230 protein-coding genes, 1 tRNA gene, 2 pseudogenes and 3 riboswitches (1 of these 236 only partly in view) are annotated in these 223,431 nt (G+C 62.5%); of the genes and pseudogenes, 124 read left to right on the top strand and 109 right to left on the bottom strand.

The window, feature by feature from the left end; translation table 11 throughout:
- Nucleotides 1–318: 318 nt before the first annotated feature.
- From rpmE to So717_RS11010, 15 genes are all read right to left on the bottom strand, one after another.
- Nucleotides 319–540: a 50S ribosomal protein L31 gene (gene rpmE, locus So717_RS10945; protein ID WP_159977188.1), complete on the bottom strand. Its 222-nt coding sequence runs from the start codon at nucleotides 538–540 to the stop codon at nucleotides 319–321.
- An 11-nt stretch (nucleotides 541–551) separates the two neighbouring features.
- Nucleotides 552–935, bottom strand: a complete 384-nt coding sequence (rplS, locus tag So717_RS10950) for a 50S ribosomal protein L19 (protein ID WP_159977190.1) — start codon at nucleotides 933–935, stop codon at nucleotides 552–554.
- Nucleotides 936–1,362: 427 nt separating this feature from the next.
- Nucleotides 1,363–2,154, bottom strand: coding sequence for a tRNA (guanosine(37)-N1)-methyltransferase TrmD (gene trmD / locus So717_RS10955; protein ID WP_159977192.1), 792 nt, complete (start codon nucleotides 2,152–2,154; stop codon nucleotides 1,363–1,365).
- 1 nt (nucleotide 2,155) lies between these two features.
- On the bottom strand, nucleotides 2,156–2,662 hold the full coding sequence (gene rimM / locus So717_RS10960) for a ribosome maturation factor RimM (protein WP_159977194.1): 507 nt from the start codon (nucleotides 2,660–2,662) through the stop codon (nucleotides 2,156–2,158).
- On the bottom strand, nucleotides 2,659–2,802 hold the full coding sequence (locus So717_RS22285) for a hypothetical protein (RefSeq protein ID WP_238840843.1): 144 nt from the start codon (nucleotides 2,800–2,802) through the stop codon (nucleotides 2,659–2,661). The genes rimM and So717_RS22285 overlap by 4 nt, the downstream gene beginning before the upstream one ends.
- Nucleotides 2,803–2,876: 74 nt before the next feature.
- The gene (rpsP, locus tag So717_RS10965) at nucleotides 2,877–3,260 is read right to left on the bottom strand and encodes a 30S ribosomal protein S16 (RefSeq protein WP_159977196.1); all 384 of its coding nucleotides are present in this window, start codon (nucleotides 3,258–3,260) and stop codon (nucleotides 2,877–2,879) included.
- A 48-nt stretch (nucleotides 3,261–3,308) separates the two neighbouring features.
- The gene (locus So717_RS10970; protein WP_159977198.1) at nucleotides 3,309–3,605 is read right to left on the bottom strand and encodes a chorismate mutase; all 297 of its coding nucleotides are present in this window, start codon (nucleotides 3,603–3,605) and stop codon (nucleotides 3,309–3,311) included.
- On the bottom strand, nucleotides 3,598–4,200 hold the full coding sequence (locus So717_RS10975) for a GNAT family N-acetyltransferase (protein WP_159977200.1): 603 nt from the start codon (nucleotides 4,198–4,200) through the stop codon (nucleotides 3,598–3,600). Before So717_RS10975 ends, So717_RS10970 begins: the two co-directional genes overlap by 8 nt.
- Nucleotides 4,201–4,276: 76 nt before the next feature.
- Nucleotides 4,277–4,807 (bottom strand): GNAT family N-acetyltransferase, encoded by a 531-nt coding sequence (locus So717_RS10980; RefSeq protein ID WP_238840845.1) that lies wholly within the window; start codon nucleotides 4,805–4,807, stop codon nucleotides 4,277–4,279.
- Entirely contained in the window at nucleotides 4,804–5,361 is a 558-nt protein-coding gene (locus So717_RS10985; protein WP_159977202.1) for a GNAT family N-acetyltransferase, read from the bottom strand. The genes So717_RS10980 and So717_RS10985 overlap by 4 nt, the downstream gene beginning before the upstream one ends.
- Nucleotides 5,358–5,858, bottom strand: coding sequence for a GNAT family N-acetyltransferase (locus So717_RS10990; RefSeq protein WP_159977204.1), 501 nt, complete (start codon nucleotides 5,856–5,858; stop codon nucleotides 5,358–5,360). Before So717_RS10990 ends, So717_RS10985 begins: the two co-directional genes overlap by 4 nt.
- Nucleotides 5,855–6,367 (bottom strand): GNAT family N-acetyltransferase, encoded by a 513-nt coding sequence (locus So717_RS10995; protein ID WP_159977206.1) that lies wholly within the window; start codon nucleotides 6,365–6,367, stop codon nucleotides 5,855–5,857. Before So717_RS10995 ends, So717_RS10990 begins: the two co-directional genes overlap by 4 nt.
- Nucleotides 6,367–6,702 (bottom strand): NIPSNAP family protein, encoded by a 336-nt coding sequence (locus tag So717_RS11000; RefSeq protein WP_159977208.1) that lies wholly within the window; start codon nucleotides 6,700–6,702, stop codon nucleotides 6,367–6,369. Before So717_RS11000 ends, So717_RS10995 begins: the two co-directional genes overlap by 1 nt.
- 6 nt (nucleotides 6,703–6,708) lie before the next feature.
- On the bottom strand, nucleotides 6,709–8,223 hold the full coding sequence (gene ffh, locus So717_RS11005) for a signal recognition particle protein (protein WP_159977210.1): 1,515 nt from the start codon (nucleotides 8,221–8,223) through the stop codon (nucleotides 6,709–6,711).
- A gap of 532 nt (nucleotides 8,224–8,755) precedes the next feature.
- Entirely contained in the window at nucleotides 8,756–9,334 is a 579-nt protein-coding gene (locus So717_RS11010) for an FMN-dependent NADH-azoreductase (RefSeq protein ID WP_159977212.1), read from the bottom strand.
- Between the two features lie 128 nt (nucleotides 9,335–9,462).
- Here So717_RS11010 and So717_RS11015 point away from each other — a divergent pair, with 128 nt between their 5' ends.
- On the top strand, nucleotides 9,463–10,341 hold the full coding sequence (locus So717_RS11015) for a LysR family transcriptional regulator (protein ID WP_159977214.1): 879 nt from the start codon (nucleotides 9,463–9,465) through the stop codon (nucleotides 10,339–10,341).
- A complete protein-coding gene (locus tag So717_RS11020) occupies nucleotides 10,338–11,255 on the top strand; it encodes a DMT family transporter (RefSeq protein WP_159977216.1) in 918 nt (305 codons plus the stop codon). The genes So717_RS11015 and So717_RS11020 overlap by 4 nt, the downstream gene beginning before the upstream one ends.
- A 110-nt stretch (nucleotides 11,256–11,365) precedes the next feature.
- Here the strand turns inward: So717_RS11020 and So717_RS11025 are convergent, their stop codons facing one another.
- Nucleotides 11,366–11,698 carry an ArsR/SmtB family transcription factor gene (locus tag So717_RS11025; protein ID WP_159977218.1) on the bottom strand — a complete coding sequence of 111 codons (333 nt, stop codon included), beginning with the start codon at nucleotides 11,696–11,698 and terminating at the stop codon, nucleotides 11,366–11,368.
- A 364-nt stretch (nucleotides 11,699–12,062) separates the two neighbouring features.
- Here So717_RS11025 and So717_RS11030 point away from each other — a divergent pair, with 364 nt between their 5' ends.
- From So717_RS11030 to So717_RS11060, 7 genes are all read left to right on the top strand, one after another.
- Nucleotides 12,063–12,956, top strand: a complete 894-nt coding sequence (locus So717_RS11030; protein ID WP_159977220.1) for a LysR substrate-binding domain-containing protein — start codon at nucleotides 12,063–12,065, stop codon at nucleotides 12,954–12,956.
- Between the two features lie 207 nt (nucleotides 12,957–13,163).
- Complete coding sequence (locus So717_RS11035) at nucleotides 13,164–13,493, top strand: AtpZ/AtpI family protein (protein WP_159977222.1); 330 nt, start codon at nucleotides 13,164–13,166, stop codon at nucleotides 13,491–13,493.
- 1 nt (nucleotide 13,494) lies between these two features.
- Nucleotides 13,495–14,241, top strand: coding sequence for a F0F1 ATP synthase subunit A (locus So717_RS11040; protein ID WP_159977224.1), 747 nt, complete (start codon nucleotides 13,495–13,497; stop codon nucleotides 14,239–14,241).
- Nucleotides 14,242–14,295: 54 nt separating this feature from the next.
- On the top strand, nucleotides 14,296–14,520 hold the full coding sequence (locus tag So717_RS11045; protein WP_011567586.1) for a F0F1 ATP synthase subunit C: 225 nt from the start codon (nucleotides 14,296–14,298) through the stop codon (nucleotides 14,518–14,520).
- Between the two features lie 82 nt (nucleotides 14,521–14,602).
- A complete protein-coding gene (locus tag So717_RS11050; RefSeq protein ID WP_159977226.1) occupies nucleotides 14,603–15,130 on the top strand; it encodes a F0F1 ATP synthase subunit B' in 528 nt (175 codons plus the stop codon).
- Between the two features lie 5 nt (nucleotides 15,131–15,135).
- Nucleotides 15,136–15,708 carry a F0F1 ATP synthase subunit B gene (locus So717_RS11055; RefSeq protein WP_159977228.1) on the top strand — a complete coding sequence of 191 codons (573 nt, stop codon included), beginning with the start codon at nucleotides 15,136–15,138 and terminating at the stop codon, nucleotides 15,706–15,708.
- 176 nt (nucleotides 15,709–15,884) lie between these two features.
- Nucleotides 15,885–16,703, top strand: a complete 819-nt coding sequence (locus So717_RS11060; protein ID WP_159977230.1) for a phosphate ABC transporter ATP-binding protein — start codon at nucleotides 15,885–15,887, stop codon at nucleotides 16,701–16,703.
- Between the two features lie 156 nt (nucleotides 16,704–16,859).
- Here the strand turns inward: So717_RS11060 and So717_RS11065 are convergent, their stop codons facing one another.
- The gene (locus So717_RS11065; protein WP_159977232.1) at nucleotides 16,860–17,630 is read right to left on the bottom strand and encodes a FadR/GntR family transcriptional regulator; all 771 of its coding nucleotides are present in this window, start codon (nucleotides 17,628–17,630) and stop codon (nucleotides 16,860–16,862) included.
- A 216-nt stretch (nucleotides 17,631–17,846) separates the two neighbouring features.
- Between So717_RS11065 and So717_RS11070 the strand changes: the two genes are divergently transcribed.
- Together So717_RS11070 and So717_RS11075 are read left to right on the top strand one after the other, a co-directional pair.
- Nucleotides 17,847–21,302: a chromosome segregation SMC family protein gene (locus tag So717_RS11070; RefSeq protein WP_159977929.1), complete on the top strand. Its 3,456-nt coding sequence runs from the start codon at nucleotides 17,847–17,849 to the stop codon at nucleotides 21,300–21,302.
- 159 nt (nucleotides 21,303–21,461) lie between these two features.
- Nucleotides 21,462–21,761: a hypothetical protein gene (locus tag So717_RS11075; protein ID WP_238840848.1), complete on the top strand. Its 300-nt coding sequence runs from the start codon at nucleotides 21,462–21,464 to the stop codon at nucleotides 21,759–21,761.
- A 122-nt stretch (nucleotides 21,762–21,883) separates the two neighbouring features.
- On the opposite strand, the gene So717_RS11080 is transcribed toward So717_RS11075, so the two are convergent.
- The 3 genes from So717_RS11080 to So717_RS11090 are packed head-to-tail and all read right to left on the bottom strand — an operon-like array spanning nucleotide 21,884 to nucleotide 24,920.
- Nucleotides 21,884–23,047, bottom strand: a complete 1,164-nt coding sequence (locus tag So717_RS11080) for a lytic murein transglycosylase (RefSeq protein ID WP_159977236.1) — start codon at nucleotides 23,045–23,047, stop codon at nucleotides 21,884–21,886.
- Nucleotides 23,047–23,970, bottom strand: coding sequence for an adenosylcobinamide-phosphate synthase CbiB (cbiB, locus tag So717_RS11085; RefSeq protein WP_159977238.1), 924 nt, complete (start codon nucleotides 23,968–23,970; stop codon nucleotides 23,047–23,049). Before cbiB ends, So717_RS11080 begins: the two co-directional genes overlap by 1 nt.
- Entirely contained in the window at nucleotides 23,967–24,920 is a 954-nt protein-coding gene (locus So717_RS11090) for a threonine-phosphate decarboxylase (RefSeq protein WP_159977240.1), read from the bottom strand. The genes cbiB and So717_RS11090 overlap by 4 nt, the downstream gene beginning before the upstream one ends.
- Before the next feature lie 197 nt (nucleotides 24,921–25,117).
- On the opposite strand from So717_RS11090, the gene So717_RS11095 reads away from it, so the two are divergent.
- The gene (locus So717_RS11095) at nucleotides 25,118–25,498 is read left to right on the top strand and encodes a response regulator transcription factor (RefSeq protein ID WP_159977242.1); all 381 of its coding nucleotides are present in this window, start codon (nucleotides 25,118–25,120) and stop codon (nucleotides 25,496–25,498) included.
- A 12-nt stretch (nucleotides 25,499–25,510) separates the two neighbouring features.
- Here the strand turns inward: So717_RS11095 and So717_RS11100 are convergent, their stop codons facing one another.
- Entirely contained in the window at nucleotides 25,511–26,485 is a 975-nt protein-coding gene (locus So717_RS11100; protein WP_159977244.1) for a glutathione S-transferase family protein, read from the bottom strand.
- A gap of 182 nt (nucleotides 26,486–26,667) precedes the next feature.
- Between So717_RS11100 and So717_RS11105 the strand changes: the two genes are divergently transcribed.
- On the top strand, nucleotides 26,668–27,018 hold the full coding sequence (locus So717_RS11105; RefSeq protein WP_159977246.1) for a hypothetical protein: 351 nt from the start codon (nucleotides 26,668–26,670) through the stop codon (nucleotides 27,016–27,018).
- A 6-nt stretch (nucleotides 27,019–27,024) separates the two neighbouring features.
- Here the strand turns inward: So717_RS11105 and So717_RS11110 are convergent, their stop codons facing one another.
- Nucleotides 27,025–28,218: a MalY/PatB family protein gene (locus So717_RS11110; protein WP_159977248.1), complete on the bottom strand. Its 1,194-nt coding sequence runs from the start codon at nucleotides 28,216–28,218 to the stop codon at nucleotides 27,025–27,027.
- Nucleotides 28,219–28,316: 98 nt separating this feature from the next.
- Here So717_RS11110 and def (So717_RS11115) point away from each other — a divergent pair, with 98 nt between their 5' ends.
- The 4 genes from def (So717_RS11115) to So717_RS11130 all read left to right on the top strand — a co-directional run bounded on the left by def (So717_RS11115) (nucleotide 28,317) and on the right by So717_RS11130 (nucleotide 30,615).
- Entirely contained in the window at nucleotides 28,317–28,835 is a 519-nt protein-coding gene (gene def, locus So717_RS11115) for a peptide deformylase (RefSeq protein ID WP_174239036.1), read from the top strand.
- On the top strand, nucleotides 28,832–29,329 hold the full coding sequence (gene def, locus So717_RS11120) for a peptide deformylase (RefSeq protein WP_159977250.1): 498 nt from the start codon (nucleotides 28,832–28,834) through the stop codon (nucleotides 29,327–29,329). The genes def (So717_RS11115) and def (So717_RS11120) overlap by 4 nt, the downstream gene beginning before the upstream one ends.
- 99 nt (nucleotides 29,330–29,428) lie before the next feature.
- Complete coding sequence (gene fmt, locus So717_RS11125) at nucleotides 29,429–30,334, top strand: methionyl-tRNA formyltransferase (RefSeq protein WP_159977252.1); 906 nt, start codon at nucleotides 29,429–29,431, stop codon at nucleotides 30,332–30,334.
- A gap of 44 nt (nucleotides 30,335–30,378) precedes the next feature.
- Nucleotides 30,379–30,615, top strand: coding sequence for a hypothetical protein (locus tag So717_RS11130; RefSeq protein ID WP_159977254.1), 237 nt, complete (start codon nucleotides 30,379–30,381; stop codon nucleotides 30,613–30,615).
- A gap of 3 nt (nucleotides 30,616–30,618) precedes the next feature.
- Here So717_RS11130 and So717_RS11135 read toward each other — a convergent pair whose 3' ends face one another.
- The 3 genes from So717_RS11135 to So717_RS11145 all read right to left on the bottom strand — a co-directional run bounded on the left by So717_RS11135 (nucleotide 30,619) and on the right by So717_RS11145 (nucleotide 35,830).
- Complete coding sequence (locus So717_RS11135; protein ID WP_159977256.1) at nucleotides 30,619–33,828, bottom strand: efflux RND transporter permease subunit; 3,210 nt, start codon at nucleotides 33,826–33,828, stop codon at nucleotides 30,619–30,621.
- 1 nt (nucleotide 33,829) lies between these two features.
- On the bottom strand, nucleotides 33,830–34,960 hold the full coding sequence (locus So717_RS11140) for an efflux RND transporter periplasmic adaptor subunit (protein ID WP_159977258.1): 1,131 nt from the start codon (nucleotides 34,958–34,960) through the stop codon (nucleotides 33,830–33,832).
- A gap of 216 nt (nucleotides 34,961–35,176) precedes the next feature.
- On the bottom strand, nucleotides 35,177–35,830 hold the full coding sequence (locus tag So717_RS11145) for a class I SAM-dependent methyltransferase (RefSeq protein ID WP_202981909.1): 654 nt from the start codon (nucleotides 35,828–35,830) through the stop codon (nucleotides 35,177–35,179).
- A gap of 91 nt (nucleotides 35,831–35,921) precedes the next feature.
- Here So717_RS11145 and So717_RS11150 point away from each other — a divergent pair, with 91 nt between their 5' ends.
- Nucleotides 35,922–36,824, top strand: coding sequence for a LysR family transcriptional regulator (locus tag So717_RS11150; RefSeq protein WP_174239037.1), 903 nt, complete (start codon nucleotides 35,922–35,924; stop codon nucleotides 36,822–36,824).
- Between the two features lie 105 nt (nucleotides 36,825–36,929).
- On the opposite strand, the gene So717_RS11155 is transcribed toward So717_RS11150, so the two are convergent.
- From So717_RS11155 to So717_RS11165, 3 genes are all read right to left on the bottom strand, one after another.
- Nucleotides 36,930–37,469 (bottom strand): peroxidase family protein, encoded by a 540-nt coding sequence (locus So717_RS11155; RefSeq protein WP_159977262.1) that lies wholly within the window; start codon nucleotides 37,467–37,469, stop codon nucleotides 36,930–36,932.
- The gene (locus So717_RS11160; protein WP_159977264.1) at nucleotides 37,466–38,449 is read right to left on the bottom strand and encodes a peroxidase family protein; all 984 of its coding nucleotides are present in this window, start codon (nucleotides 38,447–38,449) and stop codon (nucleotides 37,466–37,468) included. Before So717_RS11160 ends, So717_RS11155 begins: the two co-directional genes overlap by 4 nt.
- Before the next feature lie 88 nt (nucleotides 38,450–38,537).
- Complete coding sequence (locus So717_RS11165; RefSeq protein WP_159977266.1) at nucleotides 38,538–39,281, bottom strand: aspartate/glutamate racemase family protein; 744 nt, start codon at nucleotides 39,279–39,281, stop codon at nucleotides 38,538–38,540.
- A 154-nt stretch (nucleotides 39,282–39,435) separates the two neighbouring features.
- On the opposite strand from So717_RS11165, the gene So717_RS11170 reads away from it, so the two are divergent.
- From So717_RS11170 to So717_RS11200, 7 genes are all read left to right on the top strand, one after another.
- Nucleotides 39,436–40,683: an NAD(P)/FAD-dependent oxidoreductase gene (locus So717_RS11170; protein WP_159977268.1), complete on the top strand. Its 1,248-nt coding sequence runs from the start codon at nucleotides 39,436–39,438 to the stop codon at nucleotides 40,681–40,683.
- 89 nt (nucleotides 40,684–40,772) lie between these two features.
- Nucleotides 40,773–40,979, top strand: coding sequence for a hypothetical protein (locus So717_RS11175; protein WP_159977270.1), 207 nt, complete (start codon nucleotides 40,773–40,775; stop codon nucleotides 40,977–40,979).
- Nucleotides 40,973–41,443 (top strand): transporter substrate-binding domain-containing protein, encoded by a 471-nt coding sequence (locus So717_RS11180; protein ID WP_159977272.1) that lies wholly within the window; start codon nucleotides 40,973–40,975, stop codon nucleotides 41,441–41,443. The genes So717_RS11175 and So717_RS11180 overlap by 7 nt, the downstream gene beginning before the upstream one ends.
- Nucleotides 41,444–41,518: 75 nt before the next feature.
- The gene (locus tag So717_RS11185; RefSeq protein ID WP_159977274.1) at nucleotides 41,519–42,043 is read left to right on the top strand and encodes an SRPBCC family protein; all 525 of its coding nucleotides are present in this window, start codon (nucleotides 41,519–41,521) and stop codon (nucleotides 42,041–42,043) included.
- Between the two features lie 25 nt (nucleotides 42,044–42,068).
- Complete coding sequence (locus tag So717_RS11190) at nucleotides 42,069–42,554, top strand: (2Fe-2S)-binding protein (protein WP_159977276.1); 486 nt, start codon at nucleotides 42,069–42,071, stop codon at nucleotides 42,552–42,554.
- Nucleotides 42,555–42,709: 155 nt separating this feature from the next.
- A complete protein-coding gene (locus So717_RS11195; protein ID WP_159977278.1) occupies nucleotides 42,710–45,082 on the top strand; it encodes a xanthine dehydrogenase family protein molybdopterin-binding subunit in 2,373 nt (790 codons plus the stop codon).
- A 174-nt stretch (nucleotides 45,083–45,256) separates the two neighbouring features.
- On the top strand, nucleotides 45,257–46,045 hold the full coding sequence (locus So717_RS11200) for an FAD binding domain-containing protein (protein ID WP_159977280.1): 789 nt from the start codon (nucleotides 45,257–45,259) through the stop codon (nucleotides 46,043–46,045).
- Nucleotides 46,046–46,132: 87 nt separating this feature from the next.
- Here So717_RS11200 and So717_RS11205 read toward each other — a convergent pair whose 3' ends face one another.
- Together So717_RS11205 and So717_RS11210 are read right to left on the bottom strand one after the other, a co-directional pair.
- Nucleotides 46,133–46,636 carry an FAD:protein FMN transferase gene (locus So717_RS11205; protein ID WP_159977282.1) on the bottom strand — a complete coding sequence of 168 codons (504 nt, stop codon included), beginning with the start codon at nucleotides 46,634–46,636 and terminating at the stop codon, nucleotides 46,133–46,135.
- Between the two features lie 97 nt (nucleotides 46,637–46,733).
- The gene (locus So717_RS11210; RefSeq protein WP_159977284.1) at nucleotides 46,734–47,210 is read right to left on the bottom strand and encodes a hypothetical protein; all 477 of its coding nucleotides are present in this window, start codon (nucleotides 47,208–47,210) and stop codon (nucleotides 46,734–46,736) included.
- A gap of 230 nt (nucleotides 47,211–47,440) precedes the next feature.
- Here So717_RS11210 and So717_RS11215 point away from each other — a divergent pair, with 230 nt between their 5' ends.
- Together So717_RS11215 and cls are read left to right on the top strand one after the other, a co-directional pair.
- Nucleotides 47,441–48,205 (top strand): endonuclease/exonuclease/phosphatase family protein, encoded by a 765-nt coding sequence (locus So717_RS11215; RefSeq protein ID WP_306439504.1) that lies wholly within the window; start codon nucleotides 47,441–47,443, stop codon nucleotides 48,203–48,205.
- Nucleotides 48,202–49,632: a cardiolipin synthase gene (gene cls, locus So717_RS11220; RefSeq protein WP_159977286.1), complete on the top strand. Its 1,431-nt coding sequence runs from the start codon at nucleotides 48,202–48,204 to the stop codon at nucleotides 49,630–49,632. The genes So717_RS11215 and cls overlap by 4 nt, the downstream gene beginning before the upstream one ends.
- 2 nt (nucleotides 49,633–49,634) lie before the next feature.
- On the opposite strand, the gene So717_RS11225 is transcribed toward cls, so the two are convergent.
- Nucleotides 49,635–50,531, bottom strand: coding sequence for a DMT family transporter (locus tag So717_RS11225; RefSeq protein ID WP_159977288.1), 897 nt, complete (start codon nucleotides 50,529–50,531; stop codon nucleotides 49,635–49,637).
- Between the two features lie 96 nt (nucleotides 50,532–50,627).
- Here So717_RS11225 and So717_RS11230 point away from each other — a divergent pair, with 96 nt between their 5' ends.
- Complete coding sequence (locus tag So717_RS11230; RefSeq protein WP_159977290.1) at nucleotides 50,628–51,539, top strand: LysR family transcriptional regulator; 912 nt, start codon at nucleotides 50,628–50,630, stop codon at nucleotides 51,537–51,539.
- Between the two features lie 7 nt (nucleotides 51,540–51,546).
- Here the strand turns inward: So717_RS11230 and So717_RS11235 are convergent, their stop codons facing one another.
- Complete coding sequence (locus tag So717_RS11235) at nucleotides 51,547–52,788, bottom strand: hypothetical protein (RefSeq protein ID WP_159977292.1); 1,242 nt, start codon at nucleotides 52,786–52,788, stop codon at nucleotides 51,547–51,549.
- 319 nt (nucleotides 52,789–53,107) lie between these two features.
- On the opposite strand from So717_RS11235, the gene So717_RS11240 reads away from it, so the two are divergent.
- The 5 genes from So717_RS11240 to So717_RS11260 all read left to right on the top strand — a co-directional run bounded on the left by So717_RS11240 (nucleotide 53,108) and on the right by So717_RS11260 (nucleotide 56,648).
- Entirely contained in the window at nucleotides 53,108–53,704 is a 597-nt protein-coding gene (locus So717_RS11240; protein ID WP_159977294.1) for a uracil-DNA glycosylase family protein, read from the top strand.
- 144 nt (nucleotides 53,705–53,848) lie between these two features.
- Nucleotides 53,849–54,643: an SseB family protein gene (locus So717_RS11245; protein WP_159977296.1), complete on the top strand. Its 795-nt coding sequence runs from the start codon at nucleotides 53,849–53,851 to the stop codon at nucleotides 54,641–54,643.
- 157 nt (nucleotides 54,644–54,800) lie between these two features.
- Entirely contained in the window at nucleotides 54,801–55,325 is a 525-nt protein-coding gene (locus tag So717_RS11250) for a YHS domain-containing (seleno)protein (RefSeq protein WP_159977298.1), read from the top strand.
- A 2-nt stretch (nucleotides 55,326–55,327) separates the two neighbouring features.
- Complete coding sequence (locus tag So717_RS11255) at nucleotides 55,328–55,816, top strand: rhodanese-like domain-containing protein (protein WP_159977300.1); 489 nt, start codon at nucleotides 55,328–55,330, stop codon at nucleotides 55,814–55,816.
- A gap of 1 nt (nucleotide 55,817) precedes the next feature.
- Nucleotides 55,818–56,648: a CE1 family esterase gene (locus tag So717_RS11260; RefSeq protein ID WP_159977302.1), complete on the top strand. Its 831-nt coding sequence runs from the start codon at nucleotides 55,818–55,820 to the stop codon at nucleotides 56,646–56,648.
- A 16-nt stretch (nucleotides 56,649–56,664) separates the two neighbouring features.
- Here So717_RS11260 and mdoH read toward each other — a convergent pair whose 3' ends face one another.
- The 7 genes from mdoH to So717_RS11295 all read right to left on the bottom strand — a co-directional run bounded on the left by mdoH (nucleotide 56,665) and on the right by So717_RS11295 (nucleotide 66,376).
- Nucleotides 56,665–58,566, bottom strand: coding sequence for a glucans biosynthesis glucosyltransferase MdoH (gene mdoH, locus So717_RS11265; RefSeq protein ID WP_238840850.1), 1,902 nt, complete (start codon nucleotides 58,564–58,566; stop codon nucleotides 56,665–56,667).
- Nucleotides 58,563–60,086 carry an OpgD/OpgG family glucan biosynthesis protein gene (locus tag So717_RS11270; protein ID WP_159977937.1) on the bottom strand — a complete coding sequence of 508 codons (1,524 nt, stop codon included), beginning with the start codon at nucleotides 60,084–60,086 and terminating at the stop codon, nucleotides 58,563–58,565. The genes mdoH and So717_RS11270 overlap by 4 nt, the downstream gene beginning before the upstream one ends.
- Nucleotides 60,086–61,324 carry an OpgC family protein gene (locus tag So717_RS11275; protein WP_159977306.1) on the bottom strand — a complete coding sequence of 413 codons (1,239 nt, stop codon included), beginning with the start codon at nucleotides 61,322–61,324 and terminating at the stop codon, nucleotides 60,086–60,088. Before So717_RS11275 ends, So717_RS11270 begins: the two co-directional genes overlap by 1 nt.
- A 48-nt stretch (nucleotides 61,325–61,372) precedes the next feature.
- The gene (locus So717_RS11280; protein ID WP_159977308.1) at nucleotides 61,373–62,722 is read right to left on the bottom strand and encodes a tetratricopeptide repeat protein; all 1,350 of its coding nucleotides are present in this window, start codon (nucleotides 62,720–62,722) and stop codon (nucleotides 61,373–61,375) included.
- 176 nt (nucleotides 62,723–62,898) lie between these two features.
- Entirely contained in the window at nucleotides 62,899–64,104 is a 1,206-nt protein-coding gene (locus So717_RS11285) for a CaiB/BaiF CoA transferase family protein (RefSeq protein WP_159977310.1), read from the bottom strand.
- Nucleotides 64,091–65,713, bottom strand: a complete 1,623-nt coding sequence (locus tag So717_RS11290; RefSeq protein ID WP_159977312.1) for a thiamine pyrophosphate-binding protein — start codon at nucleotides 65,711–65,713, stop codon at nucleotides 64,091–64,093. The genes So717_RS11285 and So717_RS11290 overlap by 14 nt, the downstream gene beginning before the upstream one ends.
- Before the next feature lie 96 nt (nucleotides 65,714–65,809).
- Nucleotides 65,810–66,376: a GcrA family cell cycle regulator gene (locus So717_RS11295; protein ID WP_159977314.1), complete on the bottom strand. Its 567-nt coding sequence runs from the start codon at nucleotides 66,374–66,376 to the stop codon at nucleotides 65,810–65,812.
- Between the two features lie 345 nt (nucleotides 66,377–66,721).
- On the opposite strand from So717_RS11295, the gene So717_RS11300 reads away from it, so the two are divergent.
- Together So717_RS11300 and argF are read left to right on the top strand one after the other, a co-directional pair.
- Complete coding sequence (locus So717_RS11300) at nucleotides 66,722–67,897, top strand: aspartate aminotransferase family protein (protein ID WP_159977316.1); 1,176 nt, start codon at nucleotides 66,722–66,724, stop codon at nucleotides 67,895–67,897.
- A 30-nt stretch (nucleotides 67,898–67,927) separates the two neighbouring features.
- Nucleotides 67,928–68,854, top strand: coding sequence for an ornithine carbamoyltransferase (argF, locus tag So717_RS11305; RefSeq protein WP_159977318.1), 927 nt, complete (start codon nucleotides 67,928–67,930; stop codon nucleotides 68,852–68,854).
- Nucleotides 68,855–68,860: 6 nt separating this feature from the next.
- Here the strand turns inward: argF and So717_RS11310 are convergent, their stop codons facing one another.
- From So717_RS11310 to hrpB, 3 genes are all read right to left on the bottom strand, one after another.
- Nucleotides 68,861–69,319 carry an NUDIX hydrolase gene (locus So717_RS11310; RefSeq protein WP_159977320.1) on the bottom strand — a complete coding sequence of 153 codons (459 nt, stop codon included), beginning with the start codon at nucleotides 69,317–69,319 and terminating at the stop codon, nucleotides 68,861–68,863.
- A gap of 174 nt (nucleotides 69,320–69,493) precedes the next feature.
- Entirely contained in the window at nucleotides 69,494–70,042 is a 549-nt protein-coding gene (locus So717_RS11315; RefSeq protein WP_159977322.1) for a sugar O-acetyltransferase, read from the bottom strand.
- 3 nt (nucleotides 70,043–70,045) lie between these two features.
- Entirely contained in the window at nucleotides 70,046–72,484 is a 2,439-nt protein-coding gene (gene hrpB, locus So717_RS11320) for an ATP-dependent helicase HrpB (RefSeq protein WP_159977939.1), read from the bottom strand.
- Between the two features lie 93 nt (nucleotides 72,485–72,577).
- Between hrpB and meaB the strand changes: the two genes are divergently transcribed.
- Both meaB and rpmB read left to right on the top strand, forming a co-directional pair.
- Nucleotides 72,578–73,567: a methylmalonyl Co-A mutase-associated GTPase MeaB gene (gene meaB / locus So717_RS11325; RefSeq protein ID WP_159977324.1), complete on the top strand. Its 990-nt coding sequence runs from the start codon at nucleotides 72,578–72,580 to the stop codon at nucleotides 73,565–73,567.
- Nucleotides 73,568–73,705: 138 nt separating this feature from the next.
- Entirely contained in the window at nucleotides 73,706–74,005 is a 300-nt protein-coding gene (gene rpmB, locus So717_RS11330) for a 50S ribosomal protein L28 (RefSeq protein WP_159977326.1), read from the top strand.
- A 186-nt stretch (nucleotides 74,006–74,191) separates the two neighbouring features.
- On the opposite strand, the gene So717_RS11335 is transcribed toward rpmB, so the two are convergent.
- Together So717_RS11335 and So717_RS11340 are read right to left on the bottom strand one after the other, a co-directional pair.
- Nucleotides 74,192–74,884 carry an NAD-dependent deacylase gene (locus So717_RS11335; RefSeq protein WP_159977328.1) on the bottom strand — a complete coding sequence of 231 codons (693 nt, stop codon included), beginning with the start codon at nucleotides 74,882–74,884 and terminating at the stop codon, nucleotides 74,192–74,194.
- A gap of 67 nt (nucleotides 74,885–74,951) precedes the next feature.
- Entirely contained in the window at nucleotides 74,952–75,908 is a 957-nt protein-coding gene (locus So717_RS11340; RefSeq protein WP_159977330.1) for a LysR family transcriptional regulator, read from the bottom strand.
- A gap of 172 nt (nucleotides 75,909–76,080) precedes the next feature.
- On the opposite strand from So717_RS11340, the gene So717_RS11345 reads away from it, so the two are divergent.
- The 5 genes from So717_RS11345 to So717_RS11365 all read left to right on the top strand — a co-directional run bounded on the left by So717_RS11345 (nucleotide 76,081) and on the right by So717_RS11365 (nucleotide 79,049).
- Nucleotides 76,081–76,956 carry a carbon-nitrogen hydrolase family protein gene (locus tag So717_RS11345; RefSeq protein ID WP_159977332.1) on the top strand — a complete coding sequence of 292 codons (876 nt, stop codon included), beginning with the start codon at nucleotides 76,081–76,083 and terminating at the stop codon, nucleotides 76,954–76,956.
- A 78-nt stretch (nucleotides 76,957–77,034) separates the two neighbouring features.
- Nucleotides 77,035–77,253: a translation initiation factor IF-1 gene (gene infA, locus So717_RS11350; RefSeq protein ID WP_092075473.1), complete on the top strand. Its 219-nt coding sequence runs from the start codon at nucleotides 77,035–77,037 to the stop codon at nucleotides 77,251–77,253.
- Nucleotides 77,254–77,257: 4 nt separating this feature from the next.
- Entirely contained in the window at nucleotides 77,258–77,833 is a 576-nt protein-coding gene (locus tag So717_RS11355) for a Maf family protein (RefSeq protein WP_159977334.1), read from the top strand.
- Entirely contained in the window at nucleotides 77,830–78,852 is a 1,023-nt protein-coding gene (locus So717_RS11360; protein ID WP_159977336.1) for a ribonuclease E/G, read from the top strand. Before So717_RS11355 ends, So717_RS11360 begins: the two co-directional genes overlap by 4 nt.
- Complete coding sequence (locus tag So717_RS11365) at nucleotides 78,849–79,049, top strand: DNA gyrase inhibitor YacG (protein WP_159977338.1); 201 nt, start codon at nucleotides 78,849–78,851, stop codon at nucleotides 79,047–79,049. Before So717_RS11360 ends, So717_RS11365 begins: the two co-directional genes overlap by 4 nt.
- Nucleotides 79,050–79,088: 39 nt before the next feature.
- Here the strand turns inward: So717_RS11365 and So717_RS11370 are convergent, their stop codons facing one another.
- The 5 genes and pseudogenes from So717_RS11370 to So717_RS22810 all read right to left on the bottom strand — a co-directional run.
- The gene (locus So717_RS11370; RefSeq protein ID WP_159977339.1) at nucleotides 79,089–79,820 is read right to left on the bottom strand and encodes a proteasome-type protease; all 732 of its coding nucleotides are present in this window, start codon (nucleotides 79,818–79,820) and stop codon (nucleotides 79,089–79,091) included.
- A gap of 33 nt (nucleotides 79,821–79,853) precedes the next feature.
- Entirely contained in the window at nucleotides 79,854–80,651 is a 798-nt protein-coding gene (locus So717_RS11375) for a transglutaminase family protein (protein WP_159977341.1), read from the bottom strand.
- A gap of 12 nt (nucleotides 80,652–80,663) precedes the next feature.
- The gene (locus tag So717_RS11380) at nucleotides 80,664–81,605 is read right to left on the bottom strand and encodes an alpha-E domain-containing protein (RefSeq protein WP_159977343.1); all 942 of its coding nucleotides are present in this window, start codon (nucleotides 81,603–81,605) and stop codon (nucleotides 80,664–80,666) included.
- Between the two features lies 1 nt (nucleotide 81,606).
- Nucleotides 81,607–83,034, bottom strand: coding sequence for a circularly permuted type 2 ATP-grasp protein (locus tag So717_RS11385; protein WP_159977345.1), 1,428 nt, complete (start codon nucleotides 83,032–83,034; stop codon nucleotides 81,607–81,609).
- A 509-nt stretch (nucleotides 83,035–83,543) separates the two neighbouring features.
- A pseudogene (locus So717_RS22810) lies at nucleotides 83,544–83,648 on the bottom strand (IS110-like element ISMno29 family transposase); the annotation flags it as partial.
- Between the two features lie 173 nt (nucleotides 83,649–83,821).
- Here So717_RS22810 and uxuA point away from each other — a divergent pair.
- The 8 genes and pseudogenes from uxuA to So717_RS11430 all read left to right on the top strand — a co-directional run bounded on the left by uxuA (nucleotide 83,822) and on the right by So717_RS11430 (nucleotide 90,959).
- A pseudogene (gene uxuA, locus So717_RS11395) lies at nucleotides 83,822–84,466 on the top strand (mannonate dehydratase).
- Between the two features lie 102 nt (nucleotides 84,467–84,568).
- Nucleotides 84,569–85,231 (top strand): TetR/AcrR family transcriptional regulator, encoded by a 663-nt coding sequence (locus So717_RS11400; protein ID WP_159977349.1) that lies wholly within the window; start codon nucleotides 84,569–84,571, stop codon nucleotides 85,229–85,231.
- Between the two features lie 162 nt (nucleotides 85,232–85,393).
- On the top strand, nucleotides 85,394–86,242 hold the full coding sequence (locus So717_RS11405) for an ABC transporter ATP-binding protein (protein ID WP_438810655.1): 849 nt from the start codon (nucleotides 85,394–85,396) through the stop codon (nucleotides 86,240–86,242).
- Between the two features lie 12 nt (nucleotides 86,243–86,254).
- Nucleotides 86,255–87,028 (top strand): ABC transporter permease, encoded by a 774-nt coding sequence (locus So717_RS11410; RefSeq protein WP_159977353.1) that lies wholly within the window; start codon nucleotides 86,255–86,257, stop codon nucleotides 87,026–87,028.
- 41 nt (nucleotides 87,029–87,069) lie between these two features.
- The gene (locus So717_RS11415) at nucleotides 87,070–88,095 is read left to right on the top strand and encodes an ABC transporter substrate-binding protein (RefSeq protein ID WP_159977355.1); all 1,026 of its coding nucleotides are present in this window, start codon (nucleotides 87,070–87,072) and stop codon (nucleotides 88,093–88,095) included.
- A gap of 60 nt (nucleotides 88,096–88,155) precedes the next feature.
- A complete protein-coding gene (locus So717_RS11420) occupies nucleotides 88,156–89,619 on the top strand; it encodes an amidohydrolase family protein (protein ID WP_159977357.1) in 1,464 nt (487 codons plus the stop codon).
- A gap of 15 nt (nucleotides 89,620–89,634) precedes the next feature.
- Nucleotides 89,635–90,060 carry a nuclear transport factor 2-like protein gene (locus So717_RS11425; RefSeq protein WP_159977359.1) on the top strand — a complete coding sequence of 142 codons (426 nt, stop codon included), beginning with the start codon at nucleotides 89,635–89,637 and terminating at the stop codon, nucleotides 90,058–90,060.
- Nucleotides 90,057–90,959, top strand: coding sequence for a polysaccharide deacetylase family protein (locus tag So717_RS11430; RefSeq protein WP_159977361.1), 903 nt, complete (start codon nucleotides 90,057–90,059; stop codon nucleotides 90,957–90,959). Before So717_RS11425 ends, So717_RS11430 begins: the two co-directional genes overlap by 4 nt.
- A 51-nt stretch (nucleotides 90,960–91,010) precedes the next feature.
- Here the strand turns inward: So717_RS11430 and So717_RS11435 are convergent, their stop codons facing one another.
- The 9 genes from So717_RS11435 to So717_RS22290 form a co-directional block, all read right to left on the bottom strand.
- Complete coding sequence (locus tag So717_RS11435) at nucleotides 91,011–92,786, bottom strand: ABC transporter ATP-binding protein (RefSeq protein WP_159977363.1); 1,776 nt, start codon at nucleotides 92,784–92,786, stop codon at nucleotides 91,011–91,013.
- The gene (locus tag So717_RS11440; RefSeq protein WP_159977365.1) at nucleotides 92,783–93,742 is read right to left on the bottom strand and encodes an acetamidase/formamidase family protein; all 960 of its coding nucleotides are present in this window, start codon (nucleotides 93,740–93,742) and stop codon (nucleotides 92,783–92,785) included. Before So717_RS11440 ends, So717_RS11435 begins: the two co-directional genes overlap by 4 nt.
- 4 nt (nucleotides 93,743–93,746) lie before the next feature.
- Nucleotides 93,747–95,366: an ABC transporter substrate-binding protein gene (locus So717_RS11445; protein WP_159977367.1), complete on the bottom strand. Its 1,620-nt coding sequence runs from the start codon at nucleotides 95,364–95,366 to the stop codon at nucleotides 93,747–93,749.
- Nucleotides 95,367–95,439: 73 nt separating this feature from the next.
- Nucleotides 95,440–96,360: an ABC transporter permease gene (locus So717_RS11450; RefSeq protein ID WP_159977369.1), complete on the bottom strand. Its 921-nt coding sequence runs from the start codon at nucleotides 96,358–96,360 to the stop codon at nucleotides 95,440–95,442.
- Entirely contained in the window at nucleotides 96,360–97,250 is an 891-nt protein-coding gene (locus So717_RS11455) for an ABC transporter permease (protein WP_159977371.1), read from the bottom strand. The genes So717_RS11450 and So717_RS11455 overlap by 1 nt, the downstream gene beginning before the upstream one ends.
- Nucleotides 97,243–97,845 carry an ANTAR domain-containing response regulator gene (locus tag So717_RS11460; protein WP_159977373.1) on the bottom strand — a complete coding sequence of 201 codons (603 nt, stop codon included), beginning with the start codon at nucleotides 97,843–97,845 and terminating at the stop codon, nucleotides 97,243–97,245. Before So717_RS11460 ends, So717_RS11455 begins: the two co-directional genes overlap by 8 nt.
- Nucleotides 97,842–98,942, bottom strand: coding sequence for a transporter substrate-binding protein (locus tag So717_RS11465; protein ID WP_159977375.1), 1,101 nt, complete (start codon nucleotides 98,940–98,942; stop codon nucleotides 97,842–97,844). The genes So717_RS11460 and So717_RS11465 overlap by 4 nt, the downstream gene beginning before the upstream one ends.
- Nucleotides 98,943–99,303: 361 nt before the next feature.
- The gene (locus tag So717_RS11470) at nucleotides 99,304–99,867 is read right to left on the bottom strand and encodes a hypothetical protein (RefSeq protein WP_159977377.1); all 564 of its coding nucleotides are present in this window, start codon (nucleotides 99,865–99,867) and stop codon (nucleotides 99,304–99,306) included.
- 55 nt (nucleotides 99,868–99,922) lie between these two features.
- Complete coding sequence (locus tag So717_RS22290) at nucleotides 99,923–100,189, bottom strand: hypothetical protein (protein WP_238840856.1); 267 nt, start codon at nucleotides 100,187–100,189, stop codon at nucleotides 99,923–99,925.
- Nucleotides 100,190–100,547: 358 nt separating this feature from the next.
- Here So717_RS22290 and So717_RS11475 point away from each other — a divergent pair, with 358 nt between their 5' ends.
- The gene (locus So717_RS11475) at nucleotides 100,548–102,236 is read left to right on the top strand and encodes a calcium-binding protein (RefSeq protein WP_159977379.1); all 1,689 of its coding nucleotides are present in this window, start codon (nucleotides 100,548–100,550) and stop codon (nucleotides 102,234–102,236) included.
- A gap of 186 nt (nucleotides 102,237–102,422) precedes the next feature.
- On the opposite strand, the gene So717_RS11480 is transcribed toward So717_RS11475, so the two are convergent.
- Nucleotides 102,423–102,701: a hypothetical protein gene (locus tag So717_RS11480; RefSeq protein ID WP_159977381.1), complete on the bottom strand. Its 279-nt coding sequence runs from the start codon at nucleotides 102,699–102,701 to the stop codon at nucleotides 102,423–102,425.
- A 598-nt stretch (nucleotides 102,702–103,299) separates the two neighbouring features.
- On the opposite strand from So717_RS11480, the gene So717_RS11485 reads away from it, so the two are divergent.
- Nucleotides 103,300–106,053: a calcium-binding protein gene (locus So717_RS11485; protein ID WP_159977383.1), complete on the top strand. Its 2,754-nt coding sequence runs from the start codon at nucleotides 103,300–103,302 to the stop codon at nucleotides 106,051–106,053.
- Nucleotides 106,054–106,279: 226 nt separating this feature from the next.
- On the opposite strand, the gene So717_RS11490 is transcribed toward So717_RS11485, so the two are convergent.
- The 4 genes from So717_RS11490 to So717_RS11505 form a co-directional block, all read right to left on the bottom strand.
- Nucleotides 106,280–106,573 carry a type II toxin-antitoxin system RelE/ParE family toxin gene (locus So717_RS11490; RefSeq protein ID WP_159977385.1) on the bottom strand — a complete coding sequence of 98 codons (294 nt, stop codon included), beginning with the start codon at nucleotides 106,571–106,573 and terminating at the stop codon, nucleotides 106,280–106,282.
- Entirely contained in the window at nucleotides 106,570–106,821 is a 252-nt protein-coding gene (locus tag So717_RS11495) for a type II toxin-antitoxin system ParD family antitoxin (protein ID WP_202981910.1), read from the bottom strand. The genes So717_RS11490 and So717_RS11495 overlap by 4 nt, the downstream gene beginning before the upstream one ends.
- A 98-nt stretch (nucleotides 106,822–106,919) precedes the next feature.
- Nucleotides 106,920–107,540, bottom strand: a complete 621-nt coding sequence (locus tag So717_RS11500) for a hypothetical protein (protein ID WP_159977387.1) — start codon at nucleotides 107,538–107,540, stop codon at nucleotides 106,920–106,922.
- Nucleotides 107,540–108,199, bottom strand: coding sequence for a DNA methyltransferase (locus tag So717_RS11505; protein WP_159977389.1), 660 nt, complete (start codon nucleotides 108,197–108,199; stop codon nucleotides 107,540–107,542). Before So717_RS11505 ends, So717_RS11500 begins: the two co-directional genes overlap by 1 nt.
- On the opposite strand from So717_RS11505, the gene So717_RS11510 reads away from it, so the two are divergent.
- A complete protein-coding gene (locus tag So717_RS11510) occupies nucleotides 108,167–108,754 on the top strand; it encodes a TraM recognition domain-containing protein (RefSeq protein WP_238840861.1) in 588 nt (195 codons plus the stop codon). The genes So717_RS11505 and So717_RS11510 overlap by 33 nt on opposite strands.
- Nucleotides 108,751–108,993 carry a hypothetical protein gene (locus So717_RS11515; protein ID WP_159977393.1) on the top strand — a complete coding sequence of 81 codons (243 nt, stop codon included), beginning with the start codon at nucleotides 108,751–108,753 and terminating at the stop codon, nucleotides 108,991–108,993. Before So717_RS11510 ends, So717_RS11515 begins: the two co-directional genes overlap by 4 nt.
- On the opposite strand, the gene So717_RS11520 is transcribed toward So717_RS11515, so the two are convergent.
- Nucleotides 108,990–109,259, bottom strand: a complete 270-nt coding sequence (locus So717_RS11520; protein WP_159977395.1) for a hypothetical protein — start codon at nucleotides 109,257–109,259, stop codon at nucleotides 108,990–108,992. The genes So717_RS11515 and So717_RS11520 overlap by 4 nt on opposite strands.
- Nucleotides 109,260–109,318: 59 nt before the next feature.
- On the bottom strand, nucleotides 109,319–109,741 hold the full coding sequence (locus tag So717_RS11525; protein WP_159977397.1) for a hypothetical protein: 423 nt from the start codon (nucleotides 109,739–109,741) through the stop codon (nucleotides 109,319–109,321).
- A gap of 101 nt (nucleotides 109,742–109,842) precedes the next feature.
- Between So717_RS11525 and So717_RS11530 the strand changes: the two genes are divergently transcribed.
- From So717_RS11530 to So717_RS11540, 3 genes are all read left to right on the top strand, one after another.
- Entirely contained in the window at nucleotides 109,843–110,442 is a 600-nt protein-coding gene (locus So717_RS11530) for a hypothetical protein (protein ID WP_159977399.1), read from the top strand.
- Nucleotides 110,443–110,551: 109 nt separating this feature from the next.
- A complete protein-coding gene (locus So717_RS11535) occupies nucleotides 110,552–110,830 on the top strand; it encodes a hypothetical protein (RefSeq protein ID WP_159977401.1) in 279 nt (92 codons plus the stop codon).
- The gene (locus So717_RS11540) at nucleotides 110,827–112,353 is read left to right on the top strand and encodes a recombinase family protein (RefSeq protein ID WP_159977403.1); all 1,527 of its coding nucleotides are present in this window, start codon (nucleotides 110,827–110,829) and stop codon (nucleotides 112,351–112,353) included. Before So717_RS11535 ends, So717_RS11540 begins: the two co-directional genes overlap by 4 nt.
- Here So717_RS11540 and So717_RS11545 read toward each other — a convergent pair.
- Both So717_RS11545 and So717_RS11550 read right to left on the bottom strand, forming a co-directional pair.
- A tRNA-Ala gene (locus tag So717_RS11545) sits at nucleotides 112,341–112,416 on the bottom strand. The genes So717_RS11540 and So717_RS11545 overlap by 13 nt on opposite strands.
- Before the next feature lie 93 nt (nucleotides 112,417–112,509).
- Complete coding sequence (locus So717_RS11550) at nucleotides 112,510–112,839, bottom strand: TIGR02300 family protein (protein WP_159977405.1); 330 nt, start codon at nucleotides 112,837–112,839, stop codon at nucleotides 112,510–112,512.
- Nucleotides 112,840–112,952: 113 nt separating this feature from the next.
- Here So717_RS11550 and So717_RS11555 point away from each other — a divergent pair, with 113 nt between their 5' ends.
- From So717_RS11555 to So717_RS11565, 3 genes are all read left to right on the top strand, one after another.
- The gene (locus So717_RS11555) at nucleotides 112,953–113,651 is read left to right on the top strand and encodes a M48 family metallopeptidase (protein ID WP_159977407.1); all 699 of its coding nucleotides are present in this window, start codon (nucleotides 112,953–112,955) and stop codon (nucleotides 113,649–113,651) included.
- Nucleotides 113,652–113,687: 36 nt separating this feature from the next.
- The gene (locus So717_RS11560) at nucleotides 113,688–114,338 is read left to right on the top strand and encodes a GntR family transcriptional regulator (protein WP_159977409.1); all 651 of its coding nucleotides are present in this window, start codon (nucleotides 113,688–113,690) and stop codon (nucleotides 114,336–114,338) included.
- 138 nt (nucleotides 114,339–114,476) lie between these two features.
- Nucleotides 114,477–114,965 (top strand): GNAT family N-acetyltransferase, encoded by a 489-nt coding sequence (locus So717_RS11565; RefSeq protein WP_159977411.1) that lies wholly within the window; start codon nucleotides 114,477–114,479, stop codon nucleotides 114,963–114,965.
- Between the two features lie 6 nt (nucleotides 114,966–114,971).
- On the opposite strand, the gene So717_RS11570 is transcribed toward So717_RS11565, so the two are convergent.
- A complete protein-coding gene (locus So717_RS11570) occupies nucleotides 114,972–115,934 on the bottom strand; it encodes an acetyl-CoA carboxylase carboxyltransferase subunit alpha (RefSeq protein ID WP_159977413.1) in 963 nt (320 codons plus the stop codon).
- A 75-nt stretch (nucleotides 115,935–116,009) separates the two neighbouring features.
- Nucleotides 116,010–116,606 carry a LysE family translocator gene (locus tag So717_RS11575; protein WP_159977415.1) on the bottom strand — a complete coding sequence of 199 codons (597 nt, stop codon included), beginning with the start codon at nucleotides 116,604–116,606 and terminating at the stop codon, nucleotides 116,010–116,012.
- A gap of 72 nt (nucleotides 116,607–116,678) precedes the next feature.
- Here So717_RS11575 and So717_RS11580 point away from each other — a divergent pair, with 72 nt between their 5' ends.
- Nucleotides 116,679–117,131, top strand: coding sequence for an Lrp/AsnC family transcriptional regulator (locus So717_RS11580; protein ID WP_159977417.1), 453 nt, complete (start codon nucleotides 116,679–116,681; stop codon nucleotides 117,129–117,131).
- Nucleotides 117,132–117,177: 46 nt separating this feature from the next.
- Here So717_RS11580 and So717_RS11585 read toward each other — a convergent pair whose 3' ends face one another.
- Nucleotides 117,178–117,648, bottom strand: a complete 471-nt coding sequence (locus tag So717_RS11585) for a DUF302 domain-containing protein (RefSeq protein WP_159977419.1) — start codon at nucleotides 117,646–117,648, stop codon at nucleotides 117,178–117,180.
- Between the two features lie 66 nt (nucleotides 117,649–117,714).
- On the bottom strand, nucleotides 117,715–118,671 hold the full coding sequence (locus So717_RS11590; RefSeq protein ID WP_159977421.1) for an L-malyl-CoA/beta-methylmalyl-CoA lyase: 957 nt from the start codon (nucleotides 118,669–118,671) through the stop codon (nucleotides 117,715–117,717).
- Nucleotides 118,672–118,920: 249 nt separating this feature from the next.
- Here So717_RS11590 and dgcN point away from each other — a divergent pair, with 249 nt between their 5' ends.
- The 4 genes from dgcN (at nucleotide 118,921) to So717_RS11610 (ending at nucleotide 122,397) form a co-directional block, all read left to right on the top strand.
- Nucleotides 118,921–119,922, top strand: a complete 1,002-nt coding sequence (dgcN, locus tag So717_RS11595; protein ID WP_159977423.1) for an N-acetyltransferase DgcN — start codon at nucleotides 118,921–118,923, stop codon at nucleotides 119,920–119,922.
- A gap of 62 nt (nucleotides 119,923–119,984) precedes the next feature.
- Nucleotides 119,985–120,950, top strand: a complete 966-nt coding sequence (gene dgcA, locus So717_RS11600) for an N-acetyl-D-Glu racemase DgcA (protein WP_159977943.1) — start codon at nucleotides 119,985–119,987, stop codon at nucleotides 120,948–120,950.
- Complete coding sequence (locus tag So717_RS11605; RefSeq protein ID WP_159977425.1) at nucleotides 120,941–121,537, top strand: NUDIX domain-containing protein; 597 nt, start codon at nucleotides 120,941–120,943, stop codon at nucleotides 121,535–121,537. Before dgcA ends, So717_RS11605 begins: the two co-directional genes overlap by 10 nt.
- Complete coding sequence (locus So717_RS11610) at nucleotides 121,534–122,397, top strand: D-amino-acid transaminase (RefSeq protein WP_159977427.1); 864 nt, start codon at nucleotides 121,534–121,536, stop codon at nucleotides 122,395–122,397. Before So717_RS11605 ends, So717_RS11610 begins: the two co-directional genes overlap by 4 nt.
- 211 nt (nucleotides 122,398–122,608) lie before the next feature.
- Here the strand turns inward: So717_RS11610 and So717_RS11615 are convergent, their stop codons facing one another.
- Entirely contained in the window at nucleotides 122,609–123,403 is a 795-nt protein-coding gene (locus So717_RS11615; protein WP_238840862.1) for a leishmanolysin-related zinc metalloendopeptidase, read from the bottom strand.
- 137 nt (nucleotides 123,404–123,540) lie between these two features.
- A complete protein-coding gene (locus tag So717_RS11620) occupies nucleotides 123,541–123,852 on the bottom strand; it encodes a DUF1244 domain-containing protein (protein WP_159977431.1) in 312 nt (103 codons plus the stop codon).
- Between the two features lie 209 nt (nucleotides 123,853–124,061).
- Here So717_RS11620 and pyk point away from each other — a divergent pair, with 209 nt between their 5' ends.
- Entirely contained in the window at nucleotides 124,062–125,510 is a 1,449-nt protein-coding gene (gene pyk, locus So717_RS11625; protein ID WP_159977433.1) for a pyruvate kinase, read from the top strand.
- A 28-nt stretch (nucleotides 125,511–125,538) separates the two neighbouring features.
- Here pyk and So717_RS11630 read toward each other — a convergent pair whose 3' ends face one another.
- The gene (locus tag So717_RS11630) at nucleotides 125,539–125,736 is read right to left on the bottom strand and encodes a hypothetical protein (RefSeq protein ID WP_238840864.1); all 198 of its coding nucleotides are present in this window, start codon (nucleotides 125,734–125,736) and stop codon (nucleotides 125,539–125,541) included.
- A gap of 309 nt (nucleotides 125,737–126,045) precedes the next feature.
- Between So717_RS11630 and rpmI the strand changes: the two genes are divergently transcribed.
- From rpmI to cobJ, 13 genes are all read left to right on the top strand, one after another.
- Nucleotides 126,046–126,246, top strand: a complete 201-nt coding sequence (gene rpmI, locus So717_RS11635; protein WP_159977437.1) for a 50S ribosomal protein L35 — start codon at nucleotides 126,046–126,048, stop codon at nucleotides 126,244–126,246.
- Between the two features lie 17 nt (nucleotides 126,247–126,263).
- Nucleotides 126,264–126,629, top strand: coding sequence for a 50S ribosomal protein L20 (gene rplT / locus So717_RS11640; protein WP_159977439.1), 366 nt, complete (start codon nucleotides 126,264–126,266; stop codon nucleotides 126,627–126,629).
- A 194-nt stretch (nucleotides 126,630–126,823) separates the two neighbouring features.
- Complete coding sequence (locus So717_RS11645; protein WP_238840866.1) at nucleotides 126,824–127,660, top strand: lysophospholipid acyltransferase family protein; 837 nt, start codon at nucleotides 126,824–126,826, stop codon at nucleotides 127,658–127,660.
- 121 nt (nucleotides 127,661–127,781) lie between these two features.
- Nucleotides 127,782–128,585: an ABC transporter substrate-binding protein gene (locus So717_RS11650; protein WP_159977945.1), complete on the top strand. Its 804-nt coding sequence runs from the start codon at nucleotides 127,782–127,784 to the stop codon at nucleotides 128,583–128,585.
- Between the two features lie 6 nt (nucleotides 128,586–128,591).
- The gene (locus So717_RS11655; RefSeq protein WP_159977443.1) at nucleotides 128,592–129,401 is read left to right on the top strand and encodes an amino acid ABC transporter permease; all 810 of its coding nucleotides are present in this window, start codon (nucleotides 128,592–128,594) and stop codon (nucleotides 129,399–129,401) included.
- Nucleotides 129,388–130,266: an amino acid ABC transporter ATP-binding protein gene (locus So717_RS11660; RefSeq protein WP_159977445.1), complete on the top strand. Its 879-nt coding sequence runs from the start codon at nucleotides 129,388–129,390 to the stop codon at nucleotides 130,264–130,266. Before So717_RS11655 ends, So717_RS11660 begins: the two co-directional genes overlap by 14 nt.
- A gap of 66 nt (nucleotides 130,267–130,332) precedes the next feature.
- Nucleotides 130,333–130,539, top strand: a riboswitch (cobalamin riboswitch).
- Nucleotides 130,540–130,626: 87 nt separating this feature from the next.
- Nucleotides 130,627–131,022, top strand: coding sequence for a DUF1636 family protein (locus So717_RS11665; protein ID WP_159977447.1), 396 nt, complete (start codon nucleotides 130,627–130,629; stop codon nucleotides 131,020–131,022).
- On the top strand, nucleotides 131,015–132,073 hold the full coding sequence (gene cobW / locus So717_RS11670) for a cobalamin biosynthesis protein CobW (protein ID WP_159977450.1): 1,059 nt from the start codon (nucleotides 131,015–131,017) through the stop codon (nucleotides 132,071–132,073). The genes So717_RS11665 and cobW overlap by 8 nt, the downstream gene beginning before the upstream one ends.
- A gap of 3 nt (nucleotides 132,074–132,076) precedes the next feature.
- Nucleotides 132,077–135,370, top strand: a complete 3,294-nt coding sequence (gene cobN, locus So717_RS11675) for a cobaltochelatase subunit CobN (protein ID WP_159977452.1) — start codon at nucleotides 132,077–132,079, stop codon at nucleotides 135,368–135,370.
- Entirely contained in the window at nucleotides 135,367–136,497 is a 1,131-nt protein-coding gene (locus So717_RS11680; RefSeq protein ID WP_238840868.1) for a ferredoxin-like domain-containing protein, read from the top strand. The genes cobN and So717_RS11680 overlap by 4 nt, the downstream gene beginning before the upstream one ends.
- Entirely contained in the window at nucleotides 136,494–137,123 is a 630-nt protein-coding gene (locus So717_RS11685) for a precorrin-8X methylmutase (RefSeq protein WP_159977453.1), read from the top strand. Before So717_RS11680 ends, So717_RS11685 begins: the two co-directional genes overlap by 4 nt.
- Complete coding sequence (gene cobI, locus So717_RS11690) at nucleotides 137,120–137,848, top strand: precorrin-2 C(20)-methyltransferase (protein ID WP_159977454.1); 729 nt, start codon at nucleotides 137,120–137,122, stop codon at nucleotides 137,846–137,848. The genes So717_RS11685 and cobI overlap by 4 nt, the downstream gene beginning before the upstream one ends.
- Nucleotides 137,845–138,597 (top strand): precorrin-3B C(17)-methyltransferase, encoded by a 753-nt coding sequence (gene cobJ, locus So717_RS11695; protein WP_159977455.1) that lies wholly within the window; start codon nucleotides 137,845–137,847, stop codon nucleotides 138,595–138,597. Before cobI ends, cobJ begins: the two co-directional genes overlap by 4 nt.
- Here cobJ and So717_RS11700 read toward each other — a convergent pair.
- On the bottom strand, nucleotides 138,570–139,325 hold the full coding sequence (locus So717_RS11700) for a cobalt-precorrin-6A reductase (RefSeq protein ID WP_159977456.1): 756 nt from the start codon (nucleotides 139,323–139,325) through the stop codon (nucleotides 138,570–138,572). The two genes, cobJ and So717_RS11700, sit on opposite strands and share 28 nt — an antisense overlap.
- Between So717_RS11700 and cbiE the strand changes: the two genes are divergently transcribed.
- The 11 genes from cbiE (at nucleotide 139,324) to So717_RS11755 (ending at nucleotide 149,168) form a co-directional block, all read left to right on the top strand.
- Nucleotides 139,324–140,523, top strand: coding sequence for a precorrin-6y C5,15-methyltransferase (decarboxylating) subunit CbiE (cbiE, locus tag So717_RS11705; protein WP_159977457.1), 1,200 nt, complete (start codon nucleotides 139,324–139,326; stop codon nucleotides 140,521–140,523). The genes So717_RS11700 and cbiE overlap by 2 nt on opposite strands.
- The gene (locus tag So717_RS11710; RefSeq protein WP_159977458.1) at nucleotides 140,520–140,888 is read left to right on the top strand and encodes a cobalamin biosynthesis protein; all 369 of its coding nucleotides are present in this window, start codon (nucleotides 140,520–140,522) and stop codon (nucleotides 140,886–140,888) included. The genes cbiE and So717_RS11710 overlap by 4 nt, the downstream gene beginning before the upstream one ends.
- Nucleotides 140,885–141,679 (top strand): precorrin-4 C(11)-methyltransferase, encoded by a 795-nt coding sequence (gene cobM, locus So717_RS11715; protein ID WP_159977459.1) that lies wholly within the window; start codon nucleotides 140,885–140,887, stop codon nucleotides 141,677–141,679. Before So717_RS11710 ends, cobM begins: the two co-directional genes overlap by 4 nt.
- Complete coding sequence (locus So717_RS11720; RefSeq protein ID WP_159977460.1) at nucleotides 141,672–142,991, top strand: cobyrinic acid a,c-diamide synthase CobB; 1,320 nt, start codon at nucleotides 141,672–141,674, stop codon at nucleotides 142,989–142,991. Before cobM ends, So717_RS11720 begins: the two co-directional genes overlap by 8 nt.
- Nucleotides 142,988–143,707: a uroporphyrinogen-III C-methyltransferase gene (gene cobA / locus So717_RS11725; RefSeq protein ID WP_159977462.1), complete on the top strand. Its 720-nt coding sequence runs from the start codon at nucleotides 142,988–142,990 to the stop codon at nucleotides 143,705–143,707. Before So717_RS11720 ends, cobA begins: the two co-directional genes overlap by 4 nt.
- Nucleotides 143,708–143,743: 36 nt before the next feature.
- A riboswitch (cobalamin riboswitch) is annotated at nucleotides 143,744–143,924 on the top strand.
- A 53-nt stretch (nucleotides 143,925–143,977) separates the two neighbouring features.
- Nucleotides 143,978–144,655 (top strand): energy-coupling factor ABC transporter permease, encoded by a 678-nt coding sequence (locus So717_RS11730; RefSeq protein WP_159977464.1) that lies wholly within the window; start codon nucleotides 143,978–143,980, stop codon nucleotides 144,653–144,655.
- 60 nt (nucleotides 144,656–144,715) lie between these two features.
- Nucleotides 144,716–145,468, top strand: a complete 753-nt coding sequence (gene cobF, locus So717_RS11735) for a precorrin-6A synthase (deacetylating) (protein ID WP_159977466.1) — start codon at nucleotides 144,716–144,718, stop codon at nucleotides 145,466–145,468.
- A gap of 92 nt (nucleotides 145,469–145,560) precedes the next feature.
- The gene (locus So717_RS11740) at nucleotides 145,561–146,463 is read left to right on the top strand and encodes a metal ABC transporter substrate-binding protein (RefSeq protein WP_159977468.1); all 903 of its coding nucleotides are present in this window, start codon (nucleotides 145,561–145,563) and stop codon (nucleotides 146,461–146,463) included.
- A gap of 91 nt (nucleotides 146,464–146,554) precedes the next feature.
- The gene (locus tag So717_RS11745) at nucleotides 146,555–147,454 is read left to right on the top strand and encodes a manganese/iron ABC transporter ATP-binding protein (RefSeq protein WP_159977470.1); all 900 of its coding nucleotides are present in this window, start codon (nucleotides 146,555–146,557) and stop codon (nucleotides 147,452–147,454) included.
- Nucleotides 147,451–148,314: a metal ABC transporter permease gene (locus tag So717_RS11750; RefSeq protein ID WP_174239040.1), complete on the top strand. Its 864-nt coding sequence runs from the start codon at nucleotides 147,451–147,453 to the stop codon at nucleotides 148,312–148,314. The genes So717_RS11745 and So717_RS11750 overlap by 4 nt, the downstream gene beginning before the upstream one ends.
- Entirely contained in the window at nucleotides 148,314–149,168 is an 855-nt protein-coding gene (locus tag So717_RS11755; protein ID WP_159977472.1) for a metal ABC transporter permease, read from the top strand. Before So717_RS11750 ends, So717_RS11755 begins: the two co-directional genes overlap by 1 nt.
- 45 nt (nucleotides 149,169–149,213) lie before the next feature.
- On the opposite strand, the gene So717_RS11760 is transcribed toward So717_RS11755, so the two are convergent.
- On the bottom strand, nucleotides 149,214–150,902 hold the full coding sequence (locus So717_RS11760) for a BCCT family transporter (protein WP_159977474.1): 1,689 nt from the start codon (nucleotides 150,900–150,902) through the stop codon (nucleotides 149,214–149,216).
- Nucleotides 150,903–151,038: 136 nt separating this feature from the next.
- Here So717_RS11760 and So717_RS11765 point away from each other — a divergent pair, with 136 nt between their 5' ends.
- Complete coding sequence (locus tag So717_RS11765; protein ID WP_159977476.1) at nucleotides 151,039–151,983, top strand: LysR family transcriptional regulator; 945 nt, start codon at nucleotides 151,039–151,041, stop codon at nucleotides 151,981–151,983.
- Here So717_RS11765 and So717_RS11770 read toward each other — a convergent pair.
- Genes So717_RS11770 through So717_RS11795 form a run of 6 tightly spaced genes read right to left on the bottom strand, consistent with a single transcriptional unit; the run spans nucleotide 151,966 to nucleotide 157,913 of the window.
- The gene (locus So717_RS11770) at nucleotides 151,966–152,373 is read right to left on the bottom strand and encodes a Na+/H+ antiporter subunit G (RefSeq protein ID WP_159977478.1); all 408 of its coding nucleotides are present in this window, start codon (nucleotides 152,371–152,373) and stop codon (nucleotides 151,966–151,968) included. The genes So717_RS11765 and So717_RS11770 overlap by 18 nt on opposite strands.
- Nucleotides 152,370–152,657, bottom strand: coding sequence for a K+/H+ antiporter subunit F (locus So717_RS11775; protein WP_159977480.1), 288 nt, complete (start codon nucleotides 152,655–152,657; stop codon nucleotides 152,370–152,372). The genes So717_RS11770 and So717_RS11775 overlap by 4 nt, the downstream gene beginning before the upstream one ends.
- Nucleotides 152,654–153,151, bottom strand: coding sequence for a Na+/H+ antiporter subunit E (locus So717_RS11780; protein WP_159977482.1), 498 nt, complete (start codon nucleotides 153,149–153,151; stop codon nucleotides 152,654–152,656). Before So717_RS11780 ends, So717_RS11775 begins: the two co-directional genes overlap by 4 nt.
- A gap of 1 nt (nucleotide 153,152) precedes the next feature.
- Entirely contained in the window at nucleotides 153,153–154,697 is a 1,545-nt protein-coding gene (locus So717_RS11785; protein WP_159977484.1) for a monovalent cation/H+ antiporter subunit D, read from the bottom strand.
- Nucleotides 154,694–155,041, bottom strand: coding sequence for a Na+/H+ antiporter subunit C (locus So717_RS11790; protein ID WP_159977486.1), 348 nt, complete (start codon nucleotides 155,039–155,041; stop codon nucleotides 154,694–154,696). The genes So717_RS11785 and So717_RS11790 overlap by 4 nt, the downstream gene beginning before the upstream one ends.
- 1 nt (nucleotide 155,042) lies before the next feature.
- Nucleotides 155,043–157,913 (bottom strand): monovalent cation/H+ antiporter subunit A, encoded by a 2,871-nt coding sequence (locus tag So717_RS11795; protein WP_159977488.1) that lies wholly within the window; start codon nucleotides 157,911–157,913, stop codon nucleotides 155,043–155,045.
- Nucleotides 157,914–158,158: 245 nt separating this feature from the next.
- Here So717_RS11795 and So717_RS11800 point away from each other — a divergent pair, with 245 nt between their 5' ends.
- From So717_RS11800 to aspS, 5 genes are all read left to right on the top strand, one after another.
- Entirely contained in the window at nucleotides 158,159–159,007 is an 849-nt protein-coding gene (locus So717_RS11800; RefSeq protein ID WP_159977490.1) for a LysR family transcriptional regulator, read from the top strand.
- 94 nt (nucleotides 159,008–159,101) lie between these two features.
- The gene (acdA, locus tag So717_RS11805) at nucleotides 159,102–160,334 is read left to right on the top strand and encodes a 3-sulfinopropanoyl-CoA desulfinase (protein WP_159977492.1); all 1,233 of its coding nucleotides are present in this window, start codon (nucleotides 159,102–159,104) and stop codon (nucleotides 160,332–160,334) included.
- Nucleotides 160,335–160,433: 99 nt separating this feature from the next.
- Nucleotides 160,434–161,849, top strand: coding sequence for a tetratricopeptide repeat protein (locus So717_RS11810; protein ID WP_159977494.1), 1,416 nt, complete (start codon nucleotides 160,434–160,436; stop codon nucleotides 161,847–161,849).
- A gap of 73 nt (nucleotides 161,850–161,922) precedes the next feature.
- On the top strand, nucleotides 161,923–162,630 hold the full coding sequence (locus So717_RS11815; RefSeq protein ID WP_238840870.1) for a GntR family transcriptional regulator: 708 nt from the start codon (nucleotides 161,923–161,925) through the stop codon (nucleotides 162,628–162,630).
- 81 nt (nucleotides 162,631–162,711) lie between these two features.
- On the top strand, nucleotides 162,712–164,487 hold the full coding sequence (gene aspS / locus So717_RS11820) for an aspartate--tRNA ligase (RefSeq protein ID WP_159977496.1): 1,776 nt from the start codon (nucleotides 162,712–162,714) through the stop codon (nucleotides 164,485–164,487).
- Between the two features lie 81 nt (nucleotides 164,488–164,568).
- Here aspS and So717_RS11825 read toward each other — a convergent pair whose 3' ends face one another.
- Entirely contained in the window at nucleotides 164,569–165,288 is a 720-nt protein-coding gene (locus So717_RS11825; protein ID WP_159977498.1) for a response regulator, read from the bottom strand.
- A 152-nt stretch (nucleotides 165,289–165,440) separates the two neighbouring features.
- On the opposite strand from So717_RS11825, the gene mce reads away from it, so the two are divergent.
- Together mce and So717_RS11835 are read left to right on the top strand one after the other, a co-directional pair.
- On the top strand, nucleotides 165,441–165,845 hold the full coding sequence (gene mce / locus So717_RS11830; RefSeq protein ID WP_159977500.1) for a methylmalonyl-CoA epimerase: 405 nt from the start codon (nucleotides 165,441–165,443) through the stop codon (nucleotides 165,843–165,845).
- 18 nt (nucleotides 165,846–165,863) lie between these two features.
- Nucleotides 165,864–166,160, top strand: coding sequence for a DUF1467 family protein (locus So717_RS11835; RefSeq protein ID WP_159977502.1), 297 nt, complete (start codon nucleotides 165,864–165,866; stop codon nucleotides 166,158–166,160).
- Here the strand turns inward: So717_RS11835 and So717_RS11840 are convergent.
- The 4 genes from So717_RS11840 to So717_RS11855 form a co-directional block, all read right to left on the bottom strand.
- Nucleotides 166,114–166,833: an EI24 domain-containing protein gene (locus So717_RS11840; protein ID WP_159977504.1), complete on the bottom strand. Its 720-nt coding sequence runs from the start codon at nucleotides 166,831–166,833 to the stop codon at nucleotides 166,114–166,116. The genes So717_RS11835 and So717_RS11840 overlap by 47 nt on opposite strands.
- Entirely contained in the window at nucleotides 166,830–167,408 is a 579-nt protein-coding gene (locus So717_RS11845; protein ID WP_159977506.1) for a nitroreductase family protein, read from the bottom strand. The genes So717_RS11840 and So717_RS11845 overlap by 4 nt, the downstream gene beginning before the upstream one ends.
- A 4-nt stretch (nucleotides 167,409–167,412) precedes the next feature.
- Nucleotides 167,413–168,513 (bottom strand): class II histone deacetylase, encoded by a 1,101-nt coding sequence (locus So717_RS11850; protein ID WP_159977953.1) that lies wholly within the window; start codon nucleotides 168,511–168,513, stop codon nucleotides 167,413–167,415.
- Nucleotides 168,514–168,579: 66 nt separating this feature from the next.
- A complete protein-coding gene (locus tag So717_RS11855; RefSeq protein WP_159977508.1) occupies nucleotides 168,580–169,056 on the bottom strand; it encodes a VOC family protein in 477 nt (158 codons plus the stop codon).
- A gap of 215 nt (nucleotides 169,057–169,271) precedes the next feature.
- Between So717_RS11855 and So717_RS11860 the strand changes: the two genes are divergently transcribed.
- Nucleotides 169,272–169,748 (top strand): hypothetical protein, encoded by a 477-nt coding sequence (locus tag So717_RS11860; protein ID WP_159977510.1) that lies wholly within the window; start codon nucleotides 169,272–169,274, stop codon nucleotides 169,746–169,748.
- A gap of 39 nt (nucleotides 169,749–169,787) precedes the next feature.
- On the opposite strand, the gene trpS is transcribed toward So717_RS11860, so the two are convergent.
- Nucleotides 169,788–170,804, bottom strand: coding sequence for a tryptophan--tRNA ligase (gene trpS, locus So717_RS11865; protein WP_159977512.1), 1,017 nt, complete (start codon nucleotides 170,802–170,804; stop codon nucleotides 169,788–169,790).
- A gap of 77 nt (nucleotides 170,805–170,881) precedes the next feature.
- Here trpS and So717_RS11870 point away from each other — a divergent pair, with 77 nt between their 5' ends.
- Nucleotides 170,882–171,568: a rhomboid family intramembrane serine protease gene (locus tag So717_RS11870; protein WP_159977514.1), complete on the top strand. Its 687-nt coding sequence runs from the start codon at nucleotides 170,882–170,884 to the stop codon at nucleotides 171,566–171,568.
- A 57-nt stretch (nucleotides 171,569–171,625) separates the two neighbouring features.
- Here the strand turns inward: So717_RS11870 and murJ are convergent, their stop codons facing one another.
- Genes murJ through So717_RS11885 form a run of 3 tightly spaced genes read right to left on the bottom strand, consistent with a single transcriptional unit; the run spans nucleotide 171,626 to nucleotide 177,134 of the window.
- Entirely contained in the window at nucleotides 171,626–173,170 is a 1,545-nt protein-coding gene (gene murJ / locus So717_RS11875; protein ID WP_159977516.1) for a murein biosynthesis integral membrane protein MurJ, read from the bottom strand.
- Nucleotides 173,167–175,944, bottom strand: coding sequence for a [protein-PII] uridylyltransferase (locus So717_RS11880; protein WP_159977518.1), 2,778 nt, complete (start codon nucleotides 175,942–175,944; stop codon nucleotides 173,167–173,169). The genes murJ and So717_RS11880 overlap by 4 nt, the downstream gene beginning before the upstream one ends.
- A gap of 8 nt (nucleotides 175,945–175,952) precedes the next feature.
- Nucleotides 175,953–177,134, bottom strand: coding sequence for a penicillin-binding protein activator (locus tag So717_RS11885; RefSeq protein ID WP_159977520.1), 1,182 nt, complete (start codon nucleotides 177,132–177,134; stop codon nucleotides 175,953–175,955).
- Nucleotides 177,135–177,218: 84 nt separating this feature from the next.
- On the opposite strand from So717_RS11885, the gene rsmI reads away from it, so the two are divergent.
- The 3 genes from rsmI to gshB all read left to right on the top strand — a co-directional run bounded on the left by rsmI (nucleotide 177,219) and on the right by gshB (nucleotide 179,462).
- Nucleotides 177,219–178,076, top strand: a complete 858-nt coding sequence (gene rsmI / locus So717_RS11890) for a 16S rRNA (cytidine(1402)-2'-O)-methyltransferase (RefSeq protein WP_159977522.1) — start codon at nucleotides 177,219–177,221, stop codon at nucleotides 178,074–178,076.
- A 9-nt stretch (nucleotides 178,077–178,085) separates the two neighbouring features.
- Entirely contained in the window at nucleotides 178,086–178,460 is a 375-nt protein-coding gene (locus tag So717_RS11895; RefSeq protein WP_438810656.1) for a YraN family protein, read from the top strand.
- Between the two features lie 66 nt (nucleotides 178,461–178,526).
- Nucleotides 178,527–179,462 (top strand): glutathione synthase, encoded by a 936-nt coding sequence (gene gshB, locus So717_RS11900; protein WP_159977526.1) that lies wholly within the window; start codon nucleotides 178,527–178,529, stop codon nucleotides 179,460–179,462.
- Here the strand turns inward: gshB and So717_RS11905 are convergent.
- The 4 genes from So717_RS11905 to cobU all read right to left on the bottom strand — a co-directional run bounded on the left by So717_RS11905 (nucleotide 179,459) and on the right by cobU (nucleotide 182,892).
- Nucleotides 179,459–180,973: a YifB family Mg chelatase-like AAA ATPase gene (locus So717_RS11905; protein WP_159977528.1), complete on the bottom strand. Its 1,515-nt coding sequence runs from the start codon at nucleotides 180,971–180,973 to the stop codon at nucleotides 179,459–179,461. The genes gshB and So717_RS11905 overlap by 4 nt on opposite strands.
- Nucleotides 180,974–181,051: 78 nt before the next feature.
- Nucleotides 181,052–181,732: a glutathione S-transferase gene (locus tag So717_RS11910; RefSeq protein ID WP_159977530.1), complete on the bottom strand. Its 681-nt coding sequence runs from the start codon at nucleotides 181,730–181,732 to the stop codon at nucleotides 181,052–181,054.
- A gap of 60 nt (nucleotides 181,733–181,792) precedes the next feature.
- Nucleotides 181,793–182,374, bottom strand: a complete 582-nt coding sequence (locus So717_RS11915; protein ID WP_159977532.1) for a histidine phosphatase family protein — start codon at nucleotides 182,372–182,374, stop codon at nucleotides 181,793–181,795.
- Nucleotides 182,371–182,892 (bottom strand): bifunctional adenosylcobinamide kinase/adenosylcobinamide-phosphate guanylyltransferase, encoded by a 522-nt coding sequence (gene cobU / locus So717_RS11920; protein WP_159977955.1) that lies wholly within the window; start codon nucleotides 182,890–182,892, stop codon nucleotides 182,371–182,373. Before cobU ends, So717_RS11915 begins: the two co-directional genes overlap by 4 nt.
- 97 nt (nucleotides 182,893–182,989) lie before the next feature.
- Here cobU and So717_RS11925 point away from each other — a divergent pair, with 97 nt between their 5' ends.
- The 6 genes from So717_RS11925 to So717_RS11950 all read left to right on the top strand — a co-directional run bounded on the left by So717_RS11925 (nucleotide 182,990) and on the right by So717_RS11950 (nucleotide 189,541).
- Complete coding sequence (locus So717_RS11925; protein ID WP_159977534.1) at nucleotides 182,990–183,868, top strand: RNA polymerase factor sigma-32; 879 nt, start codon at nucleotides 182,990–182,992, stop codon at nucleotides 183,866–183,868.
- A complete protein-coding gene (locus So717_RS11930; RefSeq protein WP_238840872.1) occupies nucleotides 183,865–184,677 on the top strand; it encodes a ChaN family lipoprotein in 813 nt (270 codons plus the stop codon). Before So717_RS11925 ends, So717_RS11930 begins: the two co-directional genes overlap by 4 nt.
- 70 nt (nucleotides 184,678–184,747) lie before the next feature.
- Nucleotides 184,748–185,941, top strand: a complete 1,194-nt coding sequence (coaBC, locus tag So717_RS11935; protein WP_159977536.1) for a bifunctional phosphopantothenoylcysteine decarboxylase/phosphopantothenate--cysteine ligase CoaBC — start codon at nucleotides 184,748–184,750, stop codon at nucleotides 185,939–185,941.
- Between the two features lie 5 nt (nucleotides 185,942–185,946).
- Nucleotides 185,947–186,417 (top strand): dUTP diphosphatase, encoded by a 471-nt coding sequence (gene dut, locus So717_RS11940; RefSeq protein ID WP_159977959.1) that lies wholly within the window; start codon nucleotides 185,947–185,949, stop codon nucleotides 186,415–186,417.
- On the top strand, nucleotides 186,417–187,463 hold the full coding sequence (locus So717_RS11945; protein WP_159977538.1) for a HesA/MoeB/ThiF family protein: 1,047 nt from the start codon (nucleotides 186,417–186,419) through the stop codon (nucleotides 187,461–187,463). Before dut ends, So717_RS11945 begins: the two co-directional genes overlap by 1 nt.
- 62 nt (nucleotides 187,464–187,525) lie before the next feature.
- Entirely contained in the window at nucleotides 187,526–189,541 is a 2,016-nt protein-coding gene (locus tag So717_RS11950) for a M3 family metallopeptidase (protein ID WP_159977540.1), read from the top strand.
- A gap of 1 nt (nucleotide 189,542) precedes the next feature.
- On the opposite strand, the gene So717_RS11955 is transcribed toward So717_RS11950, so the two are convergent.
- From So717_RS11955 to So717_RS11985, 7 genes are all read right to left on the bottom strand, one after another.
- Nucleotides 189,543–190,472, bottom strand: a complete 930-nt coding sequence (locus So717_RS11955) for a 2-hydroxyacid dehydrogenase (protein ID WP_159977542.1) — start codon at nucleotides 190,470–190,472, stop codon at nucleotides 189,543–189,545.
- Nucleotides 190,473–190,474: 2 nt separating this feature from the next.
- Nucleotides 190,475–191,614, bottom strand: coding sequence for a rod shape-determining protein RodA (gene rodA, locus So717_RS11960; protein WP_159977544.1), 1,140 nt, complete (start codon nucleotides 191,612–191,614; stop codon nucleotides 190,475–190,477).
- Nucleotides 191,611–193,554, bottom strand: coding sequence for a penicillin-binding protein 2 (gene mrdA, locus So717_RS11965; RefSeq protein ID WP_159977546.1), 1,944 nt, complete (start codon nucleotides 193,552–193,554; stop codon nucleotides 191,611–191,613). Before mrdA ends, rodA begins: the two co-directional genes overlap by 4 nt.
- Before the next feature lie 31 nt (nucleotides 193,555–193,585).
- On the bottom strand, nucleotides 193,586–194,125 hold the full coding sequence (locus So717_RS11970; RefSeq protein ID WP_159977548.1) for a rod shape-determining protein MreD: 540 nt from the start codon (nucleotides 194,123–194,125) through the stop codon (nucleotides 193,586–193,588).
- The gene (mreC, locus tag So717_RS11975; protein ID WP_159977550.1) at nucleotides 194,122–195,024 is read right to left on the bottom strand and encodes a rod shape-determining protein MreC; all 903 of its coding nucleotides are present in this window, start codon (nucleotides 195,022–195,024) and stop codon (nucleotides 194,122–194,124) included. Before mreC ends, So717_RS11970 begins: the two co-directional genes overlap by 4 nt.
- A 74-nt stretch (nucleotides 195,025–195,098) precedes the next feature.
- Nucleotides 195,099–196,139, bottom strand: a complete 1,041-nt coding sequence (locus tag So717_RS11980; RefSeq protein WP_159977552.1) for a rod shape-determining protein — start codon at nucleotides 196,137–196,139, stop codon at nucleotides 195,099–195,101.
- Nucleotides 196,140–196,322: 183 nt separating this feature from the next.
- Nucleotides 196,323–197,891, bottom strand: a complete 1,569-nt coding sequence (locus So717_RS11985; RefSeq protein ID WP_159977554.1) for a 2-isopropylmalate synthase — start codon at nucleotides 197,889–197,891, stop codon at nucleotides 196,323–196,325.
- 274 nt (nucleotides 197,892–198,165) lie between these two features.
- Between So717_RS11985 and So717_RS11990 the strand changes: the two genes are divergently transcribed.
- The 3 genes from So717_RS11990 to So717_RS12000 all read left to right on the top strand — a co-directional run bounded on the left by So717_RS11990 (nucleotide 198,166) and on the right by So717_RS12000 (nucleotide 201,445).
- The gene (locus So717_RS11990) at nucleotides 198,166–198,831 is read left to right on the top strand and encodes an SDR family NAD(P)-dependent oxidoreductase (protein WP_159977556.1); all 666 of its coding nucleotides are present in this window, start codon (nucleotides 198,166–198,168) and stop codon (nucleotides 198,829–198,831) included.
- On the top strand, nucleotides 198,828–200,354 hold the full coding sequence (locus So717_RS11995; RefSeq protein ID WP_174239041.1) for a cryptochrome/photolyase family protein: 1,527 nt from the start codon (nucleotides 198,828–198,830) through the stop codon (nucleotides 200,352–200,354). Before So717_RS11990 ends, So717_RS11995 begins: the two co-directional genes overlap by 4 nt.
- Nucleotides 200,355–200,545: 191 nt before the next feature.
- On the top strand, nucleotides 200,546–201,445 hold the full coding sequence (locus So717_RS12000; RefSeq protein WP_238840874.1) for an EAL domain-containing protein: 900 nt from the start codon (nucleotides 200,546–200,548) through the stop codon (nucleotides 201,443–201,445).
- A 31-nt stretch (nucleotides 201,446–201,476) separates the two neighbouring features.
- On the opposite strand, the gene So717_RS12005 is transcribed toward So717_RS12000, so the two are convergent.
- On the bottom strand, nucleotides 201,477–202,862 hold the full coding sequence (locus tag So717_RS12005) for an MORN repeat-containing protein (RefSeq protein WP_159977558.1): 1,386 nt from the start codon (nucleotides 202,860–202,862) through the stop codon (nucleotides 201,477–201,479).
- Nucleotides 202,863–203,044: 182 nt separating this feature from the next.
- On the opposite strand from So717_RS12005, the gene So717_RS12010 reads away from it, so the two are divergent.
- Both So717_RS12010 and So717_RS12015 read left to right on the top strand, forming a co-directional pair.
- Nucleotides 203,045–204,703 carry an NAD+ synthase gene (locus So717_RS12010; protein ID WP_159977560.1) on the top strand — a complete coding sequence of 553 codons (1,659 nt, stop codon included), beginning with the start codon at nucleotides 203,045–203,047 and terminating at the stop codon, nucleotides 204,701–204,703.
- Nucleotides 204,704–204,855: 152 nt separating this feature from the next.
- A complete protein-coding gene (locus So717_RS12015) occupies nucleotides 204,856–205,665 on the top strand; it encodes a CE1 family esterase (RefSeq protein ID WP_159977562.1) in 810 nt (269 codons plus the stop codon).
- A gap of 108 nt (nucleotides 205,666–205,773) precedes the next feature.
- Here the strand turns inward: So717_RS12015 and So717_RS12020 are convergent, their stop codons facing one another.
- Entirely contained in the window at nucleotides 205,774–206,700 is a 927-nt protein-coding gene (locus So717_RS12020; protein WP_159977564.1) for an MBL fold metallo-hydrolase, read from the bottom strand.
- A gap of 105 nt (nucleotides 206,701–206,805) precedes the next feature.
- Between So717_RS12020 and So717_RS12025 the strand changes: the two genes are divergently transcribed.
- The 3 genes from So717_RS12025 (at nucleotide 206,806) to So717_RS12035 (ending at nucleotide 210,070) form a co-directional block, all read left to right on the top strand.
- Nucleotides 206,806–207,216, top strand: coding sequence for a DUF1801 domain-containing protein (locus So717_RS12025; RefSeq protein ID WP_159977965.1), 411 nt, complete (start codon nucleotides 206,806–206,808; stop codon nucleotides 207,214–207,216).
- Between the two features lie 59 nt (nucleotides 207,217–207,275).
- Nucleotides 207,276–208,601: a glutamate--tRNA ligase gene (gene gltX / locus So717_RS12030; protein WP_159977566.1), complete on the top strand. Its 1,326-nt coding sequence runs from the start codon at nucleotides 207,276–207,278 to the stop codon at nucleotides 208,599–208,601.
- 68 nt (nucleotides 208,602–208,669) lie between these two features.
- Nucleotides 208,670–210,070, top strand: coding sequence for an MATE family efflux transporter (locus So717_RS12035; RefSeq protein WP_159977568.1), 1,401 nt, complete (start codon nucleotides 208,670–208,672; stop codon nucleotides 210,068–210,070).
- Here the strand turns inward: So717_RS12035 and So717_RS12040 are convergent.
- Nucleotides 210,017–210,607, bottom strand: a complete 591-nt coding sequence (locus So717_RS12040) for a gamma-glutamylcyclotransferase family protein (protein ID WP_159977570.1) — start codon at nucleotides 210,605–210,607, stop codon at nucleotides 210,017–210,019. The genes So717_RS12035 and So717_RS12040 overlap by 54 nt on opposite strands.
- Nucleotides 210,608–210,701: 94 nt before the next feature.
- A riboswitch (glycine riboswitch) is annotated at nucleotides 210,702–210,790 on the top strand.
- A 148-nt stretch (nucleotides 210,791–210,938) separates the two neighbouring features.
- Between So717_RS12040 and gcvT the strand changes: the two genes are divergently transcribed.
- From gcvT to gcvP, 3 genes are read left to right on the top strand one after another with little or no spacing between them, the layout of a single operon-like run.
- A complete protein-coding gene (gene gcvT / locus So717_RS12045; RefSeq protein ID WP_159977572.1) occupies nucleotides 210,939–212,063 on the top strand; it encodes a glycine cleavage system aminomethyltransferase GcvT in 1,125 nt (374 codons plus the stop codon).
- A 16-nt stretch (nucleotides 212,064–212,079) separates the two neighbouring features.
- Entirely contained in the window at nucleotides 212,080–212,439 is a 360-nt protein-coding gene (gene gcvH / locus So717_RS12050; protein ID WP_159977574.1) for a glycine cleavage system protein GcvH, read from the top strand.
- A gap of 58 nt (nucleotides 212,440–212,497) precedes the next feature.
- Nucleotides 212,498–215,341, top strand: a complete 2,844-nt coding sequence (gcvP, locus tag So717_RS12055; RefSeq protein ID WP_159977576.1) for an aminomethyl-transferring glycine dehydrogenase — start codon at nucleotides 212,498–212,500, stop codon at nucleotides 215,339–215,341.
- A 92-nt stretch (nucleotides 215,342–215,433) separates the two neighbouring features.
- Here the strand turns inward: gcvP and So717_RS12060 are convergent, their stop codons facing one another.
- The gene (locus So717_RS12060) at nucleotides 215,434–217,962 is read right to left on the bottom strand and encodes an ABC transporter permease (RefSeq protein ID WP_159977578.1); all 2,529 of its coding nucleotides are present in this window, start codon (nucleotides 217,960–217,962) and stop codon (nucleotides 215,434–215,436) included.
- Nucleotides 217,959–218,648, bottom strand: coding sequence for an ABC transporter ATP-binding protein (locus tag So717_RS12065; protein WP_159977580.1), 690 nt, complete (start codon nucleotides 218,646–218,648; stop codon nucleotides 217,959–217,961). Before So717_RS12065 ends, So717_RS12060 begins: the two co-directional genes overlap by 4 nt.
- 54 nt (nucleotides 218,649–218,702) lie before the next feature.
- On the opposite strand from So717_RS12065, the gene So717_RS12070 reads away from it, so the two are divergent.
- Both So717_RS12070 and So717_RS12075 read left to right on the top strand, forming a co-directional pair.
- Nucleotides 218,703–219,338 carry an arylesterase gene (locus tag So717_RS12070; protein WP_159977582.1) on the top strand — a complete coding sequence of 212 codons (636 nt, stop codon included), beginning with the start codon at nucleotides 218,703–218,705 and terminating at the stop codon, nucleotides 219,336–219,338.
- Nucleotides 219,339–219,956: an SOS response-associated peptidase gene (locus tag So717_RS12075; RefSeq protein WP_159977584.1), complete on the top strand. Its 618-nt coding sequence runs from the start codon at nucleotides 219,339–219,341 to the stop codon at nucleotides 219,954–219,956.
- Nucleotides 219,957–220,113: 157 nt separating this feature from the next.
- Here the strand turns inward: So717_RS12075 and So717_RS12080 are convergent, their stop codons facing one another.
- Entirely contained in the window at nucleotides 220,114–220,320 is a 207-nt protein-coding gene (locus tag So717_RS12080) for a cold-shock protein (protein ID WP_159977586.1), read from the bottom strand.
- Nucleotides 220,321–220,644: 324 nt separating this feature from the next.
- On the opposite strand from So717_RS12080, the gene So717_RS12090 reads away from it, so the two are divergent.
- Entirely contained in the window at nucleotides 220,645–221,967 is a 1,323-nt protein-coding gene (locus So717_RS12090) for an NAD(P)-dependent oxidoreductase (RefSeq protein ID WP_159977590.1), read from the top strand.
- 13 nt (nucleotides 221,968–221,980) lie between these two features.
- On the top strand, nucleotides 221,981–223,282 hold the full coding sequence (gene preA, locus So717_RS12095; RefSeq protein WP_159977592.1) for an NAD-dependent dihydropyrimidine dehydrogenase subunit PreA: 1,302 nt from the start codon (nucleotides 221,981–221,983) through the stop codon (nucleotides 223,280–223,282).
- A 5-nt stretch (nucleotides 223,283–223,287) separates the two neighbouring features.
- Here the strand turns inward: preA and So717_RS12100 are convergent, their stop codons facing one another.
- On the bottom strand, nucleotides 223,288–223,431 hold the final stretch of the coding sequence (locus So717_RS12100) for a hypothetical protein (protein ID WP_159977594.1). It continues 330 nt past the right edge of the window; the window shows 144 of its 474 coding nt (coding positions 331–474); its start codon lies beyond the right edge, outside the window — the gene reads right to left on this strand; its stop codon occupies nucleotides 223,288–223,290.

Genomic DNA, 223,431 nt, shown 5'->3' on the forward strand with positions numbered 1-223,431 from the left:
ACAATCATCACCCCCCACACTCGAGCCTCGACGGGCTCGCCCCACGGGAGTATCACAGACGGTCAAGAGAGGACCAAACCCTGAACAGAGCTAACTAATAAACGCGGACTTCAAGGGCAGCAGGTCATCACCAACCGCCAGTGCGACGATGATGGACGGTAACGCGGCAGTAGCCGTGTCGCAGGACGCTGAACTGGATGTCGGCTGGGAAGAATTCTAGCCTGCAAGCCTGGCTTCCCATTTTTATGGATCCGACCAAAATCAAAAAAAGCCACCCCTGGAAACCGGGGTGGCTTTTTCTTGTGATTGTGGTTTGCTTTAGAAGCCCAAGCCAGCGTATTTGTTCTTGAATTTTGAGACACGACCGCCGGTGTCCATAAGGCGCGACGAGCCGCCTGTCCATGCCGGGTGCACGGACGGGTCGATATCAAGCGACAGTTGGTCGCCTTCTTTGCCCCAGGTAGATTTCATTTGCACGACGGTGCCATCGGTCATCTTGACGTCGATGATGTGATATTCGGGATGTGTATCGGCTTTCATCGGTCGACTCCTTACGCCTGCGCACCAGCTTTGGGCTTGTAGTTGGAATTCTCTGTGATCCGCGCCGATTTGCCACGGCGGCTGCGCAGATAGTAGAGCTTGGCGCGGCGCACGCGGCCGCGGCGAACAACAGTTATGCTGTCGATATTCGTCGAGTGCAGTGGGAACACGCGCTCCACGCCCTCGCCGAAAGAAATTTTCCGAACGGTGAATGACCCGGCAATGCCCGATCCGTTGTTCCGAGCGATGCAAACACCTTCGTAATTCTGCACCCGGGTCCGCGTCCCCTCGGTCACTTTAAAGCCAACGCGAACGGTGTCGCCGGCGCGAAAATCGGGGATGTCTTTCCCCAAAGCGGCAATTTGTTCCGCTTCAATCTCTGCAATCAGATCCATCTGATCGACTCCTATGTTGCTCGTGGTTGCTCCACGAAGGTTATGCCGCGTCGCAGAGCTTCCGGTCTGTGGTCGGGTTCGCTTGCTGCGCCCGCCGGGAGAATTCACACGCCTTTGCTTTTGCTCATGTGGTGGTGCCGCTCAGCAAAACCGCCACATAAAGCTAGCCCGGAGCCGCTACGCGAGTCCAAGCTGGGATCGTATATGCGGGAAAACGATTGGGATCAAGAGGCCGTTGCAGGCAGGGCGAGGCTGTTGCCCTACTGCCCGATCGCATCGTGCGGGTCTGCTCATCAGGTGACATAAATGGCAGTATTGCTGGCCGCGTTTTGCGACAGGTCGGACGTGTTTCTCCTGGCAAGAGGAGTTGTCGCAACCAGCCGCCTAGGTCTCCCGTCCGGCACAAGCAATGATGGGTGCGGTACGATCAGTCGTCGCGTTCGTATTTCGACCAAAGATCTGGCCGGCGCGCTTGCGTCAGCGCTTTGGATTGCGCCGTGCGCCAATTTGCAATCTCGCCGTGGTGCCCGGAGAGCAGCACCTGTGGGATCTCTCGGTTCTCCCATATCGTCGGACGTGTATAGTGCGGATGTTCGAGCAGTCCGTTTGCGTGGCTCTCCTCGGCCGTACTGTCCGCGTTGCCCAAAACGCCTGGTCGCAGGCGGATGGTTGCGTCCAACAGAGCCTGAGCGGCCAATTCGCCCCCCGTCATTACAAAGTCGCCAAGCGAGACCTCGGTGACCTGAAAGTGCTCAAGCACGCGCTCATCGACACCCTCAAAACGACCGCAGAGCAAAGTGACACCGTCGCAGCGTGCCAGATCGCGCGCCATTGTCTGATCGAACGGCCGCCCCCGCGGCGACATGTAGAGAACCGGCCAACGCCCCTGCGCATGGCGCTGTGCGTCGGTCAAGGCTGGGCCCACCACATCGGCGCGCAGGACCATGCCCGCACCGCCCCCAGCTGGTGTATCATCCACACTGCGATGCTTGCCAATACCGAACTGGCGCAGGTCGTGGGTGTGCAATTGCCAGCGTCCCTCGGTTAGCGCTTTGCCAGTCAGCGACAGCCCCAGCACCCCCGGAAACGCCTCGGGAAACAATGTGACAACCCGGGCTTGCCAGGCGCGGGCCAGCGTTTCGTTCTCCTCCATCAGCGAGCGCGGAGTGAGCGTGGGCCGGATGCTCTTGCGTCCATGGCTCTTCGGCGCGTCGGCCATGTCAGAAAAGCCCCTCAGGCGGGTCCGCGATGATACGGCCCGCAGTCAGGTCAACGGTTGGCACCGCCGCCAGCGTGAAGGGCAGCAACACGGTCTCGGATGAGCCGGGCCGCTGCACCTCCAGAATGTCTCCGGCCCCGTGATCCATCACGGATTTCACACGACCCAACGCGGTGCCTCCCGTGTCGAGAACCTCAAGCCCGACAAGATCGGCGTGATAATATTCGTCATCCGGCAGGGCGGGCAGTTGATCACGGTCCGCAAAAAGCTGTGTGCCCTTGAGCGCGTCTGCGTCTTCCTTGGTGGCGACCTCTGCGATACGTGCAACAAACCCGTTCTTGATTGGGCGGATCAAGGCGAGGTGGAAGATCCTTTCGCCGCTTTCGGTGGTCAGCGGCACGTATGTTTCGATGTCCTCAGGCACGGCGCAAAAGCTTTTGATGCGAAGCTCACCGCGCACACCGTAGGCGCCGCCGATAGCGCCGACACAGACCTTCTCCGCACTCATTCCTCCACTCCTATGCAGAGACCTTCAGATAGTGTGCCGCCACGATCAAGGCAGCTGTCCCGATGGTTGGCCCGCTCCACGAAGAGCCCGGCGAGAAATGCCAATAGCAGCAGAAAGAGCGTGCGGATCGGGCGCAGCATGAGGTTCCTTTGCCGTGGTCACACAGCGCAAACGGATGGGCCGTTCCCAAAGGATCGGCCCGTGCCAGTTTGTCTTACTCGGTTGCTTCTTCGGCAGGCTCTTCCGCCGGAGCAGCCGCCTCTGCCGCTTTGGCGGCTTTCTCCTCGGCACGCTCCTGGGCTTTCTTGCCGGGGGCGCCCTTCTTGGGGTTATTGCGCTCGGCCTTCTCTTTCAGGCCGGCGGCTTCCAGCATGCGGGCGACACGGTCGGTGGGCTGTGCACCCTGGCCCAGCCAGTGCTGCACGCGCTCCACGTCCATCTTCACGCGCTCTTCGCTGTCCTTTGGCAGGAGCGGGTTGTAGGTGCCCAGTTTTTCGATGTAGCGGCCGTCGCGCGGCATGCGGCTGTCGGCCGCAACGATCCGGTAGAAGGGGCGCTTTTTGGAGCCGCCGCGGGCAAGACGAATTTTCATAGCCATGGTATGTTTCCTTTTGAATTGGCAGGTGGGGTGGGCTTTCAGGCCACCCTAGGTTTGGTGACGTTTGTGGTGCTGAATAACCTCAGCGATGATGAAGTTAAGAAACTTCTTGGCGAATTCGGGGTCGAGATCAGCCCGGTTCGCCAGATCTTCGAGCCGTTCGATCTGTTCCGCTTCTCTGGCAGGGTCGGACGGGGGAAGGTCGTGTGTGGCCTTGAGTTTCCCCACAGCCTGGGTGTGTTTGAAGCGTTCGCCCAGAGTATATACGAGGATCGCATCCAAACGGTCGATGGAGGCGCGGTGCTCTTTCAGCAGTGCGGCGGCGCGGGTGGCGGTGTCAGTCAATGGCCCATCCTTTTGGTTTGAACAATGGATCGGCGTAGTGGCTGATCTCCATTTCGATCCCATGCGCGAGCTGCGAGCCCGTGAGTTCGTCAGGCGCGGGGTGGCGGTAGACCGCGTGGTTTCCATCGATGGTGCCTGCGTCGTGATCCTTAACCGCGCCCAGCCGCTCTGCCAGTCGAATACTGTCGAGGTTCTTGGGGTCGATGTAGCTCACCGCCGTCTCCCAACCGAGCTTGTCGTAGAAGTGGCCGCGGACCCTGTGGGTGGCTTCGAGCGCGTAGCCCTTGCCGCCGCGATCCGGCCAGATCACCCAGGCGATTTCGGCCTCAGGCCATTTCGCAGGCTTCCAGCCGCCCGCCATGCCGAGGGTGTCACCGCTGACCTTGTCATGGATCATCCACATGCCGTAGCCGCGGATCTGCCAGTGGCCGATCTCAGCCGCGTAGAGCATCCAGGCCTCATAGGCATTGAGCGGCCCACCCATGAAGCGCGCGCGGTAGCTGGTGAAGGTGGCCTTGAAGTCGGGGTAGTCGTCCGGTTCCGGGCCGCGCAGGACCAGCCGGGTGGTCTCGAGGATGGGGATCTGGGTGCTCATTGGGCGACCTCACGCCGCGTTGAGATCGTTGGCCGCCTCCGGCGGGCATATTTGCGGAACAATGAAGGCCAAGGTGTCATGCCAGACCCTCGGGGCGGGGGTGGCGGTAGACGTAGCCAGGGGTTTCGGGTTTGGGCTGTTGGGCGTGCTCGTCGAGTGTGGCGCCGAGGCGTTTGGCCAGCGCCACGGAGGCGTCGTTTCCGTGGGCGATGTAGCTGACGATGGTGGGCCAGTTCAGCACCTGCCAGGCGTGGTCGATGCAGGCTTGCGCCGCTTCAAAAGCGATGCCCTGGCCTTCGCTGGCGGCGTCGAATAGGACCCAGCCCACTTCTTTTTCGGGCCAACCCCAGGGGTACCAGTGGCCGACAATGCCGAGCGCCGCGTCGGAGCCTTTTCGGGTCACGACGAACATGCCGAAGCCGTGGATCGCCCAGTGGCCGATCTCGGTGCCAAAGAAATTCCAGGCCTGGCGCGGTGTCATCGGGCCGCCGGTGAACTGCGAGCGCTCGGTGGCATAGAAGCCCATGAAGGTGTCGGCGTCCGAGGCTTTGGGGCCGCGCAGGATCAGGCGCTCGGTCTCGAGCACGGGTGTCTGGATGAGGGTCACGCGCTGGGCCCTCCGGTGCCGTAGCGCCAGACCTGGGCGTTTTCGACCATGCCATCCTGCACAGCGCCAAGCCGTGTGGCGAGGTGCCGAGCGCGGGTGTTGGCGGGGTCGATGTAGCTGACCAGCGTGGTCCAGCCGAGTGTGTCAAAGGCGTGATCGCGTGCGGCGGTTGCGGCCTCGAAGGCGATGCTGTCGCCCTCAGCTTCGGGCAGCAGCAGGAAGCCGAGTTCGGGCTCCAGATCGCCTGGCTCGAAGCCCAGCAGGACGAAGCCCGCGATGTCGCCCGCGCGCCCGATGGTCCAGATGCCGTGGCCGTGCAGCAGCCAGGTGGCAGTCATCTGGGTGAAGTCGCCCCAGGCATCTTCGCGCGTCATCGGGCCGCCGAAGTAGCGGCCCCGGTCGCTGCAGGCGATGCGGGCAAAGGCGTCGAAATCCTCGACCTTGGGGGCGCGCAGCAGGAGCCGCTCGGTCACCAGCAGGGGCAGTTGGCCTTGCAACTGCAGTGCAAAGAGCGCGGCGGCGCCGGGGCGCGGGGTTTCGCAGGCGAAGCTCACGGCCTCACCTCGTAGCGATAGACGACGTCGTCGGCGTCATGGGCCTTGGCCGCGGGGTCGTGGGTGCCGCCGAGCCGTTTGGCGAGCGCGATGGAGCGGGCATTGTCGCGGTGGATGTAGCTGACCAGCGAGGCGGGCGTCATGGTGGTGCGCGCATAGTCAAGCGCGAGGCGCGCGGCTTCGAACGCGATGCCTTTGCCCTCGAAGCTCTCAAGCAGGAACCAACCGAGCTCCGGTTCGGCGAAATGAGGCGGGTGGGTGATGGCGACCTGGCCCGCGACCTGGCCCCCGATCTCGATGCCCCAGCCGCCCATGCCGGTCAGCGGCCAAGAACCAACCTCGGAGGCGAAGCCGTACCACAGGTGTGTCCGGTTACTCGGGCGGTCCATGAACGCAGCACGCGGGCTTTGGTAGAAGGCCCAGAAGGCCTCCATATCGTCGATCACATGCGGGCGCAGGCGCAGGCCATCGCCGGTGAGGGTGGGGGCCGTGGTCATGCGCAGACCTCGGCCGTCAGGCGGTAGGTGAGGCAGCCGGGGTACCAGGCGGGGGCGGCGGCGTCGGTCTTGCGGGCGCCGACTTTCTCGGCGATCCGGTGGGAGCCGATGTTGTCGGGCTGCACGAGCACCAGCAGGTCGGGCCAGCCGAGGTCATTGAAGAGGTGGGATGTGACGGCTAGGGCGGCTTCTGTGGCGAGGCCCTGGCCCTCGAAGGCGCCCTCCCAGAGGGTCCAGGTCATCTCGGGCGGGGTGCCTGTGACGGCGGCGAGCGGGCCAACATGGCCGATGGGCTGGCCCTCGTGCTCCATCACGTAGCGCCCGAAGCCGCGCAGGGTCCAGTGACCGATCATGGCGGCGAATTTGTCGAAGGCCTGCTGTGCCGTGAAGGGCCCGCGCACAAACCGCGACCGGTCGCTGGCGCAATAGCTCGTGTAGGCGGGCAGGTCGGCCGCCTGGGGCATGCGCAGCGTCAGACGCGCCGTGGTGAGGGTGCGGGCGGCCTGCATTACATGAGGCCCAACTCGGCGGGTGTTTTGCCGTCGAGTACGGGTCGCGTGAAGGAGCGGTCGTAGCGCCGGATGCACTGGGTTTCGGTGGCGAAGGCGTAGGCGGCCAGGCACTCGGCGTCTTCCCACATGCGGGCGCGGTAGTCTTCGTAGGCGGCGAGGGAAGGGAAGGAGAAGTGGCAATAGGCGATGTCGTTCGGCCCTTCATGCGGCATGTGATAGCCGTGATGGGTGCCGCCCATGGCTGGAATTTTGTAGAGCCAGAACCGGGCATAGCGCTCGAAAGCGTCCAGCTTGGCCGGGTCGATCTCGTATCGGACGGTGCAGGTGATCATGGCGGCCTACTTCTTCTTGCCGAAACCGGAGAGGCCCGGGGGCAGGGGCATGCCGCCGCCTCCGCCGAGGCCGGGCAGCCCGCCGGGCAGTTTGCCGCCCATGGCTTTGGCGGCGGCTTCGAGCTGTTTGGGGTCCATCTGGGAGGGGTCCATGCCCGGGGGCATCCCGCCCTTGCCGAACATGCCTTTCATGGCCTGTTTCAGCATGCCGCCTTTGCCCATGCGGCCCATCTTCTTCATCATGTCGCCCATCTGGCGCTGCATCTTTAGAAGCTTGTTGAGCTCTGAGACCTCCAGGCCCGCACCGGCGGCGATGCGCTTCTTGCGGGAGGCCTGGAGGAGTGCCGGGTTGGCGCGCTCTTTCTTCGTCATCGACTGGATCAGGGCGATCTGGCGCTTGAGGATGCTGTCGTCAAAGCCTGCCGCCTCGACCTGTTTGGCCATCTTGCCCATGCCGGGCATCATGCCCATCATGCCTTCCATCCCGCCCATCTTGAGCATCTGTTCGAGCTGCATCTTGAGGTCGTTCATGTTGAACTGACCCTTGGTCATGCGCTTCATCATGCGCTCGGTCTGCTCGATTTCGAGCGTTTCCTGAGCCTTCTCGACGAGGGCTACGATATCGCCCATCCCGAGGATGCGGCCTGCGATGCGCTCAGGCTCGAAGGTCTCGATGGCGTCCATCTTTTCGCCCAAGCCGACGAATTTGATGGGCTTGCCAGTGACTGCACGCATTGAGAGCGCCGCACCGCCGCGCCCGTCGCCATCCATCCGTGTGAGGACGACACCGGAGACGCCAATCTTGTCGTCGAACTCGGTCGCGACATTCACCGCGTCTTGACCGGTGAGGCCATCGACCACCAGCAAGGTCTCACGCGGGTTGGCCACGTCGCGCACGGCGGCGGCTTGCGCGATCAGCTCTTCGTCAATGTGCAGCCGGCCCGCAGTGTCGAGCATGTAGACGTCGTAGCCACCCAGGCCCGCCTGGGTCTTGGCGCGTTTGGCGATGGCGACGGGGTCTTCGCCCTTGACGATGGGCAGGGTATCGACGCCGATCTGCATGCCGAGGATAGCGAGCTGTTCCATCGCGGCGGGGCGGTTCACGTCGAGCGAGGCCATCAGCACGCGCTTGCCGTCACGGTCGGTCAGGCGCTTCGCGAGCTTGGCGGTTGTGGTCGTCTTACCCGAGCCCTGCAAGCCGACCATCAGGATCGGCGCGGGCGGGTTGTCGATCTTCAGCGCCCCGGGCTCACCTTCGCCTTTCAGCACGTCGATCAGCGCGTCATGCACGATCTTAACGACCTGCTGGCCCGGGGTGATCGACTTGGTCACGGCCTGTCCTGTGGCCTTTTCCTGCACGGCCTTCACGAAATCGCGGGCCACTGGCAGCGAAACGTCAGCTTCCAGCAGTGCCACACGCACTTCGCGCAGGGCGGTTGCCACGTCTTCTTCAGACAGGGCGCCCTGCTTTGTGAGCCGGTCAAAGACGCCGCCAAGGCGTTCGCTGAGGTTTTCAAACATGGGCCAAGGCCCCTTTCGATGTCGGTTGCGGGATGCTCCTGATGTAGGAGGTCCGCGGATATTGCACAAACGCCCCGGCAAGACCGAAACGAAAAGCGCCCCCGTGGGCGCGACGCGCTGACGGAGGGCGATCCCGAATTGCCCGGGACCGGAAGGCTGGTGCTTCCGGGTATGACGAAGTCCCTAGAGTTAAGTCCGGTCGGAGTCAAGCACGGCTTGCCTTGTTTTGATCTGGCTCAAGGCGGGGCACCCTGCGGCATATCAGACTGAGTTTCATATTCGATAAGGAACAGGGAATGGGGATATGACATTTAAGAAGCTGGCTCTGGCCGCGCTTTTTGTAACCACAAACACAGCATTCGCGGGTCTGGTGGACCCACCTCTCCCGGACAGTGCCGAGATTTTGCATGGCGGCGGATGCCGCAAGAGCTCTCCACCGGGGCAGTGCTGCCACGCTGGGTCTCAACCCTTTCATTGCCATTGAGCAGGGCTATCCGGGGGCAGCACTGCCGCCCCCTCTCATGGCAACGCCTCAGGCCGCCAAGGCTGCTATTTGTGCGGTGGCCTCGGCCATGGCCGTGTCAGCATCGGCCATCAGGCGGTCAGCGGCGACAATCTCCACATCCGTGATGCCGATGAAGCCCATGATGTGGCGCATGTAGCCGCTCGCGAAGTCAATCTCTGATCCCACTTCGGTGCCGCCGGTGGCCAGTGCAATCACGGCGCGCTTGCCGTCGAGCAGGCCTTTGGGGCCGGTTCCGGTGTATTTGAACGTCAGCCCCGCACGTGCGATCTGGTCGATCCATGCCTTGAGGGCGGCGGGCACGCCAAAGTTATAGACCGGCACGCCGATCACGATCACATCGGCGGCCTTGATCTCTGCCACCAGCGCGTCGGAGAGCGCCAGCGCCTCTTTTTGCGCGTCGCTGCGTTGATCGGCAGGGGCGAAATTGGCATTCACCCAGGTTTCGTCAATCTGTGGAATGGCGTTGGTAAGATCGCGACGGATCACTTCACCGCCCAGTCTCTCGACGATGGAGGCCGTCAACTGGCGTGACGTGGATCCGGTTGTCCGGGCGGAGGCGTCGATCTGCAAAATGGTCTGTGTCATGTCGGTGTCCTTGATTGCGAAGGATGTGTTGGATGCCCTCGAATATGGATATTGCAATTTCGAACGCAATTCGTGATGTTCCACATCGAGCGTGCGTCTTCGCACAGGCAGGTTCGGAGCGGGATCAGATGGACAACTGGGATGAGATCAAGACGGCCTATCAAGTGGCGCGGCTGGGAACGGTCAGCGGTGCGGCGGATGTTTTGGGGGTGCACCACGCCACTGTGATCCGCCATATTGATGCGCTCGAAGGGCGGTTGGGGGTCAAACTTTTCCAGCGTCACGCACGTGGTTATACGGCAACCGAGGCGGGGCAGGATCTTCTGCGTGTGGCGCAAGCGACGGATGATCAATTCAGCCAGCTTGCCGGGCGCATCAAGGGGCTGGGCGACGAGGTCTCGGGCGACCTGGTGATCACTTCGCTGATAAACCTCGCCCCGCGCATGGTGCCATTGTTGGCCCGATTTCAGGAGCAGTATCCCGATGTGGTGGTGCGCTATCTGACGGGTGAGCGGCTCTTTCGGCTGGAATATGGTGAAGCGCATGTGGCGGTGCGCGCCGGCACCGCGCCGGATCAGCCGGACAATGTGGTGCAGAGCTTTCACAACCAGCAAATGGGTCTCTATGCCACGCGCAGATATCTTTCGATACATGGAACACCCAAGTCCGTGGACGACCTCCGCACCCACCGCTTTGTCGGGCACGACAGTGACCAGAGCCGCGCGCCCTTCAACCGCTGGATGCGCGCCAATGTGCCGGCTGAGGCCATTGTCTTTCGCTCCACCGACAGTCGCGCGCTTGATGTTGCAGTGAAAACCGGGGCGGGGATCGGCTTTATGGCTGTCCTGGACGCGCGGGACGATCCCGAATTGGTCGAGGTCATCCCACGGCGGGAGGATTGGTCGGCGCCCTTGTGGCTGGTCACACATGTGGATCTGCACCGTACGACAAAGGTGCAGGCCTTTCTGAGCTTCCTTAAGAAGCGGGCGAAAGACTGGCAGGTATGAACCCCGGCGCGCGAGGGCATCTCGCCATGCTCACGTTCTCGGCGCTGGTGGCGGGGTCATTCTCTTTGGGGGCGCAGGCGGCGCATGCGATTGACCCGGCGGTGCTGAATGCGGTGCGGTTTGTGATTGCAGCGGCGGTGATCGGAGCGGTGGCGCTGCTCACCACCGGTCTGCCGCGCACGGCCTTTCGCGCGCCCTGGCGCTATGCGCTGCTGGGCGGGACCTTTGCGATCTACTTCGTGCTGATGTTCGAGGGGCTGAAGACGGCGCCACCAGTCAGCGCCGCTGCCGTCTTCACGCTGACACCGGTGATGGCAGCGGGGTTTGGCTGGCTGCTGCTGCGGCAGATCACAACACCGCGCATGGCGCTGGCGCTCAGCATCGGTGCGACCGGCGCGCTCTGGGTAATCTTTCGGGCGGATTGGGCGGCGCTAAGCGCCTTCGAGATCGGGCGTGGCGAGGTGATCTACTTTGTAGGCTGCGTGGCACATGCGGTTTACACACCGATGGTGCGCAAGCTGAACCGGGGGGAGCCTGCGGTGGTCTTCACATTCGGGATGCTGGTGGCGGGGGCGGTCTTGCTGACCGGGTTTGCCTGGCGTGACATTCTGGCGACGGATTGGACGGGATTGCCCTGGATTGTCTGGATCACGCTGTTCTATGTAGCGCTCTTTGCCTCAGCCGCCACATTTGTGTTGCTGCAGTTCGCGACGCTGCGCCTGCCAAGCGCCAAGGTCATGGCGTATACCTACCTCACGCCAAGCTGGGTGATCCTGTGGGAAATCGCCCTTGGCAACGGCGTGCCGCAAGTGCTGGTGCTGGGGGGCGTCGCGCTGACCATCGCGGCACTGGCGCTTTTGCTGCGCGATGAGGCGCCCGTGCTGTTGGAACCAAACAACCTGCGACCGCGTTGACCTCCCAACGAAAGAGAGGAATGACATGATTAACAGCATTATATACGTAGTTGGCCTTGTGGTTGTTGTGATGGCAGTGATCAATCTGGCCACCTGACCTTCGCAGTTGACTAGACGTTTGTATCCGGGAGTTCGGCCGCGAGGAACCGCTCGAACGCATCAAGGTTCACCGGCTCGAACTGCCCAAACCCCTGCATCCAGACCGACGCCGCACGCAGCGCATCTGGCTCCAGCTTGCACCACTTCACGCGACCACGCTTTTCCTGACTGATCAGCCCCGCCGCTGTCAGCACCCCAAGGTGTTTGGAAATCGCCGCAAGCGACATCTCGAACGGCTCCGCCACATCGGTGACGGCCATATCATCTTCCAACAGCATCGTCAGAATTTCCCGCCGGGTCGGGTCTGCCAGAGCGGCGAAGGCCTGATCGAGGTCGCGCGTCATGGCCTCTCATACCGCCCCGACCCGCTCAGCGAAAGACCATCAACCGCGTGGATAGTGATCTGTCTGCGACGGCAGCCGGGGCCTGTGACGTTCAATCTCCGCATCTGACAGGCCGATATCACGGGCAATATGCGTGCTGATGGGTCCGAGCTTCAGACCTTTCGAGGCGGGTGCTCGTCGCATGATCCAGCGGAGGAGTGCGCCTTTCCATGACCTAAATGCAAGAGTCGATCGGTCGCGCGGGCGCGATACATCAGCCATTGGTCTAACTCTCTATGAGATTTACTAAGATAATTGCGCAAGTAGTCCCCAACTTCAAAATCAATTGCTTGACGAAACCTGTGCAAAAAAATCACATATTGGCATGAGTCGGCAACTCCCCCCACTGAACGCCCTGCGTGCCTTCGAGGCGGCGGGTCGCCATGAAAGCTTCTCCCGTGCGGCGGAAGAGCTGGGCGTGAGTCATTCCGCCATCAGCCGACACGTCCGCGGCCTGGAAGACCGGTTGAGCATACAGTTGTTTCAAGACAGGCCACGCGGTGTGCAGCTGACGGTCGACGGCGCGGCCTATCTTGAGCAGATCACCCCGGCGCTCGATTCGATTGCAGAAGCCACCGACCGCGTGACGGAACAGCCAGCCGGAGTCGTCATGGTCAACAGCGAGCCGCTCTTCGCCACCAAATGGCTGATCCCGCGCCTGTCGGACTTCCACGCGGCGCATCCGGAGGTTGAGATCCGACTGGAAGGGTCACGATGGCTCGCCGATGTCAGCCGCTATGAGGCGGACATCGCAATCCGCTTTCTGAAGGTGGCGGGGTCCAACCCGGATGCAACACTGGTCAGCGACGCGCCGCTTTATCCCTTCGCCGCCCCGGGTCTCGTCGAGCTCCCCTTGACAGGTCCTCGCGATTTGGCGCGCCATAGGTTGTTGCGCGACCGTGCAACCGCAACTTGGGACGTCTGGTTTGCCCGCGCAGGCGAGCCGGACCCGCACATCCTGCAGCCGGTTGGTTGGCGCATGCGGGCCTACCTGGCCTATGAGGCGACACTGGCCGGGCAAGGTGTGTTCCTGACCTCCAGCGAGGTCACTGGTCTGGACGTTAAGGCCGGGCGGTTGCAGCGCGTGTCAGACGTCTGTTTCCGCGAGGGCGGCTACCATCTCTTGCTGGGAGAAGGCGCCCGACGGCGCAAGCCGGTCCGCCTGTTCCACGATTGGCTCCTGGACAGCAGCGCGCCGCATCGCAATGAGTTGATCTGACAAAGATCAACCAAATGGTTGAATAAGCGCGCGCTGCCAATTGGGCCGCATCCAGGCTGCGGCATTGCGCGCGCGCTTTCTTCATTGTTCCAGAAATATGCATATTTACAGCCGCTTAGGCCACCCCCAGCCATCAGAGCAGCGCGCTTGACTCACCCCGCCCCGCGCAATAGCAACGGCGCAACCATCCAGCGGGGTGTTTTGCGCATGACCGATCCGGACGAGAAGCAGCAACTCAAGCAGCTTGAAGCGCGGATTGAGGCGGCCAAACAGGGACAGGCGCCCAAGCCCCGGCAGGATGAGCACTATTCGCAGGCGCAGCTGGCCTGGCGCATGGTGATCGAACTGGTGGCCGGTTTGGGGATCGGCTTTGGCATCGGATACGGGCTCGACAGCCTGTTCGGGACGCTCCCGATCTTTCTGGTGCTCTTTACATTGCTGGGTCTCGCGGCGGGCATCAAAACGATGCTTCGGTCCGCGCAGGAGATCCAGGAGAAGAAATTGGCTGAAGAGGCCGGCAAAGACGAGGGAGCCTGAGATGGCGGACAAGGCAGAAGAAGGCGGTCTGGTGTTCCACCCGATGGATCAGTTCATCATCCAGCCGATTTTTGGCGGAGATGTCACCTGGTACACACCCACAAACGCGGCCTTGTGGATGGGCCTGTCGATTGTGGCAATCATCGTGCTTCTGGTTCTGGGCAGCCGCCACCGCGCCATCGTGCCGAGCCGCTCGCAGTCGATCGCCGAGCTCGCCTATGGCTTCATCTACAAGATGGTCGAAGATATCTGCGGCAAGGAAGGCCTGCGCTACTTCCCATATATCATGACGCTGTTCATGTTCATTGTCTGCGCGAACTTCCTGGGGCTGATCCCCACCTCCTTCACGCCCACCTCACATTTCGCCGTCACCGTGGTGCTGGCGCTTGCGGTCTTCCTCACCGTGACCGTGCTGGGCTTTGTGAAGAATGGCGCCGGGTTCCTGAGCCTCTTCTGGGTTTCCTCCGCGCCGCTGGCGCTGCGACCCATTCTCGCGATCATCGAGATCATTTCCTATTTCGTGCGCCCCGTGAGCCACTCCATTCGTCTGGCGGGCAATGTCATGGCGGGCCACGCGGTGATCAAGGTCTTCGCAGGCTTTGCAGCCATCGCCGCCGTGAGCCCGGTGGCCGTGCTCGGCATCACCGCGATGTACGGGCTGGAGGTGCTGGTGTCCTTTATCCAGGCCTATGTCTTCACGATCCTCACATGCGTGTACCTCAAGGACGCGCTGCACCCGCATCACTAATTCGGACATCACGTCCGTAGCTCTACGCAACTTCCAACGCACAGGAGAATTCACATGGAAGGCGAACTCGCACACATCGGCGCAGGTCTGGCGGCAATCGGATCCGGCGCAGCCGCGATTGGGGTTGGCAACGTGGCCGGCAACTACCTGGCAGGCGCCCTGCGCAACCCGTCGGCGGCAGCGTCGCAAACCGCGACCCTCTTCATCGGTATCGCTTTTGCAGAAGCGCTGGGGATCTTTGCGTTCCTCGTCGCCCTGCTGCTGATGTTTGCCGTCTAAGCTCTAGAGACGATTTTCCTGACGCTCGGGCGGCGCGATCACGCGCTGCCCGTTGTGTGGAACCGCCTCGAAGGAGACCACCATGGCAACAGACACACCTGGCGCAGACGCCGCCTCCTCGGGGGGCATGCCACAGCTCGATTTCTCGACCTGGGGCAACCAGATCTTCTGGCTGGTTCTGACGCTCATTGTCATTTATTTCATTCTGTCGCGCATCGCCCTGCCGCGCATCGCGGCCATTCTGGCGGAACGGCAAGGCACGATCACAAGCGATCTGGCCGCCGCAGAGGACCTCAAGGCCAAAGCGGAAGAAGCCGAAGCGGCCTATGAAAAAGCGCTGATTGATGCGCGCGCTGAAGCGCACCGCATTGTAGCCGAAGCCAAGGCGGAAATCCAAGGTGACCTGGATGCCGCGATGGCGAAGGCGGACGCGGAGATTGCGATCAAAGCAGCCGAATCCGAGAAAGCCATCGCAGAGATCCGTGCAGGCGCGCTGGAGGCGGTGAAAGAGGTCGCTAGCGAAACTGCGCAGGAAATCGTGACCGCGATGGGCGGCTCGACCGACGCAAAAGCGATCAGCGCGGCTGTCGACGCGCGGGTGAAAGGATGAGAGGCATGCGGAACCTGACCGGACAGATATCGCTGGGTCTTGGCCTGATCCTGGCAAGCCCGGCCTTTGCAGCGGGCGACAAGCCGTTTTTCTCATTGAAGAACACAGACTTCGTTGTCCTTCTGGGCCTGCTCGTCTTCATCGCGATCCTGGTCTATTTCAAGGTGCCGGGAATGATCGGCGGCATGCTGGACAAGCGCGCCGAAGGCATCCAGTCAGAGCTTGATGAAGCCCGCGCCTTGCGGGATGAGGCACAGACCCTGTTGGCCAACTACGAGCGCAAGCAGCGCGAAGTGCAGGAACAGGCTGACCGCATCGTCGCGGCTGCGAAGGAGGAGGCCACTGTGGCAGCTGATGAAGCCCGCGCTGATCTTGCCAAATCGCTGGAGCGCCGGATGGCCGCTGCGGAAGAGCAGATTGCCAACGCTCAAAGCGCTGCAATCAAGGAAGTACGCGATCAATCTGTGACGGTTGCTATGTCTGTGGCCCGGGCGGTGATCGCCGATCAGATGACGGCGGCTCAGGCCAACGGTTTGATCGATAGCGCCATCGCGGAAGTTGACGCCAAGCTGCACTGATCCGCACAAAAGAAACGTGACTTGAAAACCCGGCCAAGTGCCGGGTTTTTTGTTGCCCGCGCCTTTGTGAAACTTCTGTGACATTTGCAGAATCCGGGGTCAGATCAAAGTCCGCAGCCCGCTTGCCTTGCAGCCTGTCAGCAAGCCTGACCCTCTCTTGCTGACGGAGACCTGACATGTTTGATCAACTGACCGACCCGGCCCTCTACACGCCAACCGCGATCTACCGGAACGCGGTGCCGATCATCTCGGTGCGCAATCTTTCGCTGTATTACGGCGCGAAACAGGCCCTGCGTAACGTGAGTTTTGACCTTTATGCCGGCGAGATTCTCGCCTTCATCGGCCCCTCAGGCTGCGGCAAGTCGACGGCGTTAAAGTGCCTCAACCGGATGCACGACGACACGCCGGGCGTGCGGGTCGAGGGCGAGATCATCATGCACGGCGAAAATATCTACAGCCCCAAAATCGACCCTCCCGTGCATCGGCGTCGTTTCGGCTGGGTCGCGCAGAAGCCCAACCCCTTCGCCGCGTCGATCTATGAAAATGTCGCTTATGGCGCGCGTATCCATGGGGTGGTGCGCAACCGGCGGGACATGCAAGCCCATGTGGAGGCCTGCCTGCGGCGCGCGCACCTCTGGGATGAGGTCAAGGATCACCTGCATGACAAATCGGGGCATGACCTCTCGGGTGGGCAGCAGCAGCGGCTCTGCATCGCGCGTGCGCTGTCGACCAAACCCGAGGTGTTGCTGATGGACGAGCCCACCGGCTCAATCGACCCGGTCGCCACTGCGAAGATCGAAGACCTGATGCTGGAGTTGAGCGATGATCACGCGGTGGTCATTATTACCCACTCGATGATGCAAGCGCGGCGGATCGCGGACCGCGTGGCCTATTTCCATCTCGGGGAACTGCGAGAGCTGTCCCTGACTGCAGACATGTTCGAGCATGCACAAGAGTCGGATGCCCGCGCATTTGTAGCTGGTGATTTCGGGTAGAGCATCGCGGAGCAGAGTGGAGCTTAGCCATCCGATTGCCCCGCCCGGCGGGTATCGCCGGGCAGCGCCCGGTCCCGCTTCGATAGCGGGAACGGGCGCGCGCCCACACAGTACAAAGACGGTGTGATGGCCCAGGTCGGCCGTGTCTGACCCTGATCAGCGCTGATGCACCTCGTGGTCAAGACGCTGTTGGGCCACTTCTTCGTTGCGCTCTGCCTTGCTCTGATCCCTCAGGCAGGTCTCGACATAGTCGAGATGCGCCTCAACTGTGGCGCGTGCACCCATGGCATCGCGCGCCTGCAGGCTGTCATTTATTCTGCCGTGCTGATCCAGCAGGGTCTCACGGGTTGCACGCTGCTTGAACATGATCTGTCGGTTGTAGAACACACCTTCGCGCAGCAGGTCGTACATGGAGCGCATCATATGTAGCATGACCACATTGTGGCTCGCCTCGATGATCGCCATGTGAAACTGCGCATCAAGCCGCGCTTCATCCTCCGGGTTGCGCTTGGCGTGGGCCGCTTCCATCTTGTCAAAGACGGTTTGGACCACCCGCAGATCGGTGTCCGAGGCCAGGCGGGTGGCGCGTTCCGCGGCGAGCCCCTCCATATCCCGCCGGAAGGAGAGGTAGTCAAAGACGGCGTCGTCGTGTCGCGCAAAGAGCTGCACCAACGCCGGCGCAAAGGCCGAGCCCAGCACATCGGCAACGTAGACGCCCGCGCCCGCGCGCGACGCCAGCAACCCCTGCGCCTGCAGGGCGCTGATCGCGTCGCGCAGGCTTGGGCGCGACACGCCCAGACGCTCGGCCAGCTCTCGCTCTGCAGGCAAACGCTCGCCCGGGCGCAGGATGCCGCGCAGGATCAACTGTTCGATCTGGCGGACAACTGCGGTTGAGAGTTTTTCGGACTGGACGGGGCGGAAAGGCATATCTGCTCCATTTTGGTCAAATTATATGACCACTCCTGCGGGATGGTAAACTCTTTTTCCGAAGCGTGTGCACAGAGGACCGCGCATCTTCCTTGATGCGCAAACAATATCTTGTGGATAACCCGTCCACACCTTCTGGGTTTGGTGTGTTTTGGTTGACACACCTTCTTTGCGACCGCAGGCTGAGGCACCACAGGAATCATCGGGCAGGTGGCTTTGCGCTTCTCCAAACTCAGACTGACGGGCTTCAAAAGCTTTGTGGATCCCACCGATCTGATCATTGCCGATGGTCTGACCGGCGTGGTGGGCCCCAATGGCTGCGGCAAGTCCAACCTGCTCGAAGCCTTGCGCTGGGTCATGGGCGAAAACCGTCCCACGGCCATGCGTGGCGGCGGCATGGAAGATGTGATCTTCGCAGGCGCGGCCACGCGGCCCGCGCGCAACTTTGCCGAGGTGGCGCTGCATCTGGACAATTCCGAACGGCTGGCCCCCGCAGGGTTCAACGATAGCGATCAGCTTGAGATCGTGCGCCGCATCACCCGCGATGTGGGCAGCGCCTACAAGGTTGCGGCCAAAGATGTGCGCGCGCGCGACGTGCAGATGCTCTTTGCTGATGCCTCGACGGGGGCACACAGCCCCGCGCTCGTTCGGCAGGGCCAGATTGCCGAGTTGATCAACGCCAAGCCCAAGAACCGCCGCCGTATTCTGGAAGAGGCGGCGGGGATCAGCGGGCTCTACCAGCGTCGCCATGAGGCGGAGTTGAAGCTGAAAGGGGCGGAGACCAACCTCGCCCGGGTCGATGATGTGATCGAGCAACTGGCCAGTCAGTTGGCGCAGCTCGCACGGCAGGCGCGGCAGGCAGCACGTTACCGGGAGATTGGAACAGCGCTGCGCCGGACAGAGGGCATGCTGCTCTATCGCCGCTGGCGCGAGGCGGATGAGGCGCGCGGGCGGGCCGAAGACGCGCTGCGCGGCAAGGTCACTGCTGCCGCACAGGCGGAGGGTGCTGTGCGGCAGGCGGTCAAGTCCCGTGAAGCGGCCGAGGCCGCTTTGCCATCTTTGCGCGAGGAAGAAGCGATTGCCGCCGCCTTGCTGCAACGGCTGACGGTAGAACGGGACACGCTTCAGGATCAGGAGACGCGGGCACTTGCATTGATTGAAACGCTGACCGGGCGGATTGCGCAGCTTGCGCGTGATATCGAGCGAGAAGGTGGCCTGAACCGCGACGCGGGCGAGACGATCGAGCGTCTGGAATGGGAAGCGACGGAACTGGCCAAGGCCTCTGACGGGCACGACGGCCAGCTTGCCGAGGCGGCAGAGGCCGCACGTGAGGCCGCAGCGGTGTTGCAGACCCGCGAAGATGATATGTCCAGCCAGACCGAAGACATGGCACGCCTGTCTGCACGGCACAGTTCGGCCCAGCGTTTGCTGGAGGACAGCCGCAAGACCCAAGGCAAATCCGAAGCGGAAGCGGCGCGCGCGCGCGAGGCGGTGGTGGCCAGCGAGGCCGCGCTGTCCAAGGCACGGGCGGATTTTACGGCTGCAGAAGTGGCTGAGAAAGAGGCCGTGGCAGCGGCCGAGACGGCTGACGCTGCCTTGACCGCCGCAGAGGAGGCACGAGCGGAGACGCAGACGCGCGAGGCGGATGCGCGCGCGCAGCGCTCCGAGGCGGAGGGGGAGATGAATGCCCTGCGCGCCGAGGCCGGTGCTTTGGCCAAGCTGGTGGATCGCGACACGGCGGAAGGCGGCCAGGTGCTTGACCAGCTGCAGGTGAAATCAGGTTATGAGAAGGCGCTTGGTGCGGCCCTGGCGGATGATCTGCGGGCTCCGGCGGTTGCGGTGGATGGGCCTTCGGGCTGGGCAGCGTTGCCGGACTACGACCGGCACCAGCCCTTGCCGCCGGGGGTGAAGCCGCTGTCGCTCTTTGTCGATGTGCCGGATGTTCTGGCCCGCCGGATCAGCCAGATTGGTTTGGTCGAGGGCGATGAAGGCCCTGCGTTGCAAGCAGATTTGGGGCCGGGTCAACGATTGGTGTCACTGGAAGGCGATCTCTGGCGCTGGGACGGGTTCCGTGCTTGGGCTGAGGATGCACCCTCAGCGGCGGCTTTGCGTCTGCAACAGCTGAATCGGTTGGAGGAGTTGAAGCAAAGCCTTGAGACCGCCACCCAACGGGCGGATGGTGCGCGGGCCGCACATGAGCGGCTTGGTCAAGAGCTTGAGGCGCTGACACAAGCAGATCGCGCGGCGCGCGAAGCGCGGCGGGCGGCGGACAAGCTGATGGCGGATGCAGGGCGCCAGCTGAGCCGGGCGGAGGCCGACCGTAACCTCGCCGAGGGCAAGTTGGAATCGCTGGGGCTGGCCGTGCAGCGGCACGAAGAAGAAGCCATGGAGGCGCGCAAGCGGCTCAAGGATGCGGAGCGCGCGTTGGACGACCTCGGTGATCTGGACGAGGCGCGCGTGCTGGTCGAACAGGTTCGCATGGCGGTGGAAGCGGCCCGGATCACGATGATGTCGCGCCGCTCCGCGCATGATGAGCTACGCCGGGACGGCGAGGCACGTACCAAACGCGCACAGGAAGTGACCAAGGAGATCAGTGGTTGGCGGCACCGGCTGGACACCGCCGAGAAGAGATCAGCCGAATTGGTGGCGCGCAAGGCTGAGACCGAAGATGAACTGACACAGGCGCAGGCCGTGCCGGCTGAGATTGCGACGAAGCGTGCCGAGATGGGCGAGGCGATCACCGTCGCGGAAGCTCGGAAGGCAAAAAGTGCGAATGCGCTTTCCGAAGCGGAAGGGGCGTTGCGCAACGCAGCACAGGCCGAGCGCGACGCAGAGCGTGGTGCGTCTGATGCGCGCGAAGCCCGGGCAGCGGCCGAGGCGCGCAGCGAGGCCGCGCGGGAGGCCGTGGCCGCCGCCGCCGAGCGCATTGCCGATGAGGCCCAGGTCACGCCCAATCAGCTTCTGGGCCAGCTGGACGTGACGCCGGAGGAAATGCCCGGTGCCGATGCGCTCGAAGCGGATGTGAACCGGCTGAAGCGGCAGCGCGACGCTTTGGGGGCTGTGAACCTGCGGGCGGAGGAAGATGCCGCTGAGGTGCAGACGGAATATGACACGCTGACGGGTGAGAAGGCGGACCTTGAAGAGGCGATCAAGACGTTGCGCGGTGGGATCGCGAGCCTGAACAAGGAAGGGCGCGAGCGGCTTTTGACGGCCTTTGAGCAGGTGAATTCCAATTTCTCGATGCTGTTCACGCATCTGTTCGGCGGCGGCGAGGCCAATCTGGTCATGGTCGAGAGTGATGACCCGCTGGAGGCCGGGCTGGAAATCATGTGCCAGCCGCCGGGCAAGAAGCTGTCGACCTTGAGCCTTTTGTCGGGCGGGGAGCAGACGCTGACGGCCATGGCGCTGATCTTTGCGGTGTTCCTGGCCAACCCTGCGCCGATCTGTGTGCTTGATGAGGTGGATGCGCCGCTGGATGACGCCAACGTCACGCGGTTCTGCGATCTGCTGGACGAGATGTGCCGCCGGACTGAGACGCGGTTTTTGATCATCACCCACCATGCGGTGACCATGTCGCGAATGGATCGGCTTTTTGGGGTGACCATGGCTGAGCAGGGAGTCAGCCAGTTGGTTTCGGTCGATCTGAAAAAGGCCGAGACGCTTGTGGCCTGAGGCCCGGGCGGTGGCCTGAAAGCCCACCGTACCTGCTGGGGTCACCGGAACGTGTCTTGGATATGTAGTGACCTGCGGTAGGGTGGGTGCATGAGATGTGTTTTCCTAGGTCTTCTTTTTATCTTGAGTTCGGCGGCGGTAGTAGCACAGGACTGGGCTTTGCGCGCGTCTGACCGGGAGTTGACCCGTGCAGAGGTTGAGCAGCTGACGGACGGGCGGACGCTTATCTTTTTCGATGAGGGGCGGTCCAGATTTTCGGCGGGGGGCGCGTATTCCTACACCTATGTCAGCGGTGAAAGCGCCTTTGGTCGTTACCGGGTGGAGCAGGACGGCACCGTCTGTATTGACTATCGCAACGGGTTCTCGCGGTGCGACCGCTATGTGGAAAGCAGCGGTCGGATTGTCATGCTGACGCAGAAAGGCGAGCGGTTCCCGATTCGGGCGCGCGAGCCGGAGTAGGGTGCCGTAAGAAAAGGCCCTGCGGCATGGTGCACGCAGGGCCTTGAAGTGACAAACCTGAATGAAAGTGTCATTGCGCAATATAGCTGGGCGTCAGTAAACAAAAGTAAATGCCCAGGGCGTCAGAGACGCGCCAGCAGAGTGGGGGTCGGCCAGGCGTCCGCAGGAAGACCGAGACGTTTTTGTTCAGCCTGCACAGCTGCGCGGCTGCGCGCACCCAGGATCCCGTCAATTTTGCCAACGTCATGACCGCGCGCCTGAAGCTTGCGTTGAAGCTCCTTGATCTGCGCGCCGCTGAGGCCCGAATCGGGCGTGCCCGCGTCATAGACCGGGGCACCTTGCAGCCGGGTGCCAAAGTAGGCCGCCGTCAGAACGTAGGTAAAGCTTTGGTTCCATTCGAAATAAACGCGGAAATTCGGATAGGCCAGAAACGCCGGGCCTTTGTGACCTTGTGGCAGCAGAAGCGAGGCCTGCAAACCACGTGCGAGGCTGCCGCTGCGGGCGCGCACGCCGAGGGCCTCCCACTGCGCGGTGGATTTCTGCGTACGCAGGCCGCTTTGCGACCAGTCCAGATTGGCGGGCACCGTGACCTCCTGCAACCAAGGCTCGCCGGCGCGCCAGCCGAGGCTCTGCAGCATCTTGCCGCCCGACATCAGCGCATCTGCGGCGGAGGTCTTTAATGAAACCTTACCGTCCCCATCCCCATCCACGCCGTTTTCGATGATGTCACGGGGCAGCATTTGCACCATGCCAATCTCGCCCGCCCAAGCGCCGGTGGTTGTGCGCGGGTCGAGATTGCCGCGTTCAAACAGCTCCAGTGCCGCAAAGACTTGCGGGCGGAACAACTCCGGCCGACGGCAGTCGTGCGACAGGGTGACGAGGGCGTTCACCGTGTTGAAGTCCCCCTGAAACCCGCCGTAATCCGTCTCAAACGCCCAGAAGGCCAGCAGGACGCCGCGGCTGACACCGTAGGTTTGCTCGATCCTGTCGAAGATCGCGTCGTATTTCTTTGCGTTGCTTTGCCCGCGTTTCAGCCTATCCGTCGAGATCAGGCGCTTGGAGAAGTCGAGAAAAGGGCGCTGAAAGACCCCCTGACCACGATCCGCTTTCAGCACCTTGGGGTCCTGACGTACATTGGCGAAGAACTGATCGACCGTGGCGGCAGCATGGCCTTTCTGCACCGCTTCGGACTTGAGGCCTTCCACAAAGCTGGAGAACGAGCCGCCGCAGGCCAGCGCGGCCCCGGGCAGAAAGAGGGCAAAGGCGGCGATCAGGGGCAGGCGCATCAGATGTCTCCTAGGACTTGCAATACAGAACCGGCGGCACAGAGGGCCAAAAACAGGCCCCACGCGCGCCATAACAGCGCGATGCAGGCGTCAATGTCCACCGGCGTGAGCAGTTTACGGCCCAAGGGGTTTACAAAGGGGAAATCCCGCAGCGTGCCCTCATAGGCACGGGGGCCGGAAAGTGCTACGCCAAGCGCGCGGGACATGGCCGCCTCCGGCCAGCCGGCATTGGGCGAGCGGTGCAGACGCGCGTCCGACCGGATGCCGCGCGCATCCATCACGCCGGCCGGCAGTGCGATCAGCAGTGCGGTGAGCCGCGCTGGCACGAGGTTGAGCAGATCATCGAACCGGGCGGCGGCCCAGCCAAAGGCCTCATGGCGCGGGGTGCGATACCCGATCATACTGTCAGCGGTGTTGATGAGTTTGTAGACCAGCAGGCCCGGTAGCCCACCCACAAGGAACCAGAAGGCCGGGGCGATCACCCCGTCCGAGAGGTTCTCTGCCGCACTCTCGATGGCGGCGCGGGCGATCTGGCTGTCGTCCATATCCGCTGTGTCCCGGCTGACAATCATCGCCACGGCGCTGCGGCCAGAGGTCAGCGACAGGCGCAGCCCGTCTGCCACCTGTGCGACGTGCTGCACAAGAGAGCGTTGGGCCAGCAGGATCGCGGTGACAATCAGCGCCACGAGAGGGCCGAGCTGTGCAAGAAAGAAACCGAGCGTCAATCCGATCAGGACCAGCACACTGACGCAGACCAGCCCTTTCACACGGAGGTAAGAGCCGCTGTTGAGATGCTGATCCATGCGACCAATCAAGCGGCCCATCAGGACAGCCGGGTGCGGCAGCCTGATCCAGAGCCAGCGTGGCTCTCCCAGGGCTGCGTCGAGCAGCAAAGCACCGATCAGCACTGTGACCGTGCTCATGCCAAGGCGGCCTCGACCCGGGGCCAGTGCAGGGCATGAGGCAAGCCAAGGCGTAGCCAGCGGGCGTTGTAGGGGAAGATTCGGCTCCAGATGTGATGTCGGGCGAGGCGGGTCTGCCACGCCGCTGCGTCATCAACCTCGTAGAGGCGGAAGAGCGTCGTGCCACCCTGAAGCTGTGCCCCGGCCCCTGTCATGAGATGATCCAGCCGGTTTGCATCCTGTTGCAATCGGGCGCGGGTCTGTCTTGCCCATCGCTGGTCGGCCAAGGCTGCAGCCCCAATTTGCAGAGCCGGGCCAGACACGGCCCAGGGTCCGAGAGTTGTGCGCAGTTGCGAGACCAGTTGAGGATCGCCCGCGACGAAGCCCAGCCGCAGCCCGGCCAGCCCCCAGAATTTGCCAAAGCTTTTCAAGACAAGGGTTCCGGGTCGCGCCGCCAGGGCAATCAACGTCTCAGAGGGCGTCACGTCGCAGAAGCTTTCGTCGATGATGGTCAAGGCAGCCTCCGGTGCTGGCAATGTTTCGGCCGTCCACCGGGTGCCGTCTGGGTTGTTAGGATGCACGACAACCTGTGCGTCGCTGTGCCCTTTGCTCACGATCGACCAGCCATGGGCCTCGAAGGCCGCAGCATGTTCGTTATAGGTTGGCGCGGGAATGCGGACGCTGGCGGCAGGCCGCAGTCGCGGGATCTGTGCGATGAGCGCGGACGCCCCCGGCGCGGCCAGCAGATCCGCCTCGGCTGGCACGTCCCAAAAGCCGCGCGCCGCCGCCATAAGGCGTGCCTCGGCTGCCTTGTCAGGCAGAGCTGTACAGGCGTCATGCGCCAGAGCCTGTGGCGGATAGGGGTGCGGGTTTATCCCTGTGGAAAGGTCGATCCAGCCGATTCGGTTGCCGCCGAATTTCGCAACCGCAGCATCCAGGCCGCCACCGTGATCGCGTTCCTGTTTCGTCAACGCTCTGTTCCCACACTGATGAAGTTGGCGCAAAATCGCAGCTTTGCCTTGTGCAGAAAGCGGAAATCAGCCGGTTAATCAAGTCTGACCGCAAATCATAAAGTTGTCAGCGAATGCTTAATGGTTTGTTAACCTTTGAGGCACACGACAGTTGTTACAGTGTGCAACAATTCCGGAGCATCCGGATTGGAGGACAGATGAAGGTTCTGATTGTCGAGAGCCAAAACGATCTGGCTCATATATGGAAAAGGCATCTCGAACGGCTGGGCATGCAGGTTGTGTCTGCGTGCGGGCAGGCGGATGCCATACGGCACCTGAGCAAATACGGCACGGATGTCATCATTATGGATCTGGTGCTTGAGGAAGGCTCGGCCCTGGCTGTGGCGGACTATGCAAGCTATCGCCAACCCGATGCGAAGGTGATCTTTGTCACCAACACGTCGTTCTTTTCGGACGGGTCGATCTTTTCGCATTCAACCAATGCTTGCGCTTTTGTGCAAAGCGCGACGCCCCCGGACGATCTGGCCGCTATGGTTGAACACTATGGCGCGACGCCCCCACAGTCGGGCGCCGCGTAACAGCGTGTCATTTCAGCCGCGGTGATGCGGTGCCATAAAATCAAGCTCTGGCCCCAGCGGGATGATCCGGTGGGGGTTAATTGTCTCGTGACTATAGTGGTAGTGCCGGATGATATGGGCGAAGTTCACGGTCTCAGTCACGCCCGAGGTCTGGTAGAGGTCGCGGACATAGGCCCAGAGGTTGGGATAGTCGATCAACCGCTTGCGGTTGCATTTGAAGTGCCCGTGATAGACTGGATCGAACCGCACAAGCGTTGTGAACAGGCGCCAATCCGTCTCTGTCAGTTGCGCGCCCATCAGGTAGCGCTGCTCTGACATCCGTGCCTCCAGCCAGTCCAGCGTGTCAAACAGCGGCGCGATGGCAGTATCATAGGCCTCTTGCGTGGTGGCGAACCCGGCTTTGTAGACCCCGTTGTTCACCGTATCATAAATCCGGTCGTTCACCGGCGCGATGGCCGCGCGCAGCTCTTCTGGCCAGTAGTCATCCGTGTTGCCGGTGAGCCCGTTGAAGGCGGAGTTGAACATGCGGATGATCTCGGAGCTTTCGTTGCTCACGATGGTTTCACGCTCTTTGTCCCAGAGGATCGGCACGGTCACGCGGCTGGTGATCTGCGGGTCAGCCTTGAGGTAGATGTCGCGGGCAAAGGGCAGGCCATAGAGCGTGTCGCCAGTGGCGCCGTGATCGTCAGTTTCGAAGGTCCAGCCGTCGGTCAGCATGTCAGGGTGCACAACTGATACCGAGATATGCTTTGTCAGCGCTTTGAGCTGTCGGAAGATCAGCGTGCGATGCGCCCAGGGGCAGGCGTGGCTGACATAGAGGTGATAGCGGCCCGAATCGGGTGTGAAGCCGCCGGTGCCTGAGGGGCCGGGAGCGCCGTCCGGCGTGATCCAATTGCGGAATTTCGCCTCTGACCGTTTGAATTTTCCGCCCGTGGAGGTGGTGTCATACCATCTGTCGTGCCACGCGCCATCTACCAAGAGACCCATGCCAAACCCCTTCAGTTATTTGATCTAACGCTAGGCGTATACCCGCTGGCTGACCAGTTGCATTGTTGCGCAGATGACCTGCGCTGTCGCACAGGGCAGGTTGGCTGACATAAAAACTTAACTTGATTTTTAGGCGATCCGGGCATCATGTAAGGCCCAGGGGCGACGTAAGGCGTAACGATATGGAAGCGGTTTTTTCCAAGGAAATTCAAGCGGGTTTGGATCAGGCCCGAATTGACGCATTGAAGAAATCCTCAAGGTTGAGGGTTCAGGTTGATGGCAAGATCCATCCGGTACTGAGGATGTGGAAAACCGGCTTTGCGCTGGAGAGCGCCGCACCAGCGCTGCGCGGCTTTGTCGATCTTTACGATGGCAGCATCCACCTGTTTCAGTGTCTGATTATCACCAGCGACGACGACGAAGGCGAGCGCCGCTATGAGTTCAAGCGGGCCACGGCTGTGTCGGAAAAACCCGCCGTGGATTTCGAGGTGGCCGACCACGCGCCCGTCGGTCTGATCGAAGACGCGCGGTAGGCTGCGTTACTGCAAATCGCTGAAGGCCTTTGCCAGCCGCGCGCAGGCGTCTTTCACCCGCGACCGCTGGGTGCCGATGTTGAACCGCATGAAGCTCTCGCCACCGCTGCCAAAGCTGGTGCCGTGGTTGGCCGCAATTTCGGCGTCTTCCTGAATGCGCCGGATCACCTCGGTCTGTTCCATGCCGGTGCCCGCAAAATCCACCCAGGCGAGATAGGTGCTCTCCAGCGCCATTGAGCGCAGGCCAGGGATCGCATTTATCTCGGCATCAAAGAGTTGGCGGTTGCCGTTGATGTAACCCACGAGATCCTCCACCCAGGCGGCGCCGTCGGGGCTGTAGGCGGCGCGCGCCATCACGAGGCCGAAGGAGTTGGCCGACATGCCCAACCCCGCCATGCGGCGCGCAAAGCGCGCGCGCAGGTCTGGGTCTTCGATGATCACATTGCCGGTGTGGTGGCCTGCGAGGTTGAAGGTCTTGCTGGTGGCCGTCATCATGATCAGCCGGTCGGTGATGCCGTCGATGAGGGCGGCAGGGATATGTCTATGGCCGGGCATCACCAGATCGTGGTGGATTTCATCCGAGACCAGGATCAGGTCGTGGCGGCGCGCAAAATCGGCCACCTGCTGTAGCTCGCCCCTGCTCCACACCCGCCCGCCCGGGTTATGCGGCGAGCAGAGGATCACCATTTTCTCCGATCCGGTCATCTGCGCGTCATAGGCGTCGAAATCCATCTCGTAGCGGCCATCCACGTTGACCAAAGGGCATTCGACGACCTCGCGCTCTGCAGCTTTGATGACCCGCGCAAAGGCGTGATAGACGGGCGTGAACAGGATCACCCCGTCGCCCGGCTGCGTGAAGGCGTCGATACACATGCCAGTGCCGTTGACCAGCCCGTGGGTGTTGAAGATCCAGTCTTTCTCGACGTGCCAGCCGTGGCGTGTCTGCATCCACCACTGGATCGCATCGCGGTAGCTGCTCTCATCGCCATAATAGCCGTAGACGCCGTGATCAATCATGCCTTGCAGCGCCTGTTGCACGCAGTCTGGCGGATTGAAGTCCATATCCGCCACCCACATCGACAGCCCGGTGTCGGGTGACACGCCATAAAGGCTCTGCATCCCGTCCCATTTCGCACAGTCCGTGCCGCAGCGGTCGATCACGGTGTCAAAGCGGGCGTCAGGGGCGGTATCAAGGCTCATGGGCATCTCCTGTGTCTGACCGGCAAGCTAGCGGGAATCTCAGGGGCCGCAAGCCCGGTTCAGTTGCACAGACCCGTGGGCTGGCATACATCCCTCCCATGAAGAGAAAGATTCTGCTGCATCCCGATCCGCGCCTGAAAAAGGTGTCCGCGCCGTTGCCTGATTTGAGCGATGAACTGCGTGCGCTGGCGGACGATATGCTGGAGACGATGTATGACGCGCCAGGTGTCGGTTTGGCTGCGCCACAGATCGGGATTTTGCAGCGTTTGGTGGTGATGGATTGCGTCAAGGGCGAAGGCGAGACGCCGCGCCCGCTGATCATGTTCAATCCCGAGATTGTCTCCTCCTCGGATGAGACGAATATCTATGAGGAGGGGTGTCTGTCGCTGCCAGAGCAGTTTGCCGATGTGACCCGCCCGGCGGAGGTCGAAGTGCGCTGGATCGACCGGGACGGGAACGAGCAGCAAGAGGTGTTTGATGGGCTTTGGGCCACCTGTGCGCAGCATGAGATCGACCATTTGGATGGCAAGCTCTTCATCGATTATCTCAAACCGCTGAAACGGCAGATGATCACGCGCAAGATGGTCAAGATGAAGCGCGAGCTGGCCCGCACGTGACGCAGCGCACCTTGCTTCAATGGCCGGACCCGCGGTTGCGGGCCAAGGCAGCGCCGGTGGCGGAAATCAGCGATGAGATCCGCGCGCTTTGGGACGATATGATCGAGATCATGGATGCGATGCCCGGCGTTGGGCTGGCGGCACCTCAGATCGGCGTCATGCTGCAGGTCGCCGTGGTGGACGCCTCGGACAAACGCGACCGGCGCATTCGGATGGCGAACCCCGAGTTGCTGGATGCCTCGGTGGTGATGCGTGATCATGAGGAAGCCAGCCCGAACTTGCCCGGCGTATCCGCGACGGTGTCGCGCCCGCGCGGTGTTTCGGTGCAATTTCTGGATGAGACAGGCGCTTCTGTACGGCGCGATTTCATGGGGCTGGAGGCGACAAGCGTGCAGCATCAGATCGATCATCTGCAGGGGCGGATGTATTTTGACCGGCTCAGCAAGGTCAAACGGGACATGCTGCTGCGCAAGGCGCGCAAGCTGCAAAGATAGCGAGGCGGTGGCCTGAAAGCCCACCGCACCTGCCGGGGGCTGACGGCGGTGCAGGCAGGTGGGGTGGGCTTTCAGGCCACCCCTGTCAGGAGTGATGGTATGCGTGTGATCTTTATGGGAACCCCGGCGTTTTCCGTGCCCGTACTCGACGCGCTGGTGGCGGCGGGGCATGAAATTGCCTGTGTCTATTGTCAGCCGCCACGTCCGGCGGGGCGGGGCAAGAAGGAGCGCCCCAGCCCCGTGCACCAGCGCGCCCTGGAACTCGACCTGCCGGTGCGCACACCGGTTTCGCTGCGCGATCCGGAGGCGCAGGCGGCCTTTCGCACTGTAAATGCCGATGTGGCGGTTGTGGTGGCCTATGGGCTGATCCTGCCGCGCGCGATCCTGGAGGCGCCTGCGCATGGATGCCTGAACATCCACACCAGCCTGCTGCCGCGCTGGCGCGGGGCTGCGCCGATCCATCGGGCGATCTTGTCCGGCGACACCGAGACCGGGGTCTGCATTATGCAGATGGAGGCGGGGCTTGATACGGGGCCGGTTCTGTTGCGGCAGGCGACGGACATCGGCCCGGAGGAGACCACCGCGGCGCTGCATGACCGGCTCAGCGCGAAGGGCGCCGGGTTGATCGTCGACGCGCTGTCGCAGATCAACGACCTTTTTCCTGAGCCGCAGTCCGAGACCGGCGTGACCTATGCCGAAAAGATCGACAAGGCAGTGGCGCGTGTGGATTGGACGCGGGATGCGGTTGAGGTTGACCGCCAGATAAGGGGGCTGTCGCCGTTTCCCGGGGCCTGGACGATGGATGGCGAGACCCGCATCAAACTGCTGGCCTCACGGGTTGCCGACGGGCGGGGACCTGCCGGTACTGTTCTGAACGACCCGCTGCGCGTGGCCTGCGGGGAGGGCGCGGTGGAACTCATCCGCTTGCAGCGGGCGGGCAAAGGCGTGCAGGATGCAAAAGATTTCCTGCGCGGATGGCCGATGCCTCCGGGCAAGCAGCTTTGACGCAAGTCGGTTGTATGGCGACAGGGTAGAGAGGAGCTCGGCGCATGTTTCCAACCATCATCGGCACCGTGGTGATCGCGGGCATTGTCGGATACCTCAGCGAGCGCACCGGCTTTACGCACAATGGTCTTCTGCAGAGCATCGTGATCTGCGTGGGCGGCGCGTTCGTGTTCTACTTCATTACACTGATGTTCGGCGTCGGGTTTCGCAGTCCAGGGATGAACGCCATTGCCGCCTCCATCGGGGCGCTGATCATCGTGCCGTTTCACTGGCGCAAGTAAAAGCTATTCCGCCGGGCGCGCCGCAGCAACGGTATCCTCATCTGGCCGGGGTGCCCGCACGCAGAGTCGCAGCAGCGGCGGCACGGTCAACAGCGTGAGGAAAGCCGACATCGATAGCCCGCCCACAACCACCGCACCGAGGCCGCGATAGAGTTCCGAGCCTTCGCCGGGGAAGACCACGAGCGGCAGCATTCCGAAGATGGACGTGAGCGTCGACATGAAGATGGGTCGGATGCGATTGCTGGTGGCCTCTTCGATGGCATTGATAGGGGCCATGCCTTCATCACGTAGATGATAGAGCGTCTGATGCACAATTAGGATTGCGTTGTTCACAACGATGCCGACGAGAATGATGAACCCCAAAAGCGTCAGCATGTCTAAGGGCTGGTTGTCGAACTCGTTTAAGAATTCGAACACGCCGCTGAACTCCATATTTGCGATCAGGTTCAATAGTGCCAGCCCGCCGACACCGCCTGCCGCCGCCACCGGCACTGAGATGAGGATGACCAGCGGCAGCACGAAGCTTTCAAACAGGATCGCCATCACCAGGAAAACGATGATCAGCGCCACGGCGAGGTTGATCTGGATGGCCTCCCAGGTCTGGCTGAGCTGGTCGGCGGTGCCCGACACGCTCATGCGGATGCCGGAGGGCAGGCCTTGCTCTCCCAGCGCATCAACCACTTCGCTTTGCAGCAGCTCCACCGCAGCCTCCAGAGGCAGGGCGTCCGAGGGGCGCACTTCAAGCGTCACGGTGCGCAGCCGGTCACGGTGGCGGATCTCGGTCGGGCCTGCGGTGACGATCACGTCGGCCAGCGCTGTGACGGGCACAATCTGACCGGAGGGCGTGACCACCGGGTAGTTGCCAATGTCCTGCGTGCGCTGGGCCAGCTGCAGACCAGGGTCGCCCTTGAGCATCAGGTTCAGCCGTTCTGCCCCCACGGTGATCTCGGCAATGCGTAGCCCGTCGTTGAAGGCGTCCACTGTCACGGCCAGATCAGAGGCGGTGAGCCCCGCATCCGCCAGCCGCAATCGGTCCGGGACCAGCCGCACCTCGGGTGCGCCAAGCTCGAGGCCGGGGATCGGCCGGAACTGATGCCCTTCCGAGCGCGGCAGCAACCCGGCGATGGTGCCGGCAGCCTGTCCGGCCACTGCAAGAATGTCCTCAAGGTCTTGACCGGAGATGTTCAGCTCGATTGTGCGCCCGCCGCCTACGCCGCGCCCAAAAAGCGATGGCTGGGTCATGAAGCCGAACGTGCCCGGCTCGGCGAAGATCGGACCTGACAAGATGGGGATCAAATCACGCGCCCGCGTGCCGTCGACGGCGGCGGCACCGACAAAGCTCGTGCCGCTGAGCGCCACGAAAAAGAAGTTCTCGATGGTGGGCGTGCCGTCTTCCATCTGCGGCTCGGGTGCCGCCTCCCACAGCGGGCGGGCGGTGGCTTCGATCCTCTGCGCGATGGTCTCGGTGGTGTCGAGGTTGTAGCCAGGCGGCGGGATGATCAGGCCAAAGACGAGGTTGCGATTGCCTTCGGGAAGGTATTCCAACCGGGGCAGGAAAAAAAACGTAGCAGCTGCGGCCCCACCTGCGATGGCGGCAACCATGATCAGGCCGACCGCGCGGAACCGCACCGTCATGCGCACGTAGCGCATGACCAACCCATGAAAGCCGCGTGCCAGATGGTCGAGACCCCAGATGCGCATGATCACCTGTTCGCCCTGTTTCAGCAGGCGGCTGGACAGGGCAGGGATCACCGTGACCGCGACCACCAGCGACAGCAGAACCGAGACCGAAATGGCGACCGCGATGTCGCGGAAGAGCTGCCCTGCCTCCAACTGCATGATCAGGATCGGGATGAACACCAGCACCGTGGTCAGAGCCGAGACGAGGATCGCGCCCCAGACCTGTTTCGCGCCTTTGTACGCAGCCTCGCGCCGCGTAAGCCCTTGCTCGCGCAATCGGTAGATGTTCTCCAGCACAACGATGGCGGCATCGACGATCATGCCAACGGCAAAGGCGATCCCCGCAAGCGAGATCACGTTCAGTGTGCGCCCCGTGGCGGCCATGGCCACGAAAGTGGCCACAATGCTGACAGGGATGGCGAGGCTGACCACGACGGTTGCCCGCAAACTTCGTAGAAACGCCAGCAGCACGATGGCCGCCAGAACACCACCAATCCAGATATTCTGGGTCACCAGATCGATGGCGCCATTTATATAGATCGTCTCGTCGTAGACCTGACGCATCTTCAAACCAGCGTCAGAGACCGGGCCTTCATCAAGCTCTGTGAGAACCGCGCGCACGGCATCCATGGTTTCGATCACATTGGCGCCAGGCTCGCGCACGATGTTGAACGCGAGCCCCGGCTCGCCGCGAAAGCGCAGGCGCGCGCCCGGCTTCTGATGTGCAAAGCCCACCTCCGCCACGTCGCCTACACGCACCCGGCCGGAGCCTCCGGCCCCGATTTCAGAGCGCAGCACAACCTCTTCGATGGCGGCAACTGTGTTCAAGTTGCCCTCGGCGCGTACGACGTAACGGCGCTTGCCTTCCTCCACATCACCAGCGGAGAGCGAGATATTCTCGTTGCGCAGAATGCGCACCACATCGGGCACGGTGAGATCAAAGCGGGCAAGCTGGCTGGGGTCCACGACCACCTGCAGCTCACGGGTGACGCCGCCAAACACATTGACGGCCGAGACACCTTCGATACGCTCAATCCTGTCCTGAATGATGTCTTCGACAAAATCCCCATAGGTCGGCATCGACTGGGTGTTGCCGTCCTGTGCCGTCAAAAGCACCCAGGCGATGGGGCTGTCATCGGAGCCTGAGGTATCGAGCGAGGGCTCACCCGCCTCATCCGGGTAATCCCCCACGCGGTCGAGCCGGTTCGAGACCAGCAGCAAGGACTGGCTCATGTCGGTGCCGATGCCGAATTCCAGCGTCACTTCGGCCTCACCGGTCTGGGCACGTGAGGTCATCACATCGAGCCCTTCGAGCCCGCGCAGGGCCTCTTCCTGCGGGTTCACGATCTCGCGCTCAATCTCGGAGGGGGCAGCACCCGGCCAATTGGTGGTGATCACAACGATGGGCTTGCGCACATCGGGGGCCAGCTGGATCGGAATACGGGTGACGGCAATGACACCAAAGAGCACGGCCATCACCACCGCTGCGATCACGGCAACGGGACGGTCAATGGCAAAACGGATGATATCCATGTCAGCCTCCGTTCGTGGGGCCGCCCATCGGTGCGATGGGTTGTCCGGGCCGCAGCCGCTCATTGCCGCGCGTCACCACAACCTCACCCTCTTCCAGACCATCCAACACTTCGAAACGGTCCCCAAGGGCCACACCGATCTGGATTGGGCGAGGCTGGGCTTGACCATCCTGGGCGACGAAAACCGTCCAACCGCCGCGGGCCTGCACCAGCGCGTCCTTGGGGACAGACAGCACCTCGCGTGGGGCGCTGATCGGAATGGAGACAGTGACGGATTGGCCGATCGCCACCGTTTGCATCCCCGGCAGCTGCGCCGACGAAAAGCGCACAGGACGGGTGCGGGTTGCGGTTTCTTCCACCGGCAACAGGACGCGGACGGTCAGATCCAGGTCTTCACCGGCTTCGGTGACACCCTCGACCGCAAGCCCGGGGTGCAGCACGCGGATGTATTTCGAGGGCACGCTGGCTTCGACCTCGAAAGAGTCCACGTCGAGAAGAGAGACCACCGGCGCGCCGGAGCTGATGAATTCGCCCGGGTTGGTATTCACTTCCAGAACGATCCCTGAGAAGGGGGCGGTGATCTGCGCGCGCGCCAGCTGATATCGGGCTTCAGCTGCATTGGCCTCAGCGGTTTTCAACCTTGCCTCGGCCTCAGCCAGCTGGCCCTGCGCTTCGAAAAAATCGCTTTGTGCATCGTCAAACCGGCTGGACGAAAAGGAGGTGGTGCCACGCAGGCCCTCGATACGGGCAAAGGCGTTGGCAGCGCGGTCCACGCGCGACCTCGCTGTCCCGATGCCTGCCTGTGCCTCGGCTAACCCGGCCTCGGACTGCCGGGCGACGATCTCCAGAAGTTCAGTGTCCAGCTCAGCCAGCAAATCTCCCTCGGAGACCGCAACACCTTCCAGCACATGCACCTTTGCGACCGTCCCGGCAATCCGGCTGGCGATGGTGCCTTCGCGCGATGTGACCACTTCGGCAAAGAGCGGAATGGTTTCCGCAATTGTCTTGATCTCGACGGTTTCCACCCCAACCGATGCGGGGCCGCCTTGCGCCGTGGCGGTTGTCGCAGGCAAGGTCAGCACGAAGGCCAGAGAGAGGGAGCGCAGCAAGTTGAAAGATGCAGTCGCAGTCATTGGAGCGCCTTTTGATGCGTGGTGCGTGCGGTTGCGGATGGACGTAGCGCGCCACCTACGTGGTCAAATAACACTTAAGTGCGCACAGGCATTTGGAAAATGGGTCTATCGGAAGTTATTCTGGAATTCCAGCCAGATCAATGGCGCGTGCAGAGGCGATCAGGTCGCGGCGCATGCGTTCAAGCACGACTGGCGCTGCCGCCAAGGCGGTCCACCTTAACCAGGTTTGCGTGCAATGAGATACAGCGTGCGCCCGTCATTGGGTCGCCAGGACGTCTCGATATCGAAGCCTGCGTCGCGCACCATGCTCTCAAGTTGGCTCGCCGACAAAAACCGTACCCGCGGCAGCAGTCGAAGCGCGTGCCCTGTCACTGCAATCGGCTGGAACCAGCGCATGCCATCAGCCAGACAAACGGTGCTAGCATGAAAGGTGCCGCCGGGCTTCAGCATATCAAAGGTCTTGGACAGCGCGCCCGCCGGATCTTTGAGAAGGTGCAGGATGCTCATAGCAAGAACTGCGTCATAGCGGCCTTGCGACGGCTCAAAATCTTCGATTCGGTTCTGCACAAAGGTGACATTGCGAATGCCTTTTGCCCGCGCTTTCCCTTCGGCGATGGCGATCATTTGTGCCGAAAAATCGAAGGCGAGGATGTGCTTGACGTGTTCCGCATGGGTCAGCGCTGTGGTTCCGGTGCCGCAGCCGAACTCCAGCACGTCCATCTCAGGGGTCAGGTGAGACTGGGTAAGCGCCAGCTTGCGCGCATAGGCCGCCTGATCAGCCACGGGGCGTTTGGCATATCTGTTGGCGATCCGGTCCCAGAAGCGGGTGTCACGGGCATTGGTCATTGGCAAAGCGGTCGTTTGGGTCATGGGATACCTCGACTACGGTCTCTGCTGTCCATACCTATGCGCATATAGAAAATAAATTGACGAATTTTGCTTATTTGATATGCGAATATGCATGGATTGGCGGTCAATGAAGTTCGATTGGAACCGGGCGCGGGCGTTTCTTGTCACTGCGGAAGAAGGCTCGCTATCCGCTGCCGCACGCGCTCTGTGCATGACGCAACCGACGCTGGGGCGTCAGGTGGCTGCGTTGGAAGAGGAGCTCGGCGTGCTGCTCTTTGACCGGATCGGGCGCGGGCTGACCCTGACGGCAAACGGGCTTGAACTGGTCGAACATGTGCGTGCGATGGGTGAGGCGGCAAGCCAGGTGTCCATGACCGCGTCGGGGCAGTCCACCTCTGTGGAAGGCACGGTGCGGATCACCGCGACCGAGGTGGCCTCGGCCTTTGTCTTGCCGGCGATGATTGGCCGTTTGCGTACGCAGCATCCGGGCATTGAGATTGAGGTTGTAGCGACCAATCTGCTGCGCGATTTGCGGCGGCGCGAGGCGGATATCGCAATTCGCACGGTGCGCCCGACGGATCCTCAACTGATTGCGCGGAAACTGCCAGCCGAGGTGGCCCGGCTTTATGCCAGTAGGGCTTTTGTCGAGGCAAGCGGTCCTTTTGAGCGCACTGAGGATTTGGCACGGGCGCAATTCATTGGCTTTGAAGAGAATATGCGGTTCATCGAATTTCTGAACGGCATGGACCTGCGCCTGACTGAACGCCAATTTGGCGTGCGCACTGCTGTTCATCTTGTGCATTGGGAGATGGTGCGGCAAGGGCTTGGCATTGGCGTTATGCTGTCGCGTGTCGCGGAGGCAGATCCGGAGATAGTCTGCGCGGCACCCTGGTTGGCCCCCTTCGAATTTGAGGTCTGGTTAGTTGCGCATCGTGAGGTGAACTCAAGCCGCCGGGTGCGGCTTGTGTTCGACTGGCTCGTTCGGGAGTTCGATGCGCTGCCTCCTGCGGTCTGACAATCATGCACAACGGTTGTGTTTGGCGTGGCCCGCGGGGCGGGGCGACCGCCATGGCGGTCGCCCCGCCCCGCGGGCCATACTCCCGGATCTAACCGGGTTGCGTCATACCAACGAAACCGAGTTTTCCGGCGCCGCAACATTGCGCAGCACCAGATCAAGCATAGACCCGCAGGTGGCGATCTGCGCCCAGCCATATCTAGAAAATGTGGGATGCTCGGCTTCTGAATCCTGCGGTGGTTTGAACACATGTTCTGACAGAAGCGGAATGGTCAGCGCTTGAGAGAATGCATCCAGCGCCACAAAGGAAAGGATGGTGCGCGGCAGTGGCGCGTTCTTCACCCGATCTTCGCAGAAGAGGCCCACAAAGAAATCGACCTTGGTCACATCACCATATGTATCCCGAATAAGGCTCGCCACCTCACGGTCTGATGAGATGTCCGCCATACCCTCAATCGGCATCCGTTGGAGATACTTCAGGTAGTCGGTGAAGGACCGAAGCTGGCAGCTTCTCCCCTGCTCGACCGAGGCTTCCTCTCCATGCATAAGAAACTGAGTGGTATTGCGCGGGCCCGGCTCACCCGTGGCCTGGGCGCTCATATCCTCGAACGCCTGCGCCAGCCCGCCATCACGCAGCGGCTTCATGTCCATGGAATGGCGGGGTTTGTCTTGTGCGTGGTCGCGCCCCAGCGGATCTCATCCGGGATCAGCGCGTGCCACCGGTAGAGCAGGCTGAACTCGGTGGTGATCCAGTTCGGCCGGTTCCACTTGGCACCCCAGGCCGCCTTTGGGTCCGCCTTGAGCCGGTAGTGCGTCGGCGCGATGTGGTTGATGTAGTCTTCCACTACCATCTTGATGAACTGCACAATAACGATGTTACGCGCGGTTTCGAACACCCGGTCATCGTCCCAGTCTGCGTACCGCGTTCCCAATTCAGAAGCGAGGCGATTGTGCTCGCGCAGCAGCAGCGTGTCGATCATAGCTGTCCGCGGGACGGAACTGGCCCGGTCACTGCCAAAGGCAAAGAGCCGCCCGCGTTTGGCACGCACCCTCTCGGCCACCTCTGGTTTGTCGTCTGCAGTCGCCTCGGCGATGGCCTGGTCCAGGTTTCCAAGTCCCAGCGGATCGTCCAGAATTCCTTTGAAATCCTTGTGGATGTCGTCCCCGTCGAACAGAAAGGGCCCGAATGCGCCATCCCCCAACAACTGCGACTTGAGCGTGCCGCGGTCTTCGGAGGCGGGGTCCTTGATCCGCAAGGCCCGCGTTTGCGCGTCTGTGCGCCCGTAGAGTGGGCAAAGATCGATGTTGTGGTTTGAGGTGTCTTTCTTGAGGCGGTCCTGCACCTTTTCATCTGTCCGGGTGCGGATGAAGCCATCGGTCAGATACTGCGCGAAAGACGGGAACAGGCAGGTCGACTTCGGGCACATGCGTTGAAAGAGCGGGCTGATCTTTTCCCACGCGGGCAGGCTGCTATGGTCAAGGGGCGAGATGCCCAGGTGCCTTGTGCTCCATTCCGTGTCGGTCAGGCTGGCCCAGGACTGGTCGAGCACCGGGGCGGACCACACCCCCGTAGTGATACTGGCGGGGGCGAGGATCCACCAACCCAGCCGCTCGCCTTGCCACATCTTGCAGATGCAAAAGAGCGCGGTCGGAAAGGCGGGAACCAGACTTAACCTTGTGCTGTTCTCGGACCGGTCACGGCATAACCTGCGCTCAGACGGTGCGTGGATCGTCCAGATCAACCGGGAACCGCCGGGGCGACAACGCGCTCTGAAACCAGCTGACAAGCGTATAGATCGAGTAGACAGGCCGCCCGGTGGCGCGCCGGATATCGGCGGCATAGGGCACCATATTGGTGCATTCGAGGACGATGGCCGCCACATCAGGGTGGGTCTGGGTCAGCTCCCGGGCGCTATCCAGCACGTCGAGGCGGCAGGCGTCGATGTCCAACTCGGTCTGATCCGCCAGGAATGTCTGTGAAAAACAGCGCCGTCCCTCGGTGCCGACGATAGGCACCTCGCTGGCCACCCCAGCGGCCTCCAAATGCTCTGGCGTCAGGCGCGCTTTCGATACGGTCAGCACGCCCACCTTTTTGCCACGCGGCAGGGTATGGGCAATCATAGGGATCTGCATCAGCGCGGAACTGGCCACCGGCACGCCAAGGCTTTCTGCCAGATCGTTCTGCAACAGCGACAGGAATCCGCAGTTGGTGACGATGCCGTCGCATCCCATCCGCACCAGCGCCTGACCTTCGGCGACGAAGGCGTCGCGCAAGGCAGTGGGGTCGTTCAGGACGACCCGATCGGGCGTCGCACCTGACACAACGCGGTAGTGGACGGGAAACGGCCAGGTGGTGGCGTTGCCCACGTCTCCAGGGATGCGGGGGAACTGCGTTTCAAGCATTAGAATGCCCACAGTCGCCCCATAGACGGTCTTGCCGCCGGATAGCACACTCATTGTCCAGTCTCCCCACGTGAGGTTGCGGATGCGCTTAGCACGCGCAACGCGACAGCCCCAACGCAATTCGAGGGCGCCGAAGTTGCTGGCAAGAAAACACGTTGACGGCAGGGGTGCCGACGGCAATCTGGGGCAAAAGTATTGGAGGCGGCGCGTGGCACAACGGGTCATCATCATCGGCGCGGGCATTGTGGGGGTGTCCGCCGGAATCTGGCTGCGGCGCTACGGCGTGGATGTGACGCTGGTGGATCGTGCGGCACCGGGACAGGGCACCTCTTATGGCAACGCAGGCGTTCTGGCGGCATGTTCGATGGTGCCGGTGACCGCGCCCGGGCTGATCTCCAAGGCGCCGGGGTTTCTGGCCAACCCGGACTTCCCGCTCTTCCTGCGGTGGGCCTACTTGCCCAAGCTTGCGCCCTGGCTGATGCGGTATCTGCGTCATGCCAATGACGCAGATACCCGCCGCATCGCGGTCGGGCTGACGCCCATCGTCGCCGATGCGGTGGAGCAGCACAAATCCCTGACCGACGGGACAGCGGCCGCTGCGTGGGTACAGGACAGCGACTATCACTTTGCCTATCGCAGCCGTGTCGACTTTGACGCGGACGCCTACACTTGGGCGCTGCGTCGTGAGGCCGGGTTTGTGCCGCAGCTTCGCGAAGGGGCTGAGGTGCAGGCGGTGGAGCCCAATCTGTCATCTGCTATTGGCTGTCTGGCGACCGTGAAGGATCACGGTTTCATCCGTGATCCGGGTGGCTATGTGGCCGCCTTGGCCAAGGTGTTTGCCCAGCTGGGTGGCCAGATCAGAACGGCTGAGGTGGTTGATGTGGACCTGCAGGGCGGGCGCATCACCGGTCTGATCACCACCCAAGGCGTGATGCCATGTGACACTGCTGTTCTGGCGTCCGGCGTCTGGTCCGCACCGTTGATGAAGAAGCTGGGCGCCACCGTGCCAATGGAAAGCGAGCGCGGCTACCATATTGTTTTCGAGGATGCAGAGAATGCCGCTATCGCCCCTACCATGGTGGCCAGCGGGAAATTTGTGGCTACGCCGATGGCGGCGGGGCTGCGCTGCGCCGGGGTGGTGGAGTTTGGCGGGCTCAAGGCGGGGCCGTCAAAGGCGCCCTTTACGCTGTTGCGCCGTCAGGTGCGCGAGGCGTTTCCGGCGCTGACCCACGGGCGGGAAGTGGAGTGGATGGGGCACCGCCCGGCCCCTGCTGACAGTCTCCCGCTGATTGGAGAGATCGGCCAGACTGGCGTATTGAGCGCTTTTGGACATCACCACATCGGCTTGACCGGTGGCCCAAAGACAGGGCGGTTGGTGGCCGGTATCATCGCCGGGCGCGATCCGAACATGGATATGCGGCCCTACAGTCCGAACCGGTTTGGCGCGCGCAAATAGCCCTGAACAGAGTGGCTACGATCTGTCCGCAACGCGCCTGTCACTCCACAGCATGCCCCGCATGCGCCGCGAGGGGGGCGCACCACGGGGTGGTAGATGTCGAGATTGCGCGGCTCATTGCCGACTGCGTCGGGGGTGAGGCGCGGTTCAACTTCGTCGCGGCGGGCGAAAATCCGGATGCGGATTTGCGCACCAATCTGTGGCGCGCCGCGCTGATTGGCAGGCGGATCGCCAATGTGATGATGCGGGTGCCTTGCGAATCGGCCTTTGTCTGTCGGGTTGAGCGGCGGTGTTGACCGGGCAGTATCAGTTCAAGACAATTGCGATTGCCTGTCGCGAGGAAGCCTGCTCGGAGGACAAACCGGTGACCGCCTATTTCCGCTTTGACACTGTAGCGATGGAAAATGAGTCCATTGCGGATTTCTACCCCTCGGGGCCTGCGGGCGGGCCGTTGAGTGCGAATATTCGCCGTTACCGGGATATGGAGGCCGCGTTGAGCGCACTGGCGGCTGGCGAGGTCAAGGCCGCAATGGCCCCCGTGCTCAGTTGGGGCATGGGCTGGTTGAGGGCTTTGGCCTGTACCATCCGCCGTCACCCAGCTTTGCGGTGCGCATCCGGCCCCTTGGGGGTCGAGATCAATTTTCGCCATCGCCCGTTTTCCTGTGATTTGGATGACGCTCTCCGCGTTGCGCTTGACGACGGGGGCATTGCACAGATTTACTCGAACCATGGCCTGAGCTTTCTGCCACCAGAGCGCTGACGACCTATCCATTGGTCTAATACCGCTGTTCGGGCCCAGCACGTAACGTCGACCCAACCTCAGGAGGGGATCATCATGGAAATGTCTGGATCAATCAGGATCGAGGCTGATCGGGAAACCGTTTGGGCTGCCCTCCTGAGCGCAGATGTCCTCAAGGACTGCGTCCCCGGGTGTCAGGAGATGGCCGGATCACCCGACGAGGGCTTTGCTGCAACCGTTGTGCAAAAGGTGGGGCCGGTGAAGGCCACTTTCAAAGGTGAAGTCCAATTGGAAGACCGTGTCGAACATGAGAGCCTGCGGCTTGTCGGAGACGGCAAGGGCGGGGCTGCCGGTTTTGCAAAGGGCAGCGCGAAGGTGACTTTGAGTGATGCGGATGGCGGGACACAGCTCGACTATGAGGTTGATGCCAAGGTGGGCGGCAAACTCGCCCAACTGGGCAGCCGGATCATCGATGGCTTTGCGCGCAAGATGGCAGATCAGTTTTTCGAGCGGTTTCGGGCGGCTGTGGAAGGCCCGGGTGAGGGCGCGGAGGACGATACAGTTGCCGAGGATGGTGACGCGCCCAAGAAGGGGTGGTTCAGGTCCATGGTGTCGGGTTAGGCGGGTTCAATCCAGGGAGGTATGAATGACCAAGATTGAAATGAATGTGAACGGGCGGGCTGCGTCCGGCGAAGTGGAAGGTCGAACGCTGCTGTCGTCCTTCTTGCGTGATGAATTGAGACTGACCGGGACGCATGTGGGGTGCGACACCAGCCAATGCGGCGCCTGTGTGGTGCATGTGAATGGTGAAGCGGTGAAGTCCTGCACGATGCTGGCGGTCGAGGCTGCGGGGTCGGAGGTGACAACCGTGGAGGGCATGGCCAATGCCGATGGCTCGCTGAGCGTGATCCAGCAGGCGTTTCAGGATCACCACGGGCTGCAGTGCGGGTTTTGTACGCCGGGGATGGTGATGTCGGCAGCGGCGTTGTTGAAGGAGAACCCCAAGCCTTCCGAGGCAGAGGTGCGGGATTATCTGGAGGGCAATATCTGTCGCTGCACCGGGTATCATAACATCGTCAAAGCGATCATGGCGGCATCCGGCCAAGATGTGGCCCCAGTCGCCGCCGAATAGCAAGACCGCGTGCCGGGGAAGGGTGGCCTGAAAGCCCACCCAACCTGTCAGTTGCGCGCAGGGTCAAAACGCACGGACGTCGGCTTTTGGGGCGACCCACGTGCAACCAACAGGTACGGTGGGCTTCAGGCCACCGTTTGACAGGGAGGAAGGATATGCCGAAAGACGGAGGCATTGGCGCCAGTTCCAAGCGGCGCGAGGACGTGAGGTTCCTGACCGGGGCCGGGAATTACACCGATGACATCAATATCCACGGCCAGGCGCATGTGTTTTTCCTGCGCTCGGACATTGCCCATGGCACCATCACCGGGATCGACACAAGTGCGGCCCAAGGGATGCCCGGCGTCGTAAAGATCTTTACCGGGGCGGATTTCGAGGCCGTGGGCGGCATGCCCTGCGGCTGGCAGGTGACCGACAAGCATGGGGCACCGATGCAGGAGCCGCGCCACCCGATCCTGGCGCATGGCAAGGTGCGGCATGTGGGCGAGCCCATTGCCGCGGTCGTGGCCGACACGCTGGAGCAGGCGCGGGATGCGGCGGAGGCCATTTCCGTTGAGATCGACGAACTGCCTGCAGTGGTCGACATGAAGGCGGCTGTGGCCAGCGATAACGTAAAGGTGCACGACGATCTGACCTCCAACCTCTGCTATGACTGGGGGTTCGTGGAAGAGAACAAGGCGGCCACGGATGAGGCCTTTAAAAAGGCCGCGCATGTGACCACGCTGGAGCTGGTGAATAACCGGCTGGTGGCCAACCCGATGGAGCCGCGCGTGGCGGTGGGCGACTATGCCCGGGGCACGGACGAGTCGACGCTCTACACCACCTCGCAGAACCCGCATGTGATCCGCCTGCTGATGGGCGCTTTCGTGCTGGGCATTCCTGAGCACAAGCTGCGGGTTGTGGCGCCTGATGTGGGCGGCGGTTTTGGCACCAAGATCTTCCACTATCAGGAGGAGGCCTTCTGCACCTTTGCCGCCAAGGCCTGCAACCGCGCGGTCAAGTGGACGTCGAGCCGCTCGGAGGCCTTCATGTCCGACGCCCATGGCCGCGACCATGTGACGAAGATCGAGCTGGCGTTGGATGCGGAGAACAACTTCACTGCCGTGCGCACCGAGACTTACGCGAATATGGGGGCCTATCTGAGCACCTTCGCGCCGTCGATCCCGACCTGGCTGCACGGCACGCTGATGGCGGGGAACTACAAGACGCCGCTGATTTATGTGAACGTGAAGGCGGTCTTCACCAACACCGTGCCCGTCGATGCCTATCGCGGGGCCGGGCGGCCGGAGGCCACGTTCCAGCTGGAGCGGGTGATCGACAAGGCGGCGCGCGAATTGGGCGTCGACCCGGTGGAACTGCGGCGGCAGAACTTTATCACCGAGTTCCCTTACGCGACGCCGGTGGCCGTGGAGTACGACACGGGCGATTATCACGCCACCATGGACAAGGTGCTGGAGCTGTCCGACCGCGCTGGCTTTGCCGCGCGTCGGGCTGCGAGCGAGGCCAAGGGTAAACTGCGTGGCTTTGGCATCAACTGCTTCATTGAGGCCTGCGGTATCGCGCCGTCGAACCTGGTGGGTCAGCTAGGCGCGCGTGCGGGGCTCTATGAGAGTGCGACCGTGCGGGTCAATGCCACGGGCGGTCTGGTGGTGATGACCGGCAGCCACTCCCACGGGCAGGGGCATGAGACGGCCTTCCCGCAGGTGATCGCGGATATGATCGGCATCGATGAGAGCATGATCGAGGTGGTGCATGGCGACACGGCCAACACGCCGATGGGCATGGGCACCTATGGCTCGCGCTCGATCGCCGTGGGGGGCTCTGCCATGGTGCGGGCGACCGAGAAGATCATTGCAAAGGCCAAGAAGATCGCGTCGCACCTGCTGGAAGCCTCCGAGAGTGACATTGAGCTCAAGGACGGGGCGTTCAGTGTCGCGGGCACGGATAAGTCTGTGGCCTGGGGGGATGTGACCCTCGCGGCTTACGTGCCGCACAATTATCCGCTGGAGGACATCGAACCGGGGCTGGAGGAGACGGCGTTTTATGATCCCAGCAACTTCACCTATCCGGCGGGGGCTTACACCTGCGAGGTGGAGGTGGACCCGGCGACGGGGGAGGTGAGCATCGAGCGTTTTGCCTCGGCCGATGACTTCGGCAATGTGGTCAACCCGATGATCGTGGAAGGCCAGGTGCATGGCGGGATTGCGCAAGGCATTGGTCAGGCGCTGTTGGAGAACTGTTCTTACGATGAGAACGGCCAGCTGCTGACGGCGAGCTATATGGACTACACCATGCCGCGCGCCGACAACCTGCCGCAGATGGATCATTATGTGGTCGATCACTCCTGCCAGACGCCGTGTACGCACAACCCGCTCGGGGTGAAGGGCTGTGGTGAGGCCGGGGCCATCGGCTCGCCGCCGACGGTGATCAATGCGATCATTGATGCGCTGCAATCGGGTGGGCATCGTGTGGATCACATCGACATGCCGGCGACCCCGGCGCGTGTCTGGGCGGCGATGCATGGGTGAGGCTTGGTCCGCATATGCGGCGATCTGTCCGGGGGACAGATCGAAGGCCGAACGGGCGGCGCCCCGGTAAGTCGAGTGGGGATGCGAGGGGCCAGCCCCTCGCGCTCCCCGGGATATTTGAGGCCAGAAGAAACAGCGAAAGCTGTCTGACTGGCCGATGGAAAGGACAACGAGATGTATAACTTCGATGTAGAGACCCCTGGCACGGTGGCCGATGCGGTCGCCGCCATAGGGCGGGATGAGGCGCAGGCGCTGGGCGGTGGGCAGACGCTGATCCCGACGCTGAAGCAGCGGTTGGCGAGCCCGTCTGTGCTGGTGAGCCTGAGCGGGATTGCCGAGATGAAGGGGGTCTGTATGGGCGATGACGGGCGGCTGTGCATTGGCGGGGCGACGACCCATGCGACGGTTGCGCGGGAGGCGGCGCAGTATCCCGCCCTCGCGGCGATGGCGAGCCACATTGGCGATCCGGCGGTGCGCAACCGGGGCACAATTGGCGGGTCGCTGGCCAACAATGACCCCTCGGCCTGTTATCCGGCGGGGGTGCTGGGCTCGGGTGCGACGGTGGTGACCAATACCCGTGAGATTGCGTCGGATGAGTATTTCCAGGGCATGTTTGATACGGCGCTGGAGGAGGGTGAGATCATCACCGAGGTGCGCTTTCCGATCCCGGAGGCGGCAAACTATCAGAAGTTCGTGCAGCCTGCCTCGCGCTTTGCGCTGGTCGGTGTCTTTGTGGCGAAGTTTTCGGGTGGCGTGCGCGTGGCGGTGACCGGGGCCTCGGAAGAGGGTGTCTTCCGCTGGTCAGAGGCGGAGGCGGCGCTGTCGTCTGATTTCTCCACCGGAGCGATTGACGGGCTGTCGCTCTCGGGCGAGGGCATGATTTCCGACCTGCATGGCACCGGGGCCTACCGGGCGCATCTGGTGGGGGTCATGACCAAGCGGGCGGTCGACGCCGCCGCCTGAGCCGGGCCGATCGACGGGTGTGACGCCGTCCTCCGGGGCGGCGTTCTGCGTGTCAGAGGGTGGTGAGATCGCCGTTTGGCGCGACGGCTACGATGCGCCGGACGCCCGGCAGGATGCGGGCCTGCTCCAGCAGGGGCCGGGGCGCGAGGCAGAGCGCATCGGCCTCCGTTGCGAGGTCGGCGAGGACCGAGACGGCGGATCAGCGCGGTGGGCGGCCATCCGGCGCGAAGATATGCGGCTGGCCGCTGACCTGGGGGCTGCGGGGCTGGAGGTGGCGACCGCGCCGTCCTGCAGCGTCAGATGGCCGAAGGGCCCCTGGGTGGGGTCACTGAGGCCGAGCCTGCGCGCGGGCCCAAAGGCGGCGTGCTCGCCTGGGTTCACGTGGAGGTCGCCGAAGCCTCTGGCCCGCAGGGCGTCGCTGACCAGATCGGTGGCGTAGCCCTGGGTGATGCCGTTGAAGCTGAGTTGTTGGCCGGGGGCGAGGGCGATTGCGTCGGAGCCGAAGGCGACGCGCGTCCGGCCGACCCGGGCGTGGGCGGGCGCCCCCAGAGCGCCGCAGCTGATCGTGAGGAAGCGGCGACGGGAGATCATTCGACGGCCAACCGCCGGTCGGCCCGCAGGATCAGCCCGACACCGAAATCCACGGCGTCATGCAACGCCTTGGGGGCGTTGTTGTTCAATTCGATGATCAGGTCGGCATCCCGCAGTGCGATGGGAAAACCGTCCTGTTCCGCGCTCGGCCCGTCAGCCGCAGTGTTGCGCACGAAGCTTTCGGAGACCAGCCCGCGGCGGCAAGGATGCTTTCATACGCGATACGCAGGCTGGCCGTGCCCCTGGTCACCCAGTCCAGATAGGCCAGCACAGAGTTGTCGTCGCCCGCACCATAGGGTGAGCCGACCACCAGGCTGTTGGAGATCGAATGGCCACGATACTGCTTGAAAAGGTCGAAAATGAGCTCATCCGGCCGACCCGAGGTGAAGATCGGCGCGTTGTGGTTTAACAGTTGCCCTTCGAGAAAGCGCCCGTCGAGGTCCGGCACCACAAGCGCATTGATCGGCGCGCCAGAGGATCCGGGCAGCGGCGCCATCGGCTCGGCCTCGAAAACATTGCCCGCATGGGCATCGCCGGAGTTCAGCGGCTCATAGACACGCTGATCATTGATCACTTCGCTCAGCGAAACTGGTGGTGCAATCAGCGGGGTGAGTCCCTCGCGCGGCGACGGCTCCGCATAAGCAGAAGCCGATCCAAGGACCGCAAGGGTTCAGATCAGAAACGCGCGCATCAAGATCATGCGACATCATTGCATAGGAAGGGGGCGGGTCACGAAACGAGACTTTGGTCGCGTTGCGCGATCATCGCGTGCAGCCCTTGCCAAAGCGTGCGCGCGACACGAGATTGAACGTCGGTGCGCTAAGATCAGGGACAAGCTATGGGTATGGCAGGCAGAATGAGACGGATCGGGACGGGGCCTGCGTGATCCGCATTGCCAGCTATAACATCCGCAAGGCTGTGGGGCTCGATTGGCGGCGCGACCCGGACCGGATTGCAGATGTGCTGGCTGAGATAGATGCCGATATGGTGGTGCTGCAAGAGGCAGACAAGCGCACCGGCCCGCGCGAGGGTGTGCTGCCGCTGGAGCGCTTGGAGCGCGAGCAGGGCTACGTGCTGGCTGACGTCTCGGCGCGCCCGCTGAGCCATGGCTGGCACGGCAATGCGATCCTGATGCGCGCGGGGTTTTCCGTGCAGGAGACCAGCCGCATCGACATCCCCTCGCTGGAGCCGCGCGGTGCGGTCGCTGTCCGCATAGGCGCGCCGGATCTGGAGGTTGTGGGCGTGCATCTGGGGCTGACCCGCGCGATCCGCCGCAAGCAGATGACCGCGCTGCAGACTTATCTTAATGGCTGCGACCATCCTGTGATCATCGCGGGGGACTTCAATGAATGGAACGGTGACAAGATGGCGTTCGACGACGCGGCGCAGGTCATCTCGCCCGGGCCGAGCTTTCATGCCGCCCGCCCGGTGACCGCGCTGGACCGGTTTGTGCTGGCGGGGGCTTTGCGGCCTGTGACGGCGCATGTGCACCGATCCGATCTGGCGCGCCGTGCCTCTGATCACCTTCCGATTGTGATGGAGGTCGACCTCCCCGGGGGCCTGCCATGATCTTCCTGATCGCCGGGCATGTCGTGATCGTCGTCGGGTTCACCATGCGGATTCTGCTGCGCCACGATCTGTCGCCGCCGTCCCGCATGGCCTGGTTTGTGGTGCTGAACCTGCTGCCGATCATCGGCAGTGCGCTCTACTTTCTCTTTGGTGAGATCGATCTGGGGCACCGCGCCAACAAGCGCCACCAACAGGCCTTTGACGCGTTGCGCGCCAAGACGGCGGAAGCGTTGGGCAAGCCGGAGGCGGCGGAGAGGCTGATCAATCCGCTCTACCGCCCGGCGTTTCACTACGCTGCTTCGATAAACGGGTTCGAGACGGTGCCTGGCAACGGCGCCGAACTGATGCAGGATGCGGAGGCCAGCACGGCGGCCATTCTGCGCGACATTGATCAGGCGACCGAGCGGGTGAGCGTCCTCGCCTACATCTGGCTGACGGACAAGACCGGCACAGCCATCGCCGAGGCCCTGATGCGCGCAGCGCAGCGCGGCGTTGTCTGCCGTGCGCTGGCGGATGGTCTGGGCTCACGCAGGGTGGTCAGCTCCGCACTGTGGCGACGTATGGAAGAGGCGGGGGTGCGTCTTGCGGTGACACTGCCACTGAAGAAACCGGTGCGCACGGTGCTGACCAGCCGCCTCGATCTGCGCAATCACCGCAAGATCACTGTGATCGACGGGCACATCACCTATTGCGGAAGTCAGAATGCCGCTGACCCCGAATTCCGGATCAAGGCGCGCTATGCGCCCTGGGTTGATGTCATGCTCCGCTTTGAAGGGCCGGTTGTGGCGCAGAACGAGGTGCTGTTTTTCAGTGACTGGCTGCAGGCGACCAATGAGGCTTTCGAGGGTCTGGCACCGCTGCCTACGCCGCTGCAGGGCGGGTTCCCCGCGCAGGTGATGGGTGACGGCCCGACCGAACGGCGCGGCGCCACGCCACAGCTTTTCGCGACGCTGATGGCCAGCGCGCAGAACGAGCTCTATCTGACCACACCGTATTTCGTTCCCGATGCCACCGTTCTGGAGGCGCTCTGCGCGGCTGCGCACCGGGGGGTCGCTGTGAACCTGATCTTCCCAAAGAAAAACGACAGCTGGGTCGTGGCCGCTGCGAGCCGGAGCTACTATCGCAGGCTGTTGGCGGCGGGGTGCCGCATTCACGAATTCCGCGACGGTCTGCTGCATGCCAAGACGCTGACCATCGACAGCCGGGTCAGTATGGTCGGCTCGTCCAACGTCGACCAGCGCAGTTTTGACCTCAATTATGAAAACAACATCCTGCTGCAGGATCAGGCGGTGACCTGCGCCATCCGCGCGCGGCAGGAAAGCTATATGGCGCAGTCTGACAGGATCGACCTGGCCGAGGTGCAATCCTGGTCCCGGCGCGCGCGGGTCTGGCATAATATCATCGCCACAATTGGCCCGGTTCTGTGACCTCAGACCGCTGCGCGTGCGCGAGGTGAGAGAGTGAGCACGCCCGAGCCGATAATCGCCGCGATGCCGATCAGGGCGATGATATCCGGCGCTTCGCTGAAGAAGAGGCTGCCCCAGAGCAGGCTGAAGATCAGATAGCTGTAGTCAAAGACGGCAATCGTCGCAGGGGGCCCGTTCTGATAGGCGAAGGCGGCGCCGACGCTGCCGATCAGGATCAGCGCGCCCAGGGCGGCCATGGTCATCAGAAGCTGAGCATTGATGGGTTGCCAGGGACCAAGGGCAAAGGATGGCTCTGGGCTGGAGAGCAGGCCAAGGCCCGCACCACCGAGGATAAAGGCAACGTTGAGTGCGAAGGCCAGCACAAGCGGGCTGTCGTCTCGGCATTTCGAGGCCGTAAGCACCATGGCGCAGGCATAGAGACACGCGGCCAGCACTGGCAACACTGTGCCCAGCTGAAAGCCCGATGTGTCGGGGCGGATGATCAGCACCACACCCAGAAACCCGGTCACAATGGCCAGTTGCGCCACCGGCGCGGGCCATCGCCGCGTTGCAACCGCCGAGAGGGCCAGAATGAACAGCGGGCTGGTGTAAAAAGCCGCAGCGGCGAGTGACAGCGGCATCAGCGGCAGCGATAGGTAGTAGCAGACCCACATCACCACCAGCAGAGCACTCCGCAGGACCACCCAGCCCGGCGCGTGCAGCCGGATCACCCCTTCGCGGCGGGCCAGAACAAACAGGACCGGCAGGGCAAAGGCCGACCGCATTATATACATCTGCCAAAGGGGAACGGTCGTGCCGGTCCATTTGACCAGCGCATCGCCAAGTGAGAGCGCGAGGACCGCCGCGACAATCGCGAAGATCGCAGGGCCGGTGCGTAACTTTTGCGTGTGGGATGACATACGGCGCCATGAAATTGAGTTCGTTGCGTCGCCAGATAGTCATGTATATCCTGGCGTGAAAAATGATATTTCGCTCTCTTTGCATGAGTACAGGTTATGGAAAATACAATCCGTGGACTGCCCCCGCTGTCACGCCTGCGCCCGTTCGAAGCCGCCGCCCGGCTGGAGAGCTTTTCGAAAGCAGCGGTGGAACTGGGCATGACCCAGACCGCCGTCAGCAAGCAGATCGCCCAGTTGGAGCAGGATCTGGGCACAACGCTTTTCGAGCGGCGAAACCGTGCGGTCTTTCTCACCGATGCAGGGCGCAGGTTGGGTCGCGTGGTCAGTACGGCGCTGTCGGATATCGCGTCTGAGGTCAGCTTCCTGCGCGGCACGCGTGAGGCGGGCGAGCTTGTCCTGCACTGTCAGCTTTGTGAGGCGTTTTACTGGCTGATGCCACGTCTGTCCGGCTTCCATGCCCGCTATCCTGACACGGAACTGCGCATCGTCAGCTCGGAACGGCCGATCACCGAAGCTGCAGATGTCTTTGATGTGGCGCTGCAGACCTCCGGTCGCCCATCTGGCACGCACCGCTTGATGTTCACCGGGTCTGACGAGATTTTCCCGGTTTGCGCGCCACATCTGGTGCCGCCGGAGCGTCTTCCGCTTCAGGCGGAGCATCTGGCGGAGCTGCCGCTGCTGTCGCATCGGGTGCTGCCGCAAGACTGGATGGATTGGCCGGGCTGGTTTGAGGCGGTGGGCACCTCTGTGCCGGCACGGCTGACCTCAAGACCGTTCGACAGCTACCCTCTGGCCTTGCAGGCGGCTGTCTCCGGGCAGGGCGTGGCCTTGGGATGGCGGCGAACGACCGAGGGCTTGATCGCGCAAGGCGCTTTGATCCGGCCCTGTTCGCAGCGTGTTTTGCGGCCCGCTGATCTGTCGATCTTCAAATCAGCAGGTCGGCAGGTGCACAAGGATGCCGAGAAACTGCTCAGCTGGCTTGCCGAAGAACTTGCTGATGCGGCGTGAGGATCGCTCAGGGGTCGTTTCGGAAACTATCCCGCAGGCGCGCGAAAAAGCCGGTGGGCTTTGGCGCTTCCGGTGCAGCTTTGGGGCGCCCGGAGACCCAGACTTCGATGCGTTGGGTATTGCCATTGCCTTGGGTGAAGTCGCGGGCTTCCACACCAAGCTTTTCCGCGACCGCCTGGGCAAGTGAGGCCGTTTCGGGGCTGTAGTAGCGCAAATGCGTCTTTGAAACGCGAAACCCCTCGCGACCGATACCCGCGAGGATCACGCCGGAGCCTTCCAACTGCGCCACCTGCGCGTTCAGCTTGGACTGTGTCAGCCCATCAGGCGCATGCAGGAAAAACTCCGCCCCCAAGGGTGCCGGCCCCGCTTGGCTGACAAAGGTCGCGTCTTTATCCTGCGGTTGCGCCAGTGCCTGCGGTGCTGCGGACCCGGCGACCCAAAGCCTGCCCGAAGATGGAAAAAGATCTGGAGGGCGCGCCCCAGGCACAGTCGCAGCGATCAGACGTGCTGCCTCGTCCAGTGCACCCAGAACCTCTGGCGCGGCTGCCACTGCGGGGGCCGCGTCCTGTTCTGCGACAGTGTCTCGCAGCGGCTGAGCGGGCGGGCGCAGCACGGCGGGTCTGGCATAAGCCTGTGAGGCTGGTTCAATTGCCGGGAGTGGATCAGCGACCATGGGGTGCGCTTCAACCGGATAAAGCGCAGGTGTCCAGTAAGAGGCATCTGCCATCTCAACCCCCTCCGAAACTGGCGCTGGTGGGGCGAGAGCGGGCGTGGCGGATGTGTTGGTGAGCGGCTGGACAAGGCTGGTGATTGCGGTGTCAGGCGTGGGGGCTGTTTGCGTGGGGGCAGGCGCGACCGTGGTCTCGATGGTGGGGCTGGTTCTCGCGCCAAACAGAAAGCCAAGTCCAATCACAGCGCCGAAGGCAAGGCCTGCCGCAGCGGAGAATACCAGCGTCACGGGCGGCGCGGCGTTTGTGATCCGCAACGGAAGGCCGGGCGATGCTTGTGACGACCCGCCTGCGGTGCGGTCTGGAGGCATGTCATCTTGTGGTTTCGGCCATGGCCCGATCAGCGGCGCGGGGGTCTTCTCCGCAGTGTTGGTGCGTTGGCGCGAAAGCGCTTGTTCCCGCTTGGCTCTGGCCTCTCGCAGTCGTGTTTCCCAATCTGGTGGTGGGACTGGCGATCCGGCTGTGACGCCTCGGGAGACGCCCGCAGGCGCCTTAGCCTCGCCCGGCGAAATTTTGGACATGTTTGAGATCCCCCTCGAAGAGACGCAGTTCAGGAAAAACTTGTCAAAAACCTGCACCCGTCCCGCTTGGGGAAACCACGAACCCTCCACACCCAAGGCCTTCTGATATCACGACAAATGCGACCTGTGGTGACCAGATTGCTACAGTCAGGCGCGAAAGCGGTCGTGCCTTTGCCGTTTCGGCAAAGATCCGCCCATGACCAGGATCAGGGTATCCGGAGGGGTGATGCGTCACAAATCTGCGATGCGGCTTGTGTTTCGGCGGCAGTGCGGGTCTGCTGCCGACCTGGCGAGATTTGAGTGCGCGGTTGGGGGGAGGATGTCACAGTCTTTGCAGACATTGGTGTCGGACATGGCGGCGTGCACGATATGCAAGGGGCTGCCGCTGGGGCCGCGCCCGATCTTCCAACTGGACGCCGAGGCGCGGTTGCTGATTGTCGGGCAAGCTCCCGGGCGTATCACGCATCACAAGGCCCGCCCCTTTGATGACCCGTCCGGCGAACGGCTGCGCAACTGGCTGGGCGTGGATCGTACAACATTTTTTGGCGATCCCCGGATTGGCATCTTTCCCATGGGGCTGTGCTTTCCCGGGTCCGGCAAGGGCGGCGATGCGCCGCCACGGCCAGAATGTGCAGCGACCTGGCGGGCGCCGGTGATCGCGGCCCTGCCGCAGGTGGAGCTGACGTTGGTGCTTGGCCGCTACGCGATTGAATGGCATCGGCCAGACCTGAAGGGTAAGCCCGTGACGCAAGCCGTGGCGGCCTGTGCGCGCGGAGAGGATGGCGTCTTTGTCCTGCCGCATCCCAGCCCCCGGAACAATCGCTGGCTGCGTCAGAACGATTGGTTCGAAGCTGAGGTTGTGCCGCGCATTCGGGCGCGCGTGGCCGAACTGCTGGACCACACACCGCCGGTTTGAGCCAGAGAGGCGTCACGGTCGGATTTCCGGATGGTCTTGGGGTGTCGGCGGACCTATATCACGCGACATGCAGATTTCTTGCCACCCCCCCTCCGTCCGCGCCTCTGAACAGGCATGTCGCCCGCCCACCAAGGGGAATCTGTGATGGGCGAGACCACAGCGCTCGACACAGCCCATGCGGCGATGCAGCAGGCGCCGGAGGATGATGCCGCGCGGCTGCGCTTTTACGACCAGCTGGCGCAAAGCGAGCTGTTCCTGATGCTGGCTGATGAGGCAGGTGAGGATGATCAGATCACGCCCGAAATTTTCGCGATCGGCGACGACCAATATGTGCTGGTGTTCGACCGCGAGGCGCGGCTGGCGGAGTTTGCGGGGCAGGTGGTGCCTTACGTCGCGCTTTCGGGCCGCAGCATCGCGGCCATGTTAGCGGAGCAGGGCATCGGGCTGGCTGTGAATTTGGACGTGGCTCCCTCTTCCATCCTGCTGCCAGAGGCGGCGGTGCGCTGGCTGAACGACACGCTGGACCATGCGCCGGACGAGGTGGAGTTGGCCATCGCCGAAGTGCATGCACCCGCAGGGTTGCCCGAAGCGCTGCTCACCGCGCTGGACGGCAAGCTTGCCACCGCCATGGGGCTCGCACAAAGTGCCTATCTGGTCGGCGTGACCCATGCCTCAGGCACGCGCGGGCATATGCTGGGGTTCGTCGGTGCGGTGCCCGAGGCGCAGGATGCGCTGACCCAAGCCGCCTCCGAGGCGCTGACGTTTTCGGGCATCGCGGCGGGCGCCATGGACGTGGGCTTCTTTCGCGTCAGCGATGCGATTGTGCCGCGCCTGCACAAGGTTGGCCTGCGGTTTGACCTGCCGCAGTTGCAGGACCCCACGGTGCAGGCGGTCACCATGCCCGGGGCTGACCCGGACAAACCGCCGCGCCTGCGGTGAGCCGACCTTCACGTGGCGTTCACGTAAAACGCGATCGTTTTCACAAGGATGAGAGGGGCTGACACAAGGGGTGCACAGCGCGCGGATTGCTCTCTACATCTGTGCGGGAGTTCAAACCCCTCCAAAGAAACCTTCTTGAAGATTAGGAGTTGTCTACATGAATCGCTTCCCTCTGAAACTCGCAGGCATCGCCGTTGCCCTGACCATGGCCAGCTCGGCCTTTGCCGGTGATCAGTATCTGGATCCGACAGGCTATGCCGTTTCAGGCTTTGATGTCGTGGCGTATTTCGATCTGGAGCAGAACCCGGTTGGCACCGCGCAGCCCGAAGCGGTCCCGGGTGACAAGGACATCACCTCGACCTACAATGGTGCGAAGTTTGCGTTCTCGACCGAAGCGAACAAGGCGAAGTTCGATGCCAACCCTGAAAAATACGCGCCGCAGTACGATGGTCACTGCGCCTATGGTGTCGCCAAGGGTGGCAAGGTGCCCGGCAACCCGCATCTGTGGCGGATCGTTGACGACAAACTCTATCTCAACATCACCAAGAATGTGGTGGGCTTCTGGGAAGAGGACATCTCCGGGAATATCGAACTGGCGCAGGGCAACTGGGTCGGGATCGAGGCGGATCCTGCCTCCGACAGGGCGATCCCCCAGTTTGAGAGCCCCGCTCCGGTCAACTGATCATGGCTGAGAAGCACCTGCCTTCTCAACGGACCTCGGCGCGCCTGTCGCGCCGGGGTCTTTTGGCGCTTGGCGGCATCGGCGTGGTCACGGCGGGCGCTTTTGCGGCGCGCTGGTTCAATATCTGGGCGGACACCGGGGGAAACGCTTTGAGCGCCCCGGACGCGCATGCCGCTGCGGTGGCTGGAGACATCCTTCTGGTCGATATTCGGCGGCCCGACGAATGGGCGCGCACGGGTGTCGGTGAGGGGGCCGTCCCGCTGGACATGCGCCGCGATGATTTTGTTGAGGCGCTTCTGTCGGAAGTGCAGCGTGACACCAACCGGCCTGTCGCGCTGATCTGCGCGCGCGGGGTCCGCTCGCGACATCTCAGCGCGCGGCTGCTTGACGCGGGGTTCACCCGTATCATCGACGTGCCGGAGGGTATGTTGGGTTCAGGCGCGGGGCCCGGCTGGGTCAAACGCGGGCTGCCGGTACAAAAGGTGGGATAAGATGAGATTGGCATTGGCCGCGTTGACGCTGCTGCTTGGCGCTGAGGCGGCGGTGGCCGCCTGCGGCACAGATGAGGCGGCGTGCGAGGTGGACCTTGGCGTCTATCACGCACAGGTCCCGGAGGGCGATATCAAGGGTGCGATCCTCTATCTGCACGGGTTTGGCGGCAGTGGAGAGGGCGCGCTCGGGCCGCGCGACTGGGTAAACACGGCCTTGGCGCGGGGCTATGTGCTGATTGCACCCGACGGGCTGCCCATTGCCGAAGGGCGCGGACGGGGCTGGTCCTTCGTTCCGGGACGGCCCGAACGGCGGGATGAACATGCGTTCCTGAGGTCTGTGCGTGATGATGCAGCCGCCCGCTTTGGCTTTGACGCAGATGAAATGATCCTCAGTGGGTTTTCCATTGGCGGCTCCATGACGTCTTACATGGCCTGCGAGGCGCCCAAGAGCTTTGCGGCTTATGCCCCTGTGGCGGGCGGGTTCTGGCGACCACATCCGACGGCGTGCTCCGGCCCTGTGCGGTTGTTGCACACACATGGATGGACCGACGGAACCGTGCCGCTGGAAGGTCGTGTGCTGCGCGGCGGTGATGCCACCAACCCCGAGGCGCTGATGCAAGGAGATATCTTCTACACTCTGCGCATGTGGCGCGAGGTGAACGCCTGCAACCAGCTGCGGGCGGACCGGTTTGTCACGCAGGGCCCGTTCATGCGGCGCGCCTGGGACCGGTGCGCAGAAGGGTCAGCGTTGGAGTTTGCCTTGTTCCCTGGGGGTCATGTGGTCCCAAGCGGCTGGGCCGATATGATGCTTGACTGGTACGAAAGCCTCTAAGGCCTTTTCGCGCCGGTCACTCCGCGGGAAGCTTGGACGCGTTCAGCAAAGTGCGCAGGCGCGACCGTTCTTCCCGCGCCCGCCCGACGATGGCGGGTTCGCGTATGGTTTGCGGGCAGTGCATCAGAAGCCCGCTGGGCAGACCTTGAGGCATGGCCCAGCCACTGAGCGCCGAGAGCGGTATAGCAAGGCACAGGCTGGCCACAATCGGCAGCAGCCAGAGCGACACGAGGCCGCTGGCAAGCCCGGTCAGCAACACCAGCCCCAACAGCGTCTCAACCCAGTGGAAACGGACCAGTGTGCGCAACGGATAGTTCTGTGCATGGCGGGATTGCGCGGCCCAGGCGTCCGACTGGCCCAGCAGAGCGCGGATGACCGCGCGGGTCTGCTGGATCATCAGGATTGGCGCATAGGCTATCGACAGCACGATCTCGACCAGGAAAGCCGTGAGGAAGGCGCTGCGGCCGCCATAGACCCGCGTCGCTTTGGGATGTAGCGCGATGATGCCTGCGCCCACAAGTTTCGGCGTCAGCAGCATCGCATACATGATCATCAGGAAGACCGCAGAGTCGATATGGCTCATCTCGGGCGGCCAATCGGGGAACAGCGGGTTCGCCTCGTTGAAGTAGCGCACCACATTGGTCTCGGAATCGACGCCCAGAAGCGCCCAGATGACCAGCAGGACAAACCACGCGGGTGAGAGCAGATAGGCCACAGCGCCGTGGAACAGATGATAGCGCGAGACCGGGTGCAGACCCTTGGTGCCCAGCAGCCGCAGGTGTTGCAGGTTGCCACGGCACCAGCGCTGGTCGCGCAGCACATAGTCGATCAGCGTGCCGGGGGTCTCCTCAAAACTGCCCGAGACGCGCGGCAGGAAGCGCACCTGCCAGCCCGCGCGGCGCAAGAGCCCCGCTTCGACGAAGTCATGGCTGAGGATCAGCTCGGCTTTGCCGCGGCGCCCCTGCAGATAGGGCAGACCGGCGGATTCAGCGAAAGCACGGGTCCGGATGATTGCGTTGTGCCCCCAGTAGTTGCCCTCGGTACGGGCCCATTTTGCCAACCCCTCGGCCAGCAGCCAGCCGTACGCAATGTTGGAGAACTGCTGCAGCCGGGCAAAGACCGTGCGCGCACCGATCAGCACCGGGAAGGTCTGGATGAGGCCCGCCTGCGGGTCGGTGCTCAGCTCATCGGCCATACGGTCGATGGCGCGGCCCGTCATCAGGCTGTCGGCATCCAGGACCACCATGGCTTCATAGGCGGCGCCCCAACCGGTGATCCAGTCGACCAGATTGCCGACCTTCTTGTCGGTGTTCATTTCGCGGCGGCGGTAGTGCACGGCAAAGCCCTTCGGTGTCTGAGCGGCAAGAGCCGCGTAGGCGCGGCGCTCGTCTTCGGCGATCTGTGGATCGCGTGTGTCGGACAGCACAAAGAGCGTATATCGGTGGGGGCTGTTCTGGCGCGCAAGATCGTTCAGCATGGCGGCAGCATTGCCAAAGACATCGCTTGTCACTTCGTTGTAGATTGGCACCAGCAAGGCCACATCCATCGGCGTCACGTCACGCGGGCTGCGGGTTTCGGCCTTTTCGCGCGCCAGCAGGCCTGCGATGGCCACACCAACCGTGCTGACCGAGAGGGTCACCCAGATGAAGGTCATGCCGATCAACGCCAGCAGCACCCACTCCAGTTGGGTCATCCCGGTCTCTGCCAGCCAGCCATACATGGCCGAGACCAGCAGACCGGTGCCCAGCAGCGCAGGCACAAACAGCGCGATACGCCACGCGAAGGTGCGCGTCGGGCCTTGCGTCGGAGCTATCCGCGCCTCGGGTCGGGCGGTCAAATCCTGCACCTGCATGTGCAAAGGCTGGCGCGGCGGCATGCTGCTGACCGTCTGCTCAGATATGTCCAAGATATCCTTCACCCGGTTGTCCATCTGTAAAGCCACACTTCGCTGAGTGGGGCGCCATCCAGCCGCAATTGCGCCCGGAATTCGATGTTGCGCGCCTCACCCGGCTCAAAGGTGAACGCGAGGCGAGGGCCATTGGTTTCCGGGTTTCTTTGCACAAGACCAGGGCTCAGCGAGCCTCCGCCGCTGCGCAGCACGATATCCACGCCGGAGAGGTCTTTGGGCACATTCGGGCCATCCTCGAAATCGATGGTCACTATCTTGCCGCCTTCCGGCCGCCCGCCCAGGGCAGTGCCCAGGACCCGCAGGGGTCGATTGGCATGCGGCGCGGGGTCGTGGCCCCAGTGCATCAGGTAGTTTATCTTGTGGCTTGTGCCCGCAGGTATGGCCTCGGACGGGCGCCAGTACGCGACAATATTGTCGTAAATCTCCAGATCCGCCGGGATCTCCACCAGCGTGACCGCGCCCCTGCCCCAGTCTTCTTGCGGCGTGATCCAGAGCGAGGGGCGTTCGTGATAGAGCGCCTCAAGATCTGCGAAATCGCGGAAGTTGCGGGCGCGCTGCATCAGGCCAAAGCCACGCGGATTGGTGTCGACGAAAGAGCTGATCTGAAGGTTGACCGGGTTGGCAAGCGGGCGCCAGATGGTCTCGCCATTGCCGTTGTAGATCAGCAAGCCATCGCTGTCGTGCACCGCCGGGCGGAAGTCATCGAAGCGTTGGCGCATGGTCTCATCAAAGAGGAACATGGAGGTCAGCGGCGCGATCCCCACATGCTCCAGATCGGTGCGGGCGAAAATCTCGGCCGAGACAACCATGCGCAGCGTATCGCCATGGCTGATGTCAAAGCGGTAGGCCCCGGTGCAGCTTGGGCTGTCGAGCAGCGCGTGCAGCACAACTGACCCCGCGCCCGGTTGCGGGGTTTCCATCCAGAAGGCGGTGAAGTCAGGGAATTCCTCTCCCATCGGGTCAGCGGTCTTGAGCGCGAGGCCGCGAGCAGAGAGCCCGTAGATCTCGCCGGTGCCGATGCCACGGAAATAGCTTGCCCCCTGAAACACCGCGTATTCCTGGAAGATACCCGGTTGTTCCAGCTCGGCCCGCAGGCGCAGGCCCGAATAGCCCAGCGTGGCGTCAAGCTCGACTTCGGGAAATTTGTCGGTTGTGTCGAAGAGCGCCATGTCGAAGGCGATGGGCCGGGCGCTTCCGTTCTCGACCACATTGACCTCAACGGCCTGCGGGAAATAGAGGCCGGGGGGGAAGAAATCGACCCGCTGCGGTCTGTCGGAGCCGGCCCAAAGTGCGTTGCGCCCGTCAAACCAGATCTTGCGATACTGGTCATAAGTCAGGTTTTGCCAGCTTTCGGGGATCATCGGGCGCGGTTTGTACTTGGCCTCGGCCAGCGCCTTGGCGCGGGCGCGCACGGTCGAGGCATCAAACGGCTGTGCATCGCCCAGCTGCAGGCCCGGCTCTGCAGCGAAGCCTGCGCCGGGCACGGCGGCGAGCGCCGCAAGTGATTTCAGAACATCACGCCGCAACATCAGCTTGCCGCCTTCTTGCGCCAGGGTTGCGATTTGTACCATCCCGCCCCGTAGGCGGTCAGCACAAGCACGCCCATGCCAGCGAAGTTCACGGCGACCACCGTCCAGGTGTCCCGGCCGATATTGTCCATCACAAAGCCACTGACGCGCGCGGTGAACATGCTGACGATGAAGACGGCAAGCGATTGCTGCCCGACCTTCAGAATGATCGCCAGAATGCGCTGCCAGAGACGGCCCAGAGCGGTGGTGCCCTCCGAGATCAGTCGCGCGCCCTTGTCGCCCGCCAGAACCCAGCAGAGGTAGGCCAGCGACAGGAAATGCACATAGCGCAGCAAGCCGAAGTCGGATTTGTCGATGAGCCATTTATTGGTGATCCGCCAATCGCGGGCCCAGTCAAAGCCGAATTCGCGCACGCCGATGTTGGACAGCGGGATGTTGGCCAGCACCAGGACCAGCGCGACCCCGATCAACACAGGTGTGACGGGGGGTTTTGGCAGCCAGCCGCGCATAAAGGCGAAACCTGTGAAAAAGATCAGTTGCCAGCCAAACGGGTTGAAGAACCACATCCGGTCTGACCAGGGTTCCGCGGGCAAAGCGAGATGCAGATGATCTTGCCCGAGTATCTTGAGTAGCCCGTCCTGTCCAAAGACCCACATCAGGCCCACGAAAAGCGCCACAAGGCCCAGATGGATCCGCGACAGCGCCATGATCAGCGGCATCATCACCAGCACCACCATATACATGGGCAGAATATCGAAGTAGTTCGGCACGTAGGTCAGCGTCAGCAGCCCGACGAGCTGTGGCCCCGGCTCCGCAAAGAATTTCCACAGGTTCAGAGTGCCGATATAAACCTTGTCATAAGCCTCGGTCATGTCGATGGCCGCGAGGAAGGTCGCCACGGCAAAGAATAACCCGATGTGCGCCCAGTACACCTGCCAGACGCGGAAACTAACCCGCGCGGTGCCAAGCCGCCAGCCAACGGTGTCGTATGCACGACCAAAGGCAATGGCCGAGGCCATGCCCGAGCAGAACACAAAAATCTCCGTCGCGTCGGAAAACCCCCAACGGGCCGGAATCCAGGACGTGAAGAAGTTCCCCGGCGTATGTGCAAAGAGGATGATGAACATCGCGATGCCACGAAAAAAGTCCAGCCGCACATCGCGTTGCCGCGCCGCAGGCGCGGCCTGCGCTGCGGATGTGCGCGAAGACATCATATGGGTTGGATCGGCGATCGTCATGGCCGGTCTTTAGTCTGAGGAAAAGGAAATGTCATCAGGGGGTTGCGCTTATTGTGCGGGGATCCGCCGGGCGTCGTCGATGCGTGCGGTGCGTGTGATCGTGAAGCGGTCGGCCCGTCCGGCCCGGCGGGCGAGGCGGTCGGCCAGAATGGCTTCGGTCTGCTCATAGCGCCCTGCGCGCAGGCCTGCGTCGATGGTGATGCGCTCAAAGACGTCGCGCTGCGCGTGGCTGCCGCCGATGCTCTGCATGGCGGGGCGGGCGGCGGTAAGATCGGCAAAGGCGGCATCATAGCGGCCTTCGGCAAAGGCGTTGAGACCGGCGAGGGCGGCCAAGCCCGGGTCGGCATAGCGGCTTTGCAACTCGCCCGGCTTGCCCGCATCGCGGGCAAAGCGGGCGGCCATGGCGGCCTGTGCCTCGGGCCGGTCCGCCCCGGTCAGCGCGAGCATGTAGTGCAGATCGGCAAAGACCACGCAGCCGTCATCGGTGCGGTTCTGTGCAATATCGGCCAGCTCGTCCCAGCGGGGGCCAACATCCATGCCTTCCAGTTCCAACCGGACCAGAAGCGAGGTGGCATTGGAGATGTCGCGATAATCATCGGTCTTATCCGCGCGGATTTGCGCGTCGTAGAGGCCAAGTGCGACGTCGGTCTCATCCCGGTCCATGTGCAGAAGAGCCTTGTGCCACCAGACGTGGTAGCGGAAATTGTTGCAATGATCCCAGGCGCTTGTGTTCTCTTCGATGAGTTGGATGCCCATGTCGGCGCGGGCCGTCATGTCATAGACATGCGTGACCGCATGCAGACCCCAGGCGTCCTCGGGGGCATAAAGCAGACCTTCGCGGCCCGCAGCCTCGGCGGCCTCATAGGCACCCGTCTCTTCCAAAGCGAAGGCATGACAGCCAAGCGCAAAGCCCCGGCAGGCGTGATCCGGGCCATGGGCGCCCAGCACACGTTCGATCGAGCGGCGCATGCCCTTGGCGTCTCCCATGATGAAGCGGATGGCGTGACTGACCTTGGCCGACAGCGTGTCTTCCGGGTGGCGACTCAGAACCCCTTCCATCGCAGCGATGGCCTTTGTCGGCCGGCCGGCCAGCCAGTGATCGAGCGCACGGGTCCAGGCGTCTTCACGAAAGCTGATGCTGCCCTGCGCCTTGGCGCGCTGCGCCGCTTGGGCGGCCTCTTTCGCAGTCTCCACCATCTCGGCCCGGCCCAGCATCAGAGAAAACAGACCGCGCGCGGCATGCCCCATGGCAAATTCTGGTTCTTGTTTCAGCACCTCACCCAGATGCGTTGGCGTCGCGGTCCCATGTGCCAGAAACGCGCGGATCATGCCGTTCCACTCCGTCAGCGTCTCTTGGCTGGTCAGGGAAACAGGGCTGTTACATATATCGAACATCATGGGGTCTGCGCCTTTTCGATCTCATACTCGCTACAATACGTACTGCAATATCTCTCAAGGCGAAGGTTCTGTTCCACGCAAACACGCCAACGTGAAGCCCCGTGTTGGGAATCTGCCAATGTTTCAGAATTGCGCCCGCGATACTGGCAAAAACCAGCCGAAATTGGGCGGATGTTTCAATCGCCTTTGGGCGATGTGACAAAGCGCTCCAGCACGTCTTGGGTGTCCTGGCCAAAGCGGGGTGGCGCACGGTGGTAGTGGACCGGGGTGCGGGACAACTTGAGCGGGTTTCCAAGCAGTTGCACGGCCCCTGTGTCGGTGCCTTCGGCGGGTATATCGACCACTGTGCCCCGTGCTTGCGCTTGATCCGAGGTCAGCGCTTCGGCCACGTCGTGAATGGGTCCTGCAGGGACCTTGACCGCATGGCAGCGCGCCAGAACGTTGTCGCGGGAGATGTCTTTCAGCGCCTGCGTGATGATCTCGGTCAGCGCCACGCGGTTCTCGATGCGGGCGAGGTTGGTGGTGTAGGCGGGGTCGGCGGCGACCTGCGGCATCCCGAAGGCATCGCAGAAGCGGGCGAATTGTGCGTCATTTCCCACGGCGAGCAGCAGGTGCCCGTCGGCACAGGGAAAGGCGTCATAGGGCACGATGTTGGGGTGCGCATTGCCGCGCCGCACGGGCAGCTTGCCGGAGGTGAGGTAATTCGTGCCTTCGTTGATGAGCCAGGCCATCTGGGCATCGACCAATGCCAGATCGATATGCTGGCCTTCACCCGTGGCATCGCGGTGGCGCAGGGCCGCGAGGATACCGATGGCCGCATACATGCCGCACATCACATCGGCGATGCCGACCCCGACCTTGGTGGGCGGGCCTTCAGGGTCGCCGGTCAGCGACATGATCCCGCCGTAACCTTGCGCCATGAGGTCATAGCCGGGCTGTTCGCGATTTGGCCCCGTCTGGCCGAAGCCGGAGATAGAGCAATAGACCAGCTGCGAGTGCCGGGCGAGCAGTGTCGCGTGGTCGAGCCCGTATTTCTCCAACCCGCCGGGCTTGTAGTTTTCGATCACCACATCGGCGCGGGCAGCGAGGGCGCGCACGGTCTCCTGCCCCTCTTCGGTGGAGAGATCGACGGAGATCGACAGCTTGTTGCGGTTGGCGGCCATGAAATAGGCGGATAGGTCGGTTGGTGTGCCGTCAGCATTGCGTGCGTAGTTCGGCCCCCAGCTGCGGGTGTCGTCACCGTTGGTCTTTGGGTTTTCGACCTTGATCACGGTGGCGCCGAAGTCGCCGAGGATCTGCGTGGCCGTCGGCCCGGCGAGGATGCGGCTGAGATCGAGCACGACAAGGCCGCCAAGCGCCATGGGCGTCTCAGATGCGGCCATCGTAGGCCCCCCGGTCGATCACCGCGGCGATGACGGTGAAGGTCTCGGCGGTGAGCGCGGTTTGCAAGGCTGCTTCAAGCTCGGCGCGGGTGGTGACCGTGTGGCCTGCGCCGCCGAAGGCCTGGCCCATGGCGGCAAAGTCGTGTTTGGCAAAGTCCACGCCCCGGTTTTTCATCTGGCGGGAGCGTTGTTTCAGTTCGATCAGCGCCAGCGAGGCATCGACAAAAACCACGATGATGGGTTTGAGACCGAGTTCGGCGGCGGTGGAGAGCTCGCCTGCGACCATGAGGAAGCCCGCGTCGCCGCAGAAGCCCACGACCGGGCGCTCGGGCGAGGCGAGCTTGGTGCCCATGGCCAGTGGGATCGCGCAGCCCATGGTGCAGAGGGCGGTGGATTGTGTCAGCCCGCGCGGCTCGTAGCAGTTCCACATCTGGCTGAGCAGGATGCGATGCGCGCCGCTGTCCACGGTCGCCAGCGTGTCGCGCGGCAGGACGGCGCGGCAGCTGTCCATGATCGCGGCGGGGCCCCAGTTTTCGTCTGTGGGAAAGGCTTTCGCGAGGGCCTCTTTCGTGATCTCAACCTTGCCGTTTTCCCATGTTTTTCTGGGTGTTACACCCTCCGACAGGGCGGCGAGACTGGCGGCGCAATCCGCGATGAAGCTGAGGCTCGCCTGGTGCATGTAGTGATGGTTCGGCTCGGCGGTGATGTCGATCACGCGCTGTTTTGTCGGGTCCCAGATGTCGCGCCAGCCGACGCGCATCTCGATCGGGTCATAGCCGAGACAAAGGATCAGATCCGCCTCGTGCAAGAGCGGCAGGAGATGCCGGTCGGCCAGGGGCGACAGGCCGGCACCACCGAGGCTCAGCGCGTGGTCTTCGGGCAGCAGACCCTTGGCCTTGTAGGTGGTCACCACCGGAATGTTGTAGGTTTCGGCGAAACTTTGCAGTGCGGGGCCTGCCTCTTCGACCATGGCGTCGAGGCCCACGACCATCACGGGGCGTTGCGCCCCCGCCAGCCACTGGCGGGCGGTGCCGAGATCTGCGCCCGAGGGCGCCGTGGGCGCGGCCTTTGCGCGTTGGGGTGGGGCGGCAGCGGGCACCTGCGCGTCGGCCACGCTGATTGGCACGTCGATGTGCACCGGGCCGGGGCGGCCTTCGGTTGCGATGCCCACGGCCTTGTCGGCGATCACATGGGCCGCCCCCGGTACGAGCGAGAAGCTGGCCTTGGTGATCGGGCGGAAGACAGCCTGCTGGTCGAGCACCTGATGCGTGTAGGTCTGGGCCTCGTCGGCATCGACGCAGCCGGTGAGCACCAGCATGGGCACGCGGTCCTGATGCGCGTTGGCCACGGCATTCACGCCGTTCAGTGCGCCGGGGCCGACAGTCGCCACAAGGATGCCGGGCGCGCCGGTGCGGTGATAAGTGCCCTCGGCCATGAAGGCGGCGGCATTTTCGTGCTTGGCGAGGATGAATTCAATGCCGGCATCTTCGAGCGCATCGACAAGCGTCAGCACTTCGCCCCCCGGCATCCCGAAGGCATAGCGGCAGCCTTCGGCATAGAGCCTGCGGGCCAGCGCATCGGCGGCACGAATTGTGGATGACGCGACCATTTACACCCCTCCTTTATGGTTCACCGTCCGGTCATACCCAAAGAGCGACCAAGCGCAATTCACCATTCTGTTCGAAGTGTTTCAGCGCAGAGGGCCTCAGCGGCGGCGGTCACGGCGCGAAGACATGGGCTGGAACGCCACGCCCACATGCGCCTCGCAATAGGGTTTGCCCTGCTGCACCGGAAGGCCACAGAACCAGAAATCATCGGTTGCGGGGTCACCGACGGGCCATTTACACGTGCGCTCGGTCAGCTCCATCAACGTGAGTTTTTTGGCCTTCTTCTCGATCTCGGAGACTTTGGCCAGCGCTTCGGGGCTGATCTCATTGGCCGACGGCTGTGGCGGCAGCGGCTGACCTGCGGGGATGATCTGTTTGCGCGCGGGCAGTGGCTTCGGCGCGGGTGCCTCAGCTTCGGCCTTCACGGGCTCCGCCGGTTTTGGTGCGAGTTTCGGTTTGGCTTCGGCTTTGGCCGCCGGTTTTGCCTTGGGTTCGGGTTTCGCCGTTGCGGAGGCCGTGGCGCGGTTCGACAGACCCAGACGGTGCACTTTGCCGATGACCGCATTGCGGGTCACGCCGCCCAGCTCCTTGGCGATTTGGCTGGCGGATTGTCCTTCGCCCCACATCTTCTTGAGCAGTTCAACGCGTTCGTCGGTCCAGGACATTGGCCATTCCTCAAGTCAAAAGCGGCCCTGCTGGCTGCGGACCGCTTGATATTCCGTTAGCGCACTATTCTAGTCACTCGGGCCAGAGTTACAAGCGCGGACGGGCCGATTCAGACGGCTTGGGTGAAATCAACAGTTGCATTTTTGACAGGCTCGCGTATTGCAGGCGCATGATGACCCGCACGCCTCTTTTCTCGCGACGACGCACAGCGCTCTAACCCCGCTGCCGTCCTGTCGTGCCGTCGTGCGCGCATCCCTCCCACCTTAACTATTCCCATTGACCTGTCTCAGCGGCTGTTGCACCTCTTGTGCTCCTGCTGCGGACCTTTGAAAGAGGACGATCCGATGATCCCGACCCTTCTGCCCACCTACGCGCGTGCGCCCATGAGCTTTGTCAAAGGCGAGGGCTCCTGGCTGGTTGAGGCGGACGGGCGACGCTTTCTCGACCTTGGGGCAGGCATTGCGGTGAACGCCCTGGGGCATGCGCACCCCGCGCTGGTGGCGGCGCTGACCGAGCAGGCGGGTGCGCTCTGGCACACCTCGAACCTCTACCAGATCCCAAAACAGCAGGAGCTGGCCGACAAGCTGACCGAGCTGACCTTTGCCGATACGGTGTTCTTCACCAATTCCGGCACGGAAGCCTGTGAGCTGGCGGTGAAGATGGCGCGCAAGTACTGGTATGAAAAGGGCCAGCCGGAGAAGACCGACATCCTCACCTTCAGTGGCTCGTTCCACGGGCGGTCCTCTGCGGGCATTGCCGCGGCTGGATCCGAGAAGATGACCAAGGGCTTTGGCCCGTTGCTGCCGGGCTTTGTGCATCTGGAGTTTGGCGATCACGACGCGCTGACCGCTGTGATCACCGAGACCACCGGGGCCATCTTGATCGAACCGGTGCAGGGTGAGGGCGGCATGCGCCCGGTGCCCGATCAGTGCCTCAAGGGCCTGCGTGATCTTTGTGACGAGCGCGGGCTGCTGCTGATCTTTGACGAGGTGCAATGTGGCGTGGGCCGAACAGGCAAGCTTTTTGCCCATGAGTGGGCCGGGATCTCGCCGGACATTATGATGGTGGCCAAGGGCATCGGCGGCGGATTCCCGATTGGGGCCGTGCTGGCCAGCGAAGAGGCGGCCAGCGGCATGACGTTGGGCACCCATGGCTCGACCTATGGCGGCAACCCGCTGGGCTGTGCCGTGGGGTGCGCGGTGCTGGATCATGTGGCGGACCCGGCGTTTCTGGACGGGGTGAACCGCAAGGCCGGACTTTTGCGGCAAAAGCTCGAAGGGTTGGTGGCCGCACACCCGGATGTGTTCGAGGGCGTGCGTGGCTCGGGCCTGATGTTGGGGCTGAAATGCAAGGCGGCAAATGTGGACATCGTGCAGGCGGGATACGCGCAGCAGATCCTGACTGTGCCGGCGGCGGATAATGTGATCCGTCTGTTGCCGCCGCTGACCATTGAGGACAGCGAAATTGCCGAAGCGGTGGAGCGGCTGGAGGCTGCAGCGCGCCAGCTTTCGGCTGCCTGACCGACATTTTTCAGACCGGACGATAGACGCATGAACCATTTTCTCGACATTCACCTGACCGATGCCAAGGATCTTCGGAAGATCATTGACCACGCCTCCGCGATGAAAACCGCGCGTCTGGGGCGCCCGCGCGGCGCTTTGGACGATGACCAGCCGCTGAAAGATCGCATGGTGGCTCTGATCTTCGAAAAGCCGTCGACCCGGACGCGGGTGTCGTTCGATGTGGGCGTGCGGCAGATGGGGGGGCAGACAATGGTTCTGTCCGGGTCTGACATGCAGCTTGGGCACGGGGAGACGATCGCTGACACGGCGCGCGTGCTCAGCCGCTATGTGGATCTGATCATGATCCGCACCTTTGACGAGGCGGTGCTGACCGAAATGGCCGAATATGCGACGGTGCCTGTCATCAATGGGCTGACGGACCGCACGCATCCCTGCCAGATCATGGCGGATGTGATGACATTCGAAGAACATCGCGGGCCGATCAAAGGCAAGAAGGTGGTCTGGGCGGGCGACGGCAACAACGTCTGCGCCTCGTTCCTGCATGCGGCGGGGCAGTTCGGCTTTGATCTGACCTTTACCGGGCCGCCGACGCTTGACCCGGAGCAGGAGTTTGTTGATCTCGCCCGTGCGAAAGGCGCCAAGATCGTGATCGAGCGGGACCCGGACAAGGCCGTGCAGGGGGCTGATCTGCTGGTCGCGGACACCTGGGTTTCGATGCATGACGCGCAATCGGCGCGCGAGCGGCGGCACAATCAACTGCGCCCCTATCAGGTCAATGCGGAGCTGATGTCCAAGGCCAAGCCGGACGCGCTTTTCATGCATTGCCTGCCCGCGCACCGCGATGAAGAAGCGACGTCCGAGGTGATGGACGGGCCGCATTCGGTGATTTTCGACGAGGCCGAGAATCGGCTGCATGCGCAAAAAGCCATCATGCGATGGTGCCTGGAGCTTTGAGTCCGCTCAAAAACCGCGCAGGATCGCCTTGAGCTCCGGCTCCCGCACCCGCTCAGCGGCGTCCTCTGGTGAGAACCACCGACGTTTGCGTTGATGGTCTTCAGGGTAGCTTTTGGCCAGCCCATCAACCTCAGCCACATACACTTCGGTTTCGACCGGTGTGATATCGCCGCTGGCGTGATACTTGTCATAGCGGTAGTGCCCAACCGGCGTGGGCTGCACGTTGGCCGCTTCGACGCCAGCCTCTTCCCACGCTTCCTGCAAGGCCGCTTCGCAGTTTGAAAGCCCATCGATTGGCCAGCCCTTGGGTACAATCCAACGCCCCGAGCCTCGGCTTGTGATCAAAAGCACCTGCTTTCCCATGCGGGTCTTGCGATAGCACAGCGCCGCGACCTGTCGCGCCCGCGCCGGTGAAAACCACAGGCGAACCGCGCCTTCAAAGTGAGATTTGACGTACCCAAACATTCATAACACCGTTGGCATCTTGCCTACTTTTTCCGCAATATACAGAATTACCCAGGAATTTCAAATCCCTGACCCTGTGGATAAGATGGCTCTGCTCATCCTGGCACCAGCCTAACGAGAAAGTTCAAATTTTCTGTAAACAAGATCACACGTACGGATTGCGTGGTCTTTGGTCTAAATCGGCCGGGCCGGGCTGCCCACGACACGCCCCATTGGCGCCACATCCTTTGTGACCACAGCACCCGCCCCGACGATGGCGCCCGCGCCGATTGTCACACCGGGCATCAGGATGGCGCCGCCGCCGATCCAGACGTCGTCGCCCAGGGTCACGGGCAAGGCACGCTCGATCCCGGCGCGGCGCTTGGCGATATCGCGGTGGTGGTCAGCGCAGTAGATCTGGACCCTGGGGCCAAGCATACAGCGACTGCCGATGGTCACCCGCGCGCTGTCTAGAATGGCCACGCCCGCGTTGAAGAACACACCGTCCCCCAGCACCGTGTTGCAACCGTAGGCCGTGTGAAACGGGGTTTCGATCAGGCAATCCTCACCAACCGACATGAAGAGCGCCGCCAGCTCCGGCACCATGCCGCCCCGGTCTTCCGGTGGGCACTGGTTATGAGCAAAGACCGCCTTGCGCGCAGCCATCCGCAACTCATCCAGCTCCGGCGTGAGGGCGTTGTACCAGTCACCGCTGATCATCTTGTCGTATGAACTCTGGGCCATCGGCTACTTTCTCGGTTTTGCGCGCAAGGTCGGGTCGGCCTGCGTGGGGTCTTCCGGCCAGGGATGGCGCGGGTACAGCCCGCGCATGTCCTTGCGCACATCAGCATAGGAGCTGGCCCAGAAGCCGGGCAAATCCTGCGTCACCTGAAGCGGGCGCTGCGCGGGAGACAGCAGGGTCAGCAAGACCGGGGCGCCCGCGACCTTGGGGTGCCGGGTCACGCCGAACAGCTCCTGCAAGCGGACAGCGATATGCGGCTGCCCGTCCTCATAGGTGATGGGGACTTGTCGCCCGAGCGGCGTGGTGAAATGCGCAGGGGCCGCGCGGTCGAGCGCCTGCTGCTGATCCCAGCTGAGCCGTGCGCGAAGCGCAGGCAACAGGTCAAATGCCTTCCAGTCGGCGGCAGTCTTGACCCCGATGATATGCGGCAGCAGCCAGTCTTCGAGGCTCTTCATGAGATGACTTTCTGAGAAGTCGGGGTAGTCCGGGTCGGAATGGCCCATGAGCCTCACGCGCGCCAGAAAACGCGCCGTTTTGGCGTCGGGCAGAAGGCCAAGCTGGCGCACACCGTCGAGCATGGCTATGGCGATGGTTTTGGGTGGGGCGTCGTGCCAGGCGCGGTCATCCAGCACAAGCGCGCCCAGTTGTTCCTGCCTGCGAGCCTGCACGGCATTGGCCCGCCGCGACCATTGGCAACTGTCATGCCACTGGATCTGATCGGCGAAGGTCTCGCGCAGCTCAGCGTTAGAGAGCGCAGCCGCCTGCCGGATGCGCGCCTCGCGCGGGTCACCGTCGAGGTCGGTGGCCACGAGGAACGGCGTGTTTGCCAGCGGGTCACCGGCGGGGAGCACGGCGCCCTTGCCACCCGAGAGAACGTAGCGGGGCGCATCCCCGGGCCGCCGCGCGCCAATGCGATCCGGGTAAGCGAGTGCCGCCAGAATGCCGGGGCTGTTCGGACCTTGTCTGCGGTTGGCCTTGGCGAGACGTCTTGCCTCATCTCGGATGCGCGCCACCGTCGCGCGGTGTGGTTCCCACCCGTGTTCGGCCTGAAAGGCGGCTGGCGATTTGACGGCAGAAAGACGCAGTACCAAATCTACGGGACTGTTTCGCAGAACATCGCGTTCTGACAAGATTGCAGCGAAAAGCGGTGCATCTTTGCCGCCTTTTGCAACCATATGGGCAAGGCGCGGGTGCAATGGCAGTGCCGATAGGGCCTTTCCATGGGCGGTGATCCGGCCTTGCTCATCCAGCGCACCCAGCATGGTCAGCACCGCCTGCGCCTCGGCGTAGCGGCCCGCATGGGGTGGGGTAACAAAGGGCATCTGGTCAGGTCGGCTGCCCCAGGCGGCCAGTTCCAACGCGAGGCCAGTCAGATCGCCCGCCTCGATTTCGGCGGGTGGGTGCGACTGCAGGGCACCGTCTTCGCCCCGGGTCCAGAGCTTGTAGCAATGGCCCGGTGCCACGCGGCCCGCGCGGCCCATCCGTTGGGTTGCTTCGGCGCGGGTCACACGCGTGGTGATCAGCCGCGACATGCCAGAGGCGGGGTCGAATTCGGCCCTCCGGGCGAGGCCTGCATCGACCACAATGCGAATACTTTCGATGGTCAGCGAGGTTTCCGCGATGGACGTGGCAAGCACCACTTTGCGCCCCCGTGCTGCGGGTGCAATCGCTGCGCGCTGATCCTTGAAGGGCATGGCACCAAAGAGGGGATGCAGGCTGACATCCGCGCCGATGTGGGGCCGCAAGGCGGCCTCGGTGCGCCGGATCTCTCCTTCGCCCGGCAGGAACACCAGCGCGCTGCCATCACTTTCGGCCAGCGCCATCAAGGTCAGCTCCGCCGCCGCCTGTTCCAGCCGGCGTGTCTTTGGCGTGGGCTTTGGCAGCCAATGCGGTGTGACCTCGAAGGCGCGGCCTTCGGACGTCAGGATCGGGGCCTGCATCAGATCGGCGATGGGCCCGGCATCCAGCGTGGCTGACATGGCCACCAGCATCAGATCCTCCCGCAAAGCGCTGGCAACGTCGAGGCACAGCGCAAGGCCCAGATCTGCGTTCAGCGACCGTTCGTGGAATTCATCGAAGATGACGGCGCCGATGCCCAGCAGATCGGGCTGGGACTGGATCATACGGGTCAGGATGCCTTCGGTGACCACTTCGATGCGGGTGGCTTCCGACACTTTCGCCTGCCCGCGAATGCGGTAGCCGACGGTTTCACCGACAGCCTCGCCCAGTGTCTCGGCCATCCGCTCGGCAGCGGCGCGGGCGGCGAGGCGACGCGGCTCCAGCATGAGGATTTTGCCGGTGGTCAGCCCGGCCTCAAGGATGGCCAGCGGCACGCGGGTGGTCTTACCAGCACCTGGCGGGGCCTGCAGGACCAGACGCCCTGTCTTGCGCAACGTCTCCGTGACCTCGGGCAGGATATCGTCAATGGGCAGATCGAACGGCATGGCCCCGGTGTAGCGAATAGCCGCCACTTCGCCAAGCACTGGACATTTGCGCGGGCCTGCCGGAAAACCAGCGGGACAAAGAGGACGGGCGCCATGGATATTGCCGATCTGACACGCGGTGTGATTGCGGGAGAGCGCCGCGCGCTGGCGCGGGCCATCACGCTGGTGGAAAGCGCGCGGGCGGACCACAAGGCGCAGGCAACGGCCCTGCTGGAGGCGCTGCCGAAAGACCGGCAGGCGCTGCGCATTGGGCTTTCGGGCACGCCAGGGGTGGGCAAATCCACCTTCATCGAAGCCTTTGGTATGATGCTGGTGGAGCGGGGGCTGAAGGTGGCGGTGCTGGCGGTTGATCCCTCCTCGACACGCTCTGGCGGGTCTATCCTCGGGGACAAGACGCGGATGGACCGGCTGTCGCGCGCGGAGGGCGCCTTCATCCGGCCCTCACCAAGCCAGACGCACTTGGGCGGCGTGGCGCGGCGGTCCCGCGAGGTTGTGGCGCTCTGCGAGGGCGCGGGCTTCGACGTGATCCTGATCGAGACGGTCGGAGTGGGGCAGTCTGAGACCGTGGTGGCGCAAATGGCGGATATCTTTCTGCTGCTGCTCGCACCTGCAGGCGGGGACGAGTTGCAGGGGGTGAAACGCGGGATCATGGAGATCGCTGACATCATCCTGATCAACAAGGCGGATGGCGATCTGAAACCGGCAGCGACGCGGACCTGTGCGGATTACGCAGGCGCTCTGCGGCTTCTGCGCAAGCGACCGCAGGATCCGGAGGAGATTCCCAAGGCGATGATGGTGTCCGCCGCAGAGAACACGGGCATTGAGGATGTCTGGCAGGATCTTGAAAGCGTGCGGGCGTGGCGGGCAGAGCATGGGTTCTGGGACAGAACGCGGGCGGATCAGGCGCGCTATTGGTTCGAAGAGGAGGTGAAAACCGCCCTGCTGTCACAGTTGCAAACGCCCCAGGCACGCCGCGCACTGGCGGAGCTGGGCGCAGCTGTTGCGAAAGGGGAGACAGCGCCATCAGCGGCGGCAGCAGAGTTTCTGGCAGGATTGTCGCAAGGTGAGGCGTCAAATGCTTGATTTCCGCGACTGGCCGGGTTGACCGAGCGGGTGATTCCCACTAAAGCCAGCAAACGAATTTCCGGGGCGCGGCCTTTGGCTGCCCCCTTTTGTCGTCCTACGGACCGCCGGGGCGACGCTTAGCAAAAGGATAGACCCATGTCGCGCGTTTGCGAACTGACCGGAAAAGGCCCGATGACTGGCAACAATGTCAGCCACGCCAACAACAAAACCCGCCGGCGCTTTCTGCCGAACCTGAACGACGTGTCGCTGCAGTCCGAAGCTCTGGGCCGCGCGTTCAAGTTCCGCATCTCCGCTGCTGCACTGCGTACGGTGGATCACCGCGGTGGGCTCGACAAATTCATGGCCAAAGCCAAGGACAGCGAGCTGTCGCCCAACGCGCTGAAAGTGAAGAAGGCGATTGCAAAAGCCTCCGATACGGCAGAAGCGCTCAGCTAACCTCCTTCTGCTTTTAAGATTTGAAACCCCTGCCCACAATCGGGCGGGGTTTTTTGTTTTGATGCATTGGGCAACGATCCAGCGACGAACCTCTCGGCTGTCCTGCCCGGTTGGCAAGCCGGGCAGCGCACGCGCCCCCTCGATGGGGGCAAGGGCGCTTCTTTTCTGCGGCGTGCAGGGCATCGGTCAGCGTCCCAAAAGTTCATCTACCCAAACGGGAAGCGTTTCGCTGGCAGAGCCGATGCGGATGTCGTCGAACTGGCTGCCCTGAAGCGAGGGTTCCAGATTGAATTCGACGGTCTGAGCCCCGGCGCGCCGCGCTTCGGCGACAAAACCGGCAGCGGGGTAGACATTGCCCGAGGTGCCGATGCTCGCAAAGACATCAGCGCTGGCCAGATGCTCGAAAATCTCATCCATGTCATAGGGCATCTCCCCGAACCAGACGATATCGGGCCGCGCGGCGGGGCTGTTGCAGGCCGGGCAGATATCGCCCGGTGCCATGACAAGCGGGGCGGGCCAGCGGTGGTCACAGGCCGCACAGAGCGCGGATTTCAGCGCGCCATGCATATGCATGACTTTTTGACTTCCTGCCTTCTCGTGCAGGTCGTCCACATTCTGGGTGATCACAATCACTTCGCCACCAAATGCCTCTTCGAGCCGCGCGAGTGCGCGATGACCCTCGTTCGGCTCCGCTTTGGCAGCCTGCGCGCGGCGGGCGTTGTAAAAGTTGACCACCAGCCTGGGGTCCCGCGCAAAGCCTTCCGGCGTGGCCACATCCTCTATCCGGTGCTGCGCCCAGAGCCCGCCTTCGGCCCGGAAAGTCCCCAAACCACTTTCAGCGGAGATTCCGGCGCCGGTCAGGATGGCAATTTTCTTCATATCACTACGCTCCACTGCTCTGCCCCGTGATGGCGCGGGCGGCAGGCGCTGTCAAAACCTTTGGCCATCATGGGGGGAGGATCTCCAGATGGCCGGACAGGAAGGGCAGGTCGGCCAGCGCAGGCGCGATCATATGCGTTTTGATCAGCCGCCGCATGGTCTGTGCGATGTTCAATGGCACGTCATCGGCCCAGTCTTCGCTGGCAAACAGCGAAATCTGCCGCGAGAAGGGCGGGCCGGGCAGGGGGAATGCGTCGAGCTGATCGTGAAAGCGATGCGCTCGCATAAACCCCAGCGGCGTCGTGATCGTCCAGCCGATGCCGCGCGCAACCATCGCCATCAGCGCCAGATGGCTGCCGATGTCAAACCGTTCCGGATACGCGCTGAGATCCGCCGCCATATGCGCGTCGATCTGTCGGCGGATCAACTGGTCCGGATCATAGCGCAACAAGGGCAGCGTGCCCGGTTGTGGCAGCGTGTTTTCGGCCAGTTTCGTGCCTTTGGGCACCACCAGCATGAAGGGATCGCGGGCCAGCGGGTGTTCGACCACCCCTTCGAGCACCCGGCCCGTGCTGGCAGAAATTGTCAAATGCAGGCGCTTTTCGGAAATGGCCGCCGTCAGATCGTTGCTGGAGGCCGTGATCATCTTAAACTGGCACCCCGTCAGGCTTTCGGCCAGGATCGTCGCGAGGCGCGGCGTCACACTATCGTCAAAATCGTCAATGATCCCAAGGCTGAGCGCGCGCAGATGGGCAAGGTCCATCACCGTGATTTCGCTTTGTGCCAGACGCAATTCGGCCAGCGCGACTTCGGCGCGGTGGAGAAAGAGCGTGCCAGCCGGTGTCAGATGCATGGGACGGCGCGTGTGATCGACCAATTCCGTATTCAGGGCGGTTTCCAGATTGCGCAGCTGTTGGCTGACCGCCGGCTGGCTCAACCCGGTGCGCGCGGCTGCCTTGGCGACGGACCCTGTCGCAGCGAGCGCTTCGAACACTTCCAGCCCGCGCAGGGTGATCCCCTTCATCATTGCTGTCTGACCCTATGCAGTTTTCATTTTCTTGAGGGTGATCGTGGAGATCGTCAAGAAAATATGCGGTGGAACCGCGCTTCAGTTTTGGAAATGCGAATAAGGCGCCCGGCTTGCAGCCCGCCTGCAAATCCGGGACTGTGAAGTGACAGAGATAAAGGAGCCCACGATGAAAGTCGCAACCGCTGCCTATCCGCTCGACGTTCTGACGTCATGGGCGCAGTACGAGGACAAGATCAACGCCTGGATTACAGAGGCTGCAGGTCAGGGCGCGGATCTGGCAGTCTTTCCCGAATATGGTGCGATGGAACTGGCCACTTTGGCCGGGCTGGACGTTGTGGGAGATCTGGAGGCGTCCTTGTTCGCAGTTTCCGAGCGCTTGCCGGATGTAGATGCGCTGCACCAGCAATTGGCGCAAAATCATAGGGTGCATATCCTGGCCGCCTCCGGCCCGGCAGCCACCGAGACACGGCCTGTCAATCGCGCGCGGCTCTTTGCGCCAAACGGGCAGGTTGGCGCGCAAGACAAGCAGATCATGACGCGGTTCGAGCGAGACGCTTGGGGCGTTGTCGGAGGCGGCCCGCTGCAGGTGTTTGAGACAGCCTTGGGCAAGATCGGTGTGCTGATCTGTTATGATGTCGAGTTTCCATTGCTCGGGCGGGCGCTGGCGGAGTGTGACGTGATCCTTGTGCCTTCCTGTACCGAGGCCCTGTCGGGCTATTGGCGGGTGCGCATTGGCGCCATGGCGCGGGCGCTGGAAAACCAATGTGTGACGGTCATGGCCTCTCTGGTGGGCGCCGCGCCATGGTCCGAGGCCGTGGACATCTCCACCGGGGCCGGGGGCGTCTTTGGACCGCCCGACACCGGCTTTCCCGAGAGCGGCGTGTTGGCAGAAGGCATCTTGAATGCGCCCGGCTGGACCTATGCCGAGGTCGACCTTGCGGCCATTGCCCACGTGCGGGCCGATGGCATCGTGCTGGGGCGCAGCCATTGGCCGGAACAGATCGGGCGGGATGGCCCCGCGCCAATTGTGCATATGCGTTAATTCCCCTTGAAAAACCGCCCAAATGCGCGCATCTAAGCGGCGTCCACAAATGGGTGGGCGTGCAATGTAGGAGAAACCATGGCCAAGGAAGATACGCTCGAATTTCCCGGTGTCGTGAAGGAACTCGTGCCAAATGCGACATTTCGGGTCGAGCTGGAAAACGGCCATGAGATCATCGCACATACGGCAGGAAAGATGCGCAAGAACCGCATCCGCGTTCTGGCAGGCGACAAGGTTCAGGTCGAGATGACGCCCTATGATCTGACCAAGGGTCGGATCAACTACCGCTTCAAGTAACCCCTTGTTTATTCTGGGGTCTGGAAGTCCGCGCCGCAAGGAATTGCTGGCGCAAATCGGCGTTGTGCCGGACGATATCCGCCCGCCGGACATTGATGAAGACCCTTTGAAGTGGGAGTTGCCGCGCCCTTATTGCCAGCGGATCACCCGGGAAAAAGTAGGCGCTGTGCGGGCAGATGCAGACGACATCGTGCTTTGTGCCGATACGACCGTCGCACTCGGGCGCCGCATTTTGGGAAAGCCCGCAGATCGGGCAGAGGCCGAGGCGTTTTTACGTCTGCTGTCGGGGCGGCGCCACCGGGTGATCACCGCCGTGGCCGTGCGCCGGGGAGATCACATTTGGGAGAGCGATGTGGTCAGCACCGTGCGCATGAAGCGCCTGTCCGATGAAGATCTGCGCGGCTATCTCGCGACGGGTGATTGGCGGGGTAAAGCCGGTGCCTACGGCATTCAGGGTCCGGCAGGGCGTTTGATCCCATGGATAAGCGGATCTTTCACCGGCATCGTTGGTCTGCCTCTGGCTGAGACGGCAAACTTGCTCTCGGCGGCAGGTCTTCCTCTTTGGACTCAGACGTCATGAAGGGCCGCAGCATCTTTCTGGACCATATTGAAGGCCGCGAGGCTGCGGCTTTGATCGCGGATGGCCAACTCGACGATTTGCTGGTCGACGCAGACGCACCACGCCCCGGCACGATTTACCGCGCCATTGCCGACCGGCCTGTGAAAGGGCAGGGCGGCATGTTCCTCAAGACGCCCGACGGCTCTGCCTTCCTGCGGCAGGTCAAAGGCCTGTCCCCCGGGCAGCCGCTGCTTGTGCAGGTCACCGGCTATGCCGAGCCGGGCAAGGCGCTGCCGGTCACGCAAAAGCTGCTCTTCAAAAGCCGCTATGCCATCGTGACGCCGGGCGCACCGGGGCTCAACATCAGCCGATCCATCAAGGAGGATGACCGGCGGGATCAGCTGTTGGAGATCGCGCATGATGTGATGTCCGACGAGGCGCTTGGCCTGATCCTGCGCTCCTCCTGCGCGGATGCGGATGGCGATGAAATCGCGGATGACATTGCGCAGATGGTCAGCCTCGCAGCGCGCGTTCTGAGCGATGTGGGCTCCGGTATGGAGACCTTGGCAGAGGGAGACGGCCCGCATATGCTAGCCTGGCGCGACTGGGTGGGGCCCGCCGACATCCTGACTGACCAGGGCTGTTTTGAGACACATGGAATTCTTGACGCCCTTGATCAGGCCAAAGGCACCCAGATCCGGCTTGAGGGTGGTGGTGCGCTTTACATCGAACCCACTCGCGCACTTGTGGCGGTGGATGTGAACACCGGCGCTGACGCATCGCTGGCAGCTGGTCTCAAGGCCAACATGGCCTGTGCCAGGGCGCTGCCGCGCGCACTGCGCGTGAAGGGCTTGGGCGGACAAATCGTGCTCGACCTCGCGCCGATGCCCAAGAAAGACCGCCGGAGCTTCGAGACCGCGCTGCGGCAGGCATTCCGCGCAGATGATATCGACACGAGCCTTGTCGGCTGGACCCCACTGGGGCATTTTGAGCTACAGCGCAAACGCGCGCGCATGCCCCTGACTGAGGTGCTGATATGAGCTGCCCTATCTGCGGAAACGACATGCTGCCCGAGATGCGGCCTTTCTGTTCCAAACGCTGCGCGGACCGTGACCTCGCCCGTTGGTTTAACGGCAGCTATGCGGTGCCTTCGAACAATCCCGAAGATATCGATGCTCTGGAAGAGGCGCTCGACCAGGCCGCGCGAGACCAGCAGCGGCCTGACAAACCGCACTAACGACAGGCAGGTTCGGCGGGCTTTCAGGCCGCCGCCTCCCTAGAGCTTGAAGTTGGGCAGCTGGTCGAAAGCGGTGCGCAACGCATCCCCCCAGCCGGTCGAGATACTCTGATAGACATCATCCTCCGCCTCGATCCGCCGTTCCAGCAGCGGTGCGAAGCTGTCGGTCTCATAGACCATCAGATCAAACGGTGGGGCCACCGAGAGGTTCGAGCGCACTGTGGAATCGAACGACACCAGAAGCAGCTTCACCGCATCCTCGAACGCCATCTCGGGATCATAGGCACGGACCAATATCGGCCGACCGTATTTTGTTTCTCCAATCTGGAAAAATGGCGTCTCTTCCGTGACTTCAATGAAGTTCCCTTCTGGGTAAACCATGAACATCGTGGGCGCGCTGCCCTTGATCTGGCCCCCCAAAATCACCGTGGCCTGAAACGCCGAATCGCCGGTCTGACCCACCGGCGCGCTCTGTGCGATTACCTCTTTCAGCGTCCGCCCGACCATGCGCGCGACCTGGAACATCGATGGCGCATGCAGGATCGACGGATCCCGTTCGCTCACCGCCTTCACGCGCTCCTCTATCATACTGACGAGGGCCTGCGTTGTGGCAAGGTTGCCAGCGGTCATCAGCGTGATCAGCCGCTCACCCGGCACCCCCCATTGAAACATCTTGCGGGTCTTGGAGAAGTTGTCGACACCCGCATTGGTGCGCGTGTCTGACATGAACACAAGGCCACGTTCCAGCCGCAGGCCCACACAATAGGTCATGGGGTTATTCCGTCTTCCATTGTCCGCACAGGCTTACTGCTGCACCTGCAGTGAGACAATCATTGATTCCTTCGACTGCCCAAGTCTCAAGCCCGAAATCGGGGCCGCCCGTCGGTAGTCGAGCCCGTAAGCGAGCCGTACATAGCGCGCATCGGGGCTGATCCCGTTGGAGACGTCGAACCCAACCCAGCCGAGCCCGTCCACATGGGCCTCGGCCCAGGCATGGCTGGCATCCTGATCGACCCGGTCGTCCATCAGCAGATATCCCGAGACATAGCGCGCCGGAAGGCCGGCTGCCCGCGCGGCGGCCACAAAAATCTGCGCGTGATCCTGGCACACGCCGCTGCCGCCCATGACGGCCTCTTCGGCGGTTGTGGCTGCATAGGTTTCGCCAATCCGGTAGGGGACCGCCATCAGGATGGAGCTTGACAGCGCATGCAGGGCGGTCAGCTGATCCGTGGCCGCAATCAAATGCTGCGCCAGCGCCAGGATGCCCGGCCCGGCCTCAGTGAAGGGTGTGGAGGTTTTGAAGTACCACAGCGGTGCAGGTCCGTAGACCTCACCCAAGACACCTGCGGTATCCGTTGTCTCCACCTCGCCTTCAGCGGTGATGGCAACCTCTTGCGCGCCGCGATCCGCGCTGACCAGATGTACCAGCCCGCCGTTGTGGTCGCGGTACTGCGTCTCAACCCGGCCGCCCTCCACCGACAGATCCCAGCGTCGCACATCCTGCTGGGGTGTATTGGGCGGGCTGAGCCGCACCTGTTGCAGCGCGTAGTCTACCGGGGTGTCATAGTGGTAGCGGGTTGTGTGATTGATGTTGAGAAGCACCGTGGCCGCCCCCTATGCCATGAAGCGGAAGTCTTGTTCGATCTGGGCACTCAGAGCATTGTTGTCCCGAATGAACTCGGTGATTACCTCATGCAGGCCGAGGTCAAACACCATATCGATGTCCGTGGAGGCAACCCAGCGTTTTAGCCTATCGGCCAGATCGTGGCAGGGGTGCCGCTCCTGATACTCCTGCTCCAGATATCGCAGGTTCTCGGTGGTCTGTTTGACACAGAAGGCCAGAGACCGCGGCAGGCGCTTGTCGAAGATCAGGAAATCCGCGATGGCCGTCGCCGTCATATCGGTCTCATCCAGCCAGCGGAAACAGCGATGCGCCGAGACAGATCGCAGGATCATTTCCCACTGCACATTGTCCAGAGACGACCCAACCGCCAGCGCCGACGGCAGCAGCGTGTAGTACTTCACATCAATGATCCGCGCCGTGTTGTCCGCGCGTTCGATGAAGGTGCCGATGCGCGCGAAATCGTAGATGTCATTGCGCAGCATCGTGCCATAAAGCGCGCCGCGCACCAGCGCGCTCTGTTGGCGGACGGTCGCCAGCACGCCCGGCAGATCCACCGTCGTGATCGGCTCTTTCAGCAGATCGCGCAGGGTCATCCAATTGTCATTCACCGCCTCCCAGACCTCGGTGGTCAGCGCCGTGCGCACAAGGCGCGCATTGTCGCGTGCCGAGGAGGTTACCGAAATCACACTGGACGGGTTGTCCGGATCCCGCAGCAGCCAGTCCATGACCAGCGTGTCGCTGTAGCTGTCATATTTCTGCGCGTAGCCCGCCCCGGCGCCTGATGTTGTGACCACCGATTTCCACTCGGATTCGGCATCTGACGACCGGGTGAGCGCCATGCGAAACCCTGCCTCCAGCAGCCGCGCAGTGTTTTCGCTGCGCTCCAGAAACCGAAACATCCAGTAGAGACCGCCTGCGGTTTTTCCCAGCATATCAGTCCTCCAGCACCCAGGTGTCTTTTGTGCCGCCGCCCTGGCTGGAGTTCACCACAAGCGAGCCTTCGGTCAGTGCCACCCGGGTGAGCCCGCCCGGCGTGATGTTCACGCCTTGCGGCGAAACCAGCACAAAGGGGCGCAGGTCCACATGGCGCGGCGCCAAACCTTGATCCACAAAGATCGGAACCGTCGAGAGCGACAGCGTCGGCTGCGCGATGTAATTGCCAGGGTTGGCTTGCAGTTTATCGCGGAACGCTGCGAGTTCCTTTTTGCTGGCGGCGGGCCCCACCAACATGCCGTAGCCACCAGAGCCGTGCACCTCCTTCACAACCAGCTCCGCCAGATTGTCGAGCACGTATTTCAGCGCCTCTGGTTCTGCACAGCGGTGCGTTTCCACATTCTTCAGGATCGCTTTTTCGCCCGTATAAAACTCCACGATATCAGGCATGTAGGAGTAAATCGCCTTGTCATCCGCGATGCCTGCGCCGGGTGCGTTGGCAATGGTGATCCCGCCCGCGCGGTAGACATCCATGATACCTGGCACGCCCAACAGGCTGTCGGGGTTGAAGTTGAGCGGGTCGAGGAAGTCATCATCGATCCGACGGTAAAGTACATCAACAACCCGGTAGCCCTGGGTCGTGCGCATCGCGATCCGCCCATCCACCACGCGCAGGTCGTGCCCTTCGACCAGTTCCGCCCCCATCTGATCGGCAAGGAAAGAGTGTTCGAAATACGCCGAATTGTGAATACCGGGCGTTAGTACAGCCACCCTTGGCTTGCCTTCACAAGCCTGTGGCGCACAGGCTGCCAGCGAGCGGCGCAGGTTCTTCGGATAGTCACTGACGGGCTGTACACGGATCCGGGCAAAGAGCTCCGGGAACATCTGCAGCATCGTTTCGCGGTTCTCCAGCATATAGGAGACACCCGACGGCGTGCGCGCGTTATCCTCAAGGACAAAGAAGTCACCATCGCCGGTCCGCACGATGTCTGTGCCGACGATATGGGTATAGACGTTGCCTGGTGGTGTGAACCGCATCATTTGCGGCAGGAAAGCGTCGTTGTGGGCAATCAGCTCCTTTGGAATACGGCCCGCGCGCAAAATCTCCTGCCGGTTGTAGATGTCCCATATGAACGCATTGATCGCACGCACCCGCTGCTCGATGCCTTTTGAAAGGCGGCTCCACTCCCGGTGCGACAAGATGCGCGGCACAAGGTCAAAGGGAATCAACCGTTCCTGAGCGTCCGCCTCTCCATAGACATTGAACGTAATACCTGTGCGGCGAAAAAACGCTTCGGCCTCCTGCGACTTGGAGTGCAGTCTGGCGGGATCCTGAGCGTTGAACCAGGTCTGGTAGTGTTTGTAGGGGGTGGTCACCGATCCGTCTGGCCGGATCATTTCGTCGTAGCTTTGTGGTCGTGTCGTCATCAGGTCATGATACTGAATGGCAAGAGAGGCACAACCAATTGTGCCCTGCGTATCCTGGAGCGCTTCGATTTCGGTGCGCCCGCCCGATTTTTCATCGGTCCGGGAGGCCTATCAAAGTCGAGCCGATTCATCGAATGAACAACCTGTTGCGAGCGCATAGGGAGGCTGTCTGAACTGAGACGCGTGGCTCAGGAAAGCCCGACCTGCGACGCAACTGTAAACCTGACGACGGACAGGTTTACAGCAGTGACCACAATCGAAGTCGTAAGAAAATCGAACGCAGAAGTGCTCGTTGGTATGCCCTGACGTTCGACCCTGTCCGCTAGGGTTTTGCCAATGCAGCCTGCCTTATCAATATGGTGGCAAGTTCCACAGGGTCTGACTGCACGAGGCTTGTTGGCGATGGTCACAGTTGTTTGGATTTCTTCGGTTTGGACGTGAATAGTGCATTTCGTCATCGAAGCACTCCCAAGTTTGCCAAACGTGTCAAGCTGCTGAGATGTTTTTCGCTAAGGCGCGGTCGGCTGCCAGCGACGATTTTCGGCGACAAGAGTATTGGCCAAAATGGCGAGTTTGCGCATGACAGCAGTGAGCGCCCTTTGGGGTGTTTGCCCAGACCAATGGGCCGACGACAAAATTTGCCCATCGCGCCCAGCCGACTGGAGCAACCGACAGCACGCATATAGAGCGTGTTGCGCAGGTTTCTTCCGCCACCGCGTCTCATGCGCTTGCCATGATTTTTGCCGCTGTCCCAGCTCATCGGCGCAACACCAGCCGGGGCTGCAGCCTGCCGGGCGCAGAAGAAGGCTATTCGCTGCAATCCCTGCGAGACCAGCTCGATCTGTATCAAGAGATCGACGCAGATCGCCTGCGGCACCATCAGATAGATTTCCTGAGTGAGATCATCCCTGTCGCGGAACAGCTGGGCATACGGATGTGATGCTACCCGGATGATCCGCCGTTTCCTCTGCAGGGTCTGCCCCGGGTCATGTCCACCGAAGAGGACTACGCCGCATTGGTCACAGCGGTCGATTCACCCACAAACGATATTGCGCTATGCAGTGGCTCATTGGGCGTTCGCAAGAGCAACGACCTGCCGGGCATAGTCGCGCGTCTAGGCCCCAGGATTCACTTCGCGCATCTGCGGAACGTGGCCCGCGAGACCGACACCATACCCAACAGCTTTCACGAAGCGGCCCATCTGGACGGCTCGACTGATATGGTCGCCCTTGTGTCTGCACTTCTGAGCGAGCAACAACGGCGCAGGCAAGAGGGCCGGGCAGACCACGAAATTCCCTTTCGGCCCGATCACGGCCAGGACATCTTGAGCGATCTGCAGGCGCAGGCGCAGCCCGGCTGTCCCGCCATTGGTCGCCTCAAAGGCCTTGCGGAGTTGCGCGGGATCATCGCGGCCCTCTCCGCTATGCGGTGAGCATACCGCACCGGCGGCTTTTGCCCACCAACGGGCTGACCGAGCCCGCGCGACCCGGTATCCTTGGGTTGACAAGGTCTGGCCCGCTGCTAGCCCTCGGGGATGCGAAAGACCTCTTCCAGTGAAACAGCTGTGCGGACGCGGGATCCACAACGCACCAAAGGTCAGATCCTTGAGGCTGCGTTGCACGAGTTTGCAAACCACGGCTACGACGGTGCGAAAGTGCATCAGATCGCAAAGCAGGCGGGCTGCAACACCCGGCTGATTTACCACTACTTCGACAACAAAGAGCGCCTGTACATGGCGGCTCTGCGCCAGATTTATTCGGACATCCGCACGCAGGAAGAGGCGCTGCATCTTGAATCCTTGCCAGCCGAGGAAGCCTTCACCCGACTGATCGAAACGACATTCGACTTTTTCGAAAACAACCCCGCATTCCTGGCCATAACGCGTAGCGAAAACCTGCTTGGCGGACGTTTCATCGCACAGATGCCGGAAATCCAGAAAATGTCGGCGCCGTTCCTAAGCAAGGTCTCGGATGTGCTGTCGCGCGGGTGCACTGCCGGCGTGTTCCGGCCCGGGATCGACCCGCTGCAGCTGTATGTCAGCATCGTCGCGCTTAGCGCGCATCACATCAATGCGGGGCACACCTTGTCCGCCACCTTTGGGACCGATCTGAGCTGTCACGAATGGCGTCGGGAGCGGCGCACCCATGTTGTTGAGACGATCATTCACGCAATCAGGCGCAGCCCGCCACGCGCATAGCTGCTGCAGATCTGGGCGCACGTATACTTTTGCATATGCAGAGGTGTTACGCAGACAGGCGAAAAACTGCGCAGAAAATACGCATCGGCAAAATAATTCAACGATCGTTTACTTAGTACTTCCCATGCCTCGGAACGCGGCTGTTACCGATAGAGCATGAACATGTCGCCCAACGTCTCTGCCCGCGCCGCGCAGCCCGTCTCCACTGGCCCCGTCCATGCGCGGCCTGCGCTTGAACTGCAAGACGCATCCGTGGTCTTTGGATCCGGCGAAAAGGCAGTGACGGCGTTGGCGCCAACCCAGCTGAAAATGGAGCGCGGCGATTTTCTGGCGCTGGTCGGCCCCTCGGGCTGCGGCAAATCCACCATCCTCAAATTGGTCAGCAATTTGCTGCAACCCAGCGAAGGGCTCGTGCTGGTTGGGGGCAAGGAGGCCAAGGCCAAAGAATTGCGCATCGGGATGGCGTTTCAAAACCCGACCATGCTGCCATGGCTCACGATCGAGCAGAATATCATGATGCCGCTCAAGATCGTGCAGCCGTTCAAACACTCTTACCGCACCGACAAGAAGGGCGCCTTTCGTGATCGGGTGCATGCGCTGCTGGACCAGGTGGGGCTGAAGGACTTCGCCAGCCACTACCCCTGGCAGCTGTCCGGCGGGATGCTGCAACGGTCCAACCTGTGCAGGGCGCTGGTGCATGAACCTGATCTTCTGTTGCTAGATGAACCCTTTGGCGCGTTGGACCAGTTCACCCGTGAAGAGCTGTGGCAGATCATGCAGACCCTGTATCTCGACCGGAAACCAACGGTTCTTTTGGTCACGCATGACCTGCGCGAAGCCGGATATCTGGCCAATCGTATCTGTGTGATGAGCGCGCGCCCCGGGCGGATCATCTCGGACGAACCGGTGAACATCCCGCAGCCGCGCGACATCGGCATGATCTACAGCCCCGAATTCGTCGAAATGACCCAAGGACTGCGTGAATTGATCGCGCAGGTCCGCAGCACATAGGCGCCCCGTATCATGACCGACGCACTCCGCATTCGCTTTCTGTCGACATCGCTCATCATCGGGTTTTTCTTAACTTGGGAGGTGCTGTGCATTCTTCTCAACGTGTCGGATCTGGTACTGCCGCGCCCCTCGGAGATACTGGTGACCATGTGGACGCGGTTCCCGGTTCTGTGGCCGCATATCCTGCAAACACTCTATTCCACCCTTTTCGGCTTTTCGCTTGGGGTGATCATCGGCGTGGCCTTGGGCGTGATCGTCGGCACCTCCAAAATCGCATACGCGGTGGCCTACCCGCTTTTGGTTGGGTTCTCCTCCATCCCGAAGGTGGCGGTTGTTCCGATCTTCGTGCTTTGGTTCGGGTCGGGCACAACCCCCGCTGTCCTGACGGCCATGGTGATCTGCGTGTTCCCCATCGTGGTCAACATCGCCACCGGCCTGGCCACCACAGAGCCGGAGCTTGAGGACGTTCTCAAAACTCTGGGTGCGTCGAAAACCGAGATCCTCTGGAATGTCGGGCTGCCCCGGGCCATGCCATACTTCTTTGCCTCTCTGAAAGTCGCGATAACGCTGTCTTTCGTGGGGGCCGTGCTGTCGGAAACCGTGGCCTCCAACATGGGTATCGGCAATGTGATGATGACCGCCTCGTCGAATTTCCAGGTCTCCCTGGTCTTTGCCGGGCTGATCATCCTCGCCTTGATGGGCGTCGCGCTTTACGCGGTATTCTCCCTGCTTGAACGCCGGGTGACTGGCTGGGCCACGCGCGGCAACGACATTGCCGTGACATGATCGGCCCGCTTCTACTCCCTCAACCCTGAAAGGACGTTTGCATGAAACACTCATTGTTCGGTGCTGCCCTCACTTTGCTTGCCGGTGCTGTACCTGCCCTGGCCGAGATGACCGACATCCGCTTTACGCTGGGGTGGAAGACCCAAGGGTCTGACGCGCCGTTCCTTCTGGCCCTGCACAAAGGGTATTTCGAGGATGAGGGCCTGAACGTGACAATTGATCAGGGCGAAGGCTCAGCCGCCACGGTGACGCGGATCATGGGCGGCGCTTATGACGCGGGGTTCGGGGACATCAACGCCATCATCCAGAACGCCGCCGCCCGGCCGGGCGAGGCGCCCGTTATGGTGTATCAGCTGTGGAACCGCCCGCCCTTTGCCATCGTGACACCCAAGACGGCGGGCATTGAGACACCCGCCGATTTTGAGGGCAAAACTTTGGGTGGCGCGCAAGGCACCCCCACAACCCGTCTCTTCCCGGTGTTTGCGGAGTTGAACGGCGTCGATCTGGACAAGGTCGGCAAGGAGAACATGGCCCCGAACCTGCAAGAACCCATGATGATCAGGGGTGACATCGATGGTGCATTTGTCTTCACCTCGACCAGCTGGTTCAACCTGATTGCCAACCGTCAGGACCCGGCGAAAGACTACAATTGGTTCAACTTCGAAGACTACGGGATGGACCTCTACTCCAACGGGATGATGGTCTCGCGCGACCTGATGGCTGAAAACCCGGACGCCGTTGCCGGGCTGGTGCGCGCGCTGAACAAAGCCACCATGGAGGTCGCCGCCAATCAGGACAGCTCGGTCGAGGCGATCTTGGCGTTTGACAACCTTGTCGACCCCGAGCTTGAGCGCGCACGGCTGGAGTTTGCCTTGACGAACCTCATGAACGCCCCCGAGGTTGAGACAATTGGCATGGGCGATCTGGTTGACGAGCGTCTGACACGCTCCATCGGGATTGTCGCAAAAGGCTACGGCCTCGACCGCCTGCCCGAGGCGTCTGAAATCTTTGACCGGTCCTTCCTGCCTCCGGCAGAGATGCGCGCGTTCGACGTCACGCTGAATTGACGGGATGCTGCGCCCGGGGTCCCTCGGGCGCAGACACATGCGCCAGAGGGACCCGGGACCATGACCAAAACACTGATCCACGGCGGGCAGGTTTTCGTAGATAATAGCCGTTTTCAAGACGTCTCCCTCCTGGTCGAAGGTGGCCTCATCACAGCCCTGCTTCCAGCTGGTGAAACAGTTGCGGGCGCAACACTTTTGGATGCAACCGAGCGCATCGTCATTCCCGGGCTGGTCAATGGCCACACCCATTCCCATGGCGCTTTGGCGCGGGGGGGCGTACCGGAGGATATGATCCTTGAGATCTTTCTGTCAGGCGCGGCCTGGCTGAATCTGGGCCGGAGCCATGAGGATCTGGCGCTCTGCGCGCAGCTCTCGGCGGTTGAGCTGATCCGTAAGGGCTGCACGGCTTGCTATGACCTGTTCATCGAATTGCCCGGCCCGACGGTCGAGGGCACACATGCGGTCGCCGAAGCCTATCACAGCGTTGGCCTGCGCGCCGTCGTGGCCCCTATGATTGCGGATCAGACGATATATCAGGCGCTGCCCGGCTTGCTCGACAGCTTCGATGGGCCGCTGAAAGCTGCCGTCGCAGCGGTTTCGATGCCGGACTGGGCCGACACGATCGCCGTCTGCACCGAGGCGCTGCGGGGCTGGCCGGTGCCGCTGGATCGTGTGCGCCCGGGGCTGGGCCCGACCATCCCGCTGCATTGCTCGGACGCCTTTCTGACAGCCTGCGCCGGTTTGTCCGCAGACATGGGCATCCCGCTGCAAACGCATCTTGCCGAAACACGCCTGCAACAGGTGATGGCGCAGCGGAAATTCGGCACCTCGCTGACAGAGCATCTCGACCGCCTCGGTATCCTGTCGGAGCGGTTCAGCGGAGCGCATGGCGTCTGGCTGTCGGATGCTGAAATGTCGCTGCTCGCGCACCACCGCGCCGGCATTTCGCACAACCCCATGAGCAATCTGCGCCTGGGATCTGGCATTGCGCCCGTCCGCCGCATGGTCGATGCAGGCGTGGCGGTGGGCATCGGCACCGACGCCAGCAACACGTCGGACGGACAGAACATGTTTGAGGCCATGCGCCTTGCCGCCACTCTGAGCCGCGCCCAGACCCCTCTCAGCCAAGACTGGATCAGCACGGCGCAGGCCTTCGACATGGCGACGCGTGGCAGTGCACAGCTCATGGGCTTCGACAGGGTTGGCCAGATCGCCGCAGGTTGGGCCGCCGACCTTGTCTTTCTTGACCAGACCTACTGCCACTACACGCCGCAACGGGCAACGCTGGATCAGATCGTCTTTGCCGAAACAGGCGCGGCTGTGCGCGCGGTGATGATCGCCGGGCGCATGGTTTTTGCCGACGACTGGATCCTGACGCTGGATGAAAACGACCTGCGCGCCCGGGCGCTCCGCGCCGCGGATCGTATCACACATGCCAACGCCGATGCCCGAAGGATGAACGCCGCCGCCGCCGAAGTGGTGAAAGGCTTTTGCCATCGCCACTGCGCCGCCCACCTCCCCTGATCAAGAAAGACCACCATGGACCACACACCCGACCCAACCACCGCTGCGATAGCGATCGTCGAGGCCTATCTCGAACGCTCAATGGTGCCCGATCCTGAGGGCGCACGCGCTTATGTGTCGGATGATTTCGACATCACGTTTACCGGTGGTCGCAAGTTCACGGCCCCGGAGGAGACCTCCGCCTTCAACGCCAAGCGCTACGCCTGGGTGAAAAAGAAATTCTTGCGCACCGATGCGGCTTATGATCCCGCAACGGGGGATGTTCATGTTTACAACACAGGCTATCTTTATGGCGAATGGCCGGATGGCACGACGTTCGAGACCAACCGCTACATGGACAGTTTTGTTGTGCGGCAAGGTCAGATCGTCAGCACACAGATCTGGAATGACAGTGCAGAGATCCTGCTGCACAAAGCCGGCCTGGCGGAGGCCCCCTTATGACGCACCTGCCCACACACGACAGATATGACTACAGCGCCATCACCCAGCGCGCTGCGTACGACTGGCCCGGCGGCAAGCGCCTCGCGGTCTACGTCGGGCTGAACCTCGAACATTTTGCCTTTGGCGATGGCTTGGGCGCGGAACTGGCCCCGGGTGGCCCTCAGCCTGACGTGCTCAACTATTCCTGGCGCGACTATGGCAACCGGGTCGGCGCATGGCGGATGCTGGATATGTTCAATGCGCTGGAGATGCCGGTGAGCGTCCTGGCCAATTCCGTTATGTATGACTATGCGCCTGAGCTGATGGCGGCCTTCAGCGCCAGAGGAGACGAAATCGTCGGCCATGGCCGCACCAACGCGGAGCGCCAGAGCGTTTTGCCCCCAGCCGAAGAAGAGGCACTGATACGGGAGGCGACGGGCGTGCTGGCACAGGCCGAGGGCACAGCGCCCAAAGGCTGGCTCTCCCCCTGGATCGCGGAAAGCCCGGTCACGCCTGATCTGCTGAAGAAGGCGGGGTACAGCTATACGCTCAACTGGTGCATGGATGATCAACCCATATGGCTGCGCACGGACCACGGGCCGCTCTTGTCCATTCCCTATCCGCAGGAGGTCAACGACATCCCCTCCATCGTCGCCCGAAAGGACAGCGCGGCCAGTTTTGCCGATATGATCATCGACAATTTCGACGAGATGCTTGAGCAATCACACGGCCAGCCTTTGGTGATGGGCATCGCCCTGCACCCCTATCTGGTTGGCCAGCCCTACCGCCTGCGCCACCTGCGCCGCGCGCTCACACATATCTGCGCGCATCGCGATGATATCTGGATCACGCAAGCCGGATCCATTCACGACGTCATCGCCAAAGCGATGCCAGCGAGGAATGATCATTCGCCTACTTAGCTACGTGGATGACAGGCCACTTGATGTCAAACGCCCCCTCAGGCCAGATTTTCACGCCACAAGATGCCCGTGCCCTATATCTCGCAACGGCATGCGCTGCGGCGCGTCTCCAATCGCGCGGATGGGGGAGGGCACCTCACCCTTGGACCGGGCGTATGTGCGCCCCTTTCCCGCTGGGTCCGGGACCGGCACAGCCTCCAGAAGGCGACGGGTATAGGGGTGCTGCGGATTGCCGAACACCTGATCGCGGGTGCCCATCTCGACGATTTGGCCCAGATACATCACAGCGAGCCGGTCAGCCACGTTTTCAACCACAGCCATGTCGTGGCTGATGAAGAGGTAGGACATGGTCATATCGCGCTGAAGTTCGTCGAGCAACGCCAGCACCTGCGCCTGCACGGACACATCCAGCGCCGAGACGCTTTCATCGCAGATGATGAGTTTGGGCTGCAGCGCAAGCGCGCGCGCAACGCATATCCGCTGGCGTTGACCGCCCGAGAATTCATGGGGGTATCTTGTCATCTGGTCGGGCATCAGTCCGACACGGCGAAACAGCTCCGCCGCGCGGGCCTGACGCTCCAGCGCCGGGCAGACCTGATGGATCAACAGAGGTTCGGCCACCGCGTCACCCACAGTCATCCGCGGGTCCAGCGCGGCCATCGGGTCCTGAAATACCATCTGCACATCGCGGCAGATGTCCCGTTTGCCCTGCGTGGTCAGCCCGGCCAGCGCGTGGCCTGCAACCTCGATATGACCCCGATGCGGGACCAGACCGACGAGCGCCTTGGCCAGGGTCGACTTGCCGCAACCGCTTTCGCCGACCAGACCAAAGGTCTCCCCCGGCCGAATGTCGAAACTCACCCCCTCAACCGCGTGCACCCGGTGCGTTGGGCGGCCAAAGACGTTTGCGCCGATGTCAAAATGTACCTGCGCATCGACCAGCCGGGCCACTGGGGCACGCGTTGCGGGCGGGCGCGGTTTGCCCCGCGCGGCCCCGTCCCCAAGACGCGGCACAGCCGCCAGAAGCGCGCGCGTATAGTCCTGCCCGGGGCTGGCGAAGAGGTCAGCAACAGCGCCACTTTCAACCATACGCCCCGCTTTCATGACAACCGCGCGGTCGGCGTATTCGGCCACGACCCCCATGTCGTGGGTGATGAGGATAACCGCAGTCTCGGTGCTGTCCTGCAACTCACGCAGCAGCTCCAGCACCTCGCGCTGCACGGTCACGTCAAGCGCCGTGGTTGGTTCATCTGCAATCAGCAGCGCCGGGTTCATCGCCAGCGCCATGGCGATCATCACCCTTTGGCGCATCCCGCCCGACAGCTCATGCGGGTACTGCCGCATCCGCTGCTCCGGTTCGGAAATGCGCACTCGCCGCAGCGCTGCAATACCAGCGGCCCGCGCAGCACCGCGCGAGACCGGCTCATGCGCGCGCATGGCCTCGATCATCTGACTGCCGATGGTGTGCACCGGATTGAGCGAGGTCATCGGCTCCTGGAAGATCATCGCCACCTTGCTGCCGCGCAGGCGGCGCATGTCCGGCTCGGGCAGGGATGGCAGATCGACCCCGTCCAGCAGCGCCTGTCCGCTGGTGACGCTGACGTTGTGGGGCAAAAGCCCCATCAAGGCCAGCGAGGTGATCGATTTGCCGGACCCGCTTTCCCCCGCAATGGCCAGCGTCTCTCCGGGGTGCAGATCGAAGCTGAGGTTCTCGACAAGCGGTCGGGTCACGCCCCGGTCGCGCACCGAAACCGTCAGATCGCGGACCGACAGAAGAGGGCGCGCCGCCTCACGCAAGGCGGTCACAGAGGGCAGGGCACCGCTCATTCAAGAACCATGCGCGGGAAGTAAAAGGACACAACCCAGTTCGGCATGTCCACAATCTCGGAGATCCGCAGATCGCCGCATGTGGACACCAGCATATAGGCATCGACCGCAGACATACCGTAACGGGCTGTGAGCAGATCGATCATGCCCGCCACGGCGTCGCGCGCGCCGCTCATCAGGTCGGGGCCGATGCCAGTTGTCACCTCATACCCCTTGGCATCAAGATGCCGGGTCACGGGTCCCGGCGTGGTAAAGCGCGGCATTTTCAGGTTGGCGCTCTTCACCAGATCCAGCGTCAGGGTCACATCCATCGGGCTTTCGATGGCCGTGCCGCAGACCTCGCCGTCGCCCTGCGCCGCATGGGTATCCCCCACCGAGAAGAGCGCGCCCGCCACTTCGACCGGCAGATAAATCTCCGTACCCGTCGAGATATCGCGGATGTCGAGGTTTCCGCCCGTGCGCCGGGGCGGCACGATGGAATGCAGCCCAGGCTCTGCCAGCGCGACACCGATGGTCCCGGTGAAGGGTTTCAGCGGTACTCGCCCCTGATCACCCCAAAGCGCGGGGTCCATGGTCTTGGCGTCATATTTCCAGATCGTCAGCGCGGGGTTGCTAAACTGATCTGCCAGCAGACCAAAGCCGGGAATGTTTGCCGTCCAGCCCCAGGCGCTGCCTTCGGCTTCGCGGGGCGCAAACCCCTCCAGCGTGATCTTGAGCGCATCGCCCGGTTCCGCCCCATCAACGTAGATGGGGCCGCTTACCGGGTTGATCTTGCCGAAATCCAGTGCCGCCACATCCGCGACGGTGCTAGACGGGCCAAGCTGGCCCGCCGAAGAATCCATGCAGTTGAACAGGATCGTCGATCCGGGTGCGACCGTCTCGACCGGGGCAATGGACTTGTCCCAGCCGAAATGGTGCTGCGCGCCATGGATCGTGTAGTCGCACGCCTTGCACATGGGGTTACTCCGTCACGTAGACGTAGTCATAGTTCACCGGGATCGACACCGGATCAACGTAAAGCGCATCATCACCGCCCATCCGCGCCGATTTCATGGTGTAGCGCTGCTCGTTGAAGACCGGCACCCAAGGCACCTGCTGCATCACCTCCATATAGACGTCGGACCACATTTCCATACGCTCTGGTGCCGACGGGTCGGTCATGCTGTCGGCTGCGGTTGCCATGGCATCGATGCTTTCGTCGCAGAACTTGGACCAATTCCAACCGCCTTCACCCGCTCCGGCGCACCCCAGGATCGGACCATAGAAGTTGGACGGGTCCGGGAAGTCCGCGATCCAGGCCATGCCACCCGACCAGATCATCGGCGCCTCGCCCGCACCACCGGCTTCGATGACATTCGCCTGTGCGAGGCTGCGGATCGCAACCTCCACGCCGATGGCTTTTAGGTCCTGCTGGATCGCTTGGGCGATGCGCGGGTTGGGGTCCGTGTTCATCACGAAAAGCTCGGTCGAGAAACCATCGGCCAGGCCCGCCTCGACCAGCTTGTCCTTTGCGGCGTCAGCATCAAACGCATAGCCATCATACCCATCGGTGTAACCCGGCATGGAGGGCGGCAGGGGCTGCGTCGCAGGAACCGCCCGGCCGTTGATGATCTGGGTGATACGCTCCTTGTTGATGGCCATGTTGATGGCCTCGCGCACTTCCAGCTTGTCCAGCGGTGCAATGCCGACATTCAGCGTGATGTATCCTGTATGCAGCTGACCGCCCTCGACCACGCGCGCGGCTTGATCAGGGTCACCCATGACCTCCTGGAACTTCGCAGGCGGGATGCCGTCACCAGGCACATCTACCTCGCCCTGTTGCAAACGCAGCAAAGCCACGATGGGCTCTTGCCCCACTTCAAAGGTCACACCGTCCAGATAGGGCACGCCCTCGCGCCAGTAGTCGGCGTTCTTCTCAAAGACCAGCCGCTGCCCAATTGTCCACTCACCCAGCTTGAAGGCGCCTGTGCCCACCGGGTTCTTACCGAAATCCGTGCCATGCGCGTCTACCGCTTCTTTTGGCACGATCGAGGCAAAGTTCAGCGCCATCACATGCAGGAAGGTTGCATCGGGACGCGACAGGGTGATCTTGATGGTCTTGGGATCGACCACCTCGACACCGGAGAGTGTCTCCGCCGCACCTGAGGATATCGCGTCAAACCCGGCGATGGAGGCAAAAAAGCCCGCCCCAGGCGATTGGGTTTCCGGTGTTGTCACACGGTCCAGCGAGTACTTGACGTCTTCGGCGCTCATCTCGCGCCCGTTGTGGAAGATCACGCCATCGCGCAGGGTAAAGGTGAAAACGGTACCGTCGTCGCTGATGGTATAGCTTTCAGCCAATCCCGGGCGCAGTTCCGTGGTGCCGGGAACATAATCCATCAGACCATCGAACAGCGATTTGATCATCGACCAGTTCTGCCAGTCGTAGCCGATGGCCGGATCCAGCGTGGCCACATCGTCCTTGTAGGTCACGGTGATCATACCGCCTGCGGTGGCATTCGGATCGGGGGTATACTCCTGCGCCATGCCGGTCAGGGCAGAGGCAAGCAGAATCGCGGTGGATGCAAGTAAGGTCTTCATTTTAATCTCCATGTTGGTTTCGCTTTTTATTGAGACCCCGCGACACCGCCGCGAGACCTGGTCTTATATCGGGTCAGCGCAATTTGATGCGTGGATCAATGAGAGGGGTGACAAGGTCGGCCAGAAGGTTTCCCAGCACGATGGCGGTGGCCGAGACCATCGTGACCCCCATGATGATGGGGATGTCGACGCGCTGGATCGCCTGCCAGGCCAGTTGCCCGATACCGGGCCAACCAAAGACGCTCTCAACCACGACGATGCCCCCCATGAAGATGCCGATGTCGATGCCGATCATGGCAATGATGGGCAGGATCGCGTTGGGCAGTGCGTGGCGCAGCAGGATCCGGCGCCGGGTCAGCCCCTTGGCGCGGGCCGTGCGGATGTAATCCTGCCGCAGCACGTCGACCATGCTCGACCGCATCATGCGCGAGTACCAGCCTGATCCCATGATCCCCAGGGTGACCGCAGGCAGCACCAGATGGGCCGCTGTCCCGTAGCCGCCAATCGGGAACCAGCCCAACTGGACCGCAAACACATAGAGCAGCAGCAGGCCCACCACGAACTGCGGTGCGGAGACGGCGACAAAGGAGGTCACCATCAGCCCCTGGTCCAGCGACCGCCCGCGAAAGATCGCCGCGATCACCCCCAGCGTCAGGCCGATCAGCAGCTCGCAGAAGATGCCCGCCGCCATCAGCAGCAGCGAGGCAGGCAGGCGCGCGGCGATCAGGGTGGAGACTTCGGTCTTCTGCAGGTAGCTGCGGCCCATGTCGCCCTGCACCAGCCCCGACAGATAGCGCCAGTATTGCACCAACATCGGCTGATCGAGGCCCAACTGCTGGCGGATGTTCTCGACCGTCTGCGCCGTTGCCGACCGCCCGGCGATCTGCCGCACAGGATCAGCGGGCAAGACATAGAGCAAGACGAAGGTGATAAAGCTCACCCCCAGCAGGATCAGAACGGATTGCACCAGCCGCCGCACGAGATACCCCAGCATCAGTCGTTCCCCCGCTGAGTGGGGTCCAGCACATCGCGCAAGGCGTCTCCGACCAGATTGAAGGCCAGCGCCAACAGCAGGATTGCAGCGCCCGGGATGAACACCAGCCAGGGCGCTGCCTGAAAATAGGTTTGGTTCTCAAAGATGATGTTGCCCCAAGACGGTGTCGGCGGCTGCACCCCGACGCCGAGAAAGGACAATGTCGCCTCCAACAGCACAGTCACCGAAATGCCCAGCGTGCCCCAGACAATCAGCGTCGGCACCAGATGCGGCAGGATATGGCGGAACAGGATGCGGCTGCGCGACGCCCCCAGTGTCTTTTCCGCAGCGATAAATTCGCGTTCGGCCAGCGAGGTGGTCTCCGTATAGATCACGCGCGCGGTCTGCACCCAATTGACCAGCGCGATCACCATCGCCACGATCCAAAGCGACGGCTGAAAGATCGCGGCCAGACAGATGGCCAATAGCAACGCCGGGAAGGCCATCATCAGGTCTGTGAACCGCATCAGAACGGCCCCCACCCAGCCACGCACAAATCCGGCCACAACGCCGACAAGCGTGCCGATGAGCAACGCGACGCCGTTGGCGACGATGCCGATGATCAGCGAGGTCTGCGCGCCATAGAGCATGCGGGAAAACAGATCGCGCCCAAGCAAGTCGGTGCCCAACAGGAACGCCCGGCTGGGCGGCATCGGCTCGCCAAAAAGGCTGAGCCCATCGAACAATTGCTCGTCTGGCGGGTATCTCACGATCCACGGGGCAAAGACGGCACCGCCAACCACCAGCGCAATGATTGCAAAGCCAAAGACCGCCAGCTTGCGGCGCAGGAGACGGTGCCAGATACCCGCCGGGGGCGCTTGTACTGGGATGGTCTGAGACGTCTCAGCCATGCTCGCTCCCATCGCCAGAGAGGTCGCGCACATTGGACACAATGCGCTCGGCCGCCGTCTCGAAACTGACCCGCCACGCCATGGCGAGGCCACGCAGCTGCTCGTAGGCTTCGTCCTCCGTCTTGCCCCGCGCCGCAAGGATTGCGACCGCCTGCACAACCGTCTGCCGTTGCCCCAGCCTGCGCCGCAGACTGTCGATCTCATCGGCGAGCCCGATCCGCGCATCAAAGGTCGCGCGCGCAATCAGCAGCGCCGAGAAGACGCCGTTGTCTCCAACAGGTTTCAGGATCTGCGCGTCCGCGCCAAAGTTCATCAGCCATTCGATCCGGCCCGGCGCCTCGGAGCCGATCAGCGCGATGGTCGGCAAGGGAGCCTCACCCGGTGCCCATGGCACCTGGTCGTCATAGGCCGTGTCGACGTCGATAAACAGATAGTCGGCGGCGCGCGCCGAGGGGGGCAGATCCGGCCAGTGGCAATCAACCTCCAGCCCAACCGCCTGCAATTGCCGCACCAGCGCGGTGACATTGGCATGCGGGCGGTGCAGGATCACGGCCCGCGCACCGCCCAGCCTGGGGATGCTCAAACGCCGCTTCACGGGATCACCCGCAGTTGCGGCTGCGTTGCCCGGTGGCTGTGCGACAGATACGGATCACCCGTGACCGCAGCGCTGACCCGAAGCGGAACAAACGCGCCGTCCCGAACCTGCGCGATGGCCACGGGCAAGGTCACGTGATGCGTGCGCGGGCAGATCCCAACCTGCGTTGCACGCCGCTGGGTCAGCAGTTCCGGAAGTGACAAGCCTTCGGTGCCGGGGCTGCGGGCAAGCAGCCGGGTCAGCATCAAAACGGATGCATGTGCCGCGGCCTCAAAGGAGGATCCGAAGTCGCTGCGGCCTTCGTTGCCGGGCAGCGTCGGCCTCATTCCCTTGAACCATGGTCCTGCGGAGATCACCCCTTCGGCTGCGGCGCCGATGGTCGGCAACTCGCATTCGGTCAGGTTGCAGGACAGGATCACGCAGTTCCCTGCTGCAAAGTACCGGTCCTTGCTGCGCAGGTCGGCCATCGCCTCAAGAAACGCGTATTGAGACGGACCGATCAATTGATTGAGCACAAGATCCGGCTTGAGATCCGCGATTTCTTCGACGATCCGGGCGACGTCCGTGGACCCGATCGGAAGATATCTTTCGCCAAAGACCTCCCCGCCTTGCCGCAAACTGATCTCGCGGGCGAGGCGGTTCATCTCCCAACCCCAAATATAGTTGGACCCTGTCAAATAGGTATTGCGCCCGAAATGCGCGAAACAATAATCCAGCAACGGCAAGAGATGCTGGTTCGGGCAGGCGTGCGCATAGACCACGCGGTCAGATGCCTCGAACCCCTCGTAAGGCGTGGGATACCACAGTCCGCCTCCCAGACGCTCCAGACTGGGAATTACCTCCTTGCGGCTCCAAGAGGTCGTGCAGCCAATCACATGGCGGGCGTCGCTGCTCAGCAGGATGTCCTCGCACAAGGCCGCGTAGTCGTCGATTTCGCCGCCCGGGTCCCGCTCCACCGGCGTGAAATGCACATCAAAGCCCGCGTCTGAATTCACCTGTTCGATAGCCTTGAGCGCCCCTGTCCGACCGGCCGTACCAAGCAGGGCGTAAGGCCCGGTCGTCGAAAACAGAATGCCAAGGTCGATATTGCGTCTCACACGGAACTCCAAAAAAAAGCGCCCCGTTGCTCCTTCATCGTAAAAACGAAGACGGAGTCGCGGGGCGCTTTTGCCAACTATTTGATCGTAGCATGTGTAATCAGGCTGTGCTTGTCAAAAGCGTCGACGAATAGGATGCGTCTGAAATGGGTTTTGCGGCACGGGTCGCTAAAAAATAGGCAAATGCCCCTGCAAAACCACCCGAAGGCCTTTTCGCCGGAGACCCCGACACCTTGAGAGACGGCTAATCCTGCCGCCCACCCAGTACCCGTTCGATCTGGGACAGGCCACGCGGTCCTGCATAGATGTCGGGCTGCGAAAAGACCGGATGCGCGAGCGCCTGATCAACCTCGATGACCTTCTAGCCATGTGCTGCGCGTACCCTTTTGCGAAGCGGCAAAAATGCCATGAGACCCGCAATCAGGAAGGCCAGAGACGCCGGAAGTGGCACAGGAGCAACCGGTGAGCCAGTGAGGGTGATTGTGTTGTTCCCAAAAGTTGCAAGCGTTCCGTAGTTCAGATCAGGATCGGTCAGAATGCTGTCAGGTGCGCGCCAAGTGAAGTCAAAGGCATCAAGCGACGTGTAGCCGCGGGTCACGCGGAGGTAGTTGCGGGTGAATGGGCGCGGGCCATTGATGTAGAATGCGTCTCCCGTTTCGGTGGCCGAATAGCTTTCCAGATCGAAACGCGTATTGCCCAACGGTGTAAAGCTCGTGAAGAGATCGGTGATGGTGTAGCGATCCACCAATGCGCCATCAACGACCCCGAACTCTTGTCGGCCTGGACGGTTCTCTGAGAAGTCAAGCGATCCTGTTCCGACAAAGACGACGTCGCTGCCAACCTGTTTTGCCGTAATGTCGAGTGTCGCGGCGCTGGCGCAGATGCCGGTGATGCTGAATGCGGCCGCAAGGAGTATCTGTTTCATCATGTTATCGTTCTCGTGAGTAGGTGTTTTGGATTGATGGAATTCTGAAGCGTCTTCATCTCGGAACTGGCAAAGACGCGGTTTTTTGGCGTTGACGTTTGTACCAAGATCCGGTCAGGCCGAGACCCGCGAGCGCGGAGAGCAACAAGGCGACAGATGCAGGAAGTGGAACCGGTGCGACTTCGGAAGCTGGTGTCACATCCAGCAGGCTTGCTTGCCCGAAGCTTGACCTTTCTTCAGAGCTTCCAATGAAGAGGTTCGAGCGATCGATGAGACCTAGAGGATCGGCATCAAGAACGTTCCCCAATGCAGTCATCGACATTCTTCGTTGCGCACGCTCGCAGCGCAGAAATCTCTGCAAGTGCTAAAATGGCGACACTGAGTGGATTTGGAGAAACCGGTCATTGGATCAAAGCGTGGCGAAGACCAAGATGGCAAGCTGCATACCGCGAATGGAACGTCAGTCTTAAGCTAGTGACATCTCCGAATGCGTTTGTTGTCTTGAGACGGTTAATTTATCGAATTGCTTCACTTGGCAGACTATTCACTAAATAACTCGAACGCTGAAGATTTTCGGATTCTAGAGCATTTACCTAGTTTTCGAAGCACTTGCCGGAGGCAACCAGCTATTAACGGATTCCATTTTTAAGAGACGTGGATTTTTCAGACAAGGAGCGCGTATGTCCACGGAAGAGTTGGTGCCGACGATATTGAATGCTTATGAGCCGAGCATGGCGGCCTTGGAGGATGGCGGGCATCTTGCTGTCTGGTCCTCTGCAGATGCGGATCGCCGTGGCATCTGGGCGCAACGCTATGATGATGATGGTGTGGCTGTCGGGCCGATTTACCGGATCAATACCGATGAGACAGGCGGTCAGGAGCGGCCGGAGATCATCAGACTTGATGACAACAGTCTGGTTGTCGTCTGGACTGACCGCGATACCACCACTCTCGACTTTGAAGGCCATACCGCGCAGCGCCTAACGTCGACAGGTGCGCTGGACGGTGTGCCATTCCAGGTTGACACGAATGTGGCCGCCAACTTGGGTGGCGTCGATCCCGGCACGCAGCTCAGCGCGCTGGCCGACAATCCGAATGACCCGGCAGACGTCAGCCGTTTTGTTTCAGTCTGGGAGACATACAACCAGGATGGCAGCCTGAACGGTATTTTCGGCCAGGTGTTCAACGCAAACGGTAAGGTCGGGACCGAGTTTCAGGTCAACACCTATACCACCGGTGCTCAGTACCGTGCGGAGGTCAAAGGACTAGCGGACGGTGGGTTTGTTGTGCTTTGGCAATCCAACGCGGGTGTCTGGGGCGCCGATCAAAGCAGTGGTATCTTTGGCCAACGCTTTGATGCAGCGGGTGCGCCGGTGGGCGTCGAGTTCCACGTGAACAGCACCACCGAAGATGCGCAGGAATATCCTCAGATCGTGGCGATGGATGATGGCGGCTTCCTTGCCGTCTGGGCATCCGGCGCGAACAATACCTCCAAGTCTCCGGAAGACGGGTACTACCTTCAGCGTTATGCCGCGGACGGAACTACCGTTGGTGAGGAGACCTGGATAGATGTCGAACTCACGCAGATCTTCGGGGCGAGCGGCCAACTGCGGCCCGTCCTGGTCAAGGCGATTGAACTGCAAGACGGCGGCTTCGCGCTGCTGTGGGAGAACAGGGAAGTTGGAAGCGCCCATGTTCAGAGCTTTACGGCCGATGGCGCCGCGCTGACCCCCGCACAAGAGGTCATCACAAATAACGATAACCCGCTCTACATCCCTGATCTCGACCAACTCAACGACGGTCGTCTCATCCTAACACATGGGTTTATTTCAGGAGCAACCGGCGATAACGGCATCTTCAGAACATATCTCGACGCCCCGCCAGCGACTGAGTTCGGTTCGAAAGGTGTAGTGGCAGGTACATCAGGCAACGATACAATTGATGTCACATATGTGGACGCTCAGGCAAACGCTGTTTCCGCCGGCGACGATTTCATACTGGCAGGGGCGGGTGACGATACCATCAATGCTGCAGAGGGTGATGATGTCATCTACGGTGGAATTGGAGACGATCTGCTGCTGGGCGGCGTTGGCAACGACACCCTTACTGGCGATACCGGCGTAGATAGCCTGACGGGCGGTACAGGAGCCGACGTATTTGTCTTCAAACCCGATACAGGAACCGACACGATCACTGATTTCAATGCGATGGAAGGCGATCTGATCCAGTTTTACGGCGTATCCGGCCAAAGTCAGATCAATCTAGTGCAAGTCGGCAGCGATACGGAAATTCGAACGACGGCTGGTGACGTTTTGGTCGTTGTTGAAAGCGTTCATCTGACAGACTTCAGCGACTTCTTGTTTGGATGAAACGTACATCAGGGCGGCGAAGAAACTACGCCGCCCAAGCTTTGCCCTCCATGCGAGCTAAGATGAGGCTCTTGAGTGATCGAACTGACAGCTGTGACTGCCGCCCAAGGACACCCCTTTTGGTTTCGAAGCCGATCGGCGTTCTTAACGACCGTTTTGGTGAAATGCGCAGTGCCGGAGCGGTTACTACGCTGCAGGCGCGAAAGGATGCTGCGCCAGCAAAGGCTGGAAATTGAATGTCCGTTCCGTCCGCGTCTGATTTGCAGGATCGCGGCGCGGCGAAAGTACGTTCTTGGTTGTTGGAAAATCGGCGCTCGCGAATGACCGGATCGACGACCTGTTCTGCGGCAGCAACAATTCGATGCCGCGCCAGCGAGAGAATGCTGCGTCAGCAAAGCCCCAAAAGTGAATGTCTGGAAGGTCCGCATTGCGCAAGTCTATGTGCTTTGCGGCGATGGGCAGCAAACTAAACCTACTCCCATGCTGAATGAAAGGCGCCTGAGGTCACAATCCATCATAGAACACGACACTATGCCGATGTTTTTGACGTGATCGCCATAAAGCCCAGGCATCTGCCATCTAATATCGGCATAATCAGCAGATCGGCATAATATAAATTGCACATAATTCATAGCCTGATTCCCCATCAGTGCATTGGGCCTTCGTATTTCTGGCTGATCAAGGACCTATGCAGGCGGCCGTGGCTTGACGTGTGCAGGGTCCGCCTTGAGCCCGACCCGGCCGTCGCGTTTTCATGCTGCAGGCGCCCAATGCAAATAGATTTGTTGCGAGTGTTTGCTTCGTGGCATCGCGCGGCGGTAGGGAAACCGGTCATTCGTGCGCGGCGCAGGGAAGATTGAGACGGCTGTCTATGGGTTGCTAGATTTCCCTAACATTGACGCTTTGGACGCAACAGCGGCAGCCAACGGGACAGACGTGCCCGGGAACGGGTGAAGGTTCAGTAACTGTAAAGGATAAGGCCGAGTTTTGGTTCTTTCCGGCTTTCCGATCAAATATTGGAGAGGCCTGTCAGAGATAAACCTACAAGCGAGGCCATTGGACCATGGAAGAGATTTTGGAGACGGTTTTATCTGAGGATGTTGTGTCGACGGTTGCGCTTGCGGACGGCGGTCACCTGACTGTCTGGGCCTCACCGAACGGTACTGGGACAGGCATTTGGGGTCAGCGCTATGATGCGGCGGGCGTTGAAGTGGGTGCCATTTATCCGATCTACACGAGCGCTGCCCCTTTGGGCACCAGCGTATCGACGGAGATGGCCCGTCTGGACAACGGCGATATCGCGCTTGTCTTCGCCGCCAATGATGCAGACGCATCAGGGATCTACCACGTGACGCTGGATCAGTTTGGTCAGCTTGATGGCATGGTGCCGGAGGTAGCCAACACCTTTGAGACCGGAACGCAATTTTGGCATTCTGTATCGGCGTTGTCGGGTGGCGGCTATGTTGTGACCTGGGAGTCCTCCGGTCAGGACGGGAGCGGCCTTGGCGTCTTTGGTCAGGTGTTTAGCGCGGCAGGCGTCCCTGTGGGCTCCGAGTTCCAGGCCAACAGCTATACCACCAGCAATCAGCACATCCAGAATGTCACAGGCCTCGCTGATGGCGGTTTTTTGGTGACGTGGTACTCGGCGGCAGGACAATGGGGATCTGATGCCAGCGGTGGGATCTTTGCGCAGCGGTTCGATGCAACCGGCACGGCCACCGGGGTCGAGTTCCATGTCAACACGTCAACCGACGGCACTCAGTATGATCCTTACGTTGTCGATCTTCAGGACGGCGGCTTTGCCGTGCTCTGGACATCGCACGAAACGGACAACACAGGCCTCTTCTTTCAACGCTACGATGCGGATGGCGCAACTGTCGGTGAGGAAACGCAGGCTGCTGGCCTGACGGGGTTCAACCGCTTCGACAAAGTCACTTCGGTGATCAAGCTGCAGGATGGTGGCTTTGCCGTGCTGTGGAACGATGTCAGCGAGACCGCACTCAAGGTGCAGAGCTTCGACATCCAGGGCAACGCCATCACCGATATACACTCCATCGCAACAAATGCAGAGCGCGTTACCACCAACAATCCTCCGGATCTCGACCAGCTCGCCGATGGCCGCCTCGTCGTCACCTGGGTCACCCAAGGCGACGCATATCGCGAGATCCTACAGGCTCCGCCTGCAACAGCAGAGAGCAGCATCGGACAAGGGCCAGAAGAGATTTTGGAGACGGTTTTATCTGAGGATGTTGTGTCGACGGTTGCGCTTGCGGACGGCGGTCACCTGACTGTCTGGGCCTCACCGAACGGTACTGGGACAGGCATTTGGGGTCAGCGCTATGATGCGGCGGGCGTTGAAGTGGGTGCCATTTATCCGATCTACACGAGCGCTGCCCCTTTGGGCACCAGCGTATCGACGGAGATGGCCCGTCTGGACAACGGCGATATCGCGCTTGTCTTCGCCGCCAATGATGCAGACGCATCAGGGATCTACCACGTGACGCTGGATCAGTTTGGTCAGCTTGATGGCATGGTGCCGGAGGTAGCCAACACCTTTGAGACCGGAACGCAATTTTGGCATTCTGTATCGGCGTTGTCGGGTGGCGGCTATGTTGTGACCTGGGAGTCCTCCGGTCAGGACGGGAGCGGCCTTGGCGTCTTTGGTCAGGTGTTTAGCGCGGCAGGCGTCCCTGTGGGCTCCGAGTTCCAGGCCAACAGCTATACCACCAGCAATCAGCACATCCAGAATGTCACAGGCCTCGCTGATGGCGGTTTTTTGGTGACGTGGTACTCGGCGGCAGGACAATGGGGATCTGATGCCAGCGGTGGGATCTTTGCGCAGCGGTTCGATGCAACCGGCACGGCCACCGGGGTCGAGTTCCATGTCAACACGTCAACCGACGGCACTCAGTATGATCCTTACGTTGTCGATCTTCAGGACGGCGGCTTTGCCGTGCTCTGGACATCGCACGAAACGGACAACACAGGCCTCTTCTTTCAACGCTACGATGCGGATGGCGCAACTGTCGGTGAGGAAACGCAGGCTGCTGGCCTGACGGGGTTCAACCGCTTCGACAAAGTCACTTCGGTGATCAAGCTGCAGGATGGTGGCTTTGCCGTGCTGTGGAACGATGTCAGCGAGACCGCACTCAAGGTGCAGAGCTTCGACATCCAGGGCAACGCCATCACCGATATACACTCCATCGCAACAAATGCAGAGCGCGTTACCACCAACAATCCTCCGGATCTCGACCAGCTCGCCGATGGCCGCCTCGTCGTCACCTGGGTCACCCAAGGCGACGCATATCGCGAGATCCTACAGGCACGGCCCGTGGCCGGGTTTGGCTCTCAGGGTGTTATCTCGGGGACCTCAAGCAATGACGTCATAGACGGCACGTACCAGGACGCCGAGGGAGATGGCGTTTCTGTCGCGGATGATTTCATATTGGCTGTGGCAGGCGACGATATCATCAATTCTGCTGATGGCGATGACGTCATTTATGGCGGGAGTGGCAATGACCTGATAGACGGAGGCGCTGGAAACGATACCCTTACAGGCGATGCAGGCACAGACACCTTGACTGGGGGCAGCGGAGCCGACGTCTTCGTACTCAAGCCAAACTCGGGGAGCGACACGATCACTGATTTCGATGTGTCCGAAGGCGATCTTTTCCAGATCCACGGCCTATCTGGCCAGAGCGAGATCAATCTGTTGCAGATTGGCGGCGACACCGAAATCCGGACAACGTCTGGTGACGTTTTAGCAGTTGTCGAAGGTGTTCACCTGACAGACTTCAGCAACTTCTTGTTTGGATGAGTTTGAGGTAGGGGCGGCCTAGACGCTACGCCGTCCATGTCTCGACCTAGGTGCGAGCCAAAGCGATGTTCTCGAACGACGGGTCTGGCGACGTCTGCTGTGACGCAGCGCCAGGCCTGCCTCACATGCGAACGGACGCTGCGTCAGCGAAGCCAGAAAATGAATGACCCCAAAGTCCCGCATCTCTCCAGTCTGCGCCCGGCGCAGCGAAGAACGGGTTCTGCGATCACAGCCTGCTTCCCACATCCTGATACTTCACGACCGCGCGGATTTCGACGGCCTCTCCTTCGACCACGTAGTAGATCGCGTGTTTTTCGTAGACGGATCGGCGATAGCCTTCGCGGATGTCATCAACGGCGGGGTACATCTTTGGATGCTCACAGATGCGCTCAAACCGTTCAAGCAAGCCATCGTAGTAGCGGTCTGCCTGAGCTTCGCCCCAGGTCGTGAAGCCTTCGGTGTAGAGATCGTCGAGGTCCTGATCCGCGACTTTTGTGATGCGGAGGGACAGTTTTTTCATCGAGCGGTCTTCAAGCGCTCCTTCGCGGCGGTGCGGATGTCGGCGGGCGTGCGGTCGCTGATCCCGCTTTCCTCAGATACGATCAGTTTCGCGCGCAGCGCGTCAATCTCAGCCATGCGCAGCTCTTTCTCACGCAGCGCTTCGCGGATCACCTCGCTGTCCGAGGCGTAGTGACCAGAGGCGATCTGCGCCTGAATGAAGGCGTCCTGGCTATCGGTGACGGTGATGCTTTTCTTGACCATGCTCATTACCGGCCTCGTTCGTTATCCTACTTAATACTACCGCACATCGTTACAAAAAGTCAAATGCGGCGCGGACAGACCGTCAGGGCTGTCCGCGCGTTTTTTTATCTGCGCCTGAAGAAATCGGGATCAATGCGCAGTAGCTCGCCGCGCAACTCGGTCTCAACATGGATTTCGATCACACGTTGCACAAAGCCCTCGGTCGTCATGCCCCGCTCCGGCGGGATCGAGACACCCAGAAAACTACGATACCCCGTGGCACTGAGAAAGGGTTTGTCGGCATCCACCGCGCGCACTGAAAAGCCAAGATAAGTCATCGCAGTGGCACCAATGCCAAAAATGCCGCCCATTTCAACGCGGGCTGTCAGACCCGCCGCATCCACCACAAAGCTACCGCTTTGTCCCCAGAGCGGCAGTTCACCCTCTGCAGCGCTTGCTTGTGCGTCCAGCTTGCAGCCCGGCGCGTCTTCCCCTGCCAAGATGCCATGCCGACCGCCATTCAGTTTTGACGCCAAAAGGTAAGCCTCCTGCCGGACGTGCATCGCGGTTTCGAAATCATTTGTCAGCATTGCGGCGTGATGGTCTGCGATCTGCTGCCGATGACAGGTCAGCGCCTCCGCCCATGTTCCGGGCAGATGTGCGGCTTCACGGTCAAAGACGCGGGCGGCGTTGTCTGTGTCGGCGTCTCGCAAGAGCGCGTCGAATCCGAGTTGTTCACAATCCATTATGCTGCCCTCCCAGTTGCCTGGGCTTGGAAGCGGGCAACACCTGCCAACCGTGTTTGCGCGGTTCGAACATGCTGCGGATCAATGTCGATGCCGAGATAGTCCCGCCCGTTCAGCGCTGCCGCGACTGAGGTGCTGCCTGACCCGCTGAACGGATCGCAAACGAGATCACCGGGCCTGGAAAAACACCGGATCAATGGGGTGAGAATTTCTACGGCCTTTTCCGTCGGGTGCCGCCTGTTACCCGAATAGACCCAATCCATGACGCTTGGCAGCGGACGGGCTGGCTTGGCAGGATTGCCCTTTGCCAGCACAAACGCGCTCTCATGACGATATTCAGTGAAACCTTTGCGGGACGCATAGCGCTTGTGCCAAATGATCTGGCTCACGATCCGCAAGCCTGCAGCGTCCCACGCAGCGGTAAACTGCGGCAAGGCTGACCACCCTGCAAAGCAAACCGCATAGCTGTTGGGTTTCATCGCCTGCGCCATCGGCGCAAAGACAGGCATCACGCCATCTGCGTTGGTGTCATTCCGCAAATTGCGCCCGTCGCGATCGCGGTAATTCACAAGATAGGGTGGATCCGCCGTGGTGGTTTTATTTTTCTCGTTGGGCCACAGCGTTTTATGGAACGCAGCGGCACCTACATGGGCACGCATCTGATGTCTTTTGTCGATGCGCTTTATGCGGGCGCTGGCTCGCTCAAGATTATCGCTGATGAATGGACCAATTTTCCAGCTGCCAAAGAGCTTATCACCCGCAGCACGACTCTGCGTGCCTACGGAGGTGAGCTATTGATGATCGCGCAGTCACCCAGCGAGGTAATACGAAAGTTTGGTGAGCAAGAAGCGCAAACGGCAGAAGACAACTCGATCACCAAGCAATGGTTAGGATTTTCCAACTTCCGCGAGGCAAGGAAGGTCAGTGAAGCCATGGGCGACGAGCACGCGGTCGCTTCTGCGCTTGGCAGCGACAATGGCGGCTTCAAATCCAACACCAACCTCAGCCTGATCAAACAACGCCACATGACGCCTGCGGAGTTGATGGCGATGCCCAAGGAACAGTGTCTCGTTCACATCAAGGGCATCGGCTTCATGGTGTTGAACACGGTGAGCCAGGAAAACATCGCCCCTTACTGCGATCTTATCGCCGAGAACCCGCTTGAGGGCGGGCGTCTGGCACCGGACTCGAAGATGACGCTGGTGACGCCATGAGGATTGCTGCCCTGTTTCTGTGGATCATGGTCCCGATTGGGTTTTGGTGGGCTTATGCCGTCTACGGCACACCCCACCTCGTCTTGAGCTATCGCTTTCACGACAATGGCGACATCTACAACCCGCTGGCACATCGGCGCTACATCAACTGCGACTATCTCGGCGTCCACGGCTGGATCACTGTGCCCGCCGTCGAAGAGAACTGTCCCTGGGTTCGCTTCTTCAAGGTCAATTCCTAGTGCAGACTGGTCAGGTACTGCGCGTCGGGTGGCGTAAAGGTGCGATCCTTCAGATCAAAGCGTTGCGACAGATCAAGCCGCACCATCTCTTTGAGGCAACTCAACACAAGATCCGGGCACACCACGCCTTCCGCAATGACATCATCGTAATGCGCCCGCTCATCGCCGGTGAACACGTTCCACAGTGCTATGGCTTTCCAGAAACCGGCGTAGTCATGATCTGCCAGCCATTCTTCAACGTCTTGAATATCTTCAAAAACAACCATGCGGGTAGTGTATCAAATCTGGCCGCTGTTCCGCAAATTTGAGGAGGAAAACCATGCCGTTATCCACAGAAGACGCAGTGCGGGAAACCCACCGCCTCGCGCTTGAAGGTAATCTGCGCAAGAGCCTTCGGACCAAGGACGAGTTCGCGCGCTTCAAAGAGATTGCCGAGGAAGCCGCAGAGCGCATCGACGCAGAAAAAGACGCTTTCCGGTCGACCTACCATCAGCGCGTGATTGAAGCGACAGAAGCCGTCTTGCGTGAGCATAACCAACGCACGCTTAACCATCCGAAGCCCAGTTGGGCCATCGACGAACCACCAAGCGCCGACAAGATTGATCTGTTCGCGCGGAACCGTGTGCAGGCTGATCACGAGGCGCGCATCGCAGCCATTCGCGTGGATCAGACGCATCAATACCGGAAACTTCGTGACGCCTGTCACGCCCGCGAAAACGCGCCGACACGGACCCAAGACCGGAACCATGGGCGTGCCCGAAACGCGTTCCAAACCGCCAACCAAATATCCCGGCACGAGCTTGGTCTTCCGCTGCGCTCTGGCCCTTCCCGATCCTGAAAGGACAGATCATGATAAATGACGACCAACTCACCGCCGCCCGCGAGAGCTTCTCCGGCAAAAACATGACCGAGACGCAGCTCAATAAGGCTATTGCCATCGCTGACATCATCCATGCTGATATCCAGAAAAGCGGCTCCTTCATCGAACCTTTAACTGACTTCAGTCACGCATTCGCTCGCAGCGAAAAGTTCGACGCGATGCGGGCAGAAAAGATGATCCGCGACGTATTCACCGCCACGCGCGGCCAGTCGATGAACCAGATGCGCGAGAGCTTGCAGACGGCGGCAGACAACTTGCCCGACACAGCGCGAGCCCGCGCACTTGTCTGTGCCGAAAGCATCGGTGATCTGATCCAAGCCGCGCCCACCCAGCCGTTCTACCTCGCTCAAGACCGCGCGGCGGTCACCTTGTCCTCCGAGTTCGGCATCACCCAGAACGCCGCCAAGGCGCTCATGGCTGATGTGTTCGAACAAGCGCACGGCAAGGAGCTCTACGCCCACGGCAAGGAACTCGAAGAGGCTTACCACAAGCCTGTACGCGAGGCGGAGATTGCCGCCCGAAAGGCAGAGCAGCTGCAGTCTCGCAACCATACACAGTCCTACTCCTGACCAGCAAGCATATGAAAACAGGAAAGTAATCCTAGACAGATCCCAAAATACCTGAGACCATGTTCCTCTTATGTTCTCATTGAGGAGGAGCAAAAAAGAAAGGATACGTATGAAACACAACACAGATCCGCCGCCAAATGCGCGGCCCGCCATTCGTCTCAATATAGAAGACTGGCTACCATATCTGGCAGAGCCGGACATGCCCGAGACCGAGAAAATCGCGCTTATTGAGACCTTGTGGAGTATTGTTCTGGCCTTTGTGGATCTCGGTTGGGACTATGACGCGGGCGAAAAAACCAGTGGACAAAGTGTCGATCTGACCGCCGTGCTGCGACAGGCCGTGTTAAACTCGGAAGGTACCAAAACCGAAGATGAGGAGCCTGCATGAACAAACCCCAAGCGATTATTTATTGCCGCGTTTCCTCTAAAGGCCAGGAGACCGACGGGCACGGTCTTGAATCCCAGGAAGCGCGGTGCCGCCAACATGCGAAGAACAATGGTTACGAGGTTGTGTCGGTCTTCCCTGACACAATGACGGGCAGCGGTGACTTTGTGAAACGACCCGGCATGGTGGCGTTGTTGTCGTTCATAGATGCACAGCCCGACGAAAAGTTCATCGTGATTTTTGACGACCTGAAACGCTTGAGCCGGGACACGCGGGCTTTTCTGGACCTCCGCGATGCGTTCCGGCTGCGGGGCGTGCAAATTGAGAGCCCGAACTTCAGTTTTGAAGACACCCCGGAAGGCGAGTTCGTCGAAACGGTCATCGCCGCTCAAGGCGCGCTGGAGCGCAAGCAAAACGGGCGGCAGGTCAAACAAAAGATGAATGTGCGGACGGATCTTGGTTTTTGGTGCCACTTGCCGCCCGTGGGATATCGGTTTGAGAAGGTCCCGAATTTGGGAAAAACTCTGGTGCGCGACGAACCGGTGGCCTCTATTATTCAGGAGGCGCTCGAAGGATTTGCCAGCGGTCGCTTTCAAACGCAGGCCGAAGTGCGGCGTTTTTTGCAGAACGAGCCGCGCTTCCCATGCAGCAAGACGGGTCAGGTGGGTGCACAACGGGTCTCAGAGATGCTGCGAAAGACGTTTTATGCGGGCTACCTTTCCAGTGACGCCTACGGGCTGTCCTGGCACAAGATGCAGCATGAGCCGCTGATCTCGCTGGAGACTTTTGAGAAAATCCAGGTCCGCTTAAAAGGCAAGGCGAGAGCCCCCAAGCGCGCGAACATCGGCGATCAGTTTGCTTTGCGCGGCGTGGCTGTTTGTGCCTGTTGCAACATCCCGTTTCGATCGTCTTTTTCCAAGGGACGCAATGGGACACGTCACCCTTACTACCTCTGTCAGACCAAAGGGTGTGAGGTCTACGGTAAGTCGATCCGCCGCGACGTGCTCGAGGGGGATGTGGGCGCGCTGATCAAACGTCTTGAGCCGACCGCAGGCCTCACTAAGCTGGTCACCGAGATGTTCCGCACCGTTTGGGATGCTCGCGCCATACAGGCCAAAGACGCCACACGTGTCCTGCGCCAGCAGATCGCAGGCTTAGAGCGTGACATTACAAAGACCGTCGACCGCATTATTGAGACCGAGTCTCAAACGGTCGTCCGCGCGCTGGAGATCAAAGTTGAGGATCTCGAGCGGCAAAAACTATTCCTGACGGACAAAGCCGCATCTGAGGGCCAACCCAAGCGGACCTTCGAGGAACAGCTAGAACCGGCCATTGCCTTCCTCACAAGCCCTTGGAAAATTTGGGAAAGTGGTGAGATCACCCTACGCCGACTGGTGCTAAAACTGGCCTTTGCCGAGCCGATCCAATACTGCCGAAACAGGGGTGCTAGAACCCCGGAATTTGCTTTACCATTCAAAGCTTTAGGTTCTGTTTGTGGCAAGGGAGTAAGGGGTGGTGGAGCCTAGCGGGATCGAACCGCTGACCTCCTGCATGCCATGCAGGCGCTCTCCCAGCTGAGCTAAGGCCCCGTGTTGAACATGACGTTCAGTGCGCCGCTGAATAGGCGCTCCGCAGGGCAGGATCAAGCGGAAAAATCGCCTGCCCCACGGGTTTTTGCCAAATCAGCTGTCGTCGTCTTCCGACGCAACATCTGCAATCTCTTCGAGCGGGACGTTGTCGTCATCGTCCTCATCGTCATCCAGCAGATCATCGCCCAGATCGACATCGACGTCGTCATCATCTTCGATGACCACGTCATCTTCGTCGGTGTTTGCCTTGGCTTTGGCCGAAGCCGCATCCTCGGCGTCTGCGGCGATCATGCGGGACTTGCTGAGATCAATCTCGACAACCTCGCCCGTGTAGGGGCTGACAATCGGATTTTTGTTCAGATCGTAAAAACGCTTACCGGTCGTTGGGCACAGGCGCTTTGTGCCCCATTCTTCCTTGGGCATGAAAAACCCTCTTTGCAATTGCGACTCGTCGTGTAGATGATTCCGCGCAAGTGCCATATGAAACCGGGGCTGTAAAGGGCCACCGGAGGTGCCGCTGTGCTGGAGTGCCCCAGATGTCTGAAATGTGCCTTGCCGGGGATCCTCCCATACCGCTGACCCTGCGGCGATCCAGTCGTGCGCGTCGGATCTCCTTGCGCATTTCGCAATTGGATGGGCGGGTGACGCTGACCTTGCCGCAACGGGTGCCTCAGCGCGAGGCGCTGGCCTTCGCGCGGGAGAAAGAACCATGGATTCGTCGGCATCTTGCCGCCCGTGGCCCAGATGTTGATATCGCGATCGGCGCTCGCGTACCGGTGGGTGGCCAACTCTGTGACATTGTGCAGGGGCATGGTCGACGGGTTGTGTTGAGCAACGGCGAGGTTGCTGTCCCCGGTGCGCCGGACCGGGTCGGGCGCCGTCTGGTCGGGCACCTCAAGACCCTGGCGCGTGCGCGGTTTGCCGAGGCGTCGGATACCTACGCGGCGCGGCTTGGCCACTCCTACACCGCGCTGACGCTGCGGGATACGCGGTCGCGCTGGGGTTCGTGCACGGCTGACGGGCGGTTGATGTATTCCTGGCGGCTGATCCTCGCCCCGCCGGAGGTGCTCGACTACGTGGCGGCCCATGAGGTGGCGCATCTGGTAGAGATGAACCACTCCCCGGCATTTTGGGCCGAAGTCACGCGTCTTTATGGAGATTACGCAGCGCCGCGCAAATGGCTGCGCACCCATGGGAGTGAGCTGCATCGCTACCGATTTGGCGCTGCCAAGTGACTTGACCGGATTTCCCATTGTGATCACAAAGACCACATGATCCTCAACCCACGCCCCGTTGATGCCACCAGTGCGGCCCATGATCGGGTCTATCGTGCCTTGCGGGGGCGGATCATGCAGGGCGATCTGCCGCCGGGAGAAGCGTTGACCTTGCGTGGGATCGGGCGGGAGTTCGATGTGTCGATGACCCCGGCGCGTGAAGCGGTGCGCCGCTTGGTGGCCGAGGGGGCGCTGACCATGTCAACCTCGGGGCGAGTCTCGACGCCTGAGTTAAGCAATGAACGCATTGAGGAATTGGCCGCGCTGCGCGCGTTGATCGAGGTGGAACTGGCGAGCCGCGCGTTGCCGCGGGCCCATATGGCGCTGATCGAGCGGATGCAGGCCATCAACGGCACCATTGCCGAAGCTGTCGCCCACCGCGATGCCGCAGGCTATATTCGCACCAACCTCGAATTTCACCGCACGCTGTATCTGCGCGCCCAGGCGCCAGCGATGTTGGCCATGGCCGAGACGGTCTGGCTGCAGATGGGGCCAACCATGCGGGCGCTCTATGGCCGCTTGCGCAAGACCGAACCGCCCCAGTTTCACCGGCTGATCATCGCGGCGCTGAGGGCGGGAGACGAACCGGGCTTGCGTCTCGCCGTGCGGTCGGACGTGACCCAGGGCTTGCGTATGCTGGCGGGCTGATCTTTACCATACGACCAACATACCATTGAAAATTTCTACTTTATGTAGAATTTTATCCATATCCGATGGGTTGAGACGTGTTGTCTTTTTCAACCACACGGGTGGAAACCACTGGGTGACGGGGGTTGGTGCGTTTAAGTGGTTCAGATTGAGATGAATGTTGTTTTTGAAGGCGATATCCGGCCTCCGGGACCGGAGGACCTTGCTGTGGTTGCCGATATGGTGGGGCAGCTTGCAGCCTACCACGGAGATACCGCAAGCGTGACAGTGCAGGAACTGGCCCGCGATATCCTCGGGCCTGATCCGTGGGTGCAGGTCTTGCTGGCCGAACACCGGGGGGTGCCAGTCGGCTATGCAGCGCTTACGCCGATGGCGCAGATGCAGTTCGGGCGGCGGGGGCTGGACATGCACCACCTCTACGTGGCTGAGGGGCATCGCGGCAAAGGCGTAGGGAAAGCCTTGATTGCGGCCAGCCGTCACGTGGCGCGGGCGCGGGGGTGCCACTATCTCTCGGTCGGGACGCATCCCGAGAACCGTCAGGCGCAGCGGATCTATGACGCCATGGGGTTTGAGCGATCGGACCCGCCCGGCCCGCGATTCCGGATCCCGCTGGGGGCGGAGGCCTGACCGGGCTCAGGCCGCGATGCCGCTGTCACCAATCCTGATGAATTTGTTGCGGCGGTCCTGGATCAGCGTGGCCCCGTCCTTGCCGTCAAGATCGTCAAGCATCGCCTCCAGCGCCCGGCCAACGGCAGCAATGGCCGCCGTTGGGTCGCGGTGCGCACCGCCCACGGGTTCTGCGATGATGCGATCAATCACGCCAAGTTTTTTCAGATCATCCGCAGTCAGCCGCAGGGCTTCGGCGGCTTCGCGCATCTTCTCGGCATCTTTCCACAGGATCGACGCGCAGCCTTCGGGGCTGATCACCGAATAGACGGAATGTTCGAGCATGGCCACGCGGTTGGCCGTGGCAAAGGCGACGGCACCACCCGAGCCCCCCTCGCCGATGATCACAGAGATCAGCGGCACGCCGATCTGCAGACATTTCTCGGTTGAGCGGGCGATGGCTTCGGACTGGCCACGCTCCTCAGCGCCTTTGCCGGGGTAGGCGCCGGGCGTGTCGACCAGCGTGATCACGGGCAGGTTGAAGCGGTGCGCAAGATCCATCAGGCGGATGGCTTTGCGGTAGCCTTCGGGTCGCGCCATGCCAAAATTTCGCTCGATCCGCGATTTGGTATCCGTGCCTTTTTCATGGCCGATCACCATCACGGGGCGGTCGTTCAGCCGCGCCAGCCCGCCCATGACCGCGTGGTCATCGGCAAAGTTCCGGTCACCCGCAAGTGGGGTGTAGTCGGTAAAGAGCGTGTCGATATAGTCCTGACAGTGGGGCCGCTCGGCATGTCGGGCGACCTGGCATTTTCGCCAGGGCGTGAGCGACTGATACAGCTCTTCGAGCATTGCCTTGGCTTTGACGTCGAGGGCGGCGGCCTCTTGCGTGACGTCCATGTCCTCATTAGCACGGGCCAGGGCGCGCAGTTCTTCCGCCTTGCCTTCGATCTCGGCCAGCGGTTTTTCGAAATCCATGTACTGGGTCATGCGAGACCTTCTGTTTGTTGTCTTCCGTTATATGACGGGCCTTGCGGGGCAATGCAACGCCACGTCACACGCGCTTTATGCGGGCCAGAGCACCGGATAGAGCGAGGCAATCAGCAGCGCGGCCATGCTCCAGTTGAAGAGGGCAAGCCGCCGAGGGTTGGTCAGTATGCGGGCGAATTGCTGGCCTAGCACCGTCCAAGCGGTGATTGCGGGCAGATTCACGGTGGCAAAGACGGTGGCAACCACGACGAAGGCAGCGAGCGTCTGGCTTGGGGCATAGACCGAGAGCGCGGTGAGCGCCATGGCCCAGGCTTTGGGGTTGACCCATTGGAACGCCGCGGCTTGCAGGAATGTCATGGGCCGACCCTCGGCTGTTTTGCTGTCGATAGGCGCGGCGGTTGCGATTCTCCAGGCGAGGTAGCTGAGGTAGAGCACGGAGAGGAGCTTTAGCACTGTGTGGCTGACCGGGTAGCTGTCGAAGATCTGTGTGAGACCCGCGCCCACCAGCACGATCATGAGGCCAAAGCCAATGGAGATGCCCAGCATATGCGGGATCGAGCGGGTGAAGCCGTAGTTGGCGCCTGAGGCCATGAGCATCAGGTTGTTCGGCCCCGGCGTCGCGGAGGTGGCAAGGGCGAAGAGGATGAGGGCGGTGAGCAAATCGAGTGTCATGGCGCAACAGTTGCGCATTGCAGCGGGTTTGAAATTGCAAAGTACAGCTTTGATCGGGTAGTTCTGCAATTCATGAGTGGAATTGACGACAAATCCGACCGGATATTGCGCGAGTTGAAGTGCGATGGGCGCATCAGCAACCTGGAACTGGCCGAGCGGGTTGGGCTGTCGCCCTCGGCCTGTCTGCGCCGGGTGCAGGAGTTGGAGCGCGTTGGCGTGATCCGGGGGTATCGCGTGGTGCTCGACCCGGTGAAGCTGGGGATTGGCTTCACCGCTTACATCACGGTGGGGCTGAGCGATCATTCGAAGGCCTCGCAGGAGGCGTTCGAGCGGGCGATTTCCCGCGCGCCGGAGGTGGTGGAGTGTCACAACATCACCGGGGCGACGGAGTATCTCTTGCGCGTGGAATGCGCGGACCTGCCGAGCTACAAGCGGTTTCACACCGACAATCTTGGGGCCCTGCCGCAGGTCAATGCAATCACCTCCTATGTGGTGATGGGCTCGCCAAAGGATGAGCGGGCGTGAGGGTTGCCGTCGCCGGGATTTGCATATTTTTGGAACAATGAAGCGGTCAGTTGGTGGCGGCGTTGGCGATTGCGGTGAAGCGGCTGTCGAGGTCTTTGGCGAGGGCGTCGAGGTCCGGTCCGGCCTCCTGCAGGTAGGGGGCAAAGACGAAGCTGGGCGTTTTGTAGGAGAGCGTGGCGGTGCCGTCGGGGTCTTCGGTGACGTAGAAGCGGATGGGGGCTTCGATCATCGCCGCCGTGGAGTGGGCGAGGATTTTCACGGCGAAATCGTTGTTGAAGACGCCGACAATCCGGTTTTGCGGGATTGTGATACCACGGGCCTTTGCGGCACCTGTCGGTCCGGCCTGGGTGACGACGCCCATTTTTTTGGCTTTCACCGCTGCCTTGAGGTCGGCAAGCAGGGTGGCGTGCGGTTTGTCCGTGCCGATCACCACCCAGCCCTCGCGCGGGGCGATGGACTGGGCGTGAGTTGCTGTGGTGTAGAACAGGGCGAGGCAGGCGGCGAGGATTGGTTTCATGGCGGGCTCCCGGACGATCTGGCCTATAGGGCCAAACCGGATGGCGTTTGCCAAGTCACGAGCGCGTCAGCCCGCGATCATTTCGGATTGGCGCACGATGACCTCGGCCTGCTTGATTGACGCGATGTCAACGAGGCGGCCTTTGTAGACGGTGGCGCCTTCGCCTTTGGCCTTAGCTTCCTCCATGGCGGCGAGGATCTCGCGCGCCTCGGCAACGGCTTCGTCGGAGGGGGTGAAGACCTCGTTGGCGAGGGCGACCTGTTTGGGGTGGATCGCCCATTTGCCGACCATGCCAAGCGTGGCGGAGCGGCGGGCTTGTGCGCGGAAGCCTTCATCGTCCGAGAAGTCGCCGAAGGGGCCATCGACCGGCAGCACGCCGTGGGTGCGACAAGCGGCGACGATGGCGGTCTGGGCCCAGTGCCAGGGGTCGGACCAGTGTTTTTCGCCCTCGCGGATCATGTAGTAGTTTTCCTGCGTGCCGCCGATGCCGGTGGTGGCCATGCCCATGGAGGCCGCGAAATCGGCAGCACCTAGGCTCATGGCGGTCATGCGGGGGGAACTGGCGGCGATCTCTTCGACATGGGCGATGCCTGCGGCGGATTCGATGATAACCTCGAAGGTGATCTTTTTGCTGCGGCCCTTGGCCGCCTCGATGGCGGTGACGAGCGCGTCGACGGCGTAGACGTCTGCGGCGCAGCCCACCTTGGGGATCATGATCTGGTCGAGCCGGTCCCCCGCCTGTTCCATGAGGTCCACCACATCGCGGTACCAATAGGGGGTGTCGAGCCCGTTGATGCGGACCGAGAGTGTCTTGCTGCCCCAGTCAATGTCTGAGATGGCGGCGATGATATTGGCGCGCGCGCTGTCTTTGTCGGAGGGCGCGACGCTGTCTTCAAGATCGAGGTTGATCACATCAGCGGCGGAGGCCGCCATCTTCTCGAAAATCGCCGGACGCGAGCCCGGGCCGAAGAGCTGGCAGCGGTTGGGGCGGGCTGGCGGGGTGGGTTGGATGCGGAAACTCATGCGAGACCCTTGAGTAATAAAGTTACAATTGTGTCGGCCTTGTTGGTATGAAATTGCGCAGAATGCTGCAAGTGCATTTTGCAGTTGCAGCATGAGATTCGAGGCGGGGCGTTATCTGTGCGCGTAATTCTTCGATAAATTCGCTAAAAATCGAAGAAAACTGCGTTTTTGTGGCATGTGGGAGGGATTTTGCGATGCCTTTGCGCGGGAAACGGGGAAAATCGCGTGGATGTTAACGGAGGCTTTCCCATGATCCAGACCCCTTATCTTTTGTTCCTCGGCGATGCACCGGACCAGCTTGCCGCGAAGGTGGCCCAGGGGATCAAGGACTGGCGCCCCGAAAACGCCGTGGGTCAGTTCCGCTTGCCCGGCTGTGGCGCGGATATGGGGCTCACCGATATGACGCTGGAGGAAGGTCTTGCTGCCGGGGCCAAAACGCTGGTGATCGGCGTGGCCAACCGTGGCGGTGTGATCTCCGACGAGTGGAAAGTGGTCCTCGTGAAAGCGTTGCAGATGGGCTACGACCTTGCGGCCGGGCTGCACAATCTGCTGCGGAACGAGGATGAGCTGCAGGCGGCTGCCAAGGTTAACGGCGGGACGCTGCATGACGTGCGGGTGCCGACGGTGGCCTATCCGATCGCAAACGGTCAGAAACGGACAGGCAAGCGTGCGTTGGCGATTGGCACCGATTGCTCCTGCGGCAAGATGTATACAGCCATGTCCATGGATGCCGAGATGGTCAAGCGCGGGATGAAATCCGATTTCCGCGCGACAGGACAGACTGGCATTCTGATCACCGGCAAAGGCGTGCCGCTGGATGCGGTGATTGCCGATTTCATGGCGGGTGCGGTTGAGTATCTGACCCCGGACAATGATGCCGATCACTGGGATCATATCGAGGGGCAGGGGAGCCTCTTTCATGTCTCTTACTCCGGTGTGACCATGGCGCTGATCCACGGTGGGCAGCCGGATGCGCTGATCCTCTGCCATGAGCCGACACGGACGCATATGCGCGGCTTGCCGCACTACAAGCTGCCGACACTGGAGCAGCTGCGGGATACGGCGCTGCCGATTGCGCAGGTGGCGAACCCGGACTGTCAGGTGGCGGGCGTATCGGTGAACACCAAGGCGCTGGATGACGCCGAGGCCAAAGTCTGTTTGCAGAAGATTGAGGACCGAATGGGTCTGCCCGCCACTGACCCCTTCCGCTTTGGTGCGACCAAGCTTGTGGATGCGCTGCTCGAAATCTGATAGCGGCGTGCATGTGTCATGGCGCAGGCTATGAGTATTTGAAGAAGGGTGAAGGAACGGGCATGCGCTTTGAGGTCAGCCGCGATGTATTTCGGCTCGCACAGGTCTTCACAATCTCAAGGGGGTCGCGCACCGAAGCGCAGGTTCTGACAGCGCGTGTCTCGGACGGCGCGCATCAGGGCTGGGGCGAATGTGTGCCTTATGCCCGCTATGGTGAGACACTGGAGAGTGTTACAGCGCAGATCGAAGGGCTACCTGAAGATGTGTCACGGGCGGCGCTTGCCGATCTCTTGCCTGCGGGTGCTGCGCGCTTTGCGGTCGATGCAGCACTCTGGGATCTGGAGGCGAAACGCACAGGACGGCGCGCCTGGCAGCTTGCCGGGTTGCCCGAACCCAAGCCGGAGATCACCGCCTATACGCTGTCTTTGGACACGCCAGAGAAGATGCGCGCGCAGGCGGCGCAGCATGCGCATCGCCCTCTGCTCAAGATCAAGCTGGGTACACCGGACGATATGCCAAGGCTCGAAGCGGTACGCGCCGGGGCCCCTGATGCGCGCATCATTGTGGATGCGAATGAGGGGTGGAGTGCTGATGTCTACACCGATCTCGCGCCGCATCTTGTCCGATTGGGTGTGCAGCTGGTGGAACAGCCTCTGCCCGCTGGAGAGGACGAGGCGCTCATTGGGCTGGAGCGCCCTGTGCCGGTCTGTGCCGATGAGAGCTGTCATGATCGGTCGAGCCTGGCTGCACTCAAGGGTAAATATGACGTCATCAACATCAAGCTCGATAAGACTGGCGGTCTGACTGAGGCGCTGGCGCTGCGGGACGCGGCGCTGGCCGAGGGGTATGAAATCATGGTGGGCTGTATGGTAGGCTCAAGCCTTGCCATGGCGCCCGCGACGCTGGTCGCGCAGGGGGCGTTGATCACCGATCTGGACGGGCCGCTTCTGCTGGCGGAGGATCGGCCCAAGCCATTGGTCTTTGACGAGGCTGGTGTGCATCCACCGGAGCGAGACCTATGGGGATGAGACTGCGGTGGGAGGTGTTGGAAACAGCGCTTCTGTCGGACAATTGGGCGACCCTCAAAAAGACCAAGCTGCGGCTGACCCTGTCGGATGGCACGACCAGTGATCAATGGCGCGAGACCTATGATCGCGGCGATGGCGCGGTCATTCTGCCCTACGATCCGGTGCGGCGGCATGTGCTGTTGGGGCGCCAGTTTCGCTGGCCCGCTGCCTATCGCGATGACCCCGAACCCTTCCTGATCGAAGCCGCTGCGGGACTGCTGGATGCCGATGATCCAACCGATTGCATCCGCAAGGAGGCGCAAGAGGAGCTGGGTCTGGTGCTGAGCGACCCTGTTTTCCTCTTTGATCTTTACATGTCGCCCGGCTCCGTCACCGAGAAGCTGCATTTCTTCGCCGCCAAATACGCGGCAGGTGATGCGCAAGCGCAGTTTGGCGGCGTGACGTCCGAGGCGGAAGAGATCGAAATTCTGGATTTGCCTCTGGATGAGGCCTTGACGATGGCACGCGATGGGCGCATCCGCGATGCCAAAACTGTAATTCTGCTGCAGCATGCAGCGCTGCACCTGATGCCGGAGGCCCACTCATGACCCGTACCGTTTATGTAAATGGCGATTATCTGCCCGAAGCCGAAGCAACCGTGTCGATCTTTGACCGCGGCTTTTTGATGGCGGATGGCGTCTATGAGGTGACCAGCGTTCTGGGTGGGAAACTAATTGACTTTGAAGGCCACGCCGTGCGGCTTCAACGTTCATTGGATGAGCTCGATATGGTCAATCCGATCAGCAAAGAAGACTTGCTGCAGGTGCACCGCGAGCTCGTGCGGGTGAACGAGATTGATGAGGGGATGGTCTATCTGCAGATCACGCGCGGTGCGCCGGGTGACCGCGATTTCGTCTTCCCGGACCCCGAGACAACGCAGCCCACAATTGTGCTCTTTACCCAGAACAAGCCTGGCCTGGCCAATAGCCCGGCGGCGAAGACGGGCATGAAGGTCATCAGCATCGACGACATTCGCTGGGGTCGGCGTGACATCAAGACGGTGCAGTTGCTCTACCCCTCGATGGGCAAGATGATGGCCAAAAAGGCGGGTGCGGATGATGCCTGGATGATCGAGGATGGGTTCGTGACCGAAGGCACCTCAAACAATGCCTACATCGTGAAGGGCAACAAGATCATTACGCGGGCGCTGAGCAATGACATCTTGCATGGGATTACGCGCGCGGCTGTGCTGCGCTTTGCCCAGGAGGCGCAGATGGAGGTGGAAGAGCGCAACTTCACCATCGAAGAGGCGAAGGAGGCCGACGAGGCTTTCATCACCTCGGCCAGCACCTTTGTGATGCCGGTGGTCGAGATTGACGGGGTGAGCTTGGGCGAAGGTGCACCTGGGCGCGTGGCGCTGCGCCTGCGCGAGATCTATCTGGAAGAGAGCCTGAAAACCGCCGTCTGATATGCGGCTGAGGCGCTTGCTGCAGAGTGCCGGGGCCGACGTGCGTGTCCACCGCTTGGCTTTGGCCGGGACCGTCAGTTCGGATTATCTTAGCCATGTGATGTCGTGAGCATCAGATGATACCGGGCGATCAGCCAATCGGACGAGCCGACAGGTCAGAGGTGCGCGCGGTATCAGCGCTATGGGCCAGCGGGCAGACCTCGGCGCTTGCTCAGGCGGGCTCAGACTGAGGGTCTCGCAGGTCCTTTTTTCGTCGGCGGGCGAGACTGCCAAAGGCAGCAAGACCGGACAGTCCCAGAACCAACCCGGCTGGCAGGGGGACAACCGCCGCCGTCGCCTGACCGTTGTAACCGAGGTCTCGGAAGGAGCCGAGCGTTGTCTCGGTCAAAAACAGTGGCGTGTCGATAAATCCGGTCATAAGCGCCCCCTGACCTCCGGCCCAGGTTTCATCCCAATGGGCGTCTATCGTGCCACGCGCGCCGTCGAGTTCCACTGGGACCGATGTCGCGGTCGGGTCGAACTCCTGACGGTAGGCGCCGACCCCTTCAGTGCCGGTATAGGCACCACTGCCTGCCGCATAGAGCCCGTTTTCCTCCCAAAGCGTGCCAAACCCGAGCGCATGCGCGACCTCATGCAAAAGCACGCCGAAAAGCGTGCCATCCGTTTCAAGTCGCGCGAGATCCGAAGTATCGAAATCGACAAAACCACGTGTGGGCAGAACGAAACCCGCGGCGTCAACGGTTGCAGTGGGGCCTGCGACCGCCAGAAGCCCGAATTCACCGTCCGCGTCAAAGGCGCCGACATCAATTCTCACAGTCGGAATGTCGATGCCTGGCTGGTAGCCGCCAAGCGCAGTCTCCCAGAAAACCTCTGCGTTATCGAGCAAGACCTGCTGGCTGGGCGTGGGCGCCTGCGGGCTTTGAAACACGATATCCAGAAGTGACGCGCGCGCTGACAGAGGTGTAAGCACGAGGGCACAGACAAGACAGGTGCGAACTGGAACCATGGCGGTGACCTCCGGTGAGAAGTAAATCCTGTCGGCCCGCGCAGAGTGTTGTCAATTTCGCTGCGCAGACACAGCGGGTCGCCGCTGAGCCTGCACAAGGCAAAGGGCAAAGGCCCGCCGATCCGCCGGATAGGCTGTCAGCCCTTGCCGACATTTTGTGCAAAGGCGGTCTCAAACGCTGTCTTCTGCGCGTCGGAGGCGTCGGTCTGGTAGTTGGCTTTCCACTCCGCCATCGTCATGCCGTAGAAGAGCTCGCGCGCCTCCTCCTTGCCCATGTCGATGCCCTGTTCCGCGGCCGCTTCCTGATACCAGCGGCTGAGGCAATTGCGGCAGAACCCCGCGAGGTTCATCATGTCGATGTTCTGCACATCGGTCCGGTCTTCCATCAGGTGCTTTTGCAGGCGCCGGAAGGCGGCGGCCTGAAGTTCGATCTCTTGCTGGCTGGGCACTTGCGGCTCCCCTTTTGGTTACTTTCTTCTAGATTGGAACCGCCGCGCCCCGTGTCAACCGCGCCGCGATGCTTGCGGCTTGGGCGGCGCCCGTGTCATCAAGGATTAATGATCGTGGTTCAGGCTCAGCGGAGTTGCCCCGCAGAGCGGCATAGGACATAAGGTGCGCAAAACCGTTAGCGGTAACAAATCGAAGGGACGACAGCACGATGAGACGCACACGCAATGTAAAGATCGTGGCCACACTTGGGCCAGCCTCGGACACCTACGAGACGATCCACGCGTTGCATCTTGCGGGTGCCGATGTGTTCCGCCTCAACATGAGCCATGGCAGCCACGACGAGATTCGTGAAAAACACGCGATTATCCGGCAGATCGAGGAAGACACCGGCGGCAGCATCTGCATCCTGGCAGATCTTCAGGGCCCAAAGCTGCGGGTGGGTGTTTTTGCCAATGAGGATGGTGAAATTCTGGAAGACGGCGCCAGCTTCCGCATGGATCTCGATGCGGCCGAGGGGGATATCAACCGCGTCTGCCTGCCACATCCGGAGATTTTTGCAGCACTCGAACCGGGGGCGACCCTGCTGGTGAACGATGGCAAGATACGTCTGAAAGTCGAGACCTGCGGCCCTGATTTCGCCAATTGCACGGTTGTTGCAGGCGGTGTGATCTCGAACCGCAAGGGCGTGAATGTGCCTGATGTGGTGCTGCCACTGGCCGCGCTGTCAGAGAAGGACCGCAAGGATCTGGAGTTTGTCTGCGAATTGGGGGTCGACTGGCTGGCGCTCAGCTTTGTGCAAAGGCCGGAGGATGTGCTCGAAGCCTCGGACCTGGCCAATGGCCGCGCCGCGATCCTCAGCAAAATCGAAAAGCCCGCCGCCGTGAACAACTTCAACGATATTTTGCAGGTCAGCGACGGGATCATGGTCGCCCGGGGCGATCTGGGAGTGGAGTTGCCGGTGCAGAACGTGCCGCCCATTCAGAAACGCCTTGTCCGTCAGTGCCGCCGTGCGGCCAAGCCGGTCATTGTGGCGACCCAGATGATGGAAAGCATGATCGAAAGCCCGATGCCCACGCGCGCCGAGGTCTCGGACGTGGCGACGGCGATCTATGAGGGAGCTGATGCGGTCATGCTTTCGGCGGAATCGGCGGCGGGTGCCTATCCTGTCGAAGCGGTGACCACGATGAATAATGTGGCCACCGAAGTGGAGCGTGATCCGACCTACACGCAGATCATTGAGGCCTCGCGCGAGACGCGGGGCATCACCATCGCCGATGGGATCGTGGCTGCGGCGCGTGAGATTGCGGAGAAGACCGACATCAAGGCCATTTGCTGCTTTTCGCAGAGCGGGACCACGGCGGCACTGACCGCGCGCGAGCGGCCGCGTGTCCCGATTTTGGCCATGACACCGCTGCGCAGCACAGCGCGTCGGCTGACCCTGACCTGGGGCATCAATTGTGTGATGACCGATAAGCTGGACCGGTTCAAGCTGGCCGTCGTGGCTTCCGCCCGCGCAGCAACGCGGCAGGGCTATGCGGAACAGACGGATCAGATTGTGGTGACTGCGGGCGTGCCCTTCAACGTCCCCGGCAGCACCAATATCTTGCGGGTTGCGCCCTGCGACGAGCGTCAGATTTTCAACACTGACCCTGAATAGTCTCGCCCGATCCCGTCGGAGAGGTTTTTCATGATGGCCAGAAGATGCGCGGCGCCAGTGTTGAACCCTGACGGGTCCGCTCGACAGGATCGCTGACGGTTAGCACATCTGCTGCCACCAAAGCGACGGCAGTCTGGGCGTTCTGCAGCGCGTCCGGATCAGGGATCTGCCCATGGCCCCGCCCGATGGCCCGCTGTGTCATCTCATCGGTCGACGCCGCAGTCACGACCGCCTGATAGTCCGCAGGACGGCTTCGCTGTCTGCACTGCTCTGCTCTCCGCCGTCTTCGGCGGCACGCAGCTGCGCATCAAGCGCCTTGATCTGCGCCTGCCGCACCGATGTCAGCGCCCGGATATGACCGTCTGGGAAGGTCGAACCAGCATGCGGTCAATCTCTGTTCGCAATTTGGCAGTGTGCTTATGTCGCCCCCCTCTTGTCAGCGGATGATCTTTAGCCTAAGAGGCGCGCTCTACTTCATGCGGCCGGCCAAGTGGCATGCCGAGTCGCGTGCATACCGCAAACCAAGGAGACGGAAATGCCCAAGATGAAGACAAAATCGAGCGCCAAGAAGCGCTTTAAGGTGACGGCCACCGGCAAGGTGATGTCCGCACAGGCTGGCAAACGCCACGGCATGATCAAACGCACACGCAAATTCATCCGTGACGCGCGCGGCACCACCACGCTCAGCGCGCCCGATGCCAAAATCGTCAAGGGCTTCATGCCCTACGACCGCTAAGTGACAGGAGATCGAACATGAGCCGAGTTAAAGGTGGAACCGTCACCCACGCCCGTCACAAGAAGGTCATCAAGGCCGCCAAAGGCTACTATGGCCGCCGCAAGAGCACCTTCAAGGTTGCGCGCCAGGCTGTCGACAAGGCCAACCAATACGCCACACGCGACCGCAAGAATCGCAAGCGTAACTTCCGCGCGCTGTGGATCCAGCGGATCAACGCCGCCGTGCGCGCGCATGACGAAGCGCTGACCTACAGCCGCTTCATCAACGGCCTGAATCTGGCGGGGATCGAAGTGGACCGCAAGGTGCTGGCGGATCTGGCCGTGCATGAGCCGGACGCATTTGGTGCCATCGTGAAGCAGGCGCAGGACGCACTGGCAGCCTAAGCTGCACGTGCTCCACACGAAACGAAGGGCCGCTCCAAAGAGGGCGGCTTTTTTCATGGCGCAAGACACGGGCCTTGAGCGCGCCTGCGCACGTGCTACAACCGCGCCATCCGAACCCACGCGAAAGCGCAATGACGGCGACAGGTAACACTCCTTCCAAAGACGATGATCACGCCGATCTGAAAGACCGGGTTGTGAGCGCGATCATTATCGGGGTCATTCGCGTGCTGACGCTGTTGCCTTACCGCATCCGTGTGCCGGTGAGCGGCTGGGTGCTGGCTCATGTCGCCGGGCCTTTGATCGGCTACCGGCAGCGCGTGCGCGACAATCTCGGCCTGATCTTTCCCGAGATGCCCGATGCGGAGAAGGAGCGTCTGGCCCGCGCCGTGCCCAATCAGATTGGGCGCACCCTGGCCGAGTTGTTCTCCCCAAGGGATCTGATCAAGACGGCTGCGCAGACCCCGGTCACCGGGGCTGGCGTCGCGGCAATCGAGGACGCGCGGCAGGCCGGGCGGCCAATCATTCTGGTCTCGGGGCATTTTGGCAATTACGACGTGGTACGTTCTGTCCTGATCCAGCGGGGGTATCAGGTTGGGGGGCTCTACCGGGCGATGAACTACCGCGGGTTCAACGACTTCTACGTCTCGCGCATCGCCCAGGTGGGCACACCACTGTTTCTGCGCGGGCGGCGCGGCATGGGTGAGATGGTCAAATTCCTCAAGTCCGGCAACACGATTGCTTTGCTGATCGACCAACATATGTCGGCGGGCGCGCCGCTCAAGTTTTTTGGGCACACGGCCTATACCGCGCTGTCTGCGGCTGAACTGGCGCTGCGCTACAACGCGCTTCTGGTGCCCTGCTACGGTGTGCGTCAGCCGGATGGGGTGAGCTTTGAGGTTGTGATCGAAGACCCGGTTCCGCATGGCACACCCGAAGACATGACGCAGGCGCTGAACGACAGTCTGGAGCGCCAGGTTTGCGCGCATATGGAGCAGTGGTTGTGGGTTCACCGTCGCTGGAAGTCTCAATAGCTGACATTTGAGGCGCGTCGCCCGCAGGCAAGGCCCGGACGCAGGCCGGGCCTTGCCTGCGGGCGCCACTCCGGGGATAACCGGATCAAGGACAGGACAAACGGGGAGTTGGACCATGTGGATGAAAGTGACAGGGGCCGCGTTGGGCGCGATGATGCTGGCAGGTGCGGTTGCGGCGCAAAGCTGCAGCGACGGCAAAACGCTCACCGAGGGCAAGCTGACCATCGCAACGGGCAATCCGGCCTATTACCCTTGGGTTATCGATGACGCACCCGAAAGCGGCAAGGGATTTGAGGCTGCTGTAGCCTATGCTCTGGCCGAGGCGATGGGCTTTGCGTCCGAGGATGTGGTCTGGACACGGACCTCCTTTGATCAGGCGATCCAGCCCGGCGCCAAGGATTTCGACCTGAACATGCAGCAGTTCTCGATCACGGAACAGCGCGACAAGGTGGTCGACTTTTCCGCGCCCTATTACACCGCGCCCATGGCCGTGCTGGTGCGCGGCGGGGGCGACCTCTCGGCCAGCCTCGACGCGCTGAAGCAGCTTCGCTGGGGTGTTGTCGCCTCCACCACCGCGCTGCCCATGGTGACCGAGACCATCCAGCCCGACGCCAGCCCGCTGGTCTATGACGACAACGCCAATGTGGTGGAAGCCATGAAGGCAGGTCAGGTGGATGCGGCGCTCTTTGACCTGCCCACCGCGCTTTACCTCTCTGCCGTCGTTCTTGAGGGTGGCCAGGTTCTTGGCCAGTTCGCGCCAGATGAAAGCGCCAATCCGGATCACTTTGGCGCCTTGATGACGGAGGGCAATCCGCTGAAAGACTGCGTCGATGCCGCGCTGGAGGCCTTGAAATCAGACGGGTCGCTCGCCGCGATTGAGGCAGAGTGGTTGCAACAGGCCACGGGTGTGCCGCTGATTGAGTAGGCGCAGGTGAACCGCAGGCAGGCACATGAGGCCGCCGAGCGGCGGCGCGCGCTGACCATTGCCGCCGTGAGCACCGGGCTTGTGGTCGCGGCAATTGTTTTGCTGGTCCCGCTTGCACCGGGCTGGCCTGCGGTGCGGGCCAGCTTCTTTGACGGCGCGGTCTTTGTGCAGACCTTCCCGACGCTGCTCAAAGCCTTCCTCATCGACGTGATGATCTTTGCCTGGTCGGTGCCACTTATATGTGCGCTGGGGCTGGCAGTGGCCTTGGCAAGAGGCGCCCGCGCGCCCGCACTCTTTCCGTTGCGGATTTTTGGCGCGGTTTACGTGGATATCTTCCGTGGCGTGCCGGTGGTTCTGACCATTTATCTCATCGGGTTCGGTGTGCCGGGGCTGGGCCTGCCGCGCCCGTGGAACAGCCCGTATATCTGGGGCACGGTGGCGCTGGTGCTCACCTATTCCGCGTATATCGCCGAAGTTCTGCGCTCAGGGATCGAGAGCATCCACGCAAGCCAGCGCAACGCGGCGATCTGTCTGGGCCTGAATGAGCGTGACACCATGCGGTATGTGATCTTGCCGCAGGCAGTGCGCCGCGTGGTGCCTGCGAATATGAACATGCTGGTGGCTTTGCAGAAGGACGTGGCGCTCTTGTCTTTTATAGGCCCGGTCGAAATCCTGCGGCAGGCGGGCATCTACAAGAGCCTGCTGGCCAATTTTACGCCATACGTGGTGGCTGCTGTCATTTTCCTTGCCATCACCGTGCCAGCAACGCGCTATGCGGATCATTTGTTGAATAAGGATCGCAATGCCCGGTCCTAGCGTAGAACGATCCGTTGCGGATGGTGCGGACGGCGGCGCAGGCCCACGGCGCGGCGCTGATGCGCCGCGCCGTGGGCCTGCGCCGCCCGGCGGGTCCGCCGGGCGGGACACCACCGATAGGTCTGCGCTGGATGTCGGGACGACGGCTAAACTCTCCTTGCGCAGTGTTCAGAAGGCCTTTGGCGACAATGCGGTGCTGCGCGGCATCCATATGGATGTGGCTGTAGGCGAGATGATCTGCCTGATCGGCGCGTCCGGGTCGGGCAAATCAACGCTCCTGCGCTGTATCAACCAGTTGGAGTCCATCGACGAGGGCGCCGTGTTGCTCGACGGGCAGGATATCTCGGAGCCTGGGCTTGACCTCGGGCCTGTGCGCCGGCGCATCGGGATCGTGTTTCAATCCTACAACCTCTTTCCGCATATGTCGGCGTTGGAGAATGTGCTGTTGGCTCCGCGCCGCGTTCTGAGGCGTGACAGCACAGCCGAGGCCGAGGCGTTGTTTGACCGCTTCGGTCTGGCGGAGCACATGCGCAAATACCCCGATCAGCTCTCTGGCGGGCAGCAGCAGCGGGTCGCCGTGATCCGCGCCTTGGCAATGCAACCTGAAATCATGCTCTTTGACGAGATCACGGCAGCACTTGACCCCGAGCTCGTGGGTGAGGTGTTGAATGTGCTGCGGCAGTTGCGCGCCGAAGGCATGACCATGATCCTCGCCACCCATGAGATGGGTTTCGCTCGTGAGCTGGCCGACAGCGTGTGTTTCATGGATGGTGGCGTGATTGTTGAGCAAGGCCCGCCCGAGCGGATCTTCACTGCGCCCAAGGTCGCGCGCACGCAGGCCTTCCTGCGCTCAGTCCTGCGATAGCGCGATCTCGCGCCAAACAGCGCAGCACGCAAGGCGGTTGCGCTTGACAAGCCCCCACGATCCGAAGCAACTGCTTGATGTGTTGGTGCTTGGGCTTGCCTGAGTGAAAAGGGAATGTGCAGCCGCAGCGCGGTAAAGCACAGCCGCCCCCGCGACCGTGAACGGAAGAGGGCTGCCAAGGCCACTGGAGCGTCGCTCCGGGAAGGTGGGCAGACCGCAGGTGAGACGCCGAAATCCGTGAGCCGGGAGACCTGCCAGCGCATATGCGAAAACCGGACGGGGTGTTCCGGTGACGAGACACAGGCCCCAGGGCCTCTCTCGCCATCTGACCCGCGTCCCATGACAGATGGGACATGGACTATGACATTCACGGCAACCGAGCCTGATCCTCCAACCGAACTTCTGGTCTGCATCAAATGCCGCCGCGGGCAGGAGATGCCCGAAAACGACCGCCGCCCGGGCCAACGGCTCTATGACACGTTGGCCGCCAACACGCTGCCCGACGGCATCCGGCTTCGGGCGGTGGAGTGCCTGCAGAACTGCGATCACGGCTGCACCGTGGCACTCAGGGGCGGTGACCGCTGGACGTATATCTACGGAAACGTCGATGAAGTGTCGCATGCCGACATGCTGCTCGACGGTGCGGCCCGCTACACAGCGACGCAAGACGGGCTGATCCCGTGGCGCGAGCGCCCGGAGCACTTCAAACGCAACTGCATCGCGCGCATCCCGCCGCTGGAGACGACACATGACTGACCTTGCCAAACTCCCCGTGACCGTGATCACCGGCTTTCTCGGCTCGGGCAAGACCACGCTGATCAGCCAACTGATGCAAAACCCGGGCGGCAAACGCCTCGCGGTCGTTGTGAACGAGTTCGGCGATGTGGGCGTCGATGGCGATATCCTGAAGTCCTGTGCGATCCCTGATTGCCCGGCCGAGAACATCATGGAGCTGGCCAACGGCTGCATCTGCTGCACCGTGGCCGATGACTTCATCCCAACCATCGAGGCGCTCATGGCGCTCGACCCGCGTCCCGATCACATCCTGATCGAGACCTCGGGCCTCGCGCTGCCGAAGCCGCTGCTGAAAGCCTTCGACTGGCCCGACATCCGCTCCAAGATCACCGTGGACGGTGTGATCGCCCTGGCCGATGCCGAAGCCGTCGCCGCAGGACGTTTCGCGCCAGATGTGGCCGCTGTGGACGCGCAGCGCGAAGCCGATGACAGCATCGACCATGAAACCCCGCTCTCGGAGGTTTTTGAGGATCAGATCTCCTGCGCCGACATCATCCTTTTGACCAAGCCGGATCTGACGGGGCCAGAAGGCGTGGCCAAGGCGAAAGAGATCATCGCCGCCGAAGCCCCCCGCCCGCTGCCCGTGGTCGAAGTCGCCGAAGGCGTGGTTGACCCCCGCGTGATCCTCGGGCTGGAGGCGGCGGCGGAAGACGACATGGACGCGCGCCCCAGCCATCACGATGCGCCCCATGACCACGACCATGAGGACTTCGACAGCATCGTCGTCGACATCCCCGAACTGGCCGATCCCGCCGACCTCGTGCGCGCCGTCGAGAGGCTCGCCAACGATCACAACATTCTCCGCGTGAAAGGCTACGCCGCCGTCACCGGCAAACCCATGCGCCTGCTGGTCCAGGCTGTCGGTGCCCGCGTGCGCCACCAGTACGACCGCCCGTGGCAAGCGGGTGAAGCGCGGCAGGGGCGTCTGGTGGTGATCGCCGAGCATGACGACATCAACCGTGCCACGATTGAGAGCGTTCTGGGCGTGCACGCGCCTGAGCCTGCCGAGTAACCCATGCACGTCGTCTTCCGCGAAAGCCACGGGCTCGAAGAGACGGAGACGCCCACCGATCTGGGGCAGACGCCCGGCGATCTGGTGGTGCTCTCCTTCTCTGACAGCGACCTTGGCGCCTTCGCGGAAGCCTGGCGGCGCGGCGGCGGGCCCGAGGGGCGGCTGCCCACGCTGCGGCTCGCCAACCTCGCCGCGCTGAAACACCCGCTCTCCGTTGATACTTACGTCGAACAAACGCTTGAGGGCGCGCAGGGCATCCTGATCCGCCTTATCGGCGGCGTGCCCTATTGGTCCTACGGTTTGCAGCAGGTGCGTGCCTTGGCCGAGCGGAAGGGCATCGCCCTCGCCGTGCTGCCCGCCGACGGGCGCGTGGACACACGGCTTGACGACTATGCCACCCTGCCGGTGTCGACCCTGCGGCGGCTCTCGCATCTCTGCGACACCGGTGGCGTGGTGGCGGCCCAGGCCGCACTGGCGCAGATGGCCTTGGCCGCCGGGCTCTACGCGGGGCCCGTGCGCGGCGCGAAATCCCTGCCAACGGTCGGCGCCTGGACGCCCGAGCATGGGGTGACCTGCCCGGTCCTGACGCTGGCCGCATCCGACAAACCCCGCCTGCTGATCACCTTCTACCGCTCCTATCTGGTCGCCGCTGACCTCGCGCCCATTGAGGCGCTCTTCACGGCCTTCCGCACGCGCGGCTACGAGGTGCTGGGCCTCTTCGCGCCATCCCTGAAAGCCCCCGAGGCGGCAGGCTGGCTCCGCCGACAGGTGGCACATCTGGCCCCCGCCGCCATAATCAACGCCACCGCCTTCAGCGGCAAAGGCGACGATGGCACGTCCCCGCTCGACGCGGGCGGGGTCCCTGTCTTCCAGGTGGCCCTCGCCACCTCCACCCGCGACGCCTGGGCCGAGGCCGAACGCGGCCTCTCGCCCGCCGACCTCGCCATGCATGTGGTGCTGCCGGAAGTCGATGGCCGGATCATGGCGGGCGTCGCCTCCTTCAAGGAGCCGGGGCAGCGTGATCCGCAACTGCAATTTTCCCGCTATGCCCACGCGCCGGTGCCCGACCGCATCGCTGCAATTGCGGATCGCGTGCACGGCTGGCTGACGCTCGCCCGCACGCCCGTGGCCGAGCGCCGGATCGCGCTTCTGCTCTCCACCTACCCGGGCAAAGACTGGAACCGGGGCCACGCCGTTGGCCTCGACGCGCCCGCTTCGGCGCAGGCGATCCTTGATGATCTGCGCGACGCGGGCTACGCGATACCGACATCGCACCGACGTCATACCGACGTGACATCGACGTTACACCGACGTTGGACTTTGGCCGCGTATCGCGCCGCTCTGGCCTGCCTGCCGCGACGCCTGCAGGCCGATCTGGAGGCCGCTTGGGGCGCCCCCGAAGACGACCCGATGGTGCAGGATGGCGCCTTCCATTTCCCGGTCACCGAGGCGGGTCAGGCCATCATCGCCCTGCAGCCCGAGCGCGGCCACCCTAACCGCCGCGTCGATGACTACCACGATCTCTCGCGCACGCCGCGCCACGGCTATGTGGCCTTTTACCTCTGGCTCCAGACGCAGGTGGACGCCCTTGTGCACATCGGCGCCCATGGCACGTTGGAGTGGCTGCCCGGAAAATCCGTCGCCTTGTCAGAGGCGTGCTGGCCCGAGGTGCTGACGGGCGCGCTGCCGGTGATCTATCCCTTCATCGTGAACGACCCGGGTGAGGCCGCGCAGGCAAAACGCCGCATCGGCGCTGTCACGCTGGGCCACGTGCCGCCGCCCCTGCGCGCCAGCGGCACACCCGACCGGCTGGTGCGGCTTGAAGCCTTGCTTGACGAATTCTCCAACGCCGATGGGCTCGACCCCCGCCGCCGCGACCGGCTGCAGGTGGATATCCGCGACGAGGCACAGGCGCTTGGCGTCGAGGACGACCTCGGCCTTGATCGCGCCGGATGCAATGCCGAGGCGATCACCCGGATCGACCATTTTGTCTGCGATATCAAAGAGATGCAGTTCGGCGAAGGCCTGCACATCTGGGGCCGGCCCGCCCGCGCAGCGACCCCGTTCGAGACCAGCCTCTCCGTCGCTGCTGAGCGGCAGGCCCTTTTGGACGCGCTTGACGGTCGCCGTGTCCCCGCGGGGCCATCGGGCTCGCCCTACCGGGGCCGCATGGATGTGCTGCCCACAGGTCGCAACCTCTACACCACCGATCCGCGCGCCGTCCCCACCCGCGCCGCCTATGCGCAGGGCGTGACCCTGGCCGACGAGCTGATCCGCCGCCATTTGCAGGACGTGGGCGACTGGCCGCGTGGGCTGATCGTGGACCTCTGGGGCTCCGCCACCATGCGCACAGCCGGCGAGGAGTTCGCTATGGCTCTTGCTCTGCTGGGCACGCGGCCCGTCTGGGATGCGGGCTCCGAGCGGGTCTCTGGCATCGAGGTCCTTCCGATCACCGAGCTTGACCGCCCCCGCATCGATGTCACGCTCCGCGTCTCCGGCCTCTTCCGCGACGTCTTCCCGACGCTCTCGGCGCTCTTCGGGCAAGCGGTCCGTGCCCTCGCGAACCGCGACGAGGCGCCGGATTGGAACCCCTATGTCGGCCGCGCCGACCTCGCCCGCGTCTACGGGCCTCAACCGGGTCGCTTCGGCGTCGGCATGGCTGACGCGCTGGACACCTATACCAGCGAGGGGCGCGCCGCGGCAGGCGAGGCCTGGCTGAGCGCCAGCGCCTGGGCGCTCGATGGCGAGAAGGCAGCCCACCACAGCCCCGGCATCCGCGCCCGCGTCGCCCAGGCCGACAGCTTTGTACACGCGCAGGACCTGCCGGAGACCGACCTGCTGCTCGCCGCTGATTACGCCGCGCATGAGGCGGGGTTTGCCGCGGCCCAAGCGGTCACCGGCGGGCAGGCCGCGCTTTATCACCTCGACACCACCGACCCCGCGCGCCCGCGCGCCCGCGCCGTGCCGGAAGAGATCGCCCGCGTCGTTCAGGCGCGCGCTGCGAACCCGGCTTGGGTCGCGGGCATGCGCGCCCATGGCTTCCGGGGTGCTGCCGAGATTGCCGCAACACTCGATCATATGGCGGCCTTTGCGCAGTTGGCGGGCGCGGTCTCGTCGCATCTCTTCGATCTCTATCACGATGCGACCCTCGGCCATGCCGAGACCGACCAGTTCCTGCAGGACGCGAACCCCGAGGCACACGCGGCGATGGTGGCCCGCTTTGCCGAGCTGCACGCAGCAGGTCTCTGGCAAACCCGGCGCAATTCCATCCTTGCGCATCTGGAGGCGGCACAGTGAGTGTGGCGCCCGCCGTCAAGGGCTGGTGCCCCGGCGCGCATCGCCCGATGATGTCGGGCGACGGTCTGATCGTCCGCGTGCGGCCCTATTTCGCACGGCTCAACGCGGTGCAGGTGCAGGGGCTTTGTGAGGCGGCACAGACCTATGGAAGCGGGGTGCTCGACCTCACCAACCGGGCAAATCTTCAGATCCGGGGCGTGTCGGAGCAGGGGCAGATGCCGCTATTGCAGGCTTTGGATGACTTGGGGCTGCTGGATCTGTCGCCGGAGCTTGAAGCGCGTCGCAATGTGTTGGTGACCCCGTTCTGGCAGGACGGCGATGCGACTCACCGGATCACGCGAGACCTGCTGAGCCGTCTCGTGCAACTGCCTGATTTACCTGCGAAGTTTGGCCTTGCGGTGGATGCTGGCCCCGCGCCGCTCTTGCAGGAGGACTCCGCTGATATTCGCGTTGAACGGTCGGCGCAGGGCTGGTGTGTCCGGGCGGACGGCGCCGACCGGGGCAAGCCGGTGGCCGAGCCAGAGATCGGCGCGGCCGTTCTGGATATGGCGCGGTGGTTTGCGGCGCAGCGCACGGCTGAGGAGCGGAGGATGCGTGCGGTTGTGCGGCGGGTGGCCCTGCCCGCCGCGTGGCGCGAAGTGACCCCGCTGCCCGGTGGTCCGCGCCCTGCACCCGGAATGCACCCGCTCGGTGCCGTGGTCGGCGCGGAGTTTGGTCAGTTCGAAGCGGCAAGCCTGGCGCGTTGGATGGTGGAGACGGGCGCGCAGGCGTTGCGGGTCACGCCATGGCGCCGGATTGTGCTGGACGGCGCTGCCCCCGAGCGCTGTGACGACCTTCCGACCGCTGAGATAATGATGCGCGCCGACGCCTGCGCAGGCGCGCCCTTCTGCACCGGCGCGACGGTTGAGACACGGGCCCTCGCCCGGCAACTGGCCACCGTCACGCAGGGCAGCGTGCATGTCTCAGGCTGCGCCAAGGGCTGCGCGCGCCGGGGCCGGGCTGATCTCACACTGATCGGGCGCGACGGGCGTTTTGACCTTGTCCGGCAGGGTCATGCGTGGGATGCCCCTGAAAAAACCGGGCTCCGGCCCGATGAGATATTGGCGGAATTGAAGACCACCCCATGACTTACGTCTACGAAACAAACGGCGCCGCGATCTATAAACAGTCCTTCGCGACGATCCGGGCTGAGGCCGACCTGGCGCGCTTTTCACCCGATGAAGAGCAGATCGCTGTGCGCATGATCCATGCCGCCGGTCTGGTGGGTCTGGAAGAGCATATCCGCTTTTCGCCGGGCTTTGCGGCTGCGGCGCGCACGGCCCTGGAGGGCGGCGCGCCGATCCTCTGTGACGCCCGCATGGTCAGCGAAGGGGTCACGCGTCCACGTCTGCCTGCGGACAATACCGTCATCTGCACCCTGCATGATGACGGCGTGCGCGCGTTGGCCGCTGAGATGCAGAACACCCGCTCTGCCGCAGCGCTTGAATTGTGGCGCCCGCATCTGGAGGGCGCGCTCGTCGCTATCGGCAACGCGCCCACGGCGCTTTTCCACCTATTGAACATGCTGCAAGACCCAGGCTGCCCGCGCCCTGCCGCGATTATCGGTTGCCCCGTGGGGTTCGTGGGGGCGGTGGAAAGCAAGGATGCGCTCTGGGCTGATCAGCCGGTGCCTTGCTGCATCGTGCAGGGCCGCTTGGGCGGCAGCGCCATCACCGTTGCCGCCATCAACGCCATCGCGAGCCGGGCGGAATGAGCACCGGCACGATCTATGGCGTCGGCCTCGGCCCCGGTGATCCGGACCTGATGAGCGTGCGGGCAGACCGTCTGTTGCGGGGCGCCCGGCATGTGGCCTTCTTTCGCAAGGCGGGCCGCTCCGGTCAGGCGCGGCGCATCGTCGAGGGGTTGCTGCACGCCGATGTGGTCGAATTCCCCATGGAATATCCGGTGACCACGGAAATCCCGGTGACTGACCCGGCCTACAATGACGCGCTTTCGGGCTTCTATGCCAGCTGCACGGACCACCTGAAACAGCTGGTCGGGCAGGGCGAAGATGTCGTTGTGCTCTGCGAGGGGGATCCGTTCTTTTTCGGCTCCTTCATGCACCTCTACACCCGGCTCAAGGACGAGGTGCCAGTGCAGGTGGTGCCAGCGATCACGGGCATGTCAGGGGCCTGGACGGCGACGGGCCAACCGGTGACCTGGGGGGATGATATCCTCACAGTGCTGATGGGTACGCTGCCGAAAGAGACCCTCACCGAGGCCATGATGCGCAGCGATGCGGTGGTGGTGATGAAGATCGGGCGGCATTTCGATAAAGTCACCTCCGCCTTGAAGGCAGCGGATCTATATGACCGCGCGTGGTTGATCGAATACGCCAGCATGCCCAACCAGACGGTGCAGCAGCTGGCCGAGGCGGGCGACAAGGTCACGCCCTATTTCTCCATCATCGTGGTGCACGGGCAGGGCCGCCGGCCATGAGCGGCTGGCTTGTTATTGCGGGCCTTGGCCCGGGCGATCCCGACCTGATGACACCAGAGGTCAGCCGCGCCTTGGCGGAAGCGACGGATGTAGTGGGCTACATTCCTTATGTGGCGCGCGTGGCGGAGCGCCCCGGCCTGCGCCTGCACGCCAGCGACAACCGGGTCGAGCTGGACCGCTCCCGCCATGCCTTGGAGATGGCGGCGGAGGGGCGCCGGGTTGTGGTGGTCTCGTCGGGCGATCCCGGCGTCTTTGCTATGGCCGCCGCCGTGTTCGAAGCCGTGGAGGCGGGGCCAGCCAACTGGCGCGTGCTGGATATCCGCGTGGCGCCAGGCATCACGGCGATGCTGGCCGCCGCGGCGCGGGCGGGTGCGCCGCTGGGGCATGATTTCTGCGCAATCAACCTCAGTGACAATCTCAAACCCTGGGCGCTGATCGAAAAGCGGCTGCGGCTGGCGGTGGAGGCTGATTTCGCCATGGCCTTCTACAACCCGCGCTCCAAATCGCGACCCGAGGGCTTTGCCAAGACACTGGATATCCTCAAGGAGGCTTGCGGCGACAACCGCCCGGTGATCTTCGCGCGCGCTGTTTCGACGCCGGAGGAAGAGATCCGCGTGGTGCCGCTGACCGACACCCGCCCCGAAATGGCCGACATGCGCACGATGGTGATTGTCGGTGCCTCCAACACCCGCATCATTACGCGGGATGGGGCGCCCATCGTCTACACCCCGAGGTCGATGGAGGCATGAGCGACCCAGTCCAGCACCTCCGACACCCCATGCAACTCGCGCCGCTTGGGCAGCTCGGGCCGGTCGATCATGATCACCGGCAGGCTCAGTTCGCGTGCGGCGAGGATCTTGGCATAGGCGCCCCTGCCACCGGAGTTCTTGGAGACCACGAGGCTGATCCGATGGTCCCGCATCAGCGCCAGATCGGTGGCGGCATCGAATGGGCCGCGATCTACGAGGATGTGATGCTCCGGGAAGGGCGGCGGCACTTCGGGCGGGTCGACCAAGCGCAGCAGGTACCAATGCTGCGGATGCGGTGCGAAAGCGGGGAGGTTCAGGCGACCAATGGCCAGCATGACCCGCTCTGCCGGGCGGTCCAGCGCCGCGACGGCGCCTGCGATATCGGACACACGGGTCCAGTGGTCGCCAGCCTCGGGAGACCACGGCGCGCGGGTCAGGGCGGTGAGCGGCACGTTGGCCTCCGCGCAGGCCGCAATCGCGTTTCGACTCATCTGCGCGGCAAAGGGGTGGGTGGCGTCGACCACATGGGTGATGCGATCTGCGCGCAGGTAATCGGCAAGACCGCCCACCCCGCCAAACCCGCCCACCCTTTGCGGCAGCGGCTGGCGCACGGGCCGCGCGACCCGTCCGGCAAAGGAGATCGTGCCGCGCACGTCTGCCTCAGCCATCGCCCGGCAAAGCGCCGTGGCTTCGGTGGTGCCGCCCAGCACAAGGACGTTTGGCTCCATGTCTGACGCTCCGTGGTTGACGATCATAGGGCTGGGCGAAGATGGCCTGAACGGCTTAGGCGCCGCAAGCCGAACTGCGCTGGAGGCGGCGGAAATCGTCATTGGCCCGCCGCGCCATCTGGCCTTGCTGGGCGATCTGCCCTGCGAGACGCGGCCCTGGCCTGTGCCCTTCGCCGATGGCATCGCGCCGCTGTTGGAGTTGCGCGGCAGGCCTGTGGTTGTGCTCGCTTCGGGTGACCCGTTCTGGTTCGGCGCAGGAGCCACGCTCGCGCGGTATCTGGCACCGGACCAGTGGCGCAGCCTGCCCGGGCCGTCGACCTTCGCCCTCGCCGCAAACCAGCTTGGTTGGTCGTTGGAGCGGACGGTTTGTCTAGGCTTGCACGCGGCCCCGCTGACCCGACTTCGCCCGCATTTGGCCCCGCAGGCGCGGCTGATCCTGCTACTGCGCGACGGGGCGGCGGTGCAGGATCTGGGCAGCTATCTGGTGGCCGAGGGCTTCGGCCCCTCCGCTTGCCATGTGCTGCAGGCGTTGGGTGGCCCGCGGGAGGTGATCACGGCGACCACCGCCGATGCGCCGAGCACGGGTGAATTTCAGCACCCGGTTTGTGTGGCGGTGGAGGTCAAGGGTGAGGGCGCTGCGTTGCCAGTGGCTGGCGGTCGCCCCGACAGTTGGTTTGAGCATGACGGCCAGATCACCAAGCGCCCGGTGCGAGCCATGACGCTCTCGGCGCTGGCACCACAGCCGCATGAGTTGCTCTGGGACATCGGCGGTGGCTCCGGCTCCATCGCCATCGAGTGGCTGTTGACCCATCGGACATTGCAAGCGATCAGCTTTGAGCCACGCGCCGACCGGGCCAAGAGGATCGCGCAGAACGCCACCGGGTTGGGCGTGGAGCGTCTGAGCGTCGTGACCGGTGCTGCACCCGACGCGCTGCAAGATCAGCCCAAACCGCAGGCGGTTTTTGTAGGCGGCGGTCTGTCGCACGACCTGTTGGACTGGCTCGAAACCCACCTCGACACAGGCACCCGGCTGGTGGCCAATGCGGTGACGCTGGAGACTGAGGCGCTTTTGTTGCAAGCTCAGGCACGGAGAGGCGGGGATCTGCTCCGGCTGGAGCTGGCCCGCTCGGAGCCACTGGGGCCAAGGCGTGGCTGGAAGGCCAGCTACCCGATTGTGCAATGGAGCGTTGAGCTATGATCGCGGCAGGGTTTGGATTTCGCAAGGGAGCGACGGCCAGTAGCCTCGAAGACGCCTTTGCGCGGGCTTGCGAGGCGGCAGAGCCCGAGGTGCTCGCCACCGTAGACGACAAGGCTATGGCAGAGGCCTTTCGGCTTTTTGCCGAAGAGCGGGGCCTGCCCATCAAGGCCATCCCGCCCGACGTTCTGGCGCAGCAGAAAACAACCACGCACTCCGACGCGTCGCGGGTGCGATTTGGCACCGGTTCGGTGGCCGAAGCCTCCGCGCTGGCGGCGGCCGGGCCGGGCGCGCGGCTGCTCACCGTCCGCCAGATTTCCGCCGACAAACTCGCCACCTGCGCGCTTGCCATTCAAGAGGCCACATGACCGTTCATTTCATTGGCGCCGGACCGGGCGCCCCCGATCTTCTGACCTTGCGCGGGCGCGACCTGATCGCCGCCTGCCCGGTCTGCCTCTATGCTGGGTCGCTGGTGCCCGAGGCGGTCCTGGCCCATTGCCCCGAGGGCGCGGAGATCGTGAACACCGCGTCGATGTCGCTGGACGAGATCATTGACGCGATCCGTGCTGCTCACGCGGCGGGCAAGGATGTGGCGCGGCTGCACTCGGGCGACCTATCCGTCTGGTCGGCCATGGGCGAACAGTTGCGCCGGTTGCGCGCGCTGGGTATTCCCGTCTCGGTTACACCTGGGGTGCCGTCTTTCTCTGCGGCGGCAGCGGCGCTGGGCGCAGAGCTGACGCTGCCGGGTCTGGCGCAGTCGGTGGTGCTGACCCGGACGCCGGGGCGCGCGTCTTCGATGCCTAAGGGCGAGACGCTGACCAATTTCGCCGCGACGGGAGCGACGCTGGCCATTCACCTGTCGATCCAGAACCTGGATGCGGTGGTGCGCGATCTGACCCCGGCTTATGGCGCGGATTGTCCGGTCGCCGTCGTCTACCGCGCCAGTTGGCCCGATGAGCAGATCGTGCGCGGCACGCTCGCGGATATCGCCGCGCGCCTGGATGCAGGTATCTCGCGCACGGCGCTCATTCTTGTTGGTCCAGCGCTGGCGGGGGAAGGGTTCGATGAAAGCTGCCTCTATGCGGCGGACTACGACCGGCGCTACCGCCCGCAAACCGCCGACAGCCCCTGGGCCAGCTGGAGCCACGGCGATGACTGAGATCCCCGGTATCCTGATTTCCGCGCCCTCCTCAGGCACTGGTAAAACCACGGTGATGCTGGGCCTGCTGCGGGCCTTGGCAGACGATGGCTTGCAGGTGCAACCGTTCAAATCTGGGCCAGACTATATCGACCCCGCGTTTCATCAGGCGGCGTCGGGGCGGGCCTCCTTCAATCTGGACAGCTGGGCCATGGGGCAGCAGCTTTTGACTAGCATCTCGGCTGAGGCCGCAGGGGCGGATATCTGCGTCGGCGAAGGCTCCATGGGCCTTTACGACGGGGTCGCCACGCGAGGGCAAAGCGGCTTTGGCAGCAGCGCCGAGACCGCGCAGCACATGGGCTGGCCGGTGGTGCTGGTGGTGGACGTCAGCGGGCAGGCGCAGTCGGCAGCGGCCACGGCTCTGGGGTTCCAGGCCTACAACCCCGATGTGCCCTTTGCGGGCGTGATCCTGAACCGCTGCGCCTCGCCGCGTCATGAACGGCTGGCGCGGTTGGGAATGGAGCAGGCGGGGCTGACCGTGCTCGGCGTGCTGCCGCGCCGAGGGGATCTGACCCTGCCGGAGCGGCATCTGGGCCTCATTCAGGCCGTGGAACATCCGGATCTGGATGCTGCGATTGCAGGCTACGCAACATTCCTGCGCGCGCATGTAGATATCGCCGCCATTCGCGCAGCCGCGCGGGGCGTGGCCTTGCCGGTGGCGCAGGGCGGATTGCCAAAGCCGCCCGCACAACGCATCGCCCTGGCACGGGACGCGGCGTTTTCCTTCACCTACCCGCATGTGCTGAAAGGCTGGCGCACGGCGGGAGCGGAAATTCTGCCGTTTTCGCCGTTGAATGACGAGGCGCCGGACCCGGAGGCGGATCTGGTCTGGCTGCCGGGCGGCTACCCCGAGCTTCACGGAGGCACGCTGGCTGCTGCTCGCCGCTTTCAGGAGGGCCTGCGCACCCACGCCGAAACGCGGCCCATCCATGGCGAATGCGGAGGGTACATGGCCCTTGGCGAGGCGTTGATCGACAAGGAGGGGCAGCGGCATCTGATGGCTGGTCTGCTGGGGCTGGTGACGAGCTATGAAAAGCGCAAGTTCCATCTGGGGTATCGTCGTGCAGTGCTGGAGGCGCCGCTGCCCGGCCATACGGCCGGGGCAGCGCTGCGCGGGCATGAATTTCATTACTCCACCATTCTCGACCAGCCCGACGCGCCGCTGGCACAGGTTGCGGATGCGGACGGCAACGCAGTGCCGGAAACCGGATCCCATCGTGGCAATGTCAGCGGCACCTTCTTCCATCTGATCACGGCGGAGGAAGTCACGTGACCGGCTTTGTCAGCTTCGTGGGCTCCGGCCCCGGTGATCCGGAACTGCTGACCCTCAAGGCGGTGGATCGGTTGAAGCGGGCGGATGCGGTGCTGTTTGATGACCTCTCCTCGGGGCCAATCCTTAGCCACGCCCGACAAGGGGCCGATCTGGTTGGGGTGGGCAAACGGGCAGGCCGCCCCTCGCCGAAACAGCACCATGTGAGCCGCCTTCTGGTCGACTACGCGCAGATGGATCAGCGCGTTGTGCGGTTGAAATCCGGAGATGGAGGCATGTTCGGGCGGTTGGAGGAAGAGCTTGTCGCGTTGCGCGACGCGGGCATTCCCTATGAGATCATCCCCGGCATCCCCTCGGCCTGCGCGGCAGCGGCGGCTGCGGGCATTCCCCTCACGCGTCGTCTGACGGCGCGCCGGGTGCAGTTTGTCACCGGGCATGACGCAAAGGGCCAATTGCCGCCGGACCTCGACCTGAAGGCGCTGGCTGATCCCTCCGCCTCAACCGTCGTTTTCATGGGCAAACGGACCTTCCCGCGTCTGTTCGAGGCCCTGCACGCGCAAGGCCTGCCCGCCGATACACCCGCGATCCTCGCTCAAAGCGTCAGCACACCTGACCAGAGCATCGACCGCTCCACCGTGGCGGACCTGGCCCGGCGGTTGGAACAGGATGTTGGCAACCAGCCCGCGCTGATCCTCTACGGGCCGTTCGCAGAGATCTAAAAGTCGCTTTTGCGCTTGTTCGGGCGCCACCAACCCAGTTAGGACTGTAGGCACAGTGCCACGACTCGTGGCTGAAAAGGGAACTGAGTGAAAGTCTCAGACTGCCCCCGCAACTGTAAGCGGTGAGTACTCCGGACAATCCACTGGCCAAAGGCTGGGAAGGACCGGGGTGCAGCGACCCGCAAGTCAGGAGACCTGCTGTGCCACACTCATACCCCGTGACATCACGGGCATTTTGCTGCCGGAGGGGCAGCGCAGAAAGGATCAGACATGCATATCGAACCCGGTGTCGTTGATGGGGCCAAAATGGCCTTCGCCTATGCCACGGCAGCAGGGGCGGCTGGCTATACGGCCAAACTCGCGCTTCAGGATCTCAAGACTCACAGTGCAGGCTCGTTCGCGGTGCGGACCGCGTTGGCCGCCGTTGGCACGTTTATCTTCTTTGAGGTGCTGCCGCATTTCCCGGTGGGCGTTTCGGAAGTGCACTTCATTCTTGGCACCACGCTCTTTCTGCTGATGGGTGCGGCGCCCGCAGCTCTGGGCCTTGCGCTTGGTCTGCTCATCCAGGGGGCGTTCTTCGCGCCCAGCGATTTGCCGATGTTTTTCGTCAATGTCACGACACTGCTGGTGCCGCTCTTTGCGATCTCGGCGCTGGCGCAGCGGTTCATCCCGCAAGACCGGGCCTATGTGGATCTGGCCTATGCGGATGTCTTCAAGCTGTCAGCCCTTTATCAGGGCGGGGTTGTGGCCTGGGTGGCCTTCTGGGCTTTCTATGGTCAGGGCATTGGTGCCGAAACGGCGCAGTCCGTCCTCACCTTCGGAGCGGCCTACATGCTTGTCGTCCTGATCGAACCGATTGCGGATCTTGCAGTACTGGCCGCGGCAAAGGCGCTGCGGTCGCGCCTGCCTGATGGGCTCTTCACGGCGCGTCTCTACCGGGTCGCGTGATCTGACACTGCGACCGGCCCGGACCCCACGCGGGGGCCGGGCTTTTTTTGTGGGCGGGCCATGATCCAGACACTTTGGCTGATCGGCATCGGAACCGGATCGCCGCTGCATGTGACGGGAGAGGGCATGCAGGCGCTGCGCGACGCGTCGGTGATCCTTGTTCCGCACAAGGGGGAAGGCAAGGATGATCTGGCCGAGTTGCGCTACCGGATCATCGAGGCGTCGGGGTCCACGGCCAGACTTGTCCGCTTCAACTACCCCGAGCGGGACCCGGCCTTGCCGTATCTTGAGCGCGTGACCCAGTGGCATGATGAGATTGCACGACGCTGGCAGTCGGCTGTGGCCGAGGTTGCCCCGGAAGGTCCGGTGGCGCTGCTGGTCTGGGGGGATCCCTCGCTCTACGACAGCACGCTGCGGATTGCGCAGCGGCTACACCCTGTGCCCGACATCCGCGTGATCCCCGGCATTACGGCCATTCAAGCGCTGACGGCGGCGCATGCCATCCCCCTCAATGCCGTGAACGGCCCTATTCACATTACAACAGGCCGCCAGTTGCGCGACCAGGGTTGGCCGGAGGGCGCGGAGCGGCTGGTTGTCATGCTGGATGGGGAGGCGGGGTTTCAAACCCTTGATATCCCGGGCGCCGAGATTTTCTGGGGCGCGTATCTCGGCATGTCCGAGCAGATAGTGGAGAGCGGCCCGCTCGCCGAGGCAACCCCGCGCATTCTGCAGGCGCGCAGGGCAGCCCGTGCCCGCCATGGCTGGATTATGGATACCTATTTGCTGGTTCTGCCAAAAGCCGCAGAGGTCTAGCTTAATTGAGAATCATTCGCAAATCGCTTGACAGTTGCGACTGATTTGCATTTACAGGCGTTTGGACTACAGTTGATCCAAAGGAGAGACAAATGCCGCGATCCCTCTATACAGCCTGTTCTGCGCTGGCCCTGTCGCTAGTCGCCGCCACCGGAGGCTGGGCAGATGACAAGATCAAGGTGGTCACCACCTTTACGGTACTGGCTGACATGGCCTCCAACGTTGCGGGGGACGCTGCAGAGGTGGTGTCAATCACCAAGCCGGGGGCAGAAATCCACGGCTATGAACCGACCCCACAGGACATCGTGCGCGCCTCCGATGCCGATCTGATCCTATGGAACGGCATGAACCTTGAGCTTTGGTTTGAGCAGTTCCTGTCGAATATGGCTGATATTCCTTCGGCGACGCTGACCGAGGGGATCGACCCAATCTCCATTGCGTCAGGGTCTTACGAGGGCAAACCCAACCCGCACGCCTGGATGGGGCTGGATAATGCGCTGATCTATATTGATAATATCGTTAGGGCTCTGTCTGAAGCTGATCCGGAGAACGCGGAGACCTACGCCGCAAACGCCGCTCGTTACAAGGACGCGCTGCGCGCTACGATCGAGCCGCTGCGTGTGGCGGTGGCTGAGATCCCGGCGGACCGGCGCTGGTTGGTGACGTGTGAGGGTGCGTTCAGCTATCTGGCCCGTGATTTTGCTATGAAGGAGCTGTATCTCTGGCCGATGAACGCCGATCAGGTTGGCACGCCACAGCAGGTGCGCGCGGTGATCGATGGGGTGCGCGGCAATGATATTCCGGTCGTCTTCTGCGAAAGCACCGTGAACACGGCACCGGCCGAGCAGGTCGCGCGTGAAACCGGCGTGGCCTATGGCGGGGTGCTCTATGTCGACAGTCTAAGCGACCCCGATGGCCCGGTGCCCACCTATCTGGACCTGCTCACCGTCACCTCGCGCACGGTGGCCGAAGGCTTGCAGGAGGCGATCAATTGATCGTCGCGGATCGGAGGGCTATGTGCAGGGGATAGGTCTGCCATCCGGCTTGGCCTGGCGCGCCCAGCCATCCTGGGATGAGGACAAGCCCATGCGTGACGACATCGCCGACCCTTCGACACCGCCCGACGAGGTCAACGGTGGTGTCGGCCTTGCGGCTGAGGACGTGACCGTGACCTATCGCAACGGCCACACCGCCTTGTGGGATGCCAGTTTCGACATTCCGCGCGGTACGGTCACGGCGCTGGTGGGGGTGAACGGCGCGGGCAAATCAACGCTCTTCAAGGCTATCATGGGGTTTGTGCCCGCCTCCAAAGGGCAGATTTCCATTCTGGGCCTGAGCGTGCGCGAGGCGTTGCGCCGCAATCTTGTCGCTTACGTCCCGCAGTCCGAGGAGGTTGACTGGGCCTTCCCGGTGTTGGTTGAAGACGTCGTGATGATGGGCCGCTATGGCCATATGGGCTTTCTGCGCCGCCCCCGGCAGGCGGATCATGACGCGGTGGATCAGGCCTTGGCCCGCGTGAACATGCAAGACTATCGCCACCGTCAGATCGGCGAGCTCTCGGGCGGGCAGCGCAAGCGCGTGTTTCTCGCCCGCGCGCTGGCGCAGGATGGACAGGTGATCCTGCTGGACGAGCCCTTCACTGGCGTGGACGTGAAAACCGAAGAGCAGATCGTGGCGCTGTTGCGTGATCTGCGGGCCGAGGGGCGGGTCATGCTGGTCTCGACGCATAACCTCGGGTCGGTACCGGAGTTCTGTGACCGGACGATCCTGGTAAAGGGCACCGTGCTGTGCCACGGGTTAACTGAGACGACCTTTACCCGCGAGAACCTTGAGAAAGCCTTTGGCGGCGTTCTGCGGCACTTCACTCTGGGCGGCACAACCCTGCATGACGACGAAGACGCGCGTGAGGTCACCATCTTTACCGATGACGAGCGCCCTTTCGTGCAATACGGCGACAAGACCCAGCGCACGGACCAAGGCGGATGATCGAGCTGCTGCTGGAGCCGTTTGGCTATAGCTATATGACCAACGCCATGTGGGTCTCTGCCCTGGTTGGCGGGGTCTGTGCCTTTCTGTCAGCCTATCTGATGCTCAAGGGCTGGTCACTGATCGGCGACGCGTTGTCGCATTCGGTGGTGCCCGGAGTGGCGGGCGCCTACCTGCTGGGCCTGCCCTTCGCCCTGGGCGCGTTTATCGCAGGCGGGCTGGCGGCGGGTGCGATGTTGTTCCTGTCCGAACGCTCCGGTCTTAAACCGGATGTGATCATCGGCCTGATCTTCACGTCCTTCTTTGGCTTGGGGCTGTTCATCGTCTCGCTGAACCCCATTTCCGTCTCAATCCAGACAATCACCATGGGCAATATCCTGGCCATCACGCCGGAGGACACGGTGCAGCTGGTCCTGATCGGGGTGATTTCTCTGACCGTGCTTCTGCTCAAGTGGAAAGACCTGATGGTGACGTTCTTCGACGAGAACCACGCGCGGGCCATCGGGTTGCGGCCCGGCTTGCTGAAGGCGATCTTTTTCATGCTTCTGTCAGCCAGCGTTGTCGCCGCCATGCAAACCGTGGGGGCCTTTCTGGTGATCGCCATGGTAGTCACACCGGGGGCCACGGCCTATCTGCTCTGCGATCGCTTTCCGCGTCTGATCGCCACATCCGTCGCCATCGGCGCGGGCAGCAGCTTTGCGGGCGCCTACATCAGCTATTTTCTCGACGGCGCCACAGGCGGGATCATCGTGACCCTGCAAACGCTGATCTTCCTCTTGGCCTTTGTCTTTGCACCCAAACATGGGCTTCTGGCCGCGCGGCGCCGGTCCCGACACCCCCTGACGGAAGAGGCCGCCTGATGGACACGCAAACCCTGCTGCAGCCCTTCGCCTTTGGCTTCATGCAGAACGCCTTTCTGATCTCGATCATCGTGTCTGTTCCCACCGCGCTGCTGTCGTGTTTTCTGGTGATGAAAGGCTGGGCGCTGATGGGCGATGCGGTCAGCCATGCGGTGCTGCCGGGGATTGTGTTGGCCTATATCTTTGGCATCCCGCTGCTGCTTGGCGCCTTCGCGGCGGGTATGACCTGTGCGGTGGCCACGGGCTATCTCTCCAGCAACAGCCGGGTGAAGGAAGACACGGTGATGGGCGTCGTCTTCTCCGGCATGTTTGGCCTCGGGATCGTGCTTTATGTCGCGGTCGAGACCAATGCGCATCTCGATCACATCCTCTTTGGCAATATGCTGGGGGTGGAGCCGCATGAGCTGCGGACAGCCGCAATCATTTCGGCAGTTGTCGCTGCCATGCTTGTGTTGAAGTGGAAAGACCTGCTGTTGCAGAGCTTCGATCCCGCGCAGGCGCAGGCGTCTGGCCTGCCGGTCAAGGCGCTGCACTATGGATTGCTGGCGGGTCTTTCGCTGACGATTGTGGCGACGCTGTCGGCAGCGGGTCTGATCCTCGCCATTGGACTGTTGATTGCGCCGGGTGCCATCGCCTTCCTGCTGGTGCGTAAATTCTCCACCATGTTGTGGCTCTCGGTGCTGATTTGCATGGGTTCTATGCTGCTGGGCACTTACGCCAGCTTCTTTCTCGATAGCGCGCCCGCGCCGACGATTGTGCTGGTTCTGACAGCGTTCTTTTTGGCAGCCTTTGTGCGGCGGCAGGTTCAGACACGCCGCGCGTCACGCCGACGCATCAGTGAAGGCCAAACGTAAAAAGCCCCGCACAGGGCGGGGCTTTTCCAATCTTTTCAGGCCAGCTTACTCAGCAGGGCTTGCAGACATATCCTCGTCGATCTGATCGAAGGTTGTCGGGACGCCAGCTGCTTCGCGACGGCCGTCGTTGAAGATCGCCTTGATCAAGGCAATGCACATCAGCGCCATCACGATGGAGAAGGGCAGCGCCCCGATCACCATCGCGGTCTGAATGGCCCCGGTGCCGCCAGAGATCAGCAACCCGCCGACCACAAGCGCCAGTGCAGCGCCCCAGAAGAGGATGTGCGGACGCGCCTTGGGGCCCTCGTCACCCGCTGCGTTGATCGTGTTCACGATCAGCACGGCGGAGTCCGCTGAGGTCACCAGGAAGGTCATCAGCAGGACAACGATGATCACAGCCATGCCCCAGGCCAGGAACTGTGCAATCGGCGCGAGCATGAACTCGGTCATCGCAAAGATCTTGTCCCCGTTGGCCGCATCCAGGATCAGGCCGTTTGCGCCGCCATTGAGTTCAAGATCAATGGCTGTGCCACCGGCCCATGCGAACCAGACAAAGCACATCAGCGACGGTACGATCATCGCACCCAGCACGAATTCGCGGATGCTGCGACCGCGCGAGATGCGTGCGAGGAACAGACCCACAAACGGAGCAAAGGCAATCCACCAGGCCCAGTAGAACACCGGCCACCAACCCTGCCATTGCGTGAGCAGGAAGGCTTCGGACCCTTCGACGCCATCAGAGCTGTAGACGTTGAAGCTCAGCCAAGGCAGCGCGATCAGGTAGTCCCAGATGCCTACAAAGAAGGCCATGGCACCAAACCAGGTTGCCCCGAAGATGATGAAGAAGCCCAGCAGGAAGATCGACAACACCATGTTGATGTTCGACAGCCACTTGATGCCTTTCCCGACACCGGACAGCGCCGACAGGGTCGAGGCCCCCATGATCACCAGAAGGGCGATCACGATGCCCAGGGTTGTTGCCGATCCGTCTTCCAGCGCAAGACCGCCGATACCGATCCGTGTGAGGCCGGCGACAAATTGTTCAACCCCAAAGCCCAAAGTTTGGGCAACACCGAGAATAGTGGCCACGACAGCAACGATATCGATGAGGTGGCCCGCATTTCCCGACAACGACTTGCCGAAGAGCGGTGTCAGCGACGAGCGGATCGTCAGCGGCAGCCCACGGCGGTAGCTGAAGAAGGCCAGCGCAAGGCCGGCAATCGCGTAACAGGCCCAGGCGCCAAGCCCCCAGTGCAGGTAGGACCACACATAGGCCGTACGCACGTTATCCGCATCCAGGGCCGTTGTGACGCCCTGAATGACCGAAGGGTTGTTCTTGAAGTGTGCGACCGGCTCCGCCACGGCCCATGTCAGCATGCCGACACCGATACCGGCGCCGAACATCATGGAAAACCATGAGAAATTGGAGAACTCAGGTTTTTCACCTTCGGTCCCCAAATTCAGCCGCCCGGCGGCTGGCCAGATCGCCAGACCGATGCAGACGATCACAAAAGCGGTCACAACCCAGATGTACCAGGCTGCGAATTGCGCGAGGATGGCGGTATTCCAGTTGCCCAGAATAGTGCCAGCCTCAGTTGGCCAGACAATACACCAAACCACCAGTGTACTGATGATGATCTTACTGACGACCGTAACGTTAACACTGAATCCCCTATAAAAACCGCTGTCAGCGGTCTTGATAGGCAGATCAGATAGTGGGGGTTTTATTGACATTTATTGTCTCCCTGTTCCCTGTTGGCTTGCATCTGCGATGCCTGCGGTTCTCATGGTACGCACAAGAGTAAAGCTTGTATAGGGTTTGATAACCGGCAACATGATCAACTATAGTTTGCTAAAATAGAAACCTTGAATGGCCAAACGCGCACTCTTACGGTCCTTAAGCGACGTCGACATTCGGCTGATCCGCGTTTTCATCACCGTGACCGAGTGCGGGGGATTCGCGGCCTCCGAGCTTGAGCTGAACATTGGCCGGTCGACTATTTCCAAACATATCTCGGATCTGGAGCTGCGCATCGGGCTCAAACTCTGCAATCGCGGCCCCGCGGGATTCTCATTGACGCCGGAGGGCAAGCAGGTTCTGGATGCCGCGCATGACCTGTTGGCGGCGATTGACGGGTTTCAGGCGCGGATCGACAATATCCATACACATCTGACCGGCACGTTGCGTCTGGGTTTGTTTGACCAGTCGACGACCAACCCAGGCGCGCTGGTGCATGAGGCGATCCGCGCATTTGACGCGGTGGCACCTGACGTGTCGTTTGAGATTGCGCTTGCGACACCCAGTGTGCTGGAGGCGCGGGTCACCGATGGCAGTCTGGATGTCGCAATTGCGCCGATCCATCGCCAATCCACTGCGCTGAGTTACACGCCGCTCTATGAAGAGCATATGACCCTCTATTGCGGGGAAGGGCACCCTCTGTTCGAGGCGGACCTTACGGCGCGAGCCGCCGACCTGGATCTGGCGCAGTACAAATATGCAGGCTACGCGTTCAACTCACCCAACATGATGGCCGGGCAAGGCCTGGGCTTGCGGCGCGCGGCACGGGTGCAGGAGGAAGAAGCGCTCTCGCTGCTGATCCAGTCGGGGCGCTATCTGGGCTATCTGGCCGATCATGTGGCCGAGACCTTCCTGCGCAAGGGCATTGTCCGGGCTGTCGCGCCGGGGGATACGCGGTATTCCACAACCTTTGCCGGTATCGTGCGCAGAAAACCTGCCTCAGACCGGAAAACCGAAGAGTTCATGAAGTGTCTGGTCGACGCGCACGCTGGTGGGGTGTCAGCCAGCGGTGGATGACGGCTTGGCGCTATCGCCCTCCATGTGCTTGTCCTCCTCGGGGACATTCAGGGTTGACCAGGTGTCATCGCGCGGCGGCTCGGGCGGGGTGTCACAGGCGCGGCGGTGGATGTTCACCTTGGCCATGAAGTTCGCCGAGATCGGCGCCGTCACGAAGAGAAAGGCCATGATCAGCAGCTCATGCATCGACCCTTCGCCATAGGTGAAGGAATAGAGCATCGAGGCCAACAGAAACGCGCCAATACCGACGGTGCCCACTTTGGTGGGCGCGTGCAGGCGGGTCATGGAATCGTTGAACTTCAAGAGCCCGATGGCGCCCACAAGTGCAAAGATCGATCCGACCAGCAGGCTGATCGCGATGGCATAGGTCAGGATGATCTCCCCGGTCATTCGATGATATCTCCCCGCAGGACAAATCGCGCGTAGGCGACGGTCGAGACAAACCCCAGCATCGCGATGATCAGCGACACCTCGAAATAGATGCGCACGCCCTGCGCGATGCCCAGAAGCACTATGAGGCCAATGGCGTTCACCACCATCGTGTCGAGTGCGAGGATACGGTCGCCGGTTGAGGGCCCCAGCACCAGCCGGATCATCGACATGATCTGCGCCAGAACCGCCACGACAAAGGCGATGATCAGCGCCGTGTCCATCAGTTGTGTGGCAAAGCTCATGCGAAAATCTCCTTCAACCGACGCTCGTAGCGCGACTTGATATCGTCCCGCACGGCATCGGGGTCATCGGTGTGCAGCACATGCACCAGCAGGCTGTGCCCTTCGTCCGACAGATCCGCCGACACGGTGCCGGGCGTCAGGGTGATGGTGCCCGCAAGAATGGTGATCGCCTCGGGCTGTTTCAGCTCCAAAGGTACAACGATCCAGGCGGGTTTCAGCTTGGCGTTGGGCTTGGTCAGGACAATCCATGCGACCTCGACATTGGCCACCATGATGTCCCAGATGACCATGATGCTGTAGGTGATCATGCGGCCCAGATGGAAGGACTTGGGCGGCTCGGGCCACCAGGCCGAGGTGACCCAAGGGATGATGACGCCGAGGATGATGCCGAAGACGACCATCCCTGCGGAGACCTCGTTTTGCAGCAAGGTCCAAACGACCGCCAGGATCAATGTCAGCAGGGGGTGTGGCAGCAGCCAACGGAAGGCGTTCATGTCAGTATCCCTCCTTCGGTTTGTTCAGCTTGCCGGGGGTCTCCAGCACCGTTGAGATGTATGGCCCCGGGTTGAAGAGCTGATCTGAGACCGCCGTCATGTAGCGGGTTGCGGGTCCGGCAAAAACGGTATGCGCGACCAGCAGGGCCAGAAGCCCGCCGACCGCCACGTAGGAGAGCGTCGCGGGAGCGGGGGCTGTCTCCGCCTCGTCCTCTGGCGCAGGCGTGGCTTTGGCTTTCCAGAAGAGCACGCTGCCCGCGCGCGAAAAACCAACAACCGCGATCAGGCTGGAGATGAGCACGACGGCCCAGATCCAGACCGCTGAGGTGGAATCAAAGGCCGCATCCAGCACCAGCAATTTGCCGAGGAAACCCGACAGCGGCGGCAGGCCCGCCATGGCGATAGCGGCGGCAAAAAACAGCGCCGAGGTCAGCACCGCTCCGGGAACCACCGGCTGTGCGATCAACCGCAAGTCGGCGCGCCCGCTGCGGACCAGATCGACAATCAGGAACAACGCGGCGGCGGCCAGCGTCGAATGCACGGTATAATAGAGCGCTGCGGTGATGCTGGTGGGTGTAAAGAGCGAGATGGACACCATCACCATACCCATCGATCCGATGACCGCAAAGGCCACCAACCGGTCGAAGTGCCGAGCGGCGAGGATGCCGATCATGCCTATGGCCAATGAGGCCAGCGCCGCAGGCAGCAGCCAGGTGGTGTGCAACCCGGCGGTCACCTCCAGATCCGGGCTGAACACCATGGTGTAGACGCGGATGATTGCATAGGCGCCCACCTTGGTCATGATCGCGAAGAGCGCCGCGACAGGCGCGGGCGCCTCCGCATAGCTCGACGGCAGCCAGAAATGTAACGGCAGCACCGCCGCCTTGATCGCAAAGACCAGCAGCAATAGCACGGCGGCGAGCCGGATGCCCACTGTCTCCTCCGGGTCGATCAGGGTCACCCGCTGTGCGAGATCGGCCATGTTCAGCGTGCCCGTCTCCGCATAGATCGAGCCGAGCGCAAAGAGAAACAACGTCGAGCCAAGCAGATTGAACAGCACATATTGCACGCCCGCGCGCAGTCGCGCGTTGCCGCCTGCGTGGATCATCAGCCCGTAGGAGGCGATCAGCAGCACTTCGAAGAAGACGAATAGGTTGAAGAGGTCGCCGGTCAGGAACGCGCCCATGATCCCCATCAGCTGGAACTGAAAGAGTGCATGGAAATGCCGTCCGCGATTGTCCCATTCGGACCCGATGGCATAAAGCAGAACAAAGAGCGCCAGCACCGAGGTGAGCATTACCATCATCGTGGACAGACGATCCGCCACCACGACAATACCGAAGGGTGCGGCCCAATCGCCCAGTTGGTAAAGCGTGATGGTGCCATCAGAGGCCTGCCACATCAGCCCGGCGGCAATCGCGATGAGTGCCACGACACCGGCGACAGAAAAGACCCGCTGGATGCCGATGTGATAGCGCGCCGCCAATACGATGAAGGGCGCCAGCAGGGCGGGCAGAACAACGGGGGCAATGATCCAGTGGGTCATGTGGCGTCTCCCCGTTCGGTCTCGGCCGGGTCATCCACTCGGTCGTCATCAGCCCCCAGATAGGCGCCAAGCGCGATCATCACGACCACAGCGGTCATGCCGAAGGAGATCACAATGGCCGTCAGCACCAGCGCCTGCGGCAGCGGGTCGGAGTAAAACTCCACCCCGTCCCGCAGGATCGGTGGGCCCCCGATGGCCAGCCGACCGGAGGCAAACAGAAAGACGTTCACCGCGTAGGTCAGCAGCGAGATGCCCAGGATCACCGGGAAGGTGCGCAACCGGAGCATCAGATAGATGCCGCCCGCTGTCAGGACGCCGATTGCGGAAGCGACAAGCAATTCCATGTCACACGCCCTCCTTCACGACGGCCGGTTGCGTATCATCTCGGGAGGGGTCGATGTCCATCGGGTGTTCGGAATCCTTGACGTGAGCGCGCCGGGCGAGGCGCGAGAAGCTTTCGAGCGAGAGCATCACCGCGCCGACGACGGCGAGGAACACGCCAAGGTCAAAGAGCGCCGCCGTGGCCAGTTCGAACTCCTGAAACGGCGGAATGCGCACATAGGTGAAGTCGGAAGTCAGGAAGGGCTTGGCCACGAACCACGACCCAATGCCCGTCAGTCCCGCGATCAGGACGCCCGCGCCAATGATCCCGTGATAGGGATAGCGGAGCCGCGCCGAGGCCCAACCAAAGCCGCTGGCCATATACTGCATGACCACCGCGATGGAGACGACCAGACCGGCGATGAATCCGCCGCCCGGCTCATTGTGCCCGCGCAGGAAGATGTAGAAACCGACCATCAGCACAACCGGCATGATCACCCGGGTCAGCACCACCATCATGGTTGGGTGCATGTCACCCGCGCGCGGCTGATCGGGTTTGCGGTTGAGCAGGCGTGCGCGCACCGGGCCGGAGAGCAATGTCTCGGTCAGCGCATAGATCAGCAGGGCGGCAATGCCCAGCACGATGATCTCGCCATAGGTGTCAAAGCCCCGGAAGTCGACGAGGATGACGTTCACCACATTGGTGCCACCGCCACCTTTATAGGAGTTGGCCAGATGGAACTCGGAGATCGGCGTCGTCACGGCTTCCCGCAGCAGGAAGTGCCAGGCCAAACCCATGGCGGCCAGCCCGCCTGCCACGGCAATCGCCGCGTCGCGGGTGCGGCGCATCACCGTGCTTTCCACCGGTGTCTGGTTGGGCAGGAAGTTCAGCGCCAGCAAGAGTAGAATGATGGTCACCACTTCCACGGTGATCTGCGTCATCGCAAGATCTGGCGCACTGAAGAACACGAAGCCGACCGAGACCATGAGCCCGGCTATTCCGATCAGGATGAGCGACATCAGGCGGTTGCGGTGCAGGAAGACCATCCCAAGCGTCGCGGCGACCAGCATGATCCACCCGGCGACAGCCATCGGTGTCATGGGTTGCATCTCACGTGTCGTCGGGCCGACTGTTCCCGTGACCCAGGCGTAATAGCCCGCGCCAATCACGGTGATGGCCATGATCGCGCCATAGCGCGAGAAGGCGCCGTTGTGCAGCCCGTAGATCAGGCGCTCGGCCAGTGCGACCACCGCGGCGATGATGGCTTCAAAGATCGTTTTGGCCTCGGGGCGCGGAGCGGCGTCCCACATCCGCAGGAGCGGCGTGAAGATGGCCATGAGCAGCAGGCCGCCGACAACGGCCGCGATGGACATGAAGAGAGCAGGCACCAGCCCGTGCCAGATCTTGATGTATTTCACTTCCAATTCGCCCACGCCGCCGATCACCGATTTGGCCACGAGGAAGACAAAGTCCTGCACCAGGAAAGGTGCGACCCCGATCACCACCACCAGCATCACAAGGATCGCCGGGGGCAGCCACATGCCTGCGCCGGGATCATGCGGTTTGGTGGGATAGTCATCGCGCACCGGCCCGAGGAAGGTGTGGCCGATTAGGCGGAAGCAGTAGGCGGCGGAGAAGAGTGAGCCGAGCGTTGCCAGCGCGGGCACCAGCCACCAGGCGCCGAAGAGCGCTGTGTGCGTGGCCTCTTCCAGCATCATCTCTTTCGACAGGAAGCCATTGAGCAAGGGAATGCCCGCCATCGACAGGGCCGCCAGCGTCGCAATCACGAAGGTGATTGGCATCAGGTGACGCAGCCCGCCGAGGCGCCGAATGTCGCGCGTGTGTGCTTCATGATCGACAATGCCTGCGGACATGAAGAGGGCCGCTTTGAACGTTGCGTGGTTCAGGATGTGGAAGACAGCGGCCATCGCACCAAAGGTCGTCCCGGTGCCCAGCAACATCGTGATCAGACCCAGATGGCTGACGGTTGAGAAGGCCAGCAGCGCCTTGAGGTCATGTTTAAAGAGCGCGATCACCGCGCCGATGAACATGGTGATCAGCCCCGCCGTGGTCACGATCACGAACCACTCCGGCGTACCCGACAACACCGGCCACATGCGCGCCATCAGGAAAATCCCTGCCTTTACCATCGTGGCGGAGTGCAGATAGGCCGACACCGGCGTTGGCGCGGCCATGGCGTGCGGCAGCCAGAAGTGGAAGGGGAACTGTGCCGACTTCGTGAAGCAGCCCAGCAGGATGAGCAGCAGCGCAGGCACATAAAGCGGGTCGGCCTGGATGAGCTCGCGGTTCTGCAGGATGACACTCAGGTCATAGCTGCCTGCAATCTGGCCGAGGATCAGCATGCCCCCGATCATCGCCAGCCCGCCCATGCCGGTCACGGTCAGTGCCATGCGCGCGCCTTGGCGCCCTTCCGGCAAATGCTTCCAATAGCCGATGAGCAAGAAGGAAGACAGCGACGTCAGCTCCCAGAACACCAGCAGAAGCAGGATGTTATCGCTGAGCACGATGCCCACCATCGCGCCCTGGAACAGCAGCAGATAGGTGAAAAACTCGCCCATATTGTCGTCGCGCGACAGGTAAGAACGCGCATAGGCGATGATCAGAAGGCCAATTCCAAGGATCAGGAAGGCAAAGAAAAACCCAAGTCCGTCGAGCATCAGAGTGAAATTCAGACCCAGCGACGGGATCCAGTCAACGCGCGCCGTTACAACCTCACCCGCCAGAACCGATGGCAGGTTGGTCAGCAGCCCGATGAAGGCGGTCAATGAGACTGTGAAGGTCAGACCCGCGCAGGCCTGACGGCCAGCGGAATTCATCAATCCGGGGAGCAGCGCGCCAAGGAAAGGCAAGGCGACAATCAGGAAGAGAGACACGCAAACTCCTCGTTATTCGGTCTTCAAAGTTCACCATTATTTGTGCCAGAACGCCGCCGTTCTCAAGGGAAACTGACGAAAATCCTCCGAAAATACGGCGCTGAGGTTTTTGTGTCGTCTCTCTGCCTGGCAAATCCGACCGGCGGGATCTCGCCACACCCTATGATGGACCGCAGCCCGGGGATGACATAGCGTTGCTGGATGCGTCCTGTATGCCGAGCGTGCCTTAACCTGGCGATGAGTTCATGAATATTCAGCAAATGCGCATTCTACTTGCGGTGATCGACGAAGGGTCCTTTTCAGCGGCCAGTGATGTGGTCGGGCGGTCGCCCTCTGCTGTCAGCCTGCAGATCAAGGCGCTGGAGGAGGAGTTGGGCCTGTCGCTCTTTGACCGAAATGCGCGCCCGCCCTTGGCGAACGCCAAGGCGCATGCGCTTGCCGATCACGCGCGGCGGGTCATCAAGCTTTTCGATCTTACGCCCGACGTGCTGGCCGGGCAGTCCGTGCGTGGACGCCTGCGCGTCGGCGCGGTGCCCACTGTTCTGGGCAGTTTTCTGCCCGCGGCCCTTGCAGGGTTGCGCACCGAGCATCCGGATTTGGTCATAGACGTGCACAGCGGATCGTCAGATCAACTGGCCCAGCAGTTGGCCCATGACGCACTGGATGTGGCGATCTGCACGCGTCCGCCGGCCCCCCTACCGGGGCTGCACTGGCACCATATCGCGCGCGAGCCTTTGGTTGTGATCGCGCCTCTGGACACTGCGGGCGCAGAGCAAGATCTCCTGCGGGAGCAGCCGTTTATCTGGTTCAACCGAAAGACATGGGCAGGCGGGGCGATTGAGGCGCACCTGTCGCAGCGCGATATTGCGGTGAAGGCCACCATGGAGATCGATTCACTGGACGCCATCGAAGCATTGGTGCGCGAGGGGTTGGGTGTTTCCATTGTACCCGTGTGTCGTGGCAGTGACGGAACCTGGCCGGGTTTGCGAGCCGTGCCCTTCGGCGATCCGCCCTTTGTGCGGGATGTCGGCGCACTTGTCGCTGCCGATGCGCCCGAGAAGCCGCTGGTCAGCGCCTTTCTTCGGGCCTTTTAGATGAGATAAACTCTCGTAAATATCCTGAATTACTCATTATCGTGAATATTTGTGAATGTGCTAAGATAAAATTCCATAACTTCAGGACCAGCACATGTTCGACCAGCCCTCACTTGCGGCCCCCTTCGCCCTATCGTCTGCGCAGGCCGCTCTGAGAGCGCGTGCGCGCGCCCTGGCAGAAACGGTGGCGCGGCCGCAAGCCGCCACCACCGATCAGACCGAGGCCTATCCAACCGACGTTGTAGCGCAGCTCACCAAGGCGGGTTTTATGGGCATGACGGTGCCAAAAGCGCTTGGCGGGCCGGGGCTGAGCTGTTTCGACGCGGTGTTGGTGATCGAGGAATTCGCCCGCTGCTGCGGCGCCTCGGGGCGCATCGTGGTCGAAGGCAACATGGGCGCTGTGGGCGCCATCCTCGCCTATGGCAACGCTGAACAGCAGAAACTGGCGGCCCGGCACGTGCTGAACGGTGACAAACCGGCCATCTGCATCACAGAGCCTGACGCGGGCAGCGCCGCGACGGAGATGCAGACAACCGCGCGCCGCGAGGGCGATGACTGGGTCATCACCGGCCAGAAACACTGGATCACCGGTGGTGGCGTCTCCCGGCTGCATCTGGTCTTTGCGCGTGTGGTGGAGAATGGCACGTTCAAGGGGATCGGTGGTTTCCTCGCGGTGTCGGATGATCCGGGGCTGCGCGTCGGCGCGCGCGAGCCGACCATGGGCCTGCGCGGACTGCCGGAAACAGCATTGCACTTCGAGGGCATGCGGTTGCCGCTTGATCGGCTGATCACCCCGCCGGGTGGGCTTGCGCGGGGGTTTGCCGGGTTGATGACCGCCTATAATGCGCAGCGTGTGGGCGCCGCGACGGTGGCGCTCGGGCTGGCACAGGGTGCCTTTGAACTGGCCTGTGCCCATGTGAAAGCGCGGCAGCAATTCGGCCGCCCGCTTGCCGAATTTCAAGGGCTACAGTGGATGCTGGCCGATATGGCCACACAGATCGAGGCCGCGCGGCTGCTGATCTGGCGCGCGGCAAAAAGCGCCGATGATCACCCGAGCGGCTTCCCTGACCCGGTTCGGGCCGCGCAGGCCAAGCTCTTCGCTTCGGAAATGGCAGTGAAGGTGACAAATGATGCGCTGCAACTGCACGGCGCCAGCGGCTATTCGCGCCGGTCGCCGATTGAGCGGATGGTGCGGGATGCGCGCATGTTCACCATAGGTGGCGGCACGGCGCAGATGCTGCGCAACCTGATCGCGGGGGATGTCCTCGACATGAAGATCCCGCAGACGCGGGATGGCTATGTGCAAGGGCAAGCTCCGGGCGGCTGACGCCACAGCGATAGAATTTTCGTGAGATACTCGATCCGACTGTAATTTGAGATAGGATATCACCAGTTTAGTGATGCCCTGTCCAAGGATCTTTGCCTCATGTGTTCCGACACCGCACAGCCCGCCGCCCTACCCATGACCGACATCCGGGGGGTGCCCGTGTCTTATCGGGACCGCTCCGCCATCGATGGGCTGGAAAGCGCGATCCTGATGTCTTTGTCATTCCGTGGTGACGCCATTGCAGAGATTGACCGGGTGCTCGCCGCGCATCCCGATTTCATCATGGGGTGGTTGTTCAAGGCCGCCTGGCTTACGCAGGCGATGGAGACCCGCGTCTACGACACGATGCTGCAGTGCCTGGCTCAGTCCGAGCGGCTTTTGCCCGGCTGCAATGATCGGGAGCGTGGGCATCATGAGGCGGTGAAAGCCTGGGTGCAGGGCGACTTCTTTGGTGCAGTGCAGAAGTGGGAGGCGGTGCTGACGCAGTATCCGATGGATCTGCTGGCGCTGGAGCTGATCCACTACACGATGGTCCTGCTGGGCGATGTGCCGGGGCAGCGGGACGTGGTGGCGCGGGTCTTCAACCTGTGGGATGAGAGCATCCCGGGCTATGAATTCGTGCTGGGCTTCTACTCCTTCGGGCTGGAAGAGAACCGCGATTTTTCCCGTGCGGAGGATCTGGCCCGGCAGGCGCTGTCCCTGCGCCCCGACAATCCTTACGCCGTGCACACCGTCAGCCACGTGATGGAGATGCGCGGGCGTCAGGGGGATGGCATCCGCTTCATGAAAGACAACGCCGGGATGTGGGGGACGTCGAATTTCGCCAATCACCTCTGGTGGCACACCGGGCTCTACCATCTGGATCTGGAGCAATATGATCAGGTGTTCGACATCTTCGACACACACCTCGATTCCCGCAACAAGGACGGCCACAAATACGAGGAACTGGATGCCGCTGCCCTGCTCTGGCGGATGAACCTGGTGGGGCAGGACGGTGGTGACCGCTGGACCCATCTGGCTGACAAATGGGAACCGGCAGCGCAGGACACGCTGTATGCCTTCAACGACGTGCATGCGATGCTGACCTTCGTCTCCGACGGTCGTGCGCACGCGCAGCAGGCCTTGCTCTCCGCCAACGAGAGGTATCTGGAGCACGCCTCCGACGCCAATGCCGCCATGACCCGCGAGATCGGGCTGCCCTTCTGTCTGGCCATGCAGGATTTCAAACGCGAACACTATAGCCGCTGTGTGGAGCGCCTTCTCCCGATCCGCTACATGACCCACCGCTTGGGCGGCAGCTACGCGCAGCGGGATATCATAGGGTGGACGCTGTTGGAGGCCGCGCTGCGGGCGCGCCAGTTCGACCTGGCGCTGGCGCTTGCAAATGAACGCACGGGGATCAAACCAACCTCGGCCCAGAACTGGCGTGCCGTGGCGCGGGCCTTCAAGGGGCTGGGAGACCACAGCCAGGCAGACCGCGCGACCGCGAAGGCGCACTCCCTGATCGCAGCCTGACGCTGCGCCAGACGACGTGCAGATGCCTTGCAAACTGCGGTCGTTTCGGGCCTTTTGAGGGGTGACGGGCGATGTGGATCGCCAGAATCTGATCGGAACGCCATTGACCGACCCCGGGCCCAAGCCTCAATCCAACGCGCAGCGTGCTTTGCAGGATCTGCGCGAGATGATCTTTTCCGGCCGCTTATCCGCGGGATCCAACCATCTGGAATCGGAACTGGCGGGCATGCTGGGCATGTCCCGGACCCCTGTGCGCGAGGCGGTTCTGATGCTGGAGGGGCAGGGGCTGTTGGAGTTGAAACCCCGCAAGGGGGTCCGCATTCTGCCGGTCTCGCCCGATGACATGCGCGAAATCTACGACGTGCTGACCGAGCTCGAAAGCCTCGCGGCGGAGCGGGCGGCTCAGAAAGGCTATGGCGCCGCCGAGCTGTCGGACCTGAGACTCGCCATCGAAGAGATGGACAAGGCACTGCTGACCGAAGACTTAGAAGGTTGGGCTGCGGCGGATGATCGGTTCCATTCCGAACTCGTGCGGCTTGGGCAGAACCACCGCATTGCGCTCATTGTGAACATGATGCGGGATCAGGTGCGCCGGGCGCGAGCAACGACGCTGTTCATGCGGCCTCTGCCGCTGAAGTCCAACGAGGCGCACCGCCGGGTCTATCAGGCCATTGAACAGGGCGATGCGGACATCGCCCGTGCGGCGCACCGGGCGCATCGCCAGCAGTCGCGTGAGATGCTGGTGGACCTGTTGGAACGGCACCGGTTGCGCGCGCTCTGACCGCTCTTGGCTTGTTGGCTTGACTTCCCGGGGCCCAGACGGTGTATCTGGCGCCAAATCTGATCCCGAAGGAATCCGCCCATGCACGCCTATCGCAGCCATACCTGCGCCGCTTTGACCGCCGACAATGTGGGCGAGACCGTTCGCCTGTCTGGCTGGGTGCATCGTGTGCGCGATCACGGCGGGGTGCTTTTCATCGATTTGCGGGATCACTACGGCGTGACGCAGGTGCTCTGCGACCCCGACAGCGCCGCCTTTGCCGACGCGGAACAGGTGCGGGCCGAGTGGTGCGTGCGCATCGACGGCGAGGTCAAGGCGCGCGACGCGTCCCTGGTGAATCCCAAGCTGCCGACCGGTGCCATTGAGGTCTATATTCGCAGCATTGAGGTGCTGGGGTCTGCGGGTGAGCTGCCCTTGCAAGTGTTTGGTGATCAGGAATACCCGGAGGAGACGCGGCTGCGCTATCGCTATCTTGATCTGCGGCGCGAGAAGATGCAGGCCAATATGGTGCTGCGCTCTGACGTGGTCTCCTCGATCCGCAAACGCATGTGGGACCGGGGCTTTCGCGAATATCAGACGCCGATCATCACCGCCTCCAGCCCCGAGGGCGCGCGCGACTTCCTGGTGCCCTCGCGGCTGCATCCGGGCAAGTTCTACGCGCTGCCGCAGGCGCCGCAGCAGTTCAAGCAGCTGCTGATGGTCTCGGGCTTTGACCGGTATTTCCAGATCGCACCATGTTTCCGCGATGAAGACCCGCGCGCAGACCGCTCGCCCACAGATTTCTACCAGCTCGATCTGGAGATGTCCTTTGTCGAGCAGCAGGACGTCTTTGATGCGATACAGCCTGTGTTGACGGGTGTGTTCGAGGAGTTCGGCGGCGGCAAGAGTGTTGATCAGGACTGGCCGCAGATTTCCTACCGCGATGCCGCGCTGTGGTATGGCACCGACAAGCCCGACCTGCGGAACCCTATTAAAATGCAAGTGGTCTCCGACCACTTTCGCGAGTCTGGCTTTGCGATTTTCGCAAAGCTGTTGGAGCAGGATGGCACCGAAATTCGCGCCATTCCAGCCCCGGGTGGCGGCAGTCGGAAGTTCTGTGACCGCATGAACGCCTTTGCCCAGAAAGAGGGGCTGCCCGGGATGGGCTATATTTTCTGGCGCGATCAGGGCAATGGGATGGAGGCGGCGGGGCCGCTGGCCAAGAATATTGGGCCGGAGCGCACCGAGGCGATCCGCCAGCAGTTGGGGCTGGAGGTGGGCGATGCTGCTTTCTTCCTTGGTGGGAAACCCAAGAGCTTTGAGAGCGTGGCGGGTAAGGCACGGACTGTGATTGGGTCCGAGCTGGGGCTGACTGACGAGAACCGCTTTGCCTTTGCCTGGATCGTGGATTTCCCGATTTACGAGAAGGACGAAGAGAGCGGCAAGATCGACTTTGAGCACAACCCCTTCTCCATGCCGCAAGGCGGGATGGCCGCGCTGGAGGGCGACCCGCTGGACGTGCTGGGGTATCAGTATGACCTGGCCTGCAATGGCTATGAGTTGGTGTCGGGGGCGATCCGGAACCACAAGCCCGAAATCATGTTCAAGGCGTTCGAGATTGCGGGATACGGCGAGGATGAAGTGCGCAAGCGCTTTGGTGGTATGGTCAACGCCTTCCAGTACGGCGCGCCACCTCACGGGGGGTGTGCCGCGGGCATCGACCGCATCGTGATGCTGCTGGCCGAAGAGCAGAATATTCGCGAAGTGATCCTGTTCCCCATGAACCAGCGGGCTGAAGATCTGATGATGGCCGCACCGTCCGAGCCGACAAGCGATCAGCTTATGGAGCTTGGATTGCGGGTGATTCCGCAGGAGTGAGAGCGGGCGGCTGAGCGTAGCCGAACCGGCTGTGCTCCTACAGTGTCCGGTGTGCAGGGCTGCGCGGCATGCGCGCAGCCATCAGATCGCGAGCTTCTGCGTCAGGCGTTCTTGCACCAGCCCGGCGATACGCTCCGCTTCGAGGCCGGAAGGCTCGCCCGCCGCACGTTTGCGGGCCAGCGCAACCGCTGCCTGCTCCAGCTTGCTGTCCTGCGCGGAGCGGGCCACGCCACCGAGAAACTGCGCCACATAGTCCAGTGACCCATCGTCCGGCAGATCCTGAAGAACATCAGCGATATGCGCCATGTCATCCTGAAACGCCATGCGGTCGGGGTGGATCGTTTCATCCGGTAGCTCCCGCAAGCCGCTGGGCTGACGATCTGCTGGCAGGTTGGACAGAACAACCTGTTGGAACAGAGCCAGAGAGGTGATGGGCTTTGCCAGGAATGCATCCGCGCCCGCGGCCATGGCCTGCTCCTCCCCGTCCAGATCCCCTGAGGTCCCAAGCACCACGTCAACGCGCGGTTCGCCCTGGGACAGTTCCTGAATGAGATCGATGCCACTGCCGTCCGGCAGGCCGAGATCCACAATCACGACCGAGGGGCGGTAGACCTGCAGATGCCGGCGCGCTGACCGCAGGCTGTCTGCTCGGCGGATCCGCGCACCGCTGCGCAGACACAAAAGGCGCATGGCCTCACAGGCAAAACGGCTGTCTTCGATCACCAGAACCGTCAGCCCCAGCAAAGGGCGTGTGGCGGTCGGCGCGGGTATCGTCGCGGCAAAGGGATCGGTCTTGTCCATGATGGGCTCCAGGGTGACTCGCTTAACGAGAGAATGGCGCATAGATGGCTAACAGCACGTTAATGCGGCCCTGCCTGCGGCGCCGCGTCGCTTGCATCGGCGGGGGTGGCAGATCATAAGCGGGGCAAAGTTCCAAAGTTGGAGACTATGTCATGATCGGCCGCCTCAATCACGTTGCCATTGCTGTTCCGGATCTGGAGGCGGCAGCGGACCAGTATCGCACCGCCCTTGGCGCAAATGTCGGTGCGCCGCAGGATGAGCCCGATCACGGGGTCACCGTGATTTTCATCGATCTGCCGAACACCAAGATCGAGCTGCTCTATCCTTTGGGGGAGAACAGCCCCATTCAGGGGTTCCTCGACAAGAACCCCTCGGGCGGTATTCATCACGTTTGTTATGAAGTCGATGACATTCTGGCCGCCCGTGACCAGCTGCAAGCCACCGGGGCCCGCGTGCTGGGCACGGGGGAGCCAAAAATCGGGGCGCATGGCAAGCCGGTGCTGTTCCTGCACCCGAAGGATTTCAACGGCTGTCTGGTCGAGCTTGAGCAAGTCTAAGCGGAGGGAGGCTACGCCATGGGCGTGACATCGGCATTGGTGCTGTTTGCGGTGATCTGGTCGATGACCTTTCTGATCGTGCTGCCGATCCGGGTGCAGACCCAAGGTGATCTGGGCGAGATCGTGCCTGGCACCCATGCGGGCGCGCCAGAGGTGCACAATCTGCGCAAGAAGGCCTGGATCACCACCTGGATCAGCCTTGTGCTCTGGGCGATCATCGCATCGATCATCATCTTCGAGGTGATCACTGTGCGCGATCTTGACTGGTTCAACCGCGGGGCGGCTGCGGGGCCAGCAGATGGAACAGATGGGTAAAGGTCGCGGCGCCCAGGATCGGGATCACCAGGTTTAGGATCGGGATCGTCAGCGGGATCGCCATGAGCGTGCCTGCCAGCCAGATTGTGCCACTGTGGCGCGCGCGCAGCTGTTTGGCCTCTTGCCGTCCGACGCGACGTGCCGCTGCGAGCGTGAAATACTCCCGCCCCAGCAGAAAACCGTTTAGCGCCCAGAAGACCACCGGTGCGACGGGCGCCAGCGCCACTGTCGCGATCAGGATCAGATAGACCACCAGCGCCAGCACGTTGGCCGCGATCAGAACGCCGAGGAAATTGACCGTATCGCGCAGGGCATCGCCGAAGGGAACGGGCGTGGCCGCCGGAAGATGCGGATAGTGTTTGTCTTCGACCGCTTGCGCCACGGTTTCGAGGAACATCGAGGTGATCGCCGAGGCCACGGGGATCATCAGGAAGACGGACAGCACCAGCAGCACCAAGGCAGAGCCCCAGCTGACCAGATCCTGCACCCATGTGACCTCTCCGATCAGCCAGATGCTGGTGGTGTCACCCACCAGACCGCCGACCAGCCAGACCACCCCGACCGATGCGGCGATCAGCAGCGCGATGGTCAGGCCCAGACCGGTCAGCAGCACGCCGCGAAACCGTGGGTCGGTCATCTGACCGAGGGCCGTGAAGAGGGCGGTGAGGATCATGCGCGCACCCAGGTGGTGATGGCATCAATATCCGGGCGCGGGCGCTCGGGCGGCGCGCTTGTATCGGTGCCGATGTGGATGAAACCGGCGATTCGCTCATGTTCGGCCAGCCCTAGGGCGTCTTGCATGAAGCCACGGTCGTGGCTGGGCCAGCCGCTGAGCCAATTGGCGCCCCAACCGGAGGCCAGTGCGGCGTTCAGCAGCCCAAGACAGACGCAGCCGGCGGAATAGGTTTGTTCCAGCGCGGGGATCTTGTCGGAGGGTTTTTGCACTTCGATCACGGTCACGGCCAGATGCCCCTGGTCGAATTGTCCGCGTCCCTTGGTGATCTGGTCGTCTGCGAGACTAAGTGCTTCCCCGCGCGCCTGCGCCACGTCGGCGAGGCGGCTCATCGCAGGCTTTTCGATCACGATGAAGCGCCAGGGTTCCAGCTTGCCATGATCCGGTGTGCGCGCGGCGGCCTGCAGCAGGGGCGCAAGCTCTTCGGCGGAGGGCACCGGTTCCGCTAGCGTCTTGGCTGGCCGCGATCGTCGGGTGGAGAGGAAGGCGAAGGCCTGCGCGTTGGGTGTGGGCATGGGGTCAAAGCTCTTCTGCAAAACGGTCGATCTCACCTTTCAGGAAGGCGTCGAACCGGGAGTTGGGCTGGCGCACCTGCAAGGCCTCGGCCAGCGGGTCGGGCGCGGTGATGTTGCTGCCCGACAAAGCTTCGAGCGTGGCATGGCCACAAAACGGCACATAGGCCTCGGAATAACCGCCCTCGTGCACCAGCACGAGACGTCCTTCGCAGAGGCGTGCGGCGGTATCCTTCACGCGCTGGGTCATCTCGCGGAAGGTCTGTGCTGTGGCGAGCATGCGGGCCATCGGGTCGATGGCACTTGCGTCAAAACCACAGGCAACAATAATCAGATCGGGCTGGAACGCTTCGATCTGCGGCAGCACGATACTGTCCATCGCATGCAGATAGGCGCTGTGCCCGGTGCCTGCGGGCAGCGGCAGGTTGAGGTTGAAGCCAAGACCCGCCCCCTCGCCACGATCCTCAAACCCGCCAGTGTCGAGCGGGTAGTTGCCCTCCTGATGCAGAGAGATCGTCAGCACATCGTCGCGGTTGTAATAGATCGCCTCGGTCCCATTGCCGTGATGCACATCCCAGTCGAGCACGACCACGCGGTTTGCGCGGCCCTGCGCCTTAGCCTCTTCGATGGCGATGGCGATATTGGCCAGCAGGCAGAAGCCGTTGGGGAAATCCGGCAGGCAGTGATGGCCGGGCGGACGCGACAGCGCATAGGCGTTCTCCAGCTCTCCGGTCGTGACGGCCTGCACCGCAGCGACGGCGAGGCCAGCGGATTGTGCGGCAATCTCATATCCCCCGGTAGAGAACGGCGTGCGGCGGCCCAGCTCTCCGCCGCCTGCATCCGACAGCGCCTTGAACTCGTTCAGATAGCTTTCAGGATGCACCCTCAGCAGCATCTCGCGCGTGGCCTCGGGCGCGCTGCGCATATCGAGATCTTTGGCCAGACCACTTACGTCGATGAGGTTCTTCAGACGGCGCTTGGTCTCGGGGTTTTCGGGTAAGCCACCGGCGGCGAGCGGCTGGACATGCCCGCCTATGGGCATGGTGTAGGCGTATTGCCCGCCTGCATGCCAAAAGCATCTCTCATCCCAGAAAAACCCCGTGGCCATGGCCGCCTCCATCCTGCGTTCTTGCCGCGCAAACTGGCCGAGCCGCGCGGGATTGTCCATGCGGCCCTAGCCCGCTTCGGCCAGAAGTTTGTCCAGATCCAGCGGGGCATTGACCATCGCCAGATTGCCCTCCGCATCGCGCGGCCAATCTTCACGTGCGCGGTCACGGTAGATCTCGACACCGTTGCCATCCGGGTCACGCAGATAGACGGCCTCGCTCACGCCGTGATCTGCCGCGCCGTTGATGGGAATCCCTGCCTCAATAACCCGCGCCAGTACGGTGCCAAGGCTTTTGCGGTCGGGGTAGAGAAAAGCCGAATGATAAAGCCCGGTATGACCCGGCGGGGGCGGGCTGGCTCCTTTGCTCTGCCAGGTGTTCAGGCCGATGTGATGGTGATAGCCGTCTGCCCCTAGAAATGCAGCCTCCGCACCGCGTTGCATGACCGAGAAGCCGAGGATGTCGCGGTAAAAGACAATGGCGGGGTCAAGATCTGCAACCCGCAGATGCACATGCCCAACTGATGCCGCCTCTTGTTTTGCCATGCTTTTGCTCCATCTATTTAGATAGATACTGAGGTAGGCGCTGCAATAGCGGCACGCCAGACCCTAAGAACGCGCACCATTTGTGCGCTGGTGCCGAAGGATCGGCACAAACTCGCCGTTTTTTTGTGGATAGATGAGATTAATTCCGCCACCTATGGTAGAAACATGGAGCGTCCGTGGGAGATAAGATCATGTCGCGCCTTGCAAGTTCTTTGATGTCGCTCGACATCTTTCAGAAACGGGCGATGGCTCTGCGGTTGATTTTTATCGCATTTATCGCAGGGGTCGTGCTGGCTCTGACAGTCCTAGTTACTAAAGAGATGTTCATTCTGCTCTTTGGTCTCGTAGGGGCTGCAGGTGGATATCTTCTGCACAACTCGCGCGAACACCCTAACCCACTGTTGGCGCAGCGGTCGCTGTTTAACATGCGTCGGCAGAGGGCGCTGGCTCTTGGCAGCTTGTTGGCCGCAGCGATGGCTGCCGTTCTCTTTTGGGAAGGCGTATTGCTGTCTCAACATTTCCCTGCGGCGGCTTTCATGTTCACCTGCGGCGCCTACGCTTTCTTTGCTTTCAGCCTGTCGTCCTATGTGTTCGGGCGTCAGGCGGTTGCACGGGCACGGCGCAAGTTTGCGCGTGCGGGCGTGCAGCAGGCACATATCTGGGAAATGGAAGCTGCTGCAGCACGTAGATAGCTCATTTATTAGCTGAAATGCTGTGCTTGCCCAAAACGACTAGCGCACCATGCCCACAATCTCGTAGGTCTTTTGCAGAATGGGCGCCGCAATCTCGCGCGCCTGGTCCGCGCCTCGGGCGAGGATGCGGTCAATCTCTGCCGTGTCCGCCATAAGCCGTGCCATTTCTTCCGATATGGGGGAGAGTTTCGCCACCGCAAGCTCCGCCAGCAGCGGCTTGAAGGTGCCGAACTGCTGCCCGCCAACCTCGGCCAACACCTGATCGACGGTTTGGTCGTTCAGGGCCGCATAGATGTTCACGAGGTTGCGCGCCTCGGGCCGCTCCGCCAGCCCTGCGGCCTCGGAGGGCAGCGCATCCGGGTCGGTCTTGGCCTTGCGGATCTTCTTGGCGATGGCGTCAGCGTCATCGGTCATGTTGATGCGGGAGGCGTCCGACGGGTCCGATTTCGACATTTTCTTGGACCCATCCCGCAGCGACATCACCCGCGTCGCAGCCCCCTCGATCACCGGCTCGGTCAGCGGGAAGAAATCGACACCATAGTCGTGGTTGAACTTGGTCGCGATATCGCGCGTCAGCTCAAGGTGCTGTTTCTGATCCTCGCCCACGGGCACATGGGTGGCGTGGTAGATCAGAATGTCCGCAGCCATCAGCGCCGGGTAACCAAACAGGCCCAGCGAGGCGGCTTCGGCGTTTTTGCCCGCCTTGTCCTTGAACTGGGTCATCCGCTTCATCCAGCCCATGCGCGCAACGCAATTGAAGATCCAGCCCAGCTGCGCGTGCTCGGGCACCTGGGACTGATTGATCAGGATGGATTTCTCGGGGCTTATCCCGCTCGCGATGAAGCCTGCGGCCAGCTCACGCGTGTTGCGAGCGAGGTCCGCAGGGTCCTGCCAGACCGTGATCGCGTGCAGATCGACCATGCAGTAGATCGTCTCATAGGCCTCGTCCTGCATGCTGACAAAACGCTTGATCGCACCCAGATAGTTGCCCAGCGTCAGCCCGCCCGAGGGCTGTATGCCGGAGAAGACACGCGGCGTAAAAGCAGGGGTGGTCATGGCGGGCTCCGATCTTGCTGGAAAAGCGGTTTGCGCTGGCTTACCCATGGGGCAGAGCATCGTCAAGGAAGGGCCCTATGAACGACCATCACGACCCCTCACCGGTGAACCCGCTGCCGCCCGTGGTGGTGATCCTGTTCCTTGCGATTGCGATCCCCGAGGCGGCGTTCAGCCTGGGTGAGCGGGGTTTGATCGGCGGCAGTGAGGCGGTTGGCTGGCGGCTGGCGTCGATGAACACATATGCGTTTTCGGGGAACATCTTTGATTGGATGGTCAGTAACGGGCGCTGGCTGCCCGAGCATCTTTTGCGGTTCGTGTCCTATTCCTTTGTGCATATGGGCTTTACCTCGGCGCTGTTTGCGGCGGTCCTGCTTTTGGCACTGGGTAAACTGGTGGGCGAGACCATGGGGCAGGTCGCGGTTCTGGTGCTGTTCTTCGGCGGTGCCGCCTTTGGCGCGCTGGTCTATGCCGCGCTGTTGAATGATCCGACATGGCTGATCGGCGGGTTTCCGGCAGTTTACGGGCTGATCGGGGGCTATTCCTTCGTGATGTGGCAGAGCCTTGCGGCGCGCGGAGAGGAGCAGCTGCGCGCCTTCAGCCTGATTGCGATCCTGATGGGGTTGCAGCTGGTCTGGGGCATCTTCTTTGACGTGGGCAACGGCTGGGTGGCGGATCTTGCGGCTTTTGTTTTTGGGTTTGTGGCTTCTGCCATTCTGGTGCCTGGTGGGGTCGCGCGCGTTATCGCGGCGCTGCGGCGGGACTAGATGCCGGGTCAGTCACCGGGGTGCTACGTATCTAGATGAACTGATGACCGAAAAATTCTAACGTGACCGCCCAAGCGCCTGTTTGAGCTCCCCCAACCGGATCGCTCCCGTTACATGTGCGACACCAAAATAGGTCACTGCGCCAATCGCAATCAGAACTGCCAGTGCGAAGGCCCGGATCCAGGGCATGCCGAGGAAGTTGCTCAGCGACACATGGGCCAGCCACAGCGCGCCGCCCATCACCGCCGAGGCCAGCACCATGCGCCAGATGCGACTTTGAAACCGGCTGTCGAAGCGTGCGACATCGCCGTAGCTACGCGCACCCACCCTCAAAAGCGCGACCATGAGCCAAGCGGCTACGGTCGTCGCGATGGCAGGCGCGATCCAGCCAATCACCGGTGCCAGCCCAATCGCCAAAACGGCATTGGCCACCATCGAGACCACCGCATAATGAAACGGCCGTCGCGTGTCTTCGCGGGCAAAGAAGATCGGCTGCAGGATCTTCTGCATCACAAACGCAGGCAGGCCCAGCCCATAGATCGCCACGGCGACGGCAATCGCTGCGGTGTCGTCCACCGTGGCGGCACCCCGTTCAAACAGCACCGAGACAAGCGGGAAGGGGATGATCACCAACGCCACAGCCGAAGGGATGGTCAGCGCCAGCGACACCTCTGCCGCACGGCTCAGCGCGTCCTTGGCACCTGCATCATCCCGCGCCTGCAAGCGACGTGACAGGTCGGGCAGTAACACGACCCCCACGGCGATGCCGACGACGCCCAAAGGCAGTTGATAGAGCCGGTCTGCTGCAAAAAGCCAGCCGACCGCCTTGTCGAAATAGCTGGCGACCTGTTGCCCGACCAGCAGGTTGACCTGTACGACGCCGCCCGCAAGGGCGGCCGGGATTGCGACTTTCACAAGCCGTCGCATCTCGGATGTCAGCCGGGGGCGTTTGAGCTTGAGGGTGAAGCCCGCGCGCTTGACCGCGACCCACAACAGCGCGAATTGCACCACGCCCGCAACGGGGATCGCCCAAATCAGTGCCCGCGCGATATCGCCGCCGAGCCAAGCGGCCACAGCCATGGCCCCGATCAGCAGCACATTCAGCAGCACAGGCGCGGCGGCTGCGGCGGCAAAGCGCCCGGCCGCGTTCAACATGCCCGAGAGCAGAGCCGCGAGAGAAATGAACAAAACGTAAGGAAAGGCGATGCGCCCAAACTCGACCGACAGATCGAATTGCTCCTGCCCGGCAAAGCCCGAGGCCAGCCCATAGATCAGCCAGGGCATCGCCGCCATGGCGATCAGCGTCAGCCCAATCAGGATTGTGGTCAGCCCCGCAAAGGCCTGCGAGGCAAACCCGTCCGGGTCCTGCTTCCCCTCCAGCCGTTTCGAGAACATCGGCACAAAGGCCATGTTGAACGCGCCTTCGGCAAAGAAGCGGCGGAACATGTTGGGCAGGCGGAAGGCCACCACATAGGCCTGGTAGAGCGGCCCAGTGCCCAGATAGGCCAGGATCATCGCGTCGCGGATGAAGCCGAGCACCCGGCTTATCAGCGTCCAGCCGCCCACGGTCAAGAAGCCTGACATCAGGCGGATGGGGGTCACGCTTTGGCCCTCTCCGTACCCTCATCGATGGCTTGCCGCAGTTTCTTCTCCATCGACCGTTGCTTGCTCTCTGAGTGGTACTTCAGACCGAACATGTCCTTGACATAGAAGGTGTCCACGACCTGCTCGCCGTAGGTGGCGATCACCGCATTGGCGATATAGACGTTCGATGAGGCCAGCGTGCGCGCCAGATCGTAAAGCAGCCCGGGCCGGTCGCGGGTGTCGACCTCGATGATCGTGTAGATCTCTGACCCCTCGTTGTCGAAGGTGATGTGGGTGGGCACCTTGAAGGCGCGTTCGCGTTTCTTGACCTTGTCGCGGGACTTCAACGCATCGCGCGCCACCACTTCGCCGCGCAGAGTCTTTTCGATCATCTGCCGCAACCGAGGCAGGCGGGAGGCGTCATAGGGGTTCCCCTCCGCGTCCTGGATCCAATAGGCGTCGGTGACCATGCCGTCCTTGGTGGTGTAGCTGCGTGCGTCGACCACATTGGCGCCGACCAGTGCCAGCGCCCCGGCGAGGCGGGCAAAGATGCCGGGATGGTCCGCCATGACAAAACAGGCCCGCGTCGCGTCGCGATCCTCATCCGGGTGCAGGTCGATCAGGATTTCGTTGTCCTTCACGTCGCGCAGCATCTTGGCAAAGGTCACATGCGCGGTGACATGCAGCGCCTGCCAATAGGGTCCGTAGTGGCGCGAGGTCTCTGCCTGCAACTCCTTACGCGGCCAGTCACTGAGCGCCGCGCGCAGGGCGCGTTTGGCCTCGGCCCCGCGGTTCTCGCGGTTGAGATCTTCCAGCCCGGTCTCCAGCGCGCGTTTGGTCTGGCGGTAGAGCGCGCGGATCAGCACCGCTTTCCAGTTGTTCCAGGTGTCCGGCCCGACCCCGCGAATGTCGCAGACTGTTAGCACACAGAGCAGATCAAGCCGTTTGACCGTCTGCACGGCCTTGGCGAAGTCGCGCACGGTGCGCGGGTCGGCAATGTCACGTTTCTGCGCCATATCGGACATCAGCAAATGGTAGCGCACCAGCCATTCCACCGTTTCGGTATCCGCCTTGTTAAGGCCGAGACGCGGGCCGATCTTGCGGGCCATCTGCGCGCCGAGGATCGAATGATCCTCGGGCCGGCCCTTGCCGATGTCGTGGATCAACAGCGCAGTATACAGCACCTTGCGATCCACCCCTTTCTTGAGGATCGACGAGGCGACGGGCAGGTCTTCCTCCAACTCGCCGCGCTCGATCTGCGCGAGGTTCTTGATGCACTGGATGATATGCTCATCCACTGTGTAGCTGTGATACATGTTGAACTGCATCATCGCCACGATGGGCTCAAATTCGGGGATGAAGGCCGAGAGCACGCCAAGCTCGTTCATCCGCCGCAGCGCCCGTTCCGGGTTGCCGTGTTTCAGGAGCAGATCAAAGAAGATGCGCCGCGCTTCGGGTGCGTTGCGCACCTCGTCGTCGATCAGATGCATGTTGGATTTGATCAGCCGCATGGCATCCGGGTGGATCAGCATGCCCGTGCGCAACGCCTCTTCAAAGAGCCGCAGCATGTTCAGCTTGTCCGACAGGAAAGCCGTGTCGTCCTCAATAGCGATCCGGTTGTTGACCACCTTGTAGCCTTGCTTCACCCTTGGCCGCCTGCGAAAGATCCGCTCCAGGATCGGTTCGGCTTTGACATGGTCGGCTTCCAGCTTGGTGAGGAAGATCCGCGTCAGGTCTCCGACTTCGGTGGCGTGCAGGAAATACTCCTGCATGAAGACCTCGACCGCGCGCCGCCCTCCGGCGTCTTCGTAACCCATGGCCTCCGCCACCTGCACCTGCATGTCGAAGGTCAGTTGCTCCGACGCGCGCCGGGCCTGCAGATGCAGATGACCGCGCACGGCCCAGAGGAAGTCCTCTGCGGCGGCAAAGCCCTGATACTCGTCTTCGGCAAAAACGCCTTTGGGCACCAGCTCTGCCGCATCGGCGACGTTGTGAACATATTTCGCGATCCAGTAGAGCGATTGCAGATCGCGTAACCCGCCTTTGCCTTCCTTGACGTTTGGCTCGACCACATATCTCTGGCCCTGCTTGCGGTGCCGTGTTTCTCGTTCGGCCAGTTTGGCCTCGACAAAGGCGCGTTCCGATCCGTCAAAAAGATCGCTGCGCAGCTTGGCCGCCAGCGTTGTGGCCAGGTCTGCATCTCCGGCGAGAAACCGTTGTTCCAGCAGCGCCGTGCGGATGGTGAAATCCTCGCGCGCAAGGCGCAGGCATTCCTTGATGGTGCGGCTGGCGTGGCCGACCTTGAGCTTGAGATCCCACAGGATGTAGAGCATGGATTCGATCACGCTCTCCGCCCAGGCGGTGATCTTGTAAGGCGTCAGAAACAGTAGATCCACATCCGAGAACGGCGCCATCTCGCCCCGGCCATAGCCACCCACCGCGATGACCGACAGATGCTCACCCGATGTGGGGTTTGGCTTGGCGTGCAGGATATCCTGCGCCACCGACAGCGCGGCCATGACCAGCTGATCGGTCAGGTACGTATAAGCACGCGTCATCGGGCGGGCCGCAAACGGATCGGCGGCAAAGGCTGTCTCTATGGCGGCGCGCCCGGTTGCTTGCCGCTCTTTCAGCAGGCGCACCGCTGCCGCCCTGATGTCACCGGGTTTGGCAGCCTCGCTCACCGCCTCTTGCAGGTGGTGCTCAAAGCTTGCGCGGTCAAAGATCGAGTCAGGCGCGCAAATCAGCGCCCCGGTCGGGGCCGGGTCGGCCTGCAGCAAGGAGACAGACATGCGCGACCTTAAAATCCGGCACCGCCGAAGGATTGGGGCGCCGGGCTCAGTATGGAGACTTGCGAGTCGATGATGGTTGCCACCGCCAGCCCGCGCTCATTGGTGCCGTCCGGGCGCAGGCGGAAGATGCCGCTGGCCCCGCGAAAGCCTGCGCCTTGTGTCAGCGCGTTGGGCGACAAGGCTTGGGTGTCGCCTTGACTGACCAGCGCGCCGATGGCGGCGATGCCGTCAAAGGCCAGCCCCCCGATCGGATGAGGCAGGTCACCATATGCGGCCTGATACTGTGCGCTGAAGGTTGCGGAGGCGGCGGGATCCGGCCCTGCAAACCAGCCGCCTTGTACGCCTGGCAGGCTGAGCGTCTGGGGCGGGATATCCCACCGCGTGAGCCCCATGAACTGTGTCGTCTCCGACGATATGCCTGCCTCGGGCAGGAGCTGTGACAGCAGCGGCAGGGCGCTGGCCGTGTCGGTCGTAAGGAACACCGCATCCGCTGCGTTGCCTTGCACCGCTGATCTGATCTGCGGGACCGATGCGATCACGTCCTGTTGCGACAGCGCGTACCCGACCGTGCCCACAATCGATCCACCCTGCCGACTGATGGCGGCGCTGATGGCGTCGCGGCCCTGTGTCCCGGCAGAATCCTGCCCATGAACGATGACGAAGCTTTGTTTGCCCTGGCCAAGCGCGTAGCTGATCATCCGATCAGCCGTGTTCTGAAACGTCTGGCCCAGCACAAAGACATTGCCGCCTGCGATAGCGGAATTGTTGGAGAAGGACAGGACCGTGACATTTTCATCCGCAACGGCGTTGCCCACCGCATTGGCCGAAGCCGCATAGACCGGGCCGAGGATGATCTTGGCACCTTCATCCACCGCCTTTTGCGCCTGTGCAGCTGCGGTTGCCGCGTCCCCGCCTGTCTGGAAGACGCGCAAGTCGACGGAGGCGCCGTTGAGGTCCCGCATGGCCAGACGCGCTGAATTCACAAGGCTTTGCGCCAGGATTTCATCCGTTGTGACGCCGGATCCACCCGGCACCAGAATGGCAACCGGCACAGGCTCACTCGTGTTGATCCCGGGTCCTGTGCCTAAACCCGCGCCCGGAATGGTGTCACAGGCGGCCAACAGCAGGAGTGCGCCAGGAAGCACCATGCGGTGCAAAGCCTTGCGGGCGGATTTGAAAACGGCAAACATATGCGGATACTCCAGCAATCAGGATTTGGTGCGCCAAAGGCGGGGTTGCCGCAATCATAGACGTCACGAAAGGCGGGTCCAGCGTTGAATTTCCAAAAGGCAGCCCTTGGCGCAGGGGTCTATTTTGTTGGCGTGCCCATCGGTACGGCGCGTGACATCACCCTGCGCGCGCTGGATGTGCTGGCCTCAGCGGATGTCTTGGCCGCCGAAGACACCCGCAGCCTGCGGCGCCTGATGGACATTCACGGTGTGCCGCTGGCGGGCCGCACGGTGGTGGCTCTGCATGATCACAGCAAAGCGGGGGTGATCGCGCGCCTGCTGGACGACGTGCGCGCGGGCAAGGCCGTGGCCTACGCCTCTGAGGCCGGAATGCCCCTGATCGCCGACCCCGGCTTTGAGCTGAGCCGCGCGCTGGCCGAGGCGGATCTGCCGCAGACCTGCGCGCCGGGGCCCTCTGCGGTTCTGACCGCGCTGGTGCTTGCCGGGTTGCCGACAGACGCCTTTCACTTTGCAGGGTTCCTGCCCAATGCAAAGGCCGCGCGCTGCGCCGCGTTGGAGGCTCTTCGGGAGGTGCCCGGCACGCTTGTCTTCTACGAGTCTCCCAAACGGCTGGCTGCCATGCTCAAAGACGCCGCAACCGTTCTGGGCGCAGAGCGTCAAGTCGCCGTCTGCCGGGAACTGACAAAGAAGTTCGAGGAGGTGCGCCGGGGCACGCTTGCCACGCTCGGCGCTGCTTATGCGGAGCACACCGTCAAAGGGGAGCTTGTCGTCTTGATCGACCGCAACCGTTCAGATTTTGTTAGCCATGATGACCTAGATAGCGATCTTGAACAGGCGCTTGAGGCCATGACCATGCGGGATGCCGTCGACATGGTCGCACGGGCCCATGATGTTCCGCGCCGCAAAGTTTATCAGCGGGCGCTGGAGCTGACGAAAGGATGACGCGTGGGGATTGAGGCACAGCGCAGTGCGCGCGGACAGGTGGCGTTTCATGCAGGCCACGCGGCCGAGGCCGTGGTGGCGCGGCATTATGAGGCCATGGGCTATTCGGTGGCAGAGGTCCGGTGGCGCGGCACGGCGGGAGAGATCGATCTGATTGTCCGCGACATCGCCGGGCTGGTCTTTGTCGAAGTCAAGAAAAGCGACAGTTTCGAGGCCGCCGCAACCCGGCTGACAACGCGGCAGATGCGCCGGATTTACACAGCAGCGGAGGAATACCTGGCCACCCAGCCGCTTGGCTCCTTGACCGAAGCGCGGGTGGACGTGGCCCTGGTTGACAGCATGGGGCAGGTTCAGATTGTCGAAAACGCCTTCGACGGGCTTTAGACGGGCTGGCCATTGAACCTTTGCGGTGACTGGGCCATGTAGAGGCGGTCAACGCGAGGAGCCGCCATGAAAATTGCCTTTCAAATGGACCCGATTGGGGATGTGGATATCGCCGCGGACAGCTCCTTTCGCCTCGCCGAAGAGGCGCAGGCGCGCGGGCATGAGCTCTTTTTCTACACCCCTGATCATCTGGCCTACCAGGAAGGTCGGGTCACGGCGCGTGGCCACGATTTGCGGGTTCAAAGGGTCCAGGGAGAGCACGCGCTGCTGGGCGAGCTTCGCGAGGTGGATCTGTCGGAGTTTGATGTGGTCTGGCTGCGGCAGGACCCTCCGTTCGACATGCACTACATCACCTCGACCCATCTGCTGGACCGGCTGACACCGGGTACGCTGGTTGTGAATGACCCGTTTTGGGTGCGCAACTACCCCGAAAAGCTGTTGGTGCTGGACTTTCCGGATCTGACACCGCCGACCACCATCGCACGGGATCTGTCGACCATCCGGGCGTTCAAGGAAAAGCATGGCGATATCATCCTCAAACCGCTCTATGGCAATGGCGGCGCGGGCGTGTTCCGCCTGGACGCTGAGGACCGCAACCTCAGCTCGCTCTATGAGCTTTTTACCGGGTTTTCGCGCGAGCCGCTGATTGTGCAGAAGTTCCTGCCGGCCGTCTCGAAAGGTGACAAGCGGGTGATCCTGGTCGACGGCGCGGTGGTGGGTGCGATCAACCGCGTGCCTGCGGCGGGGGAGACCCGGTCCAACATGCATGTGGGCGGTCGGCCAGAGAAAATCGGCCTGACCGAGCGGGACCGCGAGATTTGCGCCGCCATCGGGCCGCTGCTGAAGGACAAGGGGCAGATCTTTGTCGGAATCGACGTGATTGGCGACTATCTGACCGAGATCAACGTGACGTCGCCGACAGGCATCCAGGAGTTGGAGCGCTTTGACGGGGTGAATATCGCCGCCAAGATCTGGGAGGCGATCGAGGCGCGACGGGGCTAGGCGTCGGCGGGGCTGGCCAGGCGGAAGCTGATGGCTTCGGCGATATGTGGCCTGCGGACGTCGGCGGAACCATCCAGATCAGCGATAGTACGCGCAACCCGCATGACCCGGTGGTATCCGCGTGCCGAGAGGTTGAAGCGCTCGGCGGCGCGCAGCAGCAGGTCGCGGCCTTCATCATCTGGCCGCGCGATCTCTTCCAGGGCCTCGCCTTCGGCATCGGCATTTGAGCGCATGTCTGGCCGTGTGGCAAAGCGGGTCTGTTGCACCGCCTGCGCCGCTGCGACCCGTGCGGCAACGGTGTGAGAGGTCTCGCCGGTCGCAGGCAGGTCGAGATCGGTATAGGCCACAGGCGGCACATCGACGCGCAGATCGAACCGGTCCATCAGTGGCCCGGAGATGCGGCCGAGATAATCCTCTCCGCATTTGGGCACGCGCGCGCAGGCGCGGGCCGGGTCCGTCAAATAGCCGCATTTGCAGGGGTTGGCCGCCGCCACCAGCATGAACCGGCAGGGGTAGCGCACATGGGCGTTGGCGCGGGAGATCATCACCTCGCCGGTCTCGACCGGCTGGCGCAGCGTTTCCAGCACGTTGCGCTGATATTCCGGGAACTCATCCATGAAAAGCACGCCATTGTGTGCTAGCGATACTTCCCCCGGCTTGGCCAGACGCCCGCCACCGATGATCGCCGCCATTGAGGAGGTGTGGTGCGGATCGCGAAAGGGCCGATCACGCGTGATGCCGCCTTCGTCGAGCAGACCCGCGACGGAGTGGATCATCGAGGTTTCCAGCGCTTCGACAGCGGTCATCGGAGGCAGGATGCCGGGCAGGCGCTGTGCCAACATGGACTTGCCCGACCCCGGCGTGCCGATGAAGATCAGATGGTGGCGACCCGCCGCTGCGATTTCTAATGCACGTTTTGCGCGTTCCTGTCCTTTGACCTCCGACAAGCAACGGGTGTTTGTCGTGGCTGTGATTTCGCCAGGCGCAGCTTGTGCGAGGGGCACCTGGCCCGAGAAGTGCCGCACAACATCGCCGAGCGTTGCGGCGGCGGTCACGCGCGCGTCGCTGACCCAGGCGGCCTCCTTGCCGCAGGTCTCCGGGCAGAGCAGCCCGAAGCCTTCGGCCGCGGCGGTCATGGCGGCGGGCAGCGCACCGGTGACAGGCACCAGTTTGCCGTCCAGCGAGAGTTCTCCGAGGGCGACAACGGACTGTGTGATATCCTTGGGGATGATCTCCAGCGCGCCCAGCAGCGCCACGGCAATCGGCAGGTCAAAATGGCTGCCCTCTTTTGGCAGGTCCGCTGGGCTGAGGTTGATGGTGACCTTCTTGGAGGGAAAGGCGATGGCCATGCCCGAGAGAGCCGCGCGCACCCGCTCCTTGGCTTCTGAGACGGCCTTGTCGGGCAGGCCGACGATGCTGAACCCCGGCAGGCCGGGCGCCAGTGAACACTGCACCTCGACAAGGCAGGCCTCGACCCCGCGAAAGGCCACCGAATGTGCAAGAGCGACCACGTTTTTCCCTCCAGACCATCTTGGTTAATCGGTACGTCAGGGGTGTTTATGAAAGGTTAACAATTGGGTGGCCTGTCTTCAGACCGGCCAGGGGCCAGCTGTTCCATGCACAGGGTAGGGAAACGGGTCATAGCGCACCTTCAATCCTTCTGCACGCCAAGTTTGGAAGGCCGGGTCTGCCAGGGTCTTCATGCAATACTCTCGGCTGGTGTCGGACACGGGCAGGTCATAGCCGACAATGCGCGCGGCCACTGGTGCGTAGAACACATCGGCCAGCGAGTAGGCGCCCATCAACCAGCCGTCAGCGGCCCCAGACAGGGCGCGCGCTGCTGACCAGATCTCCTCGATCCGGTCCAGGTCAGCCAGCACGGCGGCGGAGGGTTGAAACCCAGTGTTGACATGCGCCAGTTGCATCGGGCAGGCCGCGCGCAGCGCGCTGAAGCCACTGGCCATCTCGGCGCACAGCCATCTGGCGCGGATGCGCAGGGCCGGGTCTGTGGGCCAAAGCCCGGCCACCGGGTGACGTTCTGCCAGCGTTTCCGCCATGGCGAGGGTTTCCCCGATCACGTCACCCTCAGGCGTGCGCAGTGCCGGAACGAGGCGTGCGGGCGCGAGAGGCCCAAGGTCTGCCGCCATGGTTCCGCTATAAAGGCCCACCAAATATGCGCGGTAGGGCAGCTTGAAGTTTTCAAGCATCAGCCAGCCCCGCAAGGACCAGCTGGAGAAGGTTCTGTCGCCGATGTAGAGATCATATGTCATATGGCGGACGCTACATGTGGCGTCCCCAGCAAGACAAACGACGAATTGTGAGGGATTGCATCACGGAGTGTGATTGACCTCCTCCACCGACGCGTTTCCGGCCGCCCATATGATCCGCGTGGTTGAGAGATTGGCAATGTCATAAGACAGCGCCTTATAGGGTGTCAGCCCCATGCCGCGCTGGATTTGCGTAAGGATGACACCGATATGCGCCGCTGCGATGATCTCAGCATCGGGGTAGAGCGCATTCAGCCGGTCCACGCAGCGGTTGATCCGGGCGGCGGCGGCGTTCCAGCTCTCTCCCTCCGGTGGGGCGACATCCCCGGGCTGTTCCCAATAGGCGCGGCTCAGCACAGGATCGCGCTCGGCCACTTGAGAGAAATGCAGGCCATCCCAGACGCCGAAATTGAACTCTCTGAGATCCGCCATATCCGTCAGGCGGCTATGCCCGGTGCCCTGTATCGCGTCTGCTGTGGCTGACGCGCGCCGCAGGTCTGATGAGACGAGAATACCCTGATCCGGCAGGTGATCCTGCAGCCGTTTGATCCGCGCGGTGTCGGACAGGTCAGCGGGCACGTCCCGCCATCCGACAAACGCCTTCTCATGGGTGGGGCCATGGCGCACCCAATGCCAGACCGTCATGGCAGCTGCCCCTTCAACACCTGCGGCAACCCCGCAACGACCAGCACGGTCAGATCGGATTGTGCCGCAAGCGCGATGTTGAGCCGTCCTTGAGCCTCGCGAAACTGTCGGGCCAGCGCGTTGTCGGGCACGATGCCGTGCCCCACCTCGTTTGATACGATCACCACGGGCGCCGGGCAGCGGTTCAGAGACTTCAGCAAGCGCGATTGTGCCGGAGCAATCTCGGCCTCATCCATCATCAGGTTTGTCAGCCACATGGTCGCGCAATCGATCAGCACGGCCTGAGTCGGGCAGCGGTCAGACAGGGCCCGCGTTAACTCTTTTTCTGCCTCTAAATTGAGCCAATGATCACTTCTTCGCGATTTGTGGTCCTTGATGCGCAGTTTTATTTCATCGTCAAAAGCGCGCGCCGTGGCCAGATAGACGGGGTCTAACCCGCTGTTCAATAAAAGCTTTTCTGCCCACAGAGATTTGCCTGATGCAGCGCCACCTAGCACGAAGGTCAGTTTTGGCAACATTTTATAAACCTTTGCGGTGAACCAATCAGAGTTAACGTGCGTACCTATATCAATTGTACACGGCAAGGTGTGCTTCATCTGAACGGGAGATGTCGCGATGGCTTTGGATACGGCAAGAGATATGTCACTCTCGCGAACCGCGATGAAAGCGGAGTTGCTGGATGCTGAAACAGAGCTGCGGCTCGCCTATGCTTGGCGCGACGAGCGATGTGAAAAATCCCTGCACAGGTTGATCACTGCCTATATGCGCCTGGCAATTTCGATGGCATCCAAGTTCAAGCGCTACGGCGCGCCGATGAATGATCTCATTCAAGAGGCTGGGCTGGGCCTGATGAAAGCGGCAGACAAATTTGACCCGGACCGCGGCGTGCGGTTTTCGACCTATGCGGTTTGGTGGATCAAAGCGTCTATTCAGGACTACGTGATGCGCAACTGGTCGATGGTGCGCACTGGCTCCACATCGTCGCAAAAATCTCTGTTCTTCAACATGCGCCGGGTTCAGGCGCGTCTTGAGCGCGAGAGCGCTGCCGCTGGGGAAGTGCTGGATCGGCACCAGCTGCGTCAGATGATATCGACCGAAATTGGCGTGCCTCTGCATGATGTGGAGATGATGGAGGGGCGCCTCTCCGGCTCCGACTATTCCTTGAACGCGACGCAATCCACAGAAGATGAAGGTCGCGAGTGGATTGATGCGTTGGAGGATGAAAGCGCGCAGGCGGCTGAGACGGTTGAGCAATCGCACGACACCGAGCAACTGCGGGAATGGCTGTTGAAAGCGATGGGGGACCTCAATGAACGCGAGCGGTTTATCGTGCGCGAGCGCAAGCTGCGCGACCAGCCGCGCACGTTGGAGAGCCTTGGCCAGGAGCTGAAGTTGAGCAAGGAGCGGGTGCGACAGCTGGAAGCGGCCGCCTTTGGCAAGATGCGCAAGTCACTGGAAGGGCAGTCGCGCGAAGTGCTTCACTTCCTGGCGTGACACCACGGACGGCTGGAATTTCTGGGGCGGCAGTCGCTCTGCTGGTCGCTACCGCAGCATATACAGGCAGCGCGCCGCCACCGGCAGCGCTCACAGCAGACGTCGTTTTCATTGGCGAACAACACGACAATCCCGCACACCACGCGCTTCAAGCGGACTGGGCGGAGGCACTCGACCCTGCGGCGATTGTTTTCGAAATGCTCACACCTGAGCAGGCGGATCGCGTCACGCCCGATGATCGAACCTCACAAGATGATCTGGCAGTGGCGCTCGACTGGACGGCCTCTGGCTGGCCGGACTTTGCAATGTATTACCCAATTTTTGCGGCGGCACCCGACGCGGTGATCTACGGCGCTGGTGTGCCACGCGATCAGGTTCAGGGCGCGATGCACGAAGATATCGTCAGCCTGTTCGGCCTCGACAGCGCGGCGCGCTTCGGACTTGACCAACCTTTGCCGGAGGTGGAGCAGGCTGAACGTGAACAGATGCACGCCGAGGCGCATTGCAACGCCCTGCCGCCTGAGCTTTTGCCGATGATGGTCTCCATCCAGCGGCTGCGCGATGCGACACTGGCGCGGGCGGCGCTGACCGCGCATCAGGACACCGGCGGGCCCGTCATCGTCATCACCGGAAATGGCCACGCCCGTGCCGACTGGGGCGCCCCGCACTATCTGGATGCGGCTGATCCGAAACTGTCTGTCTTTGCCTTCGGGCAAGGGGAAGGCGGGACCACCCCTGCAGGGACTTTCTCCGGCGTGGCGGATGGCCCGACGGTGGATCGCGGCAACCCCTGCGATGCCTTTAACTGATGCGCGGGGCTGGTGGTTGGCCAGATGACCGCCTATGGTCGCGACACTGTCATGCGACGAGGGGCGCATCATGCTCAACGGACACCATATTCTGCTGATCATCGGTGGCGGCATCGCGGCGTTCAAGTCGTTGGATGTGATCCGGCGGCTGCGCGAACGCGGCGCCAGTGTGACGCCCGTTCTGACGCAGGCGGCGGAGCAGTTTGTGACGCCTCTCTCCGTGTCGTCACTGGCGGGGCGCAAGGTCTACCGCGATCTTTTTGATCTGACGGAGGAGGCGGAGATGGGGCACATCCAACTGAGCCGCGTGGCCGACCTGGTGGTTATTGCCCCTGTGACGGCGGATCTGATGGCCAAGATGGCCAGCGGCATTGCCAATGATCTGGCGAGCACCTTGCTTCTGGCCACGGACACGCCCGTCATGATTGCCCCCGCCATGAACGTGCGCATGTGGGAACATTCTGCAACTCAGCGCAACCTGCAGACCCTCATGGAAGACGGGGTGACCTGCGTGGGGCCGAATGACGGTGACATGGCATGCGGTGAGTTTGGCCCGGGCCGCATGGCCGAACCGCTCGAGCTGGTCGACGCCATTGCCGCCAAGCTGCGCGCGGGCCCTCTTGCGGGCAAGCGTATTCTGGTCACATCGGGCCCGACGCATGAGCCGATTGACCCTGTCCGTTATATCGCCAACCGCTCTTCGGGCGCGCAGGGCACGGCAATTGCCAATGCGCTTACTGGGCTTGGGGCCGAGGTGATCTTTGTCACCGGACCTGCTACCGCGCCGATGCCGCAGCACGCAAAGATCGTGCCGGTGCAGACCGCGCGGGAGATGCTGGCGGCTGCGGAGGACGCACTGCCGGTGGATGCCGCGATCTTCACCGCCGCCGTCGCCGACTGGCGTGTGAAGAGTGCCAGTGCACAGAAACTGAAAAAGTCCAAGGATGGGCTGCCGCTTCTCGACTTTGAGGAGAACCCGGACATTTTGCACCATATCGCGACATTGTCGGACAAACGCCCCGGCCTTGTCATTGGCTTTGCCGCTGAGACCAACGATGTGGTGGACCATGCGACCGCGAAACGGCTGCGCAAGGGCTGCGACTGGATCGTGGCCAATGATGTGTCAGCCGGTACTGGGGTCATGGGCGGAGCCGACAATACGGTGACAGTCATTGATGACAGTGGCGTGGACAGCTGGCCCAAGATGACCAAGGCCGAGGTTGCGCGCCGCCTGGCTGAGCGGATCGCGCAGGCGATGAGTTGACCGCGATGCGCCCGCCCTCCGACCCTCTCTCCATCCGCCTCACCTGGGACGCGGGCGCCGATACCTCCATTGGCTTGCCTGCCTATCAGACAGCCGGGGCTGCTGGGGCGGATGTGCGCGCAAATCTGGCCCAGGGAGATATCGAGATCGCACCCGGCGCGCGCGCTCTTGTTCCCACCGGACTTCGGATGGAGATCCCCGAAGGGTTCGAGGTGCAGGTGCGCCCACGCTCCGGGCTGGCGCTGAAACACGGGATCATGCTGGTGAACAGCCCCGGCACCATCGACAGTGATTATCGCGGGCCGGTGGGCATTCTGGTACTGAACGCGGGCGAGGCGCCCTTTGTGGTCACCCACGGGGTGCGCATCGCGCAGCTGGTGGTGGCACCCGTGGTGCAGGCCCGTTTCGCGCTGGTGTCCGAATTGGATGAGACGACGCGCAGCGCAAGCGGTTTTGGCTCAACAGGACGGTTCTGATGCTTTTGGTTTTTGCAATGGCGGGTGCGCTTTGGGGCGTTGGCGCGCTGATGGGCGCGCCGCGGTCGACGCGGGTCACCATGCTTGTGGGGCTCTATTTCGGAGTTCTGATCATACAAGTCACGCTGCCTGCCGATAGCCCGCTGCGGCTGGCAACGGGTGAAAGCCCGGCGCTGTGGATGATCCTTGGCGGGTTTGGTTTGATTGCGGTTGGATATCGCCGGGGCCTGCGTGCCTTGCGCGCGCGGGCCGATGAGCGCGAGGACACCTCGGCTCGGCAAACTCCCAAGCCTGGCTTTAGCGAGGCTGAGCTGAACCGCTACGCACGTCACATCGTGCTGCGTGAGATTGGCGGCCCGGGCCAGAAACGGCTCAAGGAGGCGCGAGTGCTGGTGATCGGGGCTGGGGGCCTGGGCGCGCCCGCTCTGCAATATCTGGCGGCAGCCGGTGTCGGCTGCATTGGTGTGATTGATGACGACAAGGTTGAGAACGCCAATCTGCAGCGGCAGGTCATCCACAAGGACCAGTCCATCGGCACGCCGAAAGTCTTCTCGGCACAAGCTGAGATGACAGCGCAAAACCCGCATGTGACTGTGCGCCCTTACGACCGGCGCCTGACCGAAGAGATCGCGGCGGAGCTGTTCGCCGAGTATGATGTGGTCTTGGATGGGACGGACAACTTCGAGACGCGGTATCTGGCCAATCGGATGGCGGTGGACCTGCAGAAACCGCTGATATCCGGTGCGCTCAGCCAATGGGAAGGACAACTGAGCGTGTTTGATCCGGCCTATGGCGCGCCTTGTTATCAGTGCATCTTTCCGAAGGCCTCCGCAGCAGAGCTTGCGCCCTCGTGCGCAGAGGCCGGTGTGCTTGGACCGCTGCCGGGGGTCATCGGCGCCATGATGGCGGCTGAAGCGATCAAGGTCATCACCGATGCGGGCACACCGCTGCGCGGGCAAATGGTGATCTATGATGCGCTTTATGGCGAAAGCCGGTCCATCGCGATTGCGCCCCGGCCCGACTGCCCGGTGTGTGGGCAGGGTTGAGCCTGCGCGGCTTGTTCCCCCGCCACGACCCGCATAGCGTGTACCAAAAAAGGAGAGTTCCCATGACGAATCCCCTGTTGCAGGACTGGACAGCGCCGTTACAGATCGCGCCTTTCGATCAAATCTCGGATGAGGATTTTGCGCCTGCCTTCGACCAGGCGCTGGCCGCACATAAGACCGAGATTGCGGCCATCGCTGATGACACATCGCAACCGGATTTTGCCAATACCATCGAGGCGCTGGAGGCGGCAGGCCACTCTCTCGATCAGGTGCTGAGTGTATTTTTCACCGTGGCCGGTGCCGACAGCAACCCGGCACGGGAGACGCTGCAGCGGGAGTTTTCTCCGCGTCTAGCGGCCCATTCGGCGGAGATCTCAAGCAACAAGGCCCTGTTTGCCCGGATATCTGAGGTTTGGAAGGCACGCGACCAGCTGGATCTGACCGATGAACAAGCGCGCGTGTTGATGCTGACCCATCGGAATTTCGTGCGCGCGGGTGCCGCGCTGGAAGGGGCTGATGACCAGCGCATGAAGGACATCAAGGAGCGTTTGGCGGTGCTGGGCACGCAATTCACCCAGAACCTGCTGGCGGATGAGCGGGATTGGATGATGCCCCTGTCGGATGCGGACCTTGACGGGCTGCCCGATTTCGTGATCGCAGCCGCACGGTCCGCTGGCGAGGAAAAGGACGCGGGTGGCCCGGTTGTGACCCTGTCGCGGTCGCTGATCGTGCCGTTTTTGCAGTTCTCGACGCGCCGCGATCTGCGCGAACAGGCGTTCAAGGCCTGGGTCGCCCGTGGTGCAAATGGGGCGGACACCGACAACCGCGCCATCGCCGCCGAGATACTTGGCCTTCGGGAAGAACGGGCACAGCTTTTGGGTTATGACAGCTTCGCCGCCTACAAGCTGGAGACCGAGATGGCCAAGACGCCGCAGGCGGTGCGCGATCTGCTCATGGCCGTCTGGACACCTGCGCGCGCGCAGGCCGAGGCTGATGCAACGGTTCTGACCGAGATGATGCAGGCCGATGGCATCAACGGGCCGCTGGCCCCCTGGGATTGGCGCTATTACTCGGAAAGGCGGCGGGCGGCGGAGCATGATCTGAACGAGGCCGAGCTAAAGCCCTATTTCCAACTGGAGCGGATGATCGACGCGGCCTTTGCCTGTGCAACCCGGCTGTTTGGGTTGTCGTTCAAGCCGCTGGATATCCCTCTTTACCATCCCGATTGCCGCGCGTGGGAGGTCACGCGCGAGGGCAAACATTTGGCTGTGTTTATCGGGGACTACTTCGCGCGCGGATCCAAACGATCCGGGGCCTGGTGCTCTGCCATGCGAAGCCAGGCGCGCTTTCCACAGACGCAAAGCCCGGTGGTCATCAACGTGTGCAACTTTGCCAAAGGGGATCCGGCGCTGCTGTCTTATGACGATGCGCGCACATTGTTTCATGAGTTCGGCCACGCGCTGCATCAAATGCTGTCTGACGTGACTTATGAAAGCGTATCGGGCACCTCCGTTGCGCGGGACTTTGTGGAGCTGCCCAGCCAGCTTTATGAGCATTGGCTTGATGTGCCCGAGGTGCTGGCGGAGTTCGCGACCCATGCCGAGACAGGTGCCCCGATGCCGCAGGATATGCTGGACAAGGTGCTCGCGGCGGCAACCTATGACATGGGGTTTCAGACGGTCGAATATGTGGCCTCCGCTCTGGTCGATCTGGCGTTTCATGAGGGCGCGGCAGCGACGGATCCGATGGCGCGGCAGGCTGAAGTGCTGGAGCAGATTGGCATGCCCCCGGCCATTGTGATGCGTCACGCAACGCCGCATTTCGCACATGTCTTTGCAGGCGACGGATACTCCAGCGGATACTATAGCTACATGTGGTCGGAGGTGATGGACGCGGATGCCTTCGCCGCCTTCGAAGAGGCGGGTGGCGCTTTTGATGCCGAACGCGCCGCAGCTTTGGAGGAACATATCCTGTCGACCGGGGGAAGCCGTGATGCGGCCGAGCTTTATTCCGCATTTCGCGGGCGGCTGCCGGGGGTCGAGGCTTTGCTGAAAGGGCGTGGTCTGGCGGCGGAGTAAGTCAGTACCCGCTGTCGCGGTCCACCAGATGCAGGAAAGGCTCGCCCGCCTCGCCTCGTCGCACGTTCTCTGCGATCACGCGCGCGGCTGTGATTGGGCGGGTCTCTGCAGCGACATGCGGGGTGACGGTGACCTTTGGATGCGCCCAGAAGGGGTGTTCCTGCGGCAGCGGCTCGGTGCGAAAGACATCCAGGGTTGCGCCCGCAATATGGCCGTCGTCCAGCGCAGCAATCAACGCCTGATCATCGATCAGCGGACCGCGCCCGGGGTTGATCACAAAGGCGCCCTTCGGCAGCCAAGCAAGCGTCTCGGGGTTCAATGTGTTTGCGGTGGCCGGGGTGTCGGGCAGCAGCAGCACGACCATATCCGCACAGGAGAGTGCTGCGCGCAGCCCGTCTGCCCCGTGGTGCATGGGAATGCTGCTGTCCTTGGGGCGCCTGCTCCAACCAGTCACATGAAACCCAAGGCGCATCAGCATCTCAGCTACGGCAGAGCCAAGCGCGCCCATGCCTAGGATTGCGATCTGGCGCTCCGAGGCTAGCGGTGGCACGTGCGGTGCCCAGTTCTGATTGGGGTTCACCACATAGCGGTCGATCCCCAGGTGGTAGCGCATCACGTGACCGGCCACCCATTCGGTCATTGAGGTGGTCATGCCCGGATCCACCATGCGGGCCAGCGGCAGGTTCAGCGTCGGATTTCTGACAATGGCATCGACCCCGGCCCAGAGGTTCAACACAGCTTTGGCGCGGTGAAAGGGCGTGAAATCCTGCAACGGCGCATTTGGCGCATAGACGATGTAGTCCACATCCTTGGGCGCATGGGTCCGGGCCAGATCGACCTTCAGACCCAGATCTTCGAAGGCCGCGTTGAGCGGTGCTTCGTAGTTGGGCCAGCTGCCCTCCCTCGCCGCGAAAAGCACATTGATCGTCATACTTACCTCAGGCGATGCACATGCGCGCTTTGCATCAGCCCAAAGGCCAATAGCAGAACCAGCATCGCCGACCCGCCGTAGCTGACCATTGGCAGGGGCACGCCGACAACCGGCGCGAGCCCCATGACCATCGACATATTCACCGCAAAGAACAGGAAGAAGTTGAGCGCGATGCCGAGGATCAGCAGCGATGAAAACCGATCCTTGTTGGTGAGTGCAGACCAGATGCAGAAGACGATGATCAACGCATAAAGCCCCAGAAGCGAGATGCTGCCCAGAAAGCCGAATTCCTCGGCCAGCGTGGTAAAGATAAAGTCGGTGTGCTTTTCTGGCAGGAAGTTGAGACGGGTCTGCGTGCCCTGCATAAAGCCGCGCCCGGTCCACCCGCCAGATCCCAGCGCGATCTTAGATTGGGTGATGTGATAGCCCGACCCAAGCGGGTCGGTGCTGGGGTCAAGAAACGTGTCAATACGGCGGAACTGATAGTCCTTGATCAACTGCCAATCTGTCCCGCGGGACTGGAACACGGTCGCGACAAGCCCAACCGCACTGGCCACCACAACTGTGAAATACGCCCAGTGGACCCCAGCGAGAAACATCAGCCCCCCGCCTGCAGCAAGAAGCAGGATCGAGGTGCCGAGATCCGGCTGCCGCAAGACCAAAAGTGTGGGGATCATGATGGCAATCACCGGCAGCAGCACCCAGAACGGATGTGAGGTGCGTTTGGCCGGCAGCCAGTCGTAGTAGGCCGCGAGAAACATCACCAAGGTGATTTTCATCAGCTCAGAGGGTTGCAGCCGCATGAACCCAAGGTCGATCCACCGCTGTGCGCCCATGCCAACGGTGCCAAAGAGTTCCACCGCGACCAGCAGTGCGACGGTCACAAGGTAGCCAACGCCTGCGAGCGACCGCCAGAACCAGATAGGTACCATGGCCACGCCCAGCATCAGCACAAACCCCAACGCAAAGCGTTTCATCTGCGGCTCCGCCCAGGGGTTGAAGTCGCCTCCGGCCACGGAATAGAGCATCAGAAACCCGGCCCCCGCGACAGAGGCCAGCAGGATAGCCACGGGCCAGTTCAAATAGAGGATCTTGCGAAACCCGGTGGGCGCGGATTTGACCGCGTACTCAAGATAACTCATGCCTGATCCTGCCCGACAAAAGAGGCCTGGGGCTGCATGTCCCGCAGACGCTCCTGCTCTGCTTCGATGCGCTCGCGGTCTTTGGCCGGATAGGCGTCCAGCGGCGGCGGGCCGTCGTAAAGCGCCTGCAATGTGATGTCACGCGCGATGGGCGCTGCGGCCTTGGAGCCACCGCCGCCATGCTCCACCACCACCGCAACTGCGTATTTCGGGCGCTCAATGGGTGCAAAGTTTACAAAGAGCGCATGGTCCCGCCGCTCCCAGGGCAGATCCTCGTTGCGGATCACACCTGCGCGCCGCTCAGCGGCGGTGATGTTGCGCACCTGGCTGGTGCCAGTCTTGCCAGCCATGCGCATCTCATCCTCGATGATGCGCGAGCCATAGGCGGTGCCGCGGCGGTCGTTCACAACCGCGTTCATCGCGCGCCGCATTTTCCGCAGGTTGTTTTCATTCATGCCCATGCTTTCGCCGCCGCGCACCGGCTGCTCGATCCCGTCGACGGATTTGATCAGCCGCGGTTCCACCGCGCGCCCGGTGGCCAGCCGCGCTGTCATCACAGCAAGCTGGAGCGGTGAGGCCAGCATAAAGCCCTGACCGATGGAGACATTGACCGTGTCGCCGACGCGCCAGCTTTGGTTGTAGGTCTGTTGTTTCCAATCCATGGTTGGGGCCAGCCCCTGCGCCACGGCGGACATGGGCACATCGTGTTTCACGCCAAGACCAAAGCGGCGCGCCATGGCCGAGATCTTCTCGATCCCGACCTTGATCGCGAGGTCGTAGTAGTAAACATCGCAGGATCGCTTGAGCGAGGTCTGCAGATCGACCCAGCCGTGGCCCGCGCGCTTCCAGCAATGGAAGCGCCGCCCCGAAACCTCCAGATGACCGGGGCAGTAGACCGTGTCATCCGGCCCGATCAGCCCGGCCTCCAGCGCGGCCATGGCGGTGATCATCTTGAAGGTGGAGCCTGGCGGGTAGAGCCCCTGCACCGTCTTGCTGGCCAGCGGGCGGTATTTGTTTCCGGTCAGCGCCCGATAGTCTTTTACCGAGATACCGCGCACAAAGAGATTGGGGTCAAATGTCGGGGCAGAGGCGCAGGCGAGCAGATCACCGGTGTCGCAATCCATGACCACCGCGCTTGCGCTTTCCTCGCTCAGCCGGGCCTGCACATAGCCTTGCAGTTTGGCATCAATGGTCAGTTGCAAATCCGAACCTGCGGTGCCCTCGCGCCGGTCAAGCTCGCGCATCACGCGCCCGGCGGCGTTCACCTCGACCCGTTTGGCACCAGCTTTGCCGCGCAGCAGCGGCTCCAGCTTGGTCTCGACCCCGACCTTGCCGATCTGAAAGCGGGGGATACGCAACACCGGTTCCGGGTCGGCGATCTTTTCAAGATCATAGTCCGAAACTGGCCCGACATAGCCCAGCACATGGGCAAAATCCGAGCCTTGGGGGTAGACCCGGCTGAGCCCCACCTCGGGGGTGACGCCGGGCAGGGCTGGGGCATTCACCGACACGCGGCTGATGTCCTGCCAGCGGACATCCTCGGCGATGGTCACAGGCAGGAAGGAGGGCGAGCGCTTGAGCTCTTCCTTGGTGCGTTGAATGTCCTCGGGCGCCAGCGGGATGATACGGCTGAGCCGATCCAGAACAGCATCAGTGTCGCCTGCATCTTCGCGCACAATCACAATCCGGTAGGAAGGCGCGTTTTGGGCAAGCCTGCGCCCGTTGCGGTCAAACACTTCGCCGCGCGACGGCGGGATCAGGCGCACGTTGATGCGGTTTTCCTCGGCCAGCAGGCGAAACTGATCGGCCTGATCCACCTGCAGGAACCGCATGCGGGCGGCAAGACCACCAATGAATAGCAGCTGCGCGCCCCCCAACAGGGCCGCGCGCCGCGATATCTGCCCATGGCTGAGGTCGTTTTCGGCGCGGGTCTTTTTCATCGCCGTCCTCCGATATCCTGTTCAGGGTTTGTCACAGGCGCGCGCTCGCATTGTCCAGGTCTCCCGGGGTGGATTTGCGCACGCGCATCAGGCCATGTGTCGTCAAAGCCACCAGTGGATAGGTCACCATTGTCATCACCGCCTCGAAAACCGTCAAGCCAAAGGGTGGTAGATCGACCAGCGTGACGATCAAACCCGCACGATAGAGCGTCGTCACCGCCGTCACAACGATGCACACCCGCAGCCATTCGCTTGCAAAGCCGGTGTCGCGTAGGCTGCGGGCGCGGCTCTTGAGGCTCTCGCAGCCCAGAAGAGCAGCCATTGCCCAGAGCCCCGGGGGTCTTTGCAGCAAGAGATCGGCGAGCAGAAAGAGCCCGGCGAGCGCCAGGGTGGGCACATATTCGGGCCGCCGCAGGGACCAGGCGCAGGCAAAGGCCAGCAGCAGATCCGGGCCGACCCAGCGCTGCGGCGCGGTCTCCAGAGGCAGCAGGTGAAAGAAGAGGATCAGGCAGACAAGCACGCCGAAGGCCAGCCGCATGCTCCACAGACGCGTCCAGGGCAAATCGCTCATTGGCTGAGCTCCTCTTGGGCGACGACGGGCTGGGAGGGCAGCTGCGGGCCGATGATGCGCGCGGTGTCAGAGACCGGATCCGTCCCGTGGTGGCGCAGCACGCGCAGGAATTCCAGCCGCTGATAGTCGGCCGCCAGACGCACCCGCAGCTTGCCCGACGGGTCGAGCGCGGCCTGCCCGATCAGCAGGCCCGGCGGGAAGACGCCGCCATCGCCTGAGCTGATCACCCTGTCGCCGGGACGGACCTGATCGCTGTCTTCGAGAAATTCGATTGGCGGTGCCGAGGAGTTGTCACCGGAGACGATCACCCGTTGCCCCGATGGTTGAACCACAGCCGGGATCCGGCTGGAGGCGTCGGTCAGCAGGATAACCCGCGCCGTGGACTGCCCAACCCCGGAGATGCGCCCGACCACGCCGATCCCGTCCATTGTGGCCCAGCCTTCAACAACCCCGTCGCGCGCCCCGACATTGAGCAGCACGGATTGCCGAAAGGGCGAGCCGCTGTCCGCCAGCACCACGCCGGTGATGAAGGTCAGGCGCGGATCAAGCCGCACGTTGTTGAGATCGAGCAGGCGTGCGTTTTCCTGCTCCAGCTGCAGGGCCGCTTCCTTCCAGGCTTGCATCCGTCGCAACTCTGACCGAAGTTCCGCATTCTGCCGGGCCAATCGCTGGTAGCTCTCGAAATCCTGCAGCAGGTTGATCGTCGCCGTCACCGGCGCCATGGCCCAGTCGAGCCGCGGCACAAACTGGTCCGTTACCTGTGCGCGAAACCGCTCTACGCGCGGGCTGTCGATGCGCCAGACCAGAAAAAACGCAAGCAGGATGAGGGCCACGACACTGATCAGCAGCCGGCGGACGGGGCCGGTGTATTCACTGCTGCTGGACCGGTCTTTTGCCATGTTTCGGCGGCCTCCTGTCCCCGGAGGCGGACGGGCAAACCAGCCGCTCGATGGGGACGTGTGATCCTATGTGATTAGCTGTCGTAGTCGATCGCGTGACGCAGCTGTTTTTCGTACTCAAGCGCCTTGCCGGTGCCAAGCGCCACACAGTTGAGCGATTCGTCCGCAATCGAGACGGCCAGCCCCGTTTGTTCGCGCAGCGCCAGATCCAGATCGCCCAGAAGGGCGCCGCCGCCGGTGAGCATGACACCGCGATCCACGATGTCGGCGGCCAGATCAGGCGGCGTTGTCTCCAGCGCGGTCATCACCGCCTCGCAGATCTGTTGCACCGGTTCGGCGAGCGCTTCGGCGATCTGCGCTTGTGTCACTTCGATCTCCTTAGGTACGCCGTTCAGCAGGTCGCGTCCGCGGATCTGCATCGAGGTGCCGCGCCCGTCATCGGGCATGCGCGCGGTGCCAATCGACGTTTTCACGCGTTCAGCGGTCGTTTCGCCCACCAGCAGGTTCTGTTGGCGGCGCAAATAGCTGATGATCGCCTCGTCCATCCTGTCACCACCCACGCGGACCGAGCGCGCGTAGACGATATCGCCTAAGGACAGAACCGCCACCTCGGTGGTCCCGCCGCCGATGTCCACGACCATGTTGCCGGTGGGGTCGGTGATCGGCATGCCTGCGCCAATCGCGGCCGCAATCGGCTCCGCGATCAGCCCGGCGCGGCGCGCGCCTGCGCTCAGCACCGACTGGCGGATCGCGCGTTTCTCAACCGGCGTGGCACCATGGGGCACGCAGACGATGATCTTGGGTTTGGAAAAGGTCGAGCGTTTGTGCACCTTGCGGATGAAGTGCTTGATCATCTCTTCGGCGGTGTCGAAGTCCGCAATCACACCTTCGCGCATGGGGCGGATCGCCTCGATGCTGCCGGGGGTGCGGCCCAGCATCAGCTTGGCATCCTCGCCCACGGCCAATACTTTTTTCACGCCGTCCTTCACGTGGTAGGCCACCACGGAGGGCTCAGACAGGATGACACCGCGCCCTTTTACATAGACCAGTGTGTTTGCGGTGCCGAGGTCGATGGCCATATCCGACGAAAACAGCCCGCGAAATTTGTCAAACATTCTGTTTATACCTTGCCCGAAAGTCTTCGAGCCCGCGCGTTCTGCCTGGGCGGGCTTTCCTCTCTTATAGGCTTAGGCGTTAAAGGGTGAAAGAGCCGTTAACGATCATGTAAGCATCATCTTGCTTTGCGCAAATTTGTCACCCAAGGCGCCCCGGGCCATCAGGACCCGGGGTCTCCGTGGTCAGCCAACGTCCTTGTAGCTGATCTCGCGTCTGTCCTTCCCGCCTTTTTCGCGGCGGACCAGCAGGCGGTTGAGCGCATGGATATAGGCCAGCGCCGACGCCACCACAGTGTCGGTATTCGCCGACTGCCCGGTCACGATGCGGCCCTCTTCCTCCATGCGGACCGAGACGGTGGCCTGCGCATCCGTGCCCTCGGTCACAGCATGCACCTGATAGAGCTGCAGCCGCGCGCTATGCGGGACCAGCGCCTTGATCGCATTGAAAGACGCATCGACCGGCCCATCGCCGGTCTGCGTTGTGCTGTGCTCCGCGCCGTCAATTTCCATAGTGAGATCAGCCTGCTGTGGGCCATCGGTGCCACAGACGACTTTGAGAGATCTGAGCTTCAGCCGGTCGTTCTCGGGGTCGGTGGAGCTGCGCATCAGTGCGATCAGATCATCGTCGTAGATCTCTTTCTTGCGGTCGGCGAGCTCCTTGAAGCGCACGAAGACATCCTTGAGCTGGTTGTCCCCCAACTCGAACCCGAGGTCTTCGAGCTTTGACCGCAGCGCCGCGCGACCGGAATGCTTGCCCATCACCAGATTGGTCTCGGAGAGGCCCACATCCTCGGGGCGCATGATCTCGAAGGTCTCGGCGTTCTTGAGCATCCCATCCTGGTGGATGCCGCTCTCATGCGCGAAGGCGTTCTTGCCGACGATGGCCTTGTTGAACTGGACGGGGAAGCCCGAGACGGCCGCCACCCGGCGCGAGATGTTCATGATCTTGGTGGCATCAATGCCGGTCTGGAACGGCATGATGTCATTGCGGACCTTCAGCGCCATGACGACTTCTTCGAGGGCCGTGTTGCCGGCCCGTTCGCCCAAGCCATTGATCGTGCATTCGATCTGCCGGGCGCCCGCCTCGACGGCGGCAAGGCTGTTGGCCGTCGCCATGCCCAGATCGTTGTGGCAGTGGGTGGCAAAGGTGATCTGATCCGCGCCAGGCACCCGGTTGATGAGCATCGCGATCAGCTCCGCCGACTCGCGGGGTGCAGTGTAGCCTACGGTGTCGGGAATGTTGATCGTGGTCGCGCCGCATTTGATCGCGATCTCGACCACGCGGCAGAGATAATCCTCTTCCGTGCGCGTTGCGTCCATGGGCGACCACTGCACATTGTCACAGAGGTTGCGGGCATGGGTAACGGTCTGCTCGATCCGCTCGGCCATCTGGTCCATGTCCAGATTGGGGATCGCGCGGTGCAGCGGCGAGGTTCCGATAAACGTATGAATACGCGGGTGTTTCGCGTGTTGCACCGCCTCCCAGCAGCGGTCGATGTCGCCGATCTGGGCGCGCGCCAGCCCGCAGATAACGGCGTTCTGGGTCTGCCGGGCAATCTCGCTCACGGCGGCGAAGTCGCCTTCGGAGGCGATGGGGAAACCGGCTTCGATGATGTCCACGCCCATCTCGTCGAGCAGCCCGGCGATTTCGAGCTTTTCGGCATGGGTCATGGTGGCGCCCGGGCTCTGCTCGCCGTCGCGCAGGGTGGTGTCAAAAATCAGGACGCGGTCCTGTTGGCTCTTGTCTGTCATGGTCAGGGTCTTTCGTTTCTGCTGTGATCCTTGGCGCGCGGCACGGGTCCCTCTGAGCGGGCGCGCCGGAGGACACGCTCAGAGGCGGGCTAGCAGCAGCAGAGCGGCGGCAGAGCGCAACGTGTAGCGCGGGCAAGGAATATGTGCAGCAGGTGCCATGGCGACAGTTATACGCAGGCGCGCGCAAATGGGAAGGTGGTTTTTCCGCCCCGGCGCGACAATCTGCGCGGGCCCCGGCCTTGAAGCGCAGGATGGCGCGGCTAGGTCAGCGCAGATGAAAAGAGCATTGATTATAGGGGCTTCGGGCGGGATCGGCGGCGCGCTGGCCGCCGCCTGCCGGGCGCGGGGCGACGAGGTGGTGACGCTCTCGCGGTCCGAGGACGGTTTCGAGATCACCGATGATGCGTCGGTCGCCGAGCATCTGCAGGGGCTGGAGGGGCCGTTCGATCTGGTCTGTGTGGCGACCGGTGCGCTGGAGATTGACGGGGCGGAACCGGAGAAGACGATCAAGGCGGTGACGGCCCGTGCGATGATGGATCAATTCGCGGTCAATGCCCTGGGGCCTGCGCTGGTGCTGCGCCACGCGGCGGAGCTTCTGCCACGGGATGGTCGGGCGGTTTTTGCGGTGCTCTCGGCGCGGGTAGGCTCGATTGGTGACAACCGGATTGGCGGTTGGGTGAGCTACCGCAGCGCCAAGGCGGCGGTGAACCAGATTGTGCATACCACGTCGATTGAGCTTTCACGGACGCATAAACAGGCGGTCTGCGTTGCACTGCATCCCGGCACGGTGGCGACACCCTTTACGCAGAAGTATCTGGGGCGGCATCCCTCGGTGCCACCGCAGGAGGCAGCGGAGAATTTGTTGAACGTGATCAGCGAGTTGACGCCTGAGCAGACGGGACAGTTTTTCGACTGGGCCGGGACGGCGGTGCCCTGGTGAGCCGCCTGGTTCTGGTGCTGGGGGACCAGCTGAGCCCGGGGCTGAGCGCGCTTCGGGACGCGGACCCTGACAGCGATATCGTAGTGATGGCCGAGGTCACGGAAGAGACCGATTATGTGCGACATCATCCGAAGAAGATCGCGCTGATCTTCGCGGCGATGCGCAAGTTCGCGGCGCGGCTGCGGGACGACGGTTGGGATGTGCGTTACACCCAACTTGACGACACCCAGAACGCGGGGTCCATCGTGGGCGAACTGGTGCGCCGGGCGGAGGAGACGGGGGCCTCTGAGGCGCTGGTCACGGAGCCCGGAGAATGGCGGTTGATCGACAAGCTGAAGCATGCGCCGATCAAGACACGCATCCTGCCTGATGACCGATTTATCGCGTCACATCAGGAGTTTGAGGCTTGGGTCGAGGGGCGTAAGGCACTGCGGATGGAGTATTTCTATCGCGAGATGCGGCGCAAGACCGGGCTGCTGATGGAGGGCTCGGACCCCGCTTGCGGCGAGTGGAACTTCGACCATGAGAACCGCAAGCCTGCACCGGGCGAGGTGGACTTCAGCGGGCCGATGCAGTTCACGCCGGATGAGACGGTCGAGGAGGTGCTGGCGCTGGTCGAGGCGCGGTTTGGCAATCACTTCGGGGATCTGCGCCCCTTCTGGTTCGCGACCACGGAAGGGGAGGCGCGGCGGGCGCTTTCTCATTTCATTTCAAAGGCTTTGCCGAAGTTCGGCGACTATCAGGATGCCATGCTGACCGAGAACCGGTTTCTCTATCATGCGGTGATCTCCGCCTATATCAACATCGGGCTGCTGGACCCGCTGGAGGTCTGCGAAAGGGTCGCCGAGGCCTATGCGGCGGGCGATGTGCCGATCAATGCCGCCGAGGGCTTTATCCGCCAGATCATAGGCTGGCGCGAGTACATGCGGGGCATCTATTTCCTGAAAGGCCCGGACTATGTGCAGGGCAATGCGCTGGGGCATGCGCGCGATCTGCCGGAGCTTTTCTGGGGTGGCGAGACGCAGATGCGCTGCCTGGCGAAAGCGGTGGAGCAGACCGCGGCGGAGGCCTATGCGCATCACATCCAGCGGCTGATGATCACCGGGAACTTTGCGCTTCTGGCGGGGATTGACCCGCATCAGGTGCATGAGTGGTATCTGGCCGTCTATATGGACGCTTTCGAATGGGTGGAGGCGCCCAATACGGTTGGGATGAGCCAGTTTGCCGATGGTGGGGTGATCGCATCCAAACCCTATGTGTCAAGCGGCGCCTACATCAACCGCATGTCGGACTACTGCAAAGGATGTGCCTACAGTGTCTCGAAGAAGACGGGCGAGGGGGCCTGCCCCTTCAACCTGCTCTACTGGCACTTTCTGGACCGGCATCGAGACCGCTTCAAGGACAACGCCCGCATGGGGAACATGTACCGCACCTGGGACAGGATGGATGCCGACCGGCGCGAGACGGTGATCGCAGAGGCCAGCGCCTTCCTAAAACGGCTCGAAAGCGGGGAAATCGTCTGAACTTTGGGCCGGGTTCGGCAAGTGAGCCCCGTTTGCAGCCCTCGATAGACTAAGATAGCGGCACTCAAAGGCTGCGACAGCGCAAGGGCGCTTTGATGTGCAGACCGACCTTGTCACAGTCGGGGTGCATGATGTGCATGGATCACGCGCGCCAGCTCCACCGAGGCGACGGACACAGGCCCATCGGCTGAGTGGAAAACATATGGCATATTGAAAATTGGAGCGAAGTTTTCAACCGGGTATTTTCCTTTTGGGGCTACACCGCCGAGCCACGCGGTTATTATCCGCGTGGGAAGAGGAGGCTCAACATGAGTCTGAGCAAGCAGGATTCGCCATGTCAGCACTGTGCATCGCGTCCCGGAGCGGCTTTCGAAGAAGAAATTACCATGGCTTTCCAGCCGATCTTCGATATCGAAACGGGTGAAGTTTTTGCGCAGGAGGCTCTGGTCCGCGGCAAGGATGGTCGGGGCGCGGGGCAGATTTTCGAGAAGGTGACAGACGAAAACCGCTACCGGTTTGACCAGCTCTGCCGAAAAACCGCGATTGAAGTGGCGACACAGGTTGGAATGACCAGCGCACTTTCCATCAACTTCATGCCCAATGCGGTCTATGAGCCGTCGCATTGCATCGCACAAACACTCTGGGCCGCAGACAAATATGATTTTGATATCAGCCGCATCATCTTTGAATTTACCGAGGTCGAAAAGGTCCGCGACACGCAGCATCTGATCAATATCATCGAGACCTATCGCGAGATCGGTTTCCGCACAGCAATCGACGACTTCGGGGCCGGATTTTCGGGGCTCAACCTGCTTGCTGACGTGGTGCCCGACCTGGTCAAACTCGATCGGCACTTGATCGCCGGTTTGCATCAGAATCGGGTGCGCCAGGCAATTGTCAAGCGTACCAAGCAGCTCTGTGATGATCTCGGTGTGAATGTGGTCGCTGAAGGGATTGAACTGTGTGAGGAAGTCGAGGCTCTGGCCGAGCTTGGTATCACCTTGATGCAGGGGTACTGCCTGGCGCGGCCGCAGTTCGAGCAGATCAAGTCCGTGCCTGACATTGACCTGAGCGTCGGGTCGGTCCGGTGAGTTGACCGTCGCTCAGCCGTCGGTCAGCCGCTCAGCCGTCGGTCAGCGCGCCGTTCTCCCAATCCCCTGTGGCTTCTTCGCCTGTCGCGTAGCGCATGGTACCGGTGCCCTGGCGCTTGCCGGCCTCGAACATGCCTTCGTAGACGTCGCCGTTGTCATAGGTGGCGATGCCTTGGCCCTCGATCTCGCCTTCCACCCAAGCACCTTCATACACAAACCCGCCCGGCATGGTGATCTTGCCTTGTCCATGGCGTTGTCCGTTCAGAAAGGCGCCTTTGTAGACAGTGCCGTCGGGATAGGTGGCTGTACCCTGGCCCTGCCGCTGTCCATCGACCCAGGTGCCATCGTATCTGTATCCGTCTGCATAGGTCATGACACCCTGCCCGTGGTTGCGGGCGTCTTTGAAGTCGCCCTCATAGACCACGCCGTTGGTGTAGGTCGCCTTGCCCTTGCCGTCGATCACACCGGTTTTCCACTCGCCTTCATAGGTCGAGCCATCCGGGTAGGTGATCAGCCCGCGCCCGTCGGCAAGCCCATCGACAAAGGTACCTGCATAGATCGAGCCATCGGGATAGGTTACGCGGCCTTCGCCCGCGATTTCACCGGCCACCCATGAGCCCGTATAGGTATAGCCGTCCTGCGCCGTGAAGGTGCCCCGGCCTTCACGCAGGTCGTTCTTGAAGTCTCCCTCGTAGATGTCGCCGTTTGCGTAGATGACCTTGCCCGTGCCCTCGCGCCGCCCGGCGACAAGCTGCCCTTCATAGACATCGCCATTGGCTTGGGTGAGCTTGCCGGTGCCATCGATCTGCCCGTCACGCCAGAGGCCCACATAGACCAGCCCGTCCGGCATGGTCAGCGTGCCTTGGCCCGCGCGTTTGCCATCCTTAATCTCACCTTCATAAACCGCGCCATCGGGGTAGGTGATCGTACCGGTGCCTTCTTTGACGCCGTCCAGCCAATCGCCCTTGTATTCATAGCCACCGGGGCTTTGCATCGTGCCGGTGCCGTGGTGCTTGGCATTGCGGAACTGCCCTTCGTAGCGCACACCGTTGGCATAGAGTGCGATGCCCGTGCCCATGATCGCACCGGCCTGCCACTCGCCCTCATAGGTGCCGCCGTCGGCGAAGGTGATCTTGCCGAAGCCGTCGGGCTTGCCCTTGGCGAAGATCCCCTCGTAGACCGAGCCGTTGGGGAAGCGCGCGATGCCCTCACCCTTGATTTCACCATCGACCCATTCACCGCTGTATTCATAGCCATTCGGCAGCTTGTAGGTGCCTGTGCCGTGCTGCACACCGCCGCGGAAGGTGCCCTCATAGACGCCGCCGTCATCATATTGTTTGGTCAGCAACTGACCGTCCTGGGCCAGAAGCGGGGCGGGCAGAACAGCAAGGCAGAACATCAGGCGGCGAAAAGACATAGAACCCCGTAGGTGTGACTTGGTGATCGAGAGGAAGATTGGCCCTCGACCTCCCTTTGCGAGAACTTATGCAAAGGGCGCTTGGGGGGCAATGTTCTTTTGTCGCGTTTGGGCCGCGGGAGGCTGGCCATAGGGGCTTAATCTGTTACATGGCGGTGAATAGGCGAAAAAGGGCTGGGCGCATGGCGGACAGATTTCGGATTACCCTTGGTCAGCTCAACCCAACCGTGGGCGATCTGGCGGGCAACGCGGATTTGGCGCGCAAGGCCTGGGCGGCCGGGCGCGACGCGGGGGCTGACCTCGTGGCGCTGCCCGAGATGTTCATCACCGGGTACAATGCGCAGGATTTGTGGATGCGGCGCGCGTTCCAGCTGGATGTGGCGCGCCATATCGAGGCCCTGGCGGCGGACTGTGCGGATGGCCCGGCACTGGCCATAGGCGCGCCCTGGGTAGAGGGGGCGTCCCTTTACAATGCTTATCTCATTCTCAAAGGCGGGCGCATCGCGTCGCAGGTGCTGAAGCACCACCTTCCAAACGACACGGTGTTCGACGAGCTGCGGATCTTTGATGCGGGTCCTCTCGGCGGGCCCTATTCCGTTGGCAATTCCCGGGTGGGCTCCCCCATTTGCGAAGATATCTGGCACGAAGATGTGGCCGAAACCTTGGCCGAAACTGGGGCGGAGTTTCTTCTGGTGCCCAATGGCTCACCCTACGACCGGGCGAAGTTCGAGACCCGGCTGAACCACACCGTGGCCCGAGTGGTCGAGACCGGATTGCCTCTGATCTACCTCAACATGGTCGGCGGGCAGGACGATCAAGTGTTTGACGGGGCCAGTTTTGCGCTGAACCCCGGCGGGCAACTGGCTGTGCAGCTGCCGCTGTTCGAAGAGGCCATCACCCATGTGGATCTGGAGCGCACGGGCGCGGGCTGGCGCGTGGTCGACGGCGAGAAAGCGCCGCGCCCCGACGCTTGGGAGCAGGACTATTGTGTCATGGTCACTGCGCTGCGCGAGTACTGCCGCAAGACTGGCTTTGGCAAGGTGCTGCTTGGGCTGTCAGGCGGCGTGGATTCCGCGCTGGTTGCGGCCATCGCGGTGGATGCGCTGGGGGCCGAGAACGTGCGCTGTGTGATGCTGCCGTCAGAGTATACCTCGCAGGCCTCTCTGGAAGATGCCGAAGAGATCGCCAAGGCACTTGGGTGCCGCTATGACTATGTGCCGATTTCCGGACCGCGCGCGGCGGTCACGGACGCGCTTGCGCCCTTGTTTGAAGGGCTTGAGGCGGACCTGACGGAGGAAAACATCCAGTCCCGACTGCGTGGTCTGCTATTGATGGCCCTGTCGAACAAGTTCGGTGAGATGCTGCTGACCACCGGCAACAAGTCCGAAGTGGCGGTAGGCTATGCGACGATCTACGGCGATATGGCGGGCGGCTATAATCCCATCAAAGATCTCTACAAGACGCGGGTGTTCGAGACCTGCCGCTGGCGCAATGCCAACCATCGTGCGTGGATGCAGGGGCCGGAGGGCGCAGTGATCCCTGCCCGTGTGATCGACAAGCCGCCCTCGGCCGAGCTGCGCGCGGATCAGAAGGACAGCGACAGCCTGCCGGACTACCCGGATCTCGACGCGATGCTGGAGATCTTGGTGGACCGGGCGGGCTCCATCGAGGATTGCGTGGCCGCGGGGTTTGATCGGGATGTGGCGAAGACAGTGGAGCATCTGATCTACATCAGTGAATACAAGCGCTTCCAGTCCGCGCCCGGCGCCCGTCTGACCGACGGCGCTTTCTGGCTCGACCGGCGGTACCCGATCGTGAACCGCTGGCGTGATCCCTCCTGAGGCGGCGGCCTGAAAGCCCGCCGCACCTGCCAGCACGGACGGTCAGGACCGGCAGGTTCAGCGGGCTTTCAGGCCGCCGCTGCCCACGGTGTTGTGACTGGACCCAGGCGCTCAAAACCGCGACGGTCGCGCCAACTCTGTGAGGATGTCTGATGCGTCATCTCGCTCTTCTGACAGCGGCCCTGTCGCTTTTCGGCACGGCTGCGCTCGCCTGTGGGCCGGACACCAACTGCAGGCTGGGCGACCGGCACTACCGCGTCGCCATGCCCGAAGGACATGACGGCACCACCCGCGTGCCCGCCCTCGTGTTCTCTCACGGCTATCGCGGCTCGGCCCAGGGCGTGATGCGCAATGGCTCGCTGCGGCGCATGGCCTCCGACTTGGGCGTGGCGCTGATCGCCGCGAAATCCAAGGACGACGACTGGGTCATCCCCAACGCTCCGCGCCACATGGACACCGATGGCGCGCCCGAGTTCACCTATTTCGCCGCCCTGCTCGACGATGCCACCGCGCGCTTTCCCATCGACGGCGACCGCATCGTCGCCACCGGTTTCAGCGCGGGCGGCATGATGACCTGGAACCTCGCCTGTTCCATGAGCGATCGCTTCGCCGGGTTCATCCCGATCTCCGGCACCTTCTGGCTGAAGCCACCCCAGAGCTGCTCCGGCCCCGTCGCGAGCATCCTGCACATCCACGGCACCATCGACCGCACCGTACCGCTCGATGGCCGCCCCATCGGCCCCACCCATCAGGGCAAGGTGAGCGCCGCCCTGAAGATGTACCGCGACTACGGTGGTTTTGCCCCGCAGGGTGAGGCCACCTACGGCGATCTCGCCTGCGTCGAAGAGGCGAGCGAGACAGGCGATATACTCAAGTTCTGCCTCTTCGAGGGCGGCCACTCCTTCCGTACCGAATTTGTCCGCTTCGGATGGGATCAGCTGACACAAGCGGGGCGGCTCTGACACGCGGCCCGCGCGCCAAGATCCGCCCAATTCGCCGCACCCTTCATTGTTCCGAAAAATATGCCCGCCGGAGGCACCCGATCCCGGAAAGGGATCGGGCAGACCGATTCAGAGCATCAGCTGATAGCTGTGCGGCACGTAAGCGAACCCGTCGCCAGCCGTCTCCACATAGCCGATGCCGGGCCAGGGCATGTGATAGCCCACAAAGGCGGTCTTATCCGCCGCCATCATGTCGAGCAATCGCCGCCGGGTGGCCGCAGCCGCCGGTTTGTCCATGTCAAACTTCACCTCCCAGTCCGGGTGCGCCAGCGACCAGACATAGTGATTGGCGAAATCCGCGCAGATCATCAGCTGGGTGCCGCCATCCTCGACCCTATAGACCATATGCCCCGGCGTGTGGCCGAAGGCGGCCATGGCGGTGAGGCCTGATCCGACCGATCCACCGTCCTCAAGGAAGGTGAACTGCTCGGCGAAGGGGGCGATCTTGGCCTTGAAAGTGTCATTGTCCTGCGCCGCCCAGGCGTCGAACTCGGCGCGGCCGGTCATGTAGCGCGCGTTGGGATAGGTCAGTGACCCGTCCTCGCGGGTCATGCCGCCGATGTGGTCGCCGTGCATATGGGTGATCACCACCACGTCGATCTGATCGGCGGTGTAGCCAGCGGCATCCAGCGCGGCGGTGGTGCCTTCGCCCGAGAGCCCGGTGTCGAAGAGCACCAGCTCCGAGCCTGTGTTCACCACCGTGGGGGTGAAGAAGAACTGCGCTGCATCGGTGGGCAGGTTCGCCTCTGCCGAGACCGAGGCGAACGTGTCGGCGTCGACGTTCAGACCAAAGATGTTATGCGGCCCCTCGACCGCGCGACTGCCCGCGAGCAGGGTCGTGACGTCGAAGCCACCGACTTTCACGCGGTGAAACGGTGACATGCCGGGACCCGTGATGGGGGCGGCAGCACGGGCCACACCCGAGGCGGCGGCAAGCGGCAGAGCAGCGGCGCCCGCGAGAGCCGCGCGGCGGGAGACATTGATCCGGTCGGACATGATCATTTTCCTTTTTCCTGTTGGATACCCTTTGAGGTAGTATGGGTCCGCGATGCGCCCATGAAAAACAACAGTGGCGCGATCATATTCCTGCGAGGTGACCCGATGAGTGCGGCGGTGGATGTGGCGACGTTTCTGGCAGCGGTCACGCCCGACCGGCGGCACCGCGAAGCAGCCGTGCTTGACCGGCTCTTCCGCGAGGTCACGGGCTGGGGCCCGCGGCTCTGGTCGGGCGGGATGCTGGGCTATGGCACCTATGACTATACCTATGCCTCGGGGCGTGAGGGCACGTTCTTTGCCACCGGCTTTGCACCGCGCAAGGCGCGCCTGTCGGTCTACATCATGCCCGGCTACGCGGACTTCGGTGCGATTCTCGACCGCTTGGGCAAGCACAAGATCGGCAAATCCTGTCTCTATATCAACAAGCTGGAGGATGTGGACCTTGATGTTCTCAAGCAACTCATTCGTGCGGGGCTGGATGATCTGGGCACGCGCTGGCCGGTGCATAGAACCTGAGCGCTCGGCTGGACAAATCCGCAGACCTGTGAGAGGACGCGAGCCAACAGGAGACCTGTATGACCACGACCCGTTTCGCGCCGTCCCCCACCGGCCATATCCACATTGGCAACCTGCGCACCGCGCTGATGAATTATCTCATCGCGCGCAAGGCGGGCGGCATCTTCATCCTGCGCATCGACGACACCGACCCTGAGCGTTCGAAAGAAGAATATGTGGATGGGATCAAGCAGGATCTGGAGTGGCTGGGGCTGCACTGGGACCGGGTGGAGCGGCAGTCGGACCGACTTGATCGCTATGCTGAGGCGGCCGACAAGCTGCGCGAGATCGAGCGCTTTTATGAAGCTTTCGAGACGCCGACGGAGCTGGATCTGAAGCGCAAGAAGCAGCTCAACATGGGCAAGCCGCCGGTTTATGACCGGGCGGCTTTGGCACTGAGTGAGGCCGAGAAGGACGCTTTGCGCGCCGAGCGCGGCGACGGGGTCTGGCGCTTCAAGCTCGATCAGGAGCGCATCGAGTGGGCGGACGGCATTCTCGGGGATATTTCGATTGATGCGGCGTCTGTCTCGGACCCGGTGCTCATTCGCGGCGATGGGCAGGTGCTCTATACGCTGGCCTCGGTGGTCGATGACACCGAGATGGGCGTGACCCATGTGGTGCGCGGCTCGGACCATGTGACCAACACGGCGACGCAGATCCAGATCATCGAGGCTCTGGGCGGCACGGTGCCTGCGTTTGCGCATCATTCGCTGCTGACCGGGCCGCAGGGCGAGGCGCTGAGCAAGCGGCTGGGCACGCTGTCTTTGCGCGATCTGCGGGCGCAGGGGGTGCAGCCGATGGCGCTCCTCAGCCTGATGGCGCGGCTGGGGTCGTCTGACCCGGTGGAGCTGCGGTCCGAGATGGCGGAGTTGATCGAGGGATTTGACATCTCGCGCTTTGGCTCCGCGCCGACGAAGTTCGATGAGCAGGATCTCTTTCCGCTGACCGCGCGGCATCTGGCGGGGCTACCGCTGGCCGAAGTTGCGGGCGCGATTGCGGAGGCCGGTGTGCCGGAGGACAAAGCGGCGCAGTTCTGGGAGGTGACCCACGAGAACATCACCACGTTGCACGATCTCGCCGGCTGGTGGGCGCTCATGCGCGATGGGGCGGAGCCGGCGGTGGACGCCGAGGATGCCGCTTTCGTGGCGGAAGCCCTGGCGCTGTTGCCGGAGGGTCCGTTTGATGATGGCACGTGGGGGGCCTGGACTGCGGCCGTGAAGGAGGCCACAGGGCGCAAGGGGCGGGGGCTCTTCATGCCGCTCCGCAAGGCGCTGACGGGGCAGGCGCAGGGGCCGGATATGTCGGCGCTGATGCCGCTGTTGCAGGTGGTGAAGGCGCGCTCATGATCCTCTGGCCCGCATTTGGATCGGGCCGGATTTGCATATTTGTGGAACAATGAAGCGGGCGTGCGGTTTTGGCTGAGGCGCAGGCGAAGTTCCTGACGGGCAATCTCTTTGCTCATATCACCGTGATGGCGAGTACCTTTTCCATCGGGTTGATGGCGGTCTTCGCGGTCGATTTCATCGACATGATCTTCATTGCCATGCTGGGCAAGGAGGAGCTGGCCGCGGCGGTGGGTTATGCGGCCGCGATCCTGTTTTTCAACACCTCCTTTGGCATTGGCATGGCGATTGCGGCAGGCGCTTTGGTGGCGCGGGCTTTGGGCGAGGGGAATGCCGTGCAGGCGGAGGCGCGCAAGACCCATGCGCTGGCCTATGGGGCCGTGTTTGGGGTGGGGTTTGCGGCCCTGGTCTGGACGCAGCTGCCGTGGCTCGTGACGCTGATGGGGGCGACGGGCGAGACGGCGGATCTGGCGCTGTCTTACTTGCGGATCACGGTGCCGGCACTGCCGTTTCTGATGATCGGGATCATTGGCGGGGCGATCCTGCGGGCGCATGGGGATGCGCGCCGGGCGATGATGTCGACGATCTGGGGCGGGCTGGTGAATGCCGTTTTGGACCCGATCCTGATCTTTGGCTTGGGGCTGGAGCTGACCGGGGCGGCGCTGGCCTCGGTGGCGGCGAATATCGCGATTGCGGTGACGGCGCTGCGCCCGATCGTGCGGTTTTATGGGGGGCTGGGGCGACCCCGGCTAGGGCCGATGCTGCGCGATCTGGGCCCCATTCTGGCGATTGCGGCACCGGCGATCCTGATCCAGATCGCCACACCCGTAGGGCAGGCGATTGTCACGCGGGCGATGGCGCAGTTCGGCGAGGCCGCTGTCGCAGGGATGGCCATTGTGGGGCGGCTGACGCCGCTCGCCTTTGCCGTGATCTTTGCGCTTTCGGGTGCAGTGGGGCCGATCCTGGGGCAGAATTTCGGGGCGCGGGATCACGCGCGGGTGCGACGGGGCTTCAGCGATGCGGTGCTGTTTACGGCAATGGTGATTGCGCTGGTCTCGGCGGTGCTCTTTGCGCTCAGGGGGCCGATTGCGGATCTGTTTGACGCCAGCGGTGTCACCCGGGAGCTGGTGTTTCTGTTTTGCGGGCCCTTGTCGCTGCTCTTTTTCTTCAACGGGGTGCTTTTCGTGGGCAATGCGGCCTTCAACAACATGGGGCGGCCGTTTTATTCGACGGTCCTCAACTGGGGGCGGAATACCTTGGGCCTGGTGCCGCTGGTTTTGGGGGGGGCGTGGCTCTTTGGGCCTGCGGGGGTGCTGGTGGGCCAGGCGCTGGCGGGGGTGATCTTTGGCAGCATCGCCTGGGCGCTGGCGCGGCAGGTGATGCGCGAGGCCTTGGCCGGGGCCGCGCCGGTGGAGCGGTCAGACTTTGGGCGGCAGGGGCGCCTCCTGTCGCTCTTCCATTTGCGCCGATAGCGCTTCGAGGTGGCCGTCGACCAGGGCGGTTTGCTGCGTGCTGAGCTGTTGATGGCGGGGGTAGCGCGGATTGGCGCGGTCATTCAGGATCGGCGTGTCCCAGCCATCGGTGGTCTCGAAGAAGCGCTGCACGCCGGCCTCGCCGAAGACGTCGTGGAAGCCCTGCACCACCACATCGAGGTAGCTGAGCAGGATCACCTGTGTGCTGCGGGGCCGCATGGTTTCCCGCTGCACGGCGTAGACGGCGATCTCGGGTGTTGCGGGGTGGGCGTGCTCGACCGCGTGCTGGGCAGGCAGGCGGGCATAGCCGCTTTCGCGCGCGTCCAGGGCGGCCCAGTCGGCGTTCGGGACAGCGGCGATGAGCCCGTCGATGCGGTGGTCGGGGGCGGGCACGCCGGTGAGCAGCACCGTGCCCGAGCGGGGCGTGGCGACCCATGCGCGGCGCCAGCCGTTGAGCGTGGCGGGGTGCGGGTCGGGGTAGCTGTGGCTGCGGGTGTTGACCAGGCTGCCGTAGCCGAAAAAATAGGGGTCGCTCATGGGCTTTCTCGTGGCTCTGCGCCGCACTCAAACATTTGATCGGCGCGGGCACAAGATGGCTTGACCGCACGGCATGCCTGCGCATACCGTCCAAGCATCCCGCCCGGGAGAACCGGCTGTCATGCCGGTGCCGAAGGAGCAACCGCCCCGGAAACTCTCAGGCCACCGGACCGTGCGGGGTGTAAGAACTCTGGAGAGAGGTGCCGGATGGCATCCGCCGAAGGGATAACGATCTCAGGCGAAAAGACAGAGGGGGCATCACGGGCGCGCTGGACGCGGGCCGGATGCCGGGTGTTTCGCGACAGGGAACCGGCTTGGACGGAGAGGCCGGATGGACGATTTGGCGACAACGCCGCTTTATGACCTGCATGTGGCGCTGGGGGCGAAGATGGTGCCCTTCGCGGGTTATTCCATGCCGGTGCAGTACCCCTTGGGGGTGTTGAAGGAACATCTGCACACCCGCGCGCGGGCGGGGCTTTTCGACGTGAGCCATATGGGGCAGGTGTTGCTGTCGGGGCCGTCGTGGGACGCGGTGGCTTTGGCGTTTGAGCGTCTTGTGCCGATGGATGTGCTGGGGCTGGGGGACGGGCGGCAGCGCTATGGGCTTTTCACCAATGACGCGGGCGGGATCGAGGATGATCTTATGTTTGCGCGGCGCGGCGAGGATCTGTTTGTCGTGGTGAATGCGGCCTGCAAGGCGGCGGATATCGCGCGGATGCGGGCGGGCTTGCCCGGCGAGATCGCCGTGACTGAATTGGCCGACCGGGCGCTGATTGCTCTGCAGGGGCCGGGTGCGGCGGCGGTGATCGAGGACCTGGATGCGCGGGCGGCGGAGATGCGGTTCATGGATGTGGCGGACCTGAGCCTTTGTGGGCACGCGGTCTGGGCCTCGCGGTCGGGGTACACGGGCGAGGACGGGTTCGAGATCTCCGTGGCCGCCGATGAGGCGGAGACGCTGGTGCGGTCGCTGCTGGAGCAGCGGGATGTGGCGCCGATTGGCCTCGGGGCGCGGGACTCGCTGCGGCTGGAGGCGGGCTTGTGTCTTTACGGGCAGGATATGGATGCGGAGACCGGGCCGGTGGAGGCGGGGCTCGCCTGGGCGATCCAGAAGGTACGGCGCCCGGGCGGTGCGCGCGCAGGCGGCTACCCAGGGGCGGAGGTGATTGCGGAGGTCTTTGAGCGGGGGGCGGCGCGGCGGCGTGTCGGGCTGCGACCCGAGGGCCGCGCGCCGATGCGCGACGGGGTGCCGCTTTTTGAGGCCGAAGAGGGTGGCGCGCAGCTGGGCGTGGTGACCTCCGGCGGGTATGGGCCGTCGGTCGGGGGGCCGGTGGCCATGGGCTATGTGGCGGTGGATCAGGCCGCGCCGGGCTGCCGCCTTTGGGGCGAGGTGCGGGGCAAGCGGCTGCCGGTGGCGGTTGTGCCGCTGCCCTTCGTTCCGGCAGGGTTCAAGAGATGAGCAACAGGAGACAGGTATGAAATTCACGGAAGAGCACGAGTGGCTGCGCGAAGAGGACGGCGTGATGGTGGTGGGGATCACCACCCATGCGGCCGAGCAGCTGGGCGATGTGGTGTTCATTGAGCTGCCCGAGGAGGGGGCGACGGTGAGCAAGGACGATGAGGTCGTGGTGATCGAGAGCGTGAAGGCGGCGAGTGACATTCTGGCACCTGTGGATGGCGAGATCGTCGAGGTGAATTCTGCGCTGGCGGACAATCCCGGCGCGGTGAATGACGACCCGCAGGGCGAGGCGTGGTTCTTCAAGATGAGCGTGAGTGACGCAAGCCAGATGGAGGAGTTCATGGACGAGGCGGCCTATCAGGCCTTCATCGCCTGAGCGGTTGGCCCGCGTCGGGATGTGCATATTTTTGGAACAATGAAGCAGGGGATGCGTCATGTCGTTCACGCCAACGGATTATCTACCTTATGATTTTGCCAATCGGCGCCATATCGGGCCGTCGCCTGCCGAGATGGCGGAGATGCTGGAGGTGGTGGGGGCCGGGTCGCTGGAGGCGCTGATCGATGACACCTTGCCTGCGGGCATTCGGCAGGCGGAACCGCTGGATTTCGGCAAGGCGATGTCGGAGCGGGAGGTGCTGGAGCATCTGCGCAAGGTGGGGGCGAAGAACAGGGTGCTGACCTCGCTCATCGGGCAGGGGTATCACGGGACGGTCACGCCGCCCGCGATCCAGCGGAATATTCTGGAGAACCCGGCGTGGTACACGGCCTATACGCCCTATCAGCCGGAGATTTCTCAAGGTCGGCTGGAGGCCTTGTTGAACTTCCAGACGATGATCTGTGATCTCACGGGTCTGGAGATTGCCAATGCGTCGCTGCTCGATGAGGCGACGGCCTGTGCTGAGGCGATGACCATGGCGCAGCGGGTGGCGAAGTCGAAGGCCCGCGCGTTCTTTGTGGATCGGGACTGCCATCCGCAGAACATCGCGGTGATGCGGACGCGGGCGGCGCCCTTGGACATTGAGGTGATCGTGGGCAATCCGGCGAAGATGGATGCGTCGAAGGTCTTTGGGGCGATTTTCCAGTATCCCGGCACCTACGGCCATGTACATGATTTTAGCGCGCATATGGCGGCGCTGCACGCGCAGGGGGCAATTGGGGTGGTGTCCGCCGATCCTCTGGCGCTGACGCTTTTGAAGGAGCCGGGCGCGATGGGCGCGGATATTGCCGTCGGCTCGACCCAGCGGTTTGGTGTGCCCGAGGGGTATGGCGGGCCCCATGCGGCCTATATGGCCTGTCGCGATGCCTACAAGCGGGCGATGCCGGGGCGGATTGTGGGCGTGTCGGTCGACGCCAATGGCAACCGGGCGTATCGGTTATCGCTCCAGACGCGGGAGCAACATATCCGGCGCGAGAAGGCGACCTCCAATGTCTGCACGGCGCAGGCGCTTTTGGCGGTGATGGCTTCGATGTATGCGGTGTTTCACGGGCCTGAGGGGTTGCGCGCGATTGCGCAGCGGATCCACCGCAAGACGGTGCGGCTGGCCAAGGGGTTGGAGGCGGCGGGGTTCAAGGTGGACCCGAAGGCCTGTTTCGATACGATCACCGTGGATGTGGGGCCCTTGCAGGCGGCGGTGCTGAAATCGGCGGTGGATGAGGGCATCAACCTGCGGGCGGTTGGGGAGGCCCGTGTCGGGATCACGCTGGATGAGCGCTGCAAACCCGCGACTTTGGAGGCGGTTTGGCGCGCCTTTGGGATCGACCGGAAGGATGAGGATTTCAGGCCCGAGTATCGCTTTCCAGAGGAGATGCTGCGGACTTCCGACTATCTGACCCACCCGATTTTCCACATGAACCGGGCCGAGACCGAGATGATGCGGTACATGCGGCGGCTGGCAGACCGGGATCTGGCGCTGGACCGGGCGATGATCCCGCTGGGGTCCTGTACGATGAAACTCAATTCCGCCGCCGAGATGATGCCGGTGAGCTGGCGGGAGTTTTCGCTCATTCACCCTTACGCGCCTGCGGATCAGGCGCGAGGGTATGCGGAGATGATCGACGATCTGAGTGCGAAGCTCTGCGAGATCACCGGCTATGATGCGATCTCGATGCAGCCCAATTCGGGCGCGCAGGGGGAGTATGCGGGGCTGTTGACCATTGCGGGGTATCACGCCGCGCAGGGGCAGGGGCATCGCAACATCTGTCTCATCCCGATGAGCGCGCATGGGACCAATCCGGCCTCGGCGCAGATGGTGGGCTGGAAGGTCGTTGTGGTGAAATCAGCCGAGAACGGGGACATTGATCTCGACGATTTCCGCGCCAAGGCGGAGCAGCATGCGGAGACCCTGGCGGGCTGCATGATCACCTATCCCTCGACCCATGGGGTGTTTGAGGAGGCGGTGACGGAGGTCACGCGCACCACCCATGCCCATGGCGGTCAGGTCTATATTGACGGGGCGAATATGAACGCGATGGTGGGGCTGTCGCGGCCCGGCGATCTGGGCGGGGATGTGAGCCACCTGAACCTGCACAAGACCTTCTGCATCCCGCATGGCGGCGGTGGCCCGGGCATGGGGCCGATTGGGGTGAAGGCGCATCTGGTGCCGCATCTGCCCGGTGCGCCAAATGGCGGGGAGGGGGCTGTCTCGGCGGCGCCTTTTGGCTCGCCCTCGCTGCTGCCGATTTCCTGGGCCTATTGCTTGATGATGGGGGGAGAGGGGCTGACACAGGCGACGCGGGTGGCGATTCTGAACGCGAACTATATCGCGCGGCGTTTGGACGGCGCCTATGAGGTGCTCTACAAGGGGCCGACGGGGCGCGTCGCGCATGAGTGCATCCTCGACGTGCGGCCCTTTGCCGAGAGCGCGGGTGTGACGGTGGAGGATATCGCCAAGCGGCTGATCGATTGCGGCTTCCACGCGCCGACCATGAGCTGGCCTGTGGCGGGCACGCTGATGGTGGAGCCGACGGAGAGCGAGACCAAGGCGGAGCTGGATCGCTTCTGCGACGCGATGTTGGCGATCCGGGCCGAGATTGCGGCGGTGGAGCGGGGCGAGATGGATGCGGAGAACAACCCGCTGAAACATGCCCCGCATACGGTTGAGGATCTGGTGGGCGCGTGGGATAGGCCCTATACGCGCGACGCTGGCTGTTTTCCGCCAGGGGCATTCCGGGTCGACAAATACTGGCCGCCGGTCAATCGCGTCGACAACGTCTATGGCGACCGGCATCTGGTCTGTACGTGCCCGCCGATGGAAGACTATGCCGAGGCTGCTGAATAGACCTTCAGGGGGAGGGGGCTCTGCCCCCGGCCCTGCGGGCCTCTCCCGGGATATTTCTGGCGAAAAATATCCCCGCCGGAGGCAAGAAAACTCTATTCCCGCGCGCGCAAGACGTGCGCCGGGCGGGCGTTGATCGGGCCCCAGGCGAATGCGAGACCCGCGGCCAATGTCGCGACATACCCCCCGAGGATGATGACGCCCGCCGAGGACCACATCACCGAAAAACCCGTGTCCATGATGAAATGGCTCACGGCCCAGCCGCAGGCGATACCGGCCACAAGGGCCACGATGCCGGCGCAGAGGCCGAGCAGAGCCGAGCGCAGGGCAAAGCTGATGAAGATGCTGCGCCGTGAAGCCCCAAGGGTTTTCAGGACGGCAGCCTCATAGACCCGCGCATTGGTGCCTGCCGCTGCTGCGCCAATCAGCACGAGAAAGCCTGTGAGGAGCGTGACAGTGGCGCCGTAGGACATGGCGGCCGTAAGGCCCGAGAGCACCTCAGCCACCCGATCAATGGCGTCGCGCACGCGCACGGCGGTGATGTTGGGGTAGTCGCCTGCGAGGTCGCGGAGGATCTGGGCTTCGGCGTGCTCGTCCGCGTAGACGGTTGAGATGAAACTGTGCGGGGCGCCTTCGAGCGCGCCGGGGTTCATGGCGAGGATGAAGCCGATGCCCGCGGTGGAAAAATCCACTTCGCGGAAGCTGGCGATGGTGCCGGTGATGTCACGCCCGAGGATGTTGACGGTCATCTCATCCCCGATCTTGAGGCCCATCTCGGCGGCTTCCTCGGCGGCGAAGCTGATGAGCGGGGGGCCGGCGTAGTCGGGGGGCCACCACTCGCCTGCGGTGAGGCGTGTGGTCTCGGCCAGCGCTTCGGAATAGGTCACTCCGCGGTCGCCTTGCAGAACCCAGTGATCGCCGGCGACCTCGCGGGCGGGCTGGCCGTTGATGCGGGTGATGATACCGCGCAGCATGGGGGCGGATTGCACGCGCTCGACCGCCGGATCATTGGCGAGGCGCTGGGTGAAACCTTCCATCTGGTCTTTCTGGATATCGACGAAGAAATAGGACGGCGCCACGTCCGGTAGGGTGCCGGTGATGGCGCCCCGCAGGTTGCCATCGATCTGCCCGACGGCTGCCAGCACCGACAATCCAAGGCCCAAAGAGAGCACCACCGATGTGGCGCCTTCGCGCGGCCCGGAGATCGCGGCAAGCGCCCACCTGGCGCGGGGCATGCCCCGCGCCAGGTGGGCGCCCCGGCGCGAGAGGTGACGGATGAGCAGCGCGGCTGCCGTCAGCAGAAGCAAAGCGCCACAGATCCCCCCGGCAGTCCAAAGGGTTAGCCACCAGGTGTCCGAGAACCAGCCTGCGAGCGCCAGCAGCAGGCCGAGCGCCAAGACCGTGGCGGCGAGATAGCGGCTGGCGGGCAGCAGGCGCGCGGAGTGCAGCGCGTCACGAAAGAGGGTCGCGGGCTTGATCTCTTCGGCGCGGGCGAGGGGCCAGAGCGTGAAGAGAAAGGCCGTCAGCAGCCCGTAGAGCGCGGCCTCGGCGAGCGGCGCGGGGTAGATCGCAAAGGCCGCAGGGATCGGCAGGCGGGCTTCGATCAGCGGGGCGAAGAGCAGCGGCAGGGCGCCGCCCAAGGCAACTCCAATTGTAATGCCCGCCAGCGAGAGTGCGCCAATCTGCAGAAAGTAGGTCTGGAAGATCACTGCGCGCGTGGCCCCAAGGGTGCGCAGCGTGGCGATCACGTTGGTCTTGCCCGCGAGATAGGCGCGCACGGCGGACGACACCCCGACGCCGCCCACGGCGAGGCCCGATAGGCCCACGAGGATCAGAAAGGCACCGAGGCGCTCGACGAATTCCGACACGCCGGGCGCGCCATTGCGTGCATCGGTCCAGCGCAGGCCGGTGTCTTCGAAGCGGCTGCGGGCCTCTGCGGCCAGCGCTGCGAGATCGGCGTCGGGCGGCAAATCAAGGCGATACTTGGTGGAGAAGAGCGTGCCGGGGGCCAGAAGTTGCGAGGTTTCGAGGCTGGGTGTGGTCACGATGGTGCGCGGCCCGAGCGCAAAGCCGCCCGCCGCGCTGTCGGGCTCGCGGGTCAGCGCCGCGCTGAGGCGGAACGCTTGGGCGCCGAGGCGGAAGCTGTCGCCGATGGAGAGGCCGAGGCGGTCGATCAGGACGCGTTCCATCACCGCGCCGGGCAGGCCGTCCTGCCCGGCCAAGGCCTGATCGAGAGGTATATCGGGGGTCAGAACCACGGTGCCGATCAGCGGGTAGGCGCTGTCGATGGCCTTGATCTGGGTGAGGCCGCGCTCAGCTGTGTCGCCCTCGCCCACCACGGCCATGGAACGGAAATCGACGATTTCCGAGACCTCTTCTGCGACTTCGGCCATCCAGGCGCGCTCCTCCTCGGTGGCGAAGCGGTAGGTGAAATCCATCTCGGCATCGCCACCCAAAAGCGCGGCCCCCTCGCGGGTGAGCCCGGCCTCGATGCCGGAGCGGACGGTCCCCACTGCGGCGATGGCCGCGACCCCGAGGGCGAGGCAGGCGAGTAAGATGCGAAAGCCGCGCAGGCCGCCGCGCAGCTCGCGCCGGGCAAAGCGGGCGGCGAGGCTGAGGCTCATTCGGCAGCCCGGTCCATAGGCACCACGCGCCCGTCGCCGAGGCGGATCACGCGGTCGCAGCGGGCGGCGAGGCTCTGGCTGTGGGTGACCAGCACGAGGGTCGCCCCGTGCCGGTCGCGCAGGCCGAAGAGCAGGTCGATGATGGCCGCGCCATTGGCGCCGTCGAGGTTGCCGGTGGGTTCATCGGCGAGCAGGATGTCGGGGCGGGGAGCGGAGGCGCGGGCGAGCGCCACGCGCTGCTGCTCGCCACCGGACATCTGGCTGGGGTAGTGGCCCGTGCGGTGGGCGAGGCCCACCTCGGCCAGTTCGGCCTCGGCCTTGGCGAAGGCGTCGGCATCCCCGGCGAGCTCCAGCGGCGTGGCGACATTCTCCAGCGCCGTCATGGTCGGGATCAGGTGAAAGGACTGGAAGACCACGCCCATATGGTCGCGGCGGAAGCGGGCCAGCTGGTCTTCGGACATGCCTGTCAGGTCTTGGCCCAGCGCGCGGATTGTGCCGGAGGTGGCGCGCTCCAGCCCGCCCATGAGCATCAGCAGCGAGGATTTGCCGGAACCCGAGGGGCCGATCAGCCCGAGGCTCTCGCCCGCCTGCACCTCCAGCGAGATGCCATGCAGGATATCCACCCGCCCGGCATTGCCATTGAGCGACAAAGTGGCATCTTGGAGAGAGAAGACGGGGTCGGACATGCGCAGGCTCACCTTTTCGGCGGTATACGTGTGGCATATGGAGGCTGGATCAAGATGCACAAGGTTGTGATGTCTGTGGCGCTGCTGTGGCCCCTGGGGGCTGTGGCCGAGGATGTGGTGATCGCGGCCCTGGGGGACAGCCTGACGCAGGGCTATGGGCTGGTGGAGGCCGAGGGCTTCGTGCTGCAGCTGCAGGGCTGGCTGCAGGCGCAAGGCGCCGAGGTGCAGCTGATCAACGCAGGCGTGTCTGGGGACACCACGGCGGGCGGGCTTGCCCGCGCTGCCTGGACGCTGACGCCTGACGTGGATGCGATGATTGTCGCTTTGGGCGGCAATGACCTTTTGCGCGGGATTGATCCGGGGGTGAGCCGGTCGAACCTCGACGGCATTCTGCAGGCGGCCGAGGCGGCGGACGTCGAGGTTTTGCTGGTGGGCATGGAGGCGCCGGGGAACTATGGGCCGGAGTTCAAGGCGGCGTTCGACGCGATCTATCCCGAGCTGGCGGAGGCTTACGGTGCGCTTTATGCGCCGAGCTTCTTTGAAGGCCTGGGCGTCCAGGGGGGCGATCCGGCCTCGGTGCGCGCTTACATGCAGCCGGACGGCATTCACCCCAGTGCGGAGGGTGTGGAGCGGATTGTCGAGGGGCTGGGGCCTTACGTGATGGCGCTGATCGGGCGCGTGGGCGGGTAGATGCCGGGGCGGTTTTTCCTGACCTCACCGATGGCGGAGCTGGCCGAGGCCGTCGGGGCCGAGGCGGGGCCGGTGGCGGAGGAGCCGCCGCGCCGGAATGTGGCCCCGGGCGAGGAGGTGGTCGTGCTGACGCGTGCGGTTCTCGCGCGAATGCGCTGGGGCATCATCCCGGTGGGGCGTGTGAATGCGCGGGGGCGCCCGGTGATGGAGACCATCGTGAACGCGCGCAGCGAGACGGTCTTTGACAAATCCGCCTTTACGGGCACGGGGCGGGCGGTGGTGCCGATGAACGGCTGGTATGAGTGGACCGGCGAGACACGCCGCAAGACCGCCTGGCGGATTGCGCCGAAAGGGGGCGGGTTTCTCTTCTTTGCGGCGATCATGGATCGCTGGCAGGGGCCTGGGGGGATCGAGGTGGATCAGGTGGCGACGCTGACCTGCGCACCCTCCGCGGATGTGGCGGGCATCCATCACCGGATGGGGGTGATCCTGGAGCCTGAAGATATTCCGCTGTGGCTGACGGGCGCGGAAGAGGTTGTCGCGCCGCTGCTCAGGCCCTGGCCGGAGGGGCGGTTGCAGGTGGCCAGGGCGGAGGATGTGGATTGGGGCGCGCCATGAGGCGGGCCGTGGAGCCGTGCATATTTTTGGAACAATGAAGGCGGGGCGGGTGCTGCCCGTTTGGCGCGCGCCCTTTGTGTTGAATGCGGGCGGGTCTGGCGGCACCAAAAAACGGGCACCGTGGCGCCCGTTTGAATGATCGTGTCGCGGTCTGAGGTCAGGCCAGTGCCAGGTTGCCTGCGCTTTCGCGGCCATCACGGCCCGCTTCCACGTCGAAGGTGACCTTCTGGTTGTCGGCAAGACCTGTCAGGCCTGCGCGCTCAACGGCAGAAATATGCACAAAGATGTCTTTGCCGCCGCCGTCGGGGGCAATAAAGCCGTAGCCTTTTGTGGTGTTGAACCATTTCACGGTGCCAGTGGCCATATCCGTGTCTCCTATATTCTGCTGCCCGCGGAATGCGGCAGCTTGGCTCGGTCGAAAGCAGATCGAGTGACTGGCCGAAAGGAGCAGTGGTCGATAGTTTGTCGCGTCGCACCCCCGATATTGTGTGCCGACCCTGCAAAAGCAAGTTAAATAAAAATGACAGCGCTTACCTAAAAACCGTCGGCGGATTCCCGCCCAGCGTGTATTGCTGAAAATTTCAGCGCTATATGACGCAGCGCACCAGAAAATTTTTTTACCAGTTGATAAAATTTTTTTAACGTGTCAGCCTTTTTCTCAATAGACAGCCAGAATGGGGTGACAACCATGTCCAGCAACGCATTTACGCCGGGGATCGTGCCGGGCCGCATGGCGGCTGAGGCGTATAGTGAACAGTTCTCAGACCTGCATCCGCGTCTTGACGATCACGAGGCACTGGTCGCGGCCGACCGGTGCTATTTCTGTCATGACGCGCCCTGTATCACCGCCTGCCCGACGGATATCGACATCCCGCTGTTTATCCGGCAGATCGCGACCGGCACCCCGGATGCGGCGGCCAAAACGATTCTGAGCCAGAACATCATGGGTGGTATGTGCGCCCGGGTTTGCCCGACTGAGCAGCTTTGCGAGGAAGCCTGCGTGCGTGAGATGGCAGAGGGCAAGCCGGTTCTGATTGGTCAGTTGCAGCGCTATGCGACCGATCATTTGCAAGAACAGGGCATCCATCCGTTCTCCCGTGCTGCGGTCACCGGCAAGTCGGTGGCTGTGGTGGGGGCGGGGCCTGCGGGGCTCAGCTGTGCGCACCGGCTCGCGATGCTAGGGCATGATGTGGTCGTCTATGATGCGCAGCCCAAGGCTGGCGGACTGAACGAATACGGCATTGCCACCTACAAAACCGTTGATGGCTATGCGCAATCTGAAGTTGACTGGCTGCTGAAGATTGGCGGCATCCAGATTGACTATGGCAAGCGGTTGGGCGGCGATATTACGCTGGCAGGTTTGCGCTCAGCGCATGACGCGGTCTTCCTGGGCATCGGCTTGGGCGGTGTAAATGCACTGGATGCAGAGGGCGCGGACAAGGATGGTGTTCTCGATGCCGTCGATTTCATTGCCGATCTGCGACAGGCAGAGAGTTTTGCCGATGTTCCGGTGGGCCGCGATGTGGTGGTCATCGGCGGTGGCATGACGGCGGTGGATGCGGCAGTGCAGGCCAAGCTGCTGGGCGCGCTGAACGTCACGCTGGTTTACCGCCGTGGACGCGACCGGATGAACGCAAGCGTCTTTGAACAGGATCTGGCCGCGAGTAAAGGCGTGCGTATTGTCACCCACGCGATGCCCAAGGCGGTGATCGGTAACGGCGCTGTGCGCGAGATCGAGTTCGACTATGTAGACGATGCGATGCAGCCGACGGGTCAGACCTTGCGGCTGGCCGCCGATCAGGTCTTCCGCGCGATTGGCCAGACACTGGTCGGTGAAGACCTGCCGGAGCTTGATGGCCGCAAGATCAAGGTCACCGAGACCGGGCGCACCTCGCTCGCTGGCGTCTGGGCTGGCGGCGACTGTGCGGCTGGCGGCGACGATCTGACTGTGACCGCAGTGGCCGAAGGGCGCGACGCGGCCATGGATATCCACGCAACACTGACAGCTTGAGGGAGGCTGAAACATGGCTGATCTGACAAGTGACTTCATTGGCATCAAAAGCCCCAACCCGTTCTGGCTGGCCTCGGCGCCGCCGACGGATAAGGAATATAACGTGCGGCGCGCCTTCGAGGCCGGTTGGGGCGGGGTGGTCTGGAAGACTCTGGGTCTCGATCCACATGTGGTGAACGTAAATGGCCCCCGCTACGGCGCGGTCTATGGCGCGGATCGGCGGCTCTTGGGTCTGAACAACATCGAGTTGATCACGGACCGTCCACTGCAGACCAACTTGGATGAGATCAAGGTGGTCAAACGCGACTATCCTGACCGGGCCATGATTGTCTCCCTGATGGTGCCCTGCGAGGAAGAGCCGTGGAAGTTCATCCTGCCGCTGGTCGAGGAGACCGGTGCTGATGGGGTGGAGCTGAACTTCGGCTGCCCGCACGGGATGTCAGAGCGGGGCATGGGCTCCGCAGTGGGGCAGGTGCCGGAGTACATCGAGATGGTCACGCGCTGGGTCAAGGCGAACACGCGCATGCCGGTGATCGTGAAGCTGACGCCGAATATCACTGATATCCGCAAGCCTGCGGAGGCGGCGATGAAGGGCGGGGCGGATGCGGTCTCGCTCATCAATACGATCAACTCGATCACCAGCGTGGATCTGGATCTCTTTGCGCCGGAGCCGACGATTGACGGCAAGGGTGCGCATGGGGGCTACTGCGGGCCGGCGGTCAAGCCCATTGCGTTGAATATGGTCGCCGAGATTGCCCGTGATCCGGCCTTGGGGCAGATCCCCATTTCTGGCATCGGCGGGATCACCACCTGGCGCGACGCGGCGGAGTTCATGGCGCTGGGGGCCGGCAATGTGCAAGTCTGCACGGCGGCCATGACTTACGGGTTCAAAATCGTGCAGGAGATGATCAGCGGGCTCAGTGACTACATGGACAGCAAAGGGCTGACGTCGGTCGACGAGATCGTCGGGCGCGCGGTGCCGAATGTGACCGATTGGCAGTATCTGAACCTCAATTATGTGGCCAAGGCGAAAATCAACCAGGATCTGTGCATCTCTTGCGGGCGCTGTTTCGCAGCCTGCGAGGACACGTCGCATCAGGCGATTGCCATGTCCGAAGATCGCACCTTTACCGTGATCGATGACGAATGTGTCGCCTGCAACCTCTGCGTCAATGTTTGCCCGGTCGAGGACTGCATCACCATGGAGGCCATGGCGCCCGGCACCACCGACCCGCGAACGGGCAAAGTGGTCGAGCCGGACTATGCCAACTGGACCACGCACCCTAACAACCCGGCTGCGAACGCCGCAGAATAACAAGATCAGGCGTCGTCGCTTTGCAGGATCGGCGCGGTCGGCAGCGGGTTGGGCAGATCCACCTCAGGCTCTTGTGCTTCGGCGGCCGCCTCAGCAGCAGCGGCCGCACGTTCGGCGGCGCGTTCTGCATCCTGCGCTTCTTGAAGCGC

Origin of the sequence: Roseobacter cerasinus (assembly GCF_009811755.1) — a bacterium.
Taxonomy (GTDB): Bacteria; Pseudomonadota; Alphaproteobacteria; order Rhodobacterales; family Rhodobacteraceae; genus Roseobacter; species Roseobacter cerasinus.

Coding starts and splice junctions, on each gene's coding strand:
- So717_RS11860 (WP_159977510.1), top strand. CDS start 169,272: ATGTCGCTCGACATCTTTCAGAAACGGGCGATGGCTCTGCGGTTGATT.
- So717_RS11245 (WP_159977296.1), top strand. CDS start 53,849: ATGGGCGAGACCACAGCGCTCGACACAGCCCATGCGGCGATGCAGCAG.
- So717_RS11195 (WP_159977278.1), top strand. CDS start 42,710: ATGCCGAAAGACGGAGGCATTGGCGCCAGTTCCAAGCGGCGCGAGGAC.
- So717_RS11030 (WP_159977220.1), top strand. CDS start 12,063: ATGAGTCGGCAACTCCCCCCACTGAACGCCCTGCGTGCCTTCGAGGCG.
- So717_RS11660 (WP_159977445.1), top strand. CDS start 129,388: ATGCCCGGTCCTAGCGTAGAACGATCCGTTGCGGATGGTGCGGACGGC.
- cobF (WP_159977466.1), top strand. CDS start 144,716: ATGATCCAGACACTTTGGCTGATCGGCATCGGAACCGGATCGCCGCTG.
- rplT (WP_159977439.1), top strand. CDS start 126,264: ATGAGCCGAGTTAAAGGTGGAACCGTCACCCACGCCCGTCACAAGAAG.
- So717_RS11970 (WP_159977548.1), bottom strand. CDS start 194,125: ATGAGCGATTTGCCCTGGACGCGTCTGTGGAGCATGCGGCTGGCCTTC.
- preA (WP_159977592.1), top strand. CDS start 221,981: ATGGCTGATCTGACAAGTGACTTCATTGGCATCAAAAGCCCCAACCCG.
- So717_RS10990 (WP_159977204.1), bottom strand. CDS start 5,858: ATGACCACGGCCCCCACCCTCACCGGCGATGGCCTGCGCCTGCGCCCG.
- So717_RS11440 (WP_159977365.1), bottom strand. CDS start 93,742: ATGTGCAAGGCGTGCGACTACACGATCCATGGCGCGCAGCACCATTTC.
- So717_RS11885 (WP_159977520.1), bottom strand. CDS start 177,134: ATGTTTGCCGTTTTCAAATCCGCCCGCAAGGCTTTGCACCGCATGGTG.
- So717_RS11155 (WP_159977262.1), bottom strand. CDS start 37,469: ATGAAGCCGCTGCGTGATGGCGGGCTGGCGCAGGCGTTCGAGGATATG.
- coaBC (WP_159977536.1), top strand. CDS start 184,748: ATGCTCAACGGACACCATATTCTGCTGATCATCGGTGGCGGCATCGCG.
- So717_RS12005 (WP_159977558.1), bottom strand. CDS start 202,862: ATGTCTTTTCGCCGCCTGATGTTCTGCCTTGCTGTTCTGCCCGCCCCG.
- So717_RS11760 (WP_159977474.1), bottom strand. CDS start 150,902: ATGTCAATAAAACCCCCACTATCTGATCTGCCTATCAAGACCGCTGAC.
- So717_RS11555 (WP_159977407.1), top strand. CDS start 112,953: ATGTCTGAAATGTGCCTTGCCGGGGATCCTCCCATACCGCTGACCCTG.
- So717_RS11380 (WP_159977343.1), bottom strand. CDS start 81,605: ATGCTGGGAAAAACCGCAGGCGGTCTCTACTGGATGTTTCGGTTTCTG.
- So717_RS11605 (WP_159977425.1), top strand. CDS start 120,941: ATGGGGATGAGACTGCGGTGGGAGGTGTTGGAAACAGCGCTTCTGTCG.
- So717_RS11665 (WP_159977447.1), top strand. CDS start 130,627: ATGACATTCACGGCAACCGAGCCTGATCCTCCAACCGAACTTCTGGTC.
- cobJ (WP_159977455.1), top strand. CDS start 137,845: ATGAGCGGCTGGCTTGTTATTGCGGGCCTTGGCCCGGGCGATCCCGAC.
- So717_RS11205 (WP_159977282.1), bottom strand. CDS start 46,636: ATGATCTCCCGTCGCCGCTTCCTCACGATCAGCTGCGGCGCTCTGGGG.
- So717_RS11240 (WP_159977294.1), top strand. CDS start 53,108: ATGTCACAGTCTTTGCAGACATTGGTGTCGGACATGGCGGCGTGCACG.
- So717_RS11950 (WP_159977540.1), top strand. CDS start 187,526: ATGACGAATCCCCTGTTGCAGGACTGGACAGCGCCGTTACAGATCGCG.
- So717_RS11370 (WP_159977339.1), bottom strand. CDS start 79,820: ATGACCTATTGTGTGGGCCTGCGGCTGGAACGTGGCCTTGTGTTCATG.
- So717_RS11500 (WP_159977387.1), bottom strand. CDS start 107,540: ATGGATTGTGAACAACTCGGATTCGACGCGCTCTTGCGAGACGCCGAC.
- gcvP (WP_159977576.1), top strand. CDS start 212,498: ATGTCGTTCACGCCAACGGATTATCTACCTTATGATTTTGCCAATCGG.
- So717_RS10995 (WP_159977206.1), bottom strand. CDS start 6,367: ATGCAGGCCGCCCGCACCCTCACCACGGCGCGTCTGACGCTGCGCATG.
- cobU (WP_159977955.1), bottom strand. CDS start 182,892: ATGTTGCCAAAACTGACCTTCGTGCTAGGTGGCGCTGCATCAGGCAAA.
- So717_RS11145 (WP_202981909.1), bottom strand. CDS start 35,830: ATGACCCAAACGACCGCTTTGCCAATGACCAATGCCCGTGACACCCGC.
- So717_RS12015 (WP_159977562.1), top strand. CDS start 204,856: ATGCGTCATCTCGCTCTTCTGACAGCGGCCCTGTCGCTTTTCGGCACG.
- So717_RS11360 (WP_159977336.1), top strand. CDS start 77,830: ATGAAGGGCCGCAGCATCTTTCTGGACCATATTGAAGGCCGCGAGGCT.
- So717_RS11980 (WP_159977552.1), bottom strand. CDS start 196,139: ATGTTTGACAAATTTCGCGGGCTGTTTTCGTCGGATATGGCCATCGAC.
- So717_RS11490 (WP_159977385.1), bottom strand. CDS start 106,573: ATGAAAAAACTGTCCCTCCGCATCACAAAAGTCGCGGATCAGGACCTC.
- hrpB (WP_159977939.1), bottom strand. CDS start 72,484: ATGCCGTTCGATCTGCCCATTGACGATATCCTGCCCGAGGTCACGGAG.
- So717_RS11425 (WP_159977359.1), top strand. CDS start 89,635: ATGGACCACACACCCGACCCAACCACCGCTGCGATAGCGATCGTCGAG.
- cobI (WP_159977454.1), top strand. CDS start 137,120: ATGAGCACCGGCACGATCTATGGCGTCGGCCTCGGCCCCGGTGATCCG.
- So717_RS11310 (WP_159977320.1), bottom strand. CDS start 69,319: ATGTTTGGGTACGTCAAATCTCACTTTGAAGGCGCGGTTCGCCTGTGG.
- So717_RS11035 (WP_159977222.1), top strand. CDS start 13,164: ATGACCGATCCGGACGAGAAGCAGCAACTCAAGCAGCTTGAAGCGCGG.
- So717_RS11430 (WP_159977361.1), top strand. CDS start 90,057: ATGACGCACCTGCCCACACACGACAGATATGACTACAGCGCCATCACC.
- gcvT (WP_159977572.1), top strand. CDS start 210,939: ATGGACGATTTGGCGACAACGCCGCTTTATGACCTGCATGTGGCGCTG.
- So717_RS11515 (WP_159977393.1), top strand. CDS start 108,751: ATGAGGATTGCTGCCCTGTTTCTGTGGATCATGGTCCCGATTGGGTTT.
- So717_RS12060 (WP_159977578.1), bottom strand. CDS start 217,962: ATGAGCCTCAGCCTCGCCGCCCGCTTTGCCCGGCGCGAGCTGCGCGGC.
- So717_RS11010 (WP_159977212.1), bottom strand. CDS start 9,334: ATGACACAGACCATTTTGCAGATCGACGCCTCCGCCCGGACAACCGGA.
- So717_RS22290 (WP_238840856.1), bottom strand. CDS start 100,189: ATGTCGATGACTGCATTGGGGAACGTTCTTGATGCCGATCCTCTAGGT.
- So717_RS11540 (WP_159977403.1), top strand. CDS start 110,827: ATGAACAAACCCCAAGCGATTATTTATTGCCGCGTTTCCTCTAAAGGC.
- rimM (WP_159977194.1), bottom strand. CDS start 2,662: ATGAGTGCGGAGAAGGTCTGTGTCGGCGCTATCGGCGGCGCCTACGGT.
- So717_RS11745 (WP_159977470.1), top strand. CDS start 146,555: ATGCGTGACGACATCGCCGACCCTTCGACACCGCCCGACGAGGTCAAC.
- So717_RS12075 (WP_159977584.1), top strand. CDS start 219,339: ATGCCGGGGCGGTTTTTCCTGACCTCACCGATGGCGGAGCTGGCCGAG.
- So717_RS11810 (WP_159977494.1), top strand. CDS start 160,434: ATGTGTTCCGACACCGCACAGCCCGCCGCCCTACCCATGACCGACATC.
- So717_RS11160 (WP_159977264.1), bottom strand. CDS start 38,449: ATGTGGCAAGGCGAGCGGCTGGGTTGGTGGATCCTCGCCCCCGCCAGT.
- So717_RS11095 (WP_159977242.1), top strand. CDS start 25,118: ATGAAGGTTCTGATTGTCGAGAGCCAAAACGATCTGGCTCATATATGG.
- cobN (WP_159977452.1), top strand. CDS start 132,077: ATGCACGTCGTCTTCCGCGAAAGCCACGGGCTCGAAGAGACGGAGACG.
- So717_RS12010 (WP_159977560.1), top strand. CDS start 203,045: ATGGCGGACAGATTTCGGATTACCCTTGGTCAGCTCAACCCAACCGTG.
- rplS (WP_159977190.1), bottom strand. CDS start 935: ATGGATCTGATTGCAGAGATTGAAGCGGAACAAATTGCCGCTTTGGGG.
- rpmE (WP_159977188.1), bottom strand. CDS start 540: ATGAAAGCCGATACACATCCCGAATATCACATCATCGACGTCAAGATG.
- So717_RS11045 (WP_011567586.1), top strand. CDS start 14,296: ATGGAAGGCGAACTCGCACACATCGGCGCAGGTCTGGCGGCAATCGGA.
- So717_RS11230 (WP_159977290.1), top strand. CDS start 50,628: ATGGAAAATACAATCCGTGGACTGCCCCCGCTGTCACGCCTGCGCCCG.
- So717_RS11855 (WP_159977508.1), bottom strand. CDS start 169,056: ATGGCAAAACAAGAGGCGGCATCAGTTGGGCATGTGCATCTGCGGGTT.
- So717_RS11770 (WP_159977478.1), bottom strand. CDS start 152,373: ATGACCGGGGAGATCATCCTGACCTATGCCATCGCGATCAGCCTGCTG.
- rpmI (WP_159977437.1), top strand. CDS start 126,046: ATGCCCAAGATGAAGACAAAATCGAGCGCCAAGAAGCGCTTTAAGGTG.
- So717_RS11400 (WP_159977349.1), top strand. CDS start 84,569: ATGCGAAAGACCTCTTCCAGTGAAACAGCTGTGCGGACGCGGGATCCA.
- So717_RS11525 (WP_159977397.1), bottom strand. CDS start 109,741: ATGGTTCCGGTCTTGGGTCCGTGTCGGCGCGTTTTCGCGGGCGTGACA.
- So717_RS12065 (WP_159977580.1), bottom strand. CDS start 218,648: ATGTCCGACCCCGTCTTCTCTCTCCAAGATGCCACTTTGTCGCTCAAT.
- So717_RS11740 (WP_159977468.1), top strand. CDS start 145,561: ATGCCGCGATCCCTCTATACAGCCTGTTCTGCGCTGGCCCTGTCGCTA.
- So717_RS11200 (WP_159977280.1), top strand. CDS start 45,257: ATGTATAACTTCGATGTAGAGACCCCTGGCACGGTGGCCGATGCGGTC.
- So717_RS11105 (WP_159977246.1), top strand. CDS start 26,668: ATGGAAGCGGTTTTTTCCAAGGAAATTCAAGCGGGTTTGGATCAGGCC.
- fmt (WP_159977252.1), top strand. CDS start 29,429: ATGCGTGTGATCTTTATGGGAACCCCGGCGTTTTCCGTGCCCGTACTC.
- So717_RS11610 (WP_159977427.1), top strand. CDS start 121,534: ATGACCCGTACCGTTTATGTAAATGGCGATTATCTGCCCGAAGCCGAA.
- So717_RS11450 (WP_159977369.1), bottom strand. CDS start 96,360: ATGCTGGGGTATCTCGTGCGGCGGCTGGTGCAATCCGTTCTGATCCTG.
- cbiB (WP_159977238.1), bottom strand. CDS start 23,970: ATGAGCACGGTCACAGTGCTGATCGGTGCTTTGCTGCTCGACGCAGCC.
- So717_RS11455 (WP_159977371.1), bottom strand. CDS start 97,250: ATGGCTGAGACGTCTCAGACCATCCCAGTACAAGCGCCCCCGGCGGGT.
- So717_RS11365 (WP_159977338.1), top strand. CDS start 78,849: ATGAGCTGCCCTATCTGCGGAAACGACATGCTGCCCGAGATGCGGCCT.
- So717_RS11080 (WP_159977236.1), bottom strand. CDS start 23,047: ATGCGCCTGCCCCTGATCGCCGCCTTTGCCCTCTTTCTGCCCGGGGCC.
- So717_RS11270 (WP_159977937.1), bottom strand. CDS start 60,086: ATGTTGCGGCGTGATGTTCTGAAATCACTTGCGGCGCTCGCCGCCGTG.
- mrdA (WP_159977546.1), bottom strand. CDS start 193,554: ATGAAAAAGACCCGCGCCGAAAACGACCTCAGCCATGGGCAGATATCG.
- gcvH (WP_159977574.1), top strand. CDS start 212,080: ATGAAATTCACGGAAGAGCACGAGTGGCTGCGCGAAGAGGACGGCGTG.
- So717_RS11780 (WP_159977482.1), bottom strand. CDS start 153,151: ATGAACGCCTTCCGTTGGCTGCTGCCACACCCCCTGCTGACATTGATC.
- So717_RS11040 (WP_159977224.1), top strand. CDS start 13,495: ATGGCGGACAAGGCAGAAGAAGGCGGTCTGGTGTTCCACCCGATGGAT.
- So717_RS11880 (WP_159977518.1), bottom strand. CDS start 175,944: ATGTCTGTCTCCTTGCTGCAGGCCGACCCGGCCCCGACCGGGGCGCTG.
- dgcA (WP_159977943.1), top strand. CDS start 119,985: ATGCGCTTTGAGGTCAGCCGCGATGTATTTCGGCTCGCACAGGTCTTC.
- So717_RS11790 (WP_159977486.1), bottom strand. CDS start 155,041: ATGGAATTGCTTGTCGCTTCCGCAATCGGCGTCCTGACAGCGGGCGGC.
- rpsP (WP_159977196.1), bottom strand. CDS start 3,260: ATGGCTATGAAAATTCGTCTTGCCCGCGGCGGCTCCAAAAAGCGCCCC.
- mce (WP_159977500.1), top strand. CDS start 165,441: ATGATCGGCCGCCTCAATCACGTTGCCATTGCTGTTCCGGATCTGGAG.
- So717_RS11650 (WP_159977945.1), top strand. CDS start 127,782: ATGAAAGTGACAGGGGCCGCGTTGGGCGCGATGATGCTGGCAGGTGCG.
- So717_RS11340 (WP_159977330.1), bottom strand. CDS start 75,908: ATGAAGGGGATCACCCTGCGCGGGCTGGAAGTGTTCGAAGCGCTCGCT.
- So717_RS11580 (WP_159977417.1), top strand. CDS start 116,679: ATGAGTGGAATTGACGACAAATCCGACCGGATATTGCGCGAGTTGAAG.
- So717_RS12020 (WP_159977564.1), bottom strand. CDS start 206,700: ATGTCCGACCGGATCAATGTCTCCCGCCGCGCGGCTCTCGCGGGCGCC.
- So717_RS11345 (WP_159977332.1), top strand. CDS start 76,081: ATGAAAGTCGCAACCGCTGCCTATCCGCTCGACGTTCTGACGTCATGG.
- def (WP_174239036.1), top strand. CDS start 28,317: ATGAAGAGAAAGATTCTGCTGCATCCCGATCCGCGCCTGAAAAAGGTG.
- So717_RS11250 (WP_159977298.1), top strand. CDS start 54,801: ATGAATCGCTTCCCTCTGAAACTCGCAGGCATCGCCGTTGCCCTGACC.
- So717_RS11700 (WP_159977456.1), bottom strand. CDS start 139,325: ATGGAGCCAAACGTCCTTGTGCTGGGCGGCACCACCGAAGCCACGGCG.
- So717_RS11255 (WP_159977300.1), top strand. CDS start 55,328: ATGGCTGAGAAGCACCTGCCTTCTCAACGGACCTCGGCGCGCCTGTCG.
- So717_RS11825 (WP_159977498.1), bottom strand. CDS start 165,288: ATGGACAAGACCGATCCCTTTGCCGCGACGATACCCGCGCCGACCGCC.
- So717_RS11915 (WP_159977532.1), bottom strand. CDS start 182,374: ATGACGGTCTGGCATTGGGTGCGCCATGGCCCCACCCATGAGAAGGCG.
- So717_RS11720 (WP_159977460.1), top strand. CDS start 141,672: ATGACTGAGATCCCCGGTATCCTGATTTCCGCGCCCTCCTCAGGCACT.
- meaB (WP_159977324.1), top strand. CDS start 72,578: ATGGATATTGCCGATCTGACACGCGGTGTGATTGCGGGAGAGCGCCGC.
- So717_RS11140 (WP_159977258.1), bottom strand. CDS start 34,960: ATGACTGCGACTGCATCTTTCAACTTGCTGCGCTCCCTCTCTCTGGCC.
- So717_RS11510 (WP_238840861.1), top strand. CDS start 108,167: ATGGAACGCAGCGGCACCTACATGGGCACGCATCTGATGTCTTTTGTC.
- So717_RS11730 (WP_159977464.1), top strand. CDS start 143,978: ATGCATATCGAACCCGGTGTCGTTGATGGGGCCAAAATGGCCTTCGCC.
- aspS (WP_159977496.1), top strand. CDS start 162,712: ATGCACGCCTATCGCAGCCATACCTGCGCCGCTTTGACCGCCGACAAT.
- So717_RS11315 (WP_159977322.1), bottom strand. CDS start 70,042: ATGGCCCAGAGTTCATACGACAAGATGATCAGCGGTGACTGGTACAAC.
- So717_RS11685 (WP_159977453.1), top strand. CDS start 136,494: ATGACTTACGTCTACGAAACAAACGGCGCCGCGATCTATAAACAGTCC.
- So717_RS11300 (WP_159977316.1), top strand. CDS start 66,722: ATGATCCCGACCCTTCTGCCCACCTACGCGCGTGCGCCCATGAGCTTT.
- So717_RS11615 (WP_238840862.1), bottom strand. CDS start 123,403: ATGGTTCCAGTTCGCACCTGTCTTGTCTGTGCCCTCGTGCTTACACCT.
- So717_RS11060 (WP_159977230.1), top strand. CDS start 15,885: ATGTTTGATCAACTGACCGACCCGGCCCTCTACACGCCAACCGCGATC.
- So717_RS11000 (WP_159977208.1), bottom strand. CDS start 6,702: ATGATCACCTGCACCGTCCGATACGAGATCGACCCGGCCAAGCTGGAC.
- rodA (WP_159977544.1), bottom strand. CDS start 191,614: ATGAGTTATCTTGAGTACGCGGTCAAATCCGCGCCCACCGGGTTTCGC.
- cls (WP_159977286.1), top strand. CDS start 48,202: ATGATCTTCCTGATCGCCGGGCATGTCGTGATCGTCGTCGGGTTCACC.
- So717_RS11065 (WP_159977232.1), bottom strand. CDS start 17,630: ATGCCTTTCCGCCCCGTCCAGTCCGAAAAACTCTCAACCGCAGTTGTC.
- rpmB (WP_159977326.1), top strand. CDS start 73,706: ATGTCGCGCGTTTGCGAACTGACCGGAAAAGGCCCGATGACTGGCAAC.
- acdA (WP_159977492.1), top strand. CDS start 159,102: ATGTTCGACCAGCCCTCACTTGCGGCCCCCTTCGCCCTATCGTCTGCG.
- dgcN (WP_159977423.1), top strand. CDS start 118,921: ATGATCCAGACCCCTTATCTTTTGTTCCTCGGCGATGCACCGGACCAG.
- So717_RS11015 (WP_159977214.1), top strand. CDS start 9,463: ATGGACAACTGGGATGAGATCAAGACGGCCTATCAAGTGGCGCGGCTG.
- So717_RS10975 (WP_159977200.1), bottom strand. CDS start 4,200: ATGAGCACCCAGATCCCCATCCTCGAGACCACCCGGCTGGTCCTGCGC.
- So717_RS11765 (WP_159977476.1), top strand. CDS start 151,039: ATGGCCAAACGCGCACTCTTACGGTCCTTAAGCGACGTCGACATTCGG.
- So717_RS11055 (WP_159977228.1), top strand. CDS start 15,136: ATGCGGAACCTGACCGGACAGATATCGCTGGGTCTTGGCCTGATCCTG.
- gshB (WP_159977526.1), top strand. CDS start 178,527: ATGAAAATTGCCTTTCAAATGGACCCGATTGGGGATGTGGATATCGCC.
- So717_RS11260 (WP_159977302.1), top strand. CDS start 55,818: ATGAGATTGGCATTGGCCGCGTTGACGCTGCTGCTTGGCGCTGAGGCG.
- So717_RS11285 (WP_159977310.1), bottom strand. CDS start 64,104: ATGGCCGCATCTGAGACGCCCATGGCGCTTGGCGGCCTTGTCGTGCTC.
- So717_RS11560 (WP_159977409.1), top strand. CDS start 113,688: ATGATCCTCAACCCACGCCCCGTTGATGCCACCAGTGCGGCCCATGAT.
- cbiE (WP_159977457.1), top strand. CDS start 139,324: ATGTCTGACGCTCCGTGGTTGACGATCATAGGGCTGGGCGAAGATGGC.
- So717_RS11710 (WP_159977458.1), top strand. CDS start 140,520: ATGATCGCGGCAGGGTTTGGATTTCGCAAGGGAGCGACGGCCAGTAGC.
- So717_RS11550 (WP_159977405.1), bottom strand. CDS start 112,839: ATGCCCAAGGAAGAATGGGGCACAAAGCGCCTGTGCCCAACGACCGGT.
- So717_RS11130 (WP_159977254.1), top strand. CDS start 30,379: ATGTTTCCAACCATCATCGGCACCGTGGTGATCGCGGGCATTGTCGGA.
- So717_RS11385 (WP_159977345.1), bottom strand. CDS start 83,034: ATGACGACACGACCACAAAGCTACGACGAAATGATCCGGCCAGACGGA.
- So717_RS11100 (WP_159977244.1), bottom strand. CDS start 26,485: ATGGGTCTCTTGGTAGATGGCGCGTGGCACGACAGATGGTATGACACC.
- So717_RS11585 (WP_159977419.1), bottom strand. CDS start 117,648: ATGAAACCAATCCTCGCCGCCTGCCTCGCCCTGTTCTACACCACAGCA.
- So717_RS11025 (WP_159977218.1), bottom strand. CDS start 11,698: ATGACGCGCGACCTCGATCAGGCCTTCGCCGCTCTGGCAGACCCGACC.
- So717_RS11750 (WP_174239040.1), top strand. CDS start 147,451: ATGATCGAGCTGCTGCTGGAGCCGTTTGGCTATAGCTATATGACCAAC.
- So717_RS11435 (WP_159977363.1), bottom strand. CDS start 92,786: ATGAGCGGTGCCCTGCCCTCTGTGACCGCCTTGCGTGAGGCGGCGCGC.
- So717_RS11955 (WP_159977542.1), bottom strand. CDS start 190,472: ATGACGATCAATGTGCTTTTCGCGGCGAGGGAGGGCAGCTGGCCCAAC.
- So717_RS11785 (WP_159977484.1), bottom strand. CDS start 154,697: ATGACCCACTGGATCATTGCCCCCGTTGTTCTGCCCGCCCTGCTGGCG.
- So717_RS11475 (WP_159977379.1), top strand. CDS start 100,548: ATGTCCACGGAAGAGTTGGTGCCGACGATATTGAATGCTTATGAGCCG.
- So717_RS22285 (WP_238840843.1), bottom strand. CDS start 2,802: ATGCTGCGCCCGATCCGCACGCTCTTTCTGCTGCTATTGGCATTTCTC.
- So717_RS11910 (WP_159977530.1), bottom strand. CDS start 181,732: ATGACATATGATCTCTACATCGGCGACAGAACCTTCTCCAGCTGGTCC.
- cobW (WP_159977450.1), top strand. CDS start 131,015: ATGACTGACCTTGCCAAACTCCCCGTGACCGTGATCACCGGCTTTCTC.
- So717_RS11280 (WP_159977308.1), bottom strand. CDS start 62,722: ATGATGTTCGATATATGTAACAGCCCTGTTTCCCTGACCAGCCAAGAG.
- So717_RS12040 (WP_159977570.1), bottom strand. CDS start 210,607: ATGAGCGACCCCTATTTTTTCGGCTACGGCAGCCTGGTCAACACCCGC.
- So717_RS11335 (WP_159977328.1), bottom strand. CDS start 74,884: ATGAAGAAAATTGCCATCCTGACCGGCGCCGGAATCTCCGCTGAAAGT.
- trpS (WP_159977512.1), bottom strand. CDS start 170,804: ATGACCACCCCTGCTTTTACGCCGCGTGTCTTCTCCGGCATACAGCCC.
- So717_RS11165 (WP_159977266.1), bottom strand. CDS start 39,281: ATGAGTGTGCTATCCGGCGGCAAGACCGTCTATGGGGCGACTGTGGGC.
- So717_RS11505 (WP_159977389.1), bottom strand. CDS start 108,199: ATGCGTGCCCATGTAGGTGCCGCTGCGTTCCATAAAACGCTGTGGCCC.
- So717_RS11575 (WP_159977415.1), bottom strand. CDS start 116,606: ATGACACTCGATTTGCTCACCGCCCTCATCCTCTTCGCCCTTGCCACC.
- So717_RS11290 (WP_159977312.1), bottom strand. CDS start 65,713: ATGGTCGCGTCATCCACAATTCGTGCCGCCGATGCGCTGGCCCGCAGG.
- So717_RS11150 (WP_174239037.1), top strand. CDS start 35,922: ATGGATTGGCGGTCAATGAAGTTCGATTGGAACCGGGCGCGGGCGTTT.
- So717_RS11945 (WP_159977538.1), top strand. CDS start 186,417: ATGCTTTTGGTTTTTGCAATGGCGGGTGCGCTTTGGGGCGTTGGCGCG.
- So717_RS11410 (WP_159977353.1), top strand. CDS start 86,255: ATGACCGACGCACTCCGCATTCGCTTTCTGTCGACATCGCTCATCATC.
- So717_RS11110 (WP_159977248.1), bottom strand. CDS start 28,218: ATGAGCCTTGATACCGCCCCTGACGCCCGCTTTGACACCGTGATCGAC.
- So717_RS11755 (WP_159977472.1), top strand. CDS start 148,314: ATGGACACGCAAACCCTGCTGCAGCCCTTCGCCTTTGGCTTCATGCAG.
- infA (WP_092075473.1), top strand. CDS start 77,035: ATGGCCAAGGAAGATACGCTCGAATTTCCCGGTGTCGTGAAGGAACTC.
- So717_RS11445 (WP_159977367.1), bottom strand. CDS start 95,366: ATGAAGACCTTACTTGCATCCACCGCGATTCTGCTTGCCTCTGCCCTG.
- So717_RS11845 (WP_159977506.1), bottom strand. CDS start 167,408: ATGCCCACACCCAACGCGCAGGCCTTCGCCTTCCTCTCCACCCGACGA.
- So717_RS11990 (WP_159977556.1), top strand. CDS start 198,166: ATGAAAAGAGCATTGATTATAGGGGCTTCGGGCGGGATCGGCGGCGCG.
- So717_RS11800 (WP_159977490.1), top strand. CDS start 158,159: ATGAATATTCAGCAAATGCGCATTCTACTTGCGGTGATCGACGAAGGG.
- So717_RS12070 (WP_159977582.1), top strand. CDS start 218,703: ATGCACAAGGTTGTGATGTCTGTGGCGCTGCTGTGGCCCCTGGGGGCT.
- So717_RS11225 (WP_159977288.1), bottom strand. CDS start 50,531: ATGTCATCCCACACGCAAAAGTTACGCACCGGCCCTGCGATCTTCGCG.
- So717_RS11535 (WP_159977401.1), top strand. CDS start 110,552: ATGAAACACAACACAGATCCGCCGCCAAATGCGCGGCCCGCCATTCGT.
- So717_RS11850 (WP_159977953.1), bottom strand. CDS start 168,513: ATGGCCACGGGGTTTTTCTGGGATGAGAGATGCTTTTGGCATGCAGGC.
- gltX (WP_159977566.1), top strand. CDS start 207,276: ATGACCACGACCCGTTTCGCGCCGTCCCCCACCGGCCATATCCACATT.
- So717_RS11295 (WP_159977314.1), bottom strand. CDS start 66,376: ATGTCCTGGACCGACGAACGCGTTGAACTGCTCAAGAAGATGTGGGGC.
- So717_RS11420 (WP_159977357.1), top strand. CDS start 88,156: ATGACCAAAACACTGATCCACGGCGGGCAGGTTTTCGTAGATAATAGC.
- pyk (WP_159977433.1), top strand. CDS start 124,062: ATGAGACGCACACGCAATGTAAAGATCGTGGCCACACTTGGGCCAGCC.
- So717_RS11020 (WP_159977216.1), top strand. CDS start 10,338: ATGAACCCCGGCGCGCGAGGGCATCTCGCCATGCTCACGTTCTCGGCG.
- So717_RS11870 (WP_159977514.1), top strand. CDS start 170,882: ATGAACGACCATCACGACCCCTCACCGGTGAACCCGCTGCCGCCCGTG.
- So717_RS12025 (WP_159977965.1), top strand. CDS start 206,806: ATGAGTGCGGCGGTGGATGTGGCGACGTTTCTGGCAGCGGTCACGCCC.
- So717_RS11470 (WP_159977377.1), bottom strand. CDS start 99,867: ATGAAACAGATACTCCTTGCGGCCGCATTCAGCATCACCGGCATCTGC.
- So717_RS11520 (WP_159977395.1), bottom strand. CDS start 109,259: ATGGTTGTTTTTGAAGATATTCAAGACGTTGAAGAATGGCTGGCAGAT.
- So717_RS11050 (WP_159977226.1), top strand. CDS start 14,603: ATGGCAACAGACACACCTGGCGCAGACGCCGCCTCCTCGGGGGGCATG.
- So717_RS11495 (WP_202981910.1), bottom strand. CDS start 106,821: ATGAGCATGGTCAAGAAAAGCATCACCGTCACCGATAGCCAGGACGCC.
- argF (WP_159977318.1), top strand. CDS start 67,928: ATGAACCATTTTCTCGACATTCACCTGACCGATGCCAAGGATCTTCGG.
- So717_RS11275 (WP_159977306.1), bottom strand. CDS start 61,324: ATGACGATCGCCGATCCAACCCATATGATGTCTTCGCGCACATCCGCA.
- So717_RS11835 (WP_159977502.1), top strand. CDS start 165,864: ATGGGCGTGACATCGGCATTGGTGCTGTTTGCGGTGATCTGGTCGATG.
- So717_RS11405 (WP_438810655.1), top strand. CDS start 85,394: ATGTCGCCCAACGTCTCTGCCCGCGCCGCGCAGCCCGTCTCCACTGGC.
- So717_RS11135 (WP_159977256.1), bottom strand. CDS start 33,828: ATGGATATCATCCGTTTTGCCATTGACCGTCCCGTTGCCGTGATCGCA.
- So717_RS11985 (WP_159977554.1), bottom strand. CDS start 197,891: ATGACAGACAAGAGCCAACAGGACCGCGTCCTGATTTTTGACACCACC.
- cobM (WP_159977459.1), top strand. CDS start 140,885: ATGACCGTTCATTTCATTGGCGCCGGACCGGGCGCCCCCGATCTTCTG.
- mreC (WP_159977550.1), bottom strand. CDS start 195,024: ATGGCAAAAGACCGGTCCAGCAGCAGTGAATACACCGGCCCCGTCCGC.
- So717_RS11190 (WP_159977276.1), top strand. CDS start 42,069: ATGACCAAGATTGAAATGAATGTGAACGGGCGGGCTGCGTCCGGCGAA.
- So717_RS12080 (WP_159977586.1), bottom strand. CDS start 220,320: ATGGCCACTGGCACCGTGAAATGGTTCAACACCACAAAAGGCTACGGC.
- So717_RS11840 (WP_159977504.1), bottom strand. CDS start 166,833: ATGATCCTCACCGCCCTCTTCACGGCCCTCGGTCAGATGACCGACCCA.
- So717_RS12090 (WP_159977590.1), top strand. CDS start 220,645: ATGTCCAGCAACGCATTTACGCCGGGGATCGTGCCGGGCCGCATGGCG.
- So717_RS11530 (WP_159977399.1), top strand. CDS start 109,843: ATGATAAATGACGACCAACTCACCGCCGCCCGCGAGAGCTTCTCCGGC.
- So717_RS11775 (WP_159977480.1), bottom strand. CDS start 152,657: ATGAGCTTTGCCACACAACTGATGGACACGGCGCTGATCATCGCCTTT.
- So717_RS11185 (WP_159977274.1), top strand. CDS start 41,519: ATGGAAATGTCTGGATCAATCAGGATCGAGGCTGATCGGGAAACCGTT.
- So717_RS11590 (WP_159977421.1), bottom strand. CDS start 118,671: ATGAGTTTCCGCATCCAACCCACCCCGCCAGCCCGCCCCAACCGCTGC.
- So717_RS11570 (WP_159977413.1), bottom strand. CDS start 115,934: ATGACCCAGTACATGGATTTCGAAAAACCGCTGGCCGAGATCGAAGGC.
- trmD (WP_159977192.1), bottom strand. CDS start 2,154: ATGGCCGACGCGCCGAAGAGCCATGGACGCAAGAGCATCCGGCCCACG.
- dut (WP_159977959.1), top strand. CDS start 185,947: ATGCGCCCGCCCTCCGACCCTCTCTCCATCCGCCTCACCTGGGACGCG.
- So717_RS11485 (WP_159977383.1), top strand. CDS start 103,300: ATGGAAGAGATTTTGGAGACGGTTTTATCTGAGGATGTTGTGTCGACG.
- So717_RS11925 (WP_159977534.1), top strand. CDS start 182,990: ATGGCTTTGGATACGGCAAGAGATATGTCACTCTCGCGAACCGCGATG.
- ffh (WP_159977210.1), bottom strand. CDS start 8,223: ATGTTTGAAAACCTCAGCGAACGCCTTGGCGGCGTCTTTGACCGGCTC.
- So717_RS11235 (WP_159977292.1), bottom strand. CDS start 52,788: ATGTCCAAAATTTCGCCGGGCGAGGCTAAGGCGCCTGCGGGCGTCTCC.
- So717_RS11415 (WP_159977355.1), top strand. CDS start 87,070: ATGAAACACTCATTGTTCGGTGCTGCCCTCACTTTGCTTGCCGGTGCT.